Consider the following 230,686-nt stretch of genomic DNA (forward strand, 5'->3'; position numbering starts at 1 on the left):
TATGAAGTGGCTAACACACTTCGTAATGAATTCTGTATCAAACTAACGGGTGAAGTACGCGTTCGTCCAGAAAGCCAAGCAAACAAAGACATGGCAACAGGTGAAGTTGAGATCCTTGCGACAGGTCTTGAAATCATCAACCGCAGTGACGTTTTGCCTCTAGACTTCAACCAAAAGAACTCTGAAGAGCAACGTCTGAAGTACCGTTACTTAGACCTTCGTCGTCCAGAAATGAGTGACCGCATCAAGCTACGTGCTAAAGCATCTAGCTTTGTTCGTCGTTTCCTAGATGACAACGGCTTCCTAGACATTGAAACTCCAGTACTAACGAAAGCGACACCAGAAGGTGCGCGTGACTACCTAGTTCCTAGCCGTGTTCACAAAGGCAGCTTCTACGCGCTTCCTCAGTCTCCACAGCTATTCAAACAGCTTCTAATGATGTCTGGTTTTGACCGTTACTACCAAATCGTTAAGTGTTTCCGTGATGAAGACTTACGCGCTGACCGTCAACCAGAATTCACTCAAATCGATATCGAAACGTCATTCATGACGGCTGACCAAGTACGTGAAGTGACTGAAAACATGGTTCGCGATATGTGGCAAGAGCTACTAAACGTAGACCTAGGTCAGTTCCCAGTAATGCCATTCAGCGAAGCGATTCGCCGTTTCGGTTCTGACAAGCCAGACCTACGTAACCCACTAGAGCTAGTAGACGTTGCTGACCTAGTGAAAGACGTTGAGTTCAAAGTATTCTCTGGCCCAGCAAACGATGAGAAAGGCCGCGTTGCCGTTATTCGTGTTCCAGGTGGTGCATCTTTGACTCGTAAGCAAATTGATGGCTACGGTGAATTCGTTGGTATCTACGGTGCGAAAGGTCTAGCTTGGATGAAGGTTAACGACCGTGCTGCAGGCATGGAAGGTATCCAATCTCCAGTAGCTAAATTCCTAAACGAAGACGTGATCAACGGCATCCTAGATCGCACTCAAGCGGAATCTGGTGATATCATCCTATTTGGCGCTGATAAAGCGGGTATCGTTGCAGAAGCAATGGGCGCGCTACGTTTGAAACTAGGTAAAGATCTAGAACTAACTGACGAATCTGCATGGGCTCCACTATGGGTTGTTGACTTCCCAATGTTCGAAGAAGATGACGAAGGCAACCTACACGCGATGCACCACCCATTCACGTCACCTCTAGGTGTGACTGCGGAAGAGCTAAAAGCGAACCCAGCTGCGGCAAACTCTAACGCTTATGATATGGTTCTAAATGGCTACGAAGTTGGCGGCGGTTCTGTTCGTATCCACAACGCAGATATGCAAGAAGCCGTATTTGATATTCTAGGCATCACACCTGAAGAGCAACAGCTTAAGTTTGGCTTCCTGCTTGATGCACTGAAATTCGGTACGCCTCCACACGCTGGTCTTGCATTCGGTCTTGACCGTCTAGTGATGCTGCTATGTGGTACCGAGAACATCCGTGATGTTATTGCATTCCCGAAAACAACAGCAGCGGCGTGTCTACTAACAGACGCACCAAGCATTGCTAACCCAGCTGCGCTAGAAGAGCTAGCAATCGCAGTGACTGCAGCGAAAGAAAAAGACGCAGAATAAGCGCACAACATTTGAAGAAAACTCCCGCAACTGCGGGAGTTTTTGTTTAAATAAACCTAAGAAACTTCCAAAGCAATTTCCCAAGCAACGCTTTTTAGCTCATGTTTGCTATTAAGCGTCAAAATACATTAAAAGGTGAATTATGGCAGGTCATAGTAAATGGGCGAATATTCGTCACCGTAAAGCAGCGCAAGATGCGAAGCGCGGCAAAATCTTTACCAAATTAATCCGTGAAATCGTTGTTGCTGCAAAAGAGGGAGGCGGTGAGCCAGAAAATAACCCACGTTTGCGAGCTGCAATTGATAAAGCGTTGTCTAACAACATGACACGTGACACTGTCAACCGCGCTGTCAGCCGAGGCGCTGGTGGTGAAGGCGACGACAATATGGAAACCGTAATCTATGAAGGTTATGGTCCGGGTGGCACTGCAGTCATGGTCGAATGTATGACGGATAACCGAAATCGCACAGTATCTGGCGTACGCCATGCGTTCTCGAAGTCAGGAGGCAATCTGGGTACGGATGGTAGTGTAAACTATCTTTTCGACAAGAAAGGCGTGATCTCATACGCCCCAGGTTTAAATGAAGATGCGGTGATGGAAGTGGCGTTAGAAAGTGGCGCTGATGACATCGAAACATCAGAAGATGGCTCGATTGATGTTTACACCGCGCCAAGCGATTTTGGACTCGTAAAAGATGCCCTTGATGCTGCAGGTTTTGAGGCGGAGAACGCCGAAGTGTCGCTTATCCCTTCAACGAAAGCAGAACTGGATGTGGACACTGCGCCAAAACTGCTTCGTTTGATTGACGCTTTAGAAGATCTGGACGATGTTCAGGAGGTTTATCACAACGGTGACATCTCTGACGACGTTGCAGCCTCTCTAGAGTAAACTCAATGTGCAGTGAGCGGTATTCGCTCCGACGAAGTTAGAAAGTAAGCTAAAAGTAATAATAAGAAATTGAGGTCGCATTCGGCCTCATTTTTAGGAACATTCATGTCAATTATTTTGGGCATTGACCCAGGTTCACGCATTACCGGTTATGGGGTCATTCGTCAAAATGGACGCCATTTGCAATACCTTGGTAGTGGCTGTATTCGTACTTCAGAAAAAGAACTTCCGGGCCGTCTTAAGCAGATTTACGCTGGCGTCACGGAAATCATTACCCAGTTTCAACCGGACGTATTTGCGATTGAGCAAGTGTTTATGGCTAAAAATGCGGATTCAGCATTAAAGCTTGGCCAGGCTCGTGGCAGTGCAATTGTTGCTGCGGTGAATGCAGAGTTGCCGGTATACGAATACGCCGCGCGTCTTATTAAGCAAGCTGTAGTAGGTACTGGTGGTGCGGACAAAGCGCAAGTTCAGCATATGGTTCAGCAGATGCTTAAACTGCCCGCCAAGCCTCAAGCGGATGCAGCCGATGCTTTAGGTGTGGCGATTTGTCATGCCAATACGAACAAAACCCTCGTTGCCTTAGCGGGCAAAGCAACCAGTGCCAGAAAAGGGCGCTACCGATAAAATTAACTGGATGTCTATCCAGTTCTTTATTATCCTGTCGCAAATTCATTTCCAAAGAGTATTTATAGTGATTGGACGTCTTCGTGGCACACTGATTGAAAAACAACCACCTGAAGTATTAATTGAAGTTAATGGCATTGGTTATGAAGTACAGATGCCAATGAGCTGTTTTTACGAGCTGCCAAATGTTGGCGAAGAAGCCATTATTTATACTCACTTTGTCGTCCGTGAAGATGCACAATTGCTATACGGTTTCAACACAGTAAAAGAACGAGCACTTTTCCGTGAAGTGATCAAAGCCAATGGCGTTGGTCCTAAACTCGGTCTTGGTATTCTCTCTGGTATGACAGCAACGCAATTTGTTACTTGTGTGGAACATGAAGACGTTTCTACGCTGGTTAAGCTTCCAGGCGTTGGCAAGAAAACCGCAGAGCGATTGGTTGTTGAAATGAAAGACCGATTGAAAGGGTGGGGCGCTGGCGATCTATTTACACCATTTACGGATGCTGCTCCTGCGGATTCTGGTGCGACATCCAACAACGCGGAAGAAGAGGCAATTAGCGCACTTCTAGCTTTGGGTTACAAGCCGACTCAAGCATCGAAAGTGGTGTCTCAAATTGCTAAACCGGACATGAGCAGTGAGCAAATGATCCGTGAAGCTCTAAAATCAATGGTGTAACGCTGGTTTCACAGTGAGCATTTGTTCAAGATAACTCATTCTCTAAGGTTAATGCCAATCGCTTAACGATGTTTTTTGTGTCATTCCAGCGAGCCTAGCGAGACTGGGAATCTAATAGCAGCACGCTGAGCGGTTAATGAAACAATTTGACCATAAATCGCTCGGATAGAAGATCCTGTATCACGCTCCTTCGTCGCTGTACAGGATGACGAGATATAGAAATATGCCACTTGCTGTTAAACGAGCGGCATTATTCTCTCAGGTAACCATTTTTCAAGGTAAAAAGATGATTGAAGCCGATCGTTTAATCGCGCCAGAAAACCCTGCCTTTCGTGATGAAGATGTCATTGACCGTGCTATTCGGCCAAAAAAATTAGCGGATTACCAAGGTCAGGACCATGTCCGTGACCAAATGGAGATCTTCATTAAAGCTGCTCAGTTACGTAGCGAAGCACTTGATCACCTTTTGATTTTTGGTCCTCCAGGTTTGGGTAAAACCACGCTAGCAAATATTGTCGCCAACGAGATGGAAGTAAACATCCGTACTACTTCAGGGCCAGTTCTTGAAAAAGCAGGGGATTTAGCCGCGTTACTAACCAACCTAGAAGAAAACGATGTGTTGTTCATCGATGAGATTCACCGCTTAAGCCCGATGGTTGAAGAGGTGCTGTATCCGGCGATGGAAGATTATCAACTGGATATTATGATCGGTGAAGGTCCGGCCGCTCGTTCTATTAAGATCGATTTGCCGCCGTTTACTTTGATTGGTGCAACGACCCGAGCGGGCTCTTTAACGTCACCATTACGAGACCGTTTTGGTATTACTCAGCGTCTTGAATTTTATAAGATAAAAGACCTACAAGATATTGTGCAGCGCAGCGCGGATTGTTTAGGTTTGTCAATGGAACCTGAAGGCGCATTGGAAGTGGCAAGACGTGCACGTGGCACACCACGTATTGCTAACCGTCTACTACGTCGTGTTCGCGATTATGCGGAAGTGAAAGGAAATGGTCACATTTGTGCAGAGGTTGCCGACAAAGCGCTGAATATGCTTGATGTGGACGCCGAAGGTTTCGATTACATGGACCGCAAACTACTACTCGCAATTATGGAGAAATTTGGTGGTGGTCCGGTCGGACTCGATAACATGGCGGCAGCGATTGGTGAAGAAAAGGATACCATCGAAGACGTTCTTGAGCCTTATCTTATTCAGCAAGGTTATTTACAACGCACTCCACGTGGAAGAATCGCGACAGATCGTGCGTATTTGCATTTCGGAATTGAAAAATAAGATTCCCGCGCTGGGCCTTTGCTGCCCAGCGCTTCATTAAAGTTGACCAAACTCACATTTTTTGAATTTCTTCTCATACCAGTTTAGTAAGTAAAAAGCATTGATTGTTAACTCTATGTTTGCTCGCAACTGGTTAATTTCTCTCCTGATTACTCTCTCTTAACATCCGTATCTAATACTGGTTGATCTGGATCAATGTGATGGATTTTTGTTCAAATTCCGCGCATAAACATTGATGTATATCAAAGCGCATTCCGGCTATAAACCTTTTGAAACAATCTGTTTTTACAAGTAATATTAGCCCTAGCTATATTAGCTGATGCTTAACAATTAACTAACCAATGAAGCACATTTTTGCAACAATGAGTTGTGATAATTCAACATTTTTCAAGTGTAAATAACACTTGAATATGGATTGCAATATGTAGAGAGTGTCATTCAGCCGACACATAGGAGTTACCATGATTGACGTAGTTGATCTATCGCGGTTGCAGTTTGCACTGACAGCGATGTATCACTTCCTATTCGTACCATTGACCCTTGGTATGGCCTTCCTTCTGGCCATTATGGAATCGATGTACGTAATGACGAACAAGCAAATCTACAAGGACATGACCAAGTTCTGGGGTAAGCTATTCGGTATTAACTTTGCACTTGGTGTGGCGACAGGCCTTACCATGGAATTCCAGTTTGGTACGAACTGGTCTTACTACTCCCACTATGTAGGTGACATCTTCGGTGCGCCGCTAGCGATCGAAGCCCTTGTCGCATTCTTCCTGGAGTCAACTTTTGTTGGTCTATTCTTCTTCGGGTGGGATCGTCTATCTAAACGTCAACACTTAGCGGTTACTTGGCTTGTGGCGCTGGGCTCTAACTTCTCTGCACTTTGGATTCTTATCGCAAACGGCTGGATGCAAAACCCAGTAGGCGCGGACTTCAACTTCGAAACCATGCGAATGGAAATGGTAAGCTTCTCTGAAGTTGTACTAAACCCAGTTGCTCAGGTTAAGTTCGTGCATACGGTTGCTTCTGGTTACACTTGTGGCGCAATGTTTATTCTAGGCATCAGTTCATACTACCTATTAAAAGGTCGTGACATTGCGTTTGCTCGTCGTTCATTTGCTATCGCTGCATCTTTCGGTATTGCAGCTATCTTATCTACCATCGTTCTTGGCGACGAATCTGGCTACGAGCTTGGTGAAGTTCAAAAAGTGAAGCTTGCTGCAATTGAAGCAGAATGGCACACAGAGCCAGCTCCAGCAGCGTTTACGTTGTTTGGTGTTCCTAACCAAGAAACCATGCACACAGATTACGCAATCAAGATCCCTTACGTAATGGGTATCATCGCGACACGTTCTTTTGATGAGCAAGTAACAGGTCTTCGTGACCTACGTGATGAGCACGTCGATCGTATTCGTGACGGTATGTACGCGTATGAACTTCTAGAGAAGCTTCGCGCAGGTGACAAGTCAGAAGAAAACATGACTGCGTTTGATGAAGTGAAGGGTGACCTAGGTTACGGTCTACTTCTAAAACGCTACACAGACAATGTTGTTGATGCGACAGAAGAGCAAATCCAAGCAGCTGCGGACGATTCAATCCCAACAGTATGGCCGCTATTCTGGTCATTCCGTATCATGGTTGCTTGTGGTTTCATCATGCTATTCGTTTTCGGTGCGGCATTTGTTCAAACGTGTCGTCAGAAGATCGAACAAAAACAATGGATTCTTAAAGCTGCACTATTCAGCATCCCACTACCGTGGATTGCGATTGAAGCGGGTTGGTTCGTCGCTGAGTACGGCCGTCAGCCTTGGGCTGTAGGTGAAATTTTACCAGTGCATGTTGCAGCTTCTGCACTAACTGCTGGCGAAATCTGGACTTCACTATTCGCAATTCTGGCGCTATACACGGTATTCCTGGTTGCAGAAGTTTACCTAATGTTGAAATTCGCTCGTAAAGGCCCAAGTAGCCTGAAAACGGGTCGCTACCACTTCGAGCAAAATGCTGACTCTGTTGAAGACAAAGTTAGTCGCCAAGTAGAAGCGTAAGGTAAGGAGATAACAAGATGTTTGATTACGAAATCTTGCGACTCATCTGGTGGGTACTAATCGGTGTTCTACTAGTTGGTTTTGCAGTAACAGACGGTTTCGATATGGGTGTAGGCGCGCTTGTACCTATTATCGGTAAAAACGACACGCAACGTCGCGTCATGATTAACTCAATAGCCCCTCACTGGGATGGTAACCAAGTTTGGCTTATCACTGCTGGTGGTGCATTGTTTGCAGCTTGGCCTTTGGTTTATGCAACGTCATTTTCAGGCTTCTACTTAGCGATGATTTTGACACTAGCAGCGCTATGGCTTCGTCCTCTGGGCCTAGACTACCGCTCTAAAATCGAAGATCCAAAGTGGCGTAATACCTGGGATATCTGTATCTCAATCAGTGGTTTTGTTCCACCAATCATCTTTGGTGTAGCGTTTGGCAACCTACTACAGGGTGTACCATTCCAATTGAGTGAGTTCTTGATGCCAACATACCATGGCTCATTCTTTGGTCTTCTAAACCCATTTGCACTGCTGTGTGGCTTAGTTAGTTTGTTCATGATTTTGATGCAAGGTTCGACTTGGCTACAAATGAAAACAACGGGCGAAGTGCATGTGCGTGCTCGCAACGTTGCTCAGTTGGCTGGTTTACTGACGGTTGCAGCGTTTGTAGCTGCTGGTTTCTGGATCCAAAATATTGATGGTTACGTCATTGTTGGCGGTATCGACACTAATGCAGCTTCTAACCCTCTAAACAAAGAGGTAATCCGTGAAGCTGGTGCGTGGATGAAGAATTTTGAAAACTACCCACTACTATGGGCTGCTCCTGTACTAGGTGTCGCAATGCCGCTTCTTGCCGTATTGGCATCTCGTCTTGAAAAATGTGCGATTTCGTTCATTACTTCAAGCTTGGGTGTTGCTGGCGTTATCTTTACTGCAGGTTTTGCGATGTTCCCATTCATCATGCCTTCAGACTTAATGCCAAGCCACAGCTTAACAATGTGGGATGCAACGTCATCTGAACTGACTCTGAATCTAATGACAGGCGTTGCGTTTGTTATGGTACCAATCATCCTTGGTTACACGTCTTGGACTTACTACAAGATGTTTGGTCGCCTTGATGATCAGTACATTGAAGACAACAAAAACTCACTTTACTAAGGAGCATTTACTATGTGGTATTTCGCATGGATTCTAGGTGTACTACTTGCTTGTGCATTCGGTATCATCAACGCTCTTTGGTTAGAGCACTCAGAAATGATGGACAAAGACAGTGAGTAATCTCGCTGATAAGGTAGCGCAACTTCACGCTCCGATGGATAAGACTCTGTTAAGAGTCTTATCTCTCATCCTTGGCTTTATGCATGTAGGATTGGTGATGTGGGATCCTGAAGCTTACCATCAAGCAATTGGTGGTTTTAACTCAATCATCGCACCAGCACTGATTTGGTCTGTATGCTCAAGCATGGTTTACGGTGTGGGCTTCAAACCGAGAAACTGGTACTGGCAAGCTTTGTTTAGTCCCTACTTTTCGTTAGCTATCTTAATTTATTTAACGGCACTTTATTTCTTTTAGGCTGAAATACGCTGTAATAAAGTCGGTTACTAAATCATCGAATAAAAGCTAGGTATTTCGCCTAGCTTTTATTTTTTCTACAAATTTCAAAAATATTCCCTTAGCTCGGTACCAATTGCTGTCGCTTCAGTTATAGTAATTACTTTAAAGAATTGAATATATTGGGACTCCCTTGCAAGGCACATCAAATCTCTTTCGCTGGCCGATCACCGTGTACTATGAAGACACCGATGCGGGCGGCGTTGTATATCATTCTAATTATCTAAAATTCTTTGAGCGCGCGCGGACAGAAATGTTACGTGCCAAAGGCATTTCTCAACATGTGTTACTGGAACAAAATATCGGCTTTGTTGTCCGACACATGGATATTGATTTCAACCAAGGGGCAAGGCTGGACGAGCATTTGACAGTATTAACCCGAGTGTCAGAAATAAAACGTGCTTCCCTGCAATTCTGTCAAGAGTTGGTCAATGATCAAGGCAAGATATTGTGCAAGGCCTCTGTTAAGGTAGCATGTATCGATAATAAGAAAATGAAACCAATAGCTATTCCAACCTTTATAAATTCGGAGCTAACAAATAGTGACTGCTGATATTTCCATTTTAGATCTCTTTCTTCAGGCCAGTCTGTTGGTAAAGCTTGTGATGCTGACGTTGCTTGGCATGTCAATTGTGTCATGGGCAATGATCATCAAGCGCAGCAAAGTGCTTTCTCAAGCGTCAAAGAATGCAGAGCAGTTTGAAGACAAATTCTGGTCGGGTACTGATCTTTCTCAGCTTTACCAAAAAGTAAAAGCGCGTAAAGACGAAATTGAAGGCACAGAAGAAATTTTTTACGCGGGTTTCACGGAGTTTGCTCGTCTACGTAAGAGCAACGCAAACTCACCAGCGTACATCATGGAAGGCACTGGCCGCGCAATGCGCGTTGCTGTCTCTCGTGAGGTTGATGAACTAGAAACAAGCTTACCATTCTTAGCGACAGTCGGTTCTATCAGTCCTTACATCGGCCTATTTGGTACCGTTTGGGGCATCATGCACGCTTTTATTGCGTTGGGAGAAGTAAAACAAGCTACGTTGTCTATGGTTGCACCGGGTATCGCCGAGGCGTTGATCGCGACAGCGATGGGTCTATTTGCGGCTATTCCGGCAGTAATGGCGTACAACCGCCTAAGCAATAAAGTGAGTAAACTAGAGCACACTTACGCAACATTTTCTGAAGAATTCCACAGCATCCTTCATCGCCAAGCGATGGCTGGCCGAGACAGCGCGGATAAGGAATAAAGCATGGCGGGTTATCAACCTAAAAAGCGAAAAATGACAGCGGAGATCAACGTTGTTCCGTACATTGACGTAATGCTCGTACTGTTGATCATTTTTATGGCGACCGCTCCATTTGTGACTCAAGGCGTCGATGTTGATCTTCCGAAAACATCGACCGCTGAATCTATGCAAGACCTTGCTGGCGAAACTGACAGTAGTTTTATCATCATCGAAATTGATAGCGAGGGTAATTTAGGCCTAAGCGTAAACGATGAAGAAGTTCAACGAGGTTTGTCGTTGCAAGATGTTATTGTGCGAGTGAAAGCGGAGCGAGAGGTTAAGCCAGATTCACCAGTTGCGGTAGGTGGCGACGCGGCAACACCATATGCCGATGTTGTGCTATTGCTGGATGAACTAAGTCGAGCTGGTATCCCTAAGGTAGGTCTAATGACCGATATCAGGGAATAGACATCAATTATCTATGAAAGATCACAAGAAGAAACCCAACCAATACGCCAAACCGATAGCGATATCGGTTGGTTTGCATGCAATTTTAGTTGCAGCCCTGCTTTGGGGGACGGACTTCAACATGTCTAAACCAGAGCCTACAGGGCAAATGGTTCAAGCTGTTGTCATCGATCCAAAACTTGTGCAGCAACAAGCGAAAGAAATTCGCCAGCAACGCGAAAAGGCAGCAAAAAAAGAACAAGAGCGTCTTGATAAATTGAGACGCGAAGCAGAGCAGCTAGAAAAAAACCGTAAAGCTGAAGAAGAGCAAATTCGCAAGTTGAAAGAACAGCAAGCGAAAGATGCTCAAGCGGCACGAGAAGCAGAAGCTGCACGTAAGAAAAAAGAGCAAGAGCGCAAGCAGGAAGAAGAACGCGTTCGCAAAGAAAAAGAGCGAGCTGCTAAGCTAGAGAAAGAGCGTAAGGCAAAAGAAGAAGCTGTGCGTAAAGCTGAGCAGGAGCGTTTAGCGAAAGAAGCCGCTATAGCAAAAGCTGAGCAAGAACGTCTAGCTCGTGAAAAGGCAGCAAAAGAAGCGGAAGAAAAAGCACGTCGTGAGCGTGAAGCCGCTGAAAAAGCTGAAAAAGAGCGCATTGCAAAAGAGAAAGCGGCAAAAGAAGCGGCAGAGCGAGAGCGCAAAGCGAGAGAAGCTGCAGAACGTGCGGAGCGCGAGCGTAAAGCGCAAGAAGCCGCGCTAGATGATATTTTTGCGGGCCTTGAGAGTGAGTCAGAACAGAATCAGCAAGCTAAAAATCAACATGTGCAATCTGAAGTCGACCGCTACGGTGCAATTTACAAACAATTGATAGAGAGTCGTATCATTAAGGACGATTATCTTGTGGGAAAGTCGTGTAGGCTTAATGTGAAGCTAGTTCCTACTGGGACTGATGGTATTGTAAGTAATGTTACTGTGTTAAACGGTGACTCTCGTCTTTGTAGTGCAGCTAAAAGTGCAGTTGCCCAAGTTGGTAACTTTCCGATGCCGAAAGACCGAGATGTTATTGATAAAGTTAGAGATATCAACTTAACCGTTGAGTACTAGAATAAGGAATAAGACGTGATTAGACGCCTTTTACTAGGAATGTTTGTACTGTTTAGCAGTATGACAAATGTGGCGAATGCCGCATTAGAGTTGGTCATTACCGATGGTATTGATTCAGCACGACCAATTGCTGTTGTTCCGTTTAAGTGGGAGGGCACTCAAGCGCTTCCAACGGATATTTCTGCTGTTATTGCCTCGGATTTGCAACGCAGTGGTAAGTTCAGCCCCGTTCCAACGAGCAAGATGCCACAAACTCCGTTCAGTGAATCAGAAGTCAATTTTGATGCCTGGACTAATTTAGGTGTAGATGCTCTGCTGACTGGCTCAATCAAACAAAATGCTCAAGGTGATTACGTTATCAACTACCAACTTGTTGATATTGTGCGTGGCCAGCTAACGGGCGGGAAAAGTAAAGCGCTTGGTAGCGATGGCGAATTAGTACTGTCAAAAGATCATGTGCTGTTCAATAAGGTCGCGACCGTTCAAGGCCCTCGCATGCGTGAGTACGCTCACCGCATCTCTGATTTGGTGTATGAGCAGTTAACGGGTGACCGTGGTGCCTTCATGACCCGTATTGCATACGTGGTGGTGAATGATAAAGACCGTTTCCCTTACCAACTTCGTGTGGCTGATTACGATGGTTACAACGAGCGCTTGGTTTTACGTTCTAAGCAACCATTAATGTCACCAGCATGGTCGCCAGATGGTAAAAAGCTTGCGTATGTTAGCTTCCAAAATGGTCAAGCAGAAATCTTTATCATGAACATCTACACCGGTGAGCGTGAGAAGATTACTTCATACCCACGTCATAATGGTGCGCCAAGATTTTCGCCTGATGGCAACAAGTTAGCGATTGTTCTCTCTAAGACAGGCTCGCTTCATGTTTATACGTTCGATCTTAACACTCGCAAGCTGACGCAAATTACGCGTGGCAGATCAAATAATACTGAACCGTTCTGGCATCCAGATGGAAAATCGTTGATTTTCACATCGGATAGGGGTGGTAAACCACAGATTTATCAAGTAAATTTGGGCAGCGGTTCTATTGACCGTTTGACTTGGCAAGGCAGCCAAAATTTGGGTGGCCAGATTACTCCTGATGGGCGATTCCTAGTAATGGTGAACCGCAGTAACGCAGGATTTAACTTGGCGAAACAAGATTTGGAAACTGGTGCTCTTCAAGTCTTAACTAAGACCTTGCTTGATGAGTCTCCTAGTATTGCCCCAAACGGTGGCATGGTTGTGTATAGCTCGATTTACAACAAGAAAAACGTACTATCGATGGTGTCAATTGATGGTCGATTCAAAGCTAGATTACCGGCAACAAATGGGCGTGTTAGAGCGCCTGCATGGTCACCGTTTTTGTAGTAATAAGTTTGATTAATAAAGGAAAATAAGATGCAACTGAACAAGGTTCTAAAAGGGCTACTAATCGCGCTTCCTGTAATGGCTGTTACAGCGTGTAGTTCAAGCGACGACGCTGCTTCTAACACTGGTGCAGCAACAAACAACAATGGCGCAGTTGAAACAACAGTAGCTACGCCAATTGATCAAAGCGGTCAGCTAACAGAGCAAGAGCTAAAAGAGCAAGCGCTACGTGAAACTCAAACAATCTACTTTGCTTTTGATAACTCAACAATTGCAGCAGATTACGAAGAGATGCTTGCAGCTCATGCTTCTTACTTAAGCAAGAACCCAGCTCTTAACGTAACTATCGAAGGTCACGCTGATGAGCGTGGTACTCCTGAGTACAACATCGCTCTTGGTGAGCGTCGTGCACAAGCAGTAGCGAACTACCTGCAAGCACTAGGTGTTCAAGCTGACCAAATCTCAATCGTTAGCTATGGTGAAGAGAAGCCACTTCTTCTAGGTCAATCAGATGAAGTTTACGCTAAGAACCGTCGCGCGGTTCTAGTATACTAATTCGAGGTAATCCTCATGTTCAGTAACACTAAGCGCGCTGTTGCGCTTACGTTACTGGCAAGTGCAGCGAACTTTGCGTTCGCTGCACCAGCTCCAGTATCCGATCTCAACAGCACATCATCCGTCTCTAAGAGCCGTTCATCTGAAACGGAAGTAGAGCGTCTAGAGCGCTTGCTACAAAACCGCAATCGCGTTCAGCTCCAAATGCAACAGCAAATTGACCAAATGTCACAAGAGATCAGTGAGTTACGTGGTCAATTAGAGCGAAATAGCTACGAAATGAAGCAAATGTTGCAACGTCAACGAGAGTTGTTTGTCGAGTTAGATCGTGTGCGTGGAGAAATCAAATCCGCGCCTGCGCAAGATGCGAAACCGGCTAAAACAGGTGGTCAGTACACACCAAATGTTGATGAGCAAACGGCATACCAAAATGCAGTCGACCTCATTCTCAAGAAACGTGACTACACTGGCGCAATTGCAGCGTTCCAGCAGTTCCAGAAAGATTATCCTGACTCCACATACTCAGCGAATTCTCACTATTGGCTAGGCCAATTGTACTTCGCTAAGAAGCAGGACAAAGATGCTGTAAAGAGCTTTGCTGCGGTGGTGTCTTATAAAGACTCCAATAAGCGAGCCGATGCTTTGCTCAAGTTAGGTGAAATCGCTGAGCGTAATAACAATGCAGCTCAAGCGAAAAAGTACTACCAACAAGTGGTTGATGAATACCCAGGTAGTGCATCTGCAAAACTTGCTAGCTCTAAGCTGTAAGACGTTATGTTTTAAAAAGGAAGCTTCGGCTTCCTTTTTCTTTTCCGTTTCTTTATCGGTGGTGATCGAAGAAATCGAGAGGAATGGCATCGAGCCTTTCACCCCCATCTTGTAACGGATTCTTTCAATCAGAAATGCTACCTGTAACAAAGATATACGGCTAGATAGCTAGAAATCCCCGCGACAAGTTGGTTTTTGAAAATTAACGAGGTTACAATACTCGGATTAAAGGAAGTTGCGTAGAGCAAGAGCAATGAGCCATATATTAGATAAAATCGACACTGTTTACCCATTCCCACCGAAACCAGTTCCATTAAGCGAAGAAGAAAAAGCATCTTACATTGAGCGCATTAAAAAGCTGCTAAAAGAAAAGGATGCGGTACTTATCGCGCACTACTATACCGATCCTGAGATTCAAGCCCTAGCGGAAGAAACGGGTGGTTTTGTTGGTGACTCGTTGGAAATGGCGAAGTTTGGTAATCGTCATCCTGCAAGCACACTGATCATTGGCGGTGTTCGCTTTATGGGCGAGTCGGCCAAAATCCTAACACCAGAAAAGCGAATTCTAATGCCAACGTTGGAAGCGGAATGTTCGCTCGATCTTGGCTGTCCAGCGGATAAGTTCAGTGAGTTCTGTGATGCTCACCCTGATCACACGGTTGTGGTTTATGCAAATACGTCTGCCGCAGTTAAAGCTCGTGCCGATTGGGTCGTTACATCAAGCATTGCGCTTGAAATCGTGGAACACTTAGACGCTGAAGACAAGCCAATCATCTGGGGACCAGACCGTCACCTAGGGTCGTACATCGCTAATAAAACTGGCGCAGACATGCTGCTATGGCAAGGTGAGTGTGTGGTTCATGATGAGTTTTCTGCTGATGCGCTACGCAAAATGAAGAGCGTGTATCCAGATGCGGCTATTTTGGTTCACCCTGAATCACCAGCAAGTGTCGTAGAACTTGCCGATGCCGTTGGCTCGACGAGTCAGTTGATCAAAGCAGCGAAAGCGCTTCCTCATAAACAAATGATCGTTGCGACAGACAAAGGCATTTTCTTTAAAATGCAGCAACTTGTGCCAGATAAAGAACTTATCGAAGCGCCAACCGCAGGTGCTGGCGCAACATGTCGCAGCTGCGCACACTGTCCTTGGATGGCAATGAACGGTTTGAAAGCGATAGAGAAAGCGCTTAGCGAAGGCGGTGAAGAACACGAGATCTTTGTTGATGAAGAATTGCGTGTTAAATCGCTCATTCCGTTAAATCGTATGTTGGACTTTGCTGAGCAGCTAAATATGCAAGTGAAAGGTAATGCTTAAAAAGTAGGCGTAACTGAAAGTAAATCTCAAAAACCAGCCGAATATGGCTGGTTTTTTTGTGTCTTACTATCAATGAGTTACTATTGATGTAATCAATGAATATCGAGGTCATAAATTTATGGCGGTGTGGTTAGTAGTTAAAAAGTGGCTTAGTTCACACCTTTTTAAATTGAGCAACCGAAGTCTTCTCATCTTTAGTGGCTTGTATGTGAGCCTTTCATGGGGACTGCTTGTTCTCGCTGGTGAAACCGCATTAACAGACAGCTTCTCTAACTTTATCTATTACCTTATGGTTACGGCGAGTACGGTGGGCTATGGCGATCATTCTCCAGTGACAGATTTGGGTAAATGGGTTGTTGCTCTGTTTGTGATCCCAGGCGGTTTGAGCCTATTCGCTGCATTATTGGGACGTGTCGCTGGAGCAGCGATGGATTACTGGAGAGCGGGTATTTTAGGAAAACGGAGAGTAAGAGTGGAAAACCATATTGTATTGTTGGGTTGGAATGGATCGAGAACGATGCACCTTATTCGCATGTTACAACATGAAGAAGAGGGGAAGCGTCCGATTGTTTTGTGCAGCCGTTCAGAAATAGAAAACCCGTTACCAGGCGAGATCAGTTTTATCAAAGTGACCAGCTACACGGATTCACAAGAGATGAAAAACGCCAACATTGCGGAAGCCGCTTGCGTTATTGTTGATAACCTCTCGGACGATATTACGCTGTCAGCCGCGCTGTACTGCGCTTCTGTGAATCCTTCCGCACATTTGGTCGCTTACTTTAAAGATGAGGCGTTAGGCCGTCTTTTAAGTCAACATTGTCCGAAAGCGGAATGCATACCTGCAGTTGGCGCGGAAATGCTGGCAAAAGCGGCGGTAGATCCGGGCTCAAGTGCACTTCACCAAGAGCTATTAGCTTCAACACGAGGTATGACTCAATACTCGGTCATTTATCCTGAAAGGCTGCCAGTAACTACTGTTGAGAGTCTCTTCGTTTTTCTCAAAAGGCGTCATCATGCCACGCTAATTGCTTTTGACATTGGCCATGGTATCCAACTCAACCCAGATTTAGATGCTGAAGTACCACCGAGTACCAAGCTGTTTTACATTGCAGATGAACGTATTGAAGATTTTGCATGGAAAGAAATGCACAAGGAACAATAATGCACATGATTGCTGACCTGTTAGCAGGTTTTCCCAACTTTTTACTCTATTTTTCTGTTTCAATTATTTTCGTTTTGGCGTTTAAGTTCATCTACGTGAAGCTTACGCCTTACGATGAATGGCACCTGATCAAAGAAAAGCAAAATACAGCGGCAGCGATTGCACTAAGTGGCGCATTTCTTGGTTATTGTATTGCGATTTCGGGGGCGGCAAAAAACTCAGTCAACATTGTCGATTTTATGGTATGGGGCGTTGTTGCAATGCTGGCGCAGATCATTGCATTTGCGATTGTACGTTTTGTTTTACTTCCAAAAGTGACTGAGCGTATCGAAAAAGATGAGCTGCCTGCCGGTATTGTATTAGCGGCTGTTTCTATATCGGTCGGTGTATTAAATGCCGCTTGTATGACGTACTAGGAGGAACGATGAAGCGGAGTTCTAACGTTAAACGTTCTTCCATGGACAAAAGTTTAAAGCTTGGGAAAATTATTCCCTTTGCTGCTTTTGGCGGTATTTTCTTCTTTGCGACACAAGAATCGAAAACCGAAGGCTACATTTTTTCTGACGCTGATGAATGCAAATCAAACTCGCCAGAGTTCAGTGAGCAGTGCGATATTGCTTATCAAGAAGCTTTGGCTCGCGCTGAACGAAATGCCCCTCGCTACAACAATGAGTTCGAATGTGAAAATGATTTTTACGAAGACGATTGTTACTACAGTTCCAGTTCCCGAGCTTATGTGCCTCACTTTGGGGGCTTCTTTTACAGTCGCGCACTGAGCGGTTTGAAAGGTTACAACAAGAGCTATTACTCTGAACCAATGTATCGCTATAAATCCAAATTCTATAATGGTGCCGGACAATTTTTTGGTTCCTATCGTAATCAGCCGACGAAGGTTGCGACCAGTAACCTAAATAAACGTGGTGGCGGAACTATTGGTAGAGCAATGTCTCGAGGCGGGTTTGGTAAAGCGGTATCGGTCAGCCGAGGCGGTTAATAAGCACTATGTTTCGACGAGAAATACAAGAACGAGAAAACTGGCGTGAGTTAGCACGCCAGTTTGGTTTTGGCTTCCATTCCATGTATGACCAACCGTATTGGGATGAGAGTGCTTACTATCAATTCACGCTTGAGCAAATAGAGAACGATATTGAAGCGCCCACTGAAGAGCTGCATCAGATGTGCTTGGCTATTGTGGATGAAGTAGTTCGGAGTGAGAGGTTGCTGACGCAATGTGCGATCCCTGAATTTATGTGGGAGCAGGTCGCTTCTTCGTGGCACCGAAATGAACCCTCGCTCTATTCGCGTCTGGATTTTGCATACAACGGAACTTCGCCAGCTAAGTTACTGGAAAACAATGCGGATACGCCGACCAGCCTGTTTGAAACGGGTTTTTGGCAGTGGGTGTGGTTAGAGGATGTTGTAAATAAAGGTCTAATTCACCAGAGTGCGGATCAATTCAACATTCTTCAAGACTTTTTGATTGAACGTTTTTCCGAGATAGCCAAATATCAACCCGGGCAAACCCTTCACTTTAGCTGCTGCAAGTACACTGAAGAAGATAAAGGGACTGTCCAGTATTTAGAAGATTGCGCGCGCGAAGCTGGGTTAGCGACGGCGTTTGTTTATGTCGAAGATATTGGTGCGACGGAAGATGGTCAGTTCGTGGATGCAGATGACAGAGCGATTCGTTGGATGTTCAAGCTTTATCCGTGGGAGTTTATGTTTGAAGAGGAATATGCGAAATACTTAGCGACCGCGAAAGTGAATTGGTTAGAACCCATGTGGAAGTCGATTCTATCCAACAAAGCACTTTTACCGTTATTGTGGGAGCGCTTTCCGAATCATCCTAATCTTTTACCTGCCTATTTTGCTAACGATTCAAAAGCGAACACTTTGAAAGATTTTGTAATCAAACCACTATTCTCTCGAGAAGGCGCAAATATTGAGATCGTCAAAGGTGGGAAACGCATACTCAAAACGGCAGGGCCTTATGAATCTAAATTCAATATCGTCCAGCAGTATCGTCCGTTACCCAAGTTTGGGCAAAGCCATACGTTAATTGGCAGTTGGCTAGTCAACGATAGAGCCGCTGGGATTTCGATTCGGGAAGACACTAGCTTAGTCACGCAAGATATGGCGCGATATATTCCACATGTGATTTTAACATGATCAAAAAAGCTCTCCATCCAGAGAGCTTTTGTCTATTCAGCGGTTCAATCTTGATGGTCGACAGCGTTGTGTCTTATTGTTCTTCAGCTAATGCAACACCGCGCTGAGTAAGACCACATAGCATCACTGGCATGGCATTGAAGATCTCTTCAAACTGTTCTAAGCCTTCCATGCCTTGTTCTGCCAACGTTTCAATGGTCGTTTCTGGATCGTAAAGCATCGTAAGAGAAAGCAAAACACCGCCGAGTAGAGCATTATCTTCGCTGTCCTCTGGCATTAGCGTTTCCCAGTCATCACGAGCAAGTTGCCAACCTTGTAATACACCTTCACAGAAATCACGGGTCTGGCTTGTTACAATATCTTGTTCATCTAACGCGCATCCTTCAGGCCACTGCCAAGATCCTTCTAGAAGAGTAGGACGAGTTTGGTTCCACATTTGTACAATCTCATCAATGTATTGCTCTAATTGCTCACCGTCAGTAAATGGCGCTGTTTCTTCACCACCCCATAAGAATGGCAACCACTCTTGAGGCATTAATACGTTTGGCGCTGCAGCCATCGCTGTTACAAAGCCTTGAGTTTTTGCTAGGTTTAGTAGTTTACCGTCAAGTTCTGGGAGAGAAAGGATGTCTTGTAGTTTCAAAATAGAATACCATTTGTTAATGGGCTGGTTGATTGCGCTCATCTTACCAATCAATTTGTGATAAATCGATATTAGGGAATGATTCACAGACATCTATGGAAATTCGCTCATCACTTAGAAAAAAAAGCATTCTCGCCCTGACACTGTACCTGTGTTTCTTTATCGCAACGATTGGTTCTGTTGCCTATTTGGTTGTCGAGCCTCCGGTTAGGCAAAAGCTGGAGCAAAACCTAGAGTTACGCACCCAACTGCTTGCACTAGAGATTAAAGAGCCTCTCCTTAGCTCTACTGGTGTATTGAGCAGCCTAGCAGGACTCGCCCAGGGGACTGAAAAAATTCAATCTCTCAACACGACAATTCCGCATATTCTCCAATTGAGTGATGAGATGCTCGTCAGTGGTGGCGTATGGCCTAAACCAGAACTCAAAACTGAACAATGGCGATATAAAAGCCTATTCTTCAACAAAAACAGTGATGGCGGTATTGACCAAATTCACTCCTACAATAATCCTGAATCTGGCGGCTATGATAATGAACCATGGTATAAGGCAGCTGCTGACGCGCCAGTTGGTTCTGTGAGTTGGTCTACGGTTTATATCGACACTTTTACTCAGGTTCAGATGATTACTGCGTCTTCCCCATATTATCAAAACGGTCAATTCGCTGGCGTTGTAACGGTAGACTTATCGCTTGATGCACTTTTTCAGTTTATTCGAGAGCACACGAACCTGCACTCTTTAGGTGTGGTGGTTCGCGATGCTGACTCGAACGTGATTATTGAGCACAACTTCCAACTAACAGACGAAATTTATGTCAGTGAGCTTGATTTTGGAGAGTTCGATTGGCGCATGGAAGTTGTCAACGCGAAAGCTAAAGTAGCCGATCAAGTGTTTGAACAAGTCATGAGTGTTGAGGGGAGGATCATTCCATTCTTACTCTTGTGTGTACTGGTCGGGTATTACTTGCTGAATCGTTACATTGTCGAACCGATTGTCCGTATTGCGGCTAAGATTGATGACTCGAAAACTGGCGGGATCATAGACATTGATTACGATAGCGAAGATGAAATTGGACAGCTCATCGAGAAGTTCAATGAAAAAACCATCTATCTAGAGCAAGAGAGAATAAAAGCCCAGGCTTCGACAAACGCTAAAACGGCATTTTTAGCCACATTATCCCATGAGGTTCGTACGCCAATGAACGGTGTATTAGGAACCGCTCAGATATTGTTAAAAACGCCACTCACCGATGATCAACGTAAGCACCTGAGAACACTTTATGACTCAGGTGATCATATGATGACGTTACTTAATGAGATTTTAGATTACTCAAAAATTGAGCAAGGACATGTTGAATTCGAAAATACGCCTTTCCCCATTGAGTCGATCATCGGCAGCATAAAAAGTGTTTATCAAACACTATGTGCAGAAAAAGGCCTTCGTTTTAGAGTCGTGTCTCATTTACCAACAGGGCGCTGGTACAACAATGACAAAGCCCGTCTGCGCCAAGTATTGTTTAACCTACTAAACAACGCTGTCAAGTTCACCAACCGAGGCATCGTAGAGGTAGAGCTGACCGAGAAATCGAGCAAGGCAGGTACCAAGCTTATTCTCGCGGTGAAAGATACGGGTATCGGTATTTCTCAAGAAGCGCAAAAACGCATTTTCCGTCCTTTTGAACAAGCGGAGTCCTCGACGACTAGGCGGTTTGGTGGTACAGGGCTTGGTTTGGCGATAGTAAAAGAAATTGCCGAGCATATGGGAGGGCATGTGATTGTGCAGAGTCAAGAGAATGTCGGGACAACCTTTACCGTCGAGATCGCGCTTACGCCTTGTGAGCCTGGGAAAGTGGAAGCAGTCAATGCACATAAGCTGAATTGCAAAGGTTTGAAAGCGCTCATTGTCGAAGACAACCGAACAAATGCGATCATTATGGAAACTTTCCTAAGAGCCAAAGGCTTTGAGTGCACAAGTGTTGAAAATGGTCAGCTTGCCGTCGATGAGGTGGCCGTTCAGTCATTTGATTTGATATTAATGGACAATCATATGCCTGTTCTTGATGGTGTTGGGGCAATATCAGCCATTCGAGCGATGAGTTCGCCTGTAAAGTCGGTACTGATCTTTGGCTGCACAGCAGATGTATTCAAAGAAACACAAGAGCGCATGATAAATGTAGGAGCCGACCACATAATTGCGAAACCAATTGTGGAGTCTGAATTAAATGATGCGTTATATCTCCATGCAGCACGGTTATACCAATACCAGTCGGACTTTGGTGATAATACAACGGATATCCTTGATGCGGAAAAGTGGCTACTAAACTTCTATGTTGCTCTAGATAATGGTCATCTCAACGAAGCGCTAGAGGCTATTTCAGCGATTATTGCTCAAGTCACCCCTGATGCTAATAAAGACGTTTCTTTAGTTGCCGAGCGAATAAGGCGTAACTTAAAGCGTCAGCAGTCTCCAAACCAAGATGATATCGACACATTAACGCTCTTGCTCGCATCATCATAGCTTAATCCATATAGCGCGATTCAACGCAATCATGAATTGTCTTTACTCTTCATACCTAACCTTAGCTGAATCGTCTGTTTTTTCCTTACTTTCAATGAGCTTAGCGCTGCTGTTGGATTCTGTCATAAGAGAAACGGTGCGGCTCTCAGTTGCGCTCACATCGGGAATACTCTGAATTTTTACAACTCAGTAGCATAAGTTATTAGAATGATCGTTTATTCCCCGAACTTTATCCTAACCCTCCATCCAAACAATCACTTATCCCACTTTTTGTGTAAGTTAAATCCGTATTTTTCTACCATTTTTACGTCATTTTAAGCGTGTTTAGTTGTTAGTGGTGAAAAAAACTACTTTCATTTTAAAAAATGGTTATAAATTTACAACTTGATTTCAAATACAGTGCCATGCGCTGCTTTTTATGTGATTTAATTGTCTTATTAACTGGTCATGTGTTTGTTTGATGGTTGATAGTTTTATTTTGTTTATTGTTGGTAGTATTTAATTTTAGGGGTTAGTTAATGAAGTCTCGTGGACCATTTTGTATTCGTCACGCCGCAGCGGATACCTTTGCTATGGTTGTTTTTTGCTTTATCACAGGGATGATTGTCGAGATTTTGATTTCAGGGATGACGTTTGAGCAATCTTTAGCATCACGTACACTATCTATTCCAGTGAATATTGCTATTGCTTGGCCGTATGGCGTTTTTCGTGATTGGGTACTACGTCAGGGTAACAAGGTATCGCCGTCTTCATTTATGAAAAACGTATCTGATCTGGTCGCTTATGTGCTTTTTCAGTCTCCAGTTTATGCGGGAATTTTATTCGCAGTTGGTGCGTCTACAGACCAAATAGTGACCGCGGTGACAAGTAACGCCATTATTTCTTGCGGTATGGGTGTGTTGTATGGGTACTTCTTGGACATGTGCCGCCGTTGGTTCCGTGTTCCCGGTTATTCTCAAGGCATCTAAATGCCCCAGTTTTGCTCAATTTAGTTACTTAGTGAGCAATCGAGTGGAAAAGGGCGCTTTTTTTTATGTTTAGCCTTGACCATCAGGCACATAATCATTAAATTAGCGCCTCGTTAGCCAATGATGCTAACAAAAATTGATTCGGTGAGTTGTCCGAGTGGCTGAAGGAGCACGCCTGGAAAGTGTGTATACGGCAACGTATCGAGAGTTCGAATCTCTCACTCACCGCCACATTTGAGCCCTAGCAGAAATGCTGGGGCTTTTTCGTATTACGCGACAAGTTCAATCCCAGAGCTGTATATCGTATTGATTCTCAATTACTCATTGAGTCGGCAAGCCCTTCAAAAAGCCTCCTTTTTTATTCATCTTTTGTTACACATTTTCCGTACAGGTAGTGCGTTTTTATTCGCATGTTGTGATGAGCGTTCCTTATTAAATTTTCCATAAAATCAATTAATTGTTGAAATTAGAACGCTTGTCAAAAAGTCATCAGATATCATGTTTAATAGAGTCTTTTACCTAATGGGATACTCTATTTGTTTGATATAATTTCTGGCAGTTTGTATACCATAATTAAAGAGAGTCTATTCATGTTCCAGAACTTAACGATCAAGCAGAAGATAGTGATTCCGCTGTCACTGATTATTGGATTGTTTATTGTGAGCTCTGTATTAAACGTTATGACAAGTTGGAAACAATCTGAGTTGAGTGAAACACTTAACGAACAGATAGTGCCGAACTTATTAACGATTGAGGATGCTTACCGCGATCTTTACCAAGCTACATCTGCAATCCAAGGTGTTGCTCTTTCTGATACTCAAACCGATATTGACCACCACATCGGTGAATACAAAGACAACGCATACAAAGCGCTGCCACGTATGGAGAAAATGATTGAGCTATCGCAAGCTGGCGTGATGTCTTCTTCACACGGTAATGAAGTGAGAAAGCTTGTCTCCCTAGGTGAAAAATGGTTGGCGAGTTATGAAGCGATGTTGCGTTTACCTCAATCACAATGGCTTGGTTACTACAACGAACACAAACACACCTTTGAAAATCAGTTTATCGAGGTAAGAGCGCAACTTAATGTTGTGAAAGATGCGATAGAAGAAAAACAAAGCTTATTGAAAGATGAAATCTCTGCAGCTGCATCAAGAGCAGAGTTAATTCTTGAAGCGGGCATTGTGATTGTTATTCTGGCCGCTATTGCGATGGCGTTTTTGTTGTTGCAAACCGTCGTGAAGCCTATCAACGATATCAAAAATGCGATGACAGAAATTGCTTCTGGTGAAGGTGATTTAAGCCAGCGAATCGACGTGAAAACACAAGACGAAATTGGCAATTTAGCGAACGCGTTTAATCAGTTTGTGTCTAAAATCCAAGCGACAGTTTCTCAAGTAATTGAAAGTTCGAATACCTTGCGTAATGAGATGGAAAATCTTAGCTCGTTGACCACGACCATCGCGAACTCGACCGTTTCACAGCAAAAAGACAGCGAGGCGGTAGCAGCGGCAGTGCATGAGATGCAAGTCACCAGCAGAAATGTCAGCGATAGCGCCAACGAAGCTGCGGTTGCAAGCCAGACTGCGAATGATGAACTTACCAATACCAATGTTATTTTGGATCAAACCGTTAGCTCAATTCGTAGCCTCGCAAGTGAAATCGAAAGTGCAAGCCACGTCATTAACACATTGGATCATGATGTGAGTAACATTGCTTCTGTATTGGATGTCATTCGTGGTATCGCAGAGCAAACGAACTTATTGGCGCTTAACGCAGCGATTGAAGCGGCTCGTGCAGGAGAGCAAGGGCGAGGCTTTGCTGTTGTAGCAGATGAGGTTCGCTCGTTAGCCAGTCGCACACAACAGAGCACGGGTGAAATCCAAACCATGATTGAAAAGCTACAATCTGGTGCGGGACAAGCCGTAGAAGTGATGCGTGGTAGCCAAAATAGCAGTGATGAAACAATTCAATCGGCAGGGAGAGCGAGTCAATCCCTTTCTGAAATCTTAAACGCGATTTCACGTATGAACGAGATGAACACACACATTGCAACGGCTGCAAGCCAGCAAAGTACGGTAAGTGACGAAGTAAATAGCAACGTACAAGGCATTGCAGATAGCAGTACATCTATTGTGGAAATCGTCAACCAATCGCAAGCATCTTTAGCCATGTTATCAGAGCAAACCCAGCGCTTAGATCATCAGGTTAGTCAGTTCAAAGTATAAGCTTGAGAACTGCAGTCTCACTGACGAAATAACCCGCTTCTTAGCGGGTTATTTTTTAGATAAGGGTCGAACCTGACTTGTGAAGGCTCGACTATATTTACATTCCTCTTTTACTTAACTTTGTATACCAGAGGTGCAAATAATCCTAGACAGCGGTGACAAACTCTGTACAGCGTGATGATGCTTTTATCATCACTTTTGCTGCTTTTTAACCATTGCAATTGCTCACAGGAAAGTGTGATTTCCAACCCAAAATCTTCAAATTTGAGAACTTCATTACACCTTTACCATAAACGTTTTTCGTAAGCGTATAGAACTGTAAATTTTGTTGTATGTACAACACTGGGTAATTATCATCCTAATTAATTTGTTCTGGATATACATCCGTTAGTCATCATTAAGTCATTCTAGAAGTTTTTAGCAAGGAATCTTGAAGGCTTGTAGGTAAAAGAGAGAAAAATTCATGAGACGTAAAACCACGCTATCTCTGCTGATTGCGTCGAGCCTTTTTGTGGTTGGATGTCAACCTAGCGAAGAAGGATCGAGCCAAGGTAGTGGTCCTGCGCCCGCAACCGAAGTTGAAGTGTTAACGGTGGAACCAACTCGCCAAGCGTTAACTGTCGAGTTGCCAGGTCGTAGCCGTGCATTCAAAGAAGCGGAAGTTCGTCCGCAAGTTACAGGCATTATTTCAGAGCGAAATTTTGTTGAAGGGGGCCTTGTTAAACAAGGACAGTCCCTATATCAAATTGATGATTCATCATTTCAAGCGGATTTGCTGAGCGCTGAAGCGGAATTAATCCGAGCTCAAGCAGCGGCAGAATCGACCCATGCCACAGTGAAGCGTTACAGAACCTTGATCACCAAAAAGTCCATCAGCCAACAAGATTTGGATGAAGCAGAAGCAGCATACAAGGAAGCGCAAGCACAGGTCCTAGTCGCAAAAGCGAAGATCAATACGGCAAAAATCAATTTAGATTACACGCAAGTGAAAGCTCCGATTAGCGGTGTGATCGGTAAATCGAGTGTGACGGCGGGTGCGTTGGTTACGGCTAACCAAGCAGCCAAATTAGCGACCATTCAGCAGCTTGATCCTATCAACGTTGATATTGTGCAATCATCCGCGCAACTGCTGCGTTTAAAAGCGGCTCTTTCCCAAGGTCATATGCAAGAAGATGACTCTGCGCAAGTTACATTGATGCTTGAAGATGGCAGCACGTACGAACATAAAGGCACGATGAAATTTACCGAGGTTAATGTGAATGAAAGTACGGGTAGCGTGACGCTTCGTGCTGAATTCCCAAACCCTGACGGTTTGTTACTACCAGGAATGTTTGTTCGTGCGACGGTTATTACTGGTGTTGACCCTGACGCGATTCTGATACCACAAAATACCGTTTCTCGTGATGCGACAGGCAAAGCAACAGTGATGATGGTGAATGGTGAGAACAAAGTGGAAGCGAGACCAGTGAAGACAGCTGAAGCGATCAATAATCAATGGCGTATTATTGATGGTTTAAACGCGGGCGATAAAGTCATTACTGCTGGGTTACAAAAGGTAGGTCCAGGTAGTCCTGTAACTATCCAAAACGGTGAGCAGGAGTAATCATGGCACGATTTTTTATCGATCGTCCGGTATTTGCTTGGGTTCTCGCGATTCTAACGATGTTGGCGGGGGTAATGTCATTATTCAATTTACCCGTCTCGCAATACCCAACGATTTCACCGACAACGATCACCATCAGTGCACGTTATCCAGGTGCATCAGCGAAAACCGTTGAAGACTCGGTAACGCAGGTTATCGAGCAAAATATGACGGGATTAGATTATCTTCGCTACCTATCATCGAGCAGTGATGCATTCGGTAATGCGACAATTACCCTGACGTTTGATAGCGAAGCTGATCCTGATATCGCGCAAGTACAGGTGCAGAACAAACTGCAATTGGCATTGACATCATTGCCGATGGAAGTACAAAACCAAGGTATCGTCGTGAATAAATCCAACACGGCGTTTCTCATGGTGGTGGCAGTTTATTCTGAAGATCCTGACTTTACAGAAAACGATATCGGCGACTTTGTTGTAACGAATATTCAAGACCCGATAAGTCGTGTAACTGGCGTAGGACAAGTGCAGGCGTTTGGTGCGCAGTATGCGATGCGAGTCTGGCTGGACCCATTTAAGCTTACGCAGTTCAACTTGACCGCAATCGATGTAGCGAATGCGATCAGTGAACAGAACGCGCAAGTTTCTTCAGGTCAACTTGGTGCAGCACCTGCGCAGGAAGGTCAGCTGTTGAATGCAACGATTTCGTCTGCAAGTCGTTTGAGCAGTGTGGAAGAGTTCCAAGACATCATTCTTAAGTCTGACGCCAGCGGTTCGAATGTTTATTTGAAAGATGTAGCTCGCGTTGAACGTGGGGCAGAAAGTTACGACATTCGAGGCCAATATAATGGCTTCCCAGCATCGGGGTTAGGTATTTCATTAGGTACTGGCGCAAACGCGCTTGAGACAGCCAATGCGGTAAAAGAGCGCTTAGACCAACTGAGTGCTACGTTCCCAGAAGGGTTACAGGTTGCTTACCCATTTGAAACGACGCCATTCGTCAAAGCCTCGATTCAAGAAGTGGTTAAAACGCTATTAGAAGCCATTCTTCTTGTGTTCTTAATCATGTACCTGTTCTTGCAGAACTTCCGTGCGACGATCATTCCAACGATCGCAGTGCCTGTCGTACTACTCGGCACCTTCGCTATTTTGTACGCGACTGGATTTAGCGTAAATACGTTAACCATGTTCGCGATGGTTCTGGCTATCGGTTTGCTGGTGGACGATGCCATCGTTGTGGTGGAAAACGTCGAGCGCGTGATGCATGAGGATGGGTTAGAGCCCAAAGAAGCGACCAAAAAATCGATGGGGCAGATCACTGGTGCTCTGATTGGTGTGGGTCTGACGCTTTCTGCGGTATTCGTCCCTATGGCGTTTATGTCTGGCTCTACAGGGGTTATTTACCGTCAGTTCTCGATAACGATTGTGGCGGCGATGACACTTTCAGTTTTGGTAGCAATAATTCTGACTCCAGCATTATGTGCAACATTACTGAAAAAAGGCGATGCTGAGCTTCTAGAAAAGAAAGGCTTCTTTGGCTGGTTTAACCGCAAGTTTGATGCGATGACAGCTGGCTATGAAACCGGCGTTGCTAAACTCCTAAAGCGCACAGGTCGTATGTTGGTTGTATTCTTGGCAATGAGTGCAGGTGCGGGCTGGCTGTTTATGAACCTTCCGACGTCATTCTTGCCGGATGAAGACCAAGGCACGGTATTCTCAATGGCCATTTTGCCGCCTAACTCAACGCAAGAGCAGACGGAAAAAACACTTGAGAAAATGCGCGACTTTTACCTTGTGGATGAGAAAGACAACGTGAAATCAGTCTTCTCCGTTGCGGGCTTTAGTTTTGCAGGTCAAGGCCAAAACATGGGGATGGCCTTTATCGGTCTGAAAGATTGGTCAGAGCGTGAAGCGCCGGGTGCTGATGCAGCTTCCATTACGGGTCGAGCGATGGGGTACTTCTCAACCATTAAAGAAGCACTGGTGTTTGCATTTGCACCTCCTGCGATTCAAGAATTGGGTAACTCGACAGGCTTTGATTTCTATCTTCAAGATTCGTTGAACAAAGGTCACGACGCATTAGTCGCTGCGCAAGGTCAACTGCTTGGCATGGCTGCACAAAACCCGAAACTTGTCGGTGTTCGTCCGAACGGCCAAGCAGATGCGCCAATGTACAAAGTGAACATTGACCACGTTAAACTGCGTGCTCTGGATGTTAGCATTAATGACGTCAACCAAATCCTGTCAGCGGCATGGGGCGGGGCGTACATTAACGACTATATTGATCGCGGTCGAGTGAAAAAAGTCATGATGCAAAGTGATGCGGAATACCGTATGCAGCCAAAAGACTTCGATTCGTGGTACGTGCGCAACTCAAAAGGTGAGATGGTGCCTTTCTCTGCCTTTGCGAGCGGAGAGTGGACGTATGGTTCACCTCTTTTGCAGCGTTTTGATGGTTTGCCAGCGATGAATATCCAAGGCGGCGCAGCTCCTGGCGTCAGTACTGGTGAAGCCATGGCAGAAATTGAAGCAATGGTAGAAAAGCTACCAGAAGGCTTTACGGTGAACTGGAATGGCATCTCTTATGAGGAGCGTCTGTCTGGAAACCAAGCGCCAATGTTATATGCGCTGTCTATCCTCGTCGTATTCTTAGTTCTCGCCGCTTTGTATGAAAGTTGGTCAGTACCTTTCGCCGTAGTGTTAGTTGTGCCACTTGGTGTGCTTGGCGCTGTGCTCGCGGTAATGACGCGAAGTATGGACAACGATGTATTCTTCCAGGTGAGCTTATTAACGACGGTCGGCTTGGCAACTAAAAACGCCATTCTGATTGTTGAGTTTGCGAAAGATTACTACGAGAAAGGCGCAGGCCTTATCGAAGCTACCCTGCATGCCGTTCGTGTTCGTCTGCGCCCAATTATTATGACATCGCTAGCCTTTGGTCTGGGTGTAGTACCGCTTGCTATCAGTTCAGGTGTGGGCTCAGCAGGTCAAAATGCGGTAGGTACTGGTGTACTTGGTGGCATGATCAGTGCGACGATCTTAGGTATATTCTTTGTGCCAATCTTCTTTGTGGTGGTTGAGCGATTGTTTGATCGACGTGCGAGAAAAGAATCGGAGGCAGAGTTGTCTGAGACTAATCCTAAACCAGCTCAGCAAAGCGAGTAAGACTTGGTTGCTGTAACTGAGTTATACTGGTGATAATAAACACGATAAAAGGGCGCTTCGGCGCTCTTTATTTTATGTTTTCACTTGGTGGTTACCGTCTTTGACGCAAACTTGAAGGGGGAGCGTTTTGCCTTATGCAGAATCTGCTTACTCCTCCGACCGAATGAAAGCCTAAAGAAGAACAAACGACGATGAAAGATCAGAAAATCTCCCCAATTTCCGTTTTGGATCAAAGCCCTATGTTTGTCTGCGGTGTGATGCAGCGAATGTATCGCAACCGTGCTCAAGCTGAGCTCTCTCAGCAAAATTTAATGACACTCGAGATGGCAAGTGCACTGGCCGCTTTGGAAGAGTTTCAACCCATGAGTCAGCAAGCGTTGGCTGACGCGGTTCGAACTGAGCGAAGTGTAGCAAAGCGAATGGTGGATAATTTGGAAAAGCGAGGGTTTGTTCAAGTTTCTAAAAGTAAATCGAATCAGCGTCTCAAAATGCTCAGCATGACAAAAGAGGGGGCAAACGCTTTAAAGCAAGTGCATCAAATCATGACGAACTTACAGAAAGAATTTTTTGCTTGTTTGTCTGAATCAGAAGCGAGTGAGTTTTTTCGTTTGGTAAGAAAGCTCACTTTTGCAAATCACGACCAGTAGCTTATCTTAATGCTATCTAACGCGCCTTTACTTTATCGGTGATCAATTATATTAAGTCGTAAAACTTAAGAAATAGAATGCCCAACGTACACGTGATGGTAGAAAGTACCGTAGTGAGTGCGATGATATTTGCGGCTAATGTGGCATTGCCTCCCATAGAACGTGCCATGACATAACTGGCTGCTGCCACTGGGGAAGCGTTCATAAAGAAAAGAATACCTAACTCAATTCCTCGAAAACCTACTAAGTAAGCACCAATAGTGATCATTACGGGTGCCACGATCAGCTTGTAACTGCTTGCAAACCAAGATGGACCTTTCTCTTTTCTCATCAAGCTAAAATCGAGTGAGCCGCCCGTACACAACAGCGCTAAAGGTAATGTCATTTTGGACAAGTAGTCCCCTGCATCAATAACAACATTCGGTACTGGAATAGAGAGCAAATAGAAAGCCATCCCTAGGACGATTGAGATTATCAGTGGATTCCTCGTCAGTGTTCGGCCCATCATTTTTGCGGCTTGTGGGACAGAAGTTGCGCCCTTGGGAGATAAGCAAATAACTGCTTGGACGTTATAAAGAAACGTGGTGACCGCGACATAAAGCGCTGCTAACGCCACACCTTGAGAACCATACGCATTGGCAACGTAAGCGATGCCAATAATACCTGTGTTTGCTCGAAACCCACCTTGGATAAGAACACCTTGGTCAGGTGATGCTTTGAACAGAAGCTTGACCGAAAGGTAGGTGAAAATGAAAAACGAAATGCTAGCGATGACGCCGAAATTGACAAAGCCACTCGCCGCGGAAAAATCGTGTTCTGAAGCCACAATACTGACAAATAACATCGCAGGTAGCGTAACTTGAAACACCAGTTTAGAGCCCACTTCGATAAAATTATCGTTGATCAGTCCAATGCGTTTGAACACCACGCCAAGTATTAACATTAAGCAGATAGGGCCGGTTATCGACAAAGAGAATTGCAACTGATGTAGAACAGCTTCCATGTAAGTACCCGCAGCAAAAGAAAAATATTCCTGCTGTCTATTAAGCCATAAACTCTGGGAGACAGGATAGAAAAGTGATGAAATTTTCCTCTTTTGTTGGTTCCAGAACCATTTGCATTCCAAGTTATGGACGAGGTCCCAGTTTAACAAAGCTGTACTGGTTCTATGCGCGATATGTTGGTTTACTACTTATCGTGATGCATCCACATGCGTATTAAATAAAAGGGTTGGTCATTGTGGTTATGGATAGGAGTTCATCGATGAAAAGGAAACACAACAAAACCGTACTTTGTGCATTTGTCTCAGGTTCGGTGTTTGGTGCGGCTTTAGTCATTGCGATGTCTTTACCAATGTAATCGTTTCTGTAGGCTCTTTGAATACTTACGCTAATTCAATACAAAAACAGATTGAGTTCAGTTCGATGTACTGTTAGTTTGAAAACATGAAAATACACGTTAGCCCTTCATCAACAACCTTCTTTTGGTGGCGCTCTAAATAGAGCGGCACGGAATACTCACATTCTTAAGCTGCTGGATGGTAGCTAAGAGTGTTTGATCTTTTTATCTCCAGTAGCGATCTATTAAATACTTGGAGATAAATATGAACACCATTCAAAGTACATCACAGTGTGAAATTATCCTGACCGGCGATCGAGCGACAGGTCCGTTACACCTCGGGCACTATATTGGTTCATTGCAACAACGAGTCAAATTGCAAACGGAGCACGAGCAAACAATCTTGGTCGCGGACATGCAAGGGCTGACGGATAACGCGCATAATCCATCAAAGGTATCCTCTAATATTCTCAATGTCGTTGCAGATTATTTGGCTGTTGGTATCAACCCTGCTCAAACTACGATCACGTTGCAGTCTCAAATTCCAGCGTTAGCCGAGTTGACGATGTATTACAGTAATCTTGTTTCTATCGCACGATTAGAGCGAAACCCTACGGTTAAAAATGAGATTCAGAGTAAAGGTTTTGAACGCTCTATTCCCGCAGGCTTTTTAACGTATCCAATTTCTCAAGCTGCTGATATTACGGGGTTTCATGCGACGCTAGTACCAGTGGGTGATGACCAACTGCCGATGTTAGAGCAAACTAATGAAATCGTGAGAAAAATAAACCATCTGGGTGGAAAAGAGGTTCTTAGAGAATGCCGTCCATTACTTAGTGATGCCCCTCGGTTGCCGAGTACTGATGGCAAAAATAAGATGTCTAAAAGCATGGGGAATGCAATCAACCTAGGGGCGTCTGAAAAAGAGATTTCTGCGGCGGTGAAATCTATGTATACCGACCCCAATCACCTGAAAATTGAGGACCCTGGCCAAGTCGAAGGTAATATCGTATTTACCTACCTCGATGCCTTTCACCCTGATAAAGATTACGTCGAACAGCTAAAAGAGCATTATCGACGCGGTGGGTTAGGTGATGGTTTGACCAAGAAAGTGTTAGAAGAATGCCTACAAGAGATGCTTCGTCCTATTCGAGAAAAGCGTGCCATGTATCTAAATGACAAAGCACAGCTGATTGATATTTTAAAACAAGGCAGTCAGCGTTCTCGTGAGAAAACTGAACAAGTGCTATTTGATGTGAAAGATGTATTTGGTTTGAATTTGTTCTGAATTAAAAGTAGAGAGTTGAACATAAGGCACGATGGCTTATTAGCAACGTGCCTTTTTAGCTCCCAGCCAGTCAAAGCTGATTGTTAAGAAGAAAAAAACTCACGACGAAAATCCGCTACTTCTTGTTGGTAATAGCTTTGCCATTCCGGTTCTGACAAATTCGAATGGCTTGTGGCTCTTTCTTTTCTGAGTCTGGACTCAAGTTGTTGCAATGCTTGTTGGTAATCTCTGACTTGCTCTTTTTGCTCGGCAATTTGTTGCTGACGATCGTGAATCTCTTCGCTTTCGTCCTTCGTTAAGTAAGTTTTTTGCAGCTCTGCGATGATGGCTTGGCGATCTGGAAAGCTCATGCTATTGGGTATTAGGGCGACTGCACGCTCATATTTTGCTTGGTCGTTTGTAAGCCCGATAGCCTCTGTATTTTCTTGCCAGTCTATGATGAGTTGCTCGAAAGCTTGCAAAAAGCTTTCTGGACTTTGCGTGTTGAGCTGTTGGGCCTCTAAATTGAAATCGTATAGGGCGAACTCATCCGCGAAAATAACATCAGCCAACTCGCCCCAAATGCCTCTCGCCTCGGCTTTCAGTTGTGCAATACGTGAGGCTAGTGGTTGTTGCTCATCAAACAACAAATTACCCACACTTTCTTGCCATTGACTGTTGAGTTGATGGTAGCTCGCCAAAAGTTGAAATCGTGCTGACGATAAATAAGGCTCGAGCAAGGCTAACTGTTCCTCACAGTCGCGGTTCGACATACACTCATGCCAAAATGACTCAAGCTCTGCGACCAGTTTTCTCCCTTTGAGCAGAGTTAATCTCTCAGTCGTTATTTGAACCGCAGAAGGGAGCTCTGCAGTCTGTGGTGAAGCATCTGCATTGGGAGCGATATTGCTTGTTTTTAGTGATGTACTGGGGACGTTCTTATTTTTTGTCTTCGGATCAGAAGCGGACACGGCCGTTTCTTGCTGCCCATCTTGACTGAAAGTTAAAAACATCATGCCCGCCATAATGGCGGACATGATTATCAACGCGATTTTCTTCATGGCTTAATTGTTGCGCTAACTGGGAAATGGTCAGAAAGGTTGTAGTGTTTCCATAAACTCTCTGCGGTTGTGCGCGGCACGTCTACACGGTTGTCATTGAATGATTTCACCCCGTATTCGCTACTCACCATGACATAGTCAAGGTATTCCACGTTTTCGCCACCTGATAACGCTTCACCTGCGAAGTTATTGATACGGGGATCAAAGGTTGACTCCGTGTAACCAGAGTACTGAGGCTCTATGGCGCTTAAGTTAGCGATCATTTGTTGGTAGTCACCAGGGAACTTTCTTTTGTTGACGTTAAAGTCGCCGCTGTATACCACAGTTTCGCTTGAAGGAATGTTAAGAGATTGGGCGAGTGCGCGGATTTGTTTGAACTGGCGCTGACGATACTCACGGGCGGTGTCTGTATCGAAAGATGCGGTATGGGTAGCAAACACATGGTAAGCCTGACCACCTTTAATTATTTCCGCATAATTTACGCCTTTATCGGCAAAGCAGTCTGTACCAGAGCAATCGGGAAAGACATATTGCGCTTCATTCACGATAGGGTAGCGACTAACTATGATTACGCCACCATCATGAATATTAACGCCTTCTTTATCTAACATCTTTGTTTGGTAAGGATATTCCTTGGCTAACTCACGTAAGAATGCTTCACGGCCGCTGGCAAACACCTCTTGCAGCGCCAAAACATCGTAACCTTTTACATGTTGAGGAATTAGTTCGTAACGATCTCCAATGTGCGATGCAATAGCCGTCAACGCCCAGATGTTATAAGTCATCAACTTAAGGTTTTGTTCTTCGTTGTCGACAGACTCCGCTACCTTGCTTGGTGTGATGGTGTAGTAAAGATCGTCGTATCGAGCGGTACTGTCTGACTTAAATGCCAGTTCGGTTTCTCTCGTACCAAAAGCGTTAGTGTTGGCACGATGAATATTACGATCATCTTTAAGAGATAAATCGACATCGGACGCCGATAAGCCATATTCAATGGTTGAATTATACCAATGACCTTCCATGACCTGATTGAGTGTTATGCTTTCACCTTTAGGGCTAGAAACCACAGTTTCAAAACGGTAAGTTTGGTTTGATTTCACGCCTTCCCAACGATTGAAGCTCAATACAGGTTTGGTTTCCCACGGACCAAGTACTTGTACATGTTGCTGCCACTCTTCTCCGTATTGAAGTAAATCACTGCCTTCGTGCTTTACTTGAATAGTTAAAGGCTGATCAGAGTTATTGGTTAGATAAACATCTGTATCTGCAATGCTTGGCAATGCCACCAAGCCACTTAATAAAAGACCCCACTGCGATAATTTCATCTTATTTTTCCATCATTTGAACTAGAGCAATCATTCTTGTTTATAAATATTACTTGCACGTTAAATATGGATGACATCGAAGCCAGTACTGAAAATTGTTATCAGAATGTGATCTTTATTCAATGGTGAGGAGTCGGGGTAGAGAGTTAATGGTTGCTTAAGCGGCTGTAAATAATAGCGATGGTTAACGAATCGTACTCACTGCAATCAAGTTGTCATCTTCGCTCTATAAGTTGTGCGGCGTCATTCATCCAGCCACATGGCTAGAACTTAAATTGATAGATGGAGCACCATGGCTAGAGCAGTAAATCCAATCGATGAAACCATCATTAAATTACTACAAGACCAAGGTTTGATTAGAAGCGAAGCAGAAGCTCGTTTAAAGAAAGAGGTATACCGCTTACAGCCTAATGAGATTGAAAAAGTCAAAAATTATGCCCAGCACTTTGGCATCAACGCTAAAGAAAAACTCATCGATGAGATCTTAGAGTTGCGCCGGGAAGCGCTCATAAAAAAATGTAGACACAATACGGAGCATGCGAGCCTATCTCTAAAATAGCACGTGATAAAAATATCAATTACTGGTCAAGATTTGATCTCTCAGGCCGATGTATATAAGAGCGCTCAATGATATCGAGCGCAAAAAACAGTGTGTTTTAGAGGTTAAGCTTTCACTTAAGTGAGAGATTTGGAAAGGCTGCAGGGAGAAAGTGCATGCGTATTAAAGACTTAAGTGTCGTAAAGAAAATATCGGTTAGTTATTTAACCGTTTTTGCCGTGTTTGGTTTAGTGTCAGTGATGTTGGTACAAGGTTTGTTAACACTGAATAAAGACATCTCAGTGCTAACAGATAAAAGCTTACCTTCTGTTGCGATTTTGAAAGGTATCCAAGTTGATATTACTAAAGTGCGCAAAGATGAGTTCTCTTTATTGCCAAACGCAAATCACCCCAAAATTGGTGAGTGGTTAAAAGACCTCGACCAATGGCGTTCTGATGTGCAGGCTGGTATTGCAGAATACGAAAAGCTCGACCTTAATCAGCGTGAAACGCAGTCTTTTAACGTTTTTAAAGAAACCTGGAATCAATACATCAAAGAAACGAAGACTTACAACGCACTGCTAAGCCAAGGTGATGCTGAAAGTGCAAATGATGTGATTTTATCGAGTTTCGATACCTACTCAAAAGCGTTGAGCAGCTTGGATGATACCCTCGCGTTGAACGATGAGTTGGTGAATTTGATTGGCGAAGAAGTACAAAATGAAGCGGCATTTACACAATACAGCGCTGCTGTTGGTGCGCTCGTCGTCGCATTGGTCATGGTAATGTCTGCCATGTTGCTTTCTCGAGTCATTTGCGGGCCTGTTGATCGAGCATTGGAATTCGCTTCTAAAATCGCCAAGGGTCAATTGAATAATCAAATCGACGAAAGTGAATTGAGCAAAGACGAGTTAGGAACGTTGCTCAAAGAGCTTGTCGGTATGCAAACAAACTTACATTCGCTGGTTTCTGAGATTAATGACTCAACGATTCAGCTAACGGCAGCAGTAGAGGAAGTGAGTGCTATTTCTTCTCAGACCGCTTCTGGTATGCAAAATCAACAAATTGAACTTAGTTCGGTGGCTTCTGCGATGACAGAAATGCAAGCTGCTGTAAGTGAAGTGGCACAAAATACCGAAGTTGGCGCGACCTCTGCTTATTCGGCAACGGAAGTGGCTAAACAAGGAACGGCGACGTTACAACAAACTATCGCAGTAATTGAGCGTGTATCACATACGATCCAAGAGTCAGATGAACTGGCACGTGAGCTTGAATCTAGCTCAAACAATATCAATGTGGTCGTAGATGTGATCCGCGGGATTGCGGAGCAAACAAACTTGTTAGCACTGAACGCCGCAATTGAAGCTGCTCGGGCCGGTGAACAAGGACGTGGGTTTGCTGTTGTGGCAGATGAGGTTCGTTCTCTGGCGCAACGCACTCAAGACTCCACTTCACAAATTGTGGAAATTGTTAATCAACTACAAGAGAGCAGCAGCAAAATAGGGCATTCAAGCCGTGATTGTCAGGAGGGCATTTCTCAGTGTGTTGAGCAAGTCAATGACGCTGATAGCCAGATAAAAGAAATTGAACATTCTGTCGATAACATAGCGCAAATGAGCACACAAATCGCAACGGCGTGCAGCGAGCAGAATTCTGTATCCGAAGAACTGAATCGAAGTGTGGAGCATATTAATAGTGCTTCAACAGAGATGGCTGAGGGAGCTTCGCAAACGGCTGTAGCTTGCCAGCAGATCAGTAGCCTAGCGCACAACTTGAAAACTCGAATGGGTTCATTCCAGCTCTAGTTGTTGTGTTTCAGCTTTTTTCCTAACCTCATTGCTACAAAAAATAAGCCGGACGAAATGTCCGGCTTATTTATTCTCTGTCTATATAAATAAGTTCAGAGCATGCTCAATCTTGGGAGAATATGCTCGCTAGGCTGGAATACCACTATGGAACTTAAAATCTATATCTGGCGTAGAAATTAAATCCGCCTCAACTCGGCCAAAATAGGCTATGCGTTCGCTGATGTCTTTGCCCGCGATTTGCTCTGCTAATACAAGATAATCTTGATAGTGGCGTGCTTCTGAGCGCAGTAAAGAAACGTAGAATTTTGCGATATCGTCATCCATATGTGGTGCTAGTTTGGCAAAACGCTCACAAGATCGGGCTTCGATGTACGCACCAATGATGAGCTTATCGATCAGCGTTTCCGGTTCATGAGTCTTCATATGCGAAATGAGCCCTTTAGCATAGCGACTTGCTGGAATATTTTTATACTCAATTCCACGACTTTCCATGATCTCTAAAACTTGATAAAAGTGGTGTAACTCCTCTTTAATCAAAAGCACCATTTTATCGATCAAATCTTGGCTGTAAGGTGAGTTGGACTTAGCCATGATCGCTTTGGAAATATTGCTCTTACCTTTTAACGTTTCTAGTGAGCCTACATTGCGATAAGCAAAATCTTCATAGGGTTTAAACCAGTCAAGCAGAGCATGTGAACTGGATTGGTCAACGGCATACTTACGAATTAAAAACATCGCAGATTGGCCAGCTTTTAGCTCACACAGTAGGTGGTCTAATAAAATGGTTTGAAGGTTTTCTGGTTTCTTTGCTTCCTCTACCCATTCATCAGGTGTGCTGCATTGCAGAAATTGGTTAATGGGAGCAAGAAGATCTTGATAGGCGTCTAGATTCATCATTTTAGTTTTAGTACTTCACATTCTAATTGGGCATATCCGCTATCTTACGGATAGAAAAAGGCTGCGATTGCAGCCTTTATTGACCTTAGGTGAATGTTACCACTTTTTCTTCTCGCCGAAGAGTGCTTCCATGTCATTGTCGCGCTCTTTATCGGCGATCTGCTGCATTTCGGCATCACTTTTATCTTGGCGTTTTTTATCTAGGTCGCCCAGCATGTCTTCAAGCTTCTGTTTCGCTTGAATAGAGTAGGGATCGCTCTTTGTACTCAATGCATCGATACCTTTGCGTAGCAGTTGAAGTGCTGTACCAGGTTGACCTCGAGCGATTGAGTCGTTTGCTCTTTTAATGACGTTTTCGATGTTGATACGAATCTGCATCGTTTCTAAACGCGCATTTTCAGCGACATAAGTCTGGGTGTCGATACGGCCTTTATTATGTTCGTTACGGATAGTATCGCGGAGGCGTTTCACCAACTTAAGCATGACGATGGCTTGTTTATCACTGCTCGGCATTTTGAACGTGGTACTCTCGCCAGTGGGACCATTCTCTTTCAGTTGATCAATCTGTTGCTTCATGTTTTCGATACGTTGAGCAAGCTGCTTATTCTTCGGGTCAAGCTCATGCATGCTTTCTAGCGCGTCAAGAATACGATTGTTTAGACACAGCAACAGCTCCTTGCTAAAAGGGATATGGTGCGCATGACCAATCAACTCTTCAGTGCCATCAATCAAGGCAACATAGCGTGCGGACTCCTGTCTTTTCGCAGTCTCTACCTTGACCTTATACTGCAACATAATGTTATAGCCTAGGATCAACACCAGTAGGATGGCTACCAAAGCGATTATTAAACCAATATTCATATCTTTGCGTCTGCTTTACTTTTCTACGGCTAGCGTTAAAGAATACATGAATCTTATCTTACTCGGCACCCTATTTGTTTGATTATTTTGTCTCTCCCACGTTTTAGCTACTGATAGAAGTCACATCATAGAACTTCAGTCATTTATTGGCTCAACTTTATGCATATTGTTTCTATGTTGAGGATTATCAGTATGTGATTGAGGTATAAGTTAGAAATTACTGTTCATTTCGATTTGAACGCGTTATAACTAATTATTATATCGCTCGTCCGAGTGGCCAATAAATTATCTCATGAACAAGTAAGGGATTACGATGAAACTGCAGCAGCTGAAGTATATTGTTGAGGTTGTAAACCATAATCTGAATGTATCCGCGACGGCAGAAAGCTTGTATACCTCTCAGCCAGGTATCAGTAAGCAGGTTCGGTTGCTGGAAGATGAGTTAGGCATTCAGATTTTTGAACGTAGCGGTAAGCACTTAACACAGGTGACACCTGCTGGTGAAGAAATTGTACGTATCTCTCAAGAAATTCTCGCTCGTGTAGAAAGTATCAAAGCTGTAGCAGGGGAGCACACCCACCCAGAAATGGGGACGCTGAATATCACCACGACACATACGCAAGCGCGTTATGCTTTGCCGGATGTCATCAAAGGTTTCACTTCTCGCTACCCCAAAGTGTCATTACACATGCATCAAGGTACGCCGTCACAAATGTCTGAGGCGATTGCCAAAGGTACGGCGAACTTTGCGATTGCGACAGAAGCACTTCATTTATATCAAGATGCCATCATGCTGCCTTGTTATCACTGGAACCGTTCAATTGTCGTGCCTAAAGATCATCCATTAGCGAAGAAAGATAAGGTAACGATCAGCGATCTTGCCGCTTATCCATTGGTCACTTATGTGTTTGGTTTTACGGGCCGTTCAGAGTTAGATACCGCATTTAATCGTGAGGGTTTAACCCCGAGAGTGGTGTTCACTGCAACTGATGCGGACGTTATTAAAACGTATGTTCGCATGGGTATTGGTGTTGGTGTGATTGCGAGTATGGCTGTGGATGAAGAGCAGGACAGCGATTTAGTCGCAATAGATGCGAGCCATTTATTCGGGGCTAGTACGACAAGTATTGGCTTCCGTCGCGGCACATTCCTGCGCTCATACATGTTCGATTTTATGGAACGCTTTGCTCCTCATTTAACTCGCCCAGTGGTAGAGCAGGCGATTTCGTTGAAATCTAATGCAGAAATCGAAGAGATGTTTAAAGACATCGAGCTCCCGGTGAGATAACACTTCATTGATGTTTCGATTCCCTCTACAATGCGCTCGTTGTAGGGGGAGTTATGAAAACGCAATTTCAATTTATTAATGACTGCTTATTGGAAAACGAATCGCTATGGCGGTTTGAACCATTTAAAAGTAGCATTCACACCTCATTACCTTGGCAAGAGCAACACCCTCAGTTGTGCCAGTGGTTAGTGTCTCTTTCTCCCTCTCAAATCGAAGAGTATAAAGCGGAACCTGAACTCGCCTTAAAAGCGATAAGCGCGTTCGTGCCTCAACTCGAACAACTCGCTTATCACACGCGTTTAGAGTCTTTAACCTTAAATGGTTTGGCACTCGCTCGTGGTTTAGACAACGGCATTCCCGGACGTAAGCTGGAGCAAATCAGCTCGATGGGTGAAGCTGCAATTCAACAACACTGTGGCGAAGAATGGTTAGAGTGGTGTTCAGGGAAAGGTTATTTAGGACGAATCCTGGCAACACAAACCGATCAGCCTGTGACCAGTTTCGAATATCAACAAGCACTGTGTGATTCAGGGCAACAAGCTGCGAATGAACACCATTGGAAAATGACGTTTATTCAAGGTGACGCATTTGATAGCAAAGCAAAAGCGGTATTCAAGCCAACGCAACACGCGGTGGCACTGCATGCGTGTGGTGACCTCCATGTTCGTCTAATGCAGTACGGCAGTGAGAATGGGATTGCTGCGATGACCATCTCACCTTGTTGTTATCACTTGATTCAGTCGGAACAATACCAGCCGATGTCGAAACCGGGGAGGGTTTCTTCTCTCTCATTGTCTAAGCAAGAACTGCGTATCCCGTTACAGCAAACGGTGACAGGGGGGGAGCGTGTACGTCGCCATCGTCAGCAGGAAATGGTGTTTCGTCTTGGCTTCGATTTGATTACTCGACGAGCGTTAGGCATGGCAGAATATCAACCTGTCCCCAGTATTCGTAAGTCGCAATTAAGTGAAGGCTTTGAATCTTTGTGTCGCTGGGCGGCGGAGCAGAAAGGTATCGTTCTTTCTCAAGAAATCGATTTCGATCATTTTGAAAAGTTAAGCGAACAACGCTTCTGGCAAATGGAGAGAATGAGCTTAGTGCAACTGGTTTTTCAACGTCCATTGGAGATCTGGCTCGCATTGGACAAAGCACTTTATCTTGAAGAACGTGGTTATCGTGTTAGATTGTCAGAGTTTTGCCCTAAATCAGTTACACCTAGAAATATTTTAATTTGCGCATATAAGAATTAGTTATTTTTTATAGCTAAACGCTCTATATGAAAAAGCCCACTTATGCGTGGGCTTTTGTAAACAAAACGTGACAAATTGTGTTTTATTTTGTCATTAATTGAACATAGCGATAGCTTGAGTTGGTTCAACGTATTCCAAGTCAAAGCTTTCTGCTACTTCTTTACATGTTACTTTCCCGTGAATAACGTTTAGACCTTCAAGGAAGCCTTTGTCTTCTAGAAGTGCCTCACGGTAGCCTTTGTTTGCGAGTTTCACAATGTAAGGGAGTGTTGCATTGTTCAATGCGAAAGTTGAAGTACGTGCAACCGCACCAGGCATATTTGCTACGCAGTAGTGAACCACTTCATCAACGATGTAAGTTGGATCTGCGTGGGTTGTTGCGTGAGATGTCTCGAAACAGCCACCTTGGTCAATAGCCACGTCAACCACTGCCGCACCAGGTTTCATCTTAGCAATGTGCTCTTTTGTTACCAGCTTAGGCGCTGCTGCTCCAGGAATTAGAACGGCACCGATAACAAGGTCAGCTTCTAGAACATGCTTCTCGATAGCGTCTTCAGTAGAATAAACCACTTTAGCGCGACCTTGGAATTCTTCGTCAAGCTTACGAAGTGTATCTACGTTACGGTCTAGAATGGTTACGTCAGCGCGAAGACCAACAGCCATACGAGCTGCGTTTGCACCAACAACACCACCACCAACGATGACGACTTTCGCTGGCTCAACACCAGGTACGCCACCTAGTAGCAGACCACGACCGCCGTGTGATTTTTCCAATGTTTGCGCGCCAGCTTGGATAGACATCCGACCTGCCACTTCTGACATTGGTGCTAACAGTGGCAAACGACCCATATTATCTGTTACAGTCTCATAGGCTATACAGACAGCTTTGCTCTTGATTAGCTCATCAGTTTGTGGAAAATCTGGTGCTAGGTGTAAATAAGTAAATAAAATTTGCCCTTCGCGGAGCATTGCTCTCTCTACTGCTTGGGGTTCTTTTACTTTTACAATCATGTCTGCTTGCGCGAATACGTCTGCAGCATGAGGGAGAATGGATGCGCCGACAGCGATGTAATCATCGTCTGAAAAACCAATGCCGGCACCTGCATTGGTCTCAACTAAAACTTGGTGACCATGTGAGATGAGTTCTCTCACGCTTGCTGGGATCATACCAACACGATATTCGTGGTTCTTGATTTCCTTAGGTACGCCAATGATCATCCTGTATCCTCTTTCTATAATGGTTGTATTAACTGTTTGTAGGGTGTTATTGTCGAATTAATAACTAGTATAGTTATAGATTTGTAAAATTTGGCACCAAATATTAAAAAGTTGTAGTATATTTTTTTGCAAGGAAGTAATAAGGTGGAATAAAAAATGGCAGACAACTATAAAAAGCCGTCCAAGGAACTAGACCGTATCGACCGCAACATTCTTAATGAACTGCAGAAAGACGGTCGTATTTCAAACGTTGAGCTTTCAAAACGTGTGGGACTTTCTCCAACGCCATGTTTGGAGCGTGTACGTCGCTTAGAGCGTCAGGGTTACATCACAGGATACACTGCATTATTGAATCCGCAGTTCCTGGATGCGTCACTATTAGTATTCGTTGAGATTACACTAAACCGTGGTGCGCCGGATGTATTTGAGCAGTTTAACTCAGCTGTTCAAAAGCTAGACGACATACAAGAGTGTCATCTTGTATCAGGTGACTTTGACTATCTTCTTAAAACCCGTGTATCAGATATGGGTGCTTACCGCCGACTATTGGGCGATACGTTACTACGCCTACCCGGCGTAAATGACACTCGCACATACGTTGTAATGGAAGAAGTGAAACAATCTAACCAGCTTGTGATCAAAACTCGTTAATTTCTTGCAAAGAAAGCGGTATATGCTTCCGCTTTCGCCAGAGAGTAATTGGGTTTTTCTCTTTGATATGGTTAAATCAATTTACCGAGCGGCTTGATGCCGCTCGGAATGTTTTGCAATTTCCTATTTCATTTCCATATTCAAGTTGATTTATGTTCAAAGAGAACGCAAAGAAAGTCGAAACCATTATCAAAACCAGTGAAGAGCCCCAGTCTTCACGCTTAAATGGCTTCCAACGCTTAAAAGAGTGCTGCTTTATCGTTGGCGTTCTTAGCTCGGTATTGCTTGCGGTTGCACTATTTACCTTCAGTCCGGCCGATCCTTCCTGGTCCCAAACCGCATGGGGAGGGGAGATCGACAATGCTGGTGGCCTTTTCGGCGCTTGGCTTGCGGACACACTATTCTTCACATTTGGCTCTCTCGCTTATCCCATCCCTTTCTTGCTAGCTGCGGCTGCATGGGTGATTTGCCGTAAACGAGGAGAAGATGAGCCAATTGATTTCATGTTATGGGGTACGAGGTTACTCGGCCTTGTCGTCCTTATAATGACTAGCTGTGGTCTAGCCGATATTAATTTTGATGATATTTGGTATTTCTCGTCCGGTGGTATCGTCGGGGACGTGTTGTCTAGCCTAGCTTTACCTACATTGAATGTACTTGGCACGACATTGGTACTGCTGTTCTTATGGGGAGCGGGTTTTACTCTCTTTACAGGCATCTCATGGCTTAACATCGTTGAGTGGCTTGGAGATCGTGCATTAGCACTAATTGCGGCGCTTGCAAATAAGATAAGAGGCTCTGAGCAAGAAGTTTTAGAACCTCAGCTAGATGAGTTCGTGGAAGATAAAGTCTCTACGCCTAGACATAACGTAGACCATGACATTGATGATGAGCCGCTTCCTCATTTAACGGCGTTCGATGTCGATGAGCCGAAAGAATCGGCGCCTGTACATGAGTATCCTATTTATATGCCGCAAGCTAAACCTGAGAAGCCAGCGGAACAAATGATGGTGGAACCAACGCCACCACAACGCAAGGCTACGGTTAATGCTGCGCCAGTTTATGCTCAACCTGAGCACCAAACGCAACCTGTCCATGCGGTGAATACTGATAACGTTGATCCGCTTCTGGAGCGTACCAAGCAGCTGAATGTCACGATAGAAGAGCTTGAAGCTGCAGCGCAACAAGCAGATGACTGGGGAACTGAAGAACAGGTAGCCCCATCATTTGCAGACACTTACTCTTCCTATGTAGAGCAACATACAGCTACAGAAGAACCGATCAGTGTTGAACCAGATTATGCGGAGTACGAACAATTTGAAGCAGAACAAGTACAGCAGCCAAGTCTTGAGCATCCTGTGCATGAAGAGCCTGTAATTGATTCCGCTGCGCTAGATAGCATCACGGAGCAAACAGAATCGAGTCAACACATTGAACCTACGATCTCTGATTTTGACGTGTTAGACGATGAAGACGAAGTGGAGTCACAGTCTGTACAACAAGTACAGCCAGCTCCAACAACACCTCATCAGCAAGTGGCAACACCTTCAACAACATTTGAACCTGCAATTCAAAAAGCGGAGGTTGAAGAGGTTCAAGACGGCGACGAAGATGTAGCGGCATTCCAAGACATGGTTTCTAGTGCGCAAGCCAAAGTAGCCGCGACACAGAACCCATTTTTGGTACAGAAAGAAGAAAACTTGCCTGTTCCAGAAGAGCCACTTCCAACGCTCGAGTTGCTTTACCATCCAGAAAAACGCGAAAACTTTATCGACCGTGATGCCCTAGAGCAGGTCGCTCGATTGGTTGAGAGCAAGCTAGCGGACTACAAAATCAAAGCCGACGTGGTGGGGATTTATCCTGGTCCAGTGATCACTCGCTTCGAGCTTGATTTGGCACCGGGGGTAAAAGTAAGCCGTATTTCCGGTCTTTCAACTGACTTAGCGCGTGCCTTGTCTGCGATGGCGGTACGTGTTGTAGAAGTTATCCCTGGCAAGCCTTACATTGGTTTGGAACTGCCAAACATGAGTCGTCAGACGGTCTATTTATCTGATGTAATCAGTAGTCCTCAGTTTGAGCAAGCAACGTCACCAACAACGGTTGTGTTAGGTCAAGACATTGCGGGCGAAGCTGTTGTGGCCGATCTTGCGAAGATGCCTCACGTGCTAGTAGCAGGTACAACTGGTTCTGGTAAGTCGGTGGGTGTGAACGTGATGATTTTGAGCATGCTATATAAAGCAGGTCCAGAAGATGTGCGCTTCATCATGATTGACCCGAAAATGCTAGAGCTTTCTATTTACGAAGGTATCCCTCATCTTCTTTCTGAAGTTGTGACTGATATGAAAGACGCATCAAACGCTCTACGTTGGTGTGTGGGTGAGATGGAACGTCGTTATAAGTTGATGTCGGCATTGGGCGTTCGTAATGTGAAAGGCTTTAACGAGAAGTTGAAGATGGCAGCAGAAGCAGGCCACCCAATTCATGACCCATTCTGGCAAGAAGGCGACAGTATGGATACGGAACCGCCATTGCTAGAAAAACTGCCGTATATCGTTGTTGTTGTCGATGAATTTGCTGACCTGATGATGGTGGTGGGTAAGAAGGTAGAAGAACTGATTGCACGCTTGGCACAAAAGGCGCGTGCGGCAGGTATTCATCTAATTCTTGCGACTCAACGTCCATCGGTGGATGTTATCACGGGTCTGATTAAAGCGAATATTCCAACTCGTGTTGCGTTTACGGTATCGACTAAAACGGACTCTCGTACAATCCTAGATCAAGGCGGTGCAGAATCACTGCTTGGTATGGGTGACATGTTGTACTTACCACCAGGCTCTAGCCATACGACCCGTGTTCATGGTGCGTTTGCATCAGATGACGATGTTCATGCGGTTGTAAACAACTGGAAAGCGCGTGGTAAACCGAACTACATTGAAGAGATCATCAGCGGAGATCAAAGTCCAGAAAGCTTATTGCCAGGTGAGCAAATGGAAGCGGATGAAGATGTGGATCCACTCTTCGATCAAGTCGTTGAGCACGTAGTTCAGTCACGTCGAGGCTCTGTTTCTGGCGTACAGCGTCGATTTAAGATCGGTTACAACCGTGCCGCCCGTATTGTTGAGCAACTCGAAGCGCAAGGTATCGTGAGTGCACCGGGTCACAACGGTAACCGCGAAGTTTTAGCTCCTGCGCCGCCAAAAGATTAATGAACTTGTTTTACTCACTTCAGTCCAACTGAGGTGAGTAACTTTAGGTCTTTGACCCTCTGATAGGTATCTGAATGAAAAAACGATTTTCAGCGAAACTTTTCTCAGCGCTAGTTTTAAGCGTTTCTTTCTTCTCAGCTGCGAATGCAGCATCTCCCAAAGATGAACTCAATAAACGTCTCGCAATGAACGAGGGTTTCAGTGCCGATTTCTCCCAGCAAGTGATCAGCCCTGAAGGTGAAACGGTAATGGAAGGTGAGGGCACGGTTGAAATCGCTCGTCCAAGCTTGTTCCGTTGGAGTACGACTTTTCCTGATGAAAACCTTTTAGTATCTGACGGTAAGACGTTGTGGTATTACAGCCCATTCATTGAACAAGTAAGCATTTACTGGCAAGAGCAAGCGACCGAGCAAACACCATTTGTGCTGTTAACTCGCAATAGAGCAAGCGACTGGGATAACTATAAGATTTCTCAGAAAGGTAATGAGTTTACGCTCATTCCAACGGCAATTGACTCTACTCAAGGCCAATTCCAGATTAATATTGATGCAAAAGGCGTAGTGAAAGGCTTTAACGTCATTGAGCAAGATGGTCAGAAAGGGCTGTTTACTTTTAGTAATGTTAAGCTTGGTAAACCAAAGGTAGACAGATTTACATTCACAATTCCAGATGGCGTGGAAGTGGATGACCAAAGGAATTAATTGGTAGTGAGTAATTACACGTTAGATTTCTCAGGGGACGAAGATTTTCGTCCCCTTGCTGCTCGTATGAGACCACAAACTATCGAACAGTATATTGGACAGCAGCATATTTTAGGTCCGGGTAAACCCCTACGCCGAGCGCTAGAGGCCGGACACATTCACTCGATGATTTTGTGGGGACCACCTGGCACAGGTAAAACGACATTAGCGGAAGTGGCAGCAAACTATGCCAACGCCGAAGTTGAGCGTGTATCTGCGGTGACGTCTGGCGTTAAAGAGATCCGGGCTGCGATCGACAAAGCGCGTGAAAACAAAATGGCAGGTCGCCGCACTATCTTATTCGTGGATGAGGTGCATCGCTTTAACAAATCGCAGCAAGATGCGTTTTTACCGCATATTGAAGACGGTACGGTTACGTTTATCGGTGCGACCACAGAGAACCCTTCGTTTGAGTTAAACAACGCATTACTCTCGCGTGCTCGCGTTTACAAGTTGACTTCTCTTGACCAGAGCGAAATATCGCTGGCGCTTGATCAAGCGATTAACGACAAAGAGCGCGGCTTGGGGAATATACCAGCACATTTCGCCGATAACGTACTAGATCGCTTAGCAGAGCTAGTTAACGGTGATGCTCGCATGTCTCTTAACTACCTTGAGCTGCTATACGATATGGCAGAAGACAACGCGCAGGGTGAAAAAGAAATCACGCTTAAGTTGCTTGCGGAAGTGGCGGGAGAAAAGGTCTCTCGCTTCGATAACAAAGGTGATATCTGGTACGACTTAATCTCTGCAGTTCACAAATCCATTCGTGGTTCAAATCCAGACGCCGCTTTGTATTGGGCTGCACGTATGATCGCTGCAGGTTGTGATCCGCTCTACATCGCTCGCCGATTACTTGCGATAGCATCGGAAGATGTTGGCAACGCGGACCCTAGAGCCATGCAAGTTGCACTCTCCGCGTGGGACTGTTTTACACGCGTTGGTCCAGCAGAAGGTGAGCGTGCGATTGCGCAGGCGATCGTTTACTTAGCGTGCGCGCCAAAAAGTAATGCGGTGTACGTGGCATGGAAACAAGCGCTCACAGATGCTCATAACTTACCTGAATATGAAGTGCCTCATCACCTTCGAAATGCACCTACCAGTTTGATGAAAGACATGGGTTATGGAGCAGAGTATCGTTATGCTCACGATGAGCCGGGTGCCTATGCAGCCGGTGAGCAATATTTGCCACCAGAAATGGCGGATCGTAAGTATTATCAGCCAACAAATCGCGGTCTAGAAACCAAAATCGGCGAAAAGTTAGATTACTTGGCTAAATTAGACGCAAATAGCCAACAAAAGCGCTATGAAAAGTAGGCGTTTTTGGATACATTTGTTCAGTAAATTTTTTTAACGCGTACGCTTGGAAAGTGCGCGTGATTTCACAACAAAAAGCATAGGATTAACAATGCTGGATTCTAAATTACTTCGTACAGAGCTGGATGAAACAGCTGCTAAACTGGCGCGTCGTGGCTTTAAGCTAGACGTAGAGACTATTCGTAAACTTGAAGAACAACGTAAGTCCATTCAAGTAGAAGTAGAAAATTTACAATCCACGCGTAACTCCATCTCCAAGCAAATCGGCCAAAAAATGGCAGCTGGCGACAAAGAAGGCGCAGAAGAGATCAAGAAACAAATCGGTACTCTAGGTAGCGATCTTGATGCGAAGAAAGTTGAACTTGAGCAAGTAATGGCTCAACTAGACGAATTCACGCTTTCTGTACCAAACATCCCTGCTGATGAAGTGCCAGATGGTAAAGATGAAAACGACAACGTCGAAATCTCTCGTTGGGGTGAGCCTAAGACTTACGACTTCGAACTAAAAGACCATGTTGACCTAGGTGAAATGGGTGGCGGTCTAGACTTCGCAAGTGCAGTTAAGATCACTGGCGCACGTTTCATCGTGATGAAAGGCCAATTTGCTCGTCTACACCGTGCAATCGCTCAGTTCATGCTAGATCTTCACACAGAAGAACACGGCTACACAGAAATGTACGTACCTTACCTAGTAAACTCTGACAGCCTATTCGGTACTGGCCAGCTTCCTAAGTTCGGTAAAGACCTTTTCCACACAGAGCCTCTAGCGGAAAAAGTAAACGACGAAGAGCCACGTAAACTGTCTCTAATCCCTACGGCAGAAGTACCTGTAACGAACCTAGTTCGTGACACGATTTCTGACGAAGCGGATCTACCTATCAAGATGACAGCACACACGCCATGTTTCCGTTCAGAAGCAGGTTCTTATGGTCGTGATACTCGTGGTCTGATTCGTATGCACCAGTTCGACAAAGTTGAGCTAGTACAAATCACTAAGCCAGAAGATTCAATGAATGCGCTAGAAGAGCTAACAGGTCACGCTGAGAAAGTTCTACAACTTCTTGAGCTTCCTTACCGTAAAGTGGTTCTTTGTACAGGTGACATGGGCTTCGGCGCTCGTAAAACTTACGACCTAGAAGTTTGGGTTCCTGCTCAAGAAACTTACCGTGAAATCTCTTCATGTTCTAACATGTGGGACTTCCAAGCTCGTCGTATGCAAGCGCGTTTCCGTCGTAAAGGCGAGAAGAAACCTGAGCTTGTACACACGCTAAACGGTTCTGGTCTAGCTGTAGGTCGTACCATGGTCGCTATCCTAGAAAACAACCAAGAAGCAGACGGTCGCATTGCAATCCCTGCAGTACTTCAGAAGTACATGGGCGGCGCAACGCACATCGGTTAATGCATTAGCACTAGAACACCAAAACCCAGCCATAGTGCTGGGTTTTTTGTTATTTGCGTCGAGTGAAAATACGTTGTTATGTAATTAGCACACGCAATAGTGAAGAGCTCGCCCAGAATCTAGCAGTACGAGACAAATGATATTTTTCTAAACGGTTTTTCACGTGACAAGCTAATGGCATCATTTGCCCTTGTTGTTAAACGTTATGCCAGTAAATCATCTTTCATTGCTTGTTATTTTTGCGCTTACTTTGCTCGTTAGTAAGAGTGTTATCGCAAGTGAACTTATTCAGCCTCAATACTTAGATAGTGAGCGAACCGATCGCTTTTTCGCGCGCGAAATAGCGCAACCTTCCAAAGAAAATATGCAACTTCGTAACTCACTCGATTGGGGCTATGAACTTGAATTGAAACGTGCATCTGATGAAGAAAAACTAGTATCTAATTGCCAAGACTTAGCTACGGCATACTCTACGGGCTTTACTGCGGCAAAAGCCTATGAATACGGCGCGTTTAAAGCATATTTAACTCAGTGCCAAACATGGAGTGAGATGGCAAAGTTAGCTGCCTCTAAGCGCTCATTTATATCAGACTTTAAGTTAGACGATACCTTTCCTAATTTCGCTCCAAGTGCACTTGCTTTTGTTATTTCAGACGAAAGTGCAGAGAAAGCAAAGACACTATCAACGTGGGATGAAGCAGGCCATATCCAAAGAACTCAGGTCATCAGTGAAGTCAGAGCAGAGTATTACGATTCGACTGATGGCTTTCAGGTTATTACCGTTACCGCAAAAGGTGATTACAACGCTGACGGCATCGAGGATATCGTTATTGAGAAAGAGAATAGTGTACTCAGTGGCTCGTATTCATCTTCACACGGATATGTATTAACCCGTATGTCTGAACAAGCGCTATTTACAGTGTTGGCTGAATGGTAATGAAACGATTGGCGGTCACTTTGGGTTTAAGTGTTGCGATGATGAGCACGTTTGCTGTTGCTAACACCTCGCCCAGAAAAGTCTTTGAATGCTCAGTGAACCAAACTATGAACTTTAGTATTTTTATAGAGCAAGGCAAAGGTGGGATTATCTTTGATGAGTCCATTGAGAATCAAAGCTCTGTTTTACAGCGGATAAAACCTCAAGATTATCGTGTTGAACATTATCATCGAGCGTTGGTAGATGAGAAGTCACTGGAATTTAGTATTGGTGAGCGCGTCATATTAGTCAGTGAGTACTTTAGCGAGGAGTTAGGTGAGGTAGAGAAGATACTCAGTGTTACTTTGAGAAAGCCTGAGCAAACGCAGTACTTTGAATGTGAGGAAGGGAGTATGAGTAACCTTGCATTGCTTTTCCATGAGAGTGCCGAATAATCGATTGCAGAGTAATTATTACCAAAGCGTAATAGTGTTTTCGAATTTACCCTAATTATCTTATTATTTGTAATCGATATAATTATCCACCTTATCACGGTAAGTAGGTTTTCTCATTCAAGTAACGAGGAGGGCTTATGGCCGTAGGGTGGGCAAACGACGATAGCGTCAGCCAACAAATTCAAAACACAATAGACGACGAAATTTCCCGTGTTCGTGGCAGTATCACAAAGGGTTAGAGCGCCCATTACTGCGATGAATGTGGTGATGAGATTCCGGAAGCGCGTCGTCTTGCAATGAAAGGCGCTCGTTTGTGTATCGCATGTCAGTCAACTATCGAATTGGTCTCTCAACGCCAAGTATTATTTAATCGACGAGCGAGTAAAGACAGTCAACTTCGATAGCTTTACTGCTCTAATAAATAACGAGACGGTTTGAGTCTCATACTCAAACCGTTTTCATGTTGAATTGAACTATGAAGCGAAGCAGTCTTTGCGTTGTAACGCAGCATCAATCGCATTCACTAACTTTTCAATATCTTCCGGCTTGCTGATGAACGGCGGCATCATATAAATCAGTTTGCCAAATGGACGAATCCAAACACCGTGCTCAACAAAGAGAGCCTGGATGGTTTCCATATTCACAGGTCGATGCGTCTCCACTACGCCAATAGCACCCAACCAACGGGTGCTTTTCACCAAGTCGTATTCTTCAAGTTTTGGTAGTAACTCAGAAAACAGCGTTTCAATTTGTTGGGTTTGTTGCTTCCAATCACCTTGCTCGATCAATTCCAAACTTGCAGTAGCTACAGCACAAGCGAGTGGATTCCCCATAAAGGTTGGACCGTGCATAAAACAACCAGCATCACCACCACAAACAGTGTCTGCTACGTGTTTGCTCGCGAGGGTCGCAGAGAGGGTCATGTAGCCGCCAGTGAGTGCTTTCCCGACACACAAAATGTCTGGTTGAATATCTGCATGTTCGCAGGCAAACAATTTGCCTGTGCGTCCAAAACCGGTAGCGATCTCATCTGCAATCAATAACAAACCGTATTTGTCGCAAAGTCTACGCACGCCTTTGAGAAATTCGGGATGGTAGATACGCATGCCACCTGCGCCTTGAACGATAGGCTCAAGGATCACCGCAGCAAGTTCTTGATGGTGCGTTTCAATCTTGTGCTCGAAGTCGGTAAGGTCTTCTGGCTTCCATTTATCCCAATAACCACAAGTTGGTGACTCCGCAAAGATATGCTCAGGCAAAAAGCCTTTGTAGAGAGAGTGCATTGAGTTGTCAGGATCGGTAACCGACATCGCCGCAAACGTATCGCCGTGATAACCGTGTCGCAAAGTAAGAAACTTCGGTCGGCGTTCGCCTTTTGCATGCCAATATTGCAGTGCCATTTTTAAGCTGACTTCTACGGCAACGGAACCTGAATCGGCAAGGAATACATGTTCAAGATTACTTGGGGCTAGGGGTAGCAACTTCTTACACAAATTGATTGCTGGCTGATGGGTAATCCCGCCAAACATCACATGAGAGACCTGATCGATTTGCTGGTGAGCCGCTTGATTTAAGTGCGGATGATTATAGCCGTGGATTGTCGACCACCAAGAAGACATGCCATCGACAAGCTCAGTACCGTCTTCCAATTTAATGTGAACACCACTTGCTGATTCTACTGGGTAGCAGGTCAGAGGTGTTAATGTCGAAGTGTAAGGATGCCAGATATGCTGGCGGTCGAAGGCGAGATCCATGTGCGATTCCAATAATAATTAAGATTAAAAAATAAACAGGTGTAAACTTTGTTGTTTTGTGTTGTGTTGACAGTTTATCGAGACTCAGTAGACTGTCAACACAACAACAAAAGTGACTAAAGGAATACACGTGGAAGTTCGTCATAACTGGACGCATGCTGAAGTGCGCGATCTCATGGAAAAACCATTCATGGATCTCCTATTCGAAGCGCAGCTTGTACATCGTCAATATCAACAAACCAACCATGTTCAAGTAAGCACGCTTCTGTCGATTAAGACAGGTGCTTGTCCAGAAGATTGTAAGTACTGTCCTCAGAGTGCTCGTTACACCACAGACATCGAGAAAGAGCGTTTGATGGAAGTAGAACGCGTACTCGATGCTGCGCAAAAAGCCAAAAATGCTGGTTCTACTCGATTCTGTATGGGTGCAGCATGGAAAAACCCGAAAGAGCGTGACATGCCGCATTTGACCGACATGATCAAAGGCGTGAAGGGCATGGGTTTAGAAACGTGTATGACATTAGGCATGCTGACGCCAGATCAAGCAAAGCAATTGGCAACTGCTGGTCTGGATTACTACAACCACAACCTAGATACCTCACCTGAGTTTTACGGCAACATCATTACCACACGTACTTACCAAGACCGTTTAGACACTTTGTCTCACGTTCGTGATGCTGGCATGAAGATCTGTTCCGGTGGCATCATCGGCATGGGTGAAAGTGCTAACGACCGAGCAGGTTTGTTGGTTGAACTGGCTAATTTGCCAGTACATCCTGAAAGTGTGCCAATCAACATGCTGGTTAAGGTGAAGGGTACACCATTGGAAGAAGTGGACGACGTTGAGCCGTTCGACTTTATTCGTCTGATTGCAATAGCACGAATTATGATGCCCCAATCCGCAGTCCGTTTATCGGCTGGTCGTGAAAACATGAACGAACAAATGCAAGCGCTGTGTTTTATGGCGGGTGCAAACTCCGTCTTCTATGGTTGCAAACTTCTGACCACGCCAAACCCTTCTGAAGACAAAGACATGATGCTGTTCGACAAGCTCGGCATTAACAGCCAAGAGGTGTCTCAAAAACCTGATGAAATCGAAGAAAACGAGTTGCTGGATCGCGTCGTAGAGCGCGTTGCTGCTCGTCCGACAAAAGACGACCTTTTCTACGATGCCAGCGTTTAAATCTCGTATCGAGTCCGCCCTTGCCGATCGTAAAGCGCAGGGGCTGAATCGTTCGATGAATGTGGTGTTTTCCGGCAACCAATCGATTTTGGAATACGAAGGCAGACGCTACATCAACTTCTCAAGTAATGATTATTTGGGATTGGCCAATGACCAAGCGCTCGTTCGTGCTTGGCAGCAAGGCTTGAGTGTATACGGCAGTGGCAGTGGTGCATCTCCAATGGTCACAGGTTTTAGTGCCGCGCACAGCAATTTAGAAGCGGCACTAACAGAATGGCTGAGTTACGAAAGGGCAGTCCTGTTTGGCTCTGGATTCAGTGCTAACCAAGCTTTGTTATTCACCTTGCTAGAAAAATCAGACGCACTCATCCAAGACCGTTTGAACCATGCCTCTTTGATGGAAGCGGGGGCGTTGTCACCAGCTAAGATGAAGCGCTTCAAGCACAATGACATCGAACACCTGAAGTCGCTGATTAATAGCGAAGACAACCATCTAGTTGTGACTGAAGGGGTATTCAGCATGGACGGTGATTGTGCCCCACTTGCTGATATAGCTGAAGTCGTTCGCAGTCATGATGCTTGGTTCGCCGTCGATGATGCACACGGTATCGGCGTTCTTGGCCAATCTGGCGGTGGCTCATGTGAATTAGCGGCGGTTAAGCCTGAGATACTGATCGTTACTTTCGGCAAAGCGTTTGGTATGTCTGGCGCGGCTATTTTATGTGACCACGCAACGGGGGACTTTTTAACTCAGTTTGCTCGTCACCATGTGTATTCCACGGCGATGCCTCCTGCACAAGCCTATGCGCTCACGCATGCTGTCTCGATGGTTCAAGAGCAGTCTTGGCGACGTGAAAAGCTCACAGAGTTAAGTGAAGTGTATCGAGATAGCCTCAGCGACGTTGAGGGCTTTGTTGAGACTCAAACTTCGATTAAGCCGTTTGTGATTGGTGAATCTGATTTGGCTTTGCGAGTGGCAGGTGCTTGTCGCCAAAACGGTATTTGGGTTACTGCTATTCGCCCGCCAACAGTACCGAAAGGGACGTCTCGTCTTCGAATCACACTCACTGCTAATCACACTAACGAACAAGTTAAAACGCTTTCAATGGCATTGAAGCAAGCATTAGGAACGCAGTAATGGATAATGCAGAGCAAATGAAGTTGGATTGCTTACTGCCTAATAAACAAGCGATCGCCGCTTCCTTTAGTAAGGCAGCTAACACGTACGACAAACATGCCGCTTTCCAGCGTGATGTCGGCCATCGCTTACTAGACAAACTTCCGAATGACTTAACTCATAAACGTGTTTTGGATTTAGGATGTGGTACTGGCTATTTTTCTCAACGTCTTCAAGAGCTTGGCGCTGAAGTGTTTTGTGTGGACATCTCTCAAGAGATGTTAAGCAAAGCTATGGTGCGCTGTGGCCATGAACGAATGAATTATGTGCTAGCCGACGCAGAAAACTTGCCTTTCGACGATACAAGCTTCGACTACGTATTCTCTAGCTTGGCTTTGCAATGGTGTGCCGATTTAAGTTATCCCCTGAGAGAAGTTCGTCGTGTACTAAAAGCTAATGGGAAGGCGGCTTTTTCTACCCTAGCTGAAGGGTCACTGTGCGAGTTGCGTGCATCATGGAAAAAAATTGATGCATATCAACACGTCAATAACTTTCTATCGCTCAATCAGGTAAAAATTGCGTTAGCGCAATCTCGATGTGACAACCATCAACTAGACTTGACCACCATCACAGTTTGGTACGACTCAGCATTTTCAGTTATGCGTGACCTCAAAGGTATAGGTGCAAATCACGTAAGCGGGCGCTCACATGGTTTAACCAGTCGAGAGACTTTGTTGCAAGTTGAGCATGAGTACCAAGCGTTTAAAAATGATCAAGGTCTTCTACCTGCAAGTTATCAGGTTTGTTTTGGAGTAATACATCTATGATTGATGCTTTTTTTATTGCTGGTACGGATACTGATGTAGGAAAAACGGTAGCGTCTAAAGCCATTTTGCAAGCGTTGGCAGCAAAAGGACTAAACACCATTGGTTATAAACCAGTGGCAGCAGGGAGTGATAAGACTGAAGCTGGATGGCGTAACTCTGACGCCTTACATTTACAAGCGGCCGCGACACTCGATGTCGCTTATGATGATGTGAATCCATACGCTTTAGAATTGCCTGCTTCTCCTCACATCGCGGCAAAACATGAACATGTCGAAATAAAATACGAACTCCTCAGTGAAAAGCTGGCTCAACACAAGCAGCAAGCTGATGTCGTTCTCGTTGAGGGTGCTGGTGGTTGGCGTGTGCCTGTGTCAGATACCGACTGTTTATCTACTTGGGTACAAGCAGAGCAGTTACCCGTGGTCTTGGTGGTTGGTATTAAATTAGGTTGTTTGAGCCATGCTTTACTCACGGCTGAGAGTATTAAAGCGGATGGCTTGAATCTTGTTGGTTGGGTGGCAAACCGAGTTAACCCTGGCACTGAGCACTATGCTGATATTATCGAGATGCTTGAAGCGCGTATCGGTGCGCCTAAGCTTGGCGAAATCCCATACATTCCAAGTGCTAAGCGCAAAGAGCTAGGCAAGTACATTAATGTCGAGCCTTTGCTAAATACTGACTGATTGTGTTTAAAATACTAAAAACCAAAGGGCTGCGTAATGCAGCCCTTTTTTATTGGTGTAATCTATAACATCAGATTACTTATCTTGGCTAAGCCCCATCAATGCTTGCTGTGTTTCTGCAACACGCTGAGACATATGATGATCGGTTGAAATACCAAGTTGTTGCTTCGCCTCATCCTCTGAGATGCCTAGATGACAACGTAGTAAATCAATAGCCATTTGATAGTCGTTAGTTTCTACCATGGTTTTTCCCTCAATACATGGAAGTTTTGAGCTCACCTAATGCACCTTTTCATGTACTTAGAGTGGCTCTGTTTTGTTCATCTCACTTGAATCTAGCATGTCCATGTCGCCGCACAATAAGACCAAAGTCTATAGCGGGGCTAACATACTGTTTTTGGTCTAGTAAAATATTTCTAGCTAAGTTGCCTAGAGGTGATAGATTTAACATCAAGGTCATCCATTGATAGGTGAGGTGCGATTCAAAGTACTTTTTATTACGGAAAGGAATGAATATGAATGGAGGTAATGGCTTTTATCAGCACGTGCCTAGAAATCGCTTGAACATAATCTTTCAGTCTCGAAAACAAATGTTGCAATTTATTGCTTAACCTTGTTTTTATCGCGGATAGACTATATCTATAACGCACGGAACATGAAACTTAGCGGAATTGGCTTTTACAGCGATTACCACCTGTTCCTTATAACAATCCGTTTTAAAAAAAACGATAAGCTTCCTCGGAGAAAAGTAATGAAGCGAATTATGTTATTCCTAGCAACTAACCTAGCTGTCGTGCTAGTGCTTAGTGTTGTTCTGAATATTGTTTACGCTACCACTGGAATGCAACCTGGCAGTCTTTCTGGTTTGCTAGTTATGGCCGCCATATTTGGTTTTGGTGGTGCACTTATTTCGTTGATGATGTCAAAGGGCATGGCACTGCGCTCGGTTGGCGGTATGGTCATTGAAAGTCCGCGTAACGAAACTGAGCATTGGTTAGTCGAAACTGTGGGTCGTCAAGCTCAGCAAGTGGGTATTGGTATGCCAACGGTGGCTATTTATGACTCACCAGATATCAATGCATTCGCGACGGGTGCAAAGCGAGATGACTCTCTTGTCGCGGTTTCCACTGGCCTTTTACACAATATGACTCGTGATGAAGCAGAAGCGGTACTGGCCCACGAAGTGAGCCATATTGCAAATGGTGACATGGTCACGATGACATTGATGCAAGGTGTTGTGAACACGTTTGTTATCTTCCTATCCCGTTTTATCGCCAATATTGTGGCATCGAACGATGATGAAGAAGGTCAAGGTACAAACATGATGGTTTACTTCGGTGTATCTATGGTGCTTGAGCTAGTGTTTGGCTTCTTAGCAAGCTTTATTACCATGTGGTACAGCCGTCATCGCGAATTCCATGCCGACGCAGGTGCTGCTCACTTAGTTGGTAAAGAGAAAATGATCGCGGCATTGGAACGTTTGAAGATGAGTCACGAATCTCAACTTGATGGCACAATGATGGCGTTCGGTATCAATGGCAAGCAGTCATTGACTGAACTACTGATGAGTCACCCTCCGCTAGATAAACGTATTGCAGCGTTACGTAGTCAGCAATACTAGTTGTAAAAACTGACAGCGCACACGAAAGTAATCGTTAATTTCCTGAAAAGGCTTGGTTTTGACCAAGCCTTTTTTTTGATCGATTGATCGCTTGCGAGATCCATCACGTATCTACCTACAGAAACAAAGTTATACAAAATAATTTTTGTACAACTTTTAAGGAATGAACTATCTTGTACATATAATAATTTTGTACAACTTGATGGGCATGTAGGAGTAAACACATGGACATACAGTCTGTTGGCAATATCTATCAAAAGCTGAATAAAGCGAACTTACATCTGCTTAAAGACGTATATCACCAAGATGTCGTTTTTGAAGATGCTGCTCATCGTTTAGAGGGGTGGCCTGCACTTTCAGATTACTTCACATCATTATATGCCAACGTCATAAGCTGTGACTTTGTTATCCACGAACATCAACAAGTCGGAGATACTGGCTTCCTAACGTGGACCATGGATCTTCAGCATCCCAAACTTCAAAAAGGTGCACCTATTCTCGTTAATGGTGTGTCGCATCTTAAATTCAGCGAAGGCCAAGTTATTTATCACCGAGATTACTTTGATCTCGGAGAAATGCTTTACGAAAACTTACCTTTACTTGGCTCAGTCGTAAAAACCATCAAGCAGAGGTTAGGACAATGAACAATACTATCTTAATCACTGGCGCTACCTCCGGAATAGGGAAGCAACTGGCTTTAGATTACGCGAACTCTGATTGGAGCGTTATTGCTTGTGGGCGAAACAAAGACGTTCTTGCTGAATTGGGGGCTGCTTCTTCTAATATCCATACATTGCAGTTTGACGTGACAAACCATGAACAAACTCAGCAGGCGCTGTCCAGTTTGCCTTTCACGCCGAGTACCTGGGTTTTTAATGCAGGGGATTGTGAGTATATGGACAACGGTGTGGTTGACGCGAAACTCATGGCGCGTGTGATGAATGTAAACGTCGTTGGTGTTGCCAACTGCGTAGAAGGTTGCCAACCACACTTAGATAAAGGGCATCGCATCGTTATCGTGGGTTCTATTGCTTCAGAAGTCGCGTTACCAAGGGCTGAAGCCTACGGCGCTTCTAAGGCCGCTGTGAGCTACTTTGCTCGCACATTAGCTGTTGATTTGAAGAAGAAGGGCATTCAAGTGGTGACCGTGTTCCCAGGCTTTGTGGAGACCCCGTTAACTGACAAAAATGACTTCGAAATGCCGATGATTATTTCTACGCGGCAAGCCTCGAACTCTATCAGAAAACAGTTGGCTGCCAACAAGACTCACATCTATTTCCCCGCGAGGTTTACCAGTATTTTACGTTTTATCTCGTTACTTCCATACAGTTGGCAAGCTCGCCTAACTGCTAAACTCGTGTCATAAGAAGGAATAAAAATGAAAACAGCAGGAAGAAAGAAGATAGCGATTGTGGGGACCGGAATTTCTGGCCTTACGTGTGGTTACTATCTACATAAAGAGCACGATGTCACCGTATTTGAAGCTAACGATTACATTGGCGGGCACACCGCGACGGTGGATGTAAAACTCGATGGTAAAGAATATGCGATTGATACGGGCTTTATCGTTTACAACGATCGCACTTATCCTAATTTCATCAAAATGATGAACGAGATTGGTGTCGAAGGATTGCCAACCCAGATGAGCTTCAGCGTAAGAAACGACGGCAATGGCTTGGAATATAACGGTCATACCGTGTCGACATTATTTGCTCAAAAGCGCAATTGGGTAAATCCTAAGTTCTATCGTTTTATCTTCGAGATCCTTCGTTTCAACAAACTTGCCAAAAGCGTCGCTAGCAAACAATCGAGTCATTCTCAGACGCTAGGTGAGTTTCTTGATGAGCACAACTTCAGTACTTTCTTTTCAGATAACTACATTTTGCCGATGGGCGCTGCAATTTGGTCTTCGACTTTAGCGGACATGCGCGCATTTCCGCTGATGTTTTTCCTTCGCTTTTTCTTAAATCACGGATTGCTTGATGTCACTAACAGACCGCAATGGTATGTAATTAAAGGTGGCTCTCGTGAGTACATTCCACCTTTGACTCAAGGTTTTATCGATAAAATTCGACTCAATAGTCCGGTAGAAAAAGTGCTCCGTAGTGAGAATGGTGTGGGTTTAAAAGTTAACGGTGAAATGCACTGGTTTGATGATGTCATCTTTGCTTGTCACAGTGATCAAGCGATGAACACGTTAGGTGACATTAGCCCAGTCGAGCAAGAGGTGCTGGGTAATATAGCTTATCAAGCGAATGAAGTGGTGCTTCACACTGATACGAGTTTACTTCCAAAGCGTAAAGCGGCGTGGGCTTCGTGGAACTACCTACTGGAGGGCAGTGAAGACGAACAGCAACATCTCCCTTCGCTCACTTACAACATGAATATTCTCCAACATGTTCAATCTGAGCACACATTCTGTGTCACGCTAAATAGCACTGAGCAGATCGAACCGAGCAAAGTATTACGGACGTTTACCTATCACCATCCAGTGTTTTCCACCGATTCTATCGCTGCACAGCAACGTAAAGAAGAGGTGCAAGGACTGAACAATACTTGGTTCTGCGGCGCTTATTGGTACAACGGTTTCCATGAGGATGGCGTTCGCAGCGCGTTGGACGTAGTGAAAGGGCTTGAAGAGAAATATCGCGTTCAAACTGCTGTCAACTTAGAAAAAGGTGCAGCGTGATATGGATAGCCAAATGAACAGCCAGTTGTTTGTTGGCAACGTTCGGCATCGCAGGTTCACGCCGATAAAACATGAATTGAACTACTCATTGTTTATGCCAGCTATTGACGTCGATGAGCTAAAAAAACTAGAGGAAAAAGTTTGGGTTTTTGGCTCTCGTTGGTGGCATTGGGCACGCTTTAAACGCAGTGACTATGTTGGTGAGGGCTGCTTAAAGGTGGCCGTGCACGACAAAATTGAAGAGTTAACAGGTGTTCGTTGTACCGGCAAAGTCATCGCTGTTTGTCATTTGCGCTATTTAGGACTTTATTTTAGTCCGGTGAATTTCTACTACGTTTATAACAAAGAAGGGGAATGGAAATACCTCTTAGCTGAAGTCAGCAATACACCTTGGAACGAGCGTCATTACTACGCAGTCGCTGCTGAGCAAAACGATGAAAACTTTGGATGGGAACAAGAGAAAGCCTTTCATGTTTCTCCGTTTAATCCAATTGACCAACAGTATCACTGGAAGATTAAACCACTGACGGACAAGTTAAGGATTCATCTTGAATGCCACAAAAGCGAAAAGCACTTTGATGCGACGATGACAATGAAAGCTCAAGTGTTTTCGAGCAAAAGCTTATCGAAGTGTTTGATCGTTACGCCAATACAGACGGTAAAAGTAATGGTTGGTATTTATTGGCACGCATTAAAACTTTGGGTGAAAGGCGCGCCTTTTTATTCTCATCCTAAATATTCAACACACGACGAAATAGAAGCCGACACTAAAAAAACAGACAAAAAAAATAAAAAGCACAAGGAGAATTCTGCATGTTAAATACCAGTTCTATGACATTGCCGCGCAAATTGACGACAACACAAAAGGCGGCTCGCGGAGTTATTTTTCAATGTCTGCAAAAAATGGAAATCGGCTGCTTAACTGTTATTGAAAGCTTTAAGACGGAAACGAAAGAAAGAAGCGAGCGCTTTAATGCGCCCAACGGTGAATACAGCGGTCAGCCTGTTGTGGCGACGATTGAGGTAAAGCATCCTGGCTTTTACTCGCGAATCTTGCAAGGTGGCAGCATTGCGGCGGGTGAGGCTTATATGGATGGTTGGTGGGACAGCCCGGATCTAACCTCGTTAATGAAACTTATGGCTCTCAATATGCGAGCGCTAGATAAACTTGAAGAGAAAGGAAGTTGGCTGACTAAAATACTGTACAAGTTCAGTCATTGGACCAACCGCAATTCTCAAGAGAACTCTCGTAAAAACATTCATGCGCATTACGACTTGGGCAACAATTTGTACGAGTCATTTTTAGACGACAACATGCTGTACTCATCGGCCTTATATGTGCAAGACAACGATACTTTGGAACAAGCGCAAATCAACAAAATGGATCGTTTGTGCCAGCAACTTGAGCTTCAACCATCCGATCGAGTGATTGAGATCGGTACAGGGTGGGGGGCTATGGCCATTTACATGGCAGAGCAATATGGTTGTCATGTAACGACAACGACGATTTCTGAAGAGCAGCATGCTTACGCTGAACAAAAAATTAGAGAGCGAAATTTGGGCGACAAGATCACTCTATTAAAACAAGACTATCGAGACCTTTCGGGTCACTACGATAAGTTAGTCTCGATAGAAATGATCGAAGCGGTTGGAAAACAATTTTTGCCTTCCTACATCAAGCAATGCCAATCATTACTCAAGCCGGGTGGTTTAATGGCAATTCAAGCCATCACTATCGCTGACCAGCGTTATGATTACTACAGTAACAACGTTGACTTTATCCAGAAATACATCTTTCCAGGTGGTTTTTTACCTTCGGTTACATCTTTAACTCAAGCTGCGACCAAATACAGTGACTTGGTGGTGAGAGACTTATTTGATATTGGCCTGGACTATGCGAAAACCTTGAGCGAGTGGCACTCTAGATTTAATCAAGCTGAAGAGCACGTACGATCTCTCGGTTATGACGACCGCTTTGTCCGCATGTGGCGCTACTACCTGAGCTATTGTGAAGGTGGCTTTTTAGCTCGAAGTATCAGTGCCGTTCACATGACATTCCAGCGACCTTAAACCGTTATGAAGTTGCTGATTGCCTCTACATGGTTCCAGCTCTGTTGGTTCTCTGCAGTGCTTGGGACCTATCAATGGCAGTGGCTAACACTGATCTTAACATTCCTTACTCTTGTCTATTGTTGGAGGACGGACGCTTCTGCCTTGAAGCACATCGCGAGTATCGTTTTGGCGGGTGTAGTGCTCGATACGCTCAATCAACAGTTTTCTGTTTTTGTGTTTCCAACGCAATGGCTACCCATTTGGTTGTTGTGCCTTTGGATTTTGTTCTCTTGGTATGCCTATCAGCTCAAGCCTGTTTTGTACCGTTTCCCAAAAATCTACGTATCAATTGTAGGTGGTGTTGGAGGAACCGTCAGTTACTACGCCGGATACAAGCTCCAAGTCGTTGAATATGGATTTAATACCAGCGTTACGTTGATCATTCTATTTGCTGAATGGTTTGCCATGACACTTTTGATACTCAAGGTATACGGATATGAAAAGCTTGAAGAGAGATTTAACCCAGAGGCTGATTAAGGTAGTTGCTTCTCTAGTAGTTATGGGCTCCTTTGCTCTACAAGCTCAGCCAGTTGGAAACAGTGAAAACGCAGATAAGATGTCGAGTTGGGAGGGGTGGAAAACTGTCGGTGAGGCACAACTCACATGGTTCATCTTCGATATATATCAGTCTCGACTAAGAGCACCCGATGGAAAGTTCATTGTAAATGGCGATGTATCACCACACCCTCTGGCATTGGAAATTAACTATCAAAGAGACATCAGCAAGCAGCAGTTGCTTGATGTAACTGATGAGCAATGGGCAAAACTTGGTTTTACTGAACCATATCGAAAAAGTTGGATCAGTGATCTAAACCATATGTTCCCTGATATAAAAAAAGGCGATGAGCTTACTTACTTAACCGATGGTAAAACTGGTCAGCTTCTTTACCGACAAGCTGGCATTGCACAAATTAAGACAGTCGGCTTCGTTCAAGATGAGCGAATGAACGATGCGTTTTTGTCTATATGGTTGTCACCTAATACAGAGTTCCCAAAACTTCGAAAACAATTAATAGGGCAGGTTAGATAGTGCTTAAACGAATTTTAAAATCAGTCGCCTTGGCTGCTGCGGCCTTACTTTCAGCATGCTCAGCAGGTATCGATAATTATCAATCATCTACACCGACTTTTGATTTATTCGGCTATTTTGAAGGCGAAACAAAGGCGTGGGGGATGGTCCAAGATTACACTGAACAACAAACTCGTCGTTTTGAAGTCGACATCGTGGGTACTGTGGAAGGTAACACGTTGACGCTGGTGGAAGACTTTGTGTTTGATGATGGAGAAGTTGACCAGCGAATTTGGGTTATTACCAAATTAGAAGATGGACGCTATGAAGGTAAAGCAGAGGATATTATTGGTGTAGCAACAGGGGCTGAGCAAGGCAATGCGTTGCAGTGGCGGTATGACTTTGAGTTGCAAATGGATGACTCAACAGTAACGGTCGCTTTTGATGATTGGCTTTATCGTCAGGACGAGAAGCATGTTTTCAACCTCACCAAAATTAAAAAGTTTGGTATAGAGGTCGGGACAATAACCTTATTCTTCCAAAAACAGCCATAATAGTTGAGGGATTTATCCTCTTGCATTACTACCAAATAACCGAAATTATTTCTTCCTAACTAAAAAGGTTGACACTTTCACGTCAACCTTTTCAATTGCAGATCATCAAGGTGTGATTACAGCTTATCTGTCAGCTCAACCGCTTGACCAATGTAGTTCGCTGGCGTCATCTCTTTCAGACGTGCTTTCTCGTGCTCAGGAAGCTCAAGACCGTCGATGAAGTTACGCATTGCCTCGCCGTCTACACGCTTACCACGAGTTAGCTCTTTTAGCTTCTCGTATGGCTTCTCGATGCCGTAACGACGCATAACTGTTTGTACTGGCTCTGCTAGTACTTCCCAGTTTTTATCTAGTTCAGCAAGAAGTGCTTCACGGTTTACTTCTAGCTTGCTGATGCCTTTAAGCGTAGAAGTGTAAGCGATAATAGCGTAGCCAACACCAACACCAAGGTTACGTAGAACCGTTGAGTCAGTTAGGTCACGTTGCCAACGAGAGATAGGCAGTTTTTGTGCTAGGTGGCCGAATACTGCGTTCGCAAGACCTAGGTTACCTTCAGAGTTTTCAAAGTCGATTGGGTTAACTTTGTGCGGCATTGTTGAAGAACCGATCTCACCAGCAATGGTTTTTTGCTTGAAGTGGCCTAATGCAATGTAACCCCAAACGTCACGATCGAAGTCAATCAGGATAGTGTTGAAACGAGCGATAGCGTCGAACAGCTCAGCGATGTAATCATGCGGCTCGATTTGTGTTGTGTAAGGGTTCCAAGTTACGCCTAGAGACTCTGTAATGAATTCTTCAGAGAACTTGTGCCAATCTAGCTCTGGGTAAGCAGAAAGGTGTGCGTTGTAGTTACCTACTGCACCGTTGATTTTCGCTAGGATCTCAACGTTTTCGATTTGCTTGAATTGACGCTCCATACGGTACGCCACGTTTGCCATTTCTTTACCCATTGTAGATGGAGAAGCAGGCTGGCCGTGTGTACGAGATAGAAGAGGAATGTCGCGGTATTCAACTGCGAGTGCTTTGATAGCGTCAATTAGGTTACGGATTTCTGGAAGAATCACTTGCTCACGTGCTTCTTTTAGCATTAACGCATGAGAGGTGTTATTGATGTCTTCAGAAGTACATGCAAAGTGGAAGAACTCATTAACAGCGTGCAGTTCAGGAACGTCTGCTACTTTCTCTTTTAAGAAGTACTCAACCGCTTTAACGTCGTGGTTAGTTGTACGCTCGATTTCTTTAATACGGCGTGCATCTTCTTCAGAGAAGTTAGCAGCAAGGTCGTCTAGGAATTGGTTAGCTTCTGCGCTGAATGCTGGCACTTCTGCAATTTCAGCAGTAGCCGCTAGCTTCTGTAGCCAACGAATTTCTACGATAGTACGGTATTTTAGTAGACCGTACTCGCTGAAAATTTCGCGTAACGCAATCGTCTTACTTCCGTAACGGCCGTCTACTGGTGAAACAGCAGTCAATGCTGACAGTTCCATGATGTTCTCCTGAATTGGGTTTCTAAATTTCGTGAGCGTTATACCAATAACTGTGGCAATTGTCACGAATGTTGCGCAAACGTTTGCGCTGGATTTGTTTTATTCGAAAAAAAGTAGCTCGCGATAAACGCGAGCTAGCAGAGAATTCTACATTCTGGCTAACAGGATTTGAGCCTGTTCGACCATTTTCTTTCGGCCAAAAATTAGATGACGACGTTTACCGCCTACTTGGCGCCACAGAACAGCACTACGAATACCAGATAGCAGTAGAGCACGGACTTTGTGTTGGCTTGCCGTTTGTTGCAGTACAGAAGGCGTGCCTGTTACTTGAATGCGTGGTCCAATAGGGCTAACAACATCCAAGTAGATGCTTGCTAAATTGCTGATCATTTGATCATCTAGCAGCTCAAAATGCTCTGACTGACGTTTGGCCATTTGGATACGGTCACCAAGCTGGGACATGGCATCGTTGCGAGCGCTTAACTTACGCTCTAGCGCCATTAAGCTAATGATGTAACGAGTGATCTCACTGCCTGATGGGGTGCTATCAATCCCTTTAACCAGACACTCCAGACCGAGCTTTAGATCGGCTTCGCGACCGAATACGCCAACGGTGTTAGCAGGGTTTGTGTTCAAAATAGCGTTGATTGATGTTTCAAAAGCATCTTGATCACAATGCCCGTTTCTCGCAACTTGTTGAACCAAAGCGACAGCTTGGCAAATACCAGCGAAAGCGATAGTACGGTCATAAAGTGTATTCGCCACGTAACGACTCCTAAGCTTGAGAATATTTAATGCGTTGCTCGATGATGCCGCCACCTAGACATACGTCATCTTTATAAAACACTGCTGATTGACCAGGCGTCACTGCAATTTGTGGTTCATCAAAGATCACTTTAATGTTTTCATCATCGATCGGGATGATTGTACAAGGAATATCTTCCTGACGGTAACGAGTTTTCACTGTGCACTTCATAACATCGCGAATTGGCTCACGATCTACCCAGTGAAGTTGTGACGCAAGTAGACCTTCTGATTTTAGCATCGGGTGGTCTTTACCTTGGACTGCGATTAGCACGTTACGCTCTAGGTCTTTTTCACCAACAAACCACGGCTCTTCGTTACCACCGCCGCCTTTACGGCCACCGATGTGTAGACCTTTACGCTGACCTAGTGTGTGGTACATCAAACCTTGGTGTTGACCGATCACTTCGCCTTCTGGCGTTTCGATATTACCAGGCTGAGCAGGAAGGTAACGACCGAGAAAGTCGGTAAATTTACGCTCACCGATGAAACAAATACCTGTCGAGTCTTTCTTCTTCGCTGTTACTAAACCTTGCTCTTCCGCAATACGGCGTACTTCAGGTTTCTCTAAATCACCAACAGGGAAGAGGCTACGGCCAATTTGTTCGTGGCTTAGTGTATATAGAAAGTAGCTCTGGTCTTTGTTGCCATCTAGGCCACGCAACATCGCTGGTTTCTCACCGTTATCCGGGAAAGAGCGACGTACGTAGTGACCCATTGCAATGTAGTCAGCATCAAGCACTTCATCAGCGAATTCTAGGAATGCTTTGAACTTGATTTCTTTGTTACAAAGAATGTCAGGGTTCGGTGTACGACCCGCTTTGTATTCAGCAAGGAAGTACTCAAATACGTTATCCCAGTATTCGGCAGCAAAGTTGATGGTGTGTAGATGAATGCCTAGCTTGTCACATACTGCCTGAGCATCAGCAAGATCTTCTGCTGCTGTACAATATTCTTCGTTGTCATCTTCTTCCCAGTTCTTCATGAACAGGCCTTCTACTTGGTAGCCTTGTTGCTTGAGAAGATACGCAGAAACAGATGAATCAACGCCGCCGGACATACCGACGATGACTTTCTTTTGGCTGTTATCAGACATTACTAAACACCACTTAAATAAACGGGATGCAGATTCTATCAGAATCCACAGACCGGTGACAGATCCGAGATCGAAATCACAATTCGTTTCGCTGCATTTTTCTTCAACAGAAATTCGAACGGGCAATTTCGCAAGTATAGAAGAGGTATATATGGCATAGTTGGCAAAAATCCAAGAGGAAAGTCCAAATGACCGAAGAAAACCAGTTTATGCAAGAAGCCGAGTTGATTGAAATTGTTGAAAACCAACTTGAGGACGGCAATCCATTAAAAGTTAAAGAGACGCTAATGCGCTTAATGATGACAGGGACACCTAGAGAAGAAGCGGTTGCAATGATGGCATGTGCCATGTCGATTGAAATTTTCGATGTGATGAAAAATGAAGGTGAGTTCAACCTAAAGCGTTACTGCGAGCACCTTGAGCAACTGCCAGATCTAAGTTTTATGGAAGGTGAATAAGGAGTCTAGAAGAAAAAAGCGGCTAGCAAACGTTTGCTATAATTGCTTTTATTGCCGCTTTATTATTAGCAGTATAGAATCCGTTCTCCTTTTCATCCCCTTACTCAGACTGACAATATGAAATTTCCTGGACAACGCAAATCGAAGCACTATTTTCCTGTTCATGCTCGTGACCCGCTGGTGAGCCAAGCACAAGAAAGCAAGAAGATGACGCGCACTCACATCATTGGTATTGACCAAACTTTGGTTGATATTGAAGCTAAAGTTACAACGGATGTGATTGAAAAGTACGGTCTGAGTAAAGGTCACTCTTTGGTTATTGATGACGAAAGAGCAGAAGAGTTGTACCAGCAACTTAAAGAAGAGAACTTAATTACCAATGAGTATGCGGGTGGCACAATTGGTAACACGCTACACAATTACTCTGTGCTAGCAGATGATCGCTCTACGCTGCTTGGAGTGATGAGCCAGGATATCAAAATTGGCAGCTATGGCTACCGTTACCTTTGTAATACATCAAGCCGCATGGACTTGAACTACCTACAAGGTGTTGATGGCGCTATCGGTCGTTGTTTCGCTCTTATTACAGAAGATGGTGAACGTACTTTTGCGATCAGTGAAGGGCAAATGAACCAACTGCATCCTGATAGCATTCCAGAAAAAATCTTTAAAAATGCATCGGCGCTTGTACTAACGTCATATTTAGTACGTTGTAAAGAAGGCGACCCAATGCCTGAAGCAACAATGAAAGCGATTGAGTACGCGAAAAAGAATGATGTGCCCGTTGTTCTGACTCTTGGGACGAAGTTCGTTATTCAAGATGACCCGAAATATTGGCAAGAATTCATTCGAGATAACGTTTCAGTCGTTGCGATGAATGAAGATGAAGCAGAAGCTCTGACGGGTGAGTCAGACCCACTTGCTGCATCTGATAAAACACTGGAGTGGGCAGATCTAGTATTGTGCACCGCGGGGCCTGTAGGCCTATTTATGGCGGGTTATACGGAAGACAGCGCGAAGCGCGAAACTTCTTTGCCATTACTTCCGGGGTCAATCGCTGAATTTAATCGCTATGAATTTAGTCGTCCGGCGAAAAAAGACACATGTGAAACACCAATAAAAGTGTACTCACATATCTCGCCATATATGGGTGGTCCAGAAAAAATCAAGAATACCAATGGTGCAGGTGATGCTGCGTTATCTGCTGTTCTTCATGATATGGCGGCAAATAAATACCATAAAGAAAATGTGCCTAATTCAAGCAAGCACAGTAACGAATATTTAACTTACTCTTCTTTTTCTCAAGTATGTAAATACGCAAACCGTGCGAGCTACGAAGTTCTCGTGCAACATTCTCCACGTTTGTCACGTGGGCTTCCTGAGCGAGAAGATAGCCTAGAAGAAGCATACTGGGAACGTTAATACACAGTAGTTTAATTAACCATTCTATAACTAAAGTAAAAGGCGCATTAAAAAATGCGCCTTTTTTATTTGTAATGAACCAAATAAAAAAGGCTCCCATTGGGAGCCTTTTAAAAATAGCGCGGATTTAGATCAGGAAATCATCCAGAGATTTACCTGCATCAAGTTGCTCTTGAATTGCAGAAGGTGTACGACCTTGGCCTGTCCAAGTCTTCTCATTACCGTTTGAGTCTGTGTATTTGTATTTAGCTGGACGAGGTGCACGCTTCGCTTTGCCTTTCGTCTTAGTTTCGCCAGATAGCGCAGTAATAAGCGCTTCTACGTCAATACCGTCTTGAGCAATTTTCTCTGCGATCTCTGCTAGCTTAGCTTCTTGCTCAGCTTGTGCTGCACGTTCTGCTTCTTCTGCTTCACGACGCTCTTCTACGACAGTAGTTAGTTTATCTAGAGCTTCTTCCAATTGTTCTAGAGTCAGCTCACGAGAAAATGCACGAAGGCTACGGATATTTAGAAGGGTTTTAGTCAGCTCTGACATAACGATTCCTATTAAAAGGTTAATGTGTTGGGCACTTTTTATCGTTACGATTAAATAATGCCAATCTATAAATAAACAAAGAGTCCTTATATTTAACTTTATCTTTTCCTTATGTGCAAATACTAAATCAAGATTTTGTTTAAATTTAGCTATTTTTTTAAAGCAATAAATATTATTACACTCGAAATAAATCTTATTAGATGAGAATTGAAATCAACACTCGTTATTGTATAGAGATAGAGCCAGCTTGGTTTTTATAAAAAAAGTTGAGTTATTACTTAAAAATATGAAGCGTCCATCTTTGATGGAGTGTCATATATCCTTAATTTATTGATACAAGATAAACCATGATATTTTTAAGGTAGTAATAATGTTTCATAAATAACAAAATTGATGTGATTTCAGTTGCACAAAACTAACTTGAAGTAGACAAGGTTTATAAATTATCTCAGTCATTATTTATTTGTTTAATTTAGTTTGATGTGTTGCATTGACTCTCATCATAAGTACAATGGCTGCTACCTGATGCAATATTGCAGACAATTTGTTGTTAATTTGTACACTTAGCGGTTAATTGTTTGTTGTTGCCGTAGAGGCGCGGTCTCGAAGAGTAGCTATTATTGGGGTGATGCCAATGAATAATAGTGGAAGGCGAAGATTGCCGAAGTAAGTAACTCATCAAAGTTACTTGCTGGGGTTGTATCTGAAAGGAACAACACTGCCATAGTATATATTCACATTAAACTATGGAGCGCTACTGTAGGGTTGGGTGGAGTGTTCGCTTCCCTGTCGCTAAGTTCAACATGAGCACGTATCGTATGCTACGTGACTTGTCTGCAGTAGATCTCTAGCCAAACTTTGGTTTTTGAAGATCATGAATTTAATAGATTTTTCTAGTTCTCCTGTTTCATTATTGCCACCTATTGTCGCTTTGACTTTGGCGATTCTGACTCGACGTGTATTAGTTTCCTTAGGTGTAGGTATCGTGCTGGGTGCGGTTCTACTTAATAGCTGGTCTATCGGTGATACCGTTAGTTACGTGAGTTCTCAAGTTTCTTCTGTCTTTATTGAAGATGGCGGAATTAACACTTGGAACATGAGCATTGTTGGTTTCCTAATCTTATTAGGTATGACAACTGCATTATTAACGCTATCTGGTGGTACTCGTGCATTTGCCGAATGGGCACAATCTCGAGTGAAGAGTAAACGCGGCTCCAAACTTCTTGCTGCCTTTTTAGGCGTATTCATTTTTGTCGACGATTACTTTAACAGTCTTGCTGTTGGTGCCATTTCTCGTCCAGTAACCGATCGTTTTTATGTGTCTCGCGCGAAGCTTGCATACATTCTAGACTCAACTGCTGCACCAATGTGTGTGATCATGCCTGCTTCTAGCTGGGGTGCTTACATTATTACGATTATCGGCGGTATCTTAGTCTCACATGGGATCACTGAGTATTCGGCTCTTGGCGCGTACGTTCGTCTTATTCCAATGAACTTCTACGCAGTTTTTGCACTGCTTATGGTGTTTGCTGTGGCGTGGTTTGGCCTCGATATCGGTAAGATGCGTGAGCATGAAATCTCTGCATCTCAAGGCCGCGGCTTTGATAAAGACAAAGAAAACGACTCGCAAGAAGCGCATGATCTAAACGAAGAGCTAGATATCCGTGAAAGCGAAAAGGGTAAAGTGTCAGACTTGGTACTTCCTATCGTGACGCTGATTATTGCGACTATCGCTTCTATGCTTTACACGGGTGGCCAAGCATTGGCTGCTGACGGCAAAGAGTTTGCGCTTCTAGGTGCGTTTGAAAATACAGATGTAGGCACATCACTAATCTACGGTAGCTTGCTTGGCTTAGCTGTCGCATTATTTACTGTTGTGAAGCAAGGTCTTCCAATGGGTGAAATTGCACGCACACTTTGGATTGGTGCTAAGTCTATGTTTGGAGCGATTCTAATCCTAGTATTTGCTTGGACTATCGGTTCGGTTATCGGTGACATGAAGACGGGTTCTTACCTTTCTACAATGGCTCAGGGCAATATCAATCCACATTGGCTACCAGTTATCCTATTCTTGTTGTCTGGTCTAATGGCATTTTCAACAGGTACTTCTTGGGGTACGTTCGGCATTATGCTTCCAATCGCGGGTGATATGGCTGGTGCAACTGATCTTGCGCTAATGCTCCCAATGCTAAGTGCAGTTTTAGCCGGTGCCGTTTTTGGTGACCATTGTTCACCTATTTCCGATACCACTATTCTGTCGTCGACTGGTGCACGTTGTAATCATATTGATCACGTATCGACCCAGTTGCCTTATGCGTTGTCCGTGGCGCTAGTTTCCTGTGTTGGCTTCATTACTTTGGGGATGACTGCGTCAATTGCATTCTCATTCATCGCTGCATCAATCACATTTATTATTGTATGTGGAGCACTTTCTTGGTTGTCGAAGTCTAAAATGGCATCGTGCCAAAATGTCTAGTACAGCTCAGTATTTTTAATAAAGAGGAAGCTCCGCTAAATTTAGCGGAGCTTTTTTTTAACGCGATTTAGGTGAGGGGGGCAATCGCGTTTTTGGGGATAATCGTTTCGTGTTAAAAGCGAGCTATTTGTGTTCTGAGCACTCCTTTCTGTGCTGTGATAGAAAATCTATCAACTGACTTCTTCTTAGCTCTAAGCAAAGACTGTGCCCGCTTTAAGTTGTTGATTTTAAAAGTAGTAATATCAAGAGATTTCTGATGAGGGGCTAAGTAAATGATATATGATGAGTTGTCTGTTACACAGTGTCACGTTACACCTGTACAGCAACTAAACATTTAAGTTGTATTTCTTTATTAGACGATAAAGCGTTGTTCTTGAAATACCAAGATGACGTGCAGCCGCACTCATATTGTGCTTATTTTCTTCGATAGCTTGCAGTAGGTAGTCGAGATCAATTTGGTCTACTGAAGGGAGTAATTGCCTTTCATTATTATCAAGGCCCAAGTCGGCGACGAGAAGCGTGTGATCTTCACACATGACAATCGCTCGTTGGATTACATTTCGCAGTTCTCTTACGTTACCTGGCCAACGATGCTTGAGGAGCTTGGCTTTGACTTTATCCGACATTTTTTGTACCTGACCATGAGACAAATCTGTTAAGAAGTGTTCTGATAACATAAGGATATCTTTCCCACGCTTTCTCAGTGGAGGAATGGTTAATGGCAAGATATTAAGCCGATAGAATAAATCTTCACGGAATCCACCTTGTACAACCTCATTTTTCAAATCCACGTGGCTCGCAGCAATGACTCTACAGTCCACGTCAATGAATTTATCAGCGCCGACTTTATGGATTTGCTTACTCTCTAAAAAGTGCAGAAGGTGGATTTGTAGATCCGGCGGCATATCACCAATCTCATCTAGGAATAGGGTACCTTTATGCGCTTTTTGAATAAAACCGATACGATCTGAAATCGCTCCTGTAAATGCTCCTTTTTCGTGACCGAAAAGTTCGGACGCAATAAGACCACTTGGAATTGCGCCGCAGTTAACTTCAACAAAAGGTGCCGAGTGTCTGTTCGACAACTGATGAATAAGACGAGCACAGAGACCTTTGCCCACCCCTGTTTCACCCTGAATGAGTACTTCAGCATCACATTGAGCGTACTTTTGGATTGCCGTGCGAAGTTCTTGGATACATGCACTATTGCCGATTAATGGGTATAGTGTTGTATCGCTGAAATCCACAGCTTGTTTGTTACTACCGTTACGCAGTTTCATGGTTAATCACTATTTTTTGCCCCACTCAAATAATAGTTTTGAATGAGTCGTCTCAAACGTGAGTGGATGTCTCTTTATTGAGAATGATGTCAATTACTAAGGGCGGTGAGATCTAAATAGTTGTTTTGATGAAAATTCATACTATTCTTCTTTTTCTTTAAGAATAGGGTTGAATAGAAACCTAATTTCTACCCATATACTCAACTGAAATTAAATTTAAATCCTTTAAAATCAAGTGATTATAAAAAATAGTTAGAAAATGCTAAATTCAGTATTGAAAAATATAGAATCCTTGGTTAGTGTGGTTACTAACGAAGCAACTCAATAGAGCCTTAAATAAGTATGCGTAATTTTGTAATGAACATTCATCACCATCATCACCCAATCTAGTCTTTCGGGCGGTGTACGCATACCCGGGAGGCAGGAAACTCCCGGAGGTGAAATCAAAGTAAAAGCAGATTTTAAACCCTCGGGAGACTCCAATCTCTCGAGGGTTTTTTAGTTTTATTAATTCAAAAATTACTTAGATATCAAAATCTTGCACAGGGAAAAAGCAATGCAAACACAACGCTTAAGAATCGCAATTCAGAAAAAAGGTCGCCTTAGCAAAGAGAGCCAAGCTCTGCTAAAACAGTGCGGCGTAAAATTTAATGTAATGGGTGAGCGTTTAGTGGTTCACTCGGAGAACATGCCAATTGATTTGCTTTTGGTTCGTGACGATGACATCCCTGGCTTGATCATGGATGGTGTTGTTGACTTAGGTTTCATTGGTGAAAATGAATTGGAAGAAGTTCGTCTTGATCGCAAAGCTCTGGGTGAACCATGTGAGTTTGTACAACTTCGTCGACTTGACTTTGGCGGTTGTCGCTTGTCTATCGCTATCGACAAGGATGAAGAGTACAACGGTCCACAAGACTTAGCCGGTAAGCGTATTGCCACAACTTACCCTCAACTCCTAAAAGCTTACATGGATGAAGCAGGCGTTCCATTCTCCACATGTATGCTAACTGGCTCTGTAGAAGTTGCACCTCGCGCAGGTCTAGCTGACGCTATTGCTGATTTGGTATCGACTGGCGCAACGTTAGAAGCGAATGGCTTAAAAGAAGCGGAAGTGATCTTTAAATCTAAAGCGACGCTGATTCAACGTATCGGTGAGTTTGATGCAGACAAAACAGCACTGATTGAAAAACTACTGACTCGCATGCAAGGCGTACAACAAGCGAAAGAGTCTAAGTACATCATGCTTCACGCGCCAGCTGAAAAGCTCGATCAAATCAAAGCACTACTTCCTGGTGCTGAGGATCCTACTGTTCTTCCTCTTTCTGCAGATAAGCAGAAAATGGCTGTTCACTTAGTGAGTTCTGAAAACCTGTTCTGGGAAACTATGGAACAGCTAAAAGAGTTAGGTGCTAGCTCAATCCTAGTGCTACCAATTGAAAAAATGATGGAGTAAACATCATGAGAACAGTCGTTTGGCAATCTTTAAGTGAAGAGCAGCAAGATTCGATCTTAGAACGTCCTGCTATTGCAGAAGGTGCAAATATCACTGCAGCAGTGTCTGAGGTTATCGCTAAAGTTAGAAATGAAGGCGACTCTGCTCTCAACGAGCTGACAGAAAAGTTTGATCGCGTTAAACCTGAGTCCATTCGTGTTTCTTCTCAGGAAATTAAAGCCGCTTCAGAGCGCTTGTCTGAATCAATGAAAAACGCATTAGAGCAAGCTTATGCCAATATTTCTAAATTCCACAAAGCGCAAAAGCCACAGCCAATTAAAGTCGAAACTCAACCGGGTGTGCTTTGTGAACAGGTAACACGTCCAATTCAAAAAGTGGGTTTGTACATTCCTGGTGGTAGCGCGCCATTGCCATCGACGGTTTTGATGCTTGGCGTGCCTGCGAAAATTGCTGGCTGTCGTAAAGTTGTGCTTTGCTCTCCGCCTCCAATCGCTGACGAGATCCTTTACGTAGCAAAATTGTGTGGCATTGATGAAGTGTACAACGTCGGTGGTGGTCAAGCTGTTGCTGCAATGGCATATGGTACAGAGACCGTATCAAAAGTTGATAAGATTTTTGGCCCGGGTAACGCTTACGTGACGGAAGCAAAGCGTCAGGTGAGCAATGATTTCCGTGGCGCAGCGATTGATATGCCAGCGGGTCCTTCGGAAGTTCTTGTGATTGCGGATGAAACAGCGGACCCAGATTTTATTGCGGCGGACCTTCTAAGTCAGGCAGAGCATGGACCTGACTCTCAAGTTGTACTTGTGACGCCATCAGCCATTATTGCAGATCAGGTGACAGATGCCGTTCGTCGTCAATTGAAAGAGTTGTCTCGTTCAGAGATTGCAGAAAAAGCGCTCGCGTCGAGTTTAATCATTATTGCTGAATCGATCACCCAAGCGATCTCTATTTCTAATTATTATGGTCCTGAGCACTTAATTGTTCAGACTAAGAACCCACGCGAGCTTCTGCCTCTATTAGACAACGCAGGTTCGATCTTCCTTGGGGATTGGTCGCCTGAATCTGCAGGTGATTACGCATCGGGCACTAACCACGTTCTTCCTACTTACGGTTACACACGGACATATTCAAGCTTAGGTTTGGCTGATTTTTCTAAACGAATGACGGTTCAAGAGCTTTCAGCTGACGGTCTTAAAAATCTTGCGCCAACGGTTGTCACCATGGCTGAAGCAGAAGGTCTGGACGCCCACAAACGTGCTGTTACTATCCGTGTAGAAAAATTAGCAAGTAAGAATAAGAGAGTAAAGAGATGGAAAAGCTAGCGCGTAAACAAGTCCAACAACTAACACCTTATCTTTCGGCTCGCCGAATTGGTGGAACAGGTGACGTATGGCTGAACGCCAACGAATCGCCATTCAACAATGAATACAAAACAGACTTTGCTCGTCTTAATCGTTACAGCGAATGCCAGCCGAAAGAACTGATTTCTGCTTACGCCGCGTATGCTGGAGTGAAGCCAGAACAAACGCTGACTTCTCGCGGTGCAGATGAAGGTATTGAGTTATTGATTCGTGCTTTCTGTGAACCGGGTGAAGACGCGATTTTATACTGCCCACCGACTTACGGTATGTACGCCATCAGTGCAGAAACCATCGGTGTAGAGCGCAAAACGGTACCGCTAACGTCAGATTGGCAACTAGACCTCGCAGGTATCGAAGCGAGCCTGGATAACGTGAAACTGGTTTTCGTATGCTCGCCAAACAACCCAACGGGTAACTTAGTTAAGCGTGACGATATTGTCTCTCTGCTTGAGATGACAAAAGACCGCGCAATCGTGGTCATGGACGAAGCGTACATCGATTTTTGTCCAGAAGCGTCAACAGTAGATTTACTGGCAGAATATCCAAATCTAGCGATTCTGCGTACTCTGTCGAAAGCTTTCGCGCTTGCAGGTCTGCGTTGTGGATTTACGCTTGCGAACGAAGAGCTGATTAATGTACTTCTTAAAGTTATCGCACCTTACCCAGTACCGGTGCCAGTTGCAGAAATTGCTACTCAAGCGCTCTCAGAAGCAGGATTAGCGCGAGCGAAGTTCCAAGTTCTCGACTTGAACGCAAACCGAGCTTACTTACAAGTTGGTTTGTCGATGATTCCGGGTCTGGAGGTTTTTGAAGGGTGGGGTAACTACTTATTGGTGAAATTCCCAGATGGCGATGCTCTTTTCAAAGCCGCTTGGGATACGGGCATTATCCTGCGTAACTCGCCAATTGAGAACTGCGTGCGTATCAGTGTTGGTAACCGCGACGAGTGTGAAAAGACACTGGGTTTCATTAGAAACTACTATTCATAAATAGAATTCTCAACGTTTTCGGTTTATGCCGAGAACGAAACAAGATTAGTAATAAGGAAGTTCGAGTGAGCAAGCAACAAAAAATCCTATTTATCGACCGAGATGGCACCTTAATTGTTGAGCCGCCAGTTGATTTTCAAGTAGACCGTTTAGATAAGCTAAAACTAGAGCCATTTGTTATCCCAAGCCTGTTGTCGTTGCAGGATGCTGGATACCGTCTAGTGATGGTCACTAACCAAGATGGTTTGGGTACTGACAGCTACCCACAAGCTGATTTTGATGCACCGCACAACATGATGATGGAGATCTTCGAGTCTCAAGGTGTGAAGTTCGATGACGTGTTGATTTGTCCTCACTTTGAAGAAGATAACTGCTCTTGCCGTAAGCCTAAGCTAGGCATGGTGAAAGAGTACCTTCAAGGTGGCAAAGTTGATTTCCAAAACTCTGTCGTGATTGGCGATCGTCAAACCGATCTTCAACTTGCAGAAAACATGGCAATTCGTGGTATTCAATACAACCCAGAAACCATGGGTTGGAAACAGATCCTGAAAGATCTGACGGTGAAAGCTCGTGTTGCTGAAGTTATTCGTACCACGAAAGAAACGGACATCAAAGTTGCGGTTAATCTTGATGAGCAAGGCGGTAACGATATCTCAACGGGTCTTGGTTTCTTCGACCACATGTTGGATCAAATTGCGACGCACGGTGGATTCCAGATGGTGTGCAAAGTAGAAGGTGATCTACACATTGATGATCACCACACGGTCGAAGATACCGCTCTTGCTTTGGGTCAAGCATTGAAAGAAGCACTGGGTGACAAACGTGGTATTGGTCGCTTTGGTTTTAGCCTGCCTATGGATGAGTGCTTGGCACAATGTGCACTAGATCTATCTGGTCGTCCTTACCTTAAGTTCGACGCGCAGTTTAGTCGCGAGCAAGTGGGGGACCTTTCAACAGAGATGGTGGTTCACTTCTTCCGTTCTTTAACTGACACACTAGCGTGTACACTGCACCTGTCTTCTGCGGGCAACAATGATCACCACATCATTGAGAGCCTATTTAAAGCGTTTGGTCGTACTCTGCGCCAAGCAATCAAAGTAGAAGGCACTGAGCTACCGAGTAGTAAAGGCGTACTTTAAGGCTAACCTTAGCAAGGAGAAAAACAGTGACAGAACAGAAAGTTGTCATTATCGATACTGGCTGTGCCAACGTCTCTTCGGTGAAGTTTGCTATTGAACGCCTAGGTTATGACGTAACGATTTCAAAAGATCCACAAGTTGTATTGGCGGCTGACAAGCTATTTCTACCGGGCGTGGGAACCGCTAGTGAAGCGATGAAGAACCTAGAAGAACGTGACCTTATCAGCTTAGTAAAACAGGTAGAAAAGCCACTGCTAGGTATCTGTTTAGGCATGCAACTGCTGGGCAAAGTGTCTCAAGAAAAAGGGCAGAAAGCCGACGAGTTAGTTGAGTGTCTTGGACTTTGCGATGGCGAAGTGAAGCTGCTTCAAACCGGCGATTTGCCACTGCCGCACATGGGGTGGAATACCGTTTCTGCAAAAGCAGGCAATCCGTTATTCAAAGGTATTGAAGAGGGTGAGTACTTCTATTTTGTGCACAGCTTTGCGATGCCAGTTGGAGACTACACCATTGCCGAATGTGATTACGGAAATCCATTCACTGCTGCGGTTCAAAGCGGTAACTATTATGGTGTGCAATTCCACCCAGAGCGTTCTTCAAAAGCGGGTGCGAAGCTTATTCAAAACTTCTTAGAATTATAAAAGGGATTTAGTGTGATTATTCCAGCTCTTGATTTAATTGAAGGACAGGTGGTTCGCCTTTATCAAGGTGATTACGGCCAAGTAACCGAGTACAAAGTCGACCCAGCAGAGCAGTTCAACTTGTACCACCAAGCTGGTGCAAACTGGTTGCACTTAGTGGATTTAACTGGTGCGAAAGATACAACAGCGCGCCAGCTTGACTTGATTGCAAAGCTACTAGCAAGCACGCCAGCGAACATCCAAATCGGTGGTGGTGTGCGTACAGAGCAAGACGTGATTGATCTGTTAGAAGCCGGTGCTCAACGTGTTGTGGTTGGTTCTACAGCAGTAAAACAACCAGAGCTTGTGAAAGGTTGGATGGAAAAATACGGCGCAGAGAAAATCGTTCTCGCGCTAGATATCAACATCGACCAAGACGGCACGCGTAAGGTAGCGATCTCTGGTTGGCAAGAAGATTCAGGCGTGACTATCGAAGCTTTGATCAACAATTATCTGACGGTAGGTCTACAGCATGTGCTTTGCACGGACATTTCTCGTGACGGTACGCTAGAAGGCTCAAACGTTGAGCTTTACGTCGACTTATGTAAACAGTATCCACAAGTGCAGTTCCAATCTTCAGGCGGCATCGGTTCATTAGCGGATATCGAAGCACTAAAAGGCAGCGGTGTGGCTGGCGTGATTGTTGGTCGTGCATTGTTAGATGGTAAGTTCACAGCAGAGGAGGCGTTTGCATGTTGGCAAAGCGAATAATTCCATGTCTTGATGTTCGTGATGGACAAGTAGTGAAGGGCGTGCAGTTCCGTAATCACGAGATCATTGGCGATATCGTTCCTCTGGCACAGCGTTATGCAGAAGAAGGCGCTGATGAGCTTGTGTTCTACGATATTACTGCTTCAAGTGATGGTCGTGTCGTCGATAAAAGTTGGGTCGCTCGCGTTGCTGAAGTGATTGATATTCCTTTCTGTGTGGCTGGTGGAATTAAATCAGCAGAAGACGCAGCGCGCATTCTTGAGTTTGGTGCAGATAAGGTGTCTATCAACTCACCTGCATTGGCGAATCCGCAACTGATTACTGACCTTGCTGATAAGTTTGGTGTGCAATGTATCGTCGTTGGTATCGATTCATACTACGACAAAGAGACAGGTAAGTATCAGGTTTACCAGTTTACTGGCGATGAAGAACGCACCAAAGCAACCCAATGGGAAACGCGTGATTGGGTGCAAGAAGTACAAAAACGCGGCGCTGGTGAAATCGTACTGAACATGATGAACCAAGACGGTGTGCGTAACGGCTACGATATTGAACAACTTAATATGGTGCGTGAAGTGTGTAACGTGCCATTGATTGCATCGGGTGGTGCAGGTGCTATGGAGCACTTTGCGGAAGCATACCAAAAAGCAAATGTGGATGGCGCGCTTGCCGCGTCGGTATTCCACAAACAAGTCATCAATATCGGTGAATTAAAGCTGTATTTGAAACAACAAGGCATTGAGGTACGACTATGAGTGTGAAAGCCGCCGAAGTAAGTTCGCTAGCTGAGCGAATCAACTGGGAAAAGGTGGATGGTCTGGTACCTGCCATCGTACAAGACTTCCAATCAAGCCAAGTGCTGATGATGGGTTACATGAACCAAGATGCGTTGGCAAAAACGGGCGAAACAGGTCAAGTGACGTTTTTCTCTCGTACCAAAGAGCGTCTTTGGACCAAAGGGGAAACCTCAGGCAATGTATTACAATTGGTGAACATGCAGCTCGATTGCGACAATGACACACTGCTAGTTAAAGTGAATCCTATTGGTCCGACTTGCCATACTGGAACAACAACTTGTTGGGATGGAGATCCGCAAGAGGAGTCACAAATGGTGTGGCTTCATCAACTTGAGCAGCTATTGGCTGCCCGCAAGAGTGCCGACCCAGATTCCTCTTATACTGCCAGTCTTTATGCCCGTGGCACCAAGCGTATTTCGCAAAAAGTGGGCGAAGAAGGCGTTGAAGTCGCGCTTGCGGCGACGTCGGGCGATAAGGCGGAGTTAGTGTGTGAATCAGCAGACTTGATTTACCACTTAATGGTATTGCTTCAAGACCAAGGCTTATCGATGAATGACGTAGTGAACAAGTTGAAAGAACGTCATAAATAAGCCTGTCATAGATAAATGAAAGCCTCTATTCCCGTGAGTCTAGGGGCTTTTTTTTAATGTAATATTGTTGATTCGGTGGGGAAATCTGAAAGCAGAGCCTACGGTGATTATATTCTGAATCACGCTTGTTCTTCGCTGTTCAGAATGACGATATATTTTCTAACGGTATTTGAAGTCGCGTTATCTATTTCAAACGAAAGTACATATTCACGTTATTCCGACGAGCTTAGGTGAGGTCAGGAATCTCATTAAAGCGAACTCAATAAGCTAGGCGTGGATGCCTTTACCCACAACACTTCTTAAACTTCTTACCGCTTCCGCAGATACACGGGTCGTTACGGCCGACCTTGAGACTGCTTACTGTTTGGTTCAAACGTGGATCCTGTTCTGGTTCTTCTTCTGGCTCTTCTTCAGGAAATGTGCCGTCAATGTAGTACCAAAGCCCATTTTCTTTTACGAAGCGAGAACGTTCTGTCATACAGTAGCGTTTGCCGTCTTCATCAAAATAAGCGCTAAACTCGACAAAGCCTTCATTGTCATTACTGCCAGCTTCTGTTTTTAATACTTCAAGTTTGCACCAATCGCTGTCGATAGATTGGGCAATGCCTTCTCGTTGTTCTTCTGCATTACAGCTTGGGTGGTACGTGTTCACCACGTAATCTACTAGACCTAGCACATGCGCACTGTAACGAGAGCGCATTAACTGCTCCGGAGTGGTAACGTCAGCATGGTTATTGTGGGCAATTTCACAACACTGTTGGTAGGTGCGGTTAGAGCCGCAAGGACAAGAAGAAGCCATAAAATGAAATCTCGATTAATTAAGCGGTAAAAACAAACAACCTCACATAAGTGAGGCAGCAGTATTCTTTGGGGCATTATAGCGATTTAGGGCGTTTGAGACAGCAGTTCTTGAGCCCACTCAGTAGATTGATTAAAAGCGTCTGCTAATTGAGGCTCGGTTAATTTAAGAACGGTGCAATACCGCTCAGCTAATTCCCAGTCTGCTTGTTCGTAGGCGATCGTCATTGAAAGTAAGTGGCCAAGTACGCCTTTTCGACTGGTTAATGCGAGTTTTATATCTTCGTCAACGGGGATATCTTCAATGACATCCGAGAGCGGTTGATCGAGCAAAGATCCGAGTAAAGAAAACATTCCTGTTAAAAAAGCTTGTCCAGGGTCGTACCTAGTGCTCATTTGGCTAAGCAACAGTTCACACATTCTCGCACGCTGAATCGCCAAGGAGTAAAGAGAATCTGGTTTATCTTCTTGAACGGACGCAATGGCAACTAAGGATATGAAGCGTCGTAGTCGCTCTTCACCCAGATAAATAAGCGCTTGTCTGAACGACTTAATCTTAGTCGTTAATGTATATCCTGAATTTACGTAAGTAAGCAGCTTGTATGACAGCGTCACATCAATCGAAAACAGACGTTCAACCTCATTGAAGTCGATGGGCTTATCTGCAATCTCTTTACAAAGCTGGATGACTGTAAGAAACGCGGGGTTCAACCGTTTTTTCTGGATCATCTCAGGTTTGCTAAAAAAATACCCTTGAAAATAGTTAAAGCCGGCTTCTAAAGCTTGCTCAAACTCTTCGTAGGTCTCTACTTTTTCCGCAAGAAAGTCGATTTTAAATGGGCTTAATGCCTGAATAAAAATAGCGGCTTTCTTGATCGGTACGAGTCGAATGTCAAACTTAATCATGGAAACGTATGGAAGAAAACGTTTCCAAGCCTTCGTCGGCACAAAATCATCTAAAGCAATTTTGTATCCGCATTCATGAAGGTGCTTGATTGCTTCTAGCAACTCTTCTGTCGGTTCACAATCTTCAAGGACTTCAATGACGAGAGACTCTTTGGGAAACAGAGTTGGGACCAGATTCACCAAGCTTTGATGCGGAAAGTTAACAAAGCCAAGTTTGTTCCCTAATGTGTTGTAATGCGTCGACAAAAAATGATCGGATAGCAGTCGACTAGTAGCCAGCTCTGGTTCTACTTCAGGGAAGGTATTTTTAGGACCGTCTCGAAAGAGAAGTTCGTAACCTATGGTTCGTTTTTCTCTATCCAGAATCGGTTGGCGAGCTACGTAAGAATACTTCAATTAGGTACTTCGTTCTGTTTAACTTAGTATTATGATAATAGCGATTTTTTACAAAATATCTACGACTTGAGCGTGAATCTTCTACACGCTCTACATGCTTAACGCAAATTCTGTATGAATGGTCTCGTTTGTAGGTCAAAGCCATCAGAATTTACTTGTAAAACTGAGCCTTGCGTATACCAATCCCCTAAAACTATCCGGGTCTTTTTAACGCCATCGACGTCAAAAAAATGTGTATTCGGGCGATGAGTGTGACCATGAATCATTAAGTTGACGCAATTCTGAGACATCACTTTCTCGACTTCATTTTGATTGACGTCCATGATGTCCAAAGGCTTGCTCATTTTATCATCACGAATATCGGATTGAACTTTTGAGACAATTTTCTTCTTAATAAACCAAGGAATGTGATTAAACAGCCACTGCAACCAAGGTTGATGAACAGTCTTACGGAATTTTTGATAATCAATGTCGTCAGTACACAGGGTGTCACCGTGGAGAATAACCGCTTTAGTACCATAAAGGTCTATGAGGCTAACTTCATCCAGTAATGTAATGCCTGTCTCTTTACAGAAGCGTTTTCCCAATAGGAAGTCGCGATTGCCCTGAATGAAATAAACAGGAACGCCAGTCTTTGTTAGTTGCTGGAACTCTGTACGGATTTGATTGGCAAAAGGAGTTTTGTCATCGTCTCCAACCCAAAACTCGAACAGATCGCCTAATACATAAAGTGCATCGGCTTTCGTTGCTTCTGTTCGCATGAACGTCACAAAACATTCCGTAATATCCGGACGCGATGGGGTGAGGTGAAGATCGGAAATAAATAATGTTGTCATAGAAATAAGGGGAAGCGATGCCTCCCCATTAACTTATCTCTTAGAAATAATTCTTACGAATTATTCTTCAATTGTTGTACCAGTGATTACTACGTCCTCTAGAGGTACGTCTTGGTGCATGCCGTAAGAACCAGTGCTAACGCCTTTGATCTTATTTACGATGTCCATGCCTTCTACAACTTCACCGAATACACAGTAACCCCAACCATCTAGGCTTTCGCTACGGAAATCTAGGAATGTGTTGTTGTTTACGTTGATAAAGAACTGAGAGCTTGCTGAATGCGGTTCCATAGTACGTGCCATAGCAAGTGTACCCACTTTGTTGCTTAGGCCGTTGTTTGCTTCGTTCTTGATAGGTGCACGTGATGCTTTTTCACGTAGACCAGGTTCCATGCCACCACCTTGGATCATGAAACCGTCAATAACACGGTGGAAAAGAGTGTTGTCGTAAAAGCCATCGCGGCAGTACTGAAGGAAGTTTGCGCTAGTCTCTGGCGCTTTCTCTTCGTTTAGTTGAATCTTGATGTCACCAAAATTAGTGTGAAGGGTGATCATGCTACTTTCCTTTACTGTGTTGTGTTGAGCCCGAGATTCTAGCCTAAGTTCTAGTGCTTTAAAAACTCAGGAAGAGGAAATTCTTCGTTTTGTGCTTGAAGTTTAGCCGATTATCGTTTTATCGGTTAATTGCTATTACCTAACCAGGTCGGAGTTGATATACTCGACCTTCTTTTATTCATTCACAATCATAGATAGAGATCATGTTAAAGATATATAACACACTCACAAGACAGAAAGAGGAATTCAAACCAATTACAGCTGGCAAAGTCGGCATGTATGTCTGTGGAGTTACCATCTACGATCTCTGTCACATCGGTCACGGTCGCACTTTTGTCTCCTTTGATGTGGTATCACGTTACCTTCGTTACCTAGGTTACGATCTAACGTTTGTACGCAACATCACAGACATCGATGATAAGATCATTAAACGTGCGGCTGAAAATGGCGAGTCTTGTGACTCATTGACCGAGCGCTTGATCGGTGAAATGCACGCAGACTTCGACGCATTAAACATGAAGCGCCCAGATATTGAGCCTCGTGCAACCCAGTTTATTCCAGAAATCATCGAACTTGTTCAAAAACTGATTGAACGTGGTTTTGCTTACGTTGCGGATAATGGCGATGTAATGTTTGAGGTTCGCAAGTTTGACGAATACGGCAAACTGTCTAAACAAGATTTGGATCAGCTGCAAGCGGGCGCGCGCGTTGATGTCGAAACAGCCAAACGCAGCCCACTAGACTTCGTTCTTTGGAAGATGTCTAAACCAGGTGAACCTACGTGGGAATCACCATGGGGCCCTGGTCGTCCAGGCTGGCACATTGAATGTTCTGCTATGAACTCTTCAATCCTAGGCGATCACTTTGATATTCACGGTGGCGGCTCTGATCTTCAGTTCCCACACCACGAAAACGAAATCGCGCAATCATGCTGTGCACACGACACTAAGTACGTAAATACTTGGATGCACAGTGGCATGGTGATGGTAGATCGCGAGAAGATGTCTAAGTCTCTAGGCAACTTCTTTACTATCCGTGACGTACTTGGTCACTACGATGCAGAAACGGTTCGTTACTTCCTTATGTCTGGTCACTACCGTAGCCAGTTAAACTACAGCGAAGAGAACCTAAACCAAGCACGCGCTTCGCTTGAGCGTCTATACACTTCTCTACGTGGTTTGGATCTAAATGCTGCTCCTGCTGGTGGTGAAGAGTATGTATCTCGCTTTACAGCAGCGATGAACGATGACTTCAATACGCCAGAAGCGTACTCTGTTCTGTTCGACATGGCGCGCGAAGTTAACCGTCTGAAAACAGAAAACCTAGAGAAAGCGAGCGAGCTAGGTGCGCTAATGCGTGAACTAGCAGATGTGATCGGTATTCTTCACCAAGATCCAGAAGCCTTCCTAAAAGGTGATGCAGGTAACGATGATGAAGTGGCTGAAATCGAAGCTCTTATCAAGCTGCGTAACGACTCTCGCGCTGCGAAAGATTGGGCGAATGCAGATATGGCTCGTGACAAACTGACCGAAATGGGCATTGTTCTGGAAGATGGTCCAGAAGGCACAACGTGGCGTCGTAAGTAATTGAATTTTCAATTTTAAAGGGCTGATAATTCAGCCCTTTTATTTTCCATTTCCATAAATTAAAACTTTAACTTTAGGTAATGCTCTGTGGCTCAGATGTATTTCTATTACTCAGCAATGAATGCGGGTAAATCAACAACGCTTCTTCAATCCTCTTTCAACTATCAAGAACGCGGCATGACGCCAGTTATTTTTACGGCTGCACTAGATGATCGCTTTGGTGTCGGTAAAGTGAGCTCTCGTATTGGTCTTCAATCTGACGCACATTTGTTTCGTCAGGATACCAATTTATATCAAGAGATCGCAGCTCTGAATGAGGTTGAGAAACGTCACTGTATTCTTGTTGATGAGTGTCAGTTCTTGTCGAAAGAGCAGGTTTACCAACTTACTGAAGTTGTTGATAAACTGCATATTCCAGTATTGTGTTACGGCCTTCGCACCGATTTTCTAGGCGAACTTTTTGAAGGCAGTAAGTACCTGTTATCTTGGGCAGACAAGTTGGTTGAGCTCAAAACGATCTGCCACTGCGGTCGCAAAGCGAATATGGTTATTCGTACCGATGAACATGGCGTGGCGATTAAAGAGGGCGATCAAGTTGCGATCGGCGGTAACGACAAATATGTCTCCGTGTGCCGTCAGCATTACAAAGAAGCACTCGGTAAATAATCCGTATTAATACAGAAAAGCCACCGTAATCGGTGGCTTTTTGTTGTCTGCTAGAAAGGGCTTAGACTAAGTCAAAACCAAATCTCTCTAGTAAAACCTGATAAGATGATTCTACCTGCGGAGGGATGTTTTGCTCGGTTTGAAATCCTTTCTCTGGATAGCTTTTTACGCGAGAGAAATCTTCCATTAGTGCCTCTAGTACCATCATTAATGGCATGTCTTCATTAATATATTCAAAAAACGGATGAGCCGTAGAGCTTACTTGGAGCTGGGAGTAGGGTGACTGCCACTGTTTTTCAAATGTCGCTATAGCTCTGCGTTCCATAAATGGTTTTTGCACCAGAATAAACGATGAGCAATTTTTTCCTTCCTCTTTCAATCGTTGCTCAGTAAAGCGAACGTTTTCTCCACTGTTGGTGGATTCAGTTTCGAGCAAAATTGCTTCACTGGGCACGCCTGACATCTTGGCAATTTCGGCAAAAGTTTCCGCTTCGTTTTTTTCAAACAGTCCATCGGTAAAACGACCTTCTCCCCCTGAAAATACAATCAAAGGCGCTAACTTTTGGTGGTACAGATTTGCTGCATGCTCTGCTACACGCACATCGTTACTGCACATCACAAACAAACAGTCTGCGGGTTTCAGCTCATGTTTGAGTTGCATGTAATCCCAAAGTGTTTCTATGTGTCGATAGAGTTTCATAGCGCGTCCAAAGTTGAGTTGAAACGAAATTGATAGCCAAGTGAGAGTAGTTTGTCTGCGAGAATGCGCTTATCCGTTTGTTCTGTGACTGGGGGAAGAGGTATCTCACTTTCGCTCTTATTTATAGCGGCTTGGTAGAACTCCGCCTTGCTGACGGTATGCGGTGTGGTCACGTTAATGACTTGGTTACTTAAATTATCTAAAGCAAATTTGACCGCCGATACCGCATCATCTTGATGAAGCATATTAGCAGGCGCTTTACGACTGACTTGTTTTAGTCTCATTGCAAAGCGAGAAGGGTGCCTGTCTGGCCCAATTAGCCCGCTACAACGCATAATGACGAAGCTAATATTAGAGTCGATAACATGCTGCTCGGCTTGCAGCATAATACGTGCATTGTCAGAGAAATAAGGGCTGTCGGCTGCTAAAGAGAGTGACGCATCTGCTTCTTCCATATCAGAAGCTAGGTTGGGATACACCGTTGTAGAGCTAATCATAACGAGCTTTTCAACGTTGTTTTGCTTTGCTGCGTTTGCGAGCATTTGCCATTGTTGGGCGTATTCTTGTCCGCGTCCTTTACGAAAACCAGGGGGAAAAGCACCGACAACGTGAGTAATTTGATGTTGCTTAAGCAACTCATCTAGCCGTTTCGTCGCGTTAAGTTGATTAAAATCGAATAATGCGGAGTGAGTTAATGAAGCGGGTAACTCGTTTAACCGAGCTTGGTTACGACGAGTAACGACAACGTGGTGTCCGTCTTTCATCAAAGTTTCTGCTAGCGGAGTTCCGAGCCAGCCTGCACCTACGATCAATGTATTTGCCATTTGGGTCTTCCTACTTACTTACTTATTTATGTCTGCTCGAATAGATTGAGCAGCTCTGCTTTGGCTTGTTGATGGAGGGGATCTGAATGCCATTTCTGATGTTGAATAAGGTCAACATTGACTTGCCAAGCCAGCTTTGTGAAATCATCCCCAACTCTTTTCAGTGTGTTCGGTGAATACGCGACTAAATGCTCTGGAAGAAAGCACCAACCAAACCCTTTATTCGCTAATTCCAACAAAATATAGTAGTTATCAGCGTACCAGATATCCGGGCTGAATGCTTGATTGAGACCACATGGCTCTGCGTTTTTGGAGCGTATGACCAGTTGACGATGTTGTTTGAGTTGATCAATGTGAGTGACGCGTTGCTGTGCTAGAGCGTGCGTTGAAGAGACATAGACATCGAACGCAATGTTACCAAGATTAGTGAAATCGATATGTCTCGGCATTTGTAAGTCACTCAAAATAATCCCAGTAGTGGCGCGCTCCGATTTGACCAATTCAATAATATCCGGACTTGAAGCAGTCAAGCATTCAACTTGCAAATGTGGAAAGCGTTGCTCTAAATTTTTTAGCACGTCGGGCAAGCGAGTCAGAGGAATCCCTTCATCAATGGCTAAAACCAATTTATTAGTTGGTGTTGAAAAAAGCTGTGATGCTCTGTTGTTTAATCGGTCTAGTTGGCTGATTGCCGCTTGTGCATAAGGTATGAGCGCGAGGCCACTCTCGGTTAATTTCGGATATCGACCAGAGCGATCAAATAGATCAACACCACAGTCGACTTCCATATTTATGATGTGTTGGCTGACTACGGATTGAGCTCGCCCCAGTTTTCTTGCCGCGCCTGAAAACGATCCGGTTTCTGATGTAGCAATGAAAGCTTGCAGTTGTTCGATGGTAAACATATCGCTTTTGCCGATGGTATCTAACTTTTTGTTATCTGAATAATAGATAAAATTCTAAGCATTGAGTAGAACTATTTGGACAGAGAAATATGACTCGTAACGAACGAATTTTTCATGCAGTACTTTTTGAGTTAATCGCACTCGCGATCATTGTGCCAGCGGCTTCATTGATCACCGGAAAGGGATCGAGTGATCTCGCGTTAGTTGGGATTGGGTTGAGCATGTATACCGTCGTGTGGAATTACATCTACAACTTGTACTTTGATAAGTGGTTTGGCAGCAATCGAACTGAGCGAAGTTTAGCAATGCGTTTTGGGCATACAATTGGATTCGAGGGAGGGTTGATCTTTATCTCTATACCCGTCATTGCTTGGTTCTTAGAAATTACGCTTCTCCAAGCTCTGGTGTTGGAAGCTGGCTTCCTAGTGTTCTTCCTATTTTATGCCACAGGCTTTAATTGGTTGTACGACAAGGTGCAGCCATTTAGCAAAATGAAAAAACGATTAGCACCGCAGGTTTCGGCAGGAACAAAATGCAGGGACCAATAAAAAAACGCCACCGAATTCGGTGGCGTTTTTGTTCAAATTACACAGAAAGGACTCTTAAAATCTTATCCGCATGCTCTGCGACTTCAATACCTTCATCTGTTAAATAACCACCATCAGGCTGTGTACAAAGTTGCTTCTCGTATAGACGAGCAACGGCTGCCTGCATTTCTTCTGACGCGTCTGTATGAACTTTAATACCAGTTGCAGCACTACTTAGGTCGAACTGAAGAAGTAGGTTCAATTCGGCGATATGTTCAGCTGAATATTTCATAAATGATTCCTTTACGCTTTTTTTACCAAGCTAGTCTGAAAAGAAGAGTTGAGCAACATTAAACGATAAGAAGTGTTAAGTATGGCGCTATCAGGCTGATATAACGCAGGATCTTTGTTCGAAAGGCAGAATACTTGTTAAGTATCAATGATAGTTACGATTGCGAATGATAGTTGACCTTTATCGGTTGATCTCTCGATAACAACATTTTTAGTAAACATGTCAAATAGCGCTTGAAAAAGTAGGGAAATGGAGCGATTATCCGCGCCTCTTTAATTGTTTCTAAATGTTACACCACAATGAACTTCAATCAGTTTGACTCACTATTACCGCCTCAGGCTGCGGAACGCGCGGCTGAAGTGGGGGTAGGTAAAGCAACTAAAGCACCGATCAAATCTTTTTTATTGGCAATTTCTGCCGGACTTCATATTGGTATTGCGTTCATCTTTTACACCACGGTGACAACCGGTGCAGGCGACCTTCCATGGGGTATTACCAGGCTAATCGGTGGCCTAGCCTTCAGCCTTGGTTTGATTCTTGTTGTCGTTACAGGTGGTGAGCTTTTCACTAGCTCAGTATTAACATTGGTAGCGCGAGCGAGTGGAAAGATCTCGTGGCAAGCGCTCATCAAAAACTGGTTTGTGGTTTATTTCGGCAACATGGTTGGTGCTCTTTTGTTGGTAGCATGCATGTTGGTCACCAAGCAGTATATGTTTGATCACGGCCAAGTTGGCCTCAACGCGATGGCGATCTCTCAACACAAATTGCACCATGGTTTCTTTGCTGCTGTTGCGCTTGGCATCATGTGTAACGTGCTGGTGTGTATTGCTGTTTGGATGACGTTTAGTGGACGTACATTAACTGACAAAATAGCGGTCATGATTCTGCCAGTAGCTATGTTCGTGTCGGCAGGTTTCGAGCACTGTATTGCGAACATGTTCCAAGTACCCATGGCGATTGGAATCAAATATTTTGCACCGGAAGCATTTTGGCAAATGACAGGGGCGGAAATTGCAAACTATGCGGACTTAAACATGATGGGGTTCATCGTAAATAACCTTATCCCTGTAACGATAGGGAACATCATTGGTGGCGGTGTATTCGTTGGTATGTGGTATTGGATGATTTATCTACGTGATGAAGACAAGCATTTACGATAAATCTAAAAGAATAAAAGAAAGGCGAGCCAAATGGTTCGTCTTTCTTTTATTCATGTCGATAAGTTTCACACAAATCGAGTGAGTTAAATCAGTTCTTCATTGATGCCAAAATCGGTTGGGAGCCAATGAGAAGTCACTTCCTTTGGTTCTTGAACGAGCCAGTCCAGAGGTGCATCGGATAGGAGTTCATCGTAATTTTCTTTGATCATTAAGACATCCATGTACGTCTCTCCAAGTTTGTGGTCACTATCTTTACTCTAAAATTAGAATATGTCAGGCAAGTGATCAAAGCATGACGATTAGATTGATCACTTATGCTGCTATGTTTCTAGTTGCGTATGGGTTTAGGGTGTTTATCCACATTTTCTGTGGATAACCTGTCTCAAAGGCCGTGCGTATCTAAACTTGCAAAGAAAATTTCATAAAATTAGAGGCTTATACTCGAGAGAATTCTGTCTGACTTTTCTCCAGAAAGCGTCTTGATGAATGTTTAAAAAATGGATGAGTTATTCAGTTAAAAGTGCGTTTGACTTGATAATACAAGCCCTTTCACTGGCTTTGTTCACACGCTTAAACTATCTATGAGTTTTGGTAGGTTCTGGTTGTTGGATTTTTATTTTGATCCGGCCTTCTTTCGTTTGTACCCAGCTCAGTGTCATCTCCAGCGTAATAGCGACGGAGGTACTCAACATGACGAAAATAGCCAGCATAATCACCAACTGATATTTAATCGCAACCATCGGGCTTGCGCCACCTAGAATTTGACCAGTCATCATGCCTGGCAAGGTAACCAGCCCTGTAGTGGCCATAGAGGCTAAAGTTGGAGCAAGTGACTTTCTAAGGGCCTCTTGAATGAAGGGGAATGATGCATAACGAGGAGAGGCACCAAGTGAGATAGCAGCCTCGTATTCTGATTGTCTCTGTTCAAAAGCCGTAAATAAATTCTGCAGTGCGATGATGTTACTACTTAAGCTGTTACCCAATAGCATGCCCGCAAGTGGGATCATGTACTGGGCGTTGTAAATAGGGGATGGCTGCACTAGGCCTGCGGTAATCGCTATAAGAAGTGGAATTAGACCACAGGTTAAGCCTGTAAGAAGAGGAAGCATAAGTGGCTTTTTAGGCAGGCGAGCTTTTCCTGCAATTGAGCTTGCGCCAATCAGTAACATGATGGCAAGCCAAAGTATATTGACAAGTAAGCTGTTTAATTGAAAAAGATATTCTAAATACACGCCAATCAATATGAGCTGAAGTGTCATACGAATAACACTAATTATTGTGTCTTTCGCAATCCCTAATTTGTAGCGGGCATTAATAAAGAAGGGAACCAACAAAATCAGACCAAACAATGCCAGTTTGGTCCAACTTATATCCACCACGCTATCCATAATCGCTCCTCGAAAATCCGCGAATAATTGTAACTAAGCTCCTCCTTTATATGAACATCAATGTGCATTTTTTGATGTTCTCAACGTAAACCTTTAGCGCTATTCTTGTCATTATTTCGCATCATTTTATTCACAATTGATTATCTTTTGACGGGTTTTTAAGCCAATTTATGACCCGTTAATTACTATCCAAATGTAACTTATGTTTGGTAAATGTTGTCTTTTTAACAATTGGTTAAAAGACTTATTTTGTCACATCTGTTCATGTTTTTTAATAAATAACATCAATCAATCACATCTCTGGATGAGCTCAAAAAAGTGTTGAATTACAAGGCCTGAGAGCTCTTATTTGATTGAACCTTACTATTAGTATGGTCTAACATTTTCCATTAGAGATTGTAAAAAACTTAAGCTTGGTTACGCGGGCTTTTCAATAACACTAGATACAAAATAGGCAAATGTATGAGTGATGTTAATAAAATTGAGAGTGGTGAAAAACGCTCCCTGGAGTGGAAGTCGTTCCTCTTCATTGCAGTTGTTCTCTTCCCAATTCTGAGTGTGGCTTTTGTCGGCGGTTACGGGTTCATCGTTTGGATGTTGCAAGTGTTCTTCTTTGGACCTCCAGGCGCGCACGGCATGTAAGCCTGTGAGCTCATAACCACACTTTTGAAAAGATTTTAAGAGAGCAAATAATGAAATCATTAATCATTAAACTGTGGCGTACCATGACGCGCCCAGCTGTACATATCAGCCTAGGTGTGCTGACTATGGGCGGCTTCATTGCTGGTGTTATCTTTTGGGGTGGCTTTAACACCGCTCTAGAAGCAACCAACACAGAAGAATTCTGTATTAGTTGTCACACAATGCGTGACAACGTGTACGTTGAGCTGCAAGAAACGGTTCACTGGAAAAACCATTCAGGCGTTCGTGCTACTTGCCCTGACTGTCACGTTCCTCATAACTGGACAGACAAAATTGCTCGTAAAATGCAGGCGTCTAAAGAGGTATTTGCACAAGTATTTGGCAACTACGACGAACCGGGTGTGTTCGAAGAGCGTCGTATCGAACTTGCGAAACACGAATGGGATCGTTTCTCGGCAAACAAATCTTTAGAGTGTAAGAACTGTCACAACTACGAATCGATGGATTTCGAGCAAATGTCTCCAACCGCTCGTATCCAAATGAAGCAAGCAGCAGAGAAAGATCAAAGCTGTGTTGACTGTCATAAAGGTATCGCGCATAACCTGCCAGCAGGTATGGACAGCATCGGCGGTATCGTGGGTGACCTAGAAGGTATGACTTCAAATACAGATTACTCTGTAGGTCAGCAACTAGTGAGTGTTCGTCACCTACCAATTTACTTTGATGCACAAGGCACTAAAGAAGCCGGTCTTCTTAATCCAGCATCGACCGTTAAAGTTCTTGAAGACAAAGGCGAGTTTGTTGAAATCGAAATCGATGGCTGGCGTAAAGCGAAAGGTTTTGGTCGCGTAATTCAAGAAGACTTCGGTAAGAACATTGCGACTGCGTCTCTGATGAAAGAAGCAGCGACAGACAGCAACATTGTGACGACTGGTGAGAAAAAAGTGGATGAGCTAACGGGTCTTCCATGGGAAAAAGTTGCAGCGAAAGTATGGCTTAAGAAAGAGTCTATGCTGAACGACATCAATCCTGTTTGGGAAAAATCTCGTGAAGCGTACAAAACCAACTGTTCAGTATGTCACACGCAACCTGCGGAAGCGCACTTCGACGCGAACACCTGGCCAGGTATGTTCGACGGTATGTTGGCGTTCGTTAACCTAGATACAGACAGTGAAGCCCTGATCTTGAAGTATCTACAGAAACACTCTTCAGATTATGCTGAAGGTCACCACTAATAAGCGTCGGATTGGAGTAATTTAAATGGCTATTACACGAAGAAGTTTTCTTAAAGGTGTAGCAACCACAAGTGCAGCGTCAGTTATTGGTCCTAGCTTATTGGCGTCAGCCTCTGCCAATGCTGTTGAGACGACAGGTACTTGGAAAGTAACAGGTTCTCACTGGGGCGCGTTCCGCGCCCACATCTATGCGGGTAAAGTTCAAGAGATCAAACCGCTAGAGCTAGACAAAAACCCAACTGAAATGTTGAACGGCATCAAGGGTATTATCTACAGCCCTTCACGTGTTCGTTACCCAATGGTTCGTCTAGATTGGTTGAAGAAACATAAATACAGCGCGGATACCCGCGGTAACAACCGTTTCATCCGCGTGACTTGGGATGAAGCGCTAGATTTGTTCTACCGCGAACTAGAACGTATTCAAAAAGACTACGGTCCATGGGCGCTACACGCAGGTCAAACGGGTTGGAACCAAACAGGTTCATTCAACAACTGTACCGCGCACATGCAACGTGCAGTAGGTATGCACGGCAACTTCATCACGAAAGTAGGTGACTACTCGACGGGTGCAGGTCAAACCATCATGCCTTACGTACTTGGTTCAACCGAAGTTTACGCACAAGGTACGTCTTGGTCTGAAATCCTAGAGAACTCTGACAACATCGTTCTTTGGGCTAACGACCCAGTGAAAAACCTTCAAGTAGGTTGGAACTGTGAAACGCATGAGTCGTTCAAGTACCTAGCACAACTAAAAGAAAAAGTAGCGAAAGGTGAGATCAACGTTCTATCTGTAGATCCAGTGAAGAACAAGACTCAGCGCTACTTAGAGAACGATCACTTGTACATTAACCCGCTGACAGACGTAGCGTTCATGCTTGCTGTGGCGCACGTGCTGTACAACGAAGACTTGTACGATAAGAAGTTCATTGATACTTACTGTCTAGGCTTTGAAGAGTTTATTCAATACGTTCAAGGTAAGACAAAAGACAAAGTAGAGAAAACACCAGAGTGGGCTGCGGCTATCTGTGGCGTGAAAGCGGACAAGATTCGCGAATTCGCGCGTATGCTAGTAAGTGGCCGTACACAGATCCTAATGGGTTGGTGTATCCAGCGTCAAGAGCACGGTGAGCAACCATACTGGGCGGCGGCTGTGGTTGCTGCAATGGTTGGTCAAATCGGTCTACCTGGCGGTGGCATCTCTTACGGTCACCACTACTCAAGTATCGGTGTGCCTTCTACTGGTTTCGCGGGCCCTGGTGGTTTCCCTCGTAACCTTGACCAAGGTATGAAGCCGAAGTGGGACAACAACGACTTTAACGGTTACAGCCGTACTATCCCAGTTGCACGTTGGATCGACTGTCTGCTTGAGCCAGGCAAAGAGATCAACTACAACGGCGGTAAAGTGAAACTGCCAGACTTCAAGATGATGGTGATCTCGGGTTGTAACCCATGGCACCACCATCAAGATCGTAACCGCATGAAGAAAGCGTTCCGCAAACTTCAAACGGTTGTAACGATCGAGTTTGCTTGGACTGCAACATGTCGTTTCTCGGATATCGTTCTACCTGCGTGTACGCAATGGGAACGTAACGACATCGACGTATACGGTTCATACTCGAACAAAGGTCTGATTGCAATGCATCGTCTCGTCGATCCATTGTTCCAATCTAAGCCTGACTTCCAAATCATGAGTGAACTAACTCAGCGTTTTGGTCGCCGCGAAGAATACACTCGTGGTATGAGCGAGATGGAATGGATCGAAAGCCTTTACAACGATTGTAAAAAAGCGAACGAAGGTAAGTTTGAAATGCCAGAATTCAACGAGTTCTGGGAGAAGAGCGTACTAGACTTCGGTGAAGGTAAACCTTGGGTTCGTCATGCGGACTTCCGTAAAGACCCTGAGCTTAACCCACTAGGTACGCCGTCTGGTTTCATCGAGATCACGTCTCGTAAGATCGGCCGTTACGGCTACGAACACTGTCAAGAACACCCAATGTGGTTCGAAAAATCAGAGCGTTCACACGGTGGCCCTGGTTCAGATAAATACCCATTCTGGTTGCAGTCTTGTCACCCAGACAAGCGTCTGCACTCTCAAATGTGTGAATCTGAAGAGTTCCGTGCAACTTACGCGGTGCAAGGTCGTGAGCCTGTTTACATCAACCCAGCGGATGCGAAAGCGAAAGGCATCAAAGACGGTGACTTAGTGTGCGTATTCAACGGTCGTGGTCAGCTATTAGCTGGTGCTGTTCTTACTGACAGCTACCCACGTGGCGTTATTCGTATCGAAGAAGGTGCATGGTACGGTCCTCTAAACGAGAAAGAGGGCGCAATCTGTACTTACGGTGACCCTAACACGCTAACGCAAGACATTGGCTCTTCTGAACTTGCGCAGGCGACTTCTGCGAACACATGTATCGTAGACTTCGAGAAGTTCACCGGCAAAGTACCGCCAGTGACTTCATTCGGTGGTCCAATCGAAGTTGCTTAATTAATGCAATTCACATCAATCGAAATACCAGCCTTCGGGCTGGTATTTTTTTAACCAAAATTTCAGTGAGCGTTATCTCAATAATAAATTTGTGATGCTAAACGACAGTAGGATTCGTGACGTCGATAACGAATTGGGTGGGACAAGCAGGGGATAATGAACCAAGCTAAACAATAATAATTAAGTGAGTAGACTCTTTATGGCTCAGAGCATTCAATTGGCAAATCACATTGAGATCACTGTGAATAACAACGACCTCCAAGTTGAAGTTGAGGGTAATCAATTACATTTTTCTTTTGCTGGGCTTCACAATAAAACGTTTACCGACCGTGAAGTGTTGTTCGAGATGCCGTTTTTATACGAGCACGAGGCCAACGTGATTGGTGATGGCTTCCAAATGCTAGCGCAAACAGCGGGAACGGTTAGCCATCCCGTTGATATTGGTCGCTGTCCAGACAACAACCCTTCTTATCGAATCTATCCCAAAGATGCCCCTAAGCGTTACTACAACTATTTAGTGGTGGAAGGCTCGGCTGGCTATACCTTGTTTGGCTTCACATCATGTCATCGCTTTGCGGGCTATTTTGATGTTGTACTGCGTGATGGACATTGGGTTTTATCGGCCGCGATTGATGGTGAGTTTACTCAAGTGGCGGATTGGGAAAGTAATCAACTTGAATCCGTGGCGGTACTCTGCGGCCAATCTCTGTCTGAGCTTTATCAAATCTATGGAGAGATGATTGCAGAGCATCATCCTGTTCGCCAAGGTGTGACACAAGATGCGCCTGTCGGTTGGTGTTCGTGGTATGCCTACTACGCAGACGTGACAGAGCAAAACATCATGCAGAACGTTGATTGCATGCAAGATAAGCTTGAAGACCTAGAGTGGGTACTTCTGGATGATGGCTATCAAGCCTTTATGGGCGATTGGTTAATCCCATCGGATAAGTTTTCTGGTGGTGTGAAAGAGCTCATTCATAGTATCCGTGCAAAAGGCAAAAAGCCGGCGATTTGGATGGCACCCTTTATTGCTCAACCTGAGTCGGAGATCTTCAAACAACACCCAGAGTGGTTTGTTCGTCACAAAGATGGAAGCTTACTTAAAGCAGAAGATGTCACATACGGTGGTTGGCGCTGCACGCCTTGGTACATACTCGATACCTCAAACCCAGAAGTGCAAGACCATCTGACGAATGTGGTCTCTGTCATGAGACAAGAGTGGGGCGTTGAATTGTTCAAGCTAGACGCGAACTATTGGGGCACCTTGAAAGGTGTGCGTAAACAATCTGGTATTACAGGCGTTGAGGCGTATCGCTTAGGAATGGAAGCGATTGCTAAAGGCGCTGGTGATGCGTGGCTTTTAGGTTGCAACGCGCCAATGTGGCCATCTCTAGGGCTTGTGGATGCAATGCGTGTTTCTGATGACGTAGAACGCCATAGTCGTCGTTTCGAGCAGATAGCCAAAGAAACCTTTTATCGTAGTTGGCAGCATCGAAAACTGTGGCAAATTGATCCGGATTGCGCGACATTCACGTCATTAGCTAATCAAGCCGCATCCAGAGAAGAGTATGAATTTCATCGCACGGTGTTATTGGCGTGTGGTGGTTTGCTGCTGTCTGGCGATCCGCTCCCTGAGATTACGCCATTTGCAAAGAAGACATTGGCTAAGCTCATGCTACGTCAACAACGTAACCAAGAGTCAGCAAAGTTCACGGCTTTGAGTTTAAATCATGCGTTTTTAAAACTAACGACGAAGAATGACCTTCACTGCTTGTTTAACTATGCCAGCTACGGTGCGATGGAATTTACGCTGACGTCTGATCAACCGATGGATTGGTATGATTACTGGACAGGAGAAAAGCTAAACCAAGAACCTTGTCAGTTATTAATGGTGAGCGTGGATAAAGGGTTAAATGCGAAAGCGATCGTCACGGCATAACGTGCAGCAAATCGTTCGATTATAAAAACAAGAAAGGGGCCTACTGTGGCTCCTTTCTTATTTTGACGTCCTGAGCGTTAGAACTCGAATAAAAAGTAATACCCGTATCCAACAATAAAAGCAGGAATGGACGAATAAATAGTCGCGACCAAAGCGGCTTTCGGTGCCATAGCAATGGCGGGGAATAGGGCGTCACCATCATTGGAAATCGCATTTGCCAACTGCGCCGAAAGTGGCGCTGCACCAGAGATGTAAAGGCTGGTGACTAGAATTTGCGGACCACAACCAGGTAGCATACCAATGGCTAAGCCAGCTAATGGCATCCATATCCCCCAATGAGAAAAGGTTTCTACGAGGTCGATTCCAGAAAAATAGGTCGTCAGTTCAAACGCCAGAAACGCCACGATCACCCAAGCACTGACGAAATTCGTATCTTGGGCTGCTTTTTGAATCGGGTGTGAGTCCACGATTTTTTCATCTTCAGAGACCGTTGACTGATAATCGCCGAGCTCTTTTGTCATCGCCCACAACGACATTGTGATCACCGCGAAGATAGCGCCCAGCCATTCAATGGTATTGGCCTGCAAAGACAACAGCTGATTAATATCGATTTGGAAAGACATTAACACAGCAACGACGCTGGCAGGCACAATAAGCCATTTCCAAAACGCGCCTTGTAGATTGATTGCACGTTGTTCAAGTGGCGTGTGACGGTCTGTCTGGTGTTGGCAACAAGCATGTGTCTGAGGCGCTTCTTTTGGTTCTGGGCGCAGAAAGTTATCAGCATGAAAAGCATTAACGACCAACCCTGAAAGAGTACCCACGATAATGCCCAATCCAACCACGCCTACACCAACACTAGGTTTGGCGGCGAGAAGCAAAAAGGCAGCGTCACCCATTGTTGAAGTAAGTACCGCGACAATCGCACCAAATCCTACTCGGCCACTAATAAATTGCGTTGTCACAACAATAGCGCCACCACAGCCAGGCAAAGCGCCCAATAAAGAAGCAAAGAAAACCTGATGATTACGCGAGCGGTGGTAAAGCTCGGTAATTCGATTGGTTTTCGACATAAAGTTTGAAAGATAATGATAAATTGCCAAGGTGGCGGCAACATAGCATGACACCGCCCAGAATGAGTCGGATAGCGTCTGTACGGCAACGTCACGTGTATTTTCATTGCCTAGCAAAATGAGCATGACGATAGGGATCAGCAATCGCTTATAAGCTAAACGAAACTGAGTAGGCTGAAACAACTGTTGTGCAGAGTGTAAAAATTGGGTCGCGTTCATCGTTTACTCAAATGCAAATAGGAATAATTATCATTATATGTAAATGAGATTTATTCGCAATAGCATTGTGAACTTTTCTTCGTGTCAAACTCTCTGAAATCAGGTAAAGTATCGGCCTTTGTGAGCAAACACGCCCTAATTAACTGTATTAGGCGGCGTATAAAATTGACTTGAATAGGAAGAAACATGATTCTAGTTGTAGGTCATAAGAACCCAGACAGTGACAGTATTTGTAGTGCACTCGTTGCAACTGAACTTCTAAAAGCGCGTGGCGTTGAAGCTATGCCAATTCGCCAAGGCGAAATCAACCGTGAAACTCAGCACATCCTAGAAGTTGCTGGCGCTGAAGTTCCTGAGCTTCGCACATCAGTTGCGGGTGAGACCGTTTGGCTAGTAGATTACTCAGATCTAGCACAAGCACCAGACGATATCGCAGAAGCTGAAATTGCGGGTATTGTTGACCACCACCGCCTAGGTGACGTGATGACAGTAAACCCAATGGAAGCATGGATCTGGCCTGTTGGTTGTACCAACACTGTTCTATTCAACATGTTCAAGATTGAAGGTCACGCGATTACTCCACAAATCGCTAAGCTAATGATGTCAGCAATTCTATCTGACACAGTAGGCTTCGCTTCTCCAACTTGTACACAAAAAGACAAAGATGCCGTTGCTGAGCTAGCGGTAATCGCAGACGTACAAGATGTTGACGCATTCACTAAAGATCTTCTAATTGCTAAGACAAACATCGAAGGTCTATCTGCGGCTGAGCTTGTTGAGAAAGACCTTAAAGGTTACCCATTCAACGGTCGTGACGTAGTAGTAGGTCAGGTTGAGCTTGCAACACTAGAGCAAGTTGACGGTATGATCGAAGCACTAGAAGCGGATCTAGAAGCGCGTTGCGAAAAAGACAACCTTGCATTTGCTGCTGTAATGCTAACAGACATCACGACTGCTCAAACTCGTCTTCTATACAAAGGTGAGTGGGCTGAGAAGCTTGTTAAGCACGAAAAAGACGGCATGCTAATGATGGAAAACACGCTAAGCCGTAAGAAGCAAGGTTGGCCTTGGCTTCAAACTGAGCTAGCTTAATTTTCTAGCATATACTTTAAATGCCCGCCTAGCTGCGGGCATTTTTCTATGGGAAATAGGAGACGAATATGTCTGAGCAACTGACCCAAGAGCAGATGGATACCATCAATCGTTACAACGAAGAGCAACGTTTAAAGTACTGCGTAAAAGAGATTGTGGCGAATCGTAAAGTTTGGATTCTGAAAGATGAACATGGCTGTGTCATGTTAAATACAGAAGATGATGATTGTGTACCAGTATGGCCAAACGAAGAGTTTGCTTTGCAATGGGCTAATGGTGATTGGGAAGATTGCGAGCCAGAAGCGATCTCTCTAAATAAGTGGCACAGTCGTTGGACATCTGGTCTAGAAGATGACGAATTATCTGTTGTTGTATTCCCAAATCAAAATGAAGAAGGGGTGGTTTTGTTTCCTGATGAGTTTGATTTCGAACTGCGCAAACAAGCGAGCCGCCGCTAATTTTTCGATTCGTGTCCATTTAATAAAGAAGCCTGCTTTAACGCAGGCTTCTTTACATTTGCACGATGACATCTTTGATAGGCTATTTTGTTTGGTGGCTTGGCGCCTTATAGAAGTGGCTTTCGACTAGGCGTTGAGTAATAGGATGCTCGGGATGAGTCAATACCTGGTTGGTTTCGCCAAACTCGACCACTTCACCTTCATGCATCACCATCACTTTGTCAGTAATGTGCTTAACAATGCCAATGTGTTGAGATACATACACAAATGACAATCCCATCTCTTCTTGCAACTCGAGGAATAAGTTAATGATCTGTGAGCGCATTGCCATATCCAAACCGTTTAACGCCTCGTCAGCGACAATGATGGAAGGTTGAAGAATAAGCGCACGAGCTAAACACACACGCTGTTTTTGGCCTGCCGCTAGCATTTGTGGGTAAAAATAGGCGTGTTCAGGCAACAATCCGACGCGGAGTAGGGTGTTCTTCACACGCTGCATGCGTGCATCTGGCGGCATGTTGGTGTTTCGCTTTAATGGACCTTCCAAAATACGGCCAATCTGGATACGCGGGTTGAGCGATGTGTTTGGATCTTGGAAAATCATGCGAATGAGCTTACAGCGTGTCGCGTAATCTTTGTGCTCCAACCGTTCGCCATTCACACGGATCTCTCCGGAGCTTGGCTCTACAACGCCTGCAAGCATACGGGCAAGAGTGGATTTTCCTGAACCGTTTTGGCCAATAAAACCGATAGTTTGCCCCGGCTCTAACGTAAAGCTCACCGGTTTGACAGCCTCATTAACCTGACGTTTGAATAGTCGGGAGCGCGTAACAAACTGCTTCGATAAATTATCGACTTCAAGTAACGCACTCATGACTTTTTCTCCGTGTTCAATGGAAAGTGGCAGTTAAATTTATGATTCTTAATTCGTCTGGTGTGTGGAATTTCAACACATTGTTTCTGCGCATACGGACAACGTGGACCGAGTCGACAACCGATTGGCAGATGCTGCAATGGCGGAATCGAGCCCGGTAGGGATTGGAGTTTTTGCTTGTGTGGTACCCAATCATTAAAGTCTGGCATCGCTTTAAGCAAGGCATCTGTATACGGGTGCTTGGGTGCTGCAATGATTTTACTGGTATCGGCAGACTCTACCGACTGACCACAATACATTACCGTAATGCGGCCCGCCCATTGTGTGATGGTTGCTAAGTCGTGACCGATAAGCAGAATGGTCGTGTTATTGAGCTGGTTCATACGGCTCAATAAACGCAATATTTGCGACTGGGTAATTGGGTCCAAGTCGTTCGTTGGTTCATCTGCGATTAGCAACTTTGGTTTGGTCGCTATCGCCATGGCAATCATGACTTTTTGGCACTCACCATCAGTCAGTTCATAAGGGTAGCTACCCATTAAACGCTTGTGATCTTTAATGCCTACTTTATGCAGAAGCGCGATGGCTTGTTTTTTACGCCATTTAAATCGCTCCCACCATTTCCCTTCAAACGCGCGAGATGGGATGGACTCGATCAATTGACGTCCCACTTCTTCTGAAGGATCAAGACAGGTTGATGGCTCTTGGAAGATCATCGCAATATCACGGGCAATGACACGTCGACGCTCTTTTGGCGTAAGCTGAAGCAAGTCAATATTGCCAAGGCGCATACGGTCCGCGGTAATGCGCCAGTTATCTTTACTTACCCCAACAATCGCTTTTGCAACCAAGCTTTTCCCTGAACCAGACTCACCTACAAGACCACGAATTTCGCCTTCATTCAAAGTTAGGCTCATTCGGTCCACGGCTTTGACCAACCCTTGAGGGGTTTCGATCTCAATAGTCAAATGTCGAATATCTAACAACGGCATTATTCGATCCCCGCATTAAGCGCTTGACGTACACCTTCACCTACTAAGTTTAGGGTAATAACGGTAAACATGATGGTTAGGCCGGGTAGGGTTACGGTCCAAGGTGCAATATAAATCAACTCGACAGAGTCACCTAATATCGCTCCCCACTCAGTACTTGGTGCTTGTGCGCCTAAGCCAAGAAAACCCAGCGCAGTAATATCTAAAATCGCAGCAGAGAGCGCGAGTGTGATTTCAGCAGCAATGACCGTCAATATGTTGGGAAGAATTGAACTCCACAACAAGTAGAAATCGTTCGCGCCATCAAGACGTGCCGCCATAATGTAGTCTTTTTCAACTTCGGTGTGGACTGCGATATAAACGGAGCGAATAAAACGCGGAATCAAAGCCAAGCAGATCGCGAGTAAAATGTTGAACCCACCAAAACCTAGAAATGCCACAAAAATGATCGCTAATAACAACGAGGGAATCGACATGACAGTATCGAGCAAGTGATTGAGGGTACTCGACAGTAAGCCTTTCGTCATACCTGCTAATACGCCAATCAAACAACCTACGACCGCGGCAATCGCAGTGATGGCAACGGCTGCACCAAATGTAAGTTGAGAGCCCATGATCAAGCGTGACAGAATGTCTCGGCCTAAGTCATCGGTTCCCAAAAAGTAATCAACCGTTCCAGCTGGGGCCCATGATGGCGGCACAAGCAATTCGCCTGACTGTGCTTGGGCATCAAACGGCGCAAGCAGTGGCGCAAAAATGGTAATTAGGACGATAAATACCAAGCACCATAGGCCAAACATGGCTAGCCCGTTGGCGCGGTAACTTCGCCAAAATCGCTCAAACTGAGTTGGAATGCGCTCTTCCTGATAAACGTTATTTGTTAGCATACCATTCCTTTCGAACTAGAGGGTTAATCATCGCGCCAATCAAATCAGAGAGAATATTAGCGGTGAGAACCAAAGTCGCAAGTACCATCACGCCAGCTTGGATTGATGCATAATCTTGGTTTGCCAATGCATCTAACAACCAACGACCAATACCCGGCCAGTTAAAAATAGATTCAGTGATGATAGCCAAGGTAATCATACTGGAAAGCTGAACACCGACTTTGGGGATGATAGGCGGTATCGCATTACGCAAGACATGTTGAGTTACGATCTCGCGGTTAGAGAGACCTTTGATTCTCGCTGCACGAATGTAGTTTTGGCTCATCACTTCCGCCACCGAAGAACGCATTAGTCCGACAACCTGCGTGGTTGGAGCCAAAGCGAGCACCAAACATGGCAGCACCATATGCTCAATGACGCTTTGCAGTGCGTGAGCGCGGTATTCACCTTTCGCCATGAAAGCGTCGATAATGGCAAATCCGGTTGCATGATCAATTTCGTAAAGCAGGTCATACCGTCCTGCCACGGGAAAGAGTTGGTATTCCAATGAAAAAACCATGATAAGTAGCAGAGCCACCCAAAAAATTGGAGCGGAATAACCAGACATCGACATGAATGAAATGCTGGTGTCGAGCCATTTACCTTGCTTCATCCCACCCACGGTTCCAAGTGGAATGCCGATCAGAAGGGACACCAAAAAGGCAAAAAAGCACAGTTCCAAAGTGGCAGGGAATACGACGGCGAGCTCGTCATAAATCGCGTTGCCGTTTTTACTTATGCCAAAATCAAGCTGAGAAAGGTTGATTAAGTAAGTTTGCCAACCAGACCAAAAATCAACGTTTGCCCAGTGCGAGAGAGGGTCAAGGCGCAGCAGAGAAAAGCCCACTAATGTGAGGATCATCAAAGTGATGAAAAATAGGTTAAAGCGTCGAACGGTATACCAAAACATCAGTGAATTCTCTCAACTCTATCAAACGGTTGGGCATTGAAAGGGCTTGATTTGAAGCCTGTCAGTGATTTGTCGTGAACACGGAATTGCACACCATGTGCCAGAGGAATTACCGGGAATTCTTGATTTAAAATGTTCTGCGCTTGGCGATATAGGTTCAGACGGTAACGCGGTTCTTGGGTTTCCAATGCCAAATCGAGCAAGAAATCGAAATCATCGTTACACCACATCGATACGTTGAGGCCAACGCGATCAGACTCACAAGATAATAACGGGCGAAAAAAGTTGTCAGGGTCCCCGGTATCACCAATCCAACCAGTTAAAAGTAAATCGATGTCGTTGATATTCTCTAAATCCACACGTTCGAATCTATCATCGGTTAGCAACGTTAACTCAACCCCAATATCGGCAAAATTCGCTTGGATTAGCTCCGCGGTCTTACGAGGACTTGGGTTAAAGGCGCGTGGTTCAAGTGGTACCCACATGGTCAGCTCTAGACCGTCTTCATAGCCAGCATCACGGAGTAGTGCTAATGCATAGTTACGGTCATAACGAATTTTTACGCTGTCCTTTTGATAAGCCCATGAATTAGGCGGTAGCAATGTATAAGCTTGCGAGCCAGTTCCGTAGTAAACCGAATCTAAAATGTTCTGACGGTTAATCGCTAAGTTAAGTGCTTGGCGGACGCGAGCATCACTCAGTGCCGTCGTTTCAGTGTTGATCGCAATAAAGGATACGTTGTTGGCTGGCGTAGCAGTTAGCTCAAGATTGTCATTTTCTTGAATAACGGGTATTTGGCTCGAAATAGGCGAAGAGAGCACATCGCACTCGTTTCTTAAAAGTTTCGCCAAGGTACCAGTGCCTCTGTGAGAGATATCGAACACCACTTGTTCCATTTTTGCTGGTGACTTCCAGTAATTAGAATGACGCTCTAATCGAATCAAGTCGTTCACTTGGTACTCTTTTAGTTGATATGGGCCGGTACCGATAGGAAGTTGGTCGATTTCTTCTTTATGATCTTTTGCTGCCAGTTGCTGTCCGTACTCCGCAGACAATATGACAGCATGGCTGGTGGCAATATTTGCCAAGAAGGAAAAATTTGGCTGAGATAAGGTAAACCTTACAGTATGCTCGTCAATCGCAGTCACGTCTTGCAGCAGGTTTTGAAAATCTAACCCTGCAAACCATGGATAAAAACCACCACCTACTTGGTGAAAAGGATGGTCTACATCAATGATTCGCTTGAAGCTAAATACCACATCCTTTGCATTCAATGGGCGAGTGGGAGTGAACCAGGACGTGGTTTGGAATTGAACATTACGTTTAAGCTTAAACGTGTATTCCGTTCCTGACTCATTCACAGACCAACTCTCAGCGATATTTGCTACTGGCTGATGTGATTTAGGATCGAGCGTGAGCAGCGTATCGTACAACTGCGGGCTCAGTGCCTCTGCGGTAATACCGCTATCAATAAGCTGAGGGTTAAACGTAGTTGGCTTACCTTGTCCGCAAAACACAAAGCCAGCTTTGCGAATGTCATTGTGGTCAATTTCATCACCACAAGCGGTCAGTAGGCTAATCCCAATAAGGCTCAGCGATAATCTTATAAAAGCATTCATAATATGAAATGTTCATTGGATCTTGCTTGTTTCATTTGATCTTACTCTTTCAGAGCTAACAAGCGAAAATGATCTCGCTAATTTATCACCTTTGTGAACTCGCTCCAAACATAAAATCCATACACTGTAAGGTGTTATGCTTGAAAGACATACAAATTAGAGCGCTGTCACTCGCTCGCTAACCGATCAAGCACCTTCGACCTAGCTAGCTTTGCCCGACTAAACCATATTTTCTAACCATCCCTCGTAATTGGTGGTAGCTCAAACCAAGTAACTCGGCTGCTTGTCGTTGATTAAACTTGGCTTCTTCCAATGCGCGATTGAGTAAGTGGATGTCTTGCTCTTCTTGCCACTGTTTATAGTCTAGAGGGAATTGAACTGCGCTGCTTGGTGCTTCCTCTTCTTGCTGCTGTTCGGCTTGCTCGGCGTTATGACCAAGCGTGTTATTCCAAACTGTTTCAAAAGGATTGAAAATCAGTTCATCAATTGGATCGGCACTGAGACCATGTTGGTAAATAGCACGTTCAATCACGTTTTTTAGTTCACGGACATTACCTGGCCATTCATATTCAAGAAGCGAATGCTGTGCTTTTGAGGTAAAACCGACAAAATATTCCAGTTGAAGTTCACGACACATCTTCATCGCGTAGTGCTCTGCTAAAGAGAGGATGTCTTCTTTTCGTTCACGAAGAGGAGGCAGCATGATGACATCAAACGCTAAACGATCGAGTAAGTCGGCACGGAAATCGCCTTGTTCCGCCAATTTTGGTAAGTCCGCATTGGTTGCACAAACAAGTCGAACATCCGCATTGAGAGCGGTATGACCGCCAACTCGTTCATATTCACCATATTCGATGACACGCAACAGCTTTTCTTGAACTAAAAGTGGTGCGGTGGCCAGTTCGTCGAGAAACAAAGTGCCGCCTTCGGCGCGTTCGAAACGTCCTTTATGCTTGCCCTTAGAACCTGTAAAAGAACCGGATTCATGACCAAATAGCTCTGAATCTATTAGTCCTTCGCTTAAGGTCGCACAGTTGAGTGATAGTAGTGGCTTATCCCAACGTCTTGATAAATAATGCAAACGCTGAGCGATGAGTTCTTTACCCGTTCCTCGTTCACCGATAATGAGGACTGGACGCTCAATAGGCGCAAGTTGTGATACTTTATCTAGTACGGCGAGAAAAGCAGGTGATTCACCAATCAGGTTTTGCTTCATAAAGTCCTTCTTATTTAACAGCCGAGCCATGATTTACATATGGAGTTGGTGAATTTCACCAACAGTTGGTGAAAAACATCATAGCATAATAGTGCGTAACGACAACAAAATGCATAAACTGATGATTTTAAATGTAATTTTAAGTTGGCATGCTACTTGTAATGTATTCAGGGAGACGCAAGGTCAATCACCACCTTGTCGAGTTTTAATAGGAAAAAAGAGGAGTTCCGTTATGGGTATTTTTTCTCGATTTGCAGATATCGTTAACTCAAACATCAGTGCATTGCTGGACAAGGCGGAAGATCCTGAAAAAATGATCCGTCTTATCATTCAAGAAATGGAAGACACACTTGTTGAAGTGCGTACTAACTCGGCTAAAGCGATTGCAGACAAAAAAGAGTTGGCTCGTAAAGTTGAAACGTTAGAAGAGCAAATTGGCGAATGGAGCCAAAAAGCGAGCCTAGCGTTGGTAAAACAGCGTGAAGATTTGGCTCGTGCAGCATTAATTGAAAAGCAAAAGCTTGAGCAAGTGATTAAAGGCCTTCACACTGAGCAGACGTTAGTAGAAGAAACGATCGACAAGCTTACAGGCGAGATCGGTAAGTTAGAAAGCAAAATTGCAGAAACGCGTGCAAAACAGCAAGCACTAGCAATTCGTAACCAAACCGCCTCTAACCGTCGTGATGTGCAAAAACACCTGCACACTAGCCGTACTAATGAAGCGATGGCAAAGTTTGAGCAGTACTCGCGTAAAGTGGATGAAATGGAAGCGGAAGCAGATTTGTACGCACAAACTGGTAATGCAAAATCGCTAGAGCAAGAGTTTGCAGAGCTTCAAGCTCAAGATGAAATCGAAAAAGAGTTGGCAAAACTGAAAGAACAGATGTCATCGAAAGATAAATAACAAAGGAGCCATTTATGTCGGCATTTTTTATAGCAGGACCAGTGATTGTCTTTTTAATCTTTGTCGCTCCACTATGGCTCTTCTTACACTATCGCAGCAAACGCAAAACAGATAGTGCACTGTCGAGCCAAGATTTAGAGCGCCTTCAGGTACTATCTGAAAAAGCGGAAGCGATGCAGTCCCGAGTTGATACATTGGAGCGCATCTTGGATGCTGAGTCACCAACATGGAGACGCAAGTATGACTAATCGAGAGCTGTATCGTGACCCAGTAAATGGCAAAATCTCCGGTGTTTGCGCCGGAATCGCCAACTACTTTGGTGCAGAGGTTTGGTTGATTCGTATTGTAGTGATTTCTGCAGCGCTGTTGGGCGGTACGTTTTTGGTGTTGTTAGCATACGTCGCGATGGCGTTTATGTTAGAAAAGCAACCAGTGACGTATTCTGAAAATATCCGAGCGCAACAAGAACACACACTTAAAAGTAAGCCTTGGCAGAAAGGACAAAGTCCGGACCAATTGCTCAGTGTGTTGGAACGCGATTTTGACCGTCTTGATGGCAAAATCCGTAACATGGAAGCGTATGTTACGTCTGATACATATAGGGTGAATCGGGAGTTCAGCAAGCTCTAAACACTCCGCATCCAAAGAAGATTTAAACGAAGCAGGCGCAAAGCCTGCTTTTTTGTCACAAATTACTAATTTTAAAGCACTATTAATCTTTTCAACTCTGGAAGTTCGCCCAGAATTCATCTACTTTAAAAATAATCCCTTAATTTTTTATGGATGAATGTAATGAGAAGATTGCTCATTCCTGTCGCCATCTCGGCTGTGTTGTCGGGGTGTGGTAAAGAACTTCCCCCTGTTCCAGAACCCGAATCCCGCCCCGCGAAGCTATTTACAGTATCTGTTGGCAATGCCCAATTTGAACGACACTTTCCTGCCACGACGGAAGCTGGTGATAAAGCGGTACTGACGTTTCGAGTTCCTGGACTTCTTCAAACGATTGAGGTGAATGAAGGTCAAGTCGTTAGCAAAGGCGATGTATTGGCTTCATTAAACCCTGATGAATATTCTCTGCTTGAACAGCAAGCTCGGGCAAATTTCGCGCTCGCAGACGTGCAGTACAAGCGATACCAAAAGTTACGTAAAGACCAAGTGGTGTCCGAACAAGATTTTGATGAGGCAAAAGCGAATCACAATTCAGCCAAAGCTCAGTGGAATCAAGCAAAGGCAAATTTAAGGTATACCAAACTTGTCGCGCCATATGATGGTACGATTTCGTATATTCCAGCAGAAAACCATGAGTATGTCGCCGCAAAAGAAGGCGTGATGAATATCCAATCCAACCAACTGCTTAAGGTGATATTCCAAGTCCCTGACTATCTGCTAAATCGTTACACCCAGGGTAGCGATGTCTCTGCCAGAATGGTCTTTGACGCTTTCCCCGAGCAGTCATTTGACTTGACCTTTCAAGAAATCGATACAGAAGCCGATCCAAAAACCGGTAGTTACAAAGTCACTATGGTTATGGAGCGACCATCAGAAATAGGCCTTTTACCGGGCATGTCTGGTAATGCTTACCTCCTATCTAAAAATGCTGGTGCAACAAAAATTCCTAATTCCGCGCTGCTAGAAGAGAACGGCAAAACATACGTTTGGCGTGTTGATGAGCAAGGCATTGTGTCCAAAGCCGCTATTGAGATGAATGACAAAAACCAAGTGTTAGCGGGGCTTAACGATGGCGATCAAATCATTATCTCTGGTGTTAGTGTAATTGAACCCGGAATTAAGGTAAGAGCGTGGATTAAGGAAAGAGGGTTGTAATATGAAAGGAATCATCTCTCTAGCGGCATTATTTTCAACGTTTCTTCTTGTTGGTTGTGGCGATAAGGCACCAGAAAAAGCTCTTGAGACACCGCGTGTAAGAGTTACCTCATTAGCGGGAAATAAGGTGGATGACAACTTATATTTCCCTGCGGTTGCGAATGCAGCGGATCGCTCTCATTTGAGTTTCAGAGTGGCAGGAGAAGTCAGCCGCATCATGGTAAAAGAGGGCGATAAAGTCACGAAGGGTGATGTTATCGCAACGTTGGACCCTACGGACTATGAGTTGGATGTAGATAATGCGAGTGCGCGTTTTTCTGTTGTTGACAGTCAGTATCGCCGTTCACGTCCATTGGTTGATAAAGGTCTATTAGCTAAGTCTCAGTTTGATGAAATTGCAGCACAACGACAAATCGCTCTGGCTGAGCTTAAGTTAGCGAAACTCCGTTTATCATTTACTGCCTTAAAGGCGCCTGTGGATGGGATCATTTCTCGAGTTAATATCGAGCAATTCGAAAATGTCCAAGTCGGACAGCATATCGTCAATATTCATAGTTTGGAGCGAGTAGAGGTGCTGATTCAACTTCCAGACCGGCTCTATGTGAACCAACCGCCAACGGAAGAAAGACTTACCGCGATAAAAGCATTGGTGCGCGTCCCTAGTGGTAACGAGTACAACGCGACCGTGAAAGAATTTACGACTGAGCCAGACCCAACCACAGGCACGTTTACCGTCACATTGTCGCTTCCTATGCCGGAAGAAGAATACATCCTAGATGGGATGGCCGTTGAAGTGACCTCCAAAGATAAGAACGTTGGCTTGGATCTCAATTTAGGAATTAATGTTCCTATTGAAGCCATTTTTAATGCGGACGGTGACGAGCTGGGGCGCGAAAACAAATTTGTTTGGGTACTGAATGATGACAACACGGTATCGCGCAGGCAGGTGCGAGCAGGTAAAGCATCTAAAACGTCCATTCAAATCCTTGATGGTCTCATGCTCAAAGACAAAGTTGTGATTGCCGGTGTTTCTCGGTTAAGGGATGGCATGAAAGTGGAAGTGATACAGGAAATGGCTACGCAGGAGGCCGGTCTATGAGCGATCTTAATAAATCAGCGCCTCAAAGTGATGATGATGTGACCGGTATTGCTGCATACTTCATCCGAAATCGTGTCATCAGTTGGATGGTCGCACTGATCTTTTTGATTGGTGGTATCGCTGCATTCTTTGGGTTAGGGCGTCTTGAAGACCCTGCTTTTACTATCAAAGATGCCATGGTGGTGACCTCTTATCCTGGTGCGACGCCGCAACAAGTCGAAGAAGAAGTTACTTATCCGATCGAAAAAGCGATTCAGCAGCTTACTTATGTCGATGAAGTGAATTCGATTTCTAGTCGAGGATTATCTCAAATCACGGTCACGATGAAGAACAATTATGGCCCTGATGATCTACCACAAATCTGGGATGAGTTACGCCGTAAAGTGAATGACCTTAAAGGGACGTTGCCTCCGGGTGTGAATGAACCTCAAGTGATCGATGATTTTGGTGATGTTTACGGGATTTTGTTAGCGGTGACTGGCGACGGTTATAGCTATAAGGAGCTACTGGATTACGTCGATTACTTACGCCGAGAGCTCGAACTGGTTGATGGCGTGAGCAAAGTTTCGGTATCCGGGCAGCAGCAAGAGCAAGTTTTCATCGAAGTATCGATGAAAAAGCTGAGCAGTATAGGACTTTCTCCCGATACGGTCTTTAATCTTCTCTCGACGCAAAACGTGGTTTCTGACGCAGGGGCGATCAGAATTGGTGACGAGTACATCAGAATTCAGCCGACTGGCGAATTCCAGAGTGTGGATGAGCTGGGCGATTTGTTGATTACTGAGTCGGGTGCTCAGGGGCTCATCTTCTTGAAAGATGTGGCGGAAATAAAACGTGGCTATGTAGAAGTCCCGAATAATATTATTAATTTCAACGGCAGCCTCGCACTGAACGTGGGGGTTTCTTTTGCTGAAGGCGTCAATGTCGTTGAAGTCGGAAAAGCGTTTGATCATCGCCTTGCCGAGCTAAAGTACCAACAACCTGTCGGTATCGAAATTTCCGAAATTTACAGTCAGCCTAAAGAGGTGGATAAATCGGTTAGCGGTTTTGTTGTCAGCTTGGCTCAAGCCGTCGGTATCGTCATTATCGTACTTCTGTTCTTTATGGGGCTACGTTCAGGTCTGCTTATCGGTTTAATTTTACTGCTGACGGTGTTGGGTACGTTCATTTTCATGAAGTACCTCGCGATAGATTTGCAGCGGATTTCATTAGGTGCCTTGGTTATCGCGTTAGGTATGTTGGTGGACAATGCAATCGTCGTGGTTGAAGGGATTTTGATTGGTACTCAAAAAGGACGAACTCGACTCCAAGCCGCGACTGACATTGTTACCCAAACCAAGTGGCCATTACTTGGGGCAACTGTGATCGCGGTAACTGCATTTGCGCCCATTGGACTGTCTGAAGACTCGACGGGTGAATACTGTGGCACTTTGTTTACGGTTCTTCTTATCTCATTGATGTTGAGTTGGTTTACCGCTATCTCGTTGACACCGTTCTTCGCTGACATCTTCTTTAAAGGCCAGAAGATTAAACAAGGTGAAGGGGAAGAAAATGATCCATATAACGGGGTTATTTTCGTTATTTATAAAAAGTTTCTTCAGTTTTGTATGCGTCGTGCTTGGTTTACCGTTGTGGTGCTGATTGCGGGATTAGCGGCAAGTGTTTACGGGTTCACCTTTGTGAAGCAAGCGTTTTTCCCATCTTCGACAACGCCGATTTTTCAGTTAGATGTATGGATGCCAGAAGGAACTGATATTCGAGCAACCAACACAACGCTTAAAGAGTTAGAAAGTTGGTTAGCTAAGCAAGAGCATGTTGACCATATCACGACGACCGCGGGTAAAGGCTTACAGCGCTTCATGTTAACGTACGCGCCCGAGAAAAGTTATGCGGCTTATGGTGAGATAACCACTCGTATGGAAAATTACGAAGCGTTGAAACCATTAATGGCGAAGTTTCGAGAGTATTTAAAAGCCAACTACCCAGAAATCAATTACAAGCTCAAACAGATTGAGTTAGGTCCAGGTGGTGGTGCAAAAATTGAAGCGCGCATTATTGGCTCTGATCCAACCGTCCTTCGTACGATAGCCGCTCAGGTCAAGGACATCATGTACGCCGATCCTCAGGCAACAAATATCAGGCATGATTGGCGTGAACGAACCCAAGTTCTTGAGCCTCAGTTTAATGAGAGTCAGGCACGTCGCTATGGCATTACAAAATCAGATGTCGATGACTTCTTGTCCATGTCATTCTCTGGAATGACGATAGGCCTTTACCGAGACGGCACGACGCTCATGCCTATCGTGGCTCGCTTACCTGAAGATGAACGCATCGATATTCGTAACATTGAAGGCATGAAAATATGGAGTCCAGCACAGAGTGAGTTTATCCCACTTCAACAAGTCACAATGGGTTACGACATGCGTTGGGAGGATCCTATCATCGTACGTAAGAACCGTAAGCGTATGCTCACTGTGATGGCAGACCCTGATATTCTTGGTGAAGAAACCGCATCGACGTTGCAAAAACGTTTACAGCCCCAAATCGAAGCGATTCAAATGCCTCCTGGCTATTCACTAGAATGGGGGGGGGAATACGAATCTTCAGGTGATGCTCAAGAGTCACTGTTTACTACTATGCCAATGGGGTACTTGTTCATGTTCTTGATCACCGTATTCCTATTTAACTCTATCAAAGAGCCACTCATTGTTTGGCTTACCGTGCCGTTGGCGTTAATTGGTGTCACCACCGGTTTGTTAGCACTCAACACGCCGTTTGGTTTTATGGCTTTGCTCGGCTTCTTAAGCTTATCGGGAATGGTGCTCAAAAATGGCATCGTATTACTGGACCAAATTGAAATAGAAATGAAATCGGGTAAAGAGGCTTATGATGCGGTCGTTGATGCTGCGGTAAGCCGTGTTCGTCCTGTGTGTATGGCTGCAATCACGACGATCCTTGGTATGATCCCACTATTACCAGATATTTTCTTCAAACCAATGGCGGTTACGATTATGTTTGGTTTGGGCTTTGCGACAGTCCTGACACTGATTGTCGTGCCAGTGTTGTATCGTTTATTCCATAAAGTGGCAGTACCGAAACAGGCTTAGTGCTACTGATATAACGATGAAAAGTATCGCCCCTCTAGCTCATCAGTTAGAGGCGCTTTTTAAGGAAGAATAATGCCAGAACAAAAAACGTGTGCGTGGGCGATGAATCACCCATTGGAGCGCGAATATCATGATTCCGAATGGGGCGTGCCAGTATATGACGACCAAACCCTGTTTGAATTTATTACGTTGGAAGGTGCGCAAGCTGGGCTTAGTTGGATTACCATTCTTAAAAAGCGCGAAGGATATAGAGAAGCGTTCGAGAACTACGACCTAGATGCGTTGGAACAAAGAAATGAAGAACGTGCTGAATACATCGTGGAAAACTTCGATGTTGTAAGGCATCGCGGAAAGATTAACTCGGTTTTCAGTAATGCCAAAGCGGCCAAAGCGTTAATTGCTGAATACGGAAGTTTATCAGACGCGTTGTGGCAGTTCGTGGACGGCGAACCAATCATTAATCAATGGCAACATATGAGTGACGTGCCAGCTTCGACAGAGCAATCCAAAGCCATGAGTAAATTCCTTAAAAAGAAAGGCTTCAAGTTTGTCGGTGAAACCATCTGTTATGCTTTCATGCAAGCCGTCGGCATGGTGGATGACCATATCGTTGGATGTCCTAAAAAGCAGAATAAGTAACGTTTGGCTTATTAAGTTTATGTTGTTAGTTCTGGTTATCATGAATACGTTCCAAAGCTTCGATTCGACGCCATTGAGTGGCATCGAAGCTTTGCTTTCTTAAAGCAATGATTTCTGCCTGTTTTTCGTCTTGCCCTAGAAAATCCCTATGCAGAATCTCTTGACGCTGTTTTAAGTAAGTGGCGAGTTGAGTCTCAAATGATGCTCTTTGCTCATCAAGCTTTTGCAGCCTTTGCGCTCCAGCGTCTCCCACCAGTGCAACACGGGCGATGTACTTATCTTGTGAATCAAGCTGAGAAGCTTGCTCGAGCTGCTCTGCTAATGCGTTATTGCGTTCACTTTCTCGTATGTAATCCGGTTGTTCTGATAACGCTTGATTGAGAAGGTGTGTCTGAATCTCGATATCCGATGCCTGTTTTTTAATCGTCAGCTTTTCTAATGCAAGTTGGCGAAGTCGGTTTTCTTCGTCAAACAATTGGGTTATCTGCACCTCGCTAAAGTATTGAAGCTGCAAGTTCAGTATTGCTTCATTCAGCATGGTTAACTGTTCAAGCGTTAGTTGGTTGTGGTCAAAAGGCTCTAATGCAGAGAGCGCTTGCTTGTAGGAAAGGTAGGTCTGGAAGAGTTTGGCATCAATATTCAGTGTTTGTTTTGCTAAAGTGTCTTCATTGACTTCCGCTTTGATCGTATCGAGATCTTCTTCGCCCAGCCGGCTAAGAGAATATTCGAAGAAGTCTTTTGGGGAAGAGACATCGGCGGCTATGTCTTGCTGAGATTGCGAATGGCTAGAGGTTATCTCTTGTTGTTTGTCGCTTTGCAATAGAGAAAGCGCTCCCATGCCAAATATTGAGAGCAGGATAAAAGTGGTGAGAGCGACTTTCTTCATTGTGATGACCTCTTATAAACCTTGAAGTTTGAGACGATTTGCATGTTGGCGATAAAGCGTGACTGGATCGGTTTCAAAAAGATGATGAATACCGAGTAGACCGTTAATTTCATCCAAATGGTTCATTTGATAATCATCACGTATGACTTTGCCTAAATGTGTGCTGCACGCACCAACTAAGCCATCATTCGGCCCATCAAAGGCTAAGCCAAGTACCATCATGGCAGCGTCAGTCGGATCGAAAACGTTTGTAAAAGTGGATGATCCGGTCCATGAGTAGTAATAAACGCCATTTGAAGCTAGCCAGTCGCCATTACCACATTCGCTAGTAGGCACTCCCTCTGGGTAGTGCTGGTTAAACGCCAATGATCCTTCCGTGGTCAAGGCTGCTAATGAGGCCAAAGGGTCTTGGTCGAGATCAGAACCGCCTGATAGAAGATTAATAAGAGTGGTTAAGCCTTGCGCCAGTTTTACCGCGAGCTGCTCGCTACCAGAGCCCTCAGATACGGTGCCACGAACTAAATCTGCCACTTTAGACCCTTTATTAACGCCACCGATACTCGTAACTGATGCGACTAGGTCAGGACGGACAGAGGCGACGTAGCGCGTTGTTGGACCACCATGACTGTGACCGATGAGATTGACTTTCTCTGCGCCTGTTGCAGCAAGTAAGGTTTCTACTTGAGCAAGCAGTTGCTCCCCTCGAACTTCGCTGCTGTTGGTCGCGGATACCTGCGCTACATAAACTTTAGCGCCGTCTTTCGTTAAGGAATGTGGTATTCCGAAAAAGTAATCTACGCCTGCGAGGGTATCAAAACCAAATAATCCATGAACCAGAACAATCGGATACTTGGTTTGGGTATAACCCGTTGCGGCGTGTACGGTGGTTATTGGGACGGTAATTAAGGTAAAAAGCATTAGCGCTATGAATTTGAGTTTCAAAACTATCTCCTTGTGGTATGACCTCTTATGAATGATAAAAAGTAGGAGAGAAACTCTAAATTTGGAAAGCCTATTTGTGGCACATTATTTCATTCTGTGACTGCTCAATTGAAAAACAACACAAATGATTAACATTAACGAATAGGTGGTGGGAATGTTAGGTAATTCTAATTAAGTCAGCGAGTTATAAAAATGCCCCGCGAAGCAGGGCGATTCAATTACTATTTTAGAGAGACTTCTTTTTCTAAAATTAACGCGTTATAGCGTGCAAAACCAGCCTCTAGATCGGCGAGCAAGTCATCCACGTCTTCTAAGCCAATATGAATACGAACTAAAGTGCCCTCAAAGTGTGGGTGCGCTACGGTTCTCAAGCTGTTAAAGCTCTTTGGTTCGTTAGCTAGAATGAGGCTTTCATACCCGCCCCAAGAATAACCCATACTGAAGTGTTTCATACCGTCAAGCAGAGCCGTCGTCGCTTTTGGATAAGACGTTTTGAGGACAAACGAAAATAAGCCGTTTCCGCCAGTGAAATCGCGTTTGAAAAACTCATGCCCAGGGCATGATTCCAAAGCTGGATGGCGGACATGATCAACTTCCGGACGAGAAGCTAGCCACTTGGCGACTTTCAAGCTACTTTCTGCGTGTTGTCTTAGGCGAACATCCAGCGTGCGAATACCACGAAGGCCTAGGTATGCGTCGTCAGGAGAAACGCACTGACCCATCAAGTAGCTTTGTTCACGCAGTTGGGGCCAGTATTTTTCGGAAGCTACGGCTGTACCTAACATTACATCAGAGTGACCAACTATGTATTTGGTGGCGGCTTGAATGGAAATATCGACACCATGTTCAAATGGTGAGAAGTTCACGCCAGCTCCCCATGTGTTGTCAAGCATCACAATAATATCGTGCTCGTGAGCAATGCGCGCCAATGTTGGTACGTCCTGCACCTCCATTGTGACTGACCCCGGAGATTCTAGGAAAAGGACTTTGGTATTCGGCTGAATTAAGTCTCGGATACCTTCACCGATCATTGGGTCATAATAGGTAGTTTCGATGCCCATCTTCTTCATGATGGTGTTACAAAAGTCACGAGTTGGTTCGTAACAAGTGTCCACCATTAGAATGTGATCGCCAGTTTCAACGAAAGAGAGGATGGCGTTTGAAATTGCTGCCGTTCCACAAGGGTAAAGCGCGCAACCAGCTCCACCTTCAATCTCAACCATTGCGTCTTGGAAAGCAAAGTGCGTGTTGGTGCCTCGGCGACCATAAAACAACGTTTTGTTTGCACGATTAATGGTGGCTTGGTTCTTTTCTGCAACGGTATTGAATACCACAGTTGAAGCGCGTTGAACGGGTGGGTTTACAACACCGTTTGTCCACTTTTTATCGCGGCCAGCGGTAATTAGCTTGGTTTTTTTGCCCTCTGACATAAAAGTTCCCTGTCTTAAATATTACGATTTTGATTATTTAAAACATGGACGACATAACGTTTGCAAGGGAAAAGTCAACTATCACCCAATAATAGCCGAGATTATCGAGTGAAGGCGTCAAAGCTGAAAGGTTGAGTTGTAGGCTTAGAGTGTATCGCTAAGGTGGAAAACGTAAGTAGAACAAACCTCCAGCAAGACGCTTGAAGCGCTGGAGGCTTTTTAGTCGGTGTATTTGAGGTATTAGAGGAGTGGATTGAAGAGATAGAACACTCGCTCTAAGAATCGAGAAAATAGGCTTCTTTTCTCCCATTCTTCCAATACAACAGTGTGAGATTGCTTAATATAGCTATCTTGTAACCAAGACATTTGCTTCGTGAACTCTTCGTCGTCAACGGCGAGGGTAACTTCGAAGTTTAGCCACAAGCTGCGCATATCCATGTTTACGGTGCCAACTAAACAGAATTGGTCGTCAATTACGACGGATTTCGTATGCAGCAAACCACCATAAAACTCATAGATTTTGACTCCTGCACACAAAAGCTCACTATAAAACGCGCGTGACGCCCATTGCACCATCATCGAGTCATTTTTATGTGGAATAATGAGTTCAACATCAATGCCTCGTTGTGCTGTCATCTTTAACGTTTCAAGTAAGTCTGCATTGGGCACGAAATATGGCGTTGTAATTCGTACCGAGCGATTGGCTTGGTTGATTGCCAATGTTAATACTTGATAGATCAGATATTCCGGCATACCAGGGCCAGAAGGCACAACCTGAATAGGGTGTTGGAATTCACTCTCATCGATCTTGCATTCAGGTAGTCTCGGTAAATGACGTTCGCCAGTTTCGACTTCCCAATCCCAACAGTGGATAGCACTCAATACGTTTACCGTTGGTCCCGTAATGCGAACCATGATGTCCACCCAATGCCCGACGCCACTGTTTTGTTTGAAGTAAGCCGGGTCAACCAAGTTCATTGAACCTGTATAAGCAATTTCATCATCAATTACGATGATCTTGCGATGTTGGCGAAGATCAAGACGACGTAAGAAAATACGCCACATCTTCACTTCTAGCGCTTGAATAACTTCAATTCCAGCATCCTGCATCATTCGATACCAAGGACTTCTGAAAAAACGTGGACTACCTGCTGAATCGAGCAATAGTTTGACATCTACGCCGCGTTTAGCCGCTTGGATAAGTGCAGAAGCGACAGAGTCAGCCAAACCACCTGGATGCCAAATGTAGAATACCATTCGAATACTGCTCTGCGCGTTTTCGATGTCTTCAATAATGGAATGCAAAATCTCATTAGGTGACTGTTGCAGCGACAATGTATTACCGCTCAATGCGGGAAGACCAAGGCGGTTGTTACAAAGTTCATCAATTCGGTAGATGTGCCTTCCCATCGTTTCTGGGTTGTGCGCGTTACAGTCGTTCAACTGACTGAACCACTTCTCGAATGGTGTAAACATCTCTTTTGCGCGTTCGGCCCGTTTTCTGCCTAAGTTCAGTTCACCGAAGAGGAAATAACACGCGACACCCAGAACGGGAAGGATATAAATGATCATTAGCCAAGCTAAAGACACGCTCACTGCACGGCGCTTTAAAACGACACGAATGGTCACACCTGCGACCAGTAACCAATATAGCCCGATGCCAGCTAAAGTAAGAAAGTGATAAAACTTGTCCATATACGCTCAGAGTAATATGCCCTTCTAGGATATTAAGCATAAAAGTGGGTTGGGGGAATAGATTTCCCATTTAGACGTGGGATTGACCTTATATGAGGAACAAATTTCATAACAGCTGATTCTGTTATTTTAATGTGAAAAATAAGGTCATTCTTTAACTTTTGAACAAAAAAGCAGCATTTAACCTGCGTAACTCGACACTTGTGCGATAAATGTACTTTTTTGGGGTTCCAATTTTAAAGGGGAGCTGCTTTACTTTCTAGACATAGTGCGTCGAACGCTTATTTTATAAGTGTACAATAATTTTTACATAAACTTTTTAGACGCCTATCTCTATGCATACACAACAAACTAATTTTGGAGAAAAAGCGTGGCTACAACTAATACAGCAGCACCACGTGATACGTGGGGGTCTAAACTAGGCTTCGTAATGGCAGCAGCGGGTTCCGCTGTCGGTTTAGGCAATATATGGAAATTCCCTTACACAGCGGGTGAGAGTGGCGGCGGTGCATTCGTTGCTATCTACCTTATCTTTGTTATTTTTATCGGCTTTAGCGTGATGCTGACAGAGTTCGCTATTGGTCGTAAGACAGGTCTTTCTGCCGTAGGTGCATTCAAAACAACTGACCGACGCTGGACGTTCACTGGCGTTATGGGAGTCTTCAGTGGTCTTTTGATCATGGGCTTCTACCCAGTGGTTGGTGGTTGGGCATTGGCCTACATCTTTAAAGTGGGCGGTGGTCTACTCAGCGCGCCAGAAGCAATTGGCGACAGCTTTGGCGGTTTCATCTCAGATCCGATTCAACCTTTAATGTGGATGGGTGTTTACCTGTTCCTTAACGTCATGATTGTGATGAAAGGGATTTCGGGTGGTATTGAGAAAGCCGGTAAGGTTCTGATGCCGCTTTTGTTCTTAATCCTAATCGTTGTTTCTGTTAAAGGCTTGATGCTGCCAGGTGCAATGGCTGGCCTTGAGTTCTTATTCATGCCGGACTTTTCTAAAGTCGATAGCAATGTGGTTCTTGCTGCACTAGGGCAGGCGTTCTTCTCACTTAGCTTAGGTATGGGCTGTATGATGACGTACGGTTCTTACCTGAAGAAGAAAGAGAACCTAGTTCAAACAACCGGTATGGTTACTGCGATGGATACAGGTGTAGCGATTCTTGCTGGTGTTGCTATGTTCCCGGCTATGTTTGCCTTTGGCATGGAGCCTGCGGCAGGCCCTGGTCTTGTATTCGTTGTCGTTCCTCAACTATTTGCTGAAATGGGCGGTGTGATTGGGTTGCTATTCGCGTTGCTATTTTTCATCGGCTTGACGGTGGCGGCATTAACTTCTTCTGTATCATTACTGGAAGTTGTCGTGTCTTACCTAATCGACGAGAAAGGCATGAAGCGCTCTAACGCTGTTCTGTCTGCAAGTGCTGTCATGGCGGCACTATGTATCTTTGCGTCACTATCGTTAGGTGGAATGGGGCCAACGCTGTTCGGTACCGGTGCCTTTGATATCTTCGACTTGCTAACGGACAAAATCTTCTTAGCAGTTGGTGGTATGTTGGTTTGTATCTTTGCAGGATGGCGCCTAAGCCGTGCTGAGCTAGAAAAAGAGATCACTAATGACGGCGAAGTAGCCTTCCCGCTATTTGGATTGTGGTACAACCTAGTTAAATACCTGATTCCTGTTGCGATTGCTATTGTTGCCTTCATGGGGATTAAGTCTGGCTTTGACAGTGGCAAAGGTGAAATCATGCTGCTGGGTATCGCAATCATTGGTCTTGCTGGTATTTTCTCTAGAAAGCTCTAGCTCAGGCCTTGGGGAAAGCCTCGATAGCTTTGTCCGATAACTTATGTATACTGCTGGCTCCAAACGTGGAGCCAGTTTTTTTATGTTCGATATTCTACATACCCATCCCGATTTTCTGATCATCAATAAGCATCCCAACGTCTCTGTTCATAAAGACGATGGCGACACAATGCTGCTGCAAGAAGTGGCTAAGCAGAGCGGTGATGAGCAGCTCTATCTTATCCATCGCTTGGATAAAATGACATCTGGTATTCTGCTCCTCGGACGCAACGCCAAAGCGGCCAGTGCGTTATCGCAAGCCTTTGCTGACCGCCAAGTGGAAAAGTTCTATCTGGCGATTGGCTCTAAAAAGCCGAAAAAGAAACAAGGTTTGGTCGTTGGTGATATGGAGCGTTCGCGCCGTTCATCATGGAAGCTGGTCAACAACAAAAATAACCCAGCCGTTACCCAGTTTTTCTCTCTTGCGGCAGAGCCCGGAGAACGCCTATTTTTATGTAAGCCGCACACTGGTAAAACGCATCAAATCCGCGTGGCATTAAAATCGGTTGGCTCAGGTATTGTTGGTGACCCGATTTACAATGCAGGCAATGAGGCTGATCGCGGTTATCTGCATGCATTTTCACTTTGCTTCCAATACCGAGATGAGCAATATCGCTTTGTTTGCGATCCACGAGAATACCAAGTGCTAGGTAGCAAATGGCACAGTGAAATCGTCTCTCAGGGTTTGGATACTTGGCTTTCCCCTTGGGAACTGAACTGGCCTACGATCAAATAACCGTCACAAAGAAAACTAATAAGAGAACTCGATGCAAGCATCACAACTTCCGCTGTTCTTTCAGCATCTAGAAACCGAGCTCGCGCAAGCTCCGAATGAAATTCGTCGACTGTTTCATGGTCGTGGCCGCCGTTTTGAGGGCCTAGAGCAAATAACCTGTGATTGGTTACAAGGTCAGTTGATTATCAATTTGTTTAAAGAAGTCGACGACGCGTTTCTCGCTGAGCTGAAAAGCGGCCTCAATGCGTTGGCACAATCACAACTGTGGGCAGATAAGCAAGGTCGCACTATGGTTCTTCAGCACCGTTATGCCGATGGTGCGCCTTCAGAAGTGCTTGTCGGTGAATTAGACGCTCGCCCTGTCGTTGAAGAAAGCGGTTTGAAATACCAATTGGATATTGGCCGCAATCAAAACTTCGGTTTGTTTTTGGACATGCGCTACGGTCGTGATTGGGTTCGCGAAAATGCGAAGCATAAAAACGTGCTCAACTTGTTTGCTTACACGTGTGGCTTTTCTGTCGCTGCCATTGCGGGTGGCGCAGATAAAGTGGTTAACGTCGACATGGCAAAAGCGTCGCTGTCTAAAGGTCGTGAGAACCACAAGCTAAATGGTCATAACATCAACCAGGTAAGCTTTATGGGGCACGATATCTTTAAATCGTGGGGTAAGATTAAAAAATCTGGTCAGTATGACTTGATTATCATCGATCCGCCTTCATTCCAGAAAGGCAGCTTTGCGCTGACGAAAGATTACAAAAAGATTCTACGTCGATTGCCGGATTTGTTGGCAGAAGGCGGTCAAGTGATGGCATGTGTGAACTCGCCATCTGTGACAAGCGACTTCTTGATTGAAAGCATGAAAGAAGAAGCGCCAGAGTTGACATTCCGTGAGCGTCTGGATAACCCACCAGAGTTTATGGACGTAGACAGCGAAGCAGCATTGAAAGTGTTGTTGTTTAGCTAAAAGACTTTTGTTGCAACAGAAGTAACATCAAAAAAAGCGCCGCGAAACAACTAGACAGACGTATCGCGGCGCTTTTTGTATTTGGAAAACTAACCTATCTGCACTTCAAGATCCGCTTTGATGGTTGATGAGCAGGCGAGCACATAGCCTTGTTCAATTTCTTCTGGCGTTAATGTTTCTAGGCTGGTGGAAGAGACGTTGCCTTGACGAACCTTGCATTTGCACGAGCCACAAATGCCGCTACGACAAGCGACGATTAATGGTAAACCTGCGCCTTCAAGCACATCGGCCAGTACCTGACCTTTTTGCGCATCGATGGTTTGAGCAAAGTCGGGAACAGAAACACGAACAACTTCATCGGAGACCGATGTTTCTGCGCCGGTCGCAGGCGTAAAACTCTCTTGGTAGAAGTTCGTCATGTCAAAACCAAGGTCATTCAAATAGCCGTGAACATCTTGCATGAACTGACTTGGACCACACAGGTAAACGGTGCGTTGCTTGAAATCAGGAACAAGCTCTTTAAGCCAGTCGGCATTCAAACGACCTTGTGGGTGTGACGTTCCTTCGCGGTTTTTCAGCAACAGCTTTAAATGGAAGTTGGGATACACAGCGTCGAACGTTTCTAGCTGATCGTAGTAAATCGTCTCTTCTGGGCTGCGTGCGATATGAAGAAATGCGATGTCCACATCGTTGTCGTTTTCATCTTGATTACTCAGCCAGTGTTTTGCCATCGAAAATACGGGCGTGACGCCGCAACCTGCACTGATAAGCAAGGCTTTTGTTTCGCCATCACGTAAAACGGGTGGATGGTCAATGCAGTTAAATTCGCCCGCTGGTGGTAATGCTTGAACGGTATCACCGAGCAGCAGCGAGTCAACGATGTAGTTCGATACTTTACCGCCAGATACTCGTTTGATGGTGAGTTGAAGGTGATCGTCTTCATTGATAGAGCTGATTGAATAGGCGCGAAACTCCATTTTTCCATCAATTTCGACGCCCAAGTTAATAAACTGGCCAGGCTTAAACTGAAACAGAAGTGACTCGGTTAGTTCAGCCAACTTAATGCTAACGGTGTCGTGTGTTTCGAAGTATTTGTCGATGCAACGGAGTGTGACGGGTTGGTTACCTTGCCATTCAAAAAACATAACAATCTCTTTGGTTGTGGCTATTTTTAGTTTGAAATAGATAACGCCTCCGCGTAAGGAGGCGCGTAACAAGCAAGTTTATTAAGCTGCTAGGATGGCTTTTAGATCATCCTGAACATTGCCAATACTGCGCATATCGAACTTCTCTTGGATGATGGCGATTAGGTTTGGCGTTAGGAATGCTGGTGCAGTAGGGCCTGTGTAAATGCCTTTCACGCCCAATGCAAATAGCGTTAGCAAGATAACGATCGCTTTTTGCTCGAACCAAGAAAGCACAAGTGTGAGTGGCAGTTCATTGATGTCACAGTCAAACTCTTTCGCCAGTGCAAGTGCAAGCTGGATTGCAGAGTAAGCATCGTTACATTGGCCCACATCCAATAGGCGAGGGATGCCGTTGATATCGCCAAACGTATTCTTGTTGAAGCGGAACTTACCACACGCCAACGTCAGGATTAGCGTATCTTCTGGCGCTTCAGCCGTAAAATCGGTGTAGTAGCTGCGTTCCGCTTTATCGCCGTCACAACCGCCGACTAGGAAGAAGTGCTTGATGTTACCTTGCTTCACTTGGTCGATAACCGCAGGGGCGGCGTTCATCAGTGCATTGCGCCCAAAACCAACCGTGATGTGGTGTTCGATTTCATCGTGTTGGAAACCGTCTTGCGCTAGGGCACATTCAATCACTTGGCTAAAATCATCGCCTTCGATGTGAGCCACACCAGGCCAGCCAACAATACTACGGGTGAATAGACGGTCTGCGTATTGACCCACATTTGGATTCAACAAGCAGTTTGACGTCATTACGATTGCGCCAGGGAAGTTTGCGAATTCTTTCTGTTGGTTTTGCCATGCGCTACCGTAGTTGCCGACAAGATGAGGGTATTTCTTCAGCTCAGGGTAGCCGTGTGCAGGCAGCATTTCGCCGTTGGTGTAAACGTTAATGCCTTTGCCTTCAGTCTGTTGCAAGATTTTTTCTAGGTCATGCAAATCATGGCCAGAAACAAGAATACATTTGCCTTTTACTGGCTTGACGTTCACCGTGGTTGGTTCTGGATGACCGAAGGTCGTTGTTTCACCTTGGTCAAGCATTTCCATCACTTTGTAGTTCATCAGGCCAATGCGCATTGAGCAATCAAGTAGTTCACCGAGATCTTCAGGATCAGTACCTAACCACGCCATGATTTCATGGTATTCGGCATAGATATCGTTGTTGGTTTGCTCAAGAACACGTGCGTGCTCCATGTACGCTGCGGCACCTTTAAGGCCGTATAGGCAAAGTAGGCGTAGGCCAATTACGTCTTCATGCAGTTGGTCTTTACCACGGTTAACCGCGACTTGAGGAGCAAATGCCAGGATTGCTTCTGCACTGTTTGGCAGCTCAAAGTGAGCAACCGCAGGAATGTCAGCAACTTCGGTATCGGCGAGCGTGGCGGCAGACATCACTTGTTCTTTTAGCAATGCTTTGTACGTTGCAGCTTGAGAAGTTAACTCTAAGATGCGTTCAGGGTCGAAGTTTACGTTCGTCAATGTAGAGAAAAATGCTTTTGGTGCCCATTGGTTGATTTCATCGTTAATGATATTGAATTCAAGTGCTTTTGATGCCCAAAAAGAAACCCCTTGCAGTGTGTAAACCAACACGTCTTGTAGGTCTGATACTTCAGAAGTTTTGCCACACATGCCTTGTGCAAAAGAACAACCTTTAACAGCAGGGGTTTGAATTGTCTGTTCACATTGAATACAGAACATATTGGGTTCTCCAGTGATTATTTTAATAGTCGTGATGTTGACCACTAGAGAGCAGAATGCGTGCCAATTGTTATCTTATTGATTTATATTTAATTTTATCGTTTTTAGATGAGTGGTTGATGTAATTAAGACAACGCAGTTGATGTCTTAATTACATCGGCTTCTTGTGGTTGGTTATTTATTGATCCCGAGCTTTTTACCCATTCGATATAAGTTCCCGCGATCCATTTGTAAAAACTCCGCTGCTTTTGCCCAAACGCCACCAGTTTGGCTCAAAGCATGTTCAATTAAATCACGCTGATAGCTTTCTATCAGCTCCCGCATTGGTTGGCTTTCTTTAGGCAGATAATGCGATGTGTTTTTTACATCATCGAGAGCCAATGAGGTGTCGAAATGGTTAAGCATGATTGTGCTCGCGCCTTGTTGAATGGCGTGTAAAGCCGCGCGAGTTAAAGTGTGTTCGAGCTCGCGTACGTTTCCGTACCAAGGCAAAGACTCCAGTTGAGTCAACACCTTAGGATGAACGTGCAGATTGGGCGCATTAAATTGTTGGCGTACTTTTTCTAACAGGTATCCTGCTAAAACGGGAATATCACCGTCACGGGCACGCAGTGGGGGGACTTGGATTGGGAACACGTTCAAACGGTGGAAGAGGTCTGCTCGAAATACGCCAGCTTCGACCTCTTTTTCTAGTTGTCGATTGGTCGCGGCGATGATGCGCACATTGACCATCAAATGCTGATCGCTACCCACACGTTGCAGCTCGCCTTGCTGAATTACGCGCAGCAATTTTGCCTGTAAAATCAAAGGCAGTTCGCCCACTTCATCGAGGAAGATAGTTCCGCCGTCTGCCAGTTCAAACTTACCGGCGCGGTGGCTATTGGCTCCAGTGAATGCGCCTTTGACATGACCAAACAGTTCACTCTCTGCCAACCCTTCAGGCAGGGCTGCACAGTTTACGTAGATCATCGGCTTATCGCTACGATGAGATTGCGCGTGCACCGAGTGCGCGACCAGTTCTTTACCAGTACCGGTCTCTCCTGTGATAAGTACCGCGTAATCTGATTGAGCAACGGTCGCAATGTTGCTTCGTAACTGGTTAATCTGCGGACTCAAACCCACCATTTCGCCATGTTGAGAACGGGCTTGCTGGATAAGGGTTTGAGTGACGCTTTTTTGCTTCTGGTTTTGCGCTTTGAGTGCTTTTAATTGAGCAATGTTACGCAATGTCGCAGCGGTCAAAGCCGCAAAGGTTTCGATAGCGACAGGGTCAATGTCATCAAACGCGCCCACCGTTAGAGCATCCATAGTTAGTGCGCCAACAAGTTGGCCTTCTACATACAAGCTAAAGCCCATGCAATCGTGAACATCAATGCACTGGTCTTCGGTTAATAGTGTGCCGTCAAAAGGATCAGGCAGTGAACAATCGGCATCGAAACGCACCGGTTCGCGGCTATGAATAATGGCATCTAAGCGTGGATGCGCTTTGGGGAAATAGCGACGACCTAAGACCGAGCTGGATAAGCCTTTTACCGCGACAGGAGTCAGAAACCCATCCTCATCGAAGATAAACAGGCAACTAGCATCACATGGGAATACTTGCGCGACCCCATCAATGAGGTTTTGATATTGCTGTTCGTGAGAGCGATTAGAGCTGAGGTTTAGCGCGATATTAAGGAGTACGTGGTCAACAGTCGGAGTCATAACAAGCCCAAAGTTATCTGGAATGGGCTCATGCTAGCAACTTGATGTCATTTGAACATCGAAAGGTGTGGGAGTTTGATGTTCCATTGACGACGATCAAACTTGATACAAATAGAATCGCGCAAGCCGATGAGTAAGCAACGTACGCTTGCGCGGATTAAGCTCTTTGAACCAAAACAGCAGACCAATGGAAAGGAGTAACTGTGTTCAAATTAGCGAGGAACAACCCTTGCTTCATTGCCAGACATGTTGATTTGAACGGCTTGGCCTGGCTGAAAAATCATGTTTGGGTTTGCTTCTTGAACGACAGAGATTATTTTTCCATCCTCTAAGCGAATAGTAAGATTCACACCATTTCGTTTCGCGGTTGCTTCAGCGGCTTTACTGCCGGCATAACCACCCAGCAGACCCCCACCAATGGCTGCGATATCCGAGCCAGAGCCGCCCCCGACTTTTGAGCCTAATATACCACCCACGGCGGCACCAGCGATTGTGCCTATGGCGTTGGATTGGGTAGAGGCATCAATGGTTACTGGTTCAACTTTTTCTATCGTTCCGTAGTAAACCTGCTGAACTTTGCGCGTGTCTGAAGAGCCGTATGCATCTCCGTACGGGTTAGGTGAGGTACAGCCGCTAAGCATAACAATACAAGACATGATGAGCAGCATACCTAGCTCGACGTATTTTTTCATATAGCCTCCGAATGATTTCTCTCCATCCAAAGAGTATATACCCCAATTTAATGTGTGCTTTAGTGTTTTATAAAACAGTGACTTAGCGGCTGTTCTCTCAAGACAACGTGAACTGCTAAGTGGTTTAATGGCCTTTAAGCGTATGAAACCCAGAGTAAATACGTGTGAAGGTGGTAAACCAACACGCTGCACCAAAGATATAAGCAATGACGGCAAAGTGTTGCGGTAACAAACAAAATAGCACCAAACAACCAATGGTTTCAGTACCTTCGGTTAAACCGCTCATGTAGTAGAGAGATTTGTGTTTATACACTGGATTATCGATGCCTTGTTTGCCTGCCATGATGGCAAAAGCCAAAAAGCTGCTTCCCGTCCCGACAAAGGAAAAAATCAAAAATGCCCCTGCAATGGCATTTTGTTCTGGATTTGCCAACACAAAACCAAAAGGAATCAGGGAATAGAACAGAAAATCCAAGCTGATATCGAGAAAACCACCCGCATCGGTAATGCCTTGAATTCTCGCCAGTGCGCCGTCTAATCCATCACAGATTCTGTTCAGCAAAATAAACAGCAACGCCAACAAGTACTGTTCGGCGATCAAAGCCGGTAGGGCAAAACAGCCAAGCACAAAACCAAATACTGTCGTCTGATTTGCGGTGATGCCACATTTATCGAGGTATGTCGCACTGATGGCCAGCGGTTTGCGGATGAGCTTTATACTCAGGCTATCAAGCATGGTTTGTCTCCCACGGCCAATTTAGGCAGCGGCTGCCATTAGGAATATCATCCTCATCGTGCGTTACCATCAAAGTAGGGATGTTCGCTTGCTGTAATTGTTCGACCACCCAATTGCGAAATTGTACACGCAGGTCTTTATCCAACTTGCTATAGGGTTCATCAAGTAGCGCAACTTTCGGCTTTGCCAGCAGCATACGAGTCAATGAGATACGGGCGCGTTGTCCTCCGGAGATTTGATCTGGGAAGGATTCGGCAAGTTTGGTCAATGCAATGTTCTTCAGTGCTTGCATGGCGTGTGCTTTACGCTCCTCACCTTTGATTGAGTTTGGTAGCGCGAAGGCAAGGTTCTCCCACACCGTCAAGTGAGGGAAGAGCAAATCGTCTTGGAATAGAATACCGACCTGACGCTTATGGGCAGGGAGGGCATCCAACTTTTCGTTATCAAGCGTAATGGATCCAGAGTAGTTGAACTCGGCGGAGAGATGTCCAGCAATGGCATCCAACAAAGTGGATTTACCACAACCGCTTGGTCCCATCAGAGTAACAATTTCACCTTTCTCTACGGTCATGTTGAACGCTGAGAAAAGCGTGTCGCCATTGGTTTTACGGATGGCGAGGTTTTCGAGACAAAGACTCATTCAGTAGTAAACCTTTTATAGACAAGCGGCGATACTTCACATGTAATCGGCTTAGTAGTATCGCAAAAGAGAAGAACAAGAATGGCAGCAGAGCTTGCCAAATGGCGTAAATCGCGGTGACACGTCGGTCAAAACCACTGGATAGCGCAACGGCTTCGGTTGTAATGGTGCTGATGCGCCCAGCCCCTAGCACCAATGTCGGCAGGTATTGCGCCAGACTTACGCTAATACCGACAGCCCATGCGAATGCAATCGCAGGTAGTAAAATTGGCAGTTTCACTTTTAACCAAGCTTGCATCGGTGATTTACCCAAGCTGAGTGCGACTCGAGTTAACCCATTGTCGAAGCTGCGCCACGGACCGTCTAGCGAGAGGTAAATAAATGGGAATGCGAAGAACACATGCGCCCAGCATACCCAAAAGAAATACGCGTTACTGTTTAAGTACAGCGTTACTACTTGCATACCGAATAGCACGGATAGCTGAGGAATCAGCATTGGGATGGCGATGATGTAACCGGGCACCTGCCAGCGATAACGAAGGCGATACTCGTGTGCGATCAAGGCAAGGGCTAGAGCGATGGTCGCGCTGATAACGGCAATCAGCATGCTCTGCTCCAGTGTGCCAAGAATGCTGTGCCACTCATATTCCCAAAATCGCAGGCTGTAGCGGCTCGGTAGTAAATCTGGAAAGCGCCAGCGTTGAGCAAAGCTCCACACCACCATGAGTGGAATCATTAGAAGTGCGAGTAGCGCAATCAGTGAAAACAGGGTCTTACCGGGTAAACGAAACCCGTTTCGACCAGAGTACTGCCAGCGTTTGAAGCCTTTGGTAATACACCATTCCATCAAGCGTGCAAATCCAATCAAAAGGCTAGCGATCGAAAACAACACGACCGCGCCTGCGGCAGCTCTTGGTAGAAGTGATAAATCTGGGTCGTTAAACCACTGCCATACCAAAACCGCAAACGTTGGTGGGTTGGTAGGGCCAATAATCAATGCAACATCGACAACCGACAAGCTGTAAGCCAATACCGCCAGCATTGGAAAGCGCAGTTTTGCTATCCATTGTGGGAACACGCATTTCCACCACGCTTGCGCCGAACTGTAGCCCATCGAATGACTGACTTTTTCAATCTTATCGACTTTCAATTGCTGAAGAATTGGAATACTCATCAACAATAAAAACGGCACTTCTTTAATCGCAAGCATGATGATCAAACCGAGTGCATGCGGAGCTTTAATCAGCAATGCTAAGTCATTCACCGTTTGCGCATTGGGATCGTAACCAAACAGTTGGTTGAGAACCCTAACGCCCATACCAGTTGGGGCAAACAAGAACGCAAAGCCAATCGCAAACGCTACGTGCGGCATGGCAAGAAGTGGCGAGAGGCTTACTTCAATTTTTCGCCAAAACTTGCTGCCCCACGATGCTTGCAAAATCGCAAATGTGATCAAGCAAGCCAAGTAACTACTGAAAATGGCAGAGTAGAAAGTAAGCCCGATGGATGTCCAAACACCCTCCCAATCAAAAACAGCGTTAAAGCCATCTAAAGAAAAGTGGTGCAAGCCGATAGGAGGTACATAACCGAGCGCAGAGACCACCACTCCGAGTAGTCCCGGAATGGTAGGCAAAATACAAACTGCGATAATGACTAAATATAGCGCTCTTAACATGGGCTCTTATTAATTCCCGTAGCGTTTCAACCATTCTTTTTCTAAGGCAGATTGCCAACTTGGATGCGGCTCAGCGATAGATTTGAATTGTTGAGTATGTTTAGCCGAACCTGTTAGGTATTGGCTGCTTAGCACTGAAGGATCGCCCCAGATGTTAAGGTTACCTTTGCGAGATTGTGCTTCAGGGCTCAATAAAAAGTTTATCGCAACTTGCGCACCGGCACTGGCATTTGCGTTCCAAGGAATCGCTAAGAAGTGAATGTTTGAGAGTGCACCTGCGTCCATCGCATACGCTTTGGTGGTTTCTGCAAGGTTACCGCTCGACTGAGCAGAGAAAACCGCGTTCGGGTTAAAGGTAATTGCCAGGTCAGTCTGACCATCATCTAGTAGTTGAAGGGTTTCTGCTGTACCGCCTGGGAACTGTTTACCACCGCGCCAAGCGACTTTATGGAACTCATCTAGATAAGCCCACAGCGGTTGAGTGATTTGCTCAAATGTTTCACCAGTGACTGGTTTTTGTAAAGCGGGATCGTTGTTGGTCAACTCAATCAACAGTGCTTTAATAAAGCTTGTACCATGAAACTCTGGTGGGCGAGGGTAAGTTAGGCGATTTGGAAACGCTTTTGCGTAACTCAGCATTTCTGCGAATGATTTTGGAGGGTTATGCAGGGTTTGCTCATCATGGATAAACACTAATTGCCCCACCCCCCAAGGTGCTTCCAGACCTTCAGTCGGCTCTGAAAAATCCACATCAATTGGCAATGATTTATCGACGTATTGCCAGCTTGGCAAACCTTCAACAAAAGGACCAAACAGCAATTGGTTATCCTTCATTGATTTGAAGTTTTCGCCATTGATCCAAACCATATCAACACTGCCACCTCTGTTTTTACCTGCGGCTTTTTCTGCGATAAGTCGAGTGGTGGTCTCAGAAATATCGGTGACTTTAACGTGGTTTAGCGTCACGTTATAACGCGATTTTAGCTCTCTACTCGCCCACTGGATGTAGCGATTAATTTCTTGGCTTCCGCCCCAAGCATGAAAGTAGACGGATTGTCCGTCGGCTTGTTGTTCGATTTTTTGCCATTCACTAGCAACCGATGAGTTGGCAAAAGAAGATGTCGCGAAAGTGGTGGCTAAAATGCCAACGGTACTGAGTAGCTTTTTCATATCTATTCCGTGTTATGTCTTTTTATTCTCGTTTCCGGCGTTATTGACGTCTAAACAAGTCGCTCCGCTTTGTTACAAGGATAGTAATCCATCTCTGTCTATTATCAATGCCAATCCCAAACGGAATCACTCATTGATTCAAAGAATTATTCTCAATGTGAAGCAAAACGAAGAAAGGACAATTCTGGTGTCGTTTTAGGTATACAGGAGCGGACCGCTTGTTTGACGATATTCTTTCAAGTAATTGAAAATTATTGTCCTCAAGCAACTTCGATATGTTGATTTGGAAGACTGAACCCGCGTCGTAGACGTGGCGTTGAGGGCGTAAAGAGGGAAAGAGTTTGTCGTTTTAAACGATTTTTCTAACCGAAACGTGCGAAACAGACATCCTGCCTGCTTTGATATGGATTAGGAGACATAAAAAAAGCAGCCATTTTATGGCTGCTCTTAGAATATGAAATGGGACTTAGTTTACCCAATCACGCAACTGAAACGTTAGTTCGTGAACGTCATTTTTAAGCATTAGCCCTTCTTTGGTTAGCGTTATATCACTCCATTCAGTAAGAGTTTCAGACATCGCTTGCTCAATTTTCATTTGGTCATCCATACACATCTTCATGGTCATTCCCATTTTTTCGATGCGTAGTTGATTGTTTTTTAGTTCAGCTTGACCAAAGAAGTTGTTACACCCCGCGTTACCATTTGCAGTCAGATTTTCTCCGATTTCTAAGCGAGGCGCTTGCTGACGTTCTTTTAATTCGATGTTTTTACCATCAATCTGAACCAGCTCCCAATTATGGTGCTGTAAATCTTGAGCCGTAATTTCTTTCACATTGTCACCGTTGCTAGCACATGCAGTCATAAGAACAGGAAGAGAGATTGCTGTAACTAACGTTTTTAGGCTAAGCTTCATTTTATAGACTCCGTTTTTAGAAAACGTGGTAAGTATAGGTAATAAAACACTGTTTTTGTCAGCATAAGGTAATAGTTTCGTATTACTGTGACAGAGTCCAGTTTATATACTCAAACGGCTTCAAGGTGCAAGATGTATAGCACTGTTGGGAGCGTATCTTGAAGTCGTTATAATATCATTACAGCACAGCGAGCAAAAAACGGTTAGAGCATGGAGCAACTAGAGTTTTTTACCGTCCCAAACCCTTGCGTTGGTATTTGTAGTGTGGACGAGAAAGGGTATTGCAAAGGATGTATGCGTAAAAGAGAAGAGCGATTTAACTGGCTCACTTATACGCCTGCTCAACAGTTGCATGTGATTAAACTATGCCGTCAGCGCTATAGAAGAAAGGTATTGGCAGGGAAGGGAAAGGCAGAAGAGTCTCAAGAAGAATTATCACCACAGCAAGATCTCTTTTAAATTTCGAATTATCCCGGCTCGGCAATAATCAATGATGAGCCGGGACTGTATTAGCTCTTACTATGCGGTGCGTGTAAGGCAAACTCGTTAAATTAGCGCTACTTCATTGACCAACGGTCACTGACCCATCCCCCAGCATGTTCGTCAAAGTGGCTTCCTGAAAATCGATGATTGAATTCAACATCTAATTTACTAGTAGGGCGTTCATCCATCAGTTGATGAATGTATCTTGCCATAGGGTCCGTGCAAGCTTCGCGCTCTCTACGGGTAACCACTTCTTTGATCATTTGAAGTCTGTAGCTATTGCTGGCTCGTTTCATTTTTGACCTCCTGAACTCGATGGCAGCAGTTTGAACATATTGACGTCCAGATCGCTGCTCATTGGTGAACGCTTGGCGGCGAATCACCTTCGTTTTAGGTCAAAAAGACAAATTGTTTGAGAGCAGTGTTTGTAACGCCATTCACATCTTTCCTAGAATCATCCACTAAGCTACGAAACTTCATAGCGAAAAGTTAGTTGATGAATCTGTATTTTCGAAAGACCTTATCAAACATAGAAGCCCAGCACATGGGCGTCAACAACACAAATGAATAATTTTTGAACACTTTATGAAGGGCGATAATTTTCAGCACTTTAACGAAAATAAAAAAACCGAAGCGTCACGCTTCGGTTTTTAGGGAGGCACTGACGGAACAACTTCTAAAAGCGCTTCACGTCAGAGTGTAAGGTGTTTTTAGCTATTAGTTGCTGGGCAACCTTTCACAGCTTGACCGTTACTGAAGTACTTGATGTTTTCTAAGTTCTTGTTGTAGCTATCCGCAGAGATCTGTGGGTTATTTACGAAGAACTCACGTAAAACGTATGCATCGGTTAGCTGGGTAGATTGAACATCGATGATTGGATAGTTATCGCCACCAGCAGCACTGAAGCTGATTACAGAGAATGTGTACGTTGCGTCTAGATCGAAGCCTTTATTGTTAATGTCGGTAATGGTTACTGAGCCAGCATCACAATTTACATCTAAAGTGATGTTATCTAGTTGAGCGTAAGCACCAGAGCCTGCAGATTTCGTCGCAACCACATCTAGGTATTCTTTAACTTCTTTACCTGTCATAGTTGCTTTAGTCACGAAGTTACCAAATGGCTGAACGGTTAGTACATCACGGTAAGTGATATCACCATCTTGGATTGAATCACGCACACCGCCAGAGTTCATCACACCAAAGTCAGCACCTACCGTTTTGTAAGTACGATATGCCTCGCCCAGTAGATGACCTAGGTTAGTTTGTTGAGAGCGAACTACGTTACGATCACCTTCTAACTTACCCGTCGTATTAGAAATCTTCTCATCTAATAACTCTTGACCTTGCTGTTGGTATGGCAGTAGTAACGCTTTTACCGTCGCATCTTGTTGAATGCGTTCACCGATCACTTCATCGTTGTCGTCCAAAAGGTTTACAGGAATCAGTGCATAGTTCGCTAAGTGAAGCTTGCCGTCGTAATATTCGAAGTCCGCACGACCCACATATTTACCCCACTCATGCGCTTGCATAATCCAAGTGCCTTTTTGTTGGTCTGGCGCGCAATCATCACCAGGTTTGAAATCAGCATACTCATTGGTACCTGGCTCCATACACACTGGGTTTTGTGAGTGACCACCGATGATAGCGTCTAGTTGTCCCTCTTCAAGAGAGCGAGCGAGCTTCACGTCCCCTGGTGCTTCACTACCATTGTTACCATCTTGGTAGTGACCCATGTGCGTCGTTGCAAATACTAGGTCTACTTTTTCGTTTTCTTCGATTTCCTTAAGTACTTTTTTGATTTCAACTTGAGGGTCTTCGAAGTGGATGTTTGATACGTTGTCTGGATTAACGAGCTTCGCTGTGTCCTGGGTGGTTAGACCAATAACAGCGATCTTAAGGCCGTTGATAGTAAATACTTTGTAAGGGTCGAAGTAACGCTCATTGGTATCTTTCTTATAGATATTCGCAGCCAGCATAGGGAAGTCAGCTAGCTCAGCTTGCATGTCGAGAATATCTAGTGAGTTATCAAACTCGTGGTTACCGACAGCCATTGCATCGTAACCAAGTAGGTTCATCCCTACGAAGTCTGGAACCGCATCTTGCATGTCTGATTCTGGTACGCCGGTATTAATATCACCGCCAGACAGCAGAATGGTTTCACCGCCTTTTGCTTCGACTTCTGCGCGAATAGATTCGATTAAAGTGTGACGCGCAGCCATGCCATATTCGCCGTCGCTGTTATGCCAAAAGCGACCGTGGTTATCGTTAGTGTGGAGAACGGTGAACTTAGTACAAGAATCTGCAGTCTCGCAGGTTACTGGAGAATTATCGCTGTCTGAGCCGCATCCTGCTAGCGCAGCGCCCACTGCCATTACCAAAAGAGATTTGGAAAACTTCATAAGGGATCCTTTCTTTGTGATTTTGTTATTGTTACGGCGTGAAATATACGGAATTAATGTGAAACTTTAGTGATCTATCTCTTATTTATACTTCTATCGGAGACATGAATTAATAAGCCTGCAAACTACGTCTCCAATTAAACAGAAATAGTTTTTAGTATATTGAAATTAGAGGGAGGGGGCTATTTTGTGAAGTGGCCAATTGAATGAATGTGGTTTGTGTGAATCAATGCGCATTTTTGCGAAGTATAGCGCTGATTTTGGTGATTATTTTGCCAAGTTCATGTTTTTCTTAGCAGCTATGACACAAATCGTTATAAATTTTCGCTCTGATGATGAGGGAAATGTTTTGTATATAAAATGATCACTGTAAAACCCAAACTCGTTTGATCTTGGCTTACTCTGTTTAATACAACCAGAAAGGGTATTTCTCTCTGTACTATAATTGCGACCGTTTAGAAATCTTATGCCTTAGATATCGTTTATTTATTCTTATTCGATACCTTACCGTGTTTATCCCGCTTTCGATACCCGGATGTTAAAACAAATAGATTCAATCTAATGAGCGAAAGTGAAACGTAAATAACGAGGCGTTTTCTTCGGATATTACGATGTGCACTATCATTGAATTAATGAAAATGAAATGGAGTAATGTAAAGCGTTGCATCTGTGGCTGCTCGCTTTGAGCTTCGATTTAAAGAGTAGGGTTGAAAGAATTTGTAAGTGGTGAATTTTAAGAAAGGATAGTAATGAGATACACAGTAAGGAACGCAGTCAGAGAGGAAGCAACTCAAATCGCCAAGATACATGTTGATTCGTGGCAGGTAGCATACAAAGGGTTAATGCCACAGAGCTACATCGATCAGTTTACGATTGAGCGCCGAGAAAGGATGTGGACGCGAGTCATGACTGAGCAACTGGCCCAATTGATCGTCGTTGAGAGACAAGGGGAAATCGTCGGCTTTTTAAGTTACGAACTACCTAACCACACCTGTGAAGATAAAACGGCGTGGGTAACATGTTGCTATGTCTCTCCTTTGCATTATGGGCAAGGGGCAGGGAGTGCATTGTTAGATGAACTAGAAACGCGTCTACTCTCTACGCCCGTTATGCAGATAAGCCTGAAAGCACTGGATACCAATAAACAGGGGCTTAACTTCTACAAGAAGTGTGGTTTTGTACGTACTGGAGAGGAAGAGACGGAAATCATAGACCGTATGACGCTGACGGATCTCACTTTAGTGAAGTACGTTGCCCGTTCATAAATCAATTGTTATATGCCACATATAGTAAAACCCCGGAGGTGGTAAGACTCCGGGGTTTTGAAATTTTTTAGATGTCTCGGTTGGTAAGTCCGATTATCTTTAATGCAAAAGGTTTGGATTTAATCCGATTAATTCCTTGGTAGGGAATTAGATACGGATGAAGTCCATGTGTTCAACTTTTGGCTTGAACGCGTGACGTTGAACGTCTTGTGGCTTAACTTTAACTTCTTTGCCATCGATAACTAGAACTAGGCCTTCGTAGAATTCAGGCTTGTCCATTTGGTTTACGATGTCGTCGTGGTTAAGAACGATAGCTACTGCTGCCTCTTCACCGCCGTATACAACTGCAGGGAATTTGCCAGCGTGACGTAGGCGGCGGCTCGCACCTTTACCTAGTTCAGTACGTACTACTGCTTCGAATTTCATAGTATTTACTCTCAAATTAGTAAAAATCAAATGTTCACAATCAACAATGCGACCTTGTTGTTCGTGGTAAAGCTTGAAACAGGAACTGTTCAAGCGAGCGCGGATACTATCATTCCACTTATAAATGGGCAACCCAAATCGTCCCCAAATCAACAAAAAGGTATGATTTATCTGGGTGTAAGGCTATCCCTTTTAACGCTTTGCTTGGATTTTGTTCACATCGGCTTCATTTTCATCGGTTTACTAATCATGGTCCGAAGAACAAAGTTTATGCGTTATATGCTTTATGTTCGGCTGAGATGCAAGACTAAAGATGCTTTTAAGCCACCTAAAGCGCTCGCTTCCAGTGTTAATTGACCTCGGTAACTGTGTGCCATTTCACTGACTATATTTAGACCAAGACCTGACCCAGGGGTCGCTTCATCCAATCTAACGCCTCTCTTGATTACTTGACTCAGTTTCTCTTTAGGGATACCTGGTCCGTCATCTTCAATGATGATGTGTATATTGTCTTTATCCTGAGAGGAGTGCACACGAATCATGTTGTTGGCCCACTTATAGGCATTTTCAAGCAAGTTACCCAGCATTTCGTCGAGATCGGTCTGCTCTACCGCTACATTCAGCTCTGAATCAAGTTCATTAATTAAGGAGATATCTCGGCTCGCATACACTTTATCAAACGCCATTGAGATAGCATCCACACGCTCTGCTGGGTTCGATTTCACTGATAAAATATTCATAGACCCCGCCATGCGGGCACGGCCCAGATGGTAATCGATATGATCTTGTATTTGATTGATCGGAGTACGCAGGCGGGATTGCGTCTCAGGTTCTAACGTCTGTACTTCATTTTTTAGGACAGAAAGTGGGGTTTTTAGCGCGTGTGAAAGATTGCCTGCATGATTCCTAGCTCGTTCTAACAATTCCTGATAATGGAAAAGCAGAGCGTTGAGGTCGAAGATAAGAGGAGAAATCTCTTTCGGATAGGTTTCTTCTAGACTCTTTTTGTTACCAGACTTCAGCTCGGCCAACTCTTTTTGTAACTTCGTAAGCGGACTCAATGACCATGCAATTTGCAGCAAAATGACGGCAAGAACCCCTGCGAATAATAAGCCTAAAATAAGCCAGAGTTGCCCGATTAGCGTTTGCAGGGTGCTTTTGATAGGCTCTTCGTCAATACCAATAATGATATGGATAGGCCCATCGTAATCTGGTAAGTACAGAGCTTTTTCTATGGTAATCAGCCTTTCGCCTCTCGCGCCGTAAGCATCGTTATCCAGACCTTTGTATTCGATTTTTTTGTCCCACAAAGAACGAGAACGCTCGAGACTCGTCTCAGTAGAGGCACTCCAATATAAACCACTGTAAGGTCGGTTAAATCGAGGATCTGAGAGCAGAGCAGCGAGTGAGAGGTGCCCAGTCTCATCGACTTCTAACTGAGCGGCGATTTCATCCATAAAAATGCTCAGCTGTGAGCGAGTGTCGTCAACCATATAGTTGTACACTTGGGTCGGTATCGTCACACCAGCTGCGAGGATCATTGCCGTCAACCAAACGATCGCCGCTAAAACGAGGCGACTTTTGATACTCAGTCGTTTTATTGCGTTCAACGGTAGCCTGTTCTTATTCGGCATTTAATTGGTATCCCAACCCTCGGACAGTTTTGATGATCTTTGGCGCGATTTTTTTGCGAATTCGGCCGATAAAAACTTCGATTGTGTTGGAGTCACGATCAAAGTCTTGTTTGTAAATGTGCTCGACGAGTTCGGTGCGAGAAATTACTTTTTCTGGGTTATGCATAAAGTAAGCGACCACTTTATACTCCAGCGCCGTTAAGCTTACTGCTTGCCCTTGCCACATTACTTTGGAAGTGCGCGTATCCAAGCTCAAGTCGCCAATTTGCATCACAGGAGAGGCGTTACCTGATGCTCTTCGCAGTTGCGCGCGAATACGAGCGATAAGCTCAACCATTTCAAACGGCTTAGTTAGGTAATCGTCTGCACCTGCGTTTAGACCTTCAACTCGCTGCGTTAGGGTATCGCGAGCACTCAGGATAACGACAGGGGTATTGATGTTTTCATCTCGAATGCCTTTTAGCACGGTAAGGCCATCCAATTTCGGCAGTCCTAGATCAAGAACAATAGCGTCCCATTCTTCCGATGTCGCGCGATACAGAGCGTCTATGCCATCTTGAGATAATTCTGGTACCCAGCCGGTACTTTCTAATGTTTCGATGATTTGCTCGCCTAAACGAGGGTCATCTTCAACGACAAGTATTTTCATATTGGTGATTCTTATTATGTTGGGAGTGTTATCGAAGTAAGCTACGCATTGCGTCGGGATTACGCATTAGACCAGTTTAGTTGTTTTGTGGCTTTAACGCTTTGTTAAAGCTGCGACCTTTGATCTCAAGCATTTCCAGCGTGGCGGCGTCATACTCAACTTTCAAGACGCTATTGTTGTACAGGATTTTCAGTTCATACACCCAAGCATCATCATCTTCTTCAAGCTCGACCTTGATGATACGGCCGTATAGGTCGTTTTCTACTGCGGCGTAAAGGTCCGAAAATGGTCGTATATATCCTTGTTGAACCGCGCGATAGACCTCATCTTGATCTTCATCGAATTCAATACGTGTTCCAGGCTTTTCGACATCTTGCACGATGGCGTGACCATTTTGTGAGGCATAGTAGTCGTCATGCTTGGCGAAACTTGGTGCACACATCAATGTCGTGATAAGGCCGAAAAGTAACGCAGAATGTTGAGAAGTCGTTGCTTTATACATAGTCAAACCTTTTCTAGAACGTTAGCCGCAGTATATCGGATATAGATGAACAGAGAGTGAATCATCGAGTTCAGTTTTACTAAATGTTGCAGAGGTTATTTCAACTCGTCTTCAAAAATTTTGTCTCGCAATTTCCAAAAGCGACCGGATTTCCTTGCAATAACAAACTGAGGTAAACGGAAACGATGTTGATTGGCAACAACACGTGTCGGTGAAGCCTCTTCAAAAGGGCGATGCTTGTCTGCCAAGTGAGGGCGCACAAACTGGTCTTTAAACGTTTGTTTTTGTTTTTTGGTACTCAATGACCAAAACTCATGAACTAACGCATTGCCTTCTCCTTGGTATGGTTCACCAGAATACGTCACCTTGAGTTGAGATTTACCATCACTGGACTTGAATACTGACAGGTCCATTTCTGTGCATTCAAAGATTAATGCATCCTTCAGATTAAGGGCTTCTTTTAATTTTTTATCTGGATCAACAAGCGTTGCGTCACACTCATGACAAATGCGCGCAGCAATATCGTTGTCGGCACCACATTCACCACAGTATTTGGCACGAAAACGGTAGCCACAGTGTTCACGCTCGCCTGTGTCTTCATCTTCAAAGTAACCCTGGCAACGTCTGCCAAAGTGTTCAACCAAGAAACCGTTACTATCCAACTTACCCCAGAAGTTGTTATTGAATCCGCAAGCCGGGCAGGGAATCGTGATAATTTCACTGTCAGAGTCTGGTTTGGGATCACCGACTTCAGGTTGGTATAAATCGTAGCTGTTGCCTGCGTAATCAAGCACTAAACATTCTGATTTTCCGTCTGATAAGCGTAATCCTCGCCCTACAATCTGCTGGTATAGACTGACTGACTCTGTTGGTCGCAAAATCGCGATTAAATCGACATGCGGCGCATCAAACCCGGTAGTCAGTACCGAAACATTGACCATATATTTTATTTGACGATTCTTGAACGCTTGGATGATCGCGTCACGTTCCGGCGTAGGTGTATCACCAATGACGATTTCAGTTTCGCCTTCTGGCAGTAAACTGTGGATCTCTTGTGCGTGTCGGACAGTCGCGGCGAAGATCATGACACCTTGACGTTCTCTCGCATATTGCATGATTTGCTCAACAATTTGCGGAGTGGCGCGTTTGGCTTTATCGATCACCATGTCCATTTCTGCTTCTTTGTAGCGTCCGGTGTTTGCGGGTTTCAGTTGCGAGAAGTCGTAAGACAAAACGGGCGCGTCCATCATGCGGGCTGGAGTGAGGAAGTTTTCGTCGAGCAAGTAACGGATCGGTAGTTCGAAAATACAATCGCGGAAGAATCGAGGCTCTTCGGTGCGTACTTGACCTCGGGTGTGATACTGATAAATCCAGCCCATTCCTAAACGATAGGGCGTTGCAGTTAGTCCCAGCACCTTAATGCCTGGGTTCAGTTCTCGTAAGTGAGTAATAACTTTTTGGTAGCTGCTGTTTTTGTCATCCGGCACACGATGGCACTCATCAATAACGAGCAGAGAAAACTGGTTTTTGAACGAATCTAAGTTACGTACGACCGATTGAACCGAAGCAAACACGACTTGCTGGTCAGTTTCTTTTCGCCCCAATCCTGCTGAGAAGATGGAACCTTTTAAACCATAACCTTCATACTTCGCGTGGTTTTGCTCGACCAGCTCTTTAACGTGAGCGAGGACTAACACTCTCCCTTTCGCAAGGCGAGCAAGTTCTGCGATCACCAAGCTTTTTCCGGCACCGGTTGGCAGCACGATCACTGCTGGTGTCGAGTGTTTACGAAAGTAATGAATGACTGCTTTAACCGAGTCGGCTTGATAAGGACGAAGTGTGTACATGAAAATATGTGAAATTGCTCAACTATTCGAACGAGGAACGCTATAATACCTGACTTTTATACCCAAGTGACCTTTAAACCAAGATTTGGAGATCACTTGGGTATAATTCAATGAGGTATTCATGCGTTTAGATAAATATTTGTGTGATGCTCTGGGTGCAACACGCAAACAGGCAACAAAGATCATCAAAAGTGGAGACATCACCGTTGACGGTGAGGTTCAAAAAAGTGGTGCATTTAAAGTACCTGAAGGTGCAGAAGTAATGTGGGAAGACCGCGTTATAGGTGCTCCTGGTCCTCGTTACATTATGTTGTATAAGCCTGCTGACTTTGTTTGTTCACATGAAGATGGCTACAACCAAACTGCATTCGCATTGCTTGATGAGCCTAAAATTGAAAACCTTCACTTTGCAGGCCGATTAGACGTAGACACAACCGGTTTGGTGTTGATTACGGATGATGGTAAGTGGTCTCACCGTATTACCTCACCTAAGCATAAGTGTGAGAAAACGTACCGTGTTTGGCTTGTCGATGCGATTCAGCCTGATTACGCGGAAAAGCTCGAACAAGGCATCATTTTGCGCAATGAATCAGAAGCAACATTACCTGCTCGTTTGGAGATCGTGAACGAGGCCGAGAATGAAGTATTGTTAACTATTGTGGAAGGTAAGTATCACCAAGTGAAACGCATGTTTGCGGCGTTAGGAAATAAAGTTGAGTACTTACATCGTGAGCGTATTGGTTCGATTGAACTCGATGAGGCACTAGAACCTGGCGATTATCGCTACCTCACGCCGGAAGAAATTGATTCTATTTGGAATTAATTATCGGCATGGGAAATTCTTTAGTTCCCAATTGGAACTAGTTTTTTGGTAGGAATTGGCTCAAAATTAATTTTCCTACCAAAATTAGTGCCTAGACGATTCCGGTGTGCTTACTCATCTCAGTGATATGCCTTTGCATTTAGCTGAGGCATGCATACTCTTATTGCAAAGCCTTCGGCTACGGTGAATAAATGGTGGAATCAATTCCATCATTTTTACTGCATTGTGTTTGTTTCCCATAAACACATTTCGCTTTCACATGCTTTTCTATGTCGAGTTCGTCAAGGTCACACCTTGGTACATATTTGCCCTTATGATTCTCGAACGTTGGATAGAACAGGTCTTTGGCTTCTGCATTCCGCGATATGAGAACTGTCCGTTATTTTCACTTTGCTCTGCAAGTATTGACGGTAGGGCTCCAACAAGAGGTAAAAGAATGACAGAAAAAGCTCAAAGTGCTCCGCAATCCCAAATCAGTTTTCTATTGTTTCTTGTATTAGGAGCGATTGGTGCTTTGACGCCTTTGGCGATCGACATGTATCTGCCTGCAATGCCAACCATCGCGAAAGATTTGGGGGTCGCGCCTGGCGCGGTTCAGATTACGTTGACGGCTTATACGGCAGGTTTTGCGATTGGCCAGTTAATTCATGGGCCGCTTGCCGATAGTTTTGGCCGTAGACCTGTACTGATTTTGGGTGTGCTTTTCTTTGGATTAGCGGCGGTAGTGAGTGCGACCACAAACGGCATCGATGCATTGACTTATGTGCGAACAGCACAAGGTTTTGCTGGCGCAGCAGCGGCGGTCATTATCCAAGCCGTCGTGCGTGATATGTTTGACCGTGAAGACTTTGCCCGTGCAATGTCTTTCGTCACCTTAGTGATCACCATGGCACCCTTGGTCGCGCCTATGATAGGTGGTCACCTAGCGATCTGGTTTGGTTGGCGTTCTATTTTTTGGGTATTAGCCATTTTCGCTGTGGTGGTAATTCTACTGGTACTTTGGAAAATCCCAGAGACGTTGAAACCAGAAAATCGTCAGCCGCTTCGTTTTCGCACTACGATGAGAAACTACGCCAGATTATGCTCCAACCCTGAAGCGATAGGTTTGATGCTTTCTGGAGCGTTTTCATTTTCCGGAATGTTTGCATTCCTGACTGCGGGCTCGTTTGTTTATATTGATTTATATGGTGTTCGACCAGACCACTTTGGTTATTTATTTGGTTTGAACATTGTTGCGATGATCATCATGACCAGTATTAATGGTCGCTTGGTGAAGAAAGTTGGCTCTCATGCCATGCTTCGTTTTGGGTTGTTCGTGCAACTTTTGGCTGGCATTGGTCTGTTCGTAAGTTGGTTGATGGACTTCGGATTGTGGGGCATCGTGCCTTTTGTTGTGCTGTTTATCGGTACATTGTCGACGATTGGTAGTAATGCGATGGCGCTGCTTTTAAGTGGCTACCCATCAATGGCGGGTACGGCATCGTCTCTGGCGGGGACGTTAAGATTCGGTATCGGCTCATTGGTTGGCGCGCTGGTGGCATCACTACCAGGTAATGTTGCGTGGCCGATGATCATCGTTATGTTTGCTTGTTCTGTGCTTTCAGCACAGTTTTATTGGACTTTAGGAAGAAAGGCGTAATGTCGAATTACACCAAAGAAATTCAAAACTTGGTTAACTCTGCTCTGAATGAACTGGAGCAGGAACATCGTTCTGGCAAGTTGGCCAATGCGCCAGTAGCGAACAACCACTATCTTGTTCGTTGGGTAACAAAAGCTCTGAAATCTCAGCGTTTTGGTCGAACGGTCGGCGATGACTTAACTCGTTGGCAAAAGGCGGGGCGTTCAAAGGGGAATAACGCTGGTTTGTTGTTTATCTTCAAACGTATTTCTGCTTTCTACGCGCAATTCTTCCCTGAAGGTGAAGATTCAAAAGTGATCAAAGACTCTGACGTCGAAGCTTTTTTGGACGTAATGGAGCAAGCGGGTTGGGAGGTTTCTACCTCTGAACAATTGGTTGGTTGTGGCAAAATCCAAATCTTCACGGAAGGTCAAAACTCTTTGGCGCTATGTGCAGATCAATGCGAAAGCTGCTTCGACGGCGAGCTGCTCGTCAAACCAATGAGCTGGTTTGTACGTGGCAACCATGCTGAGTTTGTTGAGAAAGCAGCGCAAGCGGGCTTTATGGTGCATAAAGTGACGGACTACAAATCGATGGTGAAATACCACGGCGAGTACCTTATCTTTCCTGCAAACGAAGGTAACCAATTGGCTGAGATTCCGTTGAGCTTCCAAGCTTAATCAACTTCTCACAGCAGTAGAATTGAAATACGAAAGCATCAGGCGTTTGAAACGTCTGATGCTTTTTTTTGTTACGTCACTCTGTATTTAAAAGCGATATTTCCAATAGACGCCACCATATAGACCTTCATAGCTTTGCAAAACGTCGCCCATCGTTTCGGTTTCGTTATTAAACAAGTAATCCTCTTCTGAGTAGTCTTCATAACGGAGGTTAAGCTGCACGTTTTGATTTTCAGATACTTCATAGTCAGCGATGACTTCAAATCGGTACGAGTTCGCCTCGTTATCAGGATATTGGTAGCCATCAGATGTGGTTGAAGATTTTCCATCAGCTTGGCTGTAGCTGTAATCAAACGAGATAGAAAGTTTGTCGTCTAGTAGCTGCTCTTTACTCACACCAAAGCCAATGGTTGTTATGTCATCTTTGAGTTTGGTGGTGTAGCGATTCCAACCGACAACGTCAGAGTTTGCTTGTTGTTGCTCGGAGCGGATGATCTGTTGATTGTAAAAAACATGCCCGCTTAGTCCGTCGAGTAAATTGAAGTTGACGCTGATATCGTAGCCGTAATCTTTTCCTTCGCTTAAACCTATATCGGGTTTAACATAGTCGTCGTTTCCGTACCAAAGCTCAGCAAGTAACTGGACATCGTTTGTTACGTCATAGCCGCCGTCGCCACGGAGCTCAATCCTCTCTTTATCGGCTAAATAGTATTGGCGCAAATTAGGCGAGTCGCTGCTGTCGTCCTGCCAATCAGAGCCATCGCGGAAAGAGTAGGAGACTTTACCGCCTAATTGCCACGGACTGTTTGGTCTGTACTGAGCACCAACAAAAACGCGTTGTTCATCGGTACGTTTTCGGTCGGCATAGCTTCGCTCGTCTTGTTTGAAGTGATAACCCGCATTCACCTTCACATCAGACGCAACACGATGCGTCAACGTTGTTTCCAGTTTGGTTTTTGTGTGGTCGTATTTTTCTCTGGTAGAGCCGATGATGGTGTTTCTATCGGAGTTATCGTCTTTGTCTGAATAGTCTGCAGAAATGGCGAAAGCTGTGTCTCGCGAAAGTTTGTTGTGGTAATCCGCGCTCATTTGCCAAGTGTTGGTTTCGCCATGGAATGTATTAGAGTTAACGGGGGACTGCGGGAATGGATTTAACCCGCCTTCAGAAGACGTCTGTGACCAAAGTAAGCGGCCACTGAACGTTTGTTGATTCAACCGATAATTCCCCGTGACAGCAAATTGGTGAAAGTCGTTGTCAGGCTCATACGCAAGGTGGTTGGCGTAAGGGTTAGTAACACCGCCGTAATAGAGTGCGGACTTGTCATTGCGGAAAAACGAGCCGCGATACGCAATATCCACCAGCCACAAATCTTCAATGTAGCTTACTCCTACTTGAGTATTTAAGGTTTCATGATCGACGGCTTTGGGTATGAATCCCGGCGCGTTGGCGTAACCCGGAATGGTCGATGAATAGAGCGAAGTTGTGCCTTCTTTACGTTCGTGCTTCATGGATGCATATGGCTTCCATAGCGTATGTGGTGTGTACTTGAGTTCTAACTTAAACGTCTCTCGCGTCACTGAGTTTTCATATTTCGATAGGTCACCACTAACGAGTGCATCTTCTCTTGGATGATACGCACTGAGTGAGGACTGATTCCAGAAATACGGAGTTTCGCTGTAACTGCCGAGGACACGTAATCCGTCGTACTGGCCCATTTCCCACTGCAGTAAGAAGCGTTGCAAACCAAGATCTTCGACGACGATTCGATTGTAGAATCCGTTGTCTTCATATTGTTCGATATCGGCGTTTAGGCTCGCGTTAAAGTGCTTATTGTCAGAGTTTGTACCGTAAACGGGCGGATTCCAATTATAGAATCGAGAGGAACCGTCGTTGTTAAGGTAACCGACGCCCGCGCTGACTTCTCCACTCCACGTGCTGTCGCTGCTGCATTCACTGCACTGCCAGCGGCTAGTGTCGGCTGGTTGAGAACGTTGTAACGAATAATCGTTGGCGTGCGCTTGCACAGCAAAAGCAAGGGAAATAGCGATGCACAGTTGAGATCGTTTCATGCCTCCCTCCTAATAACTTAATGTTTGACCACGTGGGTGGTTAGAGCCATGTACTTGATTGTGGCAGTTCAAACAACTTCCGCCACGCACTCTCAAGTCGTTTTCAGGAATGGCTACGTTTGCATGTGGCACACGGTGACATTCCTGACATAGCATTGGCAGCCGTTTATTGAGCAGGGCTTTGTTCACTGAACCATGAGGTGTGTGGCAGGATGTACAATCTTCAGTTACAGGCTCATGCTCCCATAAGAATGGGCCGCGTTTTTCTGCATGACACTCGTAACAAGCGTTATTGACGGTTGACCAGTTCAGGCTTGCTTCATTTAATGCCTGATGTGGATTGTGGCAGCTAGAACAAGTCATGACGCCGTCAATGATAGGATGACGACTGCGTTTGTGGATATCCGATTTGGTGCGGGAGTGGCAATCGGTGCATTTGTCTGCTTGCATTTCGGCAACCATCATCGGATCGTTTTTTTGATGCAGTTGGTGACAGCTTGCACAAGACAGCCCTTCAAAAGCGTGCTCACTGCTATGCCAAGTCGAGCGTTTCGCATCTTGGTGGCAAGATAAACACACGCTGTTTTGCTTTTCGGCCGGAACAGGGGAGTTTGGCCCAAAGGTGATCATCGGCTCACGAACTTGTCCTTTTCGCGGATTGCGCGCGTGATTGTTTGCTGGGCCATGGCATGCTTCACATTGTTTATCATTCATTGGCCCATGCAAATTCGCTGACTTGCCGTGGATGTTGTCGAAAATACCGGTTGCAGGTTTGTCTGAGGTATCGTCATGGCAACGAAGGCAGCCATCTGCTCCACGGCGTGAGTATTTCCCCTCAGAAAATTTGGTGTCCAATATAGTTTCAATTTCTTCTTGAGTTAACGTCGCCGCTTCGGGTTCTGGCTTGGCGACATCTTCCGAACTGACGGTGAAGATGACGCCTAACCCAAGTATCCCAGCTACCAACCACCGCAGAAACATTGCTTTCATAGCTCTTCCTTTTCTTATCCTTAGTTGTCAAAGCATTGTGTTCAATGACGAATTCAACGGTAGTCGTATACCTTGTGAACCTTATCTACCCCTTGGGACTGACCAATGGCATGGCAAGTCGCACATTGTTCGGAGCCCGTTGCTTGTGCTGCTGTGTCTGCTCCAAATACCGCGCCGTGATTCAGCATATGGTTCAGAGGCGCATCTCCTGCCACGGTATCCGGGTCAGCATTAGCTAAAGATGACTCTAAGTGACACGCGCCACAGGCGACTAATGCAGGACTAAAGTATTTACCACTCGCAAGAGAAGGGCGCGTATTTTGTTGGCTAGGTAAGTTGTATTGAGCATTGGTATGGCAGGCCTCACAGTTGTTGACTGCGCCAGGGAAAGGCGCTTCACCGCTATGAGCGGAGCCAAAGGCATGGAATGAGTGCACGTGGTACTTTAGATCAGCCGCCATTCCAGGATAAAACGCAGAACGTTCTGAGTTATGGCAATTTTTACATTGTTGGAAGTCGGTGGCAGCATGTGGATGCTCACCGAGCTTATGGATAGTCAGCTCTTTGTGACAATCGTTACACGATGAAATGTCCGCGCCCACTGGCAGTTTGTGTTGCTTGTTGATACCAGACACATCAAACGAGCCAGATGCGTTATTGGCGGCAATGACGAAAGGCGATTTGATAAGATCGATGCCTTCAAACGTGACGCATTCGGCGAGCTCGCCATCTCTACGGTTGGCACAAAGTGGCATGTCGGCGATGTTAACCGTCAACGTAGAGTTGGAGGTTGGCTTAATCGCAGCGTCAGTGAAGTCTTTATGACACAAGAATAGGCCTTCTCCTTGAGCCTCACAGCCGTCACCAAGTGCGCCATCATCGGCGACGTTGAGACTGTTGTTTGCGACCATCGGGCCTTGGCCGTTATCCCAGTTCAGCAACAAATTGAGGTGGCCATGTTCATTGATGAAAGGTGTCAGTTCGTCGATGGATCCAATACCTGAGCCCGCTTTCGACACTCTTAGTTCAACCTCAAACTGGTCATCAATAAATCGCGCGCTTTCAACGTTGATTTCAAGCGAATCACGTGCCTTTGCAAGATTCTCTAAACGCATTACGTGAACCGTTTTAGCACTTCGGCTCGCGTCTTGGCCGATGATTGGAGCGCCATTGTCATCTCGGTCATAAGGTCGGTGACAGCCCGAGCAGGAGTTTTGTGGCTCGCCGTTTCTTATCCAAGCCGTACCGATTTGGTTATCATGCGCGCCTCTGTCTCGGTACAAGTGACAGGTCTCACAGGCAACTTGGCTTGGGTGTTCAAACCAATTGTTGGCGTCTGATGCTTTCGCGACATCGGTTGAATGGCAGGTTGTACAGTTGCGGGCATCTTGCGGGAAAGGGTTGCCTTCAATGACTAAACCATTGATGTCGGTAACGAGCACGTCATTCTCGTCGACAGGCTGTTTGTAAGTCTCGGTGTTATTTCTGTCGCTACCTAATTTGAAAACATTACCGTGGTATTGATGAACAATGGCAGCGAGAGGGCGTCTGGCTGGCGCAGCGCCAGGGTTACTGTCATTGTGGCAAGCGGTACAAACGGCAATGTTGTTATCAATTGAGCGATAGCCCGGTCCATGATGAAGCGGTTCGCCCATATGACAGTTTTCACAGGTGCCTGTTTCAATCACATTGCGGGAGACAGCCGTATCTGAACTTTCTTGCGGCACCCATTCAAACACGTAGGTAAAACCGTTGCCTTGCTCGCCATACGCCATGACGATTCGGTGGAGTTTATTCGCATCCCAAGCGATAAAACCATTGTTGCTAGAAGAGTCGGCAGTATAAGGATCGGACACTTTCAAAACGTCAGGAATGGCAAACGTGTAGCGATATCCCTCGTCTATTTTTACTAATGTTCCATCCCAAACACTCTCCATGCTTGCACGGTTATTTGCGGTGTTGCTTGAGTGATGGAAACTCTTCCAATAAGTGTTTCCATGACGCCCATTGAAGGCAAAGGCTGGATCGCTCGAGTTTTGTGTATCGACACGAGAGGGCATTGCTTTAAGAAGTGCGATGCGAAAATCTCTCGTTTCGTCTAGCTCATGAGGTCTGCCACTGGCGTCTTTGACGGTAAAATTGACCACCAGTTTGGTTTCCCCGGTTTCTTGAGTGACCAATGATGGCTCGGAAACACTGATCTCGAAATCACCAAGTGCAGGTGGTGGTGTATTCTGATCGTTTTTGCTGTCTGGACCACATCCGGTGAGCAGTAAAATAAACAATATTAATGTAGCGATCGACTTTAAACCGTTCATAGTCCCTCTCGATTCGTCCTAAAGTAAGTGGGAATGCATGGGAATGGTTGAATATTTCAATAAACGATTGATTGAAATATTAATTTTATATTCAAGACAAAAGAAAAATATCCATATTTACATCGCTTGAATAAATCGAAATACATGGCTTGTAAGAGTATAGACGCAATATGAAATATTATTAAAATAAACCGCTATTTTTGTGTGTGAATTTTGGGGTTGGATTTATTATCATTTTAAATCAATTGTTTGGGTTGGATTTTCTGCGATTTAAGAGGTCGGCGCAGAAAAAGTGAGGGTATTGAACTACGCTACTTTAAATAGTTGACGGCTTAATATTTTTATCTTGGATATCGTTGGTTTTAAGTCGCGTTTATAAATTGATTTTCTTATCGTTTATTCGCTGTCTGGTTTTGATTAATAAAGATAATTACTACGGAGTCAGTCTAATATGCACCAGATAATTAAATTCTCACTAAAAATTTCCTCAGTGTTAGCCATCAGTTCTGCTTTGGTTTCCCACAGTTTAGCATCACCAAGTGAGCTAATTTCACAATACGAATGTGAAGCCTGTCATGGGCCAGACGGTGTTAGTTCCGACACGAATATTCCTACCATCGCAGGGATTCCCGAGTTCAACTTTTTTGACCAGATGTTGCGTTACCTTGAAGGCAGACCCTCAGCTTCGGTTAATCACGTATACGGAGACACGAGCAAAAAAGGCGACATGGTGTCGATAGTTAAATCTTTATCTGAGGCGCAGATTGAAGAGTTAGCAAAACATTATGCTGGGCTCGAGTTTGTGCCAGCTAAGCAGTCTTTTGATCAAGCGTTAGCGATGAAAGGTAAGGCTATCCACGCGAAAAGTTGCGAGAACTGTCATTCGGATGGTGGCAGTAACGCTCTGGATGAAGCTTCGATTTTAGCTGGTCAGCAGAAGGGCTATCTTGCCACTACGTTGCAACAGTTTAAGCAAGGCAAACGCTCCGTTGATAAAAAAATGGATGAGGCGTTCAAAGGGCTTAGTGCCGATGATTTAAACGCGCTCGTAGAATACTATGCGAGTTATCGCTAGCGCTGCTTTGGGATGAACACCAATGAGTTTATGGCGTAAACCAAACAGAAAATGGATGCTCGGTATACCAATTGGTGGCTTATTGGCGTTTATCCTTGGTGGGGCAGTATTCAGTGTTTTTCACTTTGGTATGGATTACACCAATCGCAACGAGTTTTGTTACAGTTGCCATATTGGGATGGATACGATAGTTGAGGAGTACCAAGCATCCCCACACTTCAAAAATGCTCAGGGTGTGGTTGCCGCTACGTGCAGTGATTGCCATGTCCCTAGGGAGTTTTTTGCTAAAATCGCATTGAAAATCGGCGCTACAGCCGACATCTATCACAAACTGACTGGAGAAATTACGTTAGAGAACTTCGAGGCGGAGCATCGTCCGAGGTTGGCTGCTGAAGTCACACAGCAGTTTATCGAGAATAAATCAAAACAGTGTCGATATTGCCATTCCGTTGACAAGATGGATTTCGAAGCGCAAGGACGAACCGTTGCGCGTCGACATCAAATGATGGAAAGTCGAGAGCAATCGTGCATTGATTGCCATGCGGGGATTGCTCATCACCTGCCTATTTCTCTAGATTCTCCAGAGACTGTCCCACCTGAGGAGTAATACTGATACTTTCGGCTTCTTTCGCGATGGCTTTGACCATGCCTTTGAATATGAATAGATGGGCTGGCATCATGGCAAACCAGTAAAGCAGCCCGAGAAACCCCTGTGGGTGCCACCAAGCGGTGATATCCAGTTCTCGTTCATCACCATGGTCTTTGATGGTAATTTCTAAACGTCCAAGCCCTGGGCCTTTCATCCCAAAAAACAGGGAGAGGAACTGATCTTCCTCGCAGCGAATCACTTTCCAAGAGTCAATATAATCGCCGACTTTGAGCTCCGGCCCCGGAGGAGAAACGCGAATCGGTTTCCCGCCACCAAAAAAGATGTCGAGCCATTCACGTGTGCGCCACAAAATGTTGGCAAAGTAATAGCCTTTTTCACGACTCCCGATTTTTTGAGCCACTTTCCATAATGCCGCAGCGGAGGCTTGAGTTTTTATGCTCGCACCGGCTTGTTTAGGGTAGTAGCCATACCCCGGTTGCCATCGACGAAGTGCCGCTGGCTCAAAGCCCCAAACATTGCTGCGCACAAACGTGCCTTCATCTTGAATGGTATCGGATACCGCTTGCTCGTAGCTGATCAGCGTTTGCGGAAATCGTGCTTCAATCGCTTTGGAATCGGCAATGTAGTCATGCTCTAACCCCGCGAGTAATGCTTTGCCGATGTTTGCTGGTACAGAGGTGACCAAGCCGAGCCAGTAAGATGCCATTTTTGGGGTAAGCAACGGTGTCGACCACAGCCGATAAGGCTTGTTGGTGATTCGGCAAATGACTTTAAACTGCTCGCGGTAGCTGAGTGTATCTGGCCCACCAACTTCATAAATTTGGTTTTCTTCTGGGGGTGATGCTTCGGCCAGCTGCAATAAATAGTGATTGAGGTTGGGTAGGGCAATAGGGTTGGCTTTTGAGTCGACCCATTTAGGCGCGATCAAAATAGGTAAGTTGTAGACAAAATCTCGCATGATCTCGAAAGCCGCGGAGCCGGGGCCAATGATGACGCCTGCACGCAATTCAGTTACTGGAACGCCAGACTGTCGGATAATTTTGCCCGTTGCTTTGCGTGCGGCTAAATGGCGCGAGTTTCCGGTTTGCGGTTGGATGGCACTTAAATAAATGACATGTTTGACACGGCTTTGCTCCAATGCGTATTTAAAGTTCAAAGCAAGGTTTAGCTCGTACTCAACAAAGTCATCGCCTTGTGCCATTCCGTGCACTAGGAAAAATACCAAGTCAAAATCGTTCACCACAGCGAGCGTGGCTTCTGCGTCGGCTAGGTCTAAATACCGCAACGTTAAATTAGGATGGGGCCGAGTCCTTGACTCCAAATAATCGATATGTCGCGCTGCGGCCGTGACGGCGTAACCTTGTTCTAAGAGTAACGGAAGAAGTTGAGAACCAATGTAACCCGAGGCGCCTAGCACCAACACCTTTTTCATTATCTGTCCTTTTAATCGTTGGTGGAATAAACACCACAGAGTATAATCATGAGACACTTTCCCCATTCTATCAATAAGTTGTCGTTGGAGCGCTTGTGACTTTTCTCTCTCAACTCTCAATACATGCAGATAAAGCATTCTTACGTCGCTTATTTGCGATCGCGCTACCAATTACACTGCAAAGCATGATGTTTTCTAGCCGAAGCCTCGTCGATGTGCTTATGCTCGGCCAACTTGGTGAGGCTGAAATAGCCGCTGTTGGGGTAGCGGCGCGCGCGACGTTTGTTACTACCATCATGTTAGTTGGGGTGACGACGGGTGGTGCATTACTGACCGCACAATATTGGGGGGCAGGCGATAAAGTCGGGGTACGTCGCAGTACCGCTTTAACATGGATGATAGCCATGGTGTTTGCCGCCATTGCCGTTGCTTTGTTTGTTATTTTCCCACAGCCAGTCATGAAACTGACGACAGACTCACAAGAAGTGATTGAGTTAGGGGCCAGCTATCTAATTATTTCATCCGTTAGCATGTTTGCTGTTGCGTGTGTCGCTAGTATGTCGGTGGGCTTGAGAGCGATGCACCAACCGGGGCTGAGCACATTTTTTAGTGGCATAGGCATTCTGTCTAATGTTTTCCTCAACTGGGTGTTAATTTTTGGTCACTTAGGTTTTCCTGCTTTAGGGATTACAGGGGCAGCCATTGCAACGGTTATCAGTGGCGCTATCGAAGTCGGTTGTCTATTTGGCTATTTATGGCTGAAGAAACACATAATTGCATTTGGTTGGGATGATATACGCGCAGGTTTGGTTTTAGACAAAATAACGCGTTTCTTGAGCCTTTCCTTACCGACTACATTTAACTTTTTGGCATGGGCTGGTGGATTGTTCGCTTACCATGCCATCATGGGACAAGCGGGTGTGCAAGGTTTGGCAGCGTTGTCGGTGATGACGCCCGTTGAGTCAATCTCTCTCGCTATGATGATTGGCCTATCGAATGCAGCTGCGGTTTTAGTGGGTAACCAACTCGGCGCGAAAAACTTTGAACCTGTGTATTACCAAGCTTGGGCTACGGTCATTTTGAATGTGTTTATCGCATTTGTGGTCGCAGTTGTATTGATAGTGTCCAATCAATGGATCCTTAATGCGTTTAGTGCACTGACAGCGGATACTCGCCAGTTAGCTGAACAGTTTATGGTGATTCTTGCTTTAGGTGTCGTATTACGCTCGGTGCCGATGATGGTCATTGTTGGGGTATTACGTGCGGGTGGCGACGTTAAGTTTTGTTTGTATCAAGACATTCTTGCGCAGTGGGTGATTGGGATTCCACTCGCGGCATTTGCAGCGATTCAGCTCGGTTGGGACCCACAATGGGTTTACTTACTCTTTTTGACCGAGGAAGTTGTGAAGTGGACGATTTGTCTGCCAAGAATGGTGAGCCGAAAATGGATGAAAAACCTTATCGGTCAATAGAGGTAAACAGAGCTTTCTGCAGCTGCAAAAATCTGCTCAATACGTCAACAAAATTAGGAACAGAAAGTGAATCGAGTTGCATTTGTACTCTCATAGTGTGATCAAGCATTCAAAATACTTTCTACTAACAGGATTTTAGTGTAGATTCTGATCCCAATTTTTAAATACCATCCGAGCGGCATAATCAATGTTAAAACTGTCAGACCTATGTAAAGGCTATGTAGACGGGGGAGAATTTCACCCTGTATTACAAGGGGCAGAATTAACATTACAGCAAGGTGACCAAGTCGCTCTGATGGGAGAAAGTGGTTCGGGTAAAAGTACTTTGCTGAACTTAATTGCCGGACTGGATACTGCAGACTCTGGTGAAGTTCAGTTTCCAAATTTTGCCATGCATGATGCGCCAGAGCATTTGAGAACCCTTTATCGCCGCAACAATATTGGTAATATCTTCCAACAGTTCAACCTGCTTCCTACGCTCAATATTGCCGACAATATTCGTTTTTGTCGTCAGTTAAAAGGTTTGCCAGAAGATAAAGAGTTGTGGCGTCAAATTCTTTCTGCTCTGGATTTAATGCCTCTGCTAGGGCGCTACCCGGAAGAAGCATCTGGTGGTCAGCAACAACGTGCTGCTATTGCTCGTGCACTCTATATGGAACCTAAAATCCTACTCGCTGATGAGCCAACTGGTAGCCTAGACGAGCGAAACGCAGAAGCGGTAATGCGCTTATTGACGAGTCTCGCTCGCCAACTGGAATGCACTTTATTGTTGGTGACACACAGTGAAAAAGTGGCGGCCCATATGGAAGGTAAGATTCGACTTCAAGGAGGGCAACTGCATGTTATGGCCCGTAGTTAAGGCACTACTCGGTCATTACCGTCGTTACCCACTACAAATTATTCTTGTCTGGCTAGGGTTAACCTTAGGCGTGTCCCTTCTTGTTGGTGTTACTTCTATCAACCAGCATGCAAAACAAAGTTATGCGACAGGAGAAAAGCTTTTCTCCAATCCTTTGCCATACAGAATCCGAACTAAACACTCTGCCAATAAAATCCCTCAAGGTTTCTATATCCAGTTGCGTCGAGCTGGGTTTAACCAATGTGCGCCGTTTGACGTGCTACATCTAGATGCTAAAACCGATATGAGCTTGATGCTGGTGGGGATTGATCCTGTCGCGATGATTCCATTGCAGCAAGGCAAATCTTTGGGTGAGATGCCCGTTCTATCATTAATGAAACCTCCTTATCCCATTCTAGTTAGTCAAGATTTGGCCGCTTACATGAGTTGGCAGGATGGGGACTTTATTGAGATGAATGACGGAAGTCGTCTCGGACCGATTCAAGTCGATAAAAACAAAATGCTCTCAGGGACTCGGCTGGTTACTGATATATCGTTGTTGCGTATGCTCAAGCGGAGCTCAGGTTTATCTGCGATTTCTTGTGGTGAAATGCCAGAGGAAAAGCTAATAGCGCTGAAAAATATGCTTCCCAATGGCATGACGCTCGTTAGGAATACGCGCACGGAGCTTGAGTCGTTAACTAATGCATTCCACATGAACCTCACCGCGATGGGGATGCTGTCATTTTTGGTCGGGTTGTTTATTTTTTATCAAGCGATGTCTTTGTCATTCATTCAGCGACAACGTTTGGTGGGTATTTTGAGACAGACGGGGGTCAACGGAACGCAGTTGGCTCAAGCATTGTTGTTAGAGTTGTCGTTGCTCGTCTTTATTGCGTGGGCGTGTGGTAACTTTTTTGGTTTGATCTTGGCAAATGAGCTGATCCCTGCAGTCTCATCGAGCCTGAGCGATTTGTACGATGCCAACGTAGGCTTAACAATAGGGTGGTCTTGGCAGTCCAGCTTATATAGTCTGATCATGGCAGCGATGGGCGCATTAATATCGTGTTTGTGGCCATTGATTCGTTTGTTGAAGTCACAGCCAATTCGTCTATCTTCTCGACTGTCATTAATGCGATTTGCAGGGCGTGAGTTCTCTTGGCAGGCTCTTGCTGCGTGTGCGTTTTGTGTCGCGGCAATCGCAGTGTATCAAGCACCGAAAACACAAGAAACTGGCTTTGCCATTATTGCGCTGATGTTGGTTAGTGTGGCCTTGTTCATGCCATTTATTATGTGGCATATGTTCCAGAGCTTTTCTTACACCATGCGTTGGGTACGTGTACGTTGGTTTTTTGCCGATGCGGCTGCGAGCATGAGTTATCGCGGTGTGGCAACAATGGCGTTTATGTTGGCACTGGCGGCAAATATCGGCGTAGAAACGATGGTAGGCAGTTTTAGGGATACAACCGATAAATGGCTCAGCCAGCGATTAGCAGCGGATATTTATATCTATCCGACAAATAACTCAGCAGCTCGGATGAGTGCGTGGCTGCAAAACCAACCAGAAGTCAACTCGGTTTGGTGGCGTTGGGAAAAAGATATGCCAACCGAACATGGTGCTTTGCAAGTGGTGAGTACAGGCTCTTCTGAAGGTGAGCTAGATGCACTGACGGTAAAACTAGGTGTCCCGAATTACTGGTATCAACTGCACGCGACCAAGAGCTTGATGGTGAGTGAATCGATGGCCTTGAAGTTGGATATTCGCCCAGGAGACTTCATTAACTTGCAGGAACCACTGGGTGGAGACTGGCAAGTCGTTGGTGTTTATTACGATTATGGAAACCCGTATAACCAGGTGATGATGTCGCACCGGAATTGGCTGTATGCATTTGCAGGGACGGGCAATGTTGGCCTTGGTGTGGTGTTAAAAGATAGCGTTAATGGGGAGGGGCTGAAAAATCGCTTAGAAAATGTATTCCGCCTCCCGCAAGACCGTGTGTTTGATAATGGTAATATTTATAGTCAGGCAATGAGGGTATTTGATCATACCTTCGCTATTGCAGGAACCTTGGGCAACATCACACTGATTATTGCTGTGTTTGGCTTATTCTTCGCGACATTGGCGGGCGAGCTGTCGCGGCAGCGGCACTTCTCTTTGCTGAGATGTATGGGTGTATCCGGAAAGGAACTTGTCGCATTGGGTGGTTTGCAGTTGTTTGTCTTCGGGGCCATTTCCGCGATTATTGCGGTGCCACTTGGTCTGGCACTTGCACACTTGATCGTTGATATTATCATTAAGCAATCATTCGGCTGGTCTCTGGAGCTTCAAACGATCCCTTGGGAATACGCTCAAACTATTGCTTGGGCGATGCTTGCCATCATGATTGCTGGCGCATTGCCAGTTATTAGAATGATTAAGAGTACGCCAATGAAGTCATTAAGGGACGCGTTGTAATGAAAAAAGTGGGCTCTAAAAAACGCTTGTTAGTTTCAACGATCATTGTTATTACGTTTGCCTTTTTGACCGGGGCTGTTTTTTACTCAACTTTTTGGTTGGAAGCGACAGCGACACAAGAAAGCGAGCTTAATTCTATTCTAACGCGTGAAAATCAAACGATTTTCGAACCTGTATTACCTGACGAGCATGTCTCTTTACCGTCAGACTTTCGCTTTCATCCTGAGTACCAACATGAATGGTGGCACTACTTTGCGAAACTGAAAGATGAACAAGGGAAAATATACAATGTTCAATGGAGTTACTTCAGGGTCGCGACGGACGAGAGAGAAACCAGCGGATGGCAAAACCCTCAACTGTACATTTCACATGTTGTCGTTAGCCATGGTTCGCACGTCTGGAAAGAGCAACGTGTAGCGAGAGGCGGGATAGGCCAAGCTGGCATGACTAATCGTCCTTTCAGGTTATGGATTGATAATTGGACGTGGCGTTCACTTGGTGCAACGCCTTTCCCTGGTAACTTGAATGTGACTACCGATACGTTTGGTTTAGATCTCAATACTATGACAAATGGCCCCTTTGTCGTGAATGGAGACAAAGGTTTTCAGGTTAAACATGCGTTGCAATCTGTTGCCTCTTTCAGTTTTAGTGCGCCATTTTTAAAGGTGAAAGGGAGTTTGAACATTAATGGCAAACGCTTCTCTGTTGCTGGCTCTGCTTGGGCTCAGAAAGAGTGGGGCAGTGGCTTAATTGGTGAAGGGCAACAGGGTTGGGATTGGTTTGTATTTAATTTAGATGATGGTCGAGCACTGACAGTCAGCCGCTACCGCCACCATGGACAAACAGCGCATGTGTTTGGCACCTTGTCCACACGCTCAGGTAAAGTCATCAATCTCTCAGACGATGATATCCGTATTAAACCAATGCAAGTGACCAGTTTATCAAATGGAAGAAGGCTGCCTTTGCAGTGGATTATTAATATTCCAAAGCATCAAATTAACTTGACCACTCGTATTATCAAATCAGATATGTGGCTTCCTTTTGTTATACCGTATTGGGAAGGTCCTACCTTAGCTTCTGGCTCCAACGAGGCTTGGGGCTTTATGCAGCTCACTGGTTATTAAATTCTGATAAAAACCACCCCAATGGGTGGTTTTTTAGTGGATGAAACTTCCTGAATTTTTCTCAAAAGTATGGGGTTATCATGACAGTACATGCCATGTTATGCTGATTTTCTCATAATCTTGATAAACATTTGGCGCGATAGCAACAAGTACACGCTGTGATCAAAATTGAGTGTTATGTTGGAAAATACGATGTATAGTAAACTTCATATCGGAAAAATCGAAGTTTATACTCTGAAGAAGCGATTATTCTAAAGTTTTCGACCGCTATACACTCTTATCATTCTTTGTTAATCGTTTATTAAGATAATAAATATAAGGACGAAACCATGAACGATGTCATTCGTGACTTTTTCAAAATGGAATCAGCTGGTGGTATTCTTCTCGTGATTGCCGCGGCAATTGCGATGACCATTGCTAACTCACCGCTGGGCGAAACTTATCAATCTGTACTGCATACTTATGTATTTGGTATGTCAGTTTCTCACTGGATTAATGACGGCCTAATGGCTGTTTTCTTCTTACTCATTGGCCTTGAAGTTAAGCGAGAGCTACTTGAAGGTGCGTTAAAATCAAAAGAAACCGCAATTTTCCCTGCGATTGCAGCGGTTGGCGGTATGTTAGCTCCTGCTCTTATTTACGTAGCCTTTAATGCCAACGATCCTGAGGCGATTTCTGGTTGGGCAATTCCAGCGGCGACAGATATCGCTTTTGCTTTAGGTATCATGGCGTTATTAGGTAAGCGTGTACCAGTAAGCCTAAAAGTGTTCTTGCTAGCGCTTGCTATCATCGATGATTTGGGCGTGGTTGTTATTATCGCGCTATTTTACACCGGTGACCTGTCGACCATGGCGTTGCTTGTTGGCTTCATCATGACTGGTGTCCTATTCATGTTGAATGCGAAGGAAGTAACAAAACTTACGCCATACATGATCGTCGGTGCGATCTTATGGTTCGCGGTGCTTAAATCCGGTGTTCACGCAACATTGGCAGGTGTAGTGATTGGTTTTGCTATCCCACTAAAGGGAAAGCAGGGCGAACATTCTCCACTTAAACATATGGAGCACGCGCTTCACCCATACGTGGCATTTGGTATTCTGCCTCTATTCGCATTTGCCAATGCAGGGATTTCGTTAGAAGGCGTATCGATGTCAGGTCTGACTTCAATGCTGCCACTCGGTATTGCTTTGGGTCTACTGGTTGGTAAGCCTCTAGGTATCTTTACCTTTAGCTGGGCAGCGGTAAAAATGGGCGTTGCTAAGTTACCTGAAGGCGTTAACTTCAAGCATATCTTTGCGGTATCTGTGTTGTGTGGTATTGGCTTTACAATGTCTATCTTCATTTCCTCTTTAGCGTTCGGAAATGTAAGTCCTGAATTTGATACGTATGCTCGACTCGGTATCTTAATGGGTTCGACGACAGCAGCATTACTTGGCTATGCCTTACTGCACTTTTCTTTGCCTAAGAAAGCACAAGCGTAAGATAAAAAATGCGCTATTTTGTAAAGCCTCCCAATCGGGAGGCTTTTTTATACCCATAGTTCAGTACATCAGCGACTTAATAGCGACACTTTCGTATTAAGCGGATGTCTAGCCCATGGAGATGAACGGAATCATCGAAAAAGGTAGGTTGGCAGATCTGCAGGCGAAAAAAAGCCCAGCCGAAAATTTGACTGGGCGGATACAAACATAGGAGTTAATAAGAAAAAAGCAGCAACGTAACAATTAGATGGAAACAAGTTTGACGGCCAGTGAAACTTAAAATGCCCTAGTTGTTACATTTATTCAGACCGAGCCTTTTCCAAACAGTTCCATTTTTTTTCAAAAAAATTCGATTTAATTCTTTCTGCCCGCTTGTATCGTAAAGAGGTAAGAGAAGAAGCGAACAGCGTAACCAACTTAATGGCGGTTTGAAACTCGATAGCCCTCTTTTCTATAGTAGCTATAAACTTAAATTGCATTTCAAACTCGCACCTCCTGCTCCGACCGCCTAACGACATTGCTAGCGTTTCAAATACGATGGTTTGCGAAACTTGGTCATTTTCTTCAGGCGAGCATCATTTGCTTATTAGACTTAAATTCAAAAGATTAGATCACACCTTCTAAGTTCTGGTCAGACCAATTGGTGAAAGTGTGATGTTAATCATTTGTTAATCTAAAGTTTCAGGAGTATATTTTCAAACAGTTGTTTAATACGAGTGATTAAAATGGCCCCGAGAACATCAACAAAAGAAAAAATACTCGATGTCGCAGAAGGACTCTTTGCTGAACATGGTTTTAATGATACTTCGCTAAGAACGATAACAGGTAAAGCGAACGTCAACTTAGCATCGGTAAATTATCACTTTGGCGATAAAAAAACGCTAGTTAGAGCGGTTTTAGATAGATACCTAGAAGCGCTCATGCCGAGCATTAAAACCTCACTAATCGAGTTAAACACGCGTGATAGCTACGACATGGACGACGTCTTTGAATCATTGCGTTTACCTTTGCGTACATTAAATGATGTGCGCCCCAATGGTACTGCATTATTCATGTTGTTAATTGGCCGTGGTTACACAGACGTACAAGGTCATCTGCGTTGGTTCATCACCACTCGATATGAAGAGGTACTTAACCTCTTCACCTTCTCGATAATGAAGGCAAACCCGGAACTATGTGAGGAGCAGCTGTTTTGGCGACTGCACTTCACACTAGGTACCTGCGTATTTACGATGGCTTCAAGCCAGGCTCTTTCGGAGCTTGCTGAAAGTAAATTTGAAAAGGAAGTCGATGTGAAATCTGTCGTCGATTTACTGATTCCTTATTTGTCAGCAGGAATGTCAGCGAAGCAGTTGGCACAAGACAAATAAGAAAGTTAAACCAATAATAAAATTATGCCCAGAGCGGTTACGTGAACAAAAGGATCTGAACTATGAGCTCTCTACGAAGAAAATGGATTAGTGACCCAGCTTTTAAAGTGTTCAAAAAAGTATTGCCACCTCTCTCTAGCACCGAGAAAGAGGCGATGGAAGCGGGTAGTGTGTGGTGGGATGCCGAACTATTTTCAGGCAAGCCTAACTTCACTACATTGCACCATTATCCAACGCCGACACTGACAGCAGAAGAGCAGTCATTTATGGATAATGAGCTTGAAACCCTTCTAGAAATGCTTGATGACCAGAAGATTGTCAAAGAAGACAGGGATTTACCGCCTGAAGTATGGGAGTACTTACGTAAAGAGCGATTTTTCTCACTGATCATTTCAAAAGCGTATGGTGGTCGTGAATTTTCCGCTTTAGCGAACTCAACCATTGTTTCTCGTATTGCGACTCGTAGCATCAGCACTGCGGTATCGGTAATGGTACCGAACTCTCTTGGTCCAGGTGAGCTTTTATCGCACTATGGTACGCAAGAGCAAAAAGATTACTGGTTGCCTCGTCTTGCTGATGGTACCGACATTCCTTGTTTTGCATTAACAGGGCCCGAAGCGGGATCTGACGCCGGTGGTATACCAGATCAAGGCGTAGTTTGTTATGGCACTCACGAAGGCAAAGAAGTGCTTGGCGTGCGAGTTAGCTGGAATAAACGCTACATCACACTTGCGCCAGTGGCGACAGTGCTCGGATTAGCATTTAAGCTACAGGATCCAGAAGGGCTACTTGGTGATAAGAAAGAGGTTGGAATCACATGTGCATTGATCCCCGCTGACCATGAAGGTGTCGAGATAGGCGAGCGCCATGATCCTCTGGGTTCTGCATTCATGAATGGTCCGACTCGTGGTGAAGATGTCTTCATCCCTATGGACTGGTTGATCGGTGGCGCTGATTACGCAGGCAAAGGTTGGCGTATGCTGGTTGAGTGTCTTTCTGCTGGTCGTGGTATCTCTCTCCCAGCGCTTGGCACAGCGATTGGTCATCTTACTACACGTACAACCGGTGCTTATGCTTACGTGCGTAAACAGTTTGGTATGTCGATCGGTAAGTTTGAAGGTGTCGCAGAAGCAATGGGGCGCATTGGTGGTCTTACTTACCTACTAGAAGCGACACGTACGCTGACGACGACTTCTCTCGATATGAAAGAAAAACCTGGGATCGTAACCGCGATTGCCAAGTACCACATGACGGAAATCGCGCGTACTATTCTAAATGATTCGTTTGATATCCATGCGGGTCGTGCGATTCAAGATGGCCCAATGAACTATCTTGCTAAACATTATCTCGGTATTCCAGTTGCTATCACTGTTGAAGGCGCGAATATTCTGACTCGTAACCTGATGATTTTTGGTCAAGGTGCGACTCGTTGTCACCCATATGTACTGAAAGAAATGGAAGCCGCGGCGAATCCAGATTCTGAACAAGGGGCGAAAGAATTTGACAACTTGCTCTTTAAACACATCAAACATGCGGTAGGCAATACATTTGGTGCATTTGGCGCGGCGCTAACTGGTTCTCGGTTTGTCAAAGCACACATGAGTGGCCCAACACAGCAGTACTACAAAGAAATCACAAGATTAAGCCGAGCGCTTGCTGTTAGTGCTGACTTCGCGATGTTAACACTAGGCGGTGATTTGAAGCGTAAAGAAATGATTTCCGCACGTCTGGGTGATGGCTTAAGTTATCTATATATGGCGTCTGCCGCACTGAAAAAGTATGAAGATGAAGGACGTCAACAAGGCGATCTAGATTTTGTCCACTACGCCGTTCAACATTGTTTGTATAACGCATCTAAGTCATTAAATGAGGCTTATACCAACTTCCCTGTGAAATACGTTGGCGGTGTGCTGAAAGGGTTATTGTTCCCACTTGGTAATCATTTTAATAAGCCAAGCGATGAACTGTGTGTGAATCTGGCGGAAGCGATGATGACGCCAGGAACACAACGCGATCGACTCACGCATCTTTGCTACATCGGAAAATCCGACGACGACAGCGTAGGCTTAATGGAGAAAGCCTTCCTCGCAATGTACGAAATCAAACCTTTAGAGCGTAAGCTTATGAAGGCGGCGAAGGATGGGAAAGTGGCTCGTAAAGGTCTGCTACACGACCGTCTGCAGCAAGCATTTGAAATTGGCGTGTTAACTGAGCAAGAAATTGACCAAATCATGGCGGCAGACAAATTGCGTTACAAGGCGATTCAAGTTGACCACTTTAGTCATGACTTTTCTGAAGTACGAACCGATTGCCCAAAAAAGTCGCATTTGAACCCGGCGGCATAGTAAACCGTTAATACTAAGAAAAGCACCTCAATGAGGTGCTTTTTTGTGTTCTTGCAGAGTGGATGTTGGGATAGTGCTCCAACCACTTGCCTTTTCAGAGCATTTTTACAGAAATTAGATGCGAAATCCCGACGAAACTTTTATCCTAACAAGGTTTTTTAAAGGAAGTTGAATATGATCATCAAACCTAGAATTCGTGGATTTATCTGTACTACAACGCACCCTGTTGGTTGTGAAGCTAACGTAAAAGAACAAATTGCGTACACTAAAGCGCAAGGCCCAATCAAAAACGCACCTAAGCGCGTTCTTGTTGTCGGTGCATCAAGTGGCTACGGTCTATCTTCTCGTATCGCTGCGGCATTTGGTGGCGGTGCATCAACTATCGGTGTTTTCTTCGAAAAAGAAGGCACTGAGAAGAAACCAGGTACGGCAGGTTTCTACAATGCAGCTGCTTTTGAAAAGCTAGCGCGTGAAGAAGGCCTGTACGCAAAAAGCCTAAACGGCGACGCTTTCTCAAATGAAGCGAAACAGAAAACTATCGAACTGATCAAAGAAGATTTAGGTCAGATCGATATGGTGGTTTACTCACTGGCTTCCCCAGTACGTAAAATGCCAGAAACTGGCGAGTTAGTTCGTTCAGCGCTTAAGCCTATCGGTGAAACTTACACATCAACTGCCGTTGATACCAACAAAGATGTGATCATCGAAGCAAGTGTTGAGCCTGCAACAGAAGAAGAAATCAAAGACACAGTAACCGTTATGGGCGGTGAAGACTGGGAGCTTTGGATCAATGCACTGTCTGATGCTGGTGTTCTTGCTGAAGGCTGTAAGACAGTCGCGTACAGCTACATTGGTACTGAGCTAACTTGGCCAATCTACTGGGATGGCGCACTAGGTAAAGCGAAAATGGACCTAGATCGTGCGGCGAAAGCGCTAAACGACAAGTTAGCAGCGACAGGCGGCAGTGCAAATGTTGCTGTACTTAAATCTGTTGTAACTCAGGCAAGTTCCGCAATTCCTGTTATGCCACTGTACATTGCAATGGTATTCAAGAAAATGCGCGAAGAAGGCGTACACGAAGGCTGTATGGAACAAATCTACCGTATGTTCAGCCAACGTCTGTACAAAGAAGATGGTAGCGCAGCAGAAGTGGATGAGATGAACCGTCTACGTCTGGATGACTGGGAACTTCGTGACGACATTCAGCAGCACTGTCGTGAGCTATGGCCTCAAATTACGACTGAGAACCTAAAAGAACTGACTGACTACGTAGAGTACAAAGAAGAGTTCTTGAAACTATTTGGTTTCGGTGTTGAAGGCGTAGATTACGAAGCGGATGTAGATCCAGCGGTTGAAGCTGATTTTATCCAAATCTAATCGAATGACTGATTAGACAACCGATATACAAAAGGCGCTCATTGAGCGCCTTTTTTGCTTTCATCAGTCAAAGTTATTAACTTAATATTATCAGGATCGTACCAGCCAACGTCATCAGAATATTGGCAATCGCATAGGTACCCGCATAGCCAAGAGCTGGGATGGTGGATTTAGCGTAGTCGTTGACGACATCCATAGCTGGGGCACAAGTTCGGGCACCAATAATGGCACCGAAGAGCAGGGCACGGTTCATCTTGAGTATGTGTGCGCCCACTAAATAGGCCAGTACCACAGGCACAACACTAACAATGAATGCTAAACCAATCACTTTTGGACCAACTTGAGTCAAGTGCTCGAACATCTTTCCGCCTGCACTTAGGCCTATTCCCACCATAAAGAACATCAAACCCAAATCTTTGACCATATTCAGTGCCCCCTGCGGGACATAGCCGAAAGTAGGGTGATTTGCTCGTAAGAAACCAAGTGTAATACCAGATAACAAAAGACCTACCGCGTTACCCAAGCTGAACGAAACCTGACCGAATGTCATCGTGATGAGGCCAAACAGAATACCCAAAATAAAGAAGCTGCAAAAAGCGAGTAAATCGGCCATTTGACTGTGGATCGAGATGAAACCGATTTTTTCCGCGAGTCCATGTACTCGGCTTTTCTCGCCGCTCACCTGAAGGACGTCACCTTTAGCGAGCACAATGTCTAAGTCCATAGGCATTTCAATCTGAGCGCGAACTACGCGGTTTAAGAAACAGCCAAACTCAGACAAATTTAAATCCGATAAACGTTTACCAGCGATAGCGTCACTTTTTACGACGATTTCTTCTTCAACGATGCGTAAATCAAGCAAGTTACGGTCGAATACTTCTTTACCATTACGGAAGCTAGGGTCTAATCGAGCATGGCTGTCAGGGAAGCCAACCAGTGCAATTTCATCTCCCTCTTGCAAAATCGCATCACCATCTGGATGGGCGAGAATACCGTTACGACGGATTCGCTCAATGTAGCAGCCAGTTTGACGATAAATGCCCAGTTCACGCAAGTTCTTGCCGTCAGTCCAGTCAATCAATTCTGGGCCGACTCGGTAAGCACGAATAATCGGTAAGTACACTTTTCTTTGGCTTGAATTTCCAAGGCCACGTTCTTGAGCAATTTGCTGCGCAGAATCAGACAGGTTCTGCTTCTGCAGTTTTGGCAATAGCTTCGCGAACATGATCATGCTTATTAGGCCGACCAGATAAGCCATCGCGTAACCCACGGATAGATTTTCTAATACCAAAGAAAAATCCATATTGCGCGGTATAGTCGCAAGGCCAGAGTTAAGAGCATCTTGAGCTCCAACTAGCACTGGTGTTGCTGTCAACGCGCCGGCCATCATACCGGCTGACAAGCCAAAGTCGAGGCCGAAATAGTGGCTCAAGCCATACGTTAAGCTGACTGCGGACACGAGAACGGTCATACTTAAAATAAAGTAATGCTTACCATCTCTGAAGAATATGCCAAAAAAGTTTGGTCCAGCTTCAATGCCAACGCAATAGATAAACAGCATAAAGCCAATGGTTAATGCTTCTGCATTGAATGAGAAGCCAAGGTGACCCATTACCAACGAGGTAATTAGAACGCCTATGGAGTTGCCTAGTTGTAATTTGCCAAATCGGATTTTTCCGATGGCAAGGCCAATGGCTAATACGACGAAGATTAGAAGGATAGGGTTTTGCTCAAGAAGGTATACGACGTCTATGTTCACTGTGTGGCTCGGTAAAGTGTGTGCCAAAAAGATTAAGAATTGCGAATTGTAACTAAATATAGCAAAAAGATAAGTGAATTTTTTTAGGTTTTACCATTAGTTGACGTAAGGTAATAACCAACTGAAAAATAATAAAAAAGCCGCATGAAGCGGCTTTCTTAAAAACTGTCTTTATTATTCGTCAAATAGACCTAGGTGCTCTTTCGCGTATGCTTCGAACTCGTCGCAGCCACCGATGTGCTCTTGGTCGATAAAGATTTGAGGAACAGTTTCAACTGGTTTACCAACTGTTTTCTCAAGATCTGCTTTAGAAATACCTTCAGCATGGATATCAACGTAACGGTAGTTGAAGTCGTCACGCTTCGCTTTTAGCGTTTCTGCGTGTTCTTTTGCACGAACACAGAAAGGACATGCAGGGCGACCAAAGATAACAACGAACATAATCTTATTTCTCCTAAATCTATTCTTTTTTGAAAGCGTACAAAACATAGCGGCTGAGTGCGCTCTCTTTTGTTGCAGCAACTATGCCCGATCCAGATACGGAAATAAAGCAGCAATTACCTCTTGGTTCTATAGGTGAAATCTATCGAATAAAAACTAAACGCGCTCCCTTATTCTATGGCTCTAAAGTATGTGAAGTGACGCATAAAAAACATACATTTTAAGGGGTTAATGATGGCAAGGTGGAATTGGTCAATTTTTTTTATTCAAAAACATAGCAATCTAATCTGGCTATACGAAAATGACTTCAACTCTTACATAAGTGTTAAATCAGAGGGCAAGAGGTTATTTGGGTATATTATTTTGGGAGGATGTGTATGTTTCAGTTTATGACTGCAACAAGGATTATATTTGGTGAAGGTGCACTTCAGTCTTCATTATCCGTTATCAACCAATTTGGCTACAGTGTTTTGCTGGTAACTGGGAAGGACACCCAACGAGCCACGCCCATCATTAACTACCTTAAAGCTCAAAATATGCGTTACCAACACGTAGCAATCAATGGCGAACCTTATATCACAATGGTAGAAGAGACCGCGGTACTCGGTAGAAAATTCCAGCCTGATATGGTGATTGCTATTGGCGGTGGCAGTGTCATCGATATGGGTAAAGCCCTAGCCGCTATTATTCCTAATCAAGGCAATGTTTACGATTACGTCGAAGTGGTAGGAAGAAACGTACCATTGAAGGCAAAACCTCTTCATTTTATTGCAATTCCTACGACAGCAAGCACGGGCTCAGAGGTGACTCGAAATGCGGTGTTGAAGTCTGGACAAGATAAAGTGAAAGTGAGTCTTCGAAGCCCTGATATGCTGGCAGACGTTGCCATTGTAGATCCGACGCTCACTTATGGAACCGATCAATACACATCCGGGCGTGGCGCGATGGATGCGTTCACTCATTTGATGGAAGCGTATGTGTGTGGTGAGCCAAACCCTCTTACAGATATGGTGTGCGAAGAGGGACTTCGTCGTTTAAGCCGTTCAGTGATTGCTGCTTGTAAGCAAGATAATCATAAGGCTCGGTCGGATTTATCGTTCGCTGCGTTGCTCGGTGGCATGGCCATTACTAATGCCAAATTAGGTGCTGCGCATGGGCTTGCGTCGGCGTTAGGAGGTAAGTTAGATGCTCCCCACAGCGTGATCACGGCGCGTCTTGCACCGCACGTGATGCAGGAAAATATTAATGCCGCGAAGCTCGCTGGCAGGAATGATGTGATAAGTCGTTATCGTAAACTTGCCCAATTGGTTACCGATCGTGCGAACGCGAATGAGCACGATGGGGTTCTTTGGGTAAATATGGTGTTAGATAAGTTAGCGTTGCCGTTACTTGGCCAATTCGGAGTATGCCAAACTTCTTTTGAACAAGTGGCGAACGATGCGCTTAAGTCGATGGCGATCAAAGGCAACCCGCTACCCCTTAATCAGGAACGTTTGATATACATATTGCAGCAAGTCTGTGATTGCAGTGGAGAGTGTGTGGCAGAGAGCACACAACACGTGAGCTCTGTAGAAGTGCTTGAATCGAGAACGGACTTATCGAGTGTGAACGACTTGGGTTGATGTATTGATCTAAAGCACATTGAAAAAAGGGGAACGTTGAGCTCCCCTTTATTAAATCTTTCACTAAACAGCAGGACTTAGTACTGACTTAGCTTGTCATAGCGACTGTCTTTCAACGCATCTTTTACGCGTTTTAGGTTCTCTCGGAAACCTGTACCACGGCGAAGTGTGAAGCCAGTTGCCAGTACATCAATCACCGTCATCTGTACAACTCGACTCGCCATTGGCATATAAACGTCGGTATCTTCAGGAATATCAAGCGTAATAGCGAGTGAACTTGCCTTTTCTAGCGGTGAGTCCTTTGCTGTAATCGCAATGACCGTCGCGCCGTTTTCACGAGCAAGGTTTGCTATTTCGACCTGACTCTTTGTTCGACCTGTGTGAGAAATAAGAACCACAACATCATTATCACTGCAGTTAATACAACTCATACGCTGCATGACAATGTCTTCAAAACAAGTAATTGGAATATTAAAGCGAATAAACTTGTTTTGTGCGTCTCGGGCTACAGAAGATGATGCACCAAGGCCAAAGAATGAAATGCGTTTCGCTTGCGTTAGCAAATCGACCGCACGGTTCACTTGCATTGGATCTAGGCTGTTTTTCGCGACATCTAAACACGCCATGGTCGATTCGAAAATCTTATGGGTGTACGCGTCTGGGCCATCGTCTTCTTCCACGTTACGGTTAACGTAAGGGGTACCGTTGGCTAGGCTCTGTGCCAAGTGAAGCTTAAAATCTGGAAAGCCCTTGGTGTCCAGACGACGACAGAAGCGGTTTACAGTGGGCTCACTAACATCAGCCATTTTAGCCAACGTTGCAATGCTTGAATGAATTGCAGTTTGTGGAGACGCCATAATTACTTCCGCAACTTTGCGCTCTGACTTACTGAAATTCTCCAGGTTTTTTTGAATTTTTTCTAATGTATTCATAGTGTTCACGAGGGTATAGAGAACAACTCGCTGGCTCTGTTAACGAAAGGAAACACGAAGATTCCAGAGTAGAGTGGGGCGTTAACGAAAACAACCAGCGCCATAGAATCAGTATAAACCTGATCTTCAATCAGTCTAAACCAATAACGGATACTATTTAGTGAGAATTTGACAGGCCTCAAACAAAATGTTGTAAAAACTACAGAATTGGATGTGTAATCGATGTTTTGTTGCGCCAGTCGCACGAGAATGATGTTTGAGTTACATCAAAACGAAAAAAAATTTCAAATTGATGTAACTCTTTCGGGCCATTAAGACGATTGGATATCAGTGACCACCTGCTGAATTCTTTCCATCAAATTTGGTGCTTGCTTGGCGATTTCACGCTGTTCATCAAGCACCGAACTCAAAATTTCTTTGGTCGTCAGCGGATTCGCCAAAACCACTCGGAACACAATCGTGTTCATGCGCTGCCATTGGTCTGGGTTCAGTCTTGTACGTGAAACAAACGATTTGCCCGTTTCACGCTGACGCTTTTGAATAAACTGTGTTAATTCATTAATCAGTTCATTCAGTTGTTCTTTTTGTGAACCTTCCGCTTTTGCTAATGCCTCACGGATGAATGGCGGCAAGTAGCGGTATGTGAGCAGACAAAGCTCTGGTTCAGAAACCAATTCGAAATCATCTTGCTGCTTGATTAAATCCGCAAAGTAGCGAGCTTTTTCAATGCTTTGGTCTATCAGCAGCTCATAGCCAGGGCGGCTGATGATGTGCATTGCGGCATAGACTAACATTGCCATGCCCGAACGAGAGCCTTCTAATGTATGGCTGCCTAGGTCTTTTGAGCCTTTACGCAAGATATATTGAGCGTGATGCTCTATGGATTTCATTGCGTCAGGGTCTTTGAACAGAACCATACCAGCGCCCATCGGGATGTAGAGTTGCTTGTGCGCATCAATGGTTACTGAGTCTGCCATTTCCACACCGTTAAGAAGGTGACGGTGGTGATTAGACATAAGTGTTGCGCCACCCCATGCGGCATCCACATGGAAATGACAACCGTGAGCTTGGCAGACTTCTGCGATTTCAGGTAGCGGGTCGACATTACCTGTCTCTGTTGTACCAGCTACACCAATAACAGCAATAGGCTTGATGTTTTGTTTCTCTAGTTCAACAATTTTCGCTTTAAGGTCGTCGACAATAATACGGTTGTTGGCATCTGTTTTAACCGCAACCAAGCCTTCTTGACCTAGACCTAGTACATCGGCTGCTTTCTTAAGGGAGTAGTGACCACGCTCAGACACCAATACCGCTAAGCCATCGTAGCCATAATGCTTCATGGCTTTAAATAGGCCTTCTTTCTCAACGCCTTTAAATGAACCATTGGCTCTTAACGCCTTGTTACGTGCTACCCAAAGTGCAGTGATATTGGCAATGGTACCGCCGGAGCAAAATGCGCCCAATGAGTGGTTTGCGCTATGCATCCACTGATCGTAAAACGTATCGCTCTGACCATAGATCAAGCGATGTAGCATGCCCAAAACTTGACGTTCAAGCGGGGTAAAGGCTTTAGAAGTCTCTATCTTTACCAGGTTTTGGTTTAAGGCGATCATGATCTTTGACAGTGGCATCAAGAAATAAGGCAGCGCCGATGTCATATGACCAATGAAGCTTGGTGAAGAAGTGTGAACGGAGTGCGACACCAAAGTGTCGAGTAAGTGTTCTGTATGATCTGACACGAACTCTGGCTGCTCAGGAATCTGAGCAGAAGAAAAGTCTTTTTCGATTTCGCGTAAAGGCTTTTCTTCTGCCACGATGTGTTCACGAAGAAATTGATTTAGATTTCGCGAGAGGCTCTCGTCAATTTTGGTTAACGTTGAGTCAGGACCTTCTGGGACAGTGAAGATCTTTAGCAAGCTCTCAAAGCTAACGTCAGCGGTTTTTTGTTCCTTAACCATAGCAAAGAATCTTTGTAGTTATTTTGGTAATGCGAGCGGCACAATCTAAACTAAAACGGGCGCAAAGTCCCGTTTTAATTGTTGAAACCCATGTTGCTGAAATGAAAATTTTAGGTGAGGGTTACAATCTTCGCATTAAAAAATCGTTGATTTTAATGTGTTAAAACACTCGGTGTTTTCGAGCATCCCCAACGATTAATTAATCACACTTCTGCTTTTCAATCTTCTCTATTGACTGATTGTACTTATTAAGCGCGGTATCAATTTGTTGTGGATGGCTAAGCAGGTCGGCGAATGCTGAACGAAGCTCGTAGTTTTTGGGGTGGTTAGTCGATTGACGGTCACTAAACGTTTGTTTTGCAACTTCACCTAACTTATCACTTCGGCTTGCTAGCTGCTTAACGTCGTGTTGTTCTAATTTTAGCCATGCTTCGATTGGCTGTTCTGTTGCAACACGGCTAGGATCGTTCTCTAGAAAATAGTGAACTGCTTCACGGTTTAATTCAAAGTGATGTTTACGGCCGTCCAAGAACCACTGGCTAACTTCTTTTAGATCTGGATACTGTGTAACCGTCAAATCAACAAGATCTTGATACCACTGTAGTGAGGCATCAACATAGCCGTCGTATTTGCTTGCAAGACATTGTTGATCTGCGGCAAACGTAAAAGTTGAGCTTGTAGCGAGGAGCGCTGCAACGACAAAGCGTTTCATTCTTCTTCCTTCTGGTTGTTATCCCTTTATTAACGCAAGGCACATAAGTTGATGTTTCACCCTTCTTTCTCTTTAGTCGTGATAAATCATTGGGCTAATTGATAAAAAGAAAGCGGATTATTGCCAAAATCTTGATCACTTTGACGTTAACTGGGTATTTGAATTTTTGCCGTATTGTAATGGATGTTAAAGCGAAAACCTGAGATCTAGCTAGCAAGTGATACAAAGAAAAGCATCATAACTGGTACCAGTAAACTCAAAATAAACCCACTAACGATGGCGACTGGGACACAACGCACACCACCTGTAGTCTGAATGACAGGTAGTGTAAAGTCCATCGCTGTTGCCCCCGCATAACCAATTGCTGTGCACGGATAGCTGCGAATAAAGAGAGGAATGGCTACCAGCGCGACCAGCTCTCTCATCAATTCGATCAGGAAAGATGCTCCCCCAAACACGGGGCCAAAAGCGTCTCCCATCAAAATTCCTGCGAGTGAATACCAGCCAAAGCCTGAAGCCATCGCGAGGGCTTTATAGAGAGGAAGGTCCAAAAGTATCGCTGCAATAACGCCACCAAGCATACATGTTGCGATCACAACTGCCGCAATGGCCATACCCTGTTTATTTAATAGAATTTGGCGAAGAGTAAGACCACTATTGCGAAGCTGAATACCAATAAAAAATAGGAGCAGGAAGAGTATCCATTCGCTCGCTGTATCCACCCAACTTAAATCGATGGGTAACAGCAGACCAACTACTAGCCCGCCACCAACGACAACAATCAGCTTTACTGATTCTAAAGCCATCGAGGATAGTGGCAGCTTCTTTTGATTCTGATTGGTCTGGAGAGGAATAATCCTATCGATAATAGGCAGCGCCAACAGATTACAGGTACTTAAACATAAAAAGAAAGTACTCGCATAGAGGAGAATACTCTGTAAGTTGCTACTTAAGTTATCGAGCGCTGCTAGGCTAAGTCCCATCAACGACAAAATGACGTAAATAAGGTAGGACGTTGATTGATTGATCTTCTCCAGTAACGAGGCTCGAGATATAGGAATTAGATACCCCACAACAAGTGGAGCGAAAATAAATAGCATCCCTGAGAACATAAAGCTCTATGATTCCTTTTTTGAGATAATACCAACACACATAAATCAAATTATTTATCGGTTGAAATTAGAGAGATATTTCACCAAATACCAAACGCTGCTCAGCCTTGAGCGAATCGTTTATCGCGAAATAGGTGTGAGAAAACGATAAATTACAAGCCGCTAGCACTTAGTACTGCACGTATTTGGTCATTGAAGTCAGTATCACTCATATTGCTGAGTTCATACAAGACCTCTGCACCTGTTAAGTTGAATTCAACTTCGTGTTCATCAATGCGTTCATCATGATTGCGGAACATCAATAGGTGATGCGCGATTCTTGCAATGTCTAAATAACTCACTTCCGGTCGCGTTTGCTCGTACTTCTCGTTTGAGGAGACCTCTCTAAAGTCATTGTCAAATCCCCAGCGCTCGAGCACCAGTTTGCTTGTTGCTGAACAACGAGTTTGGAAGATTTGCAACGCAATTTCAGGATCTAGGTAATTGCCTCTATCTAAGTACAGGTGGTACTCGTTAATTAGACAAAACAAACCGATATCGGCTAGCAGACCAACCAGCAATGCTTTTTCTTGCTCCAAGTGCCCATAAGTACCTGGCTCGTGTTTACGAAACGATTGAACCAATATCACCATGACGGCACCGAGTTCTCGGGATACCGCTGCACTTTTCACCAAGATGGCATTACATTCTTTGGTTAAATTTACTGAATGTTTAAGTTGTTCAATCGCTTGTGCGGTAACAATATCACGCACGCGCAGTATACCAAGGCGAGATACTGCGGTAGTTAAGTCGTTGCAGGTAATGTTTCTGCGATTGAAAATTACAGAGTTTGCTACTCGCAGAACGACCGCCGCCAAGCCGGGATCTTCTAACAAACAGTTAGCAACATCTGAAATAGTGGTGTGTTCTTCGACACATAACTGCTGAATTTTAAGCACGACATCAGGAATAGGGGGTAATGAAATCTTACCCGTTGAGATGGACTGTTCTACCAGCTGAGCAAACTCGGATTCCAGTGCGTTTATAAGCTTATCTTTATTATTTGGCAGCCAAAAAAATGATAAATGTTCCATTGTGACGCTGTACTTGAGATCTTTCGTACAGTGTACCCTTACAGCGTATTCTTTATCAATTAAATGCGTATCACGTGCTCGTAATTGCCAGCGAGATCATAATGATGGCGTGTTTTGGGCATGCCGTGCGTCAAAAAAATATCACCACATGAATAATAAGTGTGAAACTAATCACGTATGCAGAATATATACTTTTTTATATGTGACCTATGTCCTAACTTATTTTTCAACGTTAAGTATGATTAAGCAAGTTGGTGAGCACAACTCACAAAAATATCGCCAACAAATCGACATTTATAATTCGCTATAAGCTGCTGTTTATCTGGTGACATCGCTAATCGGGGTAATTTATTCAGATTAAAGAGGTCAATGGACATGACAGACCAAGCTTTTTTTAAATATGTACGCAACTTTAGTGAGTATCAAAAACGTTCTATGTTCGGTGGTATCGGTTTATTCACCGATGATGCTATGTTTGCGCTTGTCAGCAATGATTGCTGCTACTTACGTGGTGGTAATGGATTGGACGAAGTGTTTACTCAACTGAATTGCGAAAAATATAAGCACGTCAAAAAACAGACGACGGCAACCGTAAATTATTATGACGTAACAGATTTGTTTGAATCCGGATATGCAGGACTCGATGAACTGGTACAAAAATCAATTGAATACTCAATTAAGGAACGAAAATATCAAAAGTCTTCTGCCAGTAGACGTTTGAGAGATCTGCCAAATATGCAGTTAACTCTTGAGCGAATGGTCAAGAAAGCAGGTGTTGATGACGTAGAAACCTTTTTAGAACTTGGACCTGTAAAAGTCTTCAACAAAGTTAAAGTGGCTTATGGCAATGACGTTGATGTTAAGTTGCTTTGGAAATTCGCTGGTGCAACTGACGGTGTTCATTGGAAACTGATTCAAGAGCCGCGTAAAAAGCAGTTATTGGCGCTGTGTGAGTAAGCAAGCTGAACGCACGATGATTGACTCGTTTTGATGGAGTTAGCGGGTCGTAAAGGCAAGTGTTGAAAGCGGAAAAAGGACATTGAAGTTTTTGACCACTTCATTGAGTTAGTCATTAGATTAGACAAAAAACCGAGGCATGGGCCTCGGTTTTTGTTTTTTAATTTGCTCTTTTCTTAAAGCACAAATCTTAAAACTTAAAACGCGTGGTGAACATTACCTGATCACCATAAAAGTCGTTGATACGCGCTTCAGCACCTAGAGAGAAAAGCTCAGTTGAGTGGAAACGAGCGTATGCTGCACCGGTCCAGTCGTCATCGTTATCAATAGAAACGTAGCCGACTTTGCCGCCTACTTCTAATTGAGGACCTAACCATTGACGAACACCTAAGTTCAGTTCCATACCTACGTCAGTGCTGCTATCGCTTGAAGGTTGTACAACGCGCATTAGCATTTCACCTGTAAGGTCAGCCCAGTTGTTTAGTGGCGAATGAAAGCCAAAACCAGCGGCTGAGTCAAAATCACTTTCAAACTCAGAGTCGATACGAGCAATAACATGTGCGTTAGGGTGAATTGATTTGCTGAATCCAGCACCAAATGTCACAGGACTTGCGCCAATACGTGCTTCGAAATAGTCGTAGCTAAAGTTGCTCATAGTTGCTGGCGCATTGCGGTCGTTTGCGGCTAGGGCATGGCTTGATGCCACTAGTAAGGCAGCGGCTAATAGTGTTTTACGCATAACTAACGATAAACCTTGTTCATTATTTCCATGGATTCAAGCAACCACTTGAACCGTAATCTGATTTGTCCGACATCATAATAAAAAGGAAGGTCCACGACCAACAAAAATGTGTCGATGTTTTGTCAATTAACTTAATAGTTAGTTGGTTTAAGCAAAAACTACGCCATATACATAACGTCTAAGAGCATCAATCGGATAAATAGTGATGCTTTTTCATACTCGCGCTATTGCGCGAAATAACGTGGATCAGCTGGCTTTGGTGACATTCAAGCTAGAGCCACGCATATTACTCGCCGAAGCTTGCTCTGCGTTCAGCCATGGCATTGAGGATCGCCTCAGAATCAAGGACTTGAGTCCAAGATAATAAGTTATCATCATTTGCAATCATAAAAGCAGTAAGCTGAGACACGATTGCTTTTCTCAACTCTTCACCTCTCCATGGTTTGGCTATGTAATAGTCCAGACTTGCGTTATTGACGGCCTCAACGGTGTCTTCTAAGCCGGCTTGTCCTGTAAGTAAGACTTTGCGGGCCGTTTTTGTGTCACCATTTTGACTGAGTTCGATTAAGAAGCTAATCCCAGTTTGCTCCGGCATAATGTGGTCGCATAAAATGAGCGCAAGCTGAACTTCCTCTTCCGCCATCTCCTCGATCACTTGCCTTGCTTCAGTGACTGATTCCGCTCCTTCGACAATAAAATGTTCCTCAAAGGGAGCGAGATCCTGGAGCACGCTATCCAAGACTTCTCGTTCGTCATCGACACATAAAATTAAATACTTGGTCATATTTCATCTCCTTTTTCGATGACTGGTAACCAGACTGTCATTCGTGTGAACTTGTCGAGCTCTGATTCGACGTCAATCCATCCCTTATGTGCTGTCACGATTTGCTGGCAGATGGACAGCCCAATGCCTAAACCAAAGTTGCCTTCTTTTTTCGTCGTGAAGTTGAGCTCGAAAATGGCTTCTCTTTGCGATTCAGGAATGCCACACCCATTATCTTCAAACGAGATAACGGCGTAATGTGTATGATCTTTTTCTGCAAGACGTGTTTGTATTTTTAAAACGCCTTTTTCCGGAAATGCATCAATGGCGTTAGAGACCAAATTCGTCCATACCTGTTGGAGTGCGATTGGTTGACAAAGGATGGGAGGTAAATCCGCATAATCAGTGGAAACCTGATGCATTTTTAGTTTGTTTTCGAAGATCACCAAGGTGTCTTCAATACCTTCATGAATATCAGCATAGTGCTGGATCTCATCATCTGAGCGTGCGTAACCTTTAAGGCTTTTCACCATATCTGCAATTCGCGCAGCACAGACGTTAATTGAGCGAAGAGTAGAACCAGCTTTGTGGTATTGCTCAAGAGTATCGAGAACATGAGAAGATACTTGCTGTTTTTTCGTTAGTTGAGTGAGTAACTCGTGATCTGACTCTAGCCCAAGGTTCACCACTTTCTTTGCCAATGTTCGGTCTGGAAGGGCATGATTAAGTGCTTTAACGCGTGATCTGAGCTCAGCGGTTGAAGCGGGTTTTACGGTTTGAGCTTTGCTCAACAACTCAATGCCTTTGGTTTGTATATCGGAACTGGGTACTTCGTTAAGTAATCTTTCTAGCGTATGCGTTAAATTCTCTACGCCCCTCAATATCGCTGCTATCGGATTATTTAGTTCATGCGCCACGCCCGCAACCAACTGGCCGAGCATCGCCATTTTTTCTCTTTCAATGAGTTGCTGGTGGGCAGACTCCAGCGATTCGAGCGTTTTTTGAAGTTGCAACTTGGTATTGATGCTTCTTTGTAATCGGCGGTTGAAGTGGCGTAAGAGCAAGTTTGTAAAAAGAGGCAGCAAGTTTGAGTCGCTTTGCATCACTTTATTGAATACGTTGCGATCGAGTTTGATGACCTCTGTCTTTGTCAGCGTTAGGGCTGTCGAGAAAGAACATTCTCCAGTAACAAACGACATGCCTCCGACAATATTACCTTTGTTATGGCGTACAACCTCTCGCTGCATGCCTTGCTCATCGCGCTTGTACAGAGCCACTTCACCATCGGTGATAAACCACAAGAAGCTATTTGGCTCGCCTTCTACGGTTAATAGGTGTTCAGTTGAATAGGTGCGGCAGGCTCTTGTTTCGTCATTGTCTTTAAAAAACTGTTGGAGAGCTGAGATCACTTGCTCGGCTAACTCAGCATCAGACATCGAGTGGTAGTCGTGTAAAAAGCCCGCTTGATAATGGCTCATCTGATTATTGATGTGCGCTTGCAACAAGCTGTGATGATCCAATATCTGACTGTAACTTAGCAGGTCTTCTTTACCGTTTCGCAATATAAATTGGGTCAGCTCTTTTTGCACTGTGTTAAATAAGACGTGCTCTGGCAAAGGTTTAGTGAGGCAGTGGTCGAGCCTGCCCTCATTAACGGCAGTGAGAATTGCCTCTATATCAGACGAGCAGCTAATAAGAATTTTTCTTGCTTGCTCGGTATGCGGCATCCGGTCTAAACCAATAAGAAAATCCACGCCATTAAAATGAGCGTGATGGCTCGCTATGACTAAAGCAACAGTCTGTTCTCTTTCTTCCAGATACTCTAAAGCGCTTTGAGCCTCTTCTATCGACTCGACAGAAAAGATATCAAATTTACTTGAGAAGGCAGACAGCTCCAATCGAAATTGTTCAGCACTGATTGGGTTGTTGTCGAGACACAACACAGCATAACGATTCACAGATGTTTTAGCTCCGGTTAAAACTTCGCCACGCAAACTTTAACAATAAAAGGACATGATGAGTGGGAGCCAAGTATGATTCCTGATTAATGGACTAGAATAAGCATCAATAGTCTGATTTGTCTCAATGTTTTCTCCGCAGAAGGTTTGGGGTAGACTGACCGAAAATACCTAATAAGTGACGTTATGCAAAATCTTAAAAAAATCGGCGCCATTGGTGGTGCTATCTCATTAGCGCTGTGTTGGCCATTGGCTGTCGGACAAATTGGTCAGTCCATCATTGAAGATGGTATTACCAATATGAATGATGAAATGATTAAAGGCGAAGTGGTCGAGTATCAGCGTGGCTATTTGTCTTCAGTCGTGCTGACTCGTTATTCAGTTGTTGATCCTGAGCTTAAAACGCAGCTAGAGCGTGATGGTATGCCAACGACGTTTGACGTAACCAGTGATGTTAGCCACGGTCTAACAAGCCTAACAGCAGATTCAAAATTGGTGGACAATGACTTTTTGCCTCTCACGATGCACAGTCAGACTCAACTAAATGGCAACACGGCATTCACCCTTGACCTAGACAGTTGGCATTATCGTAACGAAGCGCAAGGTGTTTCTGTTTCTACAAGCCCTGCAAAAGTGACAGGGGATGTGACGGTATTGGGTGATCTCAATTACCAAGTTTCTGTTCCCTCTGTTCAAGTGGATTTTGAAAACGGTGAAGAGCTTCATCTGAATGCATTGACAGGTCAGGGTAAAGGTAAGCAAGCAAAAGGCTATTGGCTGGGTGAGCAATCTTTTTCTCTAGAGAAGCTGGATGTGGTTGATTCGAACTTAACGCCTGTCTTTTTGATTGAGAATGCGAGTTACCGCGGCAACACTACGATGAATGAGTCTGGTGATAAGCTGAACAGTCAGCTGAACCTAGATGCTAAGAAACTGCGTTTAACTGATGGTACGGATGTCGATAACTTTAAGTTGGATTTCTCAATTGCAGATGTGGATAGCCAGTCATTTGACCAAATTATGTCTATCTATCAAAGCTCTCCAATGTTAGACGAGCAGGAAATTGCGAGCTTATTGCCGCATGTTGACACGCTGTTTAGCAAAGGTTTTGATTTATCCGTGAATGAGCTTTCACTTGCGTTTGGTGACGGTAAGTTCCATAACGAGTGGCAATTATCCATTCCTGAAGGTACTGACCACATTACTCAAGACCCAATGAAGTTGATGACGGCGACTACTGGTGAGCTCAGTACTTACTTCTCTGACGAATTAGTGACGCACTACCCATTTATTCAAGAAGGAATCGATGAGCTGCTCATCATGGAGTTGATCGAGAAAGTCGAGGGCGGTTATCAACTCAAAGCAGAAATCGGTGAAGGTAAATTAAAGTTCGAAAATGGACATGAGTTCCCATTAGTGGCGCTACTTATGCCCGCCTTGATGCAACAACAGTAGCCAAGTATTGTTGCGGAATTAATCCAATTTAACGCTTAGTCTTTAAAAAGAGGTCGTAAGACCTCTTTTCTTGTTTTTATCGCTGCGAAAACGTGATATTAATTTCGTAATATTTACATAGCAGGAGCAATGAGCATCATGGAACAAAATACGGACAACGTATTTAACTTCAGTGCAGGGCCAGCAGGTCTGCCTAAAGCAGTTATGCAGCAAGCACAACAGGAACTAATCGATTGGCAAGGCCTTGGTACTTCGGTCATGGAAATCAGCCATCGAAGCAAAGAGTTCATCAAAGTTGCAGAAGAAGCCGAGCAAGATTTACGTGATCTTCTGAATATTCCGGACAACTATAAAGTGCTGTTCTGCCAAGGTGGTGCTCGTGCTCAGTTTGCTGCTGTTCCTCTAAACCTACTTGGTGATGCCGAGACGGCAACTTACATCGACGGCGGTTATTGGGCTGAAAGTGCGGTAGCTGAAGCGAAAAAATACTGCGAGCCAGACGTATTTGATGCAAAAACAGAAATCAACGGAAAAGTAGCCGTTCTACCTGCAAACGAATGGAAAATTGCTCCAGAAGCGGCTTACGTGCATTTTTGTCCAAATGAAACCATTGACGGTATCGAGATTAACGATCTTCCTGTCACCGACAAACCAATCGTTGCTGACATGTCTTCGACGATTCTTTCTCGTGAGATTGATGTATCGAAATACGGTGTGATTTATGCGGGCGCTCAGAAAAACATTGGTCCTTCAGGCATTGCTATCGCTATCGTGCGCGACGACTTGTTAGGTATGGCGAAGCAGGTACTGCCAAGTATCTTGGATTACACTGTTCTGGCTGAGAAAGAATCAATGTTCAACACGCCACCAACCTTTGCATGGTACCTGTCTGGTCTTGTTTTCAAATGGTTGAAGGCGCAGGGTGGGGTAAAAGCGATCGAGCAAGTGAACCGCGCTAAAGCCGCACTACTGTATGATTACATCGATCAGTCTGATTTCTACCGTAATGGCGTGCACTCAGCAAACCGTTCTTTGATGAATGTGCCATTCCAACTTGCGAAACCTGAACTGGATGCGACGTTCCTTGAACTAGCAGATGCCAAAGGGCTGAAATCACTAAAAGGGCACCGAGCCGTTGGTGGTATGCGAGCTTCCATTTATAACGCCATGCCGTTAGAAGGTGTACAAGCGTTAGTCGATTTTATGCAAGAGTTTGAGAAAAACTACGCATAAAATCAAATTCACTGTTATTCATTAAAGCGTCGCAATTGCGGCGCTTTTGTTTATCTCAACTCACATCACTCCAGGAAGGTAAAATGACCAAGGCGAATATTGAAGCGCTGATCAAGCAGTTCCCACTCTTGGCGCCACTTATTGATCTTGAAGAGGTCTGCTGGTTTAACCCAAACATAACCTCTTTAGCAGAAGGTTTGCCCTATGTGAGGCTAGATGAGAAAGATATTCAAGCTGCGAGTGAACGGCTAGCACGATTTGCGCCTTATTTGATGAAAGCGTTTCCCGAAACGGAAGCTTCGCATGGCATCATTGAGTCTTCTGTGGTGGATGTTCCCAAGATGAAAGTGCGTTTGGAGCAGCAATACGACACGCCAATATTGGGTCGTTTAATGCTTAAAAAGGACAGCCATCTGCCAATTTCTGGTTCTATCAAAGCGAGAGGTGGCATTTATGAAGTGCTCACCCATGCAGAAAAGTTGGCGTTTGAAGCTGGCTTACTCTGCGAAACCGATGATTACAGCAAATTGTTCAGCAATGAGTTTCGGCAGTTTTTTAAGCAGTACAGTATTGCGGTTGGGTCAACGGGTAACCTCGGTATGTCCATTGGCATCATGAGTGCAAAGCTTGGTTTTTCAGTCTCGGTTCACATGTCTTCTGATGCGCGTGAGTGGAAGAAAAATAAGCTCCGATCACATGGCGTCAAAGTGGTGGAGTACCAGCAAGACTATGGTGTTGCCGTTGAGCAAGGTCGTAAAGAAGCTGAGCAAGACCCTAACTGCTTCTTTATTGATGATGAAAACTCGCAGACGTTGTTTCTAGGTTACTCTGTTGCGGGTGAGCGTCTTAAGCAGCAGTTTGATGACTTGGGAATCGTGGTTGATGAGCATCATCCGCTGTTTGTTTATCTACCCTGTGGTGTTGGCGGTGGGCCTGGTGGCGTGGCATTTGGTTTGAAAGTCGCGTTTGGTGATCATGTTCATTGTATTTTCGCAGAGCCAACACACTCTCCGTGCATGTTGTTGGGCGTGCATACCGGCTTGCATGACGAGATTGCGGTACAAGATTTGGGTATCGACAACATAACTGCCGCTGATGGTTTGGCAGTAGGGCGTGCGTCGGGATTTGTCGGTAGAGCGATGGAAAGGCTAATTGATGGCTTTTACACCATTGATGATGCTCGTATGTATCACCACTTGGGTGAGTTAAGTGAACTCGAAGGCATTAACCTAGAGCCTTCTGCATTAGCTGGTATGGTTGGGGTAGTGCATGTCTCGAATAATCATGCTTATCAGTCTCGAGTGCAATTTGACGAAGAAAAACTCAGAAACGCCACGCATCTTGTTTGGGCAACAGGTGGAGGCATGGTTCCGGAAGATGAAATGGCGGCTTATCTCAAAAAATCAGGTCGGTAAATCAGCCCTGTATACGTACTTAACTAGACAATTGACAATACAGGAATAGCAAAAGGGTCCATCGTTTGATGAGCCCTTCTCGTCACAGAATATCGAATTATAGAGACTGTAATAGCTGGTAGTAACGACCTTTCTGAGCGAGTAGCGTTGGATGATCGCCTTGCTCGATGATCTCACCTTGTTCCATCAAACAGATGCTATCCATGTTTTCTAATTCTATAAGTCGGTGTGTAATGAATACCACTGTCTTATTAGCAAAGTGCTCATTGAAAAGCGCCATCACTTTTTGTTCCGTACGCTTATCGAGGCCTTCAGTCGGTTCATCTAAGAGTAGGATTGGGGCATCACGTAGCAATGCGCGAGCGATACCGATTCGGCGTTTCTCACCACCAGATAACTGACGACCACCGTCGCCTAACCAAGCATCTAACCCTGGAGCCTCAAGAAGGCCACCAAGTTCGACTTTTTGAAGAATCTCAGACAGTCGCTCATCACTTGCTTCTGGAGCGGCCATAAGTAAGTTGTCACGCAGTGTTCCATTCAGTACATCAACGCGTTGACTTACCACTGTCATTGCTTCTCGCAGGTCAGACTCGCTCCAATCTTGCAGCTTTGTACCACCGATTCGAACTTCACCTTGGTTTACATCCCAGTAGCGACAAAGAAGCTGAATCAGTGTTGATTTACCTGAACCTGTTTGACCTACAATCGCTGTTTTAGTGCCCAACGGTAGTGAGAGTGACAAGTCTTTCAGCACCTTTTGCTGACCGTCAGGGTAAGTGAAGTCAATGTTGTCGAATTCAATGTCTGACGTTGTGTCTTTATATTTTGATTGCTCAGGGAAGACAACGTCAGGTTCAGCCAAAATTACTTCATTTAAACGACGAGCAGAAGTCAACGTTTGACCCAGGTACTGGAACGCGCCCGCAATAGGCATCAAAATTTCAAAACTTGCCATCGTTGCAAATGCAAACAACGCAATCCAAGGATCAGGAGCACGACCTCCTACGCCGTCTGCAGCAAACCAAAGCATCACAACCAGTGTAAGACCGTTCACAAGCATAAGCAGGCCTGAAGCCATGCCCGTTAAATTCGCGTTCACAAACTGATTAGACAAAAGCTGCTTTTGCTTCTCTAGAATGAGATTGCGATAACGCTCTTCTGCTCCAAAGATACTCAGTTCGCTGTATCCTTGAAGCCAGTCCAGAGTCACCACTCGCAATTGCGCTTTATGATGAGTGAGATTCTCGCCATTACTTTTACCAAGTTTATAGAACAACACTGGCCATACAAACAACATGACGGTAAGAATCGAGCCAAGCAGCAGCGCGAGATGCCAATCAAAGAACGCCAGGACAGCCGTTAAACTCAATATGCCAAAAATGCCAATCACGACAGGGCTGATAAGTCGAAGATAAACGTGATCCATCGCGTCAACGTCCGCCACTAGGCGGTTGAGCAGATCAGCATCACGCATCGTAGAGACACGACCCGGAATCAGTGGTGCAAGTTTCTTAAAGAAGAAGATACGTAGATCGGTAAGTAACTTGAACGTCGCATTGTGGCTGACGACACGTTCTCCCCATCGACCTGCGGTTCGAGCCATTGCAGCGCCGCGTACCCCGGCACCTGGTAACATGTAGTTGAAGGTCTCACGAGCAACCGTCAAGCCTGCCACCGCTGCGGCTGAAATAAACCAACCCGATAGCGTTAATAAGCCAATAGATGCAGCTAAGGTCAGAAATGCCAATAGCATACCTAGAGAAAGACCAAACCAATGTTTCTTATAGAGTTTTAGATAAGGGAGTAAATCACGCATCTAAGTTCCCCTTGTCTGTTTCACGTTGTGCGAGGTTCGCTTCCAACATGTCTTTAAATAAGCCATCTTCTGTCGACAGTGTGTCGTAATCACCACGTTGAACAATCAGGCCGTCCTGCATAACAAGAATTTGCGATACGCTTTGTAAAGGCGCCAACTGGTGAGTAATCATCAAATTCGTTGTGGCATGTGCGTACTTGTTAATGCCTTCCATGACGAGTTTTTCACTACGAGCATCTAAGCTTGCGGTCGGTTCATCTAATAACCAAAAACGACCATTTTGTAGCATAGCGCGAGCCAACGCTAAACGCTGGGCTTGGCCGACGGATAAACCACCAGAGCGGTCAGATATCGGGTAATCCAACCCATGCATTTCAACAAATTCAGCAGCATGAGAGTCATTCAAAACAGAATGAACGTCTGCATCTTGAATGTTGTGTTTGCCTAACGTGACGTTATCTCGAATGCTGCCATGTAATAGCATTGGGTTTTGACCAATCCAGCTTACGGCCTCTCGCCATGTGGCGAGATCCAGTTGTGACAATTCACAACCATTAATCTTCAAGCTACCTTGATAAGGCATGAAACCGAGGATGGTGTTTACCAAGCTTGTTTTACCTGCGCCACTTGGTCCAACTAAAGCCGTACTTTTGTTGGCTTCAAGAGAGAAGGATAGGGGACCCGCGAGCTGCTTACCTTCCGGGCTAAAAATGGTTAGCTCGTCCGCTTCAATATGGATAGGGCTGTTTTTATCTAACGCTTGGGTACCATCTTTGATTTGATCGACTTCCAAATCCAGAAACTCGACAATGCTTTCTGCTGCGCCAACCGCTTGCTGTTTCGCATGATAGAACGTGCCCAAATCACGTAATGGCTGATAAAACTCTGGCGCAAGAATCAGAATGAACAAACCAGCAAACAGCGTAACACCAGTGCCGTAGTAGCCGAAATCGAGCTCTCCGATATAACTAAAGCCAAAGTAGACGGCGGTAATTGCAATAGAAATGGAAGTGAAAAACTCTAAAACTGCTGAAGATAGAAACGCGATTTTCAGAACGTCCATGGTGCGAGTACGAAAGACTTCCGAAGCACCCTTCAGAGTTTCAGTTTCAGATTTTGTTCTATCGAATAAGCGAATGGTCGTCATTGCTTGCAAGCGGTCATAAAAGTGACCGGACAAACGCTGCATCGCTTTAAAGTTTTTACGGTTTGCTTCTGCGGCTTTCATCCCAACCAGTGCCATGAAAATAGGCACTAGTGGTGCTGTGACGAGGAAGATCAAGCCTGCCGCCCAGTTTACTGGGAATACGACAACCAAAATAATGAAAGGCACTAATACCGATAATGACATCTGAGGCAAGTAGCGAGAGAAGAAATCTTGCATATCTTCTACCTGCTCTAAGATGAGCGTCGCCCAGCTACCGGCAGGTTTGCCTTTGATGTAAGCTGGCCCAAGTTTATGAACTTTATCTAAAATGAGTTGGCGAATATAAACTCGAATTTGCTCACCGCAACGGTAACCGGCAAGCTCTCGACCCCAGGTACAAGCAGCTCGACCGATAACCGTGCCACCAAGCCCAACAAAATGCCAAATGAGGTCGGCTTTGTCGACTTGGTCAATGATTAACTGGTGCAGAATGGAGGCGAGCAGGGCTGCTTGAGCCAATAAAAACACGCTTGAAAGTACGCCTAGGCCTATCGCAATCATAAGCCAGCGCTTGGCTAACTTACTTTGTTGCTTCAGCCACTTATTCAAGCTGCTTTGCTTTTTCTTATCCATCGTGAAGGCTTAATGATAATTGTTTTAATGAGGCGGTAGTATACAAAAGAAAACCCAGCGGGAATACCGCTGGGCTTTAAGGATATGACACAAATGTGAAAAGTTATTTGTCACCAAGTGAGTCTAAGAAACGCTCAGCATCTAATGCCGCCATACAACCTGTACCTGCAGATGTGATAGCTTGACGGTAGTTATGGTCCATAACGTCGCCTGCTGCAAATACACCTTCAATGCTAGTTTGTGTCGCGTTGCCTTCTAGGCCAGACTTAACGATGATGTAGCCATCTTTCATGTCTACTTGGCCTTCAAAGATTTGTGTGTTTGGCTGGTGGCCGATCGCAATAAACGCCCCCATCACTTCAAGGTCTTCAGTCGCACCTGTGTTGACGTCTTTAATACGAACGCCAGTTACGCCCATGTCGTCGCCAAGTACTTCATCGAGAGTTCGATCGGTATGAAGAACGATATTACCGCTTTCAACTTTATCCATCAGACGTTTCACAAGGATCTTCTCTGCACGGAATGAATCGCGGCGGTGGATCAGGTGAACTTCTGACGCAATGTTAGATAGGTAAAGTGCTTCCTCAACAGCAGTGTTACCACCGCCCACAACTGCAACTTTCTGATTACGGTAGAAGAAACCGTCACAGGTTGCACAAGCAGAAACGCCGCGACCTTTAAATGCTTCTTCAGACTCAAGGCCAAGGTATTTTGCTGATGCACCTGTAGAAATAATCAATGCGTCACATGTGTACTCGCCAGAATCGCCTTTTAAACGAAATGGGCGTTGTGATAGTTCTACTTCGTTGATGTGATCAAACACGATTTCAGTTTCGAAACGCTCGGCGTGCTCTTTCATGCGATCCATCAATGCAGGACCTGTCAGACCTTCAGCGTCGCCGGGCCAGTTTTCAACTTCAGTAGTGGTGGTTAGCTGACCACCTTGTTGCATTCCCGTCACAAGCACAGGGTTTAGGTTGGCACGCGCTGCGTAGACGGCAGCTGTGTATCCTGCTGGACCAGAACCAAGAATTAATAGTTTACAATGTTTTACGTCGCTCATTATGGCTCCAAAAAGGGCTGAACATTTCTCTCGATTGTATGGAAATTCTTAGTGCTTTAAAAGCATAAACAACGATTGTGATCGAATAATTGGTTATAGATTAGAACCCACTAAAGATTGATAAAGAACGTTGACTTCTAGCATAAAATTCTATTCGTAGTAGAGAAGTCTAGTTTCAAATATCGCCAAAGCGCAAAACTGAAACATGGTTCTGTATTTGTGCTTTGGATTGGTCTATTATGTTGTTTTTGTTATTTTGTTGAAGCTATCAACGTTAAAAGCTGGCAATTGCAGAATATTTGCGTAACCTAGTGTGTAAATTAAATGTTAATTAATGTGCCTCATTAAAGGAGACAATGATGTTACATTCACGTGAGAATACTTTGCATTTAACACAGCTCAGCATGGCAGCAATTGAGCAGCTTTCCCCATCGTTTGAAGAACTGCCTCGTACCGAGCATGCAGATGGTCAGTATCGACTAAGACGTTATTCTGTGGTTGGTTTTGATAATGGCAAAGTCATTGACTTAAACAAAAACAGCTTTGTTCAATCGTCTGATATCAACCGATTCCAAGGTGATGTTGTAAGACAATTTGAGCCGATTGAGAAGGATATTCTCACCAGTGATGGTTTCCGAGAAATGTGCGAATTGTTTGTCAATGCGAATCATCTGCCTAACGGCCAGGAAATAGAAATTCACCAAATCCGAATCACAGCGCTAGAAGAAGAAACTCAAGTGGCACCTGAAGGTGTACACCAAGACGGTTTTGATCACATTGCAATGGTTGGCGTGGGACGTCATAACATCATTGGTGGCGACATCATGCTGTACAGCAGTCATAACCAAGCCCCATTTTTCCGTAAGGTGTTAGAAACGGGTGAGGTTGCAATATTGGCAGACAGTAAACTGTGGCACAACGCGTGCCCAATCCGTTCTGTCATTGATGATGAAGCGGGTCATATGGATGTGTTTGTACTCACGGCTACGGATAAGCGCAATGAACTTCAATCTTAATCTGATCAGAGAGCAGTTTCCGGCACTCGCTCAATACCATAACGACAAACCTGTGACGTTTTTTGATGGTCCAGGCGGGTCACAGGTACCTCAATCGGTTCTAGATAGCATGGTGGGGTATTTAGGTCGTTTCAACGCCAACTTAGGCGGGCATTATTTTTCTAGCCAAAAGACGGTTGACGTGATGCAAAATGCACGCGAGTCAGCGCAAGCTCTGCTTAACGCGCCGTCATCTGGCAATATCGTCTTCGGTGCGAACATGACATCGTTAACCTTTCAGCTTAGTCGTGCGATTAGCCGAGATTGGCAAGAGGGAGATGAGATCATTGTTTCTGCTTTGGACCACTATTCGAATGTGTCCAGCTGGCAACAAGCGGCAGAAGATCAAGGCGTTACGGTTCATCAGGTTCGTATCAACGAAGATGATTGTACGTTGGACTTGGAGCATTTAAGCAGTCTTCTTTCTGATAAAACGCGCCTTGTAGCGGTGACCTATGCATCGAATACGACTGGTTCTATCGTGGATGTGCAGCGAGTAGTAAGCATGGCGCACAACGTCGGGGCACAAGTTTATGTGGATGCCGTTCATTACGCGCCGCATCACTTGGTTGATGTTCAAGCGTTGGGTTGTGACTTTTTAGCGTGCTCTGTTTACAAGTTTTTCGGCCCGCACGTTGGTATTGCTTACATTGCCGATCAGTGGCTGCACAGTATTCGTCCGTACAAAGTCGAGCCTGCAACCAATATTGGCCCAGGCCGATTTGAAACGGGGACGCAAAGTTTTGAAGGTCTTGCTGGTGTCGTTGCTGCGGTTGAGTATCTGGCTCAATTTGGTGAAGCCGGTTTACCTCTTCGTCAACGATTGGAGCAAAGTTACCAATTGTATGAACAACATGAGCAACGCTTGAGTGAGCGTTTCTTACAGCGTCTGAGTGCACTAGATGGTGTCAATCTATTTGGCATTGCGAAAGAAGATAGCCAACTCCGCACACCAACTTTTGCGCTAACATTCGACCTATATTCTCCAGAATTCATCGCGAAAACGCTGGGTGAACACAACATCTGTGTTTGGAACGGCCACTTTTATGCGCTGGGTTTAGTTCGTCAACTTGGTCTAGAAGAGTCGGGTGGTGTAGTACGAATTGGTTGCATGCATTACAACACAATAGAAGAAGTCGATATGTTGTTCGATGTACTAGAAAACATCCTTGATGCGTAACTGATCATATCTTCCTGATAGAAAAACAAAAGCTCGAGTCAAACTCGAGCTTTTTCGTTTTTATTTCAATAAACCAGCTACATACGAAACTAGGCGCTTACTTCCACTTCATAGGAAGTGAATTTTCTTACGTTGATCACGCCAGTGTCAAAAATGAGGTATTGACCTTTGATGCCTTGCAAAGTGCCAGTAACAACCGGGTTTTTATCGAAATTATGCGAGGTGATCTTAGTTGGGTGCTGTTGCACCGGATAGCTAAGGTCGGTAATGCTTTCGCTTAATATTTCAATTGCATCTTCACCGAATTGCTGTTTTATCTCAGCAATCTTATCTTCGACTAAAGGTAATAGCTCAGCAAAACGATCTTGCAGTGCCATTGGTTCACCGTCGCCTTTCAGCAGTGTGCGCCAATTGGTTTTATCTGCGATATGTTTCGCCAGTTCAACTTCAATTAAACCGGAGATATGGCGAGTTTTTACCTTAAAAATTGGCAAACCCTGAGTCGCACCTTGATCAATCCAACGAGTTGGGATTTGCGTATGACGAGTGATACCAACTTTTAAGCTGGATGTATTGGATAGGTAGACAAAGTGATCCACCATGCAGTTCTCTTCGCCCCATTGTGGCTCGCGACAAGTCCCTTGGTCGTAGTGACAAGTCTCTGGTTTCATGATGCACATATCGCAGCTTGCTAGCTTTTTCATACAGACAAAACAATGGCCTTGCGAATAACTCTTTTTCGTTTTCTTACCACATGAGCAACAAAAAATATTGCCCGTGTGAGTCAGTGTGAGCGTTTTACCCAGAAACGGCGATAGATCAATTTCTTCCTCACCAACAGGTAGACGGTAACTGACAGCACCGTCCAGAGATGCACGCATTTTATTTAGCGTACCAGTTGCAATTAATGACATGACATTACTCATTATTGTGTTTTTGCACAGTATATCCGAAGTGGTGATGAGATGCAGGGTTGACAGACACATTAAAGCGAAATGTATCGCTCTGAAATGTTATGCACTGGCCTTCATGGGTTAGGAAATACGGCTGTGAAATGCTTCGCAAATAACAAGTGAACCGCATTTTTGAGAGATTTAAAAACGTGATAACGGTTCAAAACACGTTACCATGTATCGAAAGTAAGAACGAAGACTAAAAGTAATTTTGTTTCTTGATAAATGACTTTGTTTGAAGTTCGAAAAAATCATTGAGTACATTGTGTTGTATATAAGCTGAGCAGGTCACTCGCCCATGAAGTGGATCCATAAATTTATCTTTGCCCTCTCTATTTGCACTATTAGTTTGGTTGCGCTGTATAGTGTTCTTGGCGATACACGAAAGCTGACCATTACACCAGAACATTTCAATATCTATGCGACTAAAGACGCCAGCGAAGGTGGCTTGAGTGAGGCTGATATTATTTACGATAAGCAAAGCCTAGTTCTCAGTTGTGACTTAAAGCAAAGCTCGTATGCTTGGCCTTATTGCGGAATCTCTGTTTATACCGATTCCACAACGCCAACACAGGGGATTGACCTTTCCAACTACCATACGATTCGATTGAAAGTGAGATATGAAGAGGCGGGGGTGGGGCCCAATCCGAGCCATGATTTGCGTTTATATCTGCGCAACTATAACCCTGAGTATTCCAAACCAGACGACGAGTACACGATTAAATACAATGGCATGCAGTTTTCTCCGTCCGGTTCAAACGATATCATCGAAATTCCGATTAAAAATTTACAGGTGATGACGTGGTGGTTAGTAGACAACAAAGTCGCGATTGAACACTCTGCACCTGAATTTTCAAACATCACACGTATTGATATCGCGACCGGATCTGGTGCGGCACTTGGCGAGCACAAAATTGTGATTGATAAAATTGAGTTTGAAGGCGCTTACCTTGCACAAGAAACGTTACTGTATGCGCTCTTACTCTCTTGGATGGCGCTTGGACTGGCATTTTCGCTGCACGAATTACGAAAAAATCGAGTCGCTTATGAAAAAGCGAAAAAACGTCATCGTCATTTAGAGAAGGTGAATGGTACGTTGCGAGCTCAAAACTATGAGTTTGCAGAGTTGGCGCATCGCGATGCGTTGACGGGAGCGATGAACCGTCACGCAGTTCAGCACTGGCTTGAGCAGCAATCACGGCAAGTTCGCTGGGGGCATAGTACATTCAGTATCCTTTATATGGATTTGGATAAATTTAAGAAGGTGAATGACAAATTTGGGCACCAAATGGGGGATGACATATTGCGCGAATTTGTCATGGTGGTGGCAAGTTCCATCTACCCAGATGACCGACTTGTTCGTTGGGGGGGAGAAGAATTTGTTGTATTTTGCCCTGACACCAATATTGATCAAGCTGTGAAGAAGTCGGAAATGATTCGCAAAAATGTGGAGAGTCATTTGTGGGTACACGGTGAATCATTAACATGCAGCATTGGCGTCGCCCAAATGCAAAATGAACGCGTCTCAGAAACCATGGCGAGAGCAGATGAAGTGCTCTATCAAGCGAAGCGCAATGGTCGTAACCGGGTCGAGGTTCATTATGGTTTGCTTGCCTGCGAAAAGAAGCAAGCCTAACGATTCGTCACTCAAAGGAATAAAAAAAGGTGGCCAACTGGCCACCAAGAGGGAAACTGCTGAACGCCACTTAGGGGGAAGTTTGGGTCATCGATGTGATTACCGTGAGCAGCAGTGTAGTGCTAATCGAACTTGCTGTTTTTACCAGAACAACCAAGCGAAAAGCGTTAGTGCAGCAATACAGGCAATGTTTAAGACGAAACCAATTCGCATCATTTCTTTTTGCTTGATATGACCCGTACCGAACACAATCGCGTTTGGAGGTGTTGCAACAGGTAACATAAATGCACAAGATGCAGCGACGGCAATTAATGCAGAGAGAATGACCGGAGACATGCCTAAGGCCTCTGCGATGGTTGCAAATACAGGGACCAGCAGTGCAGCACTAGCGGTGTTACTTGCAAACTCAGTCAAGAAGACAACAAAAGCAACCACTGCAAGAATCGTTAGGAGAATACCGGCTTGCTCAAGGAAGCCTGACAAGCTATGAGCCAAAAATACGCTTGTTCCGGTTGCTTTTAGAACGTTGCTCAAACAGATACCACCACCAAATAGGATTAACACACCCCAGTCGGTTGTTTTCTCAATATCTTTCCACTCGACGGCGCGAGAAGCCCCAAGCAGAAGGATCGCACCTATTGCGACAAGGGTATCGAACTTAGCGAAGCCACCTAGCATAGCGTTAATAGGCTTACTGAAAATCCACAACGTGACCGTCAGTAAGAAAATCGCCAGCGTAATCATTTTGCCGTTTGTCCACTCGACTGGTTGATGGTCAAGGTCAAACTTGTGGCTAAGGTCAGGCTTAGTCATGGTGTACAAAACGAGAATAGCGATTGGCATTAGTACTAATGAGATAGGCACACCGAGCTTCATCCACTCAGTAAAACTTAGGCCGACTTCAGCTGCTGCAATGGCGTTTGGTGGGCTACCAACCAGCGTTGCAATACCACCAATCGAAGCGCTGTAAGCGATGCCGAGCAGAACAAACAAAAAGGTATTGTGATTTTTCTTCGCGTCTAGCTTTGTCATCACACCCAGTACAAGGGGCAGCATCATAGCGGCAGTGGCGGTGTTTGAAATCCACATCGACAGGCCAGCACTAACACCAAATAGCATGAATACAGCGACAGACATTTTGCCTCGTGCGAGTAACAGCACTTTATCAGCAATAGCTTGGTCTAACTTCTGTTTATGCAAAGCCGCAGCAAGTGCAAAACCACCTAAGAATAGAAAGATGATGGAGTTGGAGAAGTTGTTCAGCGCGGTCTGAGTGTTAAACACGCCTAAAAATACCGCAAGTAATGGTATAAGCAGCGCGGTTATGCTGACGTGAATCGCTTCGGTTAGCCAAAGAATAGCAACAAAAACTAAGATGCTTAGGCCAGTTACTACTTGTGGCTCAAAGGGTAGGGTATTAAACAAGATAATGAACAATACGATATTCGCGTTCAAAATCATGCTGTTGCGAGTGAAGAACCAGTTCTTCAATGTCACAGCGAGTGCGGTCATGGGTAGTGCTCCTTTTGCATTGCCTTTTGTCGGTTTTTTTATGGCAAAGTAACTGACTTGTAGTTATTTATTGATTAAATGTTACTTGGAATGCAAAAAAGAGTTTTGCCTGAATCGTAGAGCAAATTAGAAAATGTGATGTTGAGAATTGGAAATGGGTAGAAAACTACCCATTTGTTTTATAGAAATGTTATTAGCCTTGTGAGCTGCGTTGTTACTCTATTCGACGGGAACTTGCAGAGGCTCATTAGAGATTTTTTCAGGCTCTTTTACTGCAACGATAGGTTCTTGAGGACCAAGAAACTTGGGCTGCGTATTAATAATGTAGAGGTCTAAAAAGGCTTTCACACGGGCGAGCAACTCTCGAATACGCATTGATGTTTTTTGTTTGTTTGTCGTAGGTCCTGCTACCGCAAGACACTGCGCATCAATGTTGTAAGCATCGGCAATAAACAGCGCTCGCTCACAATGAAAGCGCTGAGTCACAATCAGAAAGCGCTCCGAAGCAAAAATCTTTTTCGCCCTCACAATCGAATCTAGAGTACGAAAGCCAGCATAATCAAGGTGAATCACTTCCTCAGGCACGCCGGCTTTAAGTAAGTCGCGTTTCATCGTCCACGGTTCGTTGTAGGAGCGATGGGCGTTATCGCCACTCAATAAAAACTGTTTTACTTTGCCTTGGTTGTAAAGCTCAATCGCTGCATTAATGCGATGAGTGTAGTAAGTGTTGAGGATCTTACCGATGTATTTACTGGTACCGAGAACCACAGCAACCTCATGTTGAGGTATTTGTTCGTATTCAGTGAAAATGCTTTCTTTGGCTTGTAAAACCACCCACCGGTCGATGGCAATAACAGAAACAAGCAGACTAAGTACAGAGATCGACAAAATCAAAGCAAGTCGCTTCCAGGAAAATTTCAGCTTCCACTTTGATCTTATGCGAGAAAACAACAAAACGTTTTATATCCTTAACTAAAAATGTAGTTCTCATCATATCTGATAGAAACAAAAAGAGAGAAGCCCATTTATGCCAAAATCTGGTTAGGATGATAAAAAAATAAAAGCCCCTACATGGTAGGGGCTAATTATTAAACGAAATGTCTCAAGCTTAAAACGCAGTGCGTTTGTAGCGACGGTAAACTGGCTGCCAGAACGATTGTTCAATCGCCACGTTCAATGCTTCATCAGTAATTTCTAACGCCACACCTTGCTCGATTGCCTTCTTACCAACAGCAAACGCGATCTTTTTCGATACCGAGTGGATCTCTTCCAACGGTGGAAGTAGCGCACCACGACCGTTGATTGCTAGAGGAGAGCATGTTGCGAGCGCACGGCTTGATTCCATTAGCATCTCGTCGGTGACACGTTTTGCGTTTACAGCAAGTACACCAAGGCCAATGCCAGGGAAGATGTAGCTGTTGTTACATTGGGCAATAGGGTAAGTGCGACCTTCATGAACCACAGGCTCAAATGGGCTACCTGTTGCAACCAGTGCTTCACCATTTGTCCAACGAATGATGTCGTTCGGTGTTGCTTCTACGCGGCTTGTTGGGTTTGACAGTGGGAAGACAATCGGACGCTTACAGTGTTTATGCATTTCTTCGATGACTTCTTGGCTAAATAGGCCAGGAGCACCAGAAACACCAATTAGTACCGTTGGTTTGGCGTTACGCATAACGTCGAGGAGTGAGAAGCCATTTCCTTCATTTTCCCACTCTTTCGTATTGGTATGTTTCTGCACCAGGCGTTGTTGGAAATCAAGAAGGTTAGGCATGCCTTCTTGTAACAGACCCCAACGGTCAACCATGTAAACTTGAGAGCGAGCTTGCTCGTCAGAAATCCCTTCCGATACCATTTGTGCGATGATCGCTTCTGCGATACCGCAACCAGCAGAGCCAGCGCCCAAGAAGGTGATACGCTGCTTAGACAGCTGAGTGCCTGCTGCTTTACAGGCTGCAAGTAGAGAGCCAACAGTAACGGCCGCCGTGCCTTGAATATCATCATTGAAGCAGCACACGCGATCTTTGTAACGCTCAAGAAGAGGCATCGCATTTTTCTGAGCAAAGTCTTCGAACTGGATCAAGGCATCAGGCCAACGGCGCTGTACTGCTTGAATAAACTCTTCTACAAATGCATCGTATTCTGCACCCGTAATACGAGGGTGACGCCAACCCATGTACATCGGATCAGCTAAACGTTGCGGGTTATTGGTACCCACATCAAGCACGATTGGTAGCGTGTAAGCAGGGCTGATACCACCACACGCGGTATAAAGTGACAGTTTACCAATAGGAATACCCATGCCGCCGATACCTTGGTCACCCAAGCCAAGGATACGTTCACCATCTGTCACAACAATCACTTTAACGTTGTGGTTTGCTGCATTATTCAGCAAGTCGTCAATACGGTCACGGTTCGGATATGAAATGAATAGACCACGACCACGGCGGTAAATGTTAGAGAAGTTTTCACATGCTGCGCCGACAGTTGGCGTGTAGATGATAGGCATCATCTCAGAAATGTGGTTTTGCACTAGGCGGTAATACAGTGTTTCGTTGGTGTCTTGGATATTACGCAGATAAATGTGCTTATCCATATCGCTTTCGAAACTCTTGTATTGCTGGTAGGCACGTTCCACCTGCTCTTGGATTGTTTCGGTAGACTCTGGAAGCAAGCCTTCTAAGTTGAATGAACTACGTTCTTCAGCAGAGAATGCACTGCCTTTGTTCAAAAGAGGGGTTGCTAAAAGAGCCGGACCCGCATATGGAATATATAGTGGGCGTTTATCGTTGTTCATTGGGTGCCTTATGTAGGGTTGAAGGATGCGCACCAAATTTTAACGGGTTCACCATTTAGTTGTAAACATGCGTTGATGCACATCAATGTAATGTCGCAAAAAAACTCAGATACCGCCGAAAATATCGGCAATATTGGTTGTTTAGAGATACCTAAAGCAGGATTTTTTTACTTGGGTATAATGTTCTGCATCATCAAATCAAATCCAATTTCTATGTTTCAACTACCTATCGACAGCCTGCAAGCTGAGTTTGACCAACATGTGAACCAAAACCATCTCGTGGTGGAAGCCGAAACCGGGTCAGGTAAATCTACCCGTTTGCCTATGTGGGCGGCAAAACACGGACGCGTGCTGGTTATTGAACCACGTCGAATTGCTTGTACCTCGTTGGCTGAATATCTTGCGGAGCAATCTGGTGAGCCAATAGGTCGCAAAGTCGGTTACGCGATCAAGCTTCATGCCTACTTTGATGAAAAAACCGAAGTTGTATTTGTGACTCCGGGAGTCGCACTGCGTTGGTTTGCGGAAAACAAGCTAGCAGGCTTCGATATCGTGATAGTGGACGAATTTCACGAGCGACGCTGGGATATTGATCTATTAACCGCAATTTTGAAGCAAGAAAATCAACATCGGTTGATCGTCACTTCCGCTACGCTGGAGGGCGAAAAGCTAGCGCGTTACCTGAATGCGAAGCGTCTGCGATCTGAAGGGCGTTGCTTTCCAGTCACGGTGACACATCGTTCTTTAGACAGCCGTTATTTACCGAATAAGAAGGGATGTGAACAAGAGGTTTTCAGAGCGGTAAAAGAAGCATTGGAAGATGAAGATGGCGATATTCTTGTTTTCCTGCCTGGACGCAAAGAGATCACCCAATGTGCTCAGATGCTACAAAGTTGCGGCGAAGTCATGGTGGTCAAACTTCATGCCTCGGTTAGTGATGAAGAACGGCACCGCGCGTTAACTACGCAAAAACAACGAAAAGTCGTATTGGCAACCAATGTTGCGGAAACCTCCTTAACGATACCTAACATCCGAGTTGTCATTGATAGCGGCTTAGAGCGCAGAACTGTACAACGAAATGGACGTACAGCACTGACGCTAACCAACATTTCTAAGGCCAGTGCCGCGCAGCGAATGGGGCGAGCAGGTCGCGTTGCCGAAGGGGCTTGTATTCGTCTATATGGTGAGCACGCGCCTTTAGAGTTGGTGACACCTCCAGAATTACACAGAGAAGAGCTCGTCGAGCCCATGCTGGCAGCAGCTTGTTGTGGGTATCGTCTCTCAACACTCGATTTTCTCGACTCAATTCCCCCAAAGTCGCTAGAGGCATCTCATTTAACCTTGTTGTCCATGGAAGCGATTGATGAAGGCGGCAATGTCACGAAGCACGGGAGAAAAGTATACCCACTACCTATTGATGCACTGTTTGCCGATCTCGTTACCAGAATTCAAGCGAAGACAGAGAAGGAAGCAATGATTGACTTGGCAGCAGCATTATCTGTGCCTGCTCAACTCTATCAGCGACAAAGTGGTGAAGTCGCTGAGCTTCTATCTCAAGAGGAGCCATACGGATGTGATGCCTCTTTGCTAATCCGTTTGGTTCGGGGGGAGCTACTCCCTGGTATTGTCATTGATGCCAGCGCACTCGAAGAGGCACAAGGTTTAGCGAAACAAATGCGAGAAGTATTTGAATTACCGGAACTTGACGTTGCCTCTCGATATAAACGTGAAGCGCTCTTTTCCTCCATCGCCTCATTGCACCCTGAGCTTGTGTTTGTCCGACGAACTCGTCGAAGAGATGCATTGGGAAATGGTGTTGCCGAAATGCTGGTTGGGCGTAACAGTCGCTTTCCTGATAAAGAAGAAGCGGCCATCGTGCTAGATAGCCATAGCGTGCCAGGACGAGGCGTTAAGCAAACACTGAACCTCGCATCGGTCATGATGCCTATCCCGCTGACGTTGTTACGCGAACTTGAATTTGGGGAGTGGCAACAAGGCGAGACGAATTATGAAGAGGAGACCCCAAGAGCAACGATGCATTTGGTCTACGCCGGGCGAACAGTCTGTTCTGAACACCAAGCGTTACAAGGTGATGTTGCTGTTCAGTCTATTGTCGAAATGATAGAAGATGAGACACTGTTACCAGGTTTTGCTTCTCAAAGAAAACAACAAATCCAACACTGGAAACTCTACAACGCATTGGGCCTTAATGTCGAAGGAGAAGAGGTTAACGACTTAGCCTCCTTGACATTTTCTAGCTGGTTAAAGGATCAGTTGGAAACATTAGGCGTCGAAAATGTCGATGATATGGCGTTGTTTGAACCGGAAGACTTAACATTTAACGGTGTTCCGGAATGGGAATACGACGATTTCACGGAGCAGTACCCTTTAGAACTTTCGCTGCCAGAACTCCAACTGGATGTTGAGTATTACGCGTCTCGCAAGCTGGTACAGGTCGTTTATCGAGAGGGAAACCGTAAGGGAGACCCGAAGCGCTGGGAGCTGCCACGCTGGGCTGGTTGGAAGATACAGTATAAAAAGGCCAGTCGAGTGATTGATGTGAAGTAGGTAGGTGGATGACGTTGTGACAAGAATTGATATTTTCTTGGTGAATCTATAATGATTTCATATTGATAGCGTTACTTACGTGTTGTTTTTAGTTTCTTAATTGAAATATTAATCAATTGAATGCTTATATATGGCGAAGCTGTACATCAGTTGTTACAAAGCTGGTTTTAATATTTCCTTTTGCATGTAAATTAGGGCATAAAAGACGAATGTTTTATATCCCATTGCTATATCAAAACAGTTGAACGATATTTGGTATATCTCATTTTCGAGTGTCGGGGGCATAGAATGGATCAACAAGGAAAGACGTGCATTGAATTCGACTACACTAGCTTTTTAGGGGCGACAGGTAGTAAAAAATGGACCTTTTTAGAGGCATTTGCCACCATCGCGCCTATTTTCGGTTTGATGTGGAAACAGAACATTGCGGAATTGAGCAAGCCTGAAGATCGGTTGTGGGATGCCGCATTAAAATCGATGTCTTCTCGTAAAAGTGATGAATCCAATTTGGTCCGCTTAACCCAGTTAGCTAAACATGAAGGGATCAACGAATTGCGAGTCGTTATGCCATATTCGCTCGATGTTCAGCAAATCGAGTACATAGAATCTCGCAGTCAGTTGAAGGTGGACACGTCAGAACAAGATGTCCTTAACATCAAGTTTTAGGCTGAGCATTTCCACTTCATCAATGTACCACTTAACAATAGTGCAATGAAAAGCGACCTCAAAGTAGGTCGCTTTTTTATTTTGAGGTTTTTGTCACAGGTCTTGGAAGTGTGATGAATATAGAGTATTTGCACTTAAATTAACAAAAATGTAACGTTTGGAAATGCAATTGTCATAACTAGCTTCTAACTTTGTGTTTTTAGGACAAATTACCGACTAAGTGGTTGGTACTGTAAGTTCGAATTAACGTCCCTTATTGGCACACAAGGATGATTGAGTCACCACGTCATTTGGGCATAAAAACAAACACAATAAGAAAGGAAGTCAATATGTCTTTGTCTCGTCGAGACTTTATGAAAGCTGCCTCTTCAACGGCGATTGTTACCGGGCTGGTGGGCTGTGGTAGCGATGCTAGTGAATCTGTTGCGGTTACCTTTGAGCACGGAGTGGCGAGTGGAGATCCTACTCAAACACAAGTAATCATTTGGACTCGTGTTACGACCTCAGCAAGCTACGCAGATGTAAGCTGGCAAGTTTCATCTAACGAAAATTTTACTGATATCGTGCAAAGTGGCACTTTTGCCACAGACACGAGCCGAGATTTCACGGTAAAAGTCGATGTTCAAAATCTCAACGCAAATTCTCGCTACTACTATCGATTCATGGTTGGAGATGTCACTAGCGAAGTCGGGCAAACTCAAACATTACCAAAGGATGGTGTAGAAAAGGCATCCATGGCGGTTGTTTCTTGTGCAAACTATCCTGCAGGCTATTTCCATGTGTATCGAGAGATCTTAAATCAACATGAACAAGACCCGTTTGATGTGGTGCTTCATCTCGGTGATTACATTTATGAGTATGGTGCTGGTGGCTACGCTAGTGAAGATGCTGAGGCACTAGGGCGAGAGCCAAGCAAAGGCACTGAATGTATTACCTTAGATGATTACCGAAAACGGTATGCGCAATATCGCCAAGATGCTGATCTGCAAGCGTTACATGCGAGCCTACCAATGATTGCTGTCTGGGATGACCATGAGCTTGCAAATGATACTTGGAAAAATGGTGCGGAAAACCATCAAGAAGAGGAAGGCAGCTTTAATGATCGTCGTGCAGCTGCGGCTGCCGCGTGGACAGAATGGTTGCCCGTTCGTGAAAACACTTTCTCAAATATGCTGATTTACCGTCAGTTTTCGTTTGGAAGTTTAGTCAATTTGATGATGCTCGACACGCGACTTGTGGGGCGTGATAAACCGTTGGATTACTTCTCGCTCAGCTCACCAACGATGGAAGCGATTGGCGGTTTAGTTGCTCAGTCGCGCAGTGAAGACCGAGAGCTGTTAGGCGCTGACCAACTCGCTTGGCTGATGGATGCGTTCAGTACGCACGACGCAACTTGGAATGTGCTAGGGCAACAAGTGTTAATGTCTCGTATGGAGCTGCCAAGTTCGGTTATGACCGCTATGTTTCAATTGTTTACTGCCACTGAAGAACAAAAAACAGAGGCGTTATTAGCAGTAAACTCTGCGATTACGGGTTACCTCTCTGACCCAAGTTCAGATACCATTTCTCTCCCGTATAACCTAGATGCATGGGATGGTTACTACGTTGAGCGAGAGAAAGTTTATCAACTGGCCAAAGCCAACAGTGGTAACTTTGTCTGCTTGGCAGGAGATACGCACAACGCATGGGCAAGTGAGCTTAAAGACGTATCTAAGCATCCTATCGGGATAGAGTTTGCGACTAGCTCGGTGAGTTCCCCTGGGCTAGAGGCCTACCTAGCGTTAGATCCTGTTGCGATCGCTCAAATGGAATACACGTTGCCGCACTTAGTGTCAGAATTACAGTGGGCAGACATCAAACAGCGTGGCTTTATACGCGTTACTTTTACGCCCGACAAAGCAGAGTCGACCTGGTATTTCGTATCAACGATTAAAGACAAAACATATCAGGTGACGACTAAGTCAGCCTCTACAACAGATGGCACTACGTTAAATATCGGCTAAACTGAGCCTAATACGAAAAAAGTCCGCAAGCTAGTGCGGACTTTTTATTGGAAAGCGTTTAGCAATCTAGCGACAGTGCTAGTCAATCAATCCGTATTCTTTGCTCAGAACTTCGATGATTTCCGCTTTCGGATTCTCACTCAAATGAATCGGCTTGCCTGTAATCTTCTCGGCAATACCAATGTAGGTGCTCGAAATCGCCATCAAAGATTCGACGGGTAAAGCATTATCACGAGCGAGTGCTTCGCGCTCTGGCATACGTTCTTTGTTTAGCAAGATATCTGGGTCAGGGAAGTGGTTAAGTAGGAACTGGCGGAAACCTTCTTTTGAGTTCTCTACGATGTGACCTGCTTGGTATTCTTTAGCATCCCATATACGAGACGAGTCTGGTGTACCCACTTCATCCATGTAAATCAGCTTTTCATTGCCAGCAGCATCATGAACATAACCAAATTCGAATTTGGTATCGACAAAGATTTGGTCGATTTCTTCTAACGCTTGGCTGATAACGTTAAAGCCTTCTTTCAGCAGTTTTTCGTAGAGTGCGATATCGTCGGCACTTGAGAAGTTAAATGCTTCGTAGTTGTCTACGATGTTTTGACGAGTAATATTCACGTCGTCCGCTTCTGGCACACCGGGAATGCCTTTTAGAATGCCTTTTGTGGATGGGGTCATGAGCAACTCTGGCAGTGCTTTGTCTTTTTCTAACCCTTCAGGAAGTTGGATTCCACAAAACTCGCGCTCGCCATTTGCGTAAGCGCGCCACATCGAACCCGTGATGTATTTGCGGCAGATGGCTTCGATTTTTACAGGTTTGGCTTTTTGTACAATCCAAACAAAAGGGTGAGGAATGTCTAGAATGTGGCTATCTGCTAAGCCATTTTCTTTGAACAGTTTGAACCAGTGATTAGAAATCGCATTAAGCGCAGCCCCTTTACCTGGGACACCATTAAGACCACCTTCAGCATGCCAAATACAATCGAATGCAGAGATTCGGTCACTAATCACCATGATAGCCAAAGGCGCATCAGGAGCGACATCGTATCCTTTTTCTTTGATCAGTCGGGCGCTGTCTTCTTCAGTTAACCAGTAAACTGAACGAACTTTTCCGCTATGAACGGGTTTATGGGTGCGAATTGGCAGGTCGTCATTGACGGCAAGTACTTGATTAGCAAGGCTCATTGCGACATTCCTATCATCTTAATCAAACGTCAGAAAGAGAAGATATTCAGCAAAATGTGGGCGCTGAATAAATCGAATGTGGGCATCATACCAGAACTATTTTAACTCGCCAGAGAAAAAAGCAAACGTTTGCTTGTTTTCTTTAATACAAAAAAAGCCCCCTTAAAAAGGAGGCGAGATGCAGGATGGATAACGTCGAACTTATTAGTGGTACTTATTAACTCTGCCTTCGACGAAAAAAACCTCACACTGATAGCGCTGCGCCATGTCGCGCAACATAGATTGATTCATAAGTGCAATTTTATTTGATGCGACAACAGCACTGGCATTGCCTGATCGGATGGCTTTGATCACGATCTCGACTTCTGAAAGCTGTTGAGAGGGCTTCATTTGAATCACGTTTTTACAGCAAATATTAGAAGCAGTGAGTTGTTCAAAGTCTGGACGAGGGCAGTCTGCTGTAAACAAAATCCATTGTTTCTGCTGCGATAAAACAGCCAGCTTAGATAGAAGCTGATCCGAAACGGCCATAGGCTGAGTTGTTTGTGCCAATACGTTGTAACGAGAGTATGTATGAGATTGACTTTGTAACTGCATCTTACTGTTCCTTTATACATGCTGTATGTGTATACAGTAGTTTGTTTTGGCGACCTGATCAACCAGTTTCTCAAAAGTTATTTGCGGTTTTTTGAGAAGAAAATAAAAAGATTATGTTTTAAGTGTTTGAATTTATTTGATTATTTTTTATTTCTGATATGTCTAACATCAATTTAAAAATGTGAGATGAGTAGAAAATTGGACGAGATACATACAGGGGTTCACTACTGTATATACAGGTGTTGTTACACGGACAGTGGTTTGTATACAGTAGGAGAGGGGCTGATAACCGATGCGACATGCTATGTAGGATAGGAGGGAATACGAGATAGAGATTGGAAATAGACTTGGGCGATCAAAAAAGCGCCTTAAAAGGCGCCTTTGAAAATCAGTTCCGTTGATTCCGTCTTGCTTAGCTCGCTCGTTGCAAGCGTTCGCGCATTTGCAATTCGCCTTGGTTAAATAGACGCACGTCGATTTTTGCCATGTCGTAACAAGCTTTACATGAGTAATGGTGCTTGCCATCTAAATAATCGTGACGAGTTACAAGACTAGGTTTTTTACACCAATCACAGGTGCCTTCTTCAGTGAACATTGATTTTCTCCCCACCTAGATTAATTTGAGTCGTTAGGTGTTATTTTGCGCTGAGCATTATGGCATAAAAGCGAGACTTAAGTTAAATGTCTGTTAATTTGTTTGAGAGGGAGATCGATTGCGGCGCTTGATTATATGGGTCTAAAAGCATGCTAGCCAAAGTATCTTTACCGATTTTTACTGTTTTGTAACATTTTGTGAGACAAGCTTAAAGGCATGATTGAGTCGCTTCATTTCTTCTTCACTGCCTCTTGTGTCCGGATGATAAAGCTTTGATAGCTGTCTATAGCGTAGCTTTATTGCTTGTAAATCAGGGATGTGTTGTGGTGTGTAGCCAAACATGGCGCATGCGACGCTTAGCTTATGGTTTTCTGCCTGGGTTTTGGATTTCTTAAATTCTTTGAATACTTTCTCTAGCTGGCGTTTCAGTTGCTTGTTCGTAAACTCTAGCTCTTTTATTTTTTCCGCCATTCGTTGATTTTGGCTTTCCTCTTTGGCTTCAAGCGCTTTTCTATTCTGCTTAAGTTTCTTGATTACGAGAAAACTTAAGCCGCTGATGATGAGTATCGCCGCTAGCCAGATCAGCCATAAAAACTGCGAGTATTCTACGTTGGGTTTTGCAATTGCTGTGCTTTTCTCTTCTTGTGTTTGCTCCGCCTTTTTATCGAGCGACTTTATTTGTGAGACTTGTTTAGCTCGCAGTTGATTGAAGCGCTGCTCTAACAGTTGATTATAAGCCTGTTCTGCTGCTGGATTATGCTGAGAAGCCATTTGATACAAAGCTTCAGTCAATTGAAAAGCTGTGACCTTGTCTTGATTGTGCTGAATAAAGTTAGCGAGAAGAAAGCCACGATCGGTTGGGTCATTGAGTGCGATAGAGGTCAGCCAATATAACGCTTGTGTTTCATTCTTTTCGCCATATATCCCCTCAGCAAAGTCGTTCGCGAGCTGTTTTTGCGCAGGGAGGTAACCTTGGTTGGCGGATTGCTCTAGCCAGTAGCGTGTTTCTGTTGAGGCTTCAGCTTTGTTTGATGCCAATAATTGCTGTGCGTACTCATATTGCTCTATGGGGTCATTTGGAGCCTGAGAGGCAAGCAGGTAACCAGAAAAGCTGAGGCTAAATAAGCAGAGTAGGGCAGACGTTTTGACAGACATTGATATGCCAGGCCTAACGATTATGGTTAGGCCTGCTCCGGTAATTTTTTATTATTACCGCTATGGTGCAACCAAATTACTTCAGTGGCAAGATCTGGATTTCAACACGACGGTTGCACGCACGACCTTCAGAAGTTTGGTTTGAGCAAATTGGGTTACGTTCGCCGTAGCCACGTGCAATTGCACGACCAGGTGCAACGTTTTGAGATACTAGGAATTGACGTACGGACTCTGCACGACGCTCAGACAACGTTTGGTTGTATGACTCACTGCCCGTGCTATCAGTGTAACCGTCGATAACAAGGCTGGTATCTGGGTATTCAACCAAGATGCGAGCAACACCGCGTAGCTTATTATGAATGCTAGCATCAAGCTGGTAAGAGCTTGAAGAGAAGCCGATACCATTTTCCATACGCAGTAAAAGCTGGTTCTCACCAACACGCTGAACTTGTACACCAGAGTTTAGCAAAGCGCGACGCAATTCTGCTTCTTGTTGGTCAAAGTAGTAACCAACGCCAGCGCCAGTCGCTCCGCCTGCGGCCGCACCAATGAGTGCATGCTGACGACGTTCTTTAGCGTCATCGCCCGTTGCTAGACCGATTGCTGCACCAGCGATAGCACCAATAAGCGCGCCTTGCGTGGTTGAGTTAGTTTCGTATTCACCCGTTGTTGCATTTTGGCGTTGAGTGGCTTGACAGCCAGTAAGAGCTAGCACTAGAGCTAGTGCAATAGGCATCTTTTTCAAGGGAAAATCTCCGTATAAAACTGAGGCGAAACCATGCCTCATAATGGGATGCGAATTATGAATAAGTAAGCATTGATATTTGTTATGAGAAAGTAAGATTGATAAGAGTTTCTGTAAGAAAATTCTTATCGTTACTATCATAACTTTAAAAAGTAGGTCCCAATAACATTGAAATATTGGGACCTACGTTAATCAATTGCTGTTCTAGTTATTTCGATGGATTGCCCAACATTTTACGCGCTTGCTCGCCGCCAACACCACGGTTAACGGAGACTCTTCTACCTTTTTTCAAGCCCACTTCGTAGTCTTCGGTTAGGTTTTTCATCGCTTCTTTCAGTTGCTTCTTGAAGGTTTCGCGGTCAATGTTTTGGAATTCTTTATCAATATAATCATTGATTTTGTTGGCCGACTCTTCGTCTGGGGAAATGACTGGAAGTTTCTCTATCGCTCCCTCTACCCAGCCAGATACAAATGAGTTCACGCGGCGAGTCACTTCTTGAGAAGAGGTGCCCGTACCTGCGAAACTATTTCGGAATTGTCCGGTACTTTCGTTCATCTCGCGATAAATAATATCGAAAGCAAATGCAGCAAAAATCGCGCGATCTGCTTCACCGATAAACTCGACACGTTTGAGCCCTTTGTGATTCAACAACACCGCTTCAACACCGAATTTAGTGTTAATGCCGCGAATCACTCGCAATATGGTAGAACTGATATTCGCTGGTAGTAGGTGGGAAGACTGTGTTTTCCCCATTCTGATAAACTCAATATCGTCCTTATCCAGACCATATTTGAGCATGAGGCGATGTGCCATTTTGATAGCATTGGCAGCCTCATTAACATTAGCGGAATTGCCCAGTTCTAAGCACTTGGCGATTTTTTTCAGAGCTTTTTGTTTATCCATCGACAACCAGTAACGAAAGCAGAAAATTTATGAAGTCAGACATATTACCTTTTTTGACATAAAAACGAAATACAAGGTGGGAGTGAAGGTGGTTTATGGACATAAAAAGAAGCCCCGCGGAAGGCGAGGCTAGGCGTTTTAGTTCGTCATAATCAGTATGAAGTCGTACTTGTGTCTAAGAAGCCATTCTTCATTAAGATTAGTTGGAATTACAATCCGAGCTGGTTGAGTAAATCATCTGCGTCATCGTTGGAACTCGACGATTTAGATTCTTTCTCAGCCATATTTTTACGTGTTGCTTCTAAAATATCGTCTGGATTTTCGTCTTCTTCGATTTCAAACTCTTCTAGTTGGATGAACTCAGTTTTGTCCATTGCCAACTCTAGGTAGAAAATGTTGTTATTTTCGGTGGAGAACGTCACTCGGCGAGCTTGAGGGCGGTCAAGGTTGGTATCCACTTGTAAGATGACTTGCTTATTCAGCGCCATCATTTTTGGCTGGTTTTGTGTGATGTTCGTTTGCAGCTCTTTACGAATTTTATTGGTGAAATCTCCAACCAGTTGGTTCATTAGCTCACCCAGAACATCTCCCACCTCGTCAGAAGTATGAGATATTGCCAGTTCTTCTTCTGGCATACCCATATTACGCATGTAGTTGGTGTAGATCTCTAATGCGGCTTTTGCCGTAAAATTAATTACGACTAGCCCGGTAAACCCGCCATCAAACAGAACAAAACAGCCAAAATCTGGCTTGAGGCTAGTCTTGTGGATTTTTTGCACCATTGCAGAGTAATTTACTTGAGAAGATGTCGCCGAAGTTAGGACGCCAGAAACAGACTGGCAAAGTTTGAGAAGGATATCTTCAGTGGTCACAATTTTATTTTTTTTCATTCTGAAAACTCATCTAGAAACGCGATTCGTTCCCCAATGTAAGGCATCAAGCGTGAAAAAATAAAGCATAAGTTTAATTATTGTATCGAGATTCTGATTTGCTCGTCTTTTTAAATGTTGTAAAGTGACGAAATTCAAAGAATATTACTTCACTTACTCTTTTGTGGTGTTTTGTTTCGCTGAACGCCAACTTGTATGATAAGTGAGCAAATAATTACATAACCCGCAGCTGATCGGATTCAGCGTCGTAGGGGCAGGAAGCAAATGTTACCAAGATTACACTCGCAAACTGATGTCGATCCTCTTGTTCTTAGTTTTCTGAAAGAGCTTGAGCACGCCGGATTCACTGGTGATATCGAAAGCCAATATTCAAGCCGACTAGCGGTTGCCACTGACAACAGTATTTACCAGCAACTTCCTCAGGCAGTCGTCCATCCTAAAACGACAGAAGATGTTTCTCTCCTCGGGAAACTAAGCAATAAAGAAAAGTACGAACGAATTACCTTTTCACCTCGTGGTGGTGGCACAGGGACCAATGGTCAGTCGCTAACCAAAGGTATTGTGGTGGATATGTCTCGCCACATGAACAAAGTGCTTGAGATTAATGAGAAAGAAGGCTGGGTTCGTGTACAAACTGGTGTAGTGAAAGACCAGTTAAATGATGCGGTTCGCCCTTACGGTTACTTCTTCTCTCCAGACTTATCTACCAGTAACCGTGCAACGATTGGCGGTATGGTCAACACTGATGCTTCTGGTCAAGGTTCTCTGAAATACGGAAAAACATCCGATCATGTTTTGTCGCTACAAGCGGTGTTTGCTGATGGCTCAGTTTTAGAATCAGATCTGTCCAACGGCTACCCAAAAGAAGGCGAGTTTGCTGCCAAGGCGCTACGTGTAACGGAATCCGTATGTCGTGAAAAACGCCAGCAGATCGTAGATAAGTTTCCTCCTCTCAACCGCTTTTTAACGGGGTACGATTTAAAAAATGCCTTGAATGAAGACGATGACCGTTTCGACATCACACGAGTGCTGTGTGGCGCGGAAGGTTCATTGGCATTTATTACCGAAGCGAAGCTAAATCTGACGCCAATTCCGAAAGCACGTACTTTGGTTAACGTTAAATACAACAGCTTTGACTCTGCGCTCCGTAATGCACCGTTGATGGTCGAAGCGAAAGCGCTATCTGTAGAAACCGTTGACTCGAAAGTGCTTAATCTCGCGAAGCAAGATATCGTCTGGCACACCGTGAGTGATTTGCTTACCGATGTTCCAAATAAAGAGATGCTTGGCATCAATATGGTGGAATATGCAGGTCAGGACGAAGAAGAAGTTGCAGCGCAGGTTGCAGCGCTGACCGCCAAGCTCGATACCATGCTGGAAACAGAAGAAGCGGGCATCATCGGTTACCAAGTCTGTAACGATGTAGCGAGTATCGGGCGTATTTACAACATGCGTAAAAAAGCGGTGGGTTTGTTAGGCGCAGCAAAAGGCCGCGCTAAACCGGTCGCATTTGCTGAAGATACCTGTGTGCCACCAGAAAACCTGGCGGATTTCATTGTTGAGTTTCGCGAACTATTAGATAGTAAATCGCTGAATTACGGCATGTTTGGTCATGTGGATGCAGGGGTGCTGCATGTGCGTCCTGCGTTGGATTTGTGTGACCCGCACCAAGAAGCATTGATGCACGAAGTTTCTGATGAAGTGGTTAAGCTGGTGGCGAAATACGGCGGTTTGATGTGGGGTGAACACGGCAAAGGTTTCCGTTCAGAATATGGCCCTGAGTTTTTCGGTGATGAGTTGTTTACTGAGCTGAGACGTGTGAAGGCGGCATTCGATCCACACAACAAAATGAACCCGGGCAAAATCTGTACGCCGCTTGATAGTGATGCAGAGTTAGTAAAAGTTACCGATACCAAACGTGGTTACTTCGATCGTCAGATTGACGTTCAAGTACGTGACAGCTTTAAGCAAGCGATGGAGTGTAACGGTAACGGTTTGTGTTTTAACTACGATACCAGCTCGCCAATGTGTCCATCGATGAAAGTAACAGCCGATCGTCGTCATTCACCGAAAGGTCGTGCGGGTTTGGTTCGCGAGTGGCTGCGTCAGCTTACTGAGCAAGGTATTGATATTCTTGACTTAGAAAAGCAAACGCTAGAAAACAAAACATCAATCAAAACCATGATTGACCGCGTACGTCATTCTATCAATCGTCGTCACGAATACGATTTCTCCCACGAAGTGTATGAAGCGATGAATGGTTGTTTAGCGTGTAAAGCGTGTGCGAGCCAGTGTCCGATTAAAGTCGACGTTCCGAGTTTCCGCTCACGCTTTTTAAACATTTATCACTCTCGTTACCAACGTCCAGCAAAAGATTATCTGGTTGCGAACATAGAGACTATGCTGCCGGTGATGGCGAAAGCGCCAGGTGTCGTAAACGGTGTTTTGAAGCAGTCGTGGGTCAAGAGCTTAACGGCTTCAACAGTTGGGTATGTCGATGCGCCGTTGTTATCAGTACCTACATTGAAACAACGAGTAGAGTCGCTGACAACGCCTTATGATCTGCAAGCGCTCAGCGGTTTGTCTTCATCTGAAAAGAGCAAGCATGTTTTAATTGTTCAAGACCCATTCACTAGCTACTACGACGCCGATGTCGTAGAAGACTTCGTTAAATTATTGAAAAAGCTTGGCATGAATCCGGTGCTTCTGCCATTTAAGCCGAATGGTAAAGCACAACACATTAAAGGCTTTCTACGTCAGTTTAAGGATACAGCAGCCGATACAGCGAAGTTTTTGGCGATGGTAGCGGATCTGGATATTCCTTTAGTTGGTGTCGATCCTGCATTGGTGCTGTGTTATCGAGATGAATACGCTGAAGTACTTGGCAGTAAGCGAGGTGATTTCGATGTACTAACGGCCCACGAATGGCTTTACCCAAGACTAGAAGCGTATGAAAGCGGAGAGCATAAGGCGCAGGAACCTTGGTATCTGTTTGCGCACTGTACTGAAAAAACCAAAATGCCGAATGCGGAAAAAGAGTGGGGCGCTATTTTTGCTCACTTTGGTGCAGTTTTAAATACGGTTCCTGTTGGTTGTTGTGGTATGGCGGGCACGTTTGGTCACGAGGTCGATAAGTTGTCGATGTCGAAAGACATTTACAATTTAAGCTGGAAGCCAAACCTAGATAAGTTAGATAACGAGAGATGTTTGATTACTGGCTACTCTTGCCGCAGCCAAGTGAAACGCTTTGAAGGAACAAAGCCCAAACATCCCGTTCAGGCGCTGTTAACTTTGATATAATCACATCAAATTAAGCCCAGTTTTACTGGGCTTTTTTAGAAGTCACATACAACAATTTCAAAGGATATGAATCTTGAGAAAACTTGAACTCAAAGTCCCACCTGTTGCGGTGTTTTTGTTGGCCATACTACTCATGTATGGACTGACAGTTCTGGTGCCGAGCCTGAATATTAGCGTGCCCTTTGTCGAGGTTGTGGTTGGCGGGTTAACTTTGCTCTCTGGTTATATGGGCATTGCTGGTGTGTATGAATTCCATAAAGTAAAAACGACGGTTAACCCTGTAAAGCCTGACACGGCCTCTTCCGTGGTGAGAACTGGCGTATTTTCTTTTTCGCGCAACCCGATGTATATGGCGCTACTGCTTCTAATCATTGCAATTGGTTTGTGGTGGCAGCACTTGAGTGTGGTGCTTTGTAGCGTCGTATTTGTCAGTTATATGAATCGATTTCAAATCAAGCCAGAGGAACGTGTTCTAGAGCGATTGTTTGGTGAAGAGTATGTGGATTACAAAAACCACGTCCGCCGCTGGATCTAAGCATTGCGTTTAGTTTTATTTGGATGAGACATAAAAAGAAAGCCCAACGATCGACGTTGGGCTTTCTTTTAGTAAACACGTTTTTTGTGCGCTTCTGATAGGGCAGTCGACTAGGCTGCCTTAACGAACTTTGCTAGGAATGCATCCTTACGTTCATTAAAGCGGCGTACAAGGTCGTCAACCGCTTCTTGGTCATATGGTTTCAAGCCGCTTGCAACCATGCGCTTGATGCCTTTGCCAACAACTTCACCGTCTTCTTTGAACGCAAAGTTTAAGGTGACTACCCCACGTTTGCCTTCCACGTCGAACGTTGCGCCAGTGAAATCCACTTCAGGATGCGTAAGGTCTAAGCGTGAAAATTCAACTTCCATGCTTTCATAAATAACTAATGGACGTTGGCAGTTGATCATCATTTGCTTCTCTTCCATAAGAGGAACCATGATGTGAGGGAAGTTCATGCCAGAGAATTGCACGTAATTTGTTACGACATGCTCAATAAATGCGGGATCGTGATTAGTCTCACCTTCACGGGACATGTGTAAGTATTCTTTACCTGCCTCGTCAACAACGGCGCTTTCTTTTTCACACTTATTTTCAATATGAAGTGCTACACCATCGTTTACCATGCCAGAGAAGTTAAAACGCATCTTTTGGCTGACGCCTTCTTTACTAAGAAGCACTGCGAAAAGTAAGTCCCCAGGGACACAAAAGCGTTTGTTGTCTTCATCGTGGATTGGGTTATAGTCACCTGCGACACGTTTTGCAAAGTGGCTTGCTTGTTCGCGAGTGAACTGAAACTGGTGATTAGTGTTTGAAAAATAAGGTGTTAGAAACATAATTTTTACGTAGTAACCAAAACTGTGTGGGATTATATGCGAATATCTGCGTAGCAATGGTCCATCCAGTGAAAACTTCACCGTATCCTAACAATAAGACACTATTTCGGCGGATAAATCGTTAAAAACGCATACTTTAGCAACGCTTTTATTTGTGAAAGCAATAAACAGCGACTTTATTACGTCGGCTATTTTTAAAAGTATAGCAATAACAATATGCAAGTGTTCATAAAGATCGCTGGGAATACCTTTAATGAGGAGATAAAAAAGGCTCCACGCTAAACGTGGAGCCTTCAAGCTATCATCCGGTTTTTAGGTTAAGTGCTAGTAATGCTGGATTACTGAACACTTGGTAACAGGCTCTCTGGCATGAGCGTGTTGTGAATAGCCAGCTTAAGCAGAGTATTGGCCTGTTCAATGTCCGGCGCAAAGTAGCGATCTTTATCGTAGAACGATACTTTTTCACGCAACATTTGTTTGGCAATCTCGATACGCTCAGAGGACTTGTTTGGTGCTCTAAAGTCTAGGCCTTGTGCTGCTGAGAGGTATTCGACCGCTAGAATACCGCGAGTGTTTTCGCCCATTTCTTTCAATCTGCGAGCCGCGAATGTTGCCATTGACACGTGATCTTCTTGGTTTGCTGATGTTGGCAAGCTGTCTACTGACGCTGGGTGAGCGAGCGTTTTGTTTTCGCTTGCTAGCGCAGCAGAGGTGACCTGGGCAATCATGAAACCAGAGTTCACACCACCATTATCGACTAAGAACGGTGGTAATTTTGATAATGCGCTATCGATAAGCAATGCCATACGACGTTCAGACAGGCTGCCGATCTCAGCAATCGCCAGTGCTAGGTTGTCAGCTGCCATTGCAACAGGCTCAGCGTGGAAGTTACCGCCAGAGATGATGTCGTCATCTTCAGCAAACACCAACGGGTTATCTGATACGGAGTTCGCTTCTACTTGCAATACTTCGGCGGCGTTGCGGATTTGCTGCAAACACGCCCCCATTACTTGAGGCTGACAGCGCAACGAATACGGGTCTTGTACTTTTTCACAGTTAGTATGCGAATCACCAATGTCACTTGATGTATCCAATAGATGACGGTAGGCCAGTGCAGCGTCCATTTGGCTGCGATGACCACGTACACGATGAATGCGCGGATCGAATGGACGTCGGCTGCCGAGAGCGGCTTCGACAGACATTGCCCCACATACTGTAGCCGAAGCGAAAAGATCTTCCGCGATAAACAGACCTTCTAATGCGAACGCTGTTGATGCCTGGGTACCATTTAGCAGCGCTAAACCTTCTTTCGGCGCCAGAGTTATGGGTTCTAGACCTGCGATTTTTAACGCTTCTTGCCCAGAAATGATATTACCGTTGTGACGAGCTTGTCCTTCACCTAGTAATACTGTGCTCATGTGGGCCAGAGGAGCTAAGTCACCTGATGCGCCAACAGAGCCCTTTTTAGGTACACAAGGGTAAACTTGTGCGTTAACTAGGTCGGTCAGCATATTAATGACTTTTAGGCGAATACCAGAAAAACCACGAGACAGACTATTGATTTTCAATACCATCATCAGACGAACCGTTTCGTCTGACATAAACTCACCGATGCCTGCTGCATGAGAAAGAACGATACTGCGTTGCAGAGTTTCTAAATCTTCTGGTGCTATTCGTGTGTTAGCCAATAGACCAAAACCAGTGTTAATCCCGTAAACCGTTCGATCTTCCGCGATGACACGATCCACGACTTGCGTGCTTTCTTCAATGGCCGGAATGGCTTCAGGATCCAAAGTAAGGTTGACTGGTGAACGGCTCACTTGGCGTAGTTCGTTTAAGCTAATATGACCTGGCTTTAGCGTTAAATTTAACATCTCTTTCATCCTTACTTGAGCTTCTTCAGTTCTTCGTTGAGCATTGGCAAATCTAGCCCTTGCTCTGCTGCACATTGTTTAGCAATATCGTATCCCGCATCAGCATGACGCATCACGCCTGTTGCTGGGTCGTTATGCAGCACGCGGGCAATACGTTTTGAGGCATCTTCACTGCCGTCACAGCAGATAACCATACCTGAGTGTTGCGAGAAGCCCATACCTACACCACCACCGTGGTGCAGTGAAACCCAAGTTGCGCCGCCCGCCGTATTGAGTAGTGCGTTTAATAGTGGCCAGTCTGATACGGCGTCAGAACCGTCCATCATGCCTTCTGTTTCTCGGTTCGGGCTTGCAACGGAGCCAGAGTCTAAGTGGTCACGACCAATGACAACAGGCGCCTTAAGTTCGCCATTTTTCACCATTTCGTTGAATGCTTGACCAAGACGCTCACGATCTTTAAGACCAACCCAGCAAATACGCGCAGGTAAACCTTGGAACTGGATGCGCTCGCGAGCCATATCTAGCCAGTTATGTAAGTGCGGATTATCTGGAATTAGCTCTTTTACTTTTTGGTCGGTTTTATAAATGTCCTCAGGATCGCCAGAGAGAGCAGCCCAACGGAAAGGACCGATACCTTCGCAGAATAGTGGGCGAATGTAGGCTGGAACAAAGCCAGGGAAATCAAATGCGTTTTCTACGCCTTCTTCCAAGGCCATCTGGCGGATGTTGTTACCGTAGTCGAGTGTTGCGGCGCCGCGATTTTGTAGCTCTAACATGGCTTGAACTTGCACTGCCATGGATTTTTTGGCTGCTTTAACAACCATTGCTTCATCTTGCAAACGCATTTCTGCCGCGTGAGACATGCTCCAGCCTTGTGGTAAGTAGCCATTGAGCGGGTCGTGTGCAGATGTTTGGTCTGTTACTACATCAGGCGTGATATTACGTTCTACCAACTCAGAGAAAACGTCTGCTGCATTACCTAGTAGACCAACTGATACTGGTGTGTCTGATTCTTTGATGATAGCAAGCGCTTCATCTAAAGATGTCGCTTTCTTATCGACATAGCCTGTACGTAGGCGGTAATCGATACGCGATTCATCACACTCTATCGCAATCATGGAGAAGCCCGCCATCGTACCAGCTAGAGGCTGAGCACCACCCATACCACCAAGACCGCCAGTTAGAATCCATCGGCCTTTTGCTTCGCCGTCAAAGTGCTTTTTCGCAACAGATACGAATGTTTCGTATGTGCCTTGGACGATGCCTTGTGAGCCAATGTATATCCAGCTGCCAGCGGTCATTTGGCCGTACATCATCAAGCCTTGTTTATCGAGCTCGTTGAAGTGTTCCCAGTTTGCCCAATGAGGAACGAGGTTTGAGTTTGCGATAAGCACGCGTGGGGCGTTTTTATGGGTAGGGAAAACACCAACAGGCTTGCCTGATTGAACTAAAAGCGTTTGGTCATCTTCGAGTCTTTCAAGTACTTCAACAATCTTGTCGTAACATTCCCAGTTTCGTGCCGCACGGCCAATGCCGCCATATACAACCAGCGAATGTGGATGTTCTGCAACATCAGGATCGAGGTTGTTCATCAGCATACGAAGAGGGGCTTCGGTTAGCCAAGATTTTGCGCGCAGTTTATCTCCGTGAGGTGCACGAATTGTTCTGCTTGTATCAAGTCGTGGATCTTGTCCCTGGCGCTGTGTCATTTCAGACTCCTTTAGTTTCTCGTGATGACCAAGTACTTGCTTGGTCGTAATAATAAGTGGCATCTAGGATGCGTTATGGTTTGTGTTGCTTTTCCGCCATCGCGTTGGCGATATCCCAACACAAACGGGCAGCTAAGCGTGCAGTTTGACTATCGACGTCATAATTAGGGTTGTATTCGGCGATATCAGCCAGCATGAGCTTATTTTTGTAATGAAGAATTCGATCTAAAAAGGGGGCAATAGTGTCGTAACTAACTCCCCGAGCTGCTGGTGCGCTGACCCCAGGTGCGGTTGCCGCAGGAAATACATCCAGATCAATGGTCAAATAGAGGTAGTCACAGTCGTCAATAAAGTGTTGAAGCTGGGTTAAGTGATAACTGTGGTTTAGGTAACAAAGCTGATTGTCTTCTACATACCAAACATTTAACGCATCTGCTTTTTCAAACAGCGCTTTAGTGTTGCTGCTGCGGCTTACGCCAATGCAAGCGTAATGAAAGTCCCAATCGTTACGTTGGCAAAAATGATGAATTTGGTTGAAGGGGGTGCCAGAGCTTGGTTTGATGTCGGCGATGCTGCTCTCGAATGCGCGTAAATCGAAATGCGCATCGAAATTGATAATACCGATTTTAGGCTTCTTTTCTGGATGGTGCGCTTTAAAATACTCCGCTAAGCCGGAAAACGAGGCCCACGCAATCTCATGCCCACCACCTAACACGATGACTGGCGTATGAGGTAGTGCGCTTGAAATGGTTGCCGCACATAGAGATTGGTTCTCTTCCAGTAAGTCGTCTTCGCACACCACGGTGCCTAAGTCATATAGTGGGACGTCTTGGTGCCATGCTAAATTAGCTAGTGCTCGTCGGATTAAATCTGGCGCTTTTTTCGCACCAATGCGTCCTTTGTTTCTGGCTACGCCAGCGTCGGTAGCAAAACCCAGTAATGAGACGCCATGCGCAACGCCCCCCAACTCATCTGCTTTCTGGCGTTGAACCACGTGATGAATTCGCTGACCAAGTTTGCCGTCCTCGGCATCATGACGGCCTTGCCAATGAAATAGGGGAGAGTGTAAGTCGAATTGAGACATATTATTGGCCTCCGTGTGAAATGTATTCACCATTTACTATACGACCTACCAGACGTTTTGCTCCGACTTGATAGCTTAAATCTGCAGGGCTTTCGATATCCCAGATAGAGAAGTCCGCATCAAACCCTACTTTGATTTCGCCACGTGAATTTTGATAACCCAGAGCTTTGGCTGCATGTTGCGTTACACCACGCAGTGCTTCTTGCGGTGTAAGGCGAAATAGTGTGCACGCCATATTCAGCATGAGTGTGAGATCAGAAAACGGTGATGTACCTGGGTTGACGTCCGTAGCAATTGCCATCGGCACGTTATGCTCTCTCAACAGCTCAATCGGTGGTAACTGAGTTTCTCTTAGAAAATAAAAAGCGCCAGGCAATAGAGTGGCGACAGTGTTTGATCGAGCAAGTGCTTTAACACCTTGCTCATCTAAAAACTCGATGTGATCCGCTGACAGACCGTTGTATTGCGCAGTGAGGGCTGTACCACCGAGATTCGAAAGTTGCTCTGTATGCCCTTTAACCTTTAAGCCGTGGCGTTTTGCAGCTACAAACACTTTTTCTGTTTGTTCAAGATTGAAACCAATCGATTCACAAAAAACATCGACACTTGTGGCTAATTCTTCCTTTGCGACAACAGGGATTATGTCCTGACAAATGTGCTCAATATAATCATCTGCACGGCCTTGGAACTCTGGCGGAATGGCGTGAGCGGCGAGAAGTGTAGTGGTGATTTTAACTTTACGCTCTTGTTCAAGCATTTTGGCTGCACGGAGCATTTTTACTTCATCATTCAGTGTCAATCCGTAGCCTGATTTCACTTCGACAGAAGTGACGCCGCTCGCGAGTAGCCCGTCTAAACGTGGCAACGCTAACTCAACTAATTGCGCTTCGGTTGCTGAACGCGTCGCATGCACCGTTGAAAGTATCCCACCGCCTTGTTTGGAAATTTCTTGATATGGTACGCCGTTTAAGCGCATTTCAAATTCGTTGGCACGATTGCCCGCATAAATAAGATGAGTGTGGCAGTCGATCAAACCTGGCAGAACTAACTTGCCTTGAAGGTCGATACTCTGAGCGTAATGTTGGGCAGACAGCAGAGACTCGGTTTGCGGTTCGTCTTCACCAATTGCACAGGTACTGATCGCAACGATTTTTCCAGATTGAATGCCAATACGAGCAGGAGACGTTGGCAGATAACCGCGCTCTCCCGGTTGCATGGTGACCAGACGTGCGTTTTCAATCAGCAAATCCATGTTTGTGTCCCTGTGTTTATTTGTATCATTAAATGTATATACAAATAAATAGAGCAAAATAAGAACACTGACAAGATTGATGTTGCTAAAATGTGATCAAACGTAGATCTATAGGACCAATCTTGTCATTAAATGAGCACTTTTGAGCTCAGCTTATATTTGTTACCAGGGTGATAAAGTAGGGCGGTACTGACTAACTTATCTTGGCTCCACGTTCTGCGATTCAAGAGAAGGCAAGGCTCATTGGCTTGCATTTTTAAGTCTTGCTTAATACGGCCGTCAGGCACAATTGCCTCTACGGTATGTTCAATAGCGCTGAGTGGGCAATTATCTGACAGGTATTGATTCGGAGTGATTTGTGTGAAGTCTTGATTTAAATAACTCGGGGCATATTGGCTGTTCACCCAGCGGAGTTCCAATTGAATAGGCGTTTGGTCTTCATAGTGAATGATTTCACTGTAAAACACCGTTGTGCCAAGCATGACGCCGAGTTTTGTCGCAATGCTGTCATCTGCTTTTATGGCAACTTGTTTGAGCACTTTACTGCTATATTGTCGCCCTCGGTCGCTGACTTCTTCGGCAATGTTTCGAATGTCTAACAGAGGAGATTCTGACTTTTCACCAGGATCACACACAAACGTACCTAAGCGTGGGCGACGTTGTAATCGGCCCTCATTAACTAAGTCCCGAATTGCTTTGTTCACTGTCATTCTACTGACACCAAATTGCTCGGTAAGCTCAATCTCTGTGGCGATACGATGACCAACTATCCACTCTCCAGCATCAATTTTATCGAGGATAAATTGTTTGATTTGAATGTAGAGTGGTGCAGACATAATGATTCCCTTTTATTTGACTATACAAATACTGCTTAATTTAGGTACAAATTGCAAACATTTCTCGACAAATGCACCACTTAGTGACAGAACAATCCTATTGTGGGGCTGAATGATTCTTGCTGTTGAGCATTATTTGGATTGATGATGGAATTCGAACATTTTCTTGTGGTCTATTGCTTGCAGAGTATAAAACAATTGTGTAAACAAACGATTATGAGAAGAAAAGTCGCTAAAAAGGAAAAACATGTTTAAAAAATTGAAAGCATCACTGGGGATCGGTTCTGCAAAAGTAGATACGATTTTAGACGAAATGAGCGTGTTTCAAGGAGCGACGCTGAAAGGGCATGTTCATATCAAAGGCGGAGACGTCGAACAACAAATTGATGCTATTACTATTAAATTGAACACAGAGATGAAAGTCGAAGTGGATGATAGCGTAAGTTACCAAACGTTCACTATTGATCAGCTGAAGGCGGTAGACCCCTTTGTGATTCAACCGAATGAAGAGAAGCAGGTTCCGTTTGAGCTAAAACTGCATGATGAAACGCCAATTACTGCGGTTAGCGCACTTAAGAATCAATGCCATGTTTGGGTTGAAACGACATTAGATATTGATTTTGCGATTGACCCGCGTGACCGTGACTATATTGAAGTGAAACCACTACCAGTAGCATCTCGCGTTATTCAAGCGATCGAGCAAGCTGGTTTCACTATGGTTAAAGCCGATGTTGAAAAAGGCTTTTTGCGCGGTGGCTCGTTTGCTTCTCGCTCTGGAATTTATCAAGAGCTAGAGTTCCGAAATAACGGCTTTATCTCATCAAAAGAAATTGAGCTTTCTTTTATTCTGGAAGGGCAGGTCATGCATTGTTTGGCGGAGGTTGACCGTTCGCTCAGCTTGGCTGGGGACCAGTATCGCTCGTTTACGTTGCCGATCAATGCAACTGATGCTCAAGTCGCTGCCGCGGTTGCACCAACGCTAAATCTATAGTTCTCATCAACTTGATGAGAATATGTACCGATATCCTATTGTGAAAGCGATATCGGTACTGTTATCCATGTTTCGTGCGTTCTCTACGGCTAAAAACTCAAGCGCGGAGTTTTCCATTAGATATCGATAGCCTAATACCAGTTCATTAGAGGCATCAGCAAACTCTGCGGGTCCTTCTGTTGAGCCTTGATACCAATGGTATTCAAACATCAGGTGGTGGTTATCTTCCAACGCATAACGGTACCCAGCTGCAACGGCAATCGTATTATGCCGATAGGGTAGATCCAGCAAGGCGCGATCATCTGAGCGAAAAGTCATGCCAACCATCGAGTAAAATGCATGGGCGTCACTCAAATAACTGTAATTTATTTGGAAGCCTTGCTCGAAATTACAGCCTTGAAAAGTCCCGTGAGCAACATCATTAAAATATAAGCTGCCACCAATAGATAGGCCGTGATGTTCATTCTGAAACACTTGATATTGCAAATAAGTAGATAAGTTGTTGGCAAGCGTTTGTCCTTCGAAATCATCTTCTAGCACATCATATTGCGGCATTGATATGTAAAAACGATCTCTGTCTACTTTGTCTCGGCCATTCTGTCCGATACCGAAAAGGTTATGGAAGCTTTTAGTCAGTCCATCTAAATGGTTATCAGCGGCAAAAACCCACCGATAATTGAGTTCCCATTGCCAACTGCTATTGATTTGCCACTTGCTGCCAATTTCGATTTGGTTGTGGTAATAATCCAGTGCGTATTCATCAGTATGAGCCCAAACACTGGCCACGGTTCCTGAGCCATAGGTTTCGACAAAATCAGAGGGAAGGCTATGCCCTGAGCGCAGTATATTGGTATGGCTAACCACTTGCATCGGAGATTGTGCGTAAGAACGTAGCGGCCCATACAGGTCATTTGATGCCATGGCTGGTACACAGCATATTGAAGTGCTTAGAAGCCCCATAAAGCGCGATTTGAAATAGATCATGATGAACACCTACATGCAAACTACTCAATAAAACAACTATATACCTAAATTGCACTTTGAGGTGGAACTAGGTGTGCTGGGTCCTGTGTTAGTTAATATGTATTAGGAACTATTATACCAGTTGTGTATTCAAGTTCTATTGGGAGGGGGGAACTCTGTTTACAAGTGATGTGAGCCCTTAAGAAGAATCATCAGATTGTTGCCACGAGGGTTGAGGTTAAGTTCTTATGATAAAACAAAATCGCGCTTTGCAATCTAAATGTGAGCTAGGTACAATCCCATTTTCGATAACGGTCCGGTATTCGTGTTACCGAGAGGCCTTTATTGACTCTCAACTATTTTCAACAAATAGCTTCTAATTTGAATAACATGTGTTGCTTGGTGTGCAACACCACTGTAAAGGACATAGCATGCCTATTATTACTCTTCCTGACGGCAGTCAGCGTCAATTTGACAACCCAGTTTCTACTATGGAAGTTGCGCAATCGATCGGTCCTGGTCTTGCAAAAGCAACGATCGCTGGTCGTGTAAACGGTAACCGCGTTGATGCGTGTGACCTAATTGAAGAAGACGCAAGCCTTGAAATCATCACAGTAAAAGATGAAGTAGACGGTTTAGAAATCGTTCGTCACTCTTGTGCTCACCTTCTTGGTCACGCTCTTAAGCAGCTTTACCCACAAGCTAAAATGGCGATTGGTCCAACCATCGACAACGGCTTCTACTACGATATCGATCTAGATGAGTCTCTAACGCAAGAAGATCTTGAAAAGATTGAAAAGCGTATGAAAGAGCTAGCGAAAACCAAGTACGAAGTTGTTAAGAAAAAAGTAAGCTGGCAGGAAGCGCGTGATACGTTTGAATCACGTGGCGAACCATACAAAGTGGAAATCCTAGACGAAAACGTATCTCGTGATGATCGTCCAGGTCTTTACCACCATGAAGAATACATCGACATGTGTCGTGGTCCTCACGTTCCTAACATGAGCTTCTGTCAACACTTCACTCTATTGAATGTGGCAGGTGCTTACTGGCGTGGTAACAGCGACAATAAAATGCTTCAACGTATCTACGGTACGGCTTTCCACGATAAGAAAGCACTGAAAGCGCATCTAACTCGCCTAGAAGAAGCAGCGAAGCGTGACCACCGTAAGATTGGTAAGCAACTAGACCTATTCCACATGCAGCAAGAAGCACCGGGTATGGTGTTCTGGCATCACAATGGTTGGTCTATTTTCCGTGATCTGGAAGTATTCATCCGCGCTAAGCTAGATGAGTACGGTTACCAAGAAGTAAAAGGTCCGCTAATGATGGACCGTGTTCTTTGGGAACGCTCAGGTCACTGGGATAAATACGCTGATGCAATGTTCACAACTTCTTCTGAGAACCGTGAATACGCAATTAAGCCAATGAACTGTCCAGGTCACGTACAGATCTTCAACCAAGGTCTAAAATCGTACCGCGACCTACCGCTACGTATGGCAGAGTTCGGCTCATGTCACCGTAACGAACCATCTGGTGCACTGCACGGCATTATGCGTGTACGTGGCTTTACTCAGGATGATGCTCACATTTTCTGTACTGAGAGCCAAATCCAAGAAGAAGTAACAAACTGCATCAAGATGGTGTACGATACGTACCAAACATTTGGTTTCGACAACATCGTAGTGAAACTGTCTACTCGTCCAGAGAAACGTGTAGGTTCAGATGAAATCTGGGATCAATCTGAAGAAGCATTGAAGCAGTCTCTTGAATCGATGGATATCCCATACGAAATTCAAGAAGGTGAGGGTGCGTTCTACGGTCCTAAGATTGAATTCACACTATACGATTGTCTAGACCGCGCTTGGCAGTGTGGTACTGTCCAGCTAGACTTCAACCTACCAGGTCGCCTAGGCGCTACTTATGTAGGTGAAAATAACGAACGTCTTGTACCGGTAATGATTCACCGTGCGATTCTAGGTTCACTAGAGCGCTTCATTGGTATCCTTATCGAAGAATATGCTGGTTTCTTCCCAACTTGGTTGGCGCCAGAACAAGCAGTTCTTATGAACATTACTGATAAACAGTCAGGTTATGTTCAAGAAATAGTACAAAAACTACAAAAAAGTGGAATTAGAGCTAAAGCGGACTTGAGAAATGAGAAGATTGGCTTTAAAATCCGCGAACATACTTTGAAGCGTGTACCGTATATGCTTGTTGTTGGTGACCAAGAAATGGAAGCTGGCGAAATTGCAGTACGTACTCGTAAAGGTAAAGATCTTGGTAAATTTAAAGTGGATGATTTTATTGCATACATCCAAGACGAGATCTCTAGCCGTAAGCTCAATCTGGAGGAATAAGCTATTAAAGGCGGAAGACGTGGCCAACAGCCGGTAAAACAAAACCCGCACCGTATCAACGGTGAAATTCGTGGTATTCGTGAAGTTCGACTAACAGGCGCTGACGGTGAATCAGTTGGTGTTGTATCGATTCAAGAAGCCATTGCAGCTGCTGAAGAAGCTGGTATGGATCTCGTTGAGATCAGTCCTAACGCCGAGCCACCTGTTTGTCGTGTGATGGACTATGGTAAGTTCCTCTTCGAGAAGAGCAAAACTGCTAAAGAGCAGAAGAAGAAGCAAAAGCAGGTCCAGATCAAGGAAGTAAAATTCCGTCCTGGAACTGATATTGGAGACTATCAGGTAAAACTACGCAACCTGACGCGTTTCCTTGAAGAAGGCAACAAAGTGAAGGTAACAATTCGCTTCCGTGGCCGAGAGATGGCACACCAAGACATCGGTGTTGACGTTCTAAATCGTCTTAAGGAAGATACTGCAGAACTTGCTGTGGTTGAATCTTTCCCTAAGAAGATTGAAGGTCGCCAGATGATCATGGTGCTAGCCCCTAAAAAGAAGTAATTAACGGCTCATCAAGTAATTAAAACCTAGCCGCTTTCCTTTCGATAAAGGCATAACGGCTGGGTTTTGTTCGCCCTAATTACGTTGTTTATTAAACCTACTCAATGCGGAGTTATTCATCATGCCTAAGATGAAAACCAACAAAGGTGCTGCTAAGCGTTTTAAGAAAACTGCTGGTGGTATTAAGTACAAGCACGCTACAAAACGTCACATCCTGACTAAGCGTACTACTAAGAACAAGCGTCAACTACGTCCGAATGCAATCCTTCCAAAATGTGAAGTGGCTGCAGTAATCCGTATGTTGCCATACGCTTAATTCTTTTTAGTTATCAATCGTTTAGTTTAGGAGAAGCATAATGCCTCGCGTAAAACGTGGTGTACAAGCTCGTGCACGTCATAAGAAAGTTCTAAAACAAGCTAAAGGTTACTACGGTGCGCGTTCACGTGTTTACCGCGTAGCTTTCCAAGCAGTTACTAAAGCTGGTCAATACGCTTACCGTGACCGTCGCGCTAAGAAACGTCAATTCCGTCAACTATGGATTGCACGTATCAATGCGGCATCTCGTCAAAATGGTCTATCTTACAGCCGTTTCATCAATGGTCTTAAGAAAGCATCTATCGAGATCGACCGTAAGATCCTTGCGGACATCGCAGTATTCGACAAAGCTGCATTTGCAGTTCTAGTTGAAAAAGCGAAAGCTGCTCTTTAATTAGCAGTTTAGGATTAAGAGAAGGAGAGCATTAGCTCTCCTTTTTTATTGCTAAAATATATACCCAAATGACTTTTAGCTTGGCTATTTAGAGTATTGTTTATCAGTCTTCTCAACTTATTGGTTAGCATCTTATGTTAGTTATAAGGTAGCTTGGGTATAAATTTTTACGTTTATAAGGAATTAAAAATGATCTACACAACGACCGAAAGCATTCCAGGCAAGCAGATCTCTGAAATCAGAGGGGTTGTAACTGGTAATGTTGTTCAATCAAAGCATATTGGCCGTGACTTCATGGCGGGTATCAAAAGCATTGTTGGCGGCGAAATTCGCGGTTACACGGAAATGATGACCGACGCGCGTGATATAGCTATACAGCGCATGGTAGCAGACGCTGAATCTAAAGGTGCAGATGCGATTGTAGGGATTCGATTTACCACGAGCTCAATCGTAGATGGTTCTTCGGAAAT

203 protein-coding genes, 1 tRNA gene, 1 pseudogene, 1 riboswitch and 1 other annotated feature (2 of these 207 only partly in view) are annotated in these 230,686 nt (G+C 44.7%); of the genes and pseudogenes, 119 read left to right on the forward strand and 86 right to left on the reverse strand.

Annotated elements, in window-relative coordinates; genetic code table 11:
* The 21 genes from aspS to L3V32_RS02570 form a co-directional block, all read left to right on the forward strand.
* Nucleotides 1-1,611, forward strand: partial view of an aspartate--tRNA ligase gene (gene aspS / locus L3V32_RS02470; protein WP_012841982.1) — the 3' portion only. It extends 168 nt beyond the left edge of the window; the window shows 1,611 of its 1,779 coding nt (coding positions 169-1,779); its start codon lies beyond the left edge, outside the window; its stop codon occupies nt 1,609-1,611.
* Nucleotides 1,612-1,753: 142 nt separating this feature from the next.
* Nucleotides 1,754-2,500 (forward strand): YebC/PmpR family DNA-binding transcriptional regulator, encoded by a 747-nt coding sequence (locus L3V32_RS02475; RefSeq protein ID WP_237283748.1) that lies wholly within the window; start codon nt 1,754-1,756, stop codon nt 2,498-2,500.
* Nucleotides 2,501-2,605: 105 nt separating this feature from the next.
* Nucleotides 2,606-3,127 carry a crossover junction endodeoxyribonuclease RuvC gene (gene ruvC, locus L3V32_RS02480; RefSeq protein ID WP_012841980.1) on the forward strand — a complete coding sequence of 174 codons (522 nt, stop codon included), beginning with the start codon at nt 2,606-2,608 and terminating at the stop codon, nt 3,125-3,127.
* Nucleotides 3,128-3,194: 67 nt separating this feature from the next.
* The gene (gene ruvA / locus L3V32_RS02485; RefSeq protein ID WP_012841979.1) at nt 3,195-3,806 is read left to right on the forward strand and encodes a Holliday junction branch migration protein RuvA; all 612 of its coding nucleotides are present in this window, start codon (nt 3,195-3,197) and stop codon (nt 3,804-3,806) included.
* Nucleotides 3,807-4,092: 286 nt separating this feature from the next.
* On the forward strand, nt 4,093-5,097 hold the full coding sequence (gene ruvB / locus L3V32_RS02490; protein ID WP_031780162.1) for a Holliday junction branch migration DNA helicase RuvB: 1,005 nt from the start codon (nt 4,093-4,095) through the stop codon (nt 5,095-5,097).
* Nucleotides 5,098-5,558: 461 nt separating this feature from the next.
* Nucleotides 5,559-7,145: a cytochrome ubiquinol oxidase subunit I gene (gene cydA / locus L3V32_RS02495; protein WP_104971476.1), complete on the forward strand. Its 1,587-nt coding sequence runs from the start codon at nt 5,559-5,561 to the stop codon at nt 7,143-7,145.
* A 17-nt stretch (nt 7,146-7,162) separates the two neighbouring features.
* Nucleotides 7,163-8,299, forward strand: coding sequence for a cytochrome d ubiquinol oxidase subunit II (gene cydB, locus L3V32_RS02500; protein ID WP_006742909.1), 1,137 nt, complete (start codon nt 7,163-7,165; stop codon nt 8,297-8,299).
* A gap of 12 nt (nt 8,300-8,311) precedes the next feature.
* Complete coding sequence (cydX, locus tag L3V32_RS02505; RefSeq protein WP_000270284.1) at nt 8,312-8,419, forward strand: cytochrome bd-I oxidase subunit CydX; 108 nt, start codon at nt 8,312-8,314, stop codon at nt 8,417-8,419.
* The gene (gene ybgE, locus L3V32_RS02510) at nt 8,412-8,714 is read left to right on the forward strand and encodes a cyd operon protein YbgE (protein ID WP_041852976.1); all 303 of its coding nucleotides are present in this window, start codon (nt 8,412-8,414) and stop codon (nt 8,712-8,714) included. The genes cydX and ybgE overlap by 8 nt, the downstream gene beginning before the upstream one ends.
* Nucleotides 8,715-8,886: 172 nt before the next feature.
* Nucleotides 8,887-9,306 (forward strand): tol-pal system-associated acyl-CoA thioesterase, encoded by a 420-nt coding sequence (gene ybgC / locus L3V32_RS02515; RefSeq protein ID WP_012841975.1) that lies wholly within the window; start codon nt 8,887-8,889, stop codon nt 9,304-9,306.
* Nucleotides 9,296-9,994: a protein TolQ gene (tolQ, locus tag L3V32_RS02520; RefSeq protein ID WP_005378301.1), complete on the forward strand. Its 699-nt coding sequence runs from the start codon at nt 9,296-9,298 to the stop codon at nt 9,992-9,994. The genes ybgC and tolQ overlap by 11 nt, the downstream gene beginning before the upstream one ends.
* Before the next feature lie 3 nt (nt 9,995-9,997).
* Nucleotides 9,998-10,441, forward strand: coding sequence for an ExbD/TolR family protein (locus L3V32_RS02525; protein ID WP_005378298.1), 444 nt, complete (start codon nt 9,998-10,000; stop codon nt 10,439-10,441).
* A 13-nt stretch (nt 10,442-10,454) separates the two neighbouring features.
* Entirely contained in the window at nt 10,455-11,519 is a 1,065-nt protein-coding gene (gene tolA, locus L3V32_RS02530; RefSeq protein WP_176320329.1) for a cell envelope integrity protein TolA, read from the forward strand.
* Nucleotides 11,520-11,534: 15 nt separating this feature from the next.
* Nucleotides 11,535-12,887, forward strand: coding sequence for a Tol-Pal system beta propeller repeat protein TolB (gene tolB, locus L3V32_RS02535; RefSeq protein ID WP_005390758.1), 1,353 nt, complete (start codon nt 11,535-11,537; stop codon nt 12,885-12,887).
* Nucleotides 12,888-12,917: 30 nt separating this feature from the next.
* Nucleotides 12,918-13,442: a peptidoglycan-associated lipoprotein Pal gene (gene pal / locus L3V32_RS02540; protein ID WP_005378293.1), complete on the forward strand. Its 525-nt coding sequence runs from the start codon at nt 12,918-12,920 to the stop codon at nt 13,440-13,442.
* Between the two features lie 15 nt (nt 13,443-13,457).
* On the forward strand, nt 13,458-14,210 hold the full coding sequence (gene ybgF / locus L3V32_RS02545; protein WP_047008561.1) for a tol-pal system protein YbgF: 753 nt from the start codon (nt 13,458-13,460) through the stop codon (nt 14,208-14,210).
* A 253-nt stretch (nt 14,211-14,463) separates the two neighbouring features.
* Nucleotides 14,464-15,525 carry a quinolinate synthase NadA gene (gene nadA, locus L3V32_RS02550; RefSeq protein ID WP_193447987.1) on the forward strand — a complete coding sequence of 354 codons (1,062 nt, stop codon included), beginning with the start codon at nt 14,464-14,466 and terminating at the stop codon, nt 15,523-15,525.
* A 118-nt stretch (nt 15,526-15,643) separates the two neighbouring features.
* Entirely contained in the window at nt 15,644-16,687 is a 1,044-nt protein-coding gene (locus tag L3V32_RS02555; RefSeq protein WP_237283749.1) for a potassium channel family protein, read from the forward strand.
* Nucleotides 16,687-17,103: a DUF350 domain-containing protein gene (locus L3V32_RS02560; RefSeq protein ID WP_005390766.1), complete on the forward strand. Its 417-nt coding sequence runs from the start codon at nt 16,687-16,689 to the stop codon at nt 17,101-17,103. The genes L3V32_RS02555 and L3V32_RS02560 overlap by 1 nt, the downstream gene beginning before the upstream one ends.
* Before the next feature lie 8 nt (nt 17,104-17,111).
* Nucleotides 17,112-17,681, forward strand: a complete 570-nt coding sequence (locus L3V32_RS02565) for a DUF1190 domain-containing protein (RefSeq protein WP_005390768.1) — start codon at nt 17,112-17,114, stop codon at nt 17,679-17,681.
* 8 nt (nt 17,682-17,689) lie between these two features.
* A complete protein-coding gene (locus L3V32_RS02570) occupies nt 17,690-18,856 on the forward strand; it encodes a glutathionylspermidine synthase family protein (protein WP_237283750.1) in 1,167 nt (388 codons plus the stop codon).
* Between the two features lie 73 nt (nt 18,857-18,929).
* Here L3V32_RS02570 and L3V32_RS02575 read toward each other — a convergent pair whose 3' ends face one another.
* Nucleotides 18,930-19,541 carry a YecA family protein gene (locus L3V32_RS02575; RefSeq protein ID WP_104969249.1) on the reverse strand — a complete coding sequence of 204 codons (612 nt, stop codon included), beginning with the start codon at nt 19,539-19,541 and terminating at the stop codon, nt 18,930-18,932.
* A gap of 53 nt (nt 19,542-19,594) precedes the next feature.
* On the opposite strand from L3V32_RS02575, the gene L3V32_RS02580 reads away from it, so the two are divergent.
* From L3V32_RS02580 to L3V32_RS02610, 7 genes are all read left to right on the forward strand, one after another.
* Entirely contained in the window at nt 19,595-22,015 is a 2,421-nt protein-coding gene (locus L3V32_RS02580; protein ID WP_237283751.1) for an ATP-binding protein, read from the forward strand.
* Between the two features lie 518 nt (nt 22,016-22,533).
* On the forward strand, nt 22,534-22,983 hold the full coding sequence (locus tag L3V32_RS02585; RefSeq protein ID WP_047008566.1) for an L-alanine exporter AlaE: 450 nt from the start codon (nt 22,534-22,536) through the stop codon (nt 22,981-22,983).
* A gap of 143 nt (nt 22,984-23,126) precedes the next feature.
* Nucleotides 23,127-23,214: transfer RNA gene (locus tag L3V32_RS02590), tRNA-Ser, on the forward strand.
* Between the two features lie 359 nt (nt 23,215-23,573).
* Entirely contained in the window at nt 23,574-25,211 is a 1,638-nt protein-coding gene (locus tag L3V32_RS02595; RefSeq protein ID WP_237283752.1) for a methyl-accepting chemotaxis protein, read from the forward strand.
* A 463-nt stretch (nt 25,212-25,674) separates the two neighbouring features.
* Nucleotides 25,675-26,814, forward strand: coding sequence for an efflux RND transporter periplasmic adaptor subunit (locus L3V32_RS02600; RefSeq protein WP_182032606.1), 1,140 nt, complete (start codon nt 25,675-25,677; stop codon nt 26,812-26,814).
* 2 nt (nt 26,815-26,816) lie between these two features.
* Nucleotides 26,817-29,978 carry an efflux RND transporter permease subunit gene (locus L3V32_RS02605; RefSeq protein WP_237283753.1) on the forward strand — a complete coding sequence of 1,054 codons (3,162 nt, stop codon included), beginning with the start codon at nt 26,817-26,819 and terminating at the stop codon, nt 29,976-29,978.
* Between the two features lie 191 nt (nt 29,979-30,169).
* Entirely contained in the window at nt 30,170-30,625 is a 456-nt protein-coding gene (locus L3V32_RS02610) for a MarR family winged helix-turn-helix transcriptional regulator (RefSeq protein WP_237283754.1), read from the forward strand.
* Between the two features lie 46 nt (nt 30,626-30,671).
* Here L3V32_RS02610 and L3V32_RS02615 read toward each other — a convergent pair whose 3' ends face one another.
* Entirely contained in the window at nt 30,672-31,628 is a 957-nt protein-coding gene (locus tag L3V32_RS02615; RefSeq protein ID WP_012841966.1) for an AEC family transporter, read from the reverse strand.
* A gap of 600 nt (nt 31,629-32,228) precedes the next feature.
* Here L3V32_RS02615 and trpS point away from each other — a divergent pair.
* Nucleotides 32,229-33,251 carry a tryptophan--tRNA ligase gene (gene trpS / locus L3V32_RS02620; RefSeq protein ID WP_237283755.1) on the forward strand — a complete coding sequence of 341 codons (1,023 nt, stop codon included), beginning with the start codon at nt 32,229-32,231 and terminating at the stop codon, nt 33,249-33,251.
* Between the two features lie 83 nt (nt 33,252-33,334).
* On the opposite strand, the gene L3V32_RS02625 is transcribed toward trpS, so the two are convergent.
* Nucleotides 33,335-34,291, reverse strand: coding sequence for an ATP-dependent dsDNA exonuclease (locus L3V32_RS02625; protein ID WP_237283756.1), 957 nt, complete (start codon nt 34,289-34,291; stop codon nt 33,335-33,337).
* On the reverse strand, nt 34,288-35,616 hold the full coding sequence (locus L3V32_RS02630) for a sphingomyelin phosphodiesterase (protein ID WP_237283757.1): 1,329 nt from the start codon (nt 35,614-35,616) through the stop codon (nt 34,288-34,290). The genes L3V32_RS02625 and L3V32_RS02630 overlap by 4 nt, the downstream gene beginning before the upstream one ends.
* Before the next feature lie 292 nt (nt 35,617-35,908).
* On the opposite strand from L3V32_RS02630, the gene L3V32_RS02635 reads away from it, so the two are divergent.
* Complete coding sequence (locus tag L3V32_RS02635; protein ID WP_012841963.1) at nt 35,909-36,175, forward strand: hypothetical protein; 267 nt, start codon at nt 35,909-35,911, stop codon at nt 36,173-36,175.
* A gap of 155 nt (nt 36,176-36,330) precedes the next feature.
* Nucleotides 36,331-37,959 (forward strand): methyl-accepting chemotaxis protein, encoded by a 1,629-nt coding sequence (locus tag L3V32_RS02640; protein ID WP_237283758.1) that lies wholly within the window; start codon nt 36,331-36,333, stop codon nt 37,957-37,959.
* Between the two features lie 129 nt (nt 37,960-38,088).
* Here L3V32_RS02640 and L3V32_RS02645 read toward each other — a convergent pair whose 3' ends face one another.
* Nucleotides 38,089-38,859 carry a tRNA isopentenyl-2-thiomethyl-A-37 hydroxylase MiaE gene (locus L3V32_RS02645; protein WP_237283759.1) on the reverse strand — a complete coding sequence of 257 codons (771 nt, stop codon included), beginning with the start codon at nt 38,857-38,859 and terminating at the stop codon, nt 38,089-38,091.
* A 96-nt stretch (nt 38,860-38,955) separates the two neighbouring features.
* Nucleotides 38,956-39,720, reverse strand: a complete 765-nt coding sequence (locus L3V32_RS02650) for a hypothetical protein (protein WP_005390808.1) — start codon at nt 39,718-39,720, stop codon at nt 38,956-38,958.
* Between the two features lie 313 nt (nt 39,721-40,033).
* Between L3V32_RS02650 and cysB the strand changes: the two genes are divergently transcribed.
* Both cysB and L3V32_RS02660 read left to right on the forward strand, forming a co-directional pair.
* Nucleotides 40,034-41,008 carry an HTH-type transcriptional regulator CysB gene (gene cysB / locus L3V32_RS02655; RefSeq protein ID WP_006742885.1) on the forward strand — a complete coding sequence of 325 codons (975 nt, stop codon included), beginning with the start codon at nt 40,034-40,036 and terminating at the stop codon, nt 41,006-41,008.
* A 53-nt stretch (nt 41,009-41,061) separates the two neighbouring features.
* Nucleotides 41,062-42,258, forward strand: a complete 1,197-nt coding sequence (locus tag L3V32_RS02660) for a methyltransferase (protein WP_006742884.1) — start codon at nt 41,062-41,064, stop codon at nt 42,256-42,258.
* 93 nt (nt 42,259-42,351) lie between these two features.
* On the opposite strand, the gene ald is transcribed toward L3V32_RS02660, so the two are convergent.
* Nucleotides 42,352-43,476 carry an alanine dehydrogenase gene (gene ald, locus L3V32_RS02665; RefSeq protein WP_005378241.1) on the reverse strand — a complete coding sequence of 375 codons (1,125 nt, stop codon included), beginning with the start codon at nt 43,474-43,476 and terminating at the stop codon, nt 42,352-42,354.
* A 156-nt stretch (nt 43,477-43,632) separates the two neighbouring features.
* Here ald and lrp point away from each other — a divergent pair, with 156 nt between their 5' ends.
* The 8 genes and pseudogenes from lrp to L3V32_RS02705 all read left to right on the forward strand — a co-directional run bounded on the left by lrp (nt 43,633) and on the right by L3V32_RS02705 (nt 52,564).
* Complete coding sequence (gene lrp / locus L3V32_RS02670) at nt 43,633-44,127, forward strand: leucine-responsive transcriptional regulator Lrp (RefSeq protein WP_005378234.1); 495 nt, start codon at nt 43,633-43,635, stop codon at nt 44,125-44,127.
* A 152-nt stretch (nt 44,128-44,279) separates the two neighbouring features.
* Nucleotides 44,280-47,333, forward strand: coding sequence for a DNA translocase FtsK 4TM domain-containing protein (locus tag L3V32_RS02675; protein WP_237283760.1), 3,054 nt, complete (start codon nt 44,280-44,282; stop codon nt 47,331-47,333).
* 74 nt (nt 47,334-47,407) lie between these two features.
* Nucleotides 47,408-48,034 (forward strand): outer membrane lipoprotein chaperone LolA, encoded by a 627-nt coding sequence (gene lolA / locus L3V32_RS02680; protein ID WP_012841960.1) that lies wholly within the window; start codon nt 47,408-47,410, stop codon nt 48,032-48,034.
* Nucleotides 48,035-49,390 (forward strand): replication-associated recombination protein A, encoded by a 1,356-nt coding sequence (locus L3V32_RS02685; RefSeq protein WP_212762630.1) that lies wholly within the window; start codon nt 48,035-48,037, stop codon nt 49,388-49,390. It begins immediately after the preceding gene.
* Between the two features lie 91 nt (nt 49,391-49,481).
* Nucleotides 49,482-50,789 (forward strand): serine--tRNA ligase, encoded by a 1,308-nt coding sequence (gene serS / locus L3V32_RS02690; RefSeq protein ID WP_053807197.1) that lies wholly within the window; start codon nt 49,482-49,484, stop codon nt 50,787-50,789.
* A gap of 205 nt (nt 50,790-50,994) precedes the next feature.
* A complete protein-coding gene (locus tag L3V32_RS02695; RefSeq protein WP_237283761.1) occupies nt 50,995-51,726 on the forward strand; it encodes an ATPase in 732 nt (243 codons plus the stop codon).
* Complete coding sequence (locus L3V32_RS02700; RefSeq protein ID WP_237283762.1) at nt 51,720-52,160, forward strand: hypothetical protein; 441 nt, start codon at nt 51,720-51,722, stop codon at nt 52,158-52,160. Before L3V32_RS02695 ends, L3V32_RS02700 begins: the two co-directional genes overlap by 7 nt.
* Before the next feature lie 137 nt (nt 52,161-52,297).
* Nucleotides 52,298-52,564 (forward strand): annotated as a pseudogene (locus tag L3V32_RS02705) (DksA/TraR family C4-type zinc finger protein).
* A 69-nt stretch (nt 52,565-52,633) separates the two neighbouring features.
* Here L3V32_RS02705 and bioA read toward each other — a convergent pair.
* Complete coding sequence (gene bioA, locus L3V32_RS02710) at nt 52,634-53,914, reverse strand: adenosylmethionine--8-amino-7-oxononanoate transaminase (protein ID WP_237283763.1); 1,281 nt, start codon at nt 53,912-53,914, stop codon at nt 52,634-52,636.
* Between the two features lie 130 nt (nt 53,915-54,044).
* On the opposite strand from bioA, the gene bioB reads away from it, so the two are divergent.
* The 4 genes from bioB to bioD are packed head-to-tail and all read left to right on the forward strand — an operon-like array spanning nt 54,045 to nt 57,724.
* Nucleotides 54,045-55,097: a biotin synthase BioB gene (gene bioB, locus L3V32_RS02715; protein ID WP_012841957.1), complete on the forward strand. Its 1,053-nt coding sequence runs from the start codon at nt 54,045-54,047 to the stop codon at nt 55,095-55,097.
* Entirely contained in the window at nt 55,084-56,235 is a 1,152-nt protein-coding gene (gene bioF / locus L3V32_RS02720) for an 8-amino-7-oxononanoate synthase (RefSeq protein ID WP_237283764.1), read from the forward strand. The genes bioB and bioF overlap by 14 nt, the downstream gene beginning before the upstream one ends.
* On the forward strand, nt 56,235-57,041 hold the full coding sequence (gene bioC / locus L3V32_RS02725; RefSeq protein ID WP_237283765.1) for a malonyl-ACP O-methyltransferase BioC: 807 nt from the start codon (nt 56,235-56,237) through the stop codon (nt 57,039-57,041). Before bioF ends, bioC begins: the two co-directional genes overlap by 1 nt.
* Nucleotides 57,038-57,724, forward strand: a complete 687-nt coding sequence (gene bioD / locus L3V32_RS02730; protein WP_005390831.1) for a dethiobiotin synthase — start codon at nt 57,038-57,040, stop codon at nt 57,722-57,724. Before bioC ends, bioD begins: the two co-directional genes overlap by 4 nt.
* Before the next feature lie 75 nt (nt 57,725-57,799).
* Here bioD and L3V32_RS02735 read toward each other — a convergent pair whose 3' ends face one another.
* Nucleotides 57,800-58,003, reverse strand: a complete 204-nt coding sequence (locus L3V32_RS02735) for a hypothetical protein (protein WP_162860661.1) — start codon at nt 58,001-58,003, stop codon at nt 57,800-57,802.
* Nucleotides 58,004-58,475: 472 nt separating this feature from the next.
* Between L3V32_RS02735 and htpX the strand changes: the two genes are divergently transcribed.
* The 9 genes from htpX (at nt 58,476) to L3V32_RS02780 (ending at nt 65,709) form a co-directional block, all read left to right on the forward strand.
* Nucleotides 58,476-59,345 (forward strand): protease HtpX, encoded by an 870-nt coding sequence (gene htpX, locus L3V32_RS02740; RefSeq protein ID WP_237283766.1) that lies wholly within the window; start codon nt 58,476-58,478, stop codon nt 59,343-59,345.
* A 224-nt stretch (nt 59,346-59,569) separates the two neighbouring features.
* A complete protein-coding gene (locus L3V32_RS02745; RefSeq protein WP_005390833.1) occupies nt 59,570-59,989 on the forward strand; it encodes a nuclear transport factor 2 family protein in 420 nt (139 codons plus the stop codon).
* Nucleotides 59,986-60,711 (forward strand): SDR family oxidoreductase, encoded by a 726-nt coding sequence (locus L3V32_RS02750; RefSeq protein ID WP_006743053.1) that lies wholly within the window; start codon nt 59,986-59,988, stop codon nt 60,709-60,711. Before L3V32_RS02745 ends, L3V32_RS02750 begins: the two co-directional genes overlap by 4 nt.
* Nucleotides 60,712-60,723: 12 nt before the next feature.
* Nucleotides 60,724-62,034 (forward strand): NAD(P)/FAD-dependent oxidoreductase, encoded by a 1,311-nt coding sequence (locus L3V32_RS02755; protein ID WP_237283767.1) that lies wholly within the window; start codon nt 60,724-60,726, stop codon nt 62,032-62,034.
* Nucleotide 62,035: 1 nt separating this feature from the next.
* The gene (locus L3V32_RS02760; RefSeq protein WP_237283768.1) at nt 62,036-62,854 is read left to right on the forward strand and encodes a DUF1365 domain-containing protein; all 819 of its coding nucleotides are present in this window, start codon (nt 62,036-62,038) and stop codon (nt 62,852-62,854) included.
* On the forward strand, nt 62,848-64,104 hold the full coding sequence (locus L3V32_RS02765; RefSeq protein ID WP_005390844.1) for a cyclopropane-fatty-acyl-phospholipid synthase family protein: 1,257 nt from the start codon (nt 62,848-62,850) through the stop codon (nt 64,102-64,104). The genes L3V32_RS02760 and L3V32_RS02765 overlap by 7 nt, the downstream gene beginning before the upstream one ends.
* 6 nt (nt 64,105-64,110) lie before the next feature.
* Entirely contained in the window at nt 64,111-64,623 is a 513-nt protein-coding gene (locus L3V32_RS02770) for a DUF2878 domain-containing protein (protein WP_139060888.1), read from the forward strand.
* Nucleotides 64,583-65,176 (forward strand): chalcone isomerase family protein, encoded by a 594-nt coding sequence (locus L3V32_RS02775; RefSeq protein WP_237283769.1) that lies wholly within the window; start codon nt 64,583-64,585, stop codon nt 65,174-65,176. Before L3V32_RS02770 ends, L3V32_RS02775 begins: the two co-directional genes overlap by 41 nt.
* Nucleotides 65,176-65,709 (forward strand): DUF3833 domain-containing protein, encoded by a 534-nt coding sequence (locus L3V32_RS02780; protein WP_374042708.1) that lies wholly within the window; start codon nt 65,176-65,178, stop codon nt 65,707-65,709. Before L3V32_RS02775 ends, L3V32_RS02780 begins: the two co-directional genes overlap by 1 nt.
* 116 nt (nt 65,710-65,825) lie before the next feature.
* Here L3V32_RS02780 and purB read toward each other — a convergent pair whose 3' ends face one another.
* From purB to mnmA, 3 genes are all read right to left on the reverse strand, one after another.
* A complete protein-coding gene (purB, locus tag L3V32_RS02785) occupies nt 65,826-67,196 on the reverse strand; it encodes an adenylosuccinate lyase (protein ID WP_005390853.1) in 1,371 nt (456 codons plus the stop codon).
* A 147-nt stretch (nt 67,197-67,343) separates the two neighbouring features.
* On the reverse strand, nt 67,344-67,961 hold the full coding sequence (gene hflD / locus L3V32_RS02790; protein WP_046874772.1) for a high frequency lysogenization protein HflD: 618 nt from the start codon (nt 67,959-67,961) through the stop codon (nt 67,344-67,346).
* A gap of 10 nt (nt 67,962-67,971) precedes the next feature.
* Nucleotides 67,972-69,096, reverse strand: coding sequence for a tRNA 2-thiouridine(34) synthase MnmA (mnmA, locus tag L3V32_RS02795; protein WP_005390857.1), 1,125 nt, complete (start codon nt 69,094-69,096; stop codon nt 67,972-67,974).
* A gap of 188 nt (nt 69,097-69,284) precedes the next feature.
* On the opposite strand from mnmA, the gene L3V32_RS02800 reads away from it, so the two are divergent.
* Together L3V32_RS02800 and L3V32_RS02805 are read left to right on the forward strand one after the other, a co-directional pair.
* The gene (locus L3V32_RS02800) at nt 69,285-69,554 is read left to right on the forward strand and encodes a hypothetical protein (protein WP_005390859.1); all 270 of its coding nucleotides are present in this window, start codon (nt 69,285-69,287) and stop codon (nt 69,552-69,554) included.
* Between the two features lie 117 nt (nt 69,555-69,671).
* Nucleotides 69,672-70,976 (forward strand): inosine/guanosine kinase, encoded by a 1,305-nt coding sequence (locus tag L3V32_RS02805; protein WP_005390861.1) that lies wholly within the window; start codon nt 69,672-69,674, stop codon nt 70,974-70,976.
* A gap of 127 nt (nt 70,977-71,103) precedes the next feature.
* Here the strand turns inward: L3V32_RS02805 and L3V32_RS02810 are convergent, their stop codons facing one another.
* Nucleotides 71,104-71,511, reverse strand: coding sequence for an H-NS family nucleoid-associated regulatory protein (locus tag L3V32_RS02810; RefSeq protein ID WP_005390863.1), 408 nt, complete (start codon nt 71,509-71,511; stop codon nt 71,104-71,106).
* A 582-nt stretch (nt 71,512-72,093) separates the two neighbouring features.
* Nucleotides 72,094-72,276, forward strand: a riboswitch (Lysine riboswitch).
* Between the two features lie 109 nt (nt 72,277-72,385).
* Here L3V32_RS02810 and tet(35) point away from each other — a divergent pair.
* A complete protein-coding gene (gene tet(35) / locus L3V32_RS02815; protein ID WP_005390865.1) occupies nt 72,386-73,987 on the forward strand; it encodes a tetracycline efflux Na+/H+ antiporter family transporter Tet(35) in 1,602 nt (533 codons plus the stop codon).
* A gap of 326 nt (nt 73,988-74,313) precedes the next feature.
* Here the strand turns inward: tet(35) and L3V32_RS02820 are convergent, their stop codons facing one another.
* On the reverse strand, nt 74,314-75,267 hold the full coding sequence (locus tag L3V32_RS02820; RefSeq protein WP_005390867.1) for a sigma-54-dependent Fis family transcriptional regulator: 954 nt from the start codon (nt 75,265-75,267) through the stop codon (nt 74,314-74,316).
* A 365-nt stretch (nt 75,268-75,632) separates the two neighbouring features.
* Nucleotides 75,633-75,770: a sequence feature (His leader region), on the forward strand.
* 53 nt (nt 75,771-75,823) lie between these two features.
* On the opposite strand from L3V32_RS02820, the gene hisG reads away from it, so the two are divergent.
* The 8 genes from hisG to hisIE all read left to right on the forward strand — a co-directional run bounded on the left by hisG (nt 75,824) and on the right by hisIE (nt 82,990).
* Entirely contained in the window at nt 75,824-76,720 is an 897-nt protein-coding gene (gene hisG, locus L3V32_RS02825; RefSeq protein ID WP_005390869.1) for an ATP phosphoribosyltransferase, read from the forward strand.
* 5 nt (nt 76,721-76,725) lie between these two features.
* Nucleotides 76,726-78,045 (forward strand): histidinol dehydrogenase, encoded by a 1,320-nt coding sequence (gene hisD, locus L3V32_RS02830; protein ID WP_237283770.1) that lies wholly within the window; start codon nt 76,726-76,728, stop codon nt 78,043-78,045.
* The gene (gene hisC, locus L3V32_RS02835; protein WP_104969274.1) at nt 78,033-79,073 is read left to right on the forward strand and encodes a histidinol-phosphate transaminase; all 1,041 of its coding nucleotides are present in this window, start codon (nt 78,033-78,035) and stop codon (nt 79,071-79,073) included. Before hisD ends, hisC begins: the two co-directional genes overlap by 13 nt.
* A gap of 65 nt (nt 79,074-79,138) precedes the next feature.
* Nucleotides 79,139-80,212, forward strand: coding sequence for a bifunctional histidinol-phosphatase/imidazoleglycerol-phosphate dehydratase HisB (hisB, locus tag L3V32_RS02840; protein WP_053807213.1), 1,074 nt, complete (start codon nt 79,139-79,141; stop codon nt 80,210-80,212).
* Nucleotides 80,213-80,238: 26 nt separating this feature from the next.
* Complete coding sequence (hisH, locus tag L3V32_RS02845; RefSeq protein WP_047008596.1) at nt 80,239-80,853, forward strand: imidazole glycerol phosphate synthase subunit HisH; 615 nt, start codon at nt 80,239-80,241, stop codon at nt 80,851-80,853.
* Between the two features lie 12 nt (nt 80,854-80,865).
* On the forward strand, nt 80,866-81,603 hold the full coding sequence (gene hisA / locus L3V32_RS02850; RefSeq protein ID WP_237283771.1) for a 1-(5-phosphoribosyl)-5-[(5-phosphoribosylamino)methylideneamino]imidazole-4-carboxamide isomerase: 738 nt from the start codon (nt 80,866-80,868) through the stop codon (nt 81,601-81,603).
* Entirely contained in the window at nt 81,585-82,358 is a 774-nt protein-coding gene (gene hisF, locus L3V32_RS02855) for an imidazole glycerol phosphate synthase subunit HisF (protein WP_054867303.1), read from the forward strand. The genes hisA and hisF overlap by 19 nt, the downstream gene beginning before the upstream one ends.
* Nucleotides 82,355-82,990 carry a bifunctional phosphoribosyl-AMP cyclohydrolase/phosphoribosyl-ATP diphosphatase HisIE gene (gene hisIE, locus L3V32_RS02860; protein ID WP_104969276.1) on the forward strand — a complete coding sequence of 212 codons (636 nt, stop codon included), beginning with the start codon at nt 82,355-82,357 and terminating at the stop codon, nt 82,988-82,990. Before hisF ends, hisIE begins: the two co-directional genes overlap by 4 nt.
* Nucleotides 82,991-83,273: 283 nt before the next feature.
* On the opposite strand, the gene L3V32_RS02865 is transcribed toward hisIE, so the two are convergent.
* From L3V32_RS02865 to L3V32_RS02880, 4 genes are all read right to left on the reverse strand, one after another.
* A complete protein-coding gene (locus tag L3V32_RS02865) occupies nt 83,274-83,789 on the reverse strand; it encodes a YchJ family protein (RefSeq protein ID WP_237283772.1) in 516 nt (171 codons plus the stop codon).
* 86 nt (nt 83,790-83,875) lie between these two features.
* On the reverse strand, nt 83,876-85,090 hold the full coding sequence (locus L3V32_RS02870; protein ID WP_109168488.1) for an EAL and HDOD domain-containing protein: 1,215 nt from the start codon (nt 85,088-85,090) through the stop codon (nt 83,876-83,878).
* A 98-nt stretch (nt 85,091-85,188) separates the two neighbouring features.
* Nucleotides 85,189-85,926, reverse strand: coding sequence for a UDP-2,3-diacylglucosamine diphosphatase (lpxH, locus tag L3V32_RS02875; RefSeq protein WP_006743038.1), 738 nt, complete (start codon nt 85,924-85,926; stop codon nt 85,189-85,191).
* A gap of 60 nt (nt 85,927-85,986) precedes the next feature.
* Nucleotides 85,987-86,481 carry a peptidylprolyl isomerase gene (locus L3V32_RS02880; protein ID WP_005390900.1) on the reverse strand — a complete coding sequence of 165 codons (495 nt, stop codon included), beginning with the start codon at nt 86,479-86,481 and terminating at the stop codon, nt 85,987-85,989.
* Between the two features lie 203 nt (nt 86,482-86,684).
* Here L3V32_RS02880 and cysS point away from each other — a divergent pair, with 203 nt between their 5' ends.
* Together cysS and L3V32_RS02890 are read left to right on the forward strand one after the other, a co-directional pair.
* Nucleotides 86,685-88,067, forward strand: coding sequence for a cysteine--tRNA ligase (gene cysS, locus L3V32_RS02885; protein ID WP_005390902.1), 1,383 nt, complete (start codon nt 86,685-86,687; stop codon nt 88,065-88,067).
* 87 nt (nt 88,068-88,154) lie between these two features.
* Nucleotides 88,155-88,733 carry a thymidine kinase gene (locus L3V32_RS02890; RefSeq protein WP_005378154.1) on the forward strand — a complete coding sequence of 193 codons (579 nt, stop codon included), beginning with the start codon at nt 88,155-88,157 and terminating at the stop codon, nt 88,731-88,733.
* Nucleotides 88,734-88,794: 61 nt separating this feature from the next.
* On the opposite strand, the gene L3V32_RS02895 is transcribed toward L3V32_RS02890, so the two are convergent.
* The 3 genes from L3V32_RS02895 to L3V32_RS02905 are packed head-to-tail and all read right to left on the reverse strand — an operon-like array spanning nt 88,795 to nt 91,162.
* Complete coding sequence (locus L3V32_RS02895; RefSeq protein ID WP_237283773.1) at nt 88,795-89,433, reverse strand: YdcF family protein; 639 nt, start codon at nt 89,431-89,433, stop codon at nt 88,795-88,797.
* Complete coding sequence (locus L3V32_RS02900; protein WP_237283774.1) at nt 89,430-90,257, reverse strand: NAD-dependent epimerase/dehydratase family protein; 828 nt, start codon at nt 90,255-90,257, stop codon at nt 89,430-89,432. Before L3V32_RS02900 ends, L3V32_RS02895 begins: the two co-directional genes overlap by 4 nt.
* Before the next feature lie 26 nt (nt 90,258-90,283).
* Nucleotides 90,284-91,162, reverse strand: a complete 879-nt coding sequence (locus tag L3V32_RS02905; protein ID WP_005390908.1) for a LysR family transcriptional regulator — start codon at nt 91,160-91,162, stop codon at nt 90,284-90,286.
* An 89-nt stretch (nt 91,163-91,251) separates the two neighbouring features.
* On the opposite strand from L3V32_RS02905, the gene L3V32_RS02910 reads away from it, so the two are divergent.
* On the forward strand, nt 91,252-91,710 hold the full coding sequence (locus L3V32_RS02910) for a PACE efflux transporter (protein WP_005390910.1): 459 nt from the start codon (nt 91,252-91,254) through the stop codon (nt 91,708-91,710).
* A gap of 37 nt (nt 91,711-91,747) precedes the next feature.
* Here L3V32_RS02910 and L3V32_RS02915 read toward each other — a convergent pair whose 3' ends face one another.
* A complete protein-coding gene (locus L3V32_RS02915; protein ID WP_005378148.1) occupies nt 91,748-91,981 on the reverse strand; it encodes a TIGR02647 family protein in 234 nt (77 codons plus the stop codon).
* A gap of 299 nt (nt 91,982-92,280) precedes the next feature.
* Between L3V32_RS02915 and focA the strand changes: the two genes are divergently transcribed.
* Nucleotides 92,281-93,141 carry a formate transporter FocA gene (gene focA / locus L3V32_RS02920; protein WP_104971510.1) on the forward strand — a complete coding sequence of 287 codons (861 nt, stop codon included), beginning with the start codon at nt 92,281-92,283 and terminating at the stop codon, nt 93,139-93,141.
* An 83-nt stretch (nt 93,142-93,224) separates the two neighbouring features.
* Here the strand turns inward: focA and L3V32_RS26065 are convergent, their stop codons facing one another.
* Nucleotides 93,225-93,350, reverse strand: a complete 126-nt coding sequence (locus L3V32_RS26065; protein WP_254903806.1) for a hypothetical protein — start codon at nt 93,348-93,350, stop codon at nt 93,225-93,227.
* Between the two features lie 366 nt (nt 93,351-93,716).
* Nucleotides 93,717-94,529 carry an ABC transporter permease gene (locus L3V32_RS02925; RefSeq protein ID WP_065645351.1) on the reverse strand — a complete coding sequence of 271 codons (813 nt, stop codon included), beginning with the start codon at nt 94,527-94,529 and terminating at the stop codon, nt 93,717-93,719.
* A gap of 462 nt (nt 94,530-94,991) precedes the next feature.
* On the opposite strand from L3V32_RS02925, the gene torE reads away from it, so the two are divergent.
* From torE to L3V32_RS02945, 4 genes are all read left to right on the forward strand, one after another.
* Nucleotides 94,992-95,171, forward strand: coding sequence for a trimethylamine N-oxide reductase system protein TorE (gene torE, locus L3V32_RS02930; protein ID WP_005378141.1), 180 nt, complete (start codon nt 94,992-94,994; stop codon nt 95,169-95,171).
* Nucleotides 95,172-95,221: 50 nt separating this feature from the next.
* The gene (gene torC / locus L3V32_RS02935) at nt 95,222-96,406 is read left to right on the forward strand and encodes a pentaheme c-type cytochrome TorC (RefSeq protein ID WP_031780338.1); all 1,185 of its coding nucleotides are present in this window, start codon (nt 95,222-95,224) and stop codon (nt 96,404-96,406) included.
* A gap of 25 nt (nt 96,407-96,431) precedes the next feature.
* A complete protein-coding gene (gene torA, locus L3V32_RS02940) occupies nt 96,432-98,894 on the forward strand; it encodes a trimethylamine-N-oxide reductase TorA (protein ID WP_237283775.1) in 2,463 nt (820 codons plus the stop codon).
* Between the two features lie 199 nt (nt 98,895-99,093).
* Nucleotides 99,094-100,833, forward strand: a complete 1,740-nt coding sequence (locus tag L3V32_RS02945; RefSeq protein WP_139059502.1) for a glycoside hydrolase family 36 protein — start codon at nt 99,094-99,096, stop codon at nt 100,831-100,833.
* 77 nt (nt 100,834-100,910) lie between these two features.
* Here L3V32_RS02945 and L3V32_RS02950 read toward each other — a convergent pair whose 3' ends face one another.
* A complete protein-coding gene (locus L3V32_RS02950; protein WP_237283776.1) occupies nt 100,911-102,125 on the reverse strand; it encodes a putative manganese transporter in 1,215 nt (404 codons plus the stop codon).
* Between the two features lie 186 nt (nt 102,126-102,311).
* Between L3V32_RS02950 and L3V32_RS02955 the strand changes: the two genes are divergently transcribed.
* The gene (locus L3V32_RS02955) at nt 102,312-103,217 is read left to right on the forward strand and encodes a manganese-dependent inorganic pyrophosphatase (protein ID WP_005393312.1); all 906 of its coding nucleotides are present in this window, start codon (nt 102,312-102,314) and stop codon (nt 103,215-103,217) included.
* Nucleotides 103,218-103,285: 68 nt separating this feature from the next.
* Nucleotides 103,286-103,675 (forward strand): DUF2750 domain-containing protein, encoded by a 390-nt coding sequence (locus tag L3V32_RS02960; RefSeq protein ID WP_012841946.1) that lies wholly within the window; start codon nt 103,286-103,288, stop codon nt 103,673-103,675.
* 82 nt (nt 103,676-103,757) lie between these two features.
* On the opposite strand, the gene L3V32_RS02965 is transcribed toward L3V32_RS02960, so the two are convergent.
* From L3V32_RS02965 to pspF, 6 genes are all read right to left on the reverse strand, one after another.
* Entirely contained in the window at nt 103,758-104,549 is a 792-nt protein-coding gene (locus L3V32_RS02965; protein ID WP_005393308.1) for an ATP-binding cassette domain-containing protein, read from the reverse strand.
* Nucleotides 104,546-105,541: an oligopeptide/dipeptide ABC transporter ATP-binding protein gene (locus tag L3V32_RS02970; protein ID WP_005378126.1), complete on the reverse strand. Its 996-nt coding sequence runs from the start codon at nt 105,539-105,541 to the stop codon at nt 104,546-104,548. The genes L3V32_RS02965 and L3V32_RS02970 overlap by 4 nt, the downstream gene beginning before the upstream one ends.
* Complete coding sequence (locus L3V32_RS02975; RefSeq protein WP_005378123.1) at nt 105,541-106,428, reverse strand: ABC transporter permease subunit; 888 nt, start codon at nt 106,426-106,428, stop codon at nt 105,541-105,543. The genes L3V32_RS02970 and L3V32_RS02975 overlap by 1 nt, the downstream gene beginning before the upstream one ends.
* On the reverse strand, nt 106,415-107,377 hold the full coding sequence (locus tag L3V32_RS02980; protein WP_237283777.1) for an ABC transporter permease subunit: 963 nt from the start codon (nt 107,375-107,377) through the stop codon (nt 106,415-106,417). The genes L3V32_RS02975 and L3V32_RS02980 overlap by 14 nt, the downstream gene beginning before the upstream one ends.
* Nucleotides 107,377-108,996 (reverse strand): ABC transporter substrate-binding protein SapA, encoded by a 1,620-nt coding sequence (gene sapA / locus L3V32_RS02985; RefSeq protein WP_005393298.1) that lies wholly within the window; start codon nt 108,994-108,996, stop codon nt 107,377-107,379. Before sapA ends, L3V32_RS02980 begins: the two co-directional genes overlap by 1 nt.
* Nucleotides 108,997-109,201: 205 nt before the next feature.
* The gene (pspF, locus tag L3V32_RS02990; protein WP_005393296.1) at nt 109,202-110,212 is read right to left on the reverse strand and encodes a phage shock protein operon transcriptional activator; all 1,011 of its coding nucleotides are present in this window, start codon (nt 110,210-110,212) and stop codon (nt 109,202-109,204) included.
* Between the two features lie 232 nt (nt 110,213-110,444).
* On the opposite strand from pspF, the gene pspA reads away from it, so the two are divergent.
* The 7 genes from pspA (at nt 110,445) to L3V32_RS03025 (ending at nt 117,785) form a co-directional block, all read left to right on the forward strand.
* Nucleotides 110,445-111,116, forward strand: a complete 672-nt coding sequence (pspA, locus tag L3V32_RS02995) for a phage shock protein PspA (protein ID WP_005393294.1) — start codon at nt 110,445-110,447, stop codon at nt 111,114-111,116.
* Between the two features lie 14 nt (nt 111,117-111,130).
* A complete protein-coding gene (pspB, locus tag L3V32_RS03000; RefSeq protein ID WP_005393293.1) occupies nt 111,131-111,364 on the forward strand; it encodes an envelope stress response membrane protein PspB in 234 nt (77 codons plus the stop codon).
* On the forward strand, nt 111,357-111,746 hold the full coding sequence (gene pspC / locus L3V32_RS03005) for an envelope stress response membrane protein PspC (RefSeq protein WP_012841944.1): 390 nt from the start codon (nt 111,357-111,359) through the stop codon (nt 111,744-111,746). Before pspB ends, pspC begins: the two co-directional genes overlap by 8 nt.
* Before the next feature lie 162 nt (nt 111,747-111,908).
* Nucleotides 111,909-112,940 carry an efflux RND transporter periplasmic adaptor subunit gene (locus tag L3V32_RS03010; RefSeq protein ID WP_005393290.1) on the forward strand — a complete coding sequence of 344 codons (1,032 nt, stop codon included), beginning with the start codon at nt 111,909-111,911 and terminating at the stop codon, nt 112,938-112,940.
* A 1-nt stretch (nt 112,941) separates the two neighbouring features.
* A complete protein-coding gene (locus L3V32_RS03015) occupies nt 112,942-114,039 on the forward strand; it encodes an efflux RND transporter periplasmic adaptor subunit (RefSeq protein ID WP_237283778.1) in 1,098 nt (365 codons plus the stop codon).
* Nucleotides 114,036-117,146, forward strand: coding sequence for an efflux RND transporter permease subunit VmeI (vmeI, locus tag L3V32_RS03020; RefSeq protein WP_046874793.1), 3,111 nt, complete (start codon nt 114,036-114,038; stop codon nt 117,144-117,146). Before L3V32_RS03015 ends, vmeI begins: the two co-directional genes overlap by 4 nt.
* Nucleotides 117,147-117,218: 72 nt before the next feature.
* Nucleotides 117,219-117,785, forward strand: a complete 567-nt coding sequence (locus L3V32_RS03025) for a DNA-3-methyladenine glycosylase I (RefSeq protein ID WP_237283779.1) — start codon at nt 117,219-117,221, stop codon at nt 117,783-117,785.
* A gap of 25 nt (nt 117,786-117,810) precedes the next feature.
* On the opposite strand, the gene L3V32_RS03030 is transcribed toward L3V32_RS03025, so the two are convergent.
* The 4 genes from L3V32_RS03030 to cls form a co-directional block, all read right to left on the reverse strand.
* The gene (locus L3V32_RS03030; RefSeq protein WP_237283780.1) at nt 117,811-118,671 is read right to left on the reverse strand and encodes a lipase secretion chaperone; all 861 of its coding nucleotides are present in this window, start codon (nt 118,669-118,671) and stop codon (nt 117,811-117,813) included.
* Between the two features lie 12 nt (nt 118,672-118,683).
* Nucleotides 118,684-119,589 (reverse strand): triacylglycerol lipase, encoded by a 906-nt coding sequence (locus L3V32_RS03035; protein WP_237283940.1) that lies wholly within the window; start codon nt 119,587-119,589, stop codon nt 118,684-118,686.
* Between the two features lie 245 nt (nt 119,590-119,834).
* Nucleotides 119,835-121,043 carry a cystathionine beta-lyase gene (locus L3V32_RS03040; RefSeq protein ID WP_237283781.1) on the reverse strand — a complete coding sequence of 403 codons (1,209 nt, stop codon included), beginning with the start codon at nt 121,041-121,043 and terminating at the stop codon, nt 119,835-119,837.
* A 240-nt stretch (nt 121,044-121,283) separates the two neighbouring features.
* Nucleotides 121,284-122,738 carry a cardiolipin synthase gene (gene cls / locus L3V32_RS03045; protein WP_005393277.1) on the reverse strand — a complete coding sequence of 485 codons (1,455 nt, stop codon included), beginning with the start codon at nt 122,736-122,738 and terminating at the stop codon, nt 121,284-121,286.
* Between the two features lie 430 nt (nt 122,739-123,168).
* On the opposite strand from cls, the gene L3V32_RS03050 reads away from it, so the two are divergent.
* From L3V32_RS03050 to L3V32_RS03060, 3 genes are all read left to right on the forward strand, one after another.
* On the forward strand, nt 123,169-124,539 hold the full coding sequence (locus L3V32_RS03050; RefSeq protein WP_237283941.1) for a sodium-dependent transporter: 1,371 nt from the start codon (nt 123,169-123,171) through the stop codon (nt 124,537-124,539).
* Nucleotides 124,540-124,621: 82 nt separating this feature from the next.
* Complete coding sequence (locus tag L3V32_RS03055) at nt 124,622-125,314, forward strand: TIGR01621 family pseudouridine synthase (RefSeq protein ID WP_005393273.1); 693 nt, start codon at nt 124,622-124,624, stop codon at nt 125,312-125,314.
* A 31-nt stretch (nt 125,315-125,345) separates the two neighbouring features.
* Nucleotides 125,346-126,278, forward strand: coding sequence for a class I SAM-dependent methyltransferase (locus L3V32_RS03060; protein ID WP_005462366.1), 933 nt, complete (start codon nt 125,346-125,348; stop codon nt 126,276-126,278).
* A gap of 89 nt (nt 126,279-126,367) precedes the next feature.
* On the opposite strand, the gene L3V32_RS03065 is transcribed toward L3V32_RS03060, so the two are convergent.
* The 9 genes from L3V32_RS03065 to L3V32_RS03105 all read right to left on the reverse strand — a co-directional run bounded on the left by L3V32_RS03065 (nt 126,368) and on the right by L3V32_RS03105 (nt 136,696).
* Nucleotides 126,368-127,423: a hybrid-cluster NAD(P)-dependent oxidoreductase gene (locus L3V32_RS03065; RefSeq protein ID WP_025628378.1), complete on the reverse strand. Its 1,056-nt coding sequence runs from the start codon at nt 127,421-127,423 to the stop codon at nt 126,368-126,370.
* A gap of 81 nt (nt 127,424-127,504) precedes the next feature.
* Nucleotides 127,505-129,166: a hydroxylamine reductase gene (gene hcp, locus L3V32_RS03070; protein ID WP_182033825.1), complete on the reverse strand. Its 1,662-nt coding sequence runs from the start codon at nt 129,164-129,166 to the stop codon at nt 127,505-127,507.
* 174 nt (nt 129,167-129,340) lie between these two features.
* Nucleotides 129,341-130,870, reverse strand: a complete 1,530-nt coding sequence (norR, locus tag L3V32_RS03075) for a nitric oxide reductase transcriptional regulator NorR (RefSeq protein ID WP_237283782.1) — start codon at nt 130,868-130,870, stop codon at nt 129,341-129,343.
* A 212-nt stretch (nt 130,871-131,082) separates the two neighbouring features.
* Entirely contained in the window at nt 131,083-131,562 is a 480-nt protein-coding gene (locus tag L3V32_RS03080) for a glycine zipper 2TM domain-containing protein (protein WP_237283783.1), read from the reverse strand.
* A gap of 124 nt (nt 131,563-131,686) precedes the next feature.
* Nucleotides 131,687-132,298, reverse strand: a complete 612-nt coding sequence (locus L3V32_RS03085; RefSeq protein WP_053807232.1) for a CDP-alcohol phosphatidyltransferase family protein — start codon at nt 132,296-132,298, stop codon at nt 131,687-131,689.
* Nucleotides 132,291-132,938, reverse strand: a complete 648-nt coding sequence (locus L3V32_RS03090; RefSeq protein ID WP_152812384.1) for an ATP-binding cassette domain-containing protein — start codon at nt 132,936-132,938, stop codon at nt 132,291-132,293. The genes L3V32_RS03085 and L3V32_RS03090 overlap by 8 nt, the downstream gene beginning before the upstream one ends.
* On the reverse strand, nt 132,904-134,613 hold the full coding sequence (locus L3V32_RS03095; protein ID WP_237283784.1) for an ABC transporter permease: 1,710 nt from the start codon (nt 134,611-134,613) through the stop codon (nt 132,904-132,906). Before L3V32_RS03095 ends, L3V32_RS03090 begins: the two co-directional genes overlap by 35 nt.
* Before the next feature lie 9 nt (nt 134,614-134,622).
* Nucleotides 134,623-135,783: an ABC transporter substrate-binding protein gene (locus tag L3V32_RS03100; protein WP_237283785.1), complete on the reverse strand. Its 1,161-nt coding sequence runs from the start codon at nt 135,781-135,783 to the stop codon at nt 134,623-134,625.
* A 466-nt stretch (nt 135,784-136,249) separates the two neighbouring features.
* Nucleotides 136,250-136,696: an META domain-containing protein gene (locus tag L3V32_RS03105; RefSeq protein WP_161445215.1), complete on the reverse strand. Its 447-nt coding sequence runs from the start codon at nt 136,694-136,696 to the stop codon at nt 136,250-136,252.
* A gap of 210 nt (nt 136,697-136,906) precedes the next feature.
* On the opposite strand from L3V32_RS03105, the gene L3V32_RS03110 reads away from it, so the two are divergent.
* Nucleotides 136,907-137,155 carry a DUF1289 domain-containing protein gene (locus tag L3V32_RS03110; RefSeq protein ID WP_012841935.1) on the forward strand — a complete coding sequence of 83 codons (249 nt, stop codon included), beginning with the start codon at nt 136,907-136,909 and terminating at the stop codon, nt 137,153-137,155.
* Between the two features lie 98 nt (nt 137,156-137,253).
* Here the strand turns inward: L3V32_RS03110 and L3V32_RS03115 are convergent, their stop codons facing one another.
* A complete protein-coding gene (locus L3V32_RS03115) occupies nt 137,254-137,475 on the reverse strand; it encodes a hypothetical protein (RefSeq protein WP_005393249.1) in 222 nt (73 codons plus the stop codon).
* A gap of 414 nt (nt 137,476-137,889) precedes the next feature.
* Complete coding sequence (ushA, locus tag L3V32_RS03120; RefSeq protein ID WP_041852973.1) at nt 137,890-139,578, reverse strand: bifunctional UDP-sugar hydrolase/5'-nucleotidase UshA; 1,689 nt, start codon at nt 139,576-139,578, stop codon at nt 137,890-137,892.
* 749 nt (nt 139,579-140,327) lie between these two features.
* Between ushA and L3V32_RS03125 the strand changes: the two genes are divergently transcribed.
* Nucleotides 140,328-140,843 carry a GNAT family N-acetyltransferase gene (locus L3V32_RS03125; protein ID WP_041852972.1) on the forward strand — a complete coding sequence of 172 codons (516 nt, stop codon included), beginning with the start codon at nt 140,328-140,330 and terminating at the stop codon, nt 140,841-140,843.
* A 147-nt stretch (nt 140,844-140,990) separates the two neighbouring features.
* Here L3V32_RS03125 and rplY read toward each other — a convergent pair whose 3' ends face one another.
* The 5 genes from rplY to L3V32_RS03150 form a co-directional block, all read right to left on the reverse strand.
* Nucleotides 140,991-141,269 carry a 50S ribosomal protein L25 gene (gene rplY / locus L3V32_RS03130; protein WP_005393245.1) on the reverse strand — a complete coding sequence of 93 codons (279 nt, stop codon included), beginning with the start codon at nt 141,267-141,269 and terminating at the stop codon, nt 140,991-140,993.
* Nucleotides 141,270-141,553: 284 nt separating this feature from the next.
* A complete protein-coding gene (locus L3V32_RS03135) occupies nt 141,554-142,903 on the reverse strand; it encodes an ATP-binding protein (RefSeq protein ID WP_237283786.1) in 1,350 nt (449 codons plus the stop codon).
* Nucleotides 142,893-143,552 carry a response regulator transcription factor gene (locus L3V32_RS03140; RefSeq protein WP_005378073.1) on the reverse strand — a complete coding sequence of 220 codons (660 nt, stop codon included), beginning with the start codon at nt 143,550-143,552 and terminating at the stop codon, nt 142,893-142,895. Before L3V32_RS03140 ends, L3V32_RS03135 begins: the two co-directional genes overlap by 11 nt.
* A 76-nt stretch (nt 143,553-143,628) precedes the next feature.
* On the reverse strand, nt 143,629-144,054 hold the full coding sequence (locus tag L3V32_RS03145) for a PepSY domain-containing protein (RefSeq protein WP_012841930.1): 426 nt from the start codon (nt 144,052-144,054) through the stop codon (nt 143,629-143,631).
* 95 nt (nt 144,055-144,149) lie between these two features.
* Nucleotides 144,150-145,901, reverse strand: coding sequence for a DEAD/DEAH box helicase (locus tag L3V32_RS03150; protein WP_104969302.1), 1,752 nt, complete (start codon nt 145,899-145,901; stop codon nt 144,150-144,152).
* Between the two features lie 121 nt (nt 145,902-146,022).
* On the opposite strand from L3V32_RS03150, the gene rsuA reads away from it, so the two are divergent.
* The 3 genes from rsuA to L3V32_RS03165 all read left to right on the forward strand — a co-directional run bounded on the left by rsuA (nt 146,023) and on the right by L3V32_RS03165 (nt 149,022).
* The gene (gene rsuA / locus L3V32_RS03155; protein WP_167426700.1) at nt 146,023-146,724 is read left to right on the forward strand and encodes a 16S rRNA pseudouridine(516) synthase RsuA; all 702 of its coding nucleotides are present in this window, start codon (nt 146,023-146,025) and stop codon (nt 146,722-146,724) included.
* Between the two features lie 436 nt (nt 146,725-147,160).
* On the forward strand, nt 147,161-148,363 hold the full coding sequence (locus tag L3V32_RS03160; protein ID WP_237283787.1) for a Bcr/CflA family multidrug efflux MFS transporter: 1,203 nt from the start codon (nt 147,161-147,163) through the stop codon (nt 148,361-148,363).
* Nucleotides 148,363-149,022, forward strand: a complete 660-nt coding sequence (locus L3V32_RS03165; RefSeq protein WP_167426699.1) for a DUF2913 family protein — start codon at nt 148,363-148,365, stop codon at nt 149,020-149,022. Before L3V32_RS03160 ends, L3V32_RS03165 begins: the two co-directional genes overlap by 1 nt.
* An 87-nt stretch (nt 149,023-149,109) precedes the next feature.
* Here the strand turns inward: L3V32_RS03165 and L3V32_RS03170 are convergent, their stop codons facing one another.
* Genes L3V32_RS03170 through L3V32_RS03180 form a run of 3 tightly spaced genes read right to left on the reverse strand, consistent with a single transcriptional unit; the run spans nt 149,110 to nt 154,400 of the window.
* Nucleotides 149,110-151,092, reverse strand: a complete 1,983-nt coding sequence (locus tag L3V32_RS03170) for an MtrB/PioB family decaheme-associated outer membrane protein (protein WP_237283788.1) — start codon at nt 151,090-151,092, stop codon at nt 149,110-149,112.
* 9 nt (nt 151,093-151,101) lie between these two features.
* A complete protein-coding gene (locus L3V32_RS03175; RefSeq protein ID WP_237283789.1) occupies nt 151,102-152,082 on the reverse strand; it encodes a DmsE family decaheme c-type cytochrome in 981 nt (326 codons plus the stop codon).
* A 53-nt stretch (nt 152,083-152,135) separates the two neighbouring features.
* The gene (locus L3V32_RS03180; protein ID WP_237283790.1) at nt 152,136-154,400 is read right to left on the reverse strand and encodes an OmcA/MtrC family decaheme c-type cytochrome; all 2,265 of its coding nucleotides are present in this window, start codon (nt 154,398-154,400) and stop codon (nt 152,136-152,138) included.
* Between the two features lie 451 nt (nt 154,401-154,851).
* Here L3V32_RS03180 and L3V32_RS03185 point away from each other — a divergent pair, with 451 nt between their 5' ends.
* The gene (locus L3V32_RS03185; protein ID WP_237283791.1) at nt 154,852-155,475 is read left to right on the forward strand and encodes a c-type cytochrome; all 624 of its coding nucleotides are present in this window, start codon (nt 154,852-154,854) and stop codon (nt 155,473-155,475) included.
* A 22-nt stretch (nt 155,476-155,497) separates the two neighbouring features.
* Nucleotides 155,498-156,082 carry a NapC/NirT family cytochrome c gene (locus L3V32_RS03190; RefSeq protein WP_134646837.1) on the forward strand — a complete coding sequence of 195 codons (585 nt, stop codon included), beginning with the start codon at nt 155,498-155,500 and terminating at the stop codon, nt 156,080-156,082.
* On the opposite strand, the gene L3V32_RS03195 is transcribed toward L3V32_RS03190, so the two are convergent.
* Nucleotides 156,039-157,517, reverse strand: coding sequence for a DUF2867 domain-containing protein (locus L3V32_RS03195; protein ID WP_237283792.1), 1,479 nt, complete (start codon nt 157,515-157,517; stop codon nt 156,039-156,041). The two genes, L3V32_RS03190 and L3V32_RS03195, sit on opposite strands and share 44 nt — an antisense overlap.
* A gap of 95 nt (nt 157,518-157,612) precedes the next feature.
* On the opposite strand from L3V32_RS03195, the gene L3V32_RS03200 reads away from it, so the two are divergent.
* The 8 genes from L3V32_RS03200 to fabV all read left to right on the forward strand — a co-directional run bounded on the left by L3V32_RS03200 (nt 157,613) and on the right by fabV (nt 169,979).
* Nucleotides 157,613-158,989, forward strand: a complete 1,377-nt coding sequence (locus tag L3V32_RS03200; RefSeq protein WP_237283793.1) for an MATE family efflux transporter — start codon at nt 157,613-157,615, stop codon at nt 158,987-158,989.
* Between the two features lie 187 nt (nt 158,990-159,176).
* Complete coding sequence (locus tag L3V32_RS03205) at nt 159,177-159,848, forward strand: ABC transporter ATP-binding protein (protein WP_005393230.1); 672 nt, start codon at nt 159,177-159,179, stop codon at nt 159,846-159,848.
* Complete coding sequence (locus tag L3V32_RS03210; protein WP_005393229.1) at nt 159,829-162,282, forward strand: ABC transporter permease; 2,454 nt, start codon at nt 159,829-159,831, stop codon at nt 162,280-162,282. Before L3V32_RS03205 ends, L3V32_RS03210 begins: the two co-directional genes overlap by 20 nt.
* The gene (locus L3V32_RS03215; RefSeq protein WP_237283794.1) at nt 162,282-163,406 is read left to right on the forward strand and encodes a lipocalin-like domain-containing protein; all 1,125 of its coding nucleotides are present in this window, start codon (nt 162,282-162,284) and stop codon (nt 163,404-163,406) included. Before L3V32_RS03210 ends, L3V32_RS03215 begins: the two co-directional genes overlap by 1 nt.
* A 329-nt stretch (nt 163,407-163,735) precedes the next feature.
* Entirely contained in the window at nt 163,736-164,887 is a 1,152-nt protein-coding gene (nhaA, locus tag L3V32_RS03220; protein ID WP_006742626.1) for a Na+/H+ antiporter NhaA, read from the forward strand.
* Between the two features lie 725 nt (nt 164,888-165,612).
* Complete coding sequence (locus tag L3V32_RS03225; protein ID WP_005393225.1) at nt 165,613-166,257, forward strand: TetR/AcrR family transcriptional regulator; 645 nt, start codon at nt 165,613-165,615, stop codon at nt 166,255-166,257.
* A 62-nt stretch (nt 166,258-166,319) separates the two neighbouring features.
* Complete coding sequence (locus L3V32_RS03230; RefSeq protein ID WP_237283795.1) at nt 166,320-168,602, forward strand: acyl-CoA dehydrogenase; 2,283 nt, start codon at nt 166,320-166,322, stop codon at nt 168,600-168,602.
* A gap of 174 nt (nt 168,603-168,776) precedes the next feature.
* A complete protein-coding gene (gene fabV, locus L3V32_RS03235; RefSeq protein ID WP_237283796.1) occupies nt 168,777-169,979 on the forward strand; it encodes an enoyl-ACP reductase FabV in 1,203 nt (400 codons plus the stop codon).
* A 76-nt stretch (nt 169,980-170,055) separates the two neighbouring features.
* On the opposite strand, the gene L3V32_RS03240 is transcribed toward fabV, so the two are convergent.
* Complete coding sequence (locus tag L3V32_RS03240; protein ID WP_006742623.1) at nt 170,056-171,738, reverse strand: aspartate:alanine antiporter; 1,683 nt, start codon at nt 171,736-171,738, stop codon at nt 170,056-170,058.
* Between the two features lie 174 nt (nt 171,739-171,912).
* Nucleotides 171,913-172,179, reverse strand: coding sequence for a GrxA family glutaredoxin (locus tag L3V32_RS03245; RefSeq protein WP_005378026.1), 267 nt, complete (start codon nt 172,177-172,179; stop codon nt 171,913-171,915).
* Nucleotides 172,180-172,556: 377 nt separating this feature from the next.
* Here L3V32_RS03245 and L3V32_RS03250 point away from each other — a divergent pair, with 377 nt between their 5' ends.
* Entirely contained in the window at nt 172,557-173,801 is a 1,245-nt protein-coding gene (locus tag L3V32_RS03250) for an iron-containing alcohol dehydrogenase (protein WP_005393219.1), read from the forward strand.
* A 77-nt stretch (nt 173,802-173,878) separates the two neighbouring features.
* Here L3V32_RS03250 and L3V32_RS03255 read toward each other — a convergent pair whose 3' ends face one another.
* The 5 genes from L3V32_RS03255 to L3V32_RS03275 form a co-directional block, all read right to left on the reverse strand.
* Nucleotides 173,879-174,733, reverse strand: coding sequence for a MurR/RpiR family transcriptional regulator (locus L3V32_RS03255; protein ID WP_005378021.1), 855 nt, complete (start codon nt 174,731-174,733; stop codon nt 173,879-173,881).
* Between the two features lie 311 nt (nt 174,734-175,044).
* Nucleotides 175,045-176,691, reverse strand: coding sequence for a pyridoxal-dependent aspartate 1-decarboxylase PanP (panP, locus tag L3V32_RS03260; protein WP_006742621.1), 1,647 nt, complete (start codon nt 176,689-176,691; stop codon nt 175,045-175,047).
* A gap of 199 nt (nt 176,692-176,890) precedes the next feature.
* Entirely contained in the window at nt 176,891-177,403 is a 513-nt protein-coding gene (locus L3V32_RS03265; RefSeq protein ID WP_012841922.1) for a hypothetical protein, read from the reverse strand.
* Nucleotides 177,404-177,609: 206 nt separating this feature from the next.
* Nucleotides 177,610-178,515: a lysine exporter LysO family protein gene (locus tag L3V32_RS03270; protein ID WP_237283797.1), complete on the reverse strand. Its 906-nt coding sequence runs from the start codon at nt 178,513-178,515 to the stop codon at nt 177,610-177,612.
* Nucleotides 178,516-178,667: 152 nt separating this feature from the next.
* The gene (locus tag L3V32_RS03275; protein WP_048626253.1) at nt 178,668-179,588 is read right to left on the reverse strand and encodes an HDOD domain-containing protein; all 921 of its coding nucleotides are present in this window, start codon (nt 179,586-179,588) and stop codon (nt 178,668-178,670) included.
* Nucleotides 179,589-179,957: 369 nt separating this feature from the next.
* Between L3V32_RS03275 and L3V32_RS03280 the strand changes: the two genes are divergently transcribed.
* A complete protein-coding gene (locus L3V32_RS03280; protein ID WP_005393210.1) occupies nt 179,958-180,545 on the forward strand; it encodes a TfoX/Sxy family DNA transformation protein in 588 nt (195 codons plus the stop codon).
* Between the two features lie 190 nt (nt 180,546-180,735).
* Here L3V32_RS03280 and L3V32_RS03285 read toward each other — a convergent pair whose 3' ends face one another.
* From L3V32_RS03285 to L3V32_RS03295, 3 genes are all read right to left on the reverse strand, one after another.
* Nucleotides 180,736-181,284 carry a hypothetical protein gene (locus L3V32_RS03285; RefSeq protein WP_005393208.1) on the reverse strand — a complete coding sequence of 183 codons (549 nt, stop codon included), beginning with the start codon at nt 181,282-181,284 and terminating at the stop codon, nt 180,736-180,738.
* A gap of 289 nt (nt 181,285-181,573) precedes the next feature.
* A complete protein-coding gene (locus tag L3V32_RS03290; protein WP_237283798.1) occupies nt 181,574-182,071 on the reverse strand; it encodes a response regulator in 498 nt (165 codons plus the stop codon).
* Nucleotides 182,068-184,008, reverse strand: coding sequence for an ATP-binding protein (locus L3V32_RS03295; protein WP_237283799.1), 1,941 nt, complete (start codon nt 184,006-184,008; stop codon nt 182,068-182,070). The genes L3V32_RS03290 and L3V32_RS03295 overlap by 4 nt, the downstream gene beginning before the upstream one ends.
* Nucleotides 184,009-184,194: 186 nt before the next feature.
* Here L3V32_RS03295 and L3V32_RS03300 point away from each other — a divergent pair, with 186 nt between their 5' ends.
* The 3 genes from L3V32_RS03300 (at nt 184,195) to L3V32_RS03310 (ending at nt 188,111) form a co-directional block, all read left to right on the forward strand.
* The gene (locus L3V32_RS03300) at nt 184,195-185,463 is read left to right on the forward strand and encodes a DUF945 family protein (protein ID WP_005393205.1); all 1,269 of its coding nucleotides are present in this window, start codon (nt 184,195-184,197) and stop codon (nt 185,461-185,463) included.
* A 138-nt stretch (nt 185,464-185,601) separates the two neighbouring features.
* Nucleotides 185,602-186,696 (forward strand): 3-phosphoserine/phosphohydroxythreonine transaminase, encoded by a 1,095-nt coding sequence (gene serC / locus L3V32_RS03305; RefSeq protein WP_005393203.1) that lies wholly within the window; start codon nt 185,602-185,604, stop codon nt 186,694-186,696.
* Between the two features lie 83 nt (nt 186,697-186,779).
* Nucleotides 186,780-188,111 (forward strand): D-serine ammonia-lyase, encoded by a 1,332-nt coding sequence (locus L3V32_RS03310; RefSeq protein WP_237283800.1) that lies wholly within the window; start codon nt 186,780-186,782, stop codon nt 188,109-188,111.
* Nucleotides 188,112-188,208: 97 nt separating this feature from the next.
* On the opposite strand, the gene cydC is transcribed toward L3V32_RS03310, so the two are convergent.
* From cydC to trxB, 3 genes are all read right to left on the reverse strand, one after another.
* Complete coding sequence (gene cydC, locus L3V32_RS03315; protein ID WP_237283801.1) at nt 188,209-189,930, reverse strand: cysteine/glutathione ABC transporter ATP-binding protein/permease CydC; 1,722 nt, start codon at nt 189,928-189,930, stop codon at nt 188,209-188,211.
* Nucleotides 189,923-191,710 (reverse strand): cysteine/glutathione ABC transporter permease/ATP-binding protein CydD, encoded by a 1,788-nt coding sequence (gene cydD / locus L3V32_RS03320; RefSeq protein WP_237283802.1) that lies wholly within the window; start codon nt 191,708-191,710, stop codon nt 189,923-189,925. The genes cydC and cydD overlap by 8 nt, the downstream gene beginning before the upstream one ends.
* A 103-nt stretch (nt 191,711-191,813) precedes the next feature.
* Nucleotides 191,814-192,773, reverse strand: coding sequence for a thioredoxin-disulfide reductase (trxB, locus tag L3V32_RS03325; RefSeq protein WP_005393195.1), 960 nt, complete (start codon nt 192,771-192,773; stop codon nt 191,814-191,816).
* A gap of 359 nt (nt 192,774-193,132) precedes the next feature.
* Here trxB and L3V32_RS03330 point away from each other — a divergent pair, with 359 nt between their 5' ends.
* A complete protein-coding gene (locus L3V32_RS03330) occupies nt 193,133-193,789 on the forward strand; it encodes a 2OG-Fe dioxygenase family protein (RefSeq protein ID WP_005393193.1) in 657 nt (218 codons plus the stop codon).
* On the forward strand, nt 193,773-195,008 hold the full coding sequence (locus L3V32_RS03335; protein WP_237283803.1) for a cysteine desulfurase-like protein: 1,236 nt from the start codon (nt 193,773-193,775) through the stop codon (nt 195,006-195,008). Before L3V32_RS03330 ends, L3V32_RS03335 begins: the two co-directional genes overlap by 17 nt.
* An 89-nt stretch (nt 195,009-195,097) precedes the next feature.
* On the opposite strand, the gene L3V32_RS03340 is transcribed toward L3V32_RS03335, so the two are convergent.
* Nucleotides 195,098-195,922: a DUF2797 domain-containing protein gene (locus L3V32_RS03340; RefSeq protein WP_005393189.1), complete on the reverse strand. Its 825-nt coding sequence runs from the start codon at nt 195,920-195,922 to the stop codon at nt 195,098-195,100.
* Between the two features lie 337 nt (nt 195,923-196,259).
* Here L3V32_RS03340 and L3V32_RS03345 point away from each other — a divergent pair, with 337 nt between their 5' ends.
* Nucleotides 196,260-197,597, forward strand: a complete 1,338-nt coding sequence (locus tag L3V32_RS03345; protein WP_114322450.1) for a GGDEF domain-containing protein — start codon at nt 196,260-196,262, stop codon at nt 197,595-197,597.
* 141 nt (nt 197,598-197,738) lie between these two features.
* On the opposite strand, the gene L3V32_RS03350 is transcribed toward L3V32_RS03345, so the two are convergent.
* The 3 genes from L3V32_RS03350 to L3V32_RS03360 form a co-directional block, all read right to left on the reverse strand.
* A complete protein-coding gene (locus L3V32_RS03350; protein WP_005395853.1) occupies nt 197,739-199,109 on the reverse strand; it encodes a DASS family sodium-coupled anion symporter in 1,371 nt (456 codons plus the stop codon).
* Between the two features lie 219 nt (nt 199,110-199,328).
* A complete protein-coding gene (locus tag L3V32_RS03355) occupies nt 199,329-200,063 on the reverse strand; it encodes a vancomycin high temperature exclusion protein (protein ID WP_031780501.1) in 735 nt (244 codons plus the stop codon).
* Between the two features lie 154 nt (nt 200,064-200,217).
* Nucleotides 200,218-201,906 carry an NAD-dependent malic enzyme gene (locus L3V32_RS03360; RefSeq protein ID WP_005395857.1) on the reverse strand — a complete coding sequence of 563 codons (1,689 nt, stop codon included), beginning with the start codon at nt 201,904-201,906 and terminating at the stop codon, nt 200,218-200,220.
* A 213-nt stretch (nt 201,907-202,119) separates the two neighbouring features.
* On the opposite strand from L3V32_RS03360, the gene L3V32_RS03365 reads away from it, so the two are divergent.
* The 3 genes from L3V32_RS03365 to L3V32_RS03375 all read left to right on the forward strand — a co-directional run bounded on the left by L3V32_RS03365 (nt 202,120) and on the right by L3V32_RS03375 (nt 207,143).
* Nucleotides 202,120-204,474, forward strand: coding sequence for a helicase-related protein (locus tag L3V32_RS03365; RefSeq protein WP_237283804.1), 2,355 nt, complete (start codon nt 202,120-202,122; stop codon nt 204,472-204,474).
* Between the two features lie 288 nt (nt 204,475-204,762).
* Nucleotides 204,763-205,140: a hypothetical protein gene (locus tag L3V32_RS03370; protein WP_005377965.1), complete on the forward strand. Its 378-nt coding sequence runs from the start codon at nt 204,763-204,765 to the stop codon at nt 205,138-205,140.
* 329 nt (nt 205,141-205,469) lie between these two features.
* On the forward strand, nt 205,470-207,143 hold the full coding sequence (locus L3V32_RS03375) for an alkaline phosphatase (protein ID WP_237283805.1): 1,674 nt from the start codon (nt 205,470-205,472) through the stop codon (nt 207,141-207,143).
* Nucleotides 207,144-207,221: 78 nt separating this feature from the next.
* Here the strand turns inward: L3V32_RS03375 and L3V32_RS03380 are convergent, their stop codons facing one another.
* The 7 genes from L3V32_RS03380 to L3V32_RS03410 form a co-directional block, all read right to left on the reverse strand.
* The gene (locus L3V32_RS03380) at nt 207,222-208,325 is read right to left on the reverse strand and encodes a phosphoribosylaminoimidazolesuccinocarboxamide synthase (protein ID WP_006742604.1); all 1,104 of its coding nucleotides are present in this window, start codon (nt 208,323-208,325) and stop codon (nt 207,222-207,224) included.
* 204 nt (nt 208,326-208,529) lie between these two features.
* Nucleotides 208,530-208,922, reverse strand: coding sequence for a cell division inhibitor SulA (locus L3V32_RS03385; RefSeq protein ID WP_005395873.1), 393 nt, complete (start codon nt 208,920-208,922; stop codon nt 208,530-208,532).
* Between the two features lie 412 nt (nt 208,923-209,334).
* Entirely contained in the window at nt 209,335-209,517 is a 183-nt protein-coding gene (locus L3V32_RS03390) for a hypothetical protein (RefSeq protein WP_005377960.1), read from the reverse strand.
* A 177-nt stretch (nt 209,518-209,694) separates the two neighbouring features.
* Nucleotides 209,695-210,672 carry a J domain-containing protein gene (locus tag L3V32_RS03395; RefSeq protein ID WP_237283806.1) on the reverse strand — a complete coding sequence of 326 codons (978 nt, stop codon included), beginning with the start codon at nt 210,670-210,672 and terminating at the stop codon, nt 209,695-209,697.
* Between the two features lie 76 nt (nt 210,673-210,748).
* Complete coding sequence (locus L3V32_RS03400; protein WP_237283942.1) at nt 210,749-211,408, reverse strand: OmpA family protein; 660 nt, start codon at nt 211,406-211,408, stop codon at nt 210,749-210,751.
* Nucleotides 211,409-211,625: 217 nt separating this feature from the next.
* Entirely contained in the window at nt 211,626-212,321 is a 696-nt protein-coding gene (locus L3V32_RS03405; RefSeq protein WP_005395879.1) for a DUF2786 domain-containing protein, read from the reverse strand.
* Nucleotides 212,322-212,530: 209 nt separating this feature from the next.
* Nucleotides 212,531-213,211, reverse strand: a complete 681-nt coding sequence (locus tag L3V32_RS03410; RefSeq protein ID WP_237283807.1) for a DUF3334 family protein — start codon at nt 213,209-213,211, stop codon at nt 212,531-212,533.
* 264 nt (nt 213,212-213,475) lie between these two features.
* On the opposite strand from L3V32_RS03410, the gene L3V32_RS03415 reads away from it, so the two are divergent.
* Together L3V32_RS03415 and L3V32_RS03420 are read left to right on the forward strand one after the other, a co-directional pair.
* Nucleotides 213,476-216,511: an FAD-binding and (Fe-S)-binding domain-containing protein gene (locus L3V32_RS03415; protein ID WP_237283808.1), complete on the forward strand. Its 3,036-nt coding sequence runs from the start codon at nt 213,476-213,478 to the stop codon at nt 216,509-216,511.
* A 73-nt stretch (nt 216,512-216,584) separates the two neighbouring features.
* Complete coding sequence (locus L3V32_RS03420; protein ID WP_237283809.1) at nt 216,585-217,046, forward strand: isoprenylcysteine carboxylmethyltransferase family protein; 462 nt, start codon at nt 216,585-216,587, stop codon at nt 217,044-217,046.
* A gap of 110 nt (nt 217,047-217,156) precedes the next feature.
* On the opposite strand, the gene L3V32_RS03425 is transcribed toward L3V32_RS03420, so the two are convergent.
* From L3V32_RS03425 to hutC, 6 genes are all read right to left on the reverse strand, one after another.
* The gene (locus L3V32_RS03425) at nt 217,157-217,882 is read right to left on the reverse strand and encodes a DUF3581 domain-containing protein (protein ID WP_005395883.1); all 726 of its coding nucleotides are present in this window, start codon (nt 217,880-217,882) and stop codon (nt 217,157-217,159) included.
* A 338-nt stretch (nt 217,883-218,220) separates the two neighbouring features.
* The gene (gene hutH, locus L3V32_RS03430) at nt 218,221-219,756 is read right to left on the reverse strand and encodes a histidine ammonia-lyase (protein ID WP_012841910.1); all 1,536 of its coding nucleotides are present in this window, start codon (nt 219,754-219,756) and stop codon (nt 218,221-218,223) included.
* Nucleotides 219,757-219,767: 11 nt separating this feature from the next.
* Nucleotides 219,768-221,465 (reverse strand): urocanate hydratase, encoded by a 1,698-nt coding sequence (hutU, locus tag L3V32_RS03435; protein ID WP_237283810.1) that lies wholly within the window; start codon nt 221,463-221,465, stop codon nt 219,768-219,770.
* Nucleotides 221,466-221,538: 73 nt separating this feature from the next.
* Entirely contained in the window at nt 221,539-222,549 is a 1,011-nt protein-coding gene (gene hutG, locus L3V32_RS03440; RefSeq protein WP_005395886.1) for a formimidoylglutamase, read from the reverse strand.
* A gap of 1 nt (nt 222,550) precedes the next feature.
* The gene (gene hutI, locus L3V32_RS03445; RefSeq protein WP_005395887.1) at nt 222,551-223,801 is read right to left on the reverse strand and encodes an imidazolonepropionase; all 1,251 of its coding nucleotides are present in this window, start codon (nt 223,799-223,801) and stop codon (nt 222,551-222,553) included.
* 128 nt (nt 223,802-223,929) lie between these two features.
* Entirely contained in the window at nt 223,930-224,637 is a 708-nt protein-coding gene (hutC, locus tag L3V32_RS03450) for a histidine utilization repressor (protein WP_006743323.1), read from the reverse strand.
* Between the two features lie 247 nt (nt 224,638-224,884).
* Between hutC and L3V32_RS03455 the strand changes: the two genes are divergently transcribed.
* Nucleotides 224,885-225,628 carry a sporulation protein gene (locus tag L3V32_RS03455; protein WP_237283811.1) on the forward strand — a complete coding sequence of 248 codons (744 nt, stop codon included), beginning with the start codon at nt 224,885-224,887 and terminating at the stop codon, nt 225,626-225,628.
* A 6-nt stretch (nt 225,629-225,634) separates the two neighbouring features.
* Here L3V32_RS03455 and L3V32_RS03460 read toward each other — a convergent pair whose 3' ends face one another.
* Complete coding sequence (locus tag L3V32_RS03460; RefSeq protein WP_237283812.1) at nt 225,635-226,612, reverse strand: DUF3187 family protein; 978 nt, start codon at nt 226,610-226,612, stop codon at nt 225,635-225,637.
* A 410-nt stretch (nt 226,613-227,022) separates the two neighbouring features.
* Here L3V32_RS03460 and thrS point away from each other — a divergent pair, with 410 nt between their 5' ends.
* From thrS to L3V32_RS03485, 5 genes are all read left to right on the forward strand, one after another.
* Entirely contained in the window at nt 227,023-228,951 is a 1,929-nt protein-coding gene (gene thrS / locus L3V32_RS03465; protein ID WP_005395892.1) for a threonine--tRNA ligase, read from the forward strand.
* Nucleotides 228,952-228,954: 3 nt separating this feature from the next.
* Nucleotides 228,955-229,506 carry a translation initiation factor IF-3 gene (infC, locus tag L3V32_RS03470; protein WP_074191168.1) on the forward strand — a complete coding sequence of 184 codons (552 nt, stop codon included), beginning with the start codon at nt 228,955-228,957 and terminating at the stop codon, nt 229,504-229,506.
* A 121-nt stretch (nt 229,507-229,627) separates the two neighbouring features.
* Complete coding sequence (gene rpmI, locus L3V32_RS03475) at nt 229,628-229,822, forward strand: 50S ribosomal protein L35 (RefSeq protein ID WP_005377932.1); 195 nt, start codon at nt 229,628-229,630, stop codon at nt 229,820-229,822.
* A gap of 40 nt (nt 229,823-229,862) precedes the next feature.
* Nucleotides 229,863-230,216, forward strand: a complete 354-nt coding sequence (gene rplT, locus L3V32_RS03480; RefSeq protein ID WP_004727974.1) for a 50S ribosomal protein L20 — start codon at nt 229,863-229,865, stop codon at nt 230,214-230,216.
* 189 nt (nt 230,217-230,405) lie between these two features.
* On the forward strand, nt 230,406-230,686 hold the 5' portion of the coding sequence (locus tag L3V32_RS03485) for a heavy metal-binding domain-containing protein (protein WP_237283813.1). It continues 37 nt past the right edge of the window; only the first 281 of its 318 coding nucleotides appear in the window; its start codon is at nt 230,406-230,408; the stop codon falls past the right edge of the window.

The sequence above is a fragment of the Vibrio sp. J2-4 genome (assembly GCF_021728155.1).
In the GTDB taxonomy this organism is placed as follows: domain Bacteria; phylum Pseudomonadota; class Gammaproteobacteria; order Enterobacterales; family Vibrionaceae; genus Vibrio; species Vibrio diabolicus.

Bases quoted from the DNA above. Each gene is read 5' to 3' on its own strand.
- L3V32_RS03175 (WP_237283789.1), bottom strand. From the start codon at position 152,082: ATGAAAGCAATGTTTCTGCGGTGGTTGGTAGCTGGGATACTTGGGTTA.
- L3V32_RS03250 (WP_005393219.1), top strand. From the start codon at position 172,557: ATGTTTCAGTTTATGACTGCAACAAGGATTATATTTGGTGAAGGTGCA.
- L3V32_RS02700 (WP_237283762.1), top strand. From the start codon at position 51,720: ATGGTAATGAAACGATTGGCGGTCACTTTGGGTTTAAGTGTTGCGATG.
- ruvC (WP_012841980.1), top strand. From the start codon at position 2,606: ATGTCAATTATTTTGGGCATTGACCCAGGTTCACGCATTACCGGTTAT.
- L3V32_RS03395 (WP_237283806.1), bottom strand. From the start codon at position 210,672: ATGTCTGTCAAAACGTCTGCCCTACTCTGCTTATTTAGCCTCAGCTTT.
- rplT (WP_004727974.1), top strand. From the start codon at position 229,863: ATGCCTCGCGTAAAACGTGGTGTACAAGCTCGTGCACGTCATAAGAAA.
- L3V32_RS02475 (WP_237283748.1), top strand. From the start codon at position 1,754: ATGGCAGGTCATAGTAAATGGGCGAATATTCGTCACCGTAAAGCAGCG.
- L3V32_RS02605 (WP_237283753.1), top strand. From the start codon at position 26,817: ATGGCACGATTTTTTATCGATCGTCCGGTATTTGCTTGGGTTCTCGCG.
- L3V32_RS03135 (WP_237283786.1), bottom strand. From the start codon at position 142,903: ATGCCGAATAAGAACAGGCTACCGTTGAACGCAATAAAACGACTGAGT.
- ushA (WP_041852973.1), bottom strand. From the start codon at position 139,578: ATGAAGTTTTCCAAATCTCTTTTGGTAATGGCAGTGGGCGCTGCGCTA.
- L3V32_RS02635 (WP_012841963.1), top strand. From the start codon at position 35,909: ATGGCTAGAGCAGTAAATCCAATCGATGAAACCATCATTAAATTACTA.
- L3V32_RS02585 (WP_047008566.1), top strand. From the start codon at position 22,534: ATGAAGTCTCGTGGACCATTTTGTATTCGTCACGCCGCAGCGGATACC.
- L3V32_RS02630 (WP_237283757.1), bottom strand. From the start codon at position 35,616: ATGAAATTATCGCAGTGGGGTCTTTTATTAAGTGGCTTGGTGGCATTG.
- rpmI (WP_005377932.1), top strand. From the start codon at position 229,628: ATGCCTAAGATGAAAACCAACAAAGGTGCTGCTAAGCGTTTTAAGAAA.
- serS (WP_053807197.1), top strand. From the start codon at position 49,482: ATGCTGGATTCTAAATTACTTCGTACAGAGCTGGATGAAACAGCTGCT.
- L3V32_RS02900 (WP_237283774.1), bottom strand. From the start codon at position 90,257: ATGGCAAATACATTGATCGTAGGTGCAGGCTGGCTCGGAACTCCGCTA.
- L3V32_RS03170 (WP_237283788.1), bottom strand. From the start codon at position 151,092: ATGAAACGATCTCAACTGTGCATCGCTATTTCCCTTGCTTTTGCTGTG.
- L3V32_RS03095 (WP_237283784.1), bottom strand. From the start codon at position 134,613: ATGTTAAGAGCGCTATATTTAGTCATTATCGCAGTTTGTATTTTGCCT.
- pspB (WP_005393293.1), top strand. From the start codon at position 111,131: ATGTCGGCATTTTTTATAGCAGGACCAGTGATTGTCTTTTTAATCTTT.
- L3V32_RS02640 (WP_237283758.1), top strand. From the start codon at position 36,331: ATGCGTATTAAAGACTTAAGTGTCGTAAAGAAAATATCGGTTAGTTAT.
- L3V32_RS02955 (WP_005393312.1), top strand. From the start codon at position 102,312: ATGATTCTAGTTGTAGGTCATAAGAACCCAGACAGTGACAGTATTTGT.
- vmeI (WP_046874793.1), top strand. From the start codon at position 114,036: ATGAGCGATCTTAATAAATCAGCGCCTCAAAGTGATGATGATGTGACC.
- L3V32_RS03015 (WP_237283778.1), top strand. From the start codon at position 112,942: ATGAAAGGAATCATCTCTCTAGCGGCATTATTTTCAACGTTTCTTCTT.
- L3V32_RS03335 (WP_237283803.1), top strand. From the start codon at position 193,773: ATGAACTTCAATCTTAATCTGATCAGAGAGCAGTTTCCGGCACTCGCT.
- lpxH (WP_006743038.1), bottom strand. From the start codon at position 85,926: ATGACAACATTATTTATTTCCGATCTTCACCTCACCCCATCGCGTCCG.
- L3V32_RS03160 (WP_237283787.1), top strand. From the start codon at position 147,161: ATGACAGAAAAAGCTCAAAGTGCTCCGCAATCCCAAATCAGTTTTCTA.
- fabV (WP_237283796.1), top strand. From the start codon at position 168,777: ATGATCATCAAACCTAGAATTCGTGGATTTATCTGTACTACAACGCAC.
- L3V32_RS03360 (WP_005395857.1), bottom strand. From the start codon at position 201,906: ATGAACAACGATAAACGCCCACTATATATTCCATATGCGGGTCCGGCT.
- L3V32_RS03365 (WP_237283804.1), top strand. From the start codon at position 202,120: ATGTTTCAACTACCTATCGACAGCCTGCAAGCTGAGTTTGACCAACAT.
- L3V32_RS03085 (WP_053807232.1), bottom strand. From the start codon at position 132,298: ATGCTTGATAGCCTGAGTATAAAGCTCATCCGCAAACCGCTGGCCATC.
- L3V32_RS02775 (WP_237283769.1), top strand. From the start codon at position 64,583: ATGAAAAGCTTGAAGAGAGATTTAACCCAGAGGCTGATTAAGGTAGTT.
- L3V32_RS02760 (WP_237283768.1), top strand. From the start codon at position 62,036: ATGGATAGCCAAATGAACAGCCAGTTGTTTGTTGGCAACGTTCGGCAT.
- hutH (WP_012841910.1), bottom strand. From the start codon at position 219,756: ATGTTAAATTTAACGCTAAAGCCAGGTCATATTAGCTTAAACGAACTA.
- htpX (WP_237283766.1), top strand. From the start codon at position 58,476: ATGAAGCGAATTATGTTATTCCTAGCAACTAACCTAGCTGTCGTGCTA.
- L3V32_RS02820 (WP_005390867.1), bottom strand. From the start codon at position 75,267: ATGAAACTGCGTAACGGTAGTAACAAACAAGCTGTGGATTTCAGCGAT.
- ybgF (WP_047008561.1), top strand. From the start codon at position 13,458: ATGTTCAGTAACACTAAGCGCGCTGTTGCGCTTACGTTACTGGCAAGT.
- L3V32_RS03185 (WP_237283791.1), top strand. From the start codon at position 154,852: ATGCACCAGATAATTAAATTCTCACTAAAAATTTCCTCAGTGTTAGCC.
- hutI (WP_005395887.1), bottom strand. From the start codon at position 223,801: ATGGATTTGCTGATTGAAAACGCACGTCTGGTCACCATGCAACCGGGA.
- L3V32_RS02580 (WP_237283751.1), top strand. From the start codon at position 19,595: ATGGAAATTCGCTCATCACTTAGAAAAAAAAGCATTCTCGCCCTGACA.
- L3V32_RS03180 (WP_237283790.1), bottom strand. From the start codon at position 154,400: ATGAACGGTTTAAAGTCGATCGCTACATTAATATTGTTTATTTTACTG.
- L3V32_RS03340 (WP_005393189.1), bottom strand. From the start codon at position 195,922: ATGTCATTAATTGCAACTGGTACGCTAAATAAAATGCGTGCATCTCTG.
- L3V32_RS02880 (WP_005390900.1), bottom strand. From the start codon at position 86,481: ATGATCACCCTTCACACTAATTTTGGTGACATCAAGATTCAACTAAAC.
- cydC (WP_237283801.1), bottom strand. From the start codon at position 189,930: ATGCGTGATTTACTCCCTTATCTAAAACTCTATAAGAAACATTGGTTT.
- cydB (WP_006742909.1), top strand. From the start codon at position 7,163: ATGTTTGATTACGAAATCTTGCGACTCATCTGGTGGGTACTAATCGGT.
- cydX (WP_000270284.1), top strand. From the start codon at position 8,312: ATGTGGTATTTCGCATGGATTCTAGGTGTACTACTTGCTTGTGCATTC.
- torC (WP_031780338.1), top strand. From the start codon at position 95,222: ATGAAATCATTAATCATTAAACTGTGGCGTACCATGACGCGCCCAGCT.
- L3V32_RS03280 (WP_005393210.1), top strand. From the start codon at position 179,958: ATGGACATGACAGACCAAGCTTTTTTTAAATATGTACGCAACTTTAGT.
- L3V32_RS03245 (WP_005378026.1), bottom strand. From the start codon at position 172,179: ATGTTCGTTGTTATCTTTGGTCGCCCTGCATGTCCTTTCTGTGTTCGT.
- L3V32_RS03205 (WP_005393230.1), top strand. From the start codon at position 159,177: ATGTTAAAACTGTCAGACCTATGTAAAGGCTATGTAGACGGGGGAGAA.
- L3V32_RS02895 (WP_237283773.1), bottom strand. From the start codon at position 89,433: ATGAAACTCTATCGACACATAGAAACACTTTGGGATTACATGCAACTC.
- L3V32_RS02945 (WP_139059502.1), top strand. From the start codon at position 99,094: ATGGCTCAGAGCATTCAATTGGCAAATCACATTGAGATCACTGTGAAT.
- L3V32_RS03380 (WP_006742604.1), bottom strand. From the start codon at position 208,325: ATGAGCCTTGCTAATCAAGTACTTGCCGTCAATGACGACCTGCCAATT.
- rsuA (WP_167426700.1), top strand. From the start codon at position 146,023: ATGCGTTTAGATAAATATTTGTGTGATGCTCTGGGTGCAACACGCAAA.
- L3V32_RS02560 (WP_005390766.1), top strand. From the start codon at position 16,687: ATGCACATGATTGCTGACCTGTTAGCAGGTTTTCCCAACTTTTTACTC.
- hisG (WP_005390869.1), top strand. From the start codon at position 75,824: ATGCAAACACAACGCTTAAGAATCGCAATTCAGAAAAAAGGTCGCCTT.
- L3V32_RS03035 (WP_237283940.1), bottom strand. From the start codon at position 119,589: ATGCTTTTTACCTTAATTACCGTCCCAATAACCACCGTACACGCCGCA.
- L3V32_RS02675 (WP_237283760.1), top strand. From the start codon at position 44,280: ATGTTCAAAGAGAACGCAAAGAAAGTCGAAACCATTATCAAAACCAGT.
- L3V32_RS02810 (WP_005390863.1), bottom strand. From the start codon at position 71,511: ATGTCAGAGCTGACTAAAACCCTTCTAAATATCCGTAGCCTTCGTGCA.
- L3V32_RS02555 (WP_237283749.1), top strand. From the start codon at position 15,644: ATGGCGGTGTGGTTAGTAGTTAAAAAGTGGCTTAGTTCACACCTTTTT.
- L3V32_RS03270 (WP_237283797.1), bottom strand. From the start codon at position 178,515: ATGTTCTCAGGGATGCTATTTATTTTCGCTCCACTTGTTGTGGGGTAT.
- pal (WP_005378293.1), top strand. From the start codon at position 12,918: ATGCAACTGAACAAGGTTCTAAAAGGGCTACTAATCGCGCTTCCTGTA.
- L3V32_RS02970 (WP_005378126.1), bottom strand. From the start codon at position 105,541: ATGCCGTTGTTAGATATTCGACATTTGACTATTGAGATCGAAACCCCT.
- L3V32_RS02610 (WP_237283754.1), top strand. From the start codon at position 30,170: ATGAAAGATCAGAAAATCTCCCCAATTTCCGTTTTGGATCAAAGCCCT.
- L3V32_RS03060 (WP_005462366.1), top strand. From the start codon at position 125,346: ATGCAAGCATCACAACTTCCGCTGTTCTTTCAGCATCTAGAAACCGAG.
- L3V32_RS03410 (WP_237283807.1), bottom strand. From the start codon at position 213,211: ATGAAAAAAAATAAAATTGTGACCACTGAAGATATCCTTCTCAAACTT.
- bioA (WP_237283763.1), bottom strand. From the start codon at position 53,914: ATGGATCTCGCCTTCGACCGCCAGCATATCTGGCATCCTTACACTTCG.
- L3V32_RS02965 (WP_005393308.1), bottom strand. From the start codon at position 104,549: ATGAGTGCGTTACTTGAAGTCGATAATTTATCGAAGCAGTTTGTTACG.
- pspA (WP_005393294.1), top strand. From the start codon at position 110,445: ATGGGTATTTTTTCTCGATTTGCAGATATCGTTAACTCAAACATCAGT.
- pspC (WP_012841944.1), top strand. From the start codon at position 111,357: ATGACTAATCGAGAGCTGTATCGTGACCCAGTAAATGGCAAAATCTCC.
- L3V32_RS02615 (WP_012841966.1), bottom strand. From the start codon at position 31,628: ATGGAAGCTGTTCTACATCAGTTGCAATTCTCTTTGTCGATAACCGGC.
- L3V32_RS03290 (WP_237283798.1), bottom strand. From the start codon at position 182,071: ATGACCAAGTATTTAATTTTATGTGTCGATGACGAACGAGAAGTCTTG.
- L3V32_RS02695 (WP_237283761.1), top strand. From the start codon at position 50,995: ATGCCAGTAAATCATCTTTCATTGCTTGTTATTTTTGCGCTTACTTTG.
- trxB (WP_005393195.1), bottom strand. From the start codon at position 192,773: ATGAGCGACGTAAAACATTGTAAACTATTAATTCTTGGTTCTGGTCCA.
- hisF (WP_054867303.1), top strand. From the start codon at position 81,585: ATGTTGGCAAAGCGAATAATTCCATGTCTTGATGTTCGTGATGGACAA.
- L3V32_RS02980 (WP_237283777.1), bottom strand. From the start codon at position 107,377: ATGTTTTGGTATACCGTTCGACGCTTTAACCTATTTTTCATCACTTTG.
- L3V32_RS03195 (WP_237283792.1), bottom strand. From the start codon at position 157,517: ATGAAAAAGGTGTTGGTGCTAGGCGCCTCGGGTTACATTGGTTCTCAA.
- L3V32_RS02660 (WP_006742884.1), top strand. From the start codon at position 41,062: ATGAAAACGCAATTTCAATTTATTAATGACTGCTTATTGGAAAACGAA.
- hisD (WP_237283770.1), top strand. From the start codon at position 76,726: ATGAGAACAGTCGTTTGGCAATCTTTAAGTGAAGAGCAGCAAGATTCG.
- L3V32_RS26065 (WP_254903806.1), bottom strand. From the start codon at position 93,350: ATGATCAAAGAAAATTACGATGAACTCCTATCCGATGCACCTCTGGAC.
- bioF (WP_237283764.1), top strand. From the start codon at position 55,084: ATGCCAGCGTTTAAATCTCGTATCGAGTCCGCCCTTGCCGATCGTAAA.
- L3V32_RS03310 (WP_237283800.1), top strand. From the start codon at position 186,780: ATGACCAAGGCGAATATTGAAGCGCTGATCAAGCAGTTCCCACTCTTG.
- L3V32_RS03030 (WP_237283780.1), bottom strand. From the start codon at position 118,671: ATGAAGAAAGTCGCTCTCACCACTTTTATCCTGCTCTCAATATTTGGC.
- torE (WP_005378141.1), top strand. From the start codon at position 94,992: ATGAGTGATGTTAATAAAATTGAGAGTGGTGAAAAACGCTCCCTGGAG.
- L3V32_RS02960 (WP_012841946.1), top strand. From the start codon at position 103,286: ATGTCTGAGCAACTGACCCAAGAGCAGATGGATACCATCAATCGTTAC.
- L3V32_RS02925 (WP_065645351.1), bottom strand. From the start codon at position 94,529: ATGGATAGCGTGGTGGATATAAGTTGGACCAAACTGGCATTGTTTGGT.
- L3V32_RS03275 (WP_048626253.1), bottom strand. From the start codon at position 179,588: ATGGAACATTTATCATTTTTTTGGCTGCCAAATAATAAAGATAAGCTT.
- L3V32_RS02905 (WP_005390908.1), bottom strand. From the start codon at position 91,162: ATGTTTACCATCGAACAACTGCAAGCTTTCATTGCTACATCAGAAACC.
- L3V32_RS02975 (WP_005378123.1), bottom strand. From the start codon at position 106,428: ATGCTAACAAATAACGTTTATCAGGAAGAGCGCATTCCAACTCAGTTT.
- L3V32_RS02915 (WP_005378148.1), bottom strand. From the start codon at position 91,981: ATGAAATATTCAGCTGAACATATCGCCGAATTGAACCTACTTCTTCAG.
- lolA (WP_012841960.1), top strand. From the start codon at position 47,408: ATGAAAAAACGATTTTCAGCGAAACTTTTCTCAGCGCTAGTTTTAAGC.
- ald (WP_005378241.1), bottom strand. From the start codon at position 43,476: ATGATCATTGGCGTACCTAAGGAAATCAAGAACCACGAATATCGTGTT.
- L3V32_RS03405 (WP_005395879.1), bottom strand. From the start codon at position 212,321: ATGGATAAACAAAAAGCTCTGAAAAAAATCGCCAAGTGCTTAGAACTG.
- tolA (WP_176320329.1), top strand. From the start codon at position 10,455: ATGAAAGATCACAAGAAGAAACCCAACCAATACGCCAAACCGATAGCG.
- L3V32_RS03190 (WP_134646837.1), top strand. From the start codon at position 155,498: ATGAGTTTATGGCGTAAACCAAACAGAAAATGGATGCTCGGTATACCA.
- L3V32_RS02770 (WP_139060888.1), top strand. From the start codon at position 64,111: ATGAAGTTGCTGATTGCCTCTACATGGTTCCAGCTCTGTTGGTTCTCT.
- hcp (WP_182033825.1), bottom strand. From the start codon at position 129,166: ATGTTCTGTATTCAATGTGAACAGACAATTCAAACCCCTGCTGTTAAA.
- L3V32_RS02595 (WP_237283752.1), top strand. From the start codon at position 23,574: ATGTTCCAGAACTTAACGATCAAGCAGAAGATAGTGATTCCGCTGTCA.
- L3V32_RS03150 (WP_104969302.1), bottom strand. From the start codon at position 145,901: ATGTACACACTTCGTCCTTATCAAGCCGACTCGGTTAAAGCAGTCATT.
- L3V32_RS03345 (WP_114322450.1), top strand. From the start codon at position 196,260: ATGAAGTGGATCCATAAATTTATCTTTGCCCTCTCTATTTGCACTATT.
- bioC (WP_237283765.1), top strand. From the start codon at position 56,235: ATGGATAATGCAGAGCAAATGAAGTTGGATTGCTTACTGCCTAATAAA.
- L3V32_RS03455 (WP_237283811.1), top strand. From the start codon at position 224,885: ATGTTTAAAAAATTGAAAGCATCACTGGGGATCGGTTCTGCAAAAGTA.
- L3V32_RS03330 (WP_005393193.1), top strand. From the start codon at position 193,133: ATGTTACATTCACGTGAGAATACTTTGCATTTAACACAGCTCAGCATG.
- cls (WP_005393277.1), bottom strand. From the start codon at position 122,738: ATGGACAAGTTTTATCACTTTCTTACTTTAGCTGGCATCGGGCTATAT.
- hutC (WP_006743323.1), bottom strand. From the start codon at position 224,637: ATGTCTGCACCACTCTACATTCAAATCAAACAATTTATCCTCGATAAA.
- L3V32_RS02950 (WP_237283776.1), bottom strand. From the start codon at position 102,125: ATGAACGCGACCCAATTTTTACACTCTGCACAACAGTTGTTTCAGCCT.
- pspF (WP_005393296.1), bottom strand. From the start codon at position 110,212: ATGAAGCAAAACCTGATTGGTGAATCACCTGCTTTTCTCGCCGTACTA.
- L3V32_RS03105 (WP_161445215.1), bottom strand. From the start codon at position 136,696: ATGAAGCTTAGCCTAAAAACGTTAGTTACAGCAATCTCTCTTCCTGTT.
- L3V32_RS02525 (WP_005378298.1), top strand. From the start codon at position 9,998: ATGGCGGGTTATCAACCTAAAAAGCGAAAAATGACAGCGGAGATCAAC.
- L3V32_RS03090 (WP_152812384.1), bottom strand. From the start codon at position 132,938: ATGAGTCTTTGTCTCGAAAACCTCGCCATCCGTAAAACCAATGGCGAC.
- L3V32_RS03115 (WP_005393249.1), bottom strand. From the start codon at position 137,475: ATGAAACGAGCCAGCAATAGCTACAGACTTCAAATGATCAAAGAAGTG.
- L3V32_RS03145 (WP_012841930.1), bottom strand. From the start codon at position 144,054: ATGTATAAAGCAACGACTTCTCAACATTCTGCGTTACTTTTCGGCCTT.
- hutU (WP_237283810.1), bottom strand. From the start codon at position 221,465: ATGACACAGCGCCAGGGACAAGATCCACGACTTGATACAAGCAGAACA.
- L3V32_RS03055 (WP_005393273.1), top strand. From the start codon at position 124,622: ATGTTCGATATTCTACATACCCATCCCGATTTTCTGATCATCAATAAG.
- L3V32_RS03100 (WP_237283785.1), bottom strand. From the start codon at position 135,783: ATGAAAAAGCTACTCAGTACCGTTGGCATTTTAGCCACCACTTTCGCG.
- ruvB (WP_031780162.1), top strand. From the start codon at position 4,093: ATGATTGAAGCCGATCGTTTAATCGCGCCAGAAAACCCTGCCTTTCGT.
- torA (WP_237283775.1), top strand. From the start codon at position 96,432: ATGGCTATTACACGAAGAAGTTTTCTTAAAGGTGTAGCAACCACAAGT.
- bioD (WP_005390831.1), top strand. From the start codon at position 57,038: ATGATTGATGCTTTTTTTATTGCTGGTACGGATACTGATGTAGGAAAA.
- focA (WP_104971510.1), top strand. From the start codon at position 92,281: ATGAACTTCAATCAGTTTGACTCACTATTACCGCCTCAGGCTGCGGAA.
- L3V32_RS03460 (WP_237283812.1), bottom strand. From the start codon at position 226,612: ATGATCTATTTCAAATCGCGCTTTATGGGGCTTCTAAGCACTTCAATA.
- L3V32_RS02800 (WP_005390859.1), top strand. From the start codon at position 69,285: ATGACCGAAGAAAACCAGTTTATGCAAGAAGCCGAGTTGATTGAAATT.
- L3V32_RS02650 (WP_005390808.1), bottom strand. From the start codon at position 39,720: ATGAATATTGGTTTAATAATCGCTTTGGTAGCCATCCTACTGGTGTTG.
- L3V32_RS03350 (WP_005395853.1), bottom strand. From the start codon at position 199,109: ATGACCGCACTCGCTGTGACATTGAAGAACTGGTTCTTCACTCGCAAC.
- L3V32_RS02745 (WP_005390833.1), top strand. From the start codon at position 59,570: ATGGACATACAGTCTGTTGGCAATATCTATCAAAAGCTGAATAAAGCG.
- L3V32_RS03230 (WP_237283795.1), top strand. From the start codon at position 166,320: ATGAGCTCTCTACGAAGAAAATGGATTAGTGACCCAGCTTTTAAAGTG.
- hisC (WP_104969274.1), top strand. From the start codon at position 78,033: ATGGAAAAGCTAGCGCGTAAACAAGTCCAACAACTAACACCTTATCTT.
- L3V32_RS02865 (WP_237283772.1), bottom strand. From the start codon at position 83,789: ATGGCTTCTTCTTGTCCTTGCGGCTCTAACCGCACCTACCAACAGTGT.
- L3V32_RS03385 (WP_005395873.1), bottom strand. From the start codon at position 208,922: ATGCAGTTACAAAGTCAATCTCATACATACTCTCGTTACAACGTATTG.
- L3V32_RS03050 (WP_237283941.1), top strand. From the start codon at position 123,169: ATGGCAGCAGCGGGTTCCGCTGTCGGTTTAGGCAATATATGGAAATTC.
- L3V32_RS02645 (WP_237283759.1), bottom strand. From the start codon at position 38,859: ATGATGAATCTAGACGCCTATCAAGATCTTCTTGCTCCCATTAACCAA.
- L3V32_RS02750 (WP_006743053.1), top strand. From the start codon at position 59,986: ATGAACAATACTATCTTAATCACTGGCGCTACCTCCGGAATAGGGAAG.
- serC (WP_005393203.1), top strand. From the start codon at position 185,602: ATGGAACAAAATACGGACAACGTATTTAACTTCAGTGCAGGGCCAGCA.
- L3V32_RS03040 (WP_237283781.1), bottom strand. From the start codon at position 121,043: ATGTCAGAGGGCAAAAAAACCAAGCTAATTACCGCTGGCCGCGATAAA.
- cysB (WP_006742885.1), top strand. From the start codon at position 40,034: ATGAAACTGCAGCAGCTGAAGTATATTGTTGAGGTTGTAAACCATAAT.
- mnmA (WP_005390857.1), bottom strand. From the start codon at position 69,096: ATGTCTGATAACAGCCAAAAGAAAGTCATCGTCGGTATGTCCGGCGGC.
- L3V32_RS03110 (WP_012841935.1), top strand. From the start codon at position 136,907: ATGGAGCAACTAGAGTTTTTTACCGTCCCAAACCCTTGCGTTGGTATT.
- panP (WP_006742621.1), bottom strand. From the start codon at position 176,691: ATGGTTAAGGAACAAAAAACCGCTGACGTTAGCTTTGAGAGCTTGCTA.
- L3V32_RS03415 (WP_237283808.1), top strand. From the start codon at position 213,476: ATGTTACCAAGATTACACTCGCAAACTGATGTCGATCCTCTTGTTCTT.
- cydA (WP_104971476.1), top strand. From the start codon at position 5,559: ATGATTGACGTAGTTGATCTATCGCGGTTGCAGTTTGCACTGACAGCG.
- L3V32_RS03370 (WP_005377965.1), top strand. From the start codon at position 204,763: ATGGATCAACAAGGAAAGACGTGCATTGAATTCGACTACACTAGCTTT.
- L3V32_RS03425 (WP_005395883.1), bottom strand. From the start codon at position 217,882: ATGTTTCTAACACCTTATTTTTCAAACACTAATCACCAGTTTCAGTTC.
- L3V32_RS03265 (WP_012841922.1), bottom strand. From the start codon at position 177,403: ATGAAACGCTTTGTCGTTGCAGCGCTCCTCGCTACAAGCTCAACTTTT.
- lrp (WP_005378234.1), top strand. From the start codon at position 43,633: ATGGCAGACAACTATAAAAAGCCGTCCAAGGAACTAGACCGTATCGAC.
- hisIE (WP_104969276.1), top strand. From the start codon at position 82,355: ATGAGTGTGAAAGCCGCCGAAGTAAGTTCGCTAGCTGAGCGAATCAAC.
- L3V32_RS02910 (WP_005390910.1), top strand. From the start codon at position 91,252: ATGACTCGTAACGAACGAATTTTTCATGCAGTACTTTTTGAGTTAATC.
- L3V32_RS03010 (WP_005393290.1), top strand. From the start codon at position 111,909: ATGAGAAGATTGCTCATTCCTGTCGCCATCTCGGCTGTGTTGTCGGGG.
- trpS (WP_237283755.1), top strand. From the start codon at position 32,229: ATGAACACCATTCAAAGTACATCACAGTGTGAAATTATCCTGACCGGC.
- L3V32_RS03400 (WP_237283942.1), bottom strand. From the start codon at position 211,408: ATGCCTATTGCACTAGCTCTAGTGCTAGCTCTTACTGGCTGTCAAGCC.
- thrS (WP_005395892.1), top strand. From the start codon at position 227,023: ATGCCTATTATTACTCTTCCTGACGGCAGTCAGCGTCAATTTGACAAC.
- L3V32_RS02565 (WP_005390768.1), top strand. From the start codon at position 17,112: ATGAAGCGGAGTTCTAACGTTAAACGTTCTTCCATGGACAAAAGTTTA.
- rplY (WP_005393245.1), bottom strand. From the start codon at position 141,269: ATGAAATTCGAAGCAGTAGTACGTACTGAACTAGGTAAAGGTGCGAGC.
- L3V32_RS03210 (WP_005393229.1), top strand. From the start codon at position 159,829: ATGTTATGGCCCGTAGTTAAGGCACTACTCGGTCATTACCGTCGTTAC.
- nadA (WP_193447987.1), top strand. From the start codon at position 14,464: ATGAGCCATATATTAGATAAAATCGACACTGTTTACCCATTCCCACCG.
- L3V32_RS03165 (WP_167426699.1), top strand. From the start codon at position 148,363: ATGTCGAATTACACCAAAGAAATTCAAAACTTGGTTAACTCTGCTCTG.
- L3V32_RS03255 (WP_005378021.1), bottom strand. From the start codon at position 174,733: ATGAATACATTAGAAAAAATTCAAAAAAACCTGGAGAATTTCAGTAAG.
- L3V32_RS03215 (WP_237283794.1), top strand. From the start codon at position 162,282: ATGAAAAAAGTGGGCTCTAAAAAACGCTTGTTAGTTTCAACGATCATT.
- L3V32_RS03375 (WP_237283805.1), top strand. From the start codon at position 205,470: ATGTCTTTGTCTCGTCGAGACTTTATGAAAGCTGCCTCTTCAACGGCG.
- hutG (WP_005395886.1), bottom strand. From the start codon at position 222,549: ATGTCTCAATTCGACTTACACTCTCCCCTATTTCATTGGCAAGGCCGT.
- L3V32_RS02765 (WP_005390844.1), top strand. From the start codon at position 62,848: ATGTTAAATACCAGTTCTATGACATTGCCGCGCAAATTGACGACAACA.
- L3V32_RS02570 (WP_237283750.1), top strand. From the start codon at position 17,690: ATGTTTCGACGAGAAATACAAGAACGAGAAAACTGGCGTGAGTTAGCA.
- L3V32_RS03025 (WP_237283779.1), top strand. From the start codon at position 117,219: ATGCCAGAACAAAAAACGTGTGCGTGGGCGATGAATCACCCATTGGAG.
- L3V32_RS03125 (WP_041852972.1), top strand. From the start codon at position 140,328: ATGAGATACACAGTAAGGAACGCAGTCAGAGAGGAAGCAACTCAAATC.
- cydD (WP_237283802.1), bottom strand. From the start codon at position 191,710: ATGGATAAGAAAAAGCAAAGCAGCTTGAATAAGTGGCTGAAGCAACAA.
- norR (WP_237283782.1), bottom strand. From the start codon at position 130,870: ATGACTCCGACTGTTGACCACGTACTCCTTAATATCGCGCTAAACCTC.
- L3V32_RS03225 (WP_005393225.1), top strand. From the start codon at position 165,613: ATGGCCCCGAGAACATCAACAAAAGAAAAAATACTCGATGTCGCAGAA.
- cysS (WP_005390902.1), top strand. From the start codon at position 86,685: ATGTTAAAGATATATAACACACTCACAAGACAGAAAGAGGAATTCAAA.
- L3V32_RS02755 (WP_237283767.1), top strand. From the start codon at position 60,724: ATGAAAACAGCAGGAAGAAAGAAGATAGCGATTGTGGGGACCGGAATT.
- L3V32_RS03140 (WP_005378073.1), bottom strand. From the start codon at position 143,552: ATGAAAATACTTGTCGTTGAAGATGACCCTCGTTTAGGCGAGCAAATC.
- L3V32_RS03285 (WP_005393208.1), bottom strand. From the start codon at position 181,284: ATGCGTAAAACACTATTAGCCGCTGCCTTACTAGTGGCATCAAGCCAT.
- L3V32_RS03080 (WP_237283783.1), bottom strand. From the start codon at position 131,562: ATGAAAAAATACGTCGAGCTAGGTATGCTGCTCATCATGTCTTGTATT.
- L3V32_RS02805 (WP_005390861.1), top strand. From the start codon at position 69,672: ATGAAATTTCCTGGACAACGCAAATCGAAGCACTATTTTCCTGTTCAT.
- sapA (WP_005393298.1), bottom strand. From the start codon at position 108,996: ATGAATGCTTTTATAAGATTATCGCTGAGCCTTATTGGGATTAGCCTA.
- L3V32_RS03300 (WP_005393205.1), top strand. From the start codon at position 184,195: ATGCAAAATCTTAAAAAAATCGGCGCCATTGGTGGTGCTATCTCATTA.
- purB (WP_005390853.1), bottom strand. From the start codon at position 67,196: ATGGAACTGTCAGCATTGACTGCTGTTTCACCAGTAGACGGCCGTTAC.
- L3V32_RS03390 (WP_005377960.1), bottom strand. From the start codon at position 209,517: ATGTTCACTGAAGAAGGCACCTGTGATTGGTGTAAAAAACCTAGTCTT.
- L3V32_RS02625 (WP_237283756.1), bottom strand. From the start codon at position 34,291: ATGAAGAAAATCGCGTTGATAATCATGTCCGCCATTATGGCGGGCATG.
- L3V32_RS03065 (WP_025628378.1), bottom strand. From the start codon at position 127,423: ATGTTTTTTGAATGGCAAGGTAACCAACCCGTCACACTCCGTTGCATC.
- L3V32_RS02575 (WP_104969249.1), bottom strand. From the start codon at position 19,541: ATGAGCGCAATCAACCAGCCCATTAACAAATGGTATTCTATTTTGAAA.
- nhaA (WP_006742626.1), top strand. From the start codon at position 163,736: ATGAACGATGTCATTCGTGACTTTTTCAAAATGGAATCAGCTGGTGGT.
- L3V32_RS02600 (WP_182032606.1), top strand. From the start codon at position 25,675: ATGAGACGTAAAACCACGCTATCTCTGCTGATTGCGTCGAGCCTTTTT.